Origin of the sequence: Alcanivorax borkumensis SK2, from assembly GCF_000009365.1 — a bacterium.
Taxonomy (GTDB): Bacteria; Pseudomonadota; Gammaproteobacteria; order Pseudomonadales; family Alcanivoracaceae; genus Alcanivorax; species Alcanivorax borkumensis.
The window spans coordinates 2377787-2608472 of the sequence record NC_008260.1 but is presented as its reverse complement, the minus strand read 5'-3'; the positions used below and the strand labels follow the sequence as shown (position 1 = coordinate 2608472).

At 55.4% G+C, this 230686-nt stretch carries 203 protein-coding genes, 2 tRNA genes and 2 pseudogenes (2 of these 207 cut by a window edge); 115 read left to right on the top strand and 92 right to left on the bottom strand.

Features of this window, described 5'->3' with window-relative positions; all coding sequences use genetic code 11:
- A protein-coding gene (locus ABO_RS11740; protein WP_011587498.1) for a cytochrome P450 crosses the window boundary here: on the bottom strand, positions 1-178 show its beginning. 1235 nt of this gene lie to the left of the window's left edge; only the first 178 of its 1413 coding nucleotides appear in the window; the start codon lies at positions 176-178; its stop codon lies off the left edge, out of view.
- 729 nt (positions 179-907) lie between these two features.
- On the opposite strand from ABO_RS11740, the pseudogene ABO_RS14585 reads away from it, so the two are divergent.
- Positions 908-1122 (top strand): annotated as a pseudogene (locus tag ABO_RS14585) (hypothetical protein); the annotation flags it as partial.
- A 228-nt stretch (positions 1123-1350) separates the two neighbouring features.
- On the opposite strand, the gene ABO_RS11735 reads toward ABO_RS14585, so the two are convergent.
- The 4 genes from ABO_RS11735 to ABO_RS11720 all read right to left on the bottom strand — a co-directional run bounded on the left by ABO_RS11735 (position 1351) and on the right by ABO_RS11720 (position 5196).
- A tRNA-Phe gene (locus ABO_RS11735) sits at positions 1351-1426 on the bottom strand.
- 53 nt (positions 1427-1479) lie between these two features.
- Positions 1480-1764: an oxidative damage protection protein gene (locus ABO_RS11730; RefSeq protein ID WP_011589561.1), complete on the bottom strand. Its 285-nt coding sequence runs from the start codon at positions 1762-1764 to the stop codon at positions 1480-1482.
- Between the two features lie 45 nt (positions 1765-1809).
- Complete coding sequence (gene mutY / locus ABO_RS11725) at positions 1810-2886, bottom strand: A/G-specific adenine glycosylase (protein ID WP_011589560.1); 1077 nt, start codon at positions 2884-2886, stop codon at positions 1810-1812.
- Between the two features lie 102 nt (positions 2887-2988).
- Positions 2989-5196 (bottom strand): AsmA family protein, encoded by a 2208-nt coding sequence (locus tag ABO_RS11720; RefSeq protein WP_011589559.1) that lies wholly within the window; start codon positions 5194-5196, stop codon positions 2989-2991.
- 77 nt (positions 5197-5273) lie between these two features.
- Here ABO_RS11720 and ABO_RS11715 point away from each other — a divergent pair, with 77 nt between their 5' ends.
- Positions 5274-7229 carry a sensor histidine kinase gene (locus ABO_RS11715; protein WP_011589558.1) on the top strand — a complete coding sequence of 652 codons (1956 nt, stop codon included), beginning with the start codon at positions 5274-5276 and terminating at the stop codon, positions 7227-7229.
- On the opposite strand, the gene ABO_RS11710 is transcribed toward ABO_RS11715, so the two are convergent.
- Positions 7230-7553, bottom strand: a complete 324-nt coding sequence (locus tag ABO_RS11710) for an acetyl-CoA sensor PanZ family protein (RefSeq protein ID WP_011589557.1) — start codon at positions 7551-7553, stop codon at positions 7230-7232.
- A gap of 69 nt (positions 7554-7622) precedes the next feature.
- On the opposite strand from ABO_RS11710, the gene hisB reads away from it, so the two are divergent.
- The 4 genes from hisB (at position 7623) to hisF (ending at position 10552) form a co-directional block, all read left to right on the top strand.
- A complete protein-coding gene (gene hisB / locus ABO_RS11705) occupies positions 7623-8237 on the top strand; it encodes an imidazoleglycerol-phosphate dehydratase HisB (protein WP_011589556.1) in 615 nt (204 codons plus the stop codon).
- 35 nt (positions 8238-8272) lie between these two features.
- Positions 8273-8914, top strand: a complete 642-nt coding sequence (gene hisH / locus ABO_RS11700; protein WP_011589555.1) for an imidazole glycerol phosphate synthase subunit HisH — start codon at positions 8273-8275, stop codon at positions 8912-8914.
- Positions 8915-9018: 104 nt separating this feature from the next.
- Entirely contained in the window at positions 9019-9759 is a 741-nt protein-coding gene (gene hisA / locus ABO_RS11695; protein WP_035459508.1) for a 1-(5-phosphoribosyl)-5-[(5-phosphoribosylamino)methylideneamino]imidazole-4-carboxamide isomerase, read from the top strand.
- Positions 9760-9775: 16 nt separating this feature from the next.
- Positions 9776-10552 (top strand): imidazole glycerol phosphate synthase subunit HisF, encoded by a 777-nt coding sequence (gene hisF, locus ABO_RS11690; RefSeq protein ID WP_011589553.1) that lies wholly within the window; start codon positions 9776-9778, stop codon positions 10550-10552.
- A 257-nt stretch (positions 10553-10809) separates the two neighbouring features.
- On the opposite strand, the gene ABO_RS11685 is transcribed toward hisF, so the two are convergent.
- The 3 genes from ABO_RS11685 to ABO_RS11675 are packed head-to-tail and all read right to left on the bottom strand — an operon-like array spanning position 10810 to position 14117.
- The gene (locus ABO_RS11685; RefSeq protein ID WP_011589552.1) at positions 10810-11589 is read right to left on the bottom strand and encodes a divergent polysaccharide deacetylase family protein; all 780 of its coding nucleotides are present in this window, start codon (positions 11587-11589) and stop codon (positions 10810-10812) included.
- Positions 11589-12890: a S41 family peptidase gene (locus tag ABO_RS11680; protein WP_011589551.1), complete on the bottom strand. Its 1302-nt coding sequence runs from the start codon at positions 12888-12890 to the stop codon at positions 11589-11591. The genes ABO_RS11685 and ABO_RS11680 overlap by 1 nt, the downstream gene beginning before the upstream one ends.
- A gap of 51 nt (positions 12891-12941) precedes the next feature.
- Complete coding sequence (locus ABO_RS11675) at positions 12942-14117, bottom strand: murein hydrolase activator EnvC family protein (protein ID WP_011589550.1); 1176 nt, start codon at positions 14115-14117, stop codon at positions 12942-12944.
- 135 nt (positions 14118-14252) lie between these two features.
- On the opposite strand from ABO_RS11675, the gene ABO_RS11670 reads away from it, so the two are divergent.
- From ABO_RS11670 to secB, 3 genes are read left to right on the top strand one after another with little or no spacing between them, the layout of a single operon-like run.
- Positions 14253-14669 carry a rhodanese-like domain-containing protein gene (locus ABO_RS11670; RefSeq protein WP_011589549.1) on the top strand — a complete coding sequence of 139 codons (417 nt, stop codon included), beginning with the start codon at positions 14253-14255 and terminating at the stop codon, positions 14667-14669.
- Positions 14670-14682: 13 nt separating this feature from the next.
- Positions 14683-14943, top strand: coding sequence for a glutaredoxin 3 (gene grxC, locus ABO_RS11665; RefSeq protein ID WP_011589548.1), 261 nt, complete (start codon positions 14683-14685; stop codon positions 14941-14943).
- Between the two features lie 12 nt (positions 14944-14955).
- The gene (secB, locus tag ABO_RS11660) at positions 14956-15429 is read left to right on the top strand and encodes a protein-export chaperone SecB (protein WP_011589547.1); all 474 of its coding nucleotides are present in this window, start codon (positions 14956-14958) and stop codon (positions 15427-15429) included.
- 139 nt (positions 15430-15568) lie between these two features.
- Here the strand turns inward: secB and trmL are convergent, their stop codons facing one another.
- A complete protein-coding gene (gene trmL / locus ABO_RS11655) occupies positions 15569-16039 on the bottom strand; it encodes a tRNA (uridine(34)/cytosine(34)/5-carboxymethylaminomethyluridine(34)-2'-O)-methyltransferase TrmL (RefSeq protein ID WP_011589546.1) in 471 nt (156 codons plus the stop codon).
- Between the two features lie 261 nt (positions 16040-16300).
- Between trmL and ABO_RS11650 the strand changes: the two genes are divergently transcribed.
- Complete coding sequence (locus ABO_RS11650) at positions 16301-16636, top strand: DUF2007 domain-containing protein (RefSeq protein WP_011589545.1); 336 nt, start codon at positions 16301-16303, stop codon at positions 16634-16636.
- A 76-nt stretch (positions 16637-16712) separates the two neighbouring features.
- Here the strand turns inward: ABO_RS11650 and typA are convergent, their stop codons facing one another.
- Entirely contained in the window at positions 16713-18521 is a 1809-nt protein-coding gene (gene typA / locus ABO_RS11645) for a translational GTPase TypA (protein WP_011589544.1), read from the bottom strand.
- Between the two features lie 265 nt (positions 18522-18786).
- On the opposite strand from typA, the gene ABO_RS11640 reads away from it, so the two are divergent.
- From ABO_RS11640 to glnG, 10 genes are all read left to right on the top strand, one after another.
- Positions 18787-19392: an ATP-dependent zinc protease family protein gene (locus ABO_RS11640; RefSeq protein ID WP_011589543.1), complete on the top strand. Its 606-nt coding sequence runs from the start codon at positions 18787-18789 to the stop codon at positions 19390-19392.
- Positions 19392-20927 carry an inactive transglutaminase family protein gene (locus ABO_RS11635; protein ID WP_011589542.1) on the top strand — a complete coding sequence of 512 codons (1536 nt, stop codon included), beginning with the start codon at positions 19392-19394 and terminating at the stop codon, positions 20925-20927. The genes ABO_RS11640 and ABO_RS11635 overlap by 1 nt, the downstream gene beginning before the upstream one ends.
- Positions 20927-21919: an alpha-L-glutamate ligase-like protein gene (locus ABO_RS11630; RefSeq protein ID WP_011589541.1), complete on the top strand. Its 993-nt coding sequence runs from the start codon at positions 20927-20929 to the stop codon at positions 21917-21919. Before ABO_RS11635 ends, ABO_RS11630 begins: the two co-directional genes overlap by 1 nt.
- A 62-nt stretch (positions 21920-21981) precedes the next feature.
- Positions 21982-23814, top strand: coding sequence for a sulfatase-like hydrolase/transferase (locus ABO_RS11625; protein WP_041705070.1), 1833 nt, complete (start codon positions 21982-21984; stop codon positions 23812-23814).
- Between the two features lie 102 nt (positions 23815-23916).
- A complete protein-coding gene (locus ABO_RS11620) occupies positions 23917-25002 on the top strand; it encodes a tRNA (5-methylaminomethyl-2-thiouridylate)-methyltransferase (protein ID WP_011589539.1) in 1086 nt (361 codons plus the stop codon).
- Between the two features lie 6 nt (positions 25003-25008).
- Positions 25009-25260 (top strand): sulfurtransferase TusA family protein, encoded by a 252-nt coding sequence (locus ABO_RS11615; protein WP_011589538.1) that lies wholly within the window; start codon positions 25009-25011, stop codon positions 25258-25260.
- Positions 25261-25489: 229 nt separating this feature from the next.
- Positions 25490-26896 carry a glutamate--ammonia ligase gene (gene glnA / locus ABO_RS11610; RefSeq protein ID WP_011589537.1) on the top strand — a complete coding sequence of 469 codons (1407 nt, stop codon included), beginning with the start codon at positions 25490-25492 and terminating at the stop codon, positions 26894-26896.
- A 142-nt stretch (positions 26897-27038) separates the two neighbouring features.
- Positions 27039-27803: a DUF4124 domain-containing protein gene (locus ABO_RS11605; protein WP_232501269.1), complete on the top strand. Its 765-nt coding sequence runs from the start codon at positions 27039-27041 to the stop codon at positions 27801-27803.
- A gap of 141 nt (positions 27804-27944) precedes the next feature.
- Positions 27945-29048 carry a nitrogen regulation protein NR(II) gene (glnL, locus tag ABO_RS11600; RefSeq protein WP_011589535.1) on the top strand — a complete coding sequence of 368 codons (1104 nt, stop codon included), beginning with the start codon at positions 27945-27947 and terminating at the stop codon, positions 29046-29048.
- 80 nt (positions 29049-29128) lie between these two features.
- Complete coding sequence (gene glnG, locus ABO_RS11595; RefSeq protein WP_011589534.1) at positions 29129-30562, top strand: nitrogen regulation protein NR(I); 1434 nt, start codon at positions 29129-29131, stop codon at positions 30560-30562.
- Between the two features lie 96 nt (positions 30563-30658).
- Here the strand turns inward: glnG and ABO_RS14140 are convergent, their stop codons facing one another.
- Positions 30659-31033 carry a hypothetical protein gene (locus tag ABO_RS14140; RefSeq protein ID WP_011589533.1) on the bottom strand — a complete coding sequence of 125 codons (375 nt, stop codon included), beginning with the start codon at positions 31031-31033 and terminating at the stop codon, positions 30659-30661.
- Between ABO_RS14140 and pip the strand changes: the two genes are divergently transcribed.
- The 5 genes from pip to ABO_RS11570 all read left to right on the top strand — a co-directional run bounded on the left by pip (position 31032) and on the right by ABO_RS11570 (position 35903).
- Positions 31032-31955 (top strand): prolyl aminopeptidase, encoded by a 924-nt coding sequence (gene pip / locus ABO_RS11590; RefSeq protein WP_011589532.1) that lies wholly within the window; start codon positions 31032-31034, stop codon positions 31953-31955. The two genes, ABO_RS14140 and pip, sit on opposite strands and share 2 nt — an antisense overlap.
- Complete coding sequence (dtd, locus tag ABO_RS11585) at positions 31952-32389, top strand: D-aminoacyl-tRNA deacylase (protein WP_011589531.1); 438 nt, start codon at positions 31952-31954, stop codon at positions 32387-32389. The genes pip and dtd overlap by 4 nt, the downstream gene beginning before the upstream one ends.
- 173 nt (positions 32390-32562) lie before the next feature.
- A complete protein-coding gene (locus ABO_RS11580; protein ID WP_011589530.1) occupies positions 32563-33045 on the top strand; it encodes a DUF3015 domain-containing protein in 483 nt (160 codons plus the stop codon).
- A 108-nt stretch (positions 33046-33153) separates the two neighbouring features.
- Complete coding sequence (locus ABO_RS11575) at positions 33154-34977, top strand: Lnb N-terminal periplasmic domain-containing protein (protein WP_011589529.1); 1824 nt, start codon at positions 33154-33156, stop codon at positions 34975-34977.
- Entirely contained in the window at positions 34956-35903 is a 948-nt protein-coding gene (locus tag ABO_RS11570) for an alpha/beta hydrolase (protein ID WP_011589528.1), read from the top strand. Before ABO_RS11575 ends, ABO_RS11570 begins: the two co-directional genes overlap by 22 nt.
- A gap of 220 nt (positions 35904-36123) precedes the next feature.
- On the opposite strand, the gene tatC is transcribed toward ABO_RS11570, so the two are convergent.
- The 13 genes from tatC to ABO_RS11505 form a co-directional block, all read right to left on the bottom strand.
- The gene (tatC, locus tag ABO_RS11565; protein WP_011589527.1) at positions 36124-36870 is read right to left on the bottom strand and encodes a twin-arginine translocase subunit TatC; all 747 of its coding nucleotides are present in this window, start codon (positions 36868-36870) and stop codon (positions 36124-36126) included.
- The gene (tatB, locus tag ABO_RS11560; RefSeq protein ID WP_011589526.1) at positions 36863-37255 is read right to left on the bottom strand and encodes a Sec-independent protein translocase protein TatB; all 393 of its coding nucleotides are present in this window, start codon (positions 37253-37255) and stop codon (positions 36863-36865) included. Before tatB ends, tatC begins: the two co-directional genes overlap by 8 nt.
- Before the next feature lie 60 nt (positions 37256-37315).
- Positions 37316-37555, bottom strand: coding sequence for a Sec-independent protein translocase subunit TatA (gene tatA, locus ABO_RS11555; protein ID WP_011589525.1), 240 nt, complete (start codon positions 37553-37555; stop codon positions 37316-37318).
- A 41-nt stretch (positions 37556-37596) separates the two neighbouring features.
- The gene (locus ABO_RS11550) at positions 37597-37932 is read right to left on the bottom strand and encodes a phosphoribosyl-ATP diphosphatase (RefSeq protein ID WP_011589524.1); all 336 of its coding nucleotides are present in this window, start codon (positions 37930-37932) and stop codon (positions 37597-37599) included.
- 90 nt (positions 37933-38022) lie between these two features.
- Positions 38023-39627 (bottom strand): AarF/UbiB family protein, encoded by a 1605-nt coding sequence (locus ABO_RS11545; RefSeq protein ID WP_035459479.1) that lies wholly within the window; start codon positions 39625-39627, stop codon positions 38023-38025.
- Positions 39627-40313: a ubiquinone biosynthesis accessory factor UbiJ gene (locus ABO_RS11540; RefSeq protein WP_011589522.1), complete on the bottom strand. Its 687-nt coding sequence runs from the start codon at positions 40311-40313 to the stop codon at positions 39627-39629. Before ABO_RS11540 ends, ABO_RS11545 begins: the two co-directional genes overlap by 1 nt.
- Positions 40310-41062: a bifunctional demethylmenaquinone methyltransferase/2-methoxy-6-polyprenyl-1,4-benzoquinol methylase UbiE gene (gene ubiE / locus ABO_RS11535; protein WP_041705067.1), complete on the bottom strand. Its 753-nt coding sequence runs from the start codon at positions 41060-41062 to the stop codon at positions 40310-40312. The genes ABO_RS11540 and ubiE overlap by 4 nt, the downstream gene beginning before the upstream one ends.
- Position 41063: 1 nt before the next feature.
- Positions 41064-41759: an FFLEELY motif protein gene (locus ABO_RS11530; protein WP_035459486.1), complete on the bottom strand. Its 696-nt coding sequence runs from the start codon at positions 41757-41759 to the stop codon at positions 41064-41066.
- A gap of 107 nt (positions 41760-41866) precedes the next feature.
- Complete coding sequence (gene hslU / locus ABO_RS11525) at positions 41867-43204, bottom strand: ATP-dependent protease ATPase subunit HslU (RefSeq protein ID WP_011589520.1); 1338 nt, start codon at positions 43202-43204, stop codon at positions 41867-41869.
- A 2-nt stretch (positions 43205-43206) separates the two neighbouring features.
- Complete coding sequence (gene hslV, locus ABO_RS11520; protein WP_007150844.1) at positions 43207-43749, bottom strand: ATP-dependent protease subunit HslV; 543 nt, start codon at positions 43747-43749, stop codon at positions 43207-43209.
- A gap of 135 nt (positions 43750-43884) precedes the next feature.
- The gene (locus tag ABO_RS11515) at positions 43885-44523 is read right to left on the bottom strand and encodes an SPOR domain-containing protein (protein WP_011589519.1); all 639 of its coding nucleotides are present in this window, start codon (positions 44521-44523) and stop codon (positions 43885-43887) included.
- A complete protein-coding gene (gene argS, locus ABO_RS11510) occupies positions 44523-46277 on the bottom strand; it encodes an arginine--tRNA ligase (RefSeq protein WP_011589518.1) in 1755 nt (584 codons plus the stop codon). The genes ABO_RS11515 and argS overlap by 1 nt, the downstream gene beginning before the upstream one ends.
- Before the next feature lie 128 nt (positions 46278-46405).
- Entirely contained in the window at positions 46406-48580 is a 2175-nt protein-coding gene (locus ABO_RS11505; RefSeq protein ID WP_011589517.1) for a primosomal protein N', read from the bottom strand.
- A gap of 137 nt (positions 48581-48717) precedes the next feature.
- Between ABO_RS11505 and rpmE the strand changes: the two genes are divergently transcribed.
- Both rpmE and ABO_RS11495 read left to right on the top strand, forming a co-directional pair.
- Entirely contained in the window at positions 48718-48936 is a 219-nt protein-coding gene (gene rpmE, locus ABO_RS11500; protein WP_011589516.1) for a 50S ribosomal protein L31, read from the top strand.
- Between the two features lie 108 nt (positions 48937-49044).
- Entirely contained in the window at positions 49045-50319 is a 1275-nt protein-coding gene (locus ABO_RS11495) for a malic enzyme-like NAD(P)-binding protein (protein ID WP_011589515.1), read from the top strand.
- A gap of 110 nt (positions 50320-50429) precedes the next feature.
- On the opposite strand, the gene ABO_RS11490 is transcribed toward ABO_RS11495, so the two are convergent.
- Positions 50430-52994, bottom strand: a complete 2565-nt coding sequence (locus tag ABO_RS11490) for a penicillin-binding protein 1A (protein ID WP_011589514.1) — start codon at positions 52992-52994, stop codon at positions 50430-50432.
- 199 nt (positions 52995-53193) lie between these two features.
- Between ABO_RS11490 and ABO_RS11485 the strand changes: the two genes are divergently transcribed.
- The 11 genes from ABO_RS11485 to hemE all read left to right on the top strand — a co-directional run bounded on the left by ABO_RS11485 (position 53194) and on the right by hemE (position 68636).
- A complete protein-coding gene (locus tag ABO_RS11485; protein ID WP_011589513.1) occupies positions 53194-54258 on the top strand; it encodes a pilus assembly protein PilM in 1065 nt (354 codons plus the stop codon).
- Positions 54258-54824, top strand: coding sequence for a PilN domain-containing protein (locus ABO_RS11480; protein ID WP_011589512.1), 567 nt, complete (start codon positions 54258-54260; stop codon positions 54822-54824). Before ABO_RS11485 ends, ABO_RS11480 begins: the two co-directional genes overlap by 1 nt.
- Positions 54824-55501, top strand: coding sequence for a type 4a pilus biogenesis protein PilO (locus tag ABO_RS11475; protein WP_011589511.1), 678 nt, complete (start codon positions 54824-54826; stop codon positions 55499-55501). The genes ABO_RS11480 and ABO_RS11475 overlap by 1 nt, the downstream gene beginning before the upstream one ends.
- Positions 55502-55515: 14 nt before the next feature.
- Positions 55516-56043, top strand: a complete 528-nt coding sequence (locus ABO_RS11470) for a pilus assembly protein PilP (RefSeq protein WP_011589510.1) — start codon at positions 55516-55518, stop codon at positions 56041-56043.
- A 20-nt stretch (positions 56044-56063) separates the two neighbouring features.
- Positions 56064-58235, top strand: a complete 2172-nt coding sequence (pilQ, locus tag ABO_RS11465; protein ID WP_011589509.1) for a type IV pilus secretin PilQ — start codon at positions 56064-56066, stop codon at positions 58233-58235.
- Complete coding sequence (gene aroK, locus ABO_RS11460; protein WP_035459500.1) at positions 58232-58768, top strand: shikimate kinase AroK; 537 nt, start codon at positions 58232-58234, stop codon at positions 58766-58768. Before pilQ ends, aroK begins: the two co-directional genes overlap by 4 nt.
- Positions 58769-58828: 60 nt before the next feature.
- Positions 58829-59908 carry a 3-dehydroquinate synthase gene (gene aroB / locus ABO_RS11455; RefSeq protein WP_011589507.1) on the top strand — a complete coding sequence of 360 codons (1080 nt, stop codon included), beginning with the start codon at positions 58829-58831 and terminating at the stop codon, positions 59906-59908.
- Entirely contained in the window at positions 59898-61400 is a 1503-nt protein-coding gene (locus tag ABO_RS11450) for an SPOR domain-containing protein (protein WP_144412646.1), read from the top strand. Before aroB ends, ABO_RS11450 begins: the two co-directional genes overlap by 11 nt.
- 142 nt (positions 61401-61542) lie before the next feature.
- Positions 61543-66006: a glutamate synthase large subunit gene (gltB, locus tag ABO_RS11445; RefSeq protein ID WP_011589505.1), complete on the top strand. Its 4464-nt coding sequence runs from the start codon at positions 61543-61545 to the stop codon at positions 66004-66006.
- Positions 66007-66017: 11 nt separating this feature from the next.
- A complete protein-coding gene (locus ABO_RS11440; RefSeq protein WP_011589504.1) occupies positions 66018-67439 on the top strand; it encodes an FAD-dependent oxidoreductase in 1422 nt (473 codons plus the stop codon).
- Positions 67440-67574: 135 nt separating this feature from the next.
- Positions 67575-68636, top strand: a complete 1062-nt coding sequence (hemE, locus tag ABO_RS11435; protein WP_011589503.1) for a uroporphyrinogen decarboxylase — start codon at positions 67575-67577, stop codon at positions 68634-68636.
- A gap of 147 nt (positions 68637-68783) precedes the next feature.
- Here the strand turns inward: hemE and ABO_RS11430 are convergent, their stop codons facing one another.
- From ABO_RS11430 to ABO_RS11405, 6 genes are all read right to left on the bottom strand, one after another.
- Positions 68784-69242, bottom strand: coding sequence for a PaaI family thioesterase (locus ABO_RS11430; protein ID WP_011589502.1), 459 nt, complete (start codon positions 69240-69242; stop codon positions 68784-68786).
- Positions 69243-69357: 115 nt separating this feature from the next.
- On the bottom strand, positions 69358-69693 hold the full coding sequence (locus ABO_RS11425; RefSeq protein WP_041705059.1) for a 4a-hydroxytetrahydrobiopterin dehydratase: 336 nt from the start codon (positions 69691-69693) through the stop codon (positions 69358-69360).
- 77 nt (positions 69694-69770) lie between these two features.
- Complete coding sequence (locus ABO_RS11420) at positions 69771-70466, bottom strand: hypothetical protein (RefSeq protein WP_011589500.1); 696 nt, start codon at positions 70464-70466, stop codon at positions 69771-69773.
- A gap of 369 nt (positions 70467-70835) precedes the next feature.
- Positions 70836-72080, bottom strand: a complete 1245-nt coding sequence (locus ABO_RS11415) for an acyl-CoA dehydrogenase family protein (protein ID WP_011589499.1) — start codon at positions 72078-72080, stop codon at positions 70836-70838.
- Between the two features lie 94 nt (positions 72081-72174).
- The gene (locus ABO_RS11410) at positions 72175-72858 is read right to left on the bottom strand and encodes a 2-phosphosulfolactate phosphatase (protein ID WP_011589498.1); all 684 of its coding nucleotides are present in this window, start codon (positions 72856-72858) and stop codon (positions 72175-72177) included.
- Positions 72859-73396: 538 nt separating this feature from the next.
- Positions 73397-74140, bottom strand: a complete 744-nt coding sequence (locus ABO_RS11405; protein WP_011589497.1) for a ComF family protein — start codon at positions 74138-74140, stop codon at positions 73397-73399.
- Between the two features lie 45 nt (positions 74141-74185).
- Between ABO_RS11405 and bioB the strand changes: the two genes are divergently transcribed.
- From bioB to bioD, 5 genes are all read left to right on the top strand, one after another.
- Positions 74186-75337: a biotin synthase BioB gene (gene bioB, locus ABO_RS11400; RefSeq protein ID WP_011589496.1), complete on the top strand. Its 1152-nt coding sequence runs from the start codon at positions 74186-74188 to the stop codon at positions 75335-75337.
- Between the two features lie 9 nt (positions 75338-75346).
- Positions 75347-76507, top strand: a complete 1161-nt coding sequence (bioF, locus tag ABO_RS11395) for an 8-amino-7-oxononanoate synthase (protein WP_011589495.1) — start codon at positions 75347-75349, stop codon at positions 76505-76507.
- Positions 76508-76566: 59 nt separating this feature from the next.
- The gene (bioH, locus tag ABO_RS11390; RefSeq protein ID WP_011589494.1) at positions 76567-77379 is read left to right on the top strand and encodes a pimeloyl-ACP methyl ester esterase BioH; all 813 of its coding nucleotides are present in this window, start codon (positions 76567-76569) and stop codon (positions 77377-77379) included.
- 7 nt (positions 77380-77386) lie between these two features.
- Positions 77387-78178 (top strand): malonyl-ACP O-methyltransferase BioC, encoded by a 792-nt coding sequence (gene bioC, locus ABO_RS11385; RefSeq protein ID WP_231868087.1) that lies wholly within the window; start codon positions 77387-77389, stop codon positions 78176-78178.
- A gap of 179 nt (positions 78179-78357) precedes the next feature.
- On the top strand, positions 78358-79002 hold the full coding sequence (gene bioD / locus ABO_RS11380; RefSeq protein WP_011589492.1) for a dethiobiotin synthase: 645 nt from the start codon (positions 78358-78360) through the stop codon (positions 79000-79002).
- 129 nt (positions 79003-79131) lie between these two features.
- Here bioD and ABO_RS11375 read toward each other — a convergent pair whose 3' ends face one another.
- From ABO_RS11375 to rsgA, 5 genes are all read right to left on the bottom strand, one after another.
- The gene (locus ABO_RS11375) at positions 79132-80175 is read right to left on the bottom strand and encodes a glycosyltransferase family 9 protein (RefSeq protein ID WP_011589491.1); all 1044 of its coding nucleotides are present in this window, start codon (positions 80173-80175) and stop codon (positions 79132-79134) included.
- 217 nt (positions 80176-80392) lie between these two features.
- On the bottom strand, positions 80393-81538 hold the full coding sequence (locus ABO_RS11370) for an alpha/beta fold hydrolase (protein WP_035458898.1): 1146 nt from the start codon (positions 81536-81538) through the stop codon (positions 80393-80395).
- 145 nt (positions 81539-81683) lie between these two features.
- Positions 81684-82559, bottom strand: a complete 876-nt coding sequence (gene asd / locus ABO_RS11365) for an archaetidylserine decarboxylase (RefSeq protein WP_011589489.1) — start codon at positions 82557-82559, stop codon at positions 81684-81686.
- Between the two features lie 70 nt (positions 82560-82629).
- Positions 82630-83445 carry a sulfurtransferase gene (locus ABO_RS11360; protein WP_011589488.1) on the bottom strand — a complete coding sequence of 272 codons (816 nt, stop codon included), beginning with the start codon at positions 83443-83445 and terminating at the stop codon, positions 82630-82632.
- 125 nt (positions 83446-83570) lie between these two features.
- Positions 83571-84629: a small ribosomal subunit biogenesis GTPase RsgA gene (gene rsgA / locus ABO_RS11355; RefSeq protein WP_011589487.1), complete on the bottom strand. Its 1059-nt coding sequence runs from the start codon at positions 84627-84629 to the stop codon at positions 83571-83573.
- A 109-nt stretch (positions 84630-84738) separates the two neighbouring features.
- Here rsgA and orn point away from each other — a divergent pair, with 109 nt between their 5' ends.
- The gene (gene orn / locus ABO_RS11350; RefSeq protein WP_011589486.1) at positions 84739-85284 is read left to right on the top strand and encodes an oligoribonuclease; all 546 of its coding nucleotides are present in this window, start codon (positions 84739-84741) and stop codon (positions 85282-85284) included.
- 67 nt (positions 85285-85351) lie between these two features.
- Here orn and queG read toward each other — a convergent pair whose 3' ends face one another.
- Positions 85352-86401 (bottom strand): tRNA epoxyqueuosine(34) reductase QueG, encoded by a 1050-nt coding sequence (queG, locus tag ABO_RS11345; protein WP_011589485.1) that lies wholly within the window; start codon positions 86399-86401, stop codon positions 85352-85354.
- Between the two features lie 100 nt (positions 86402-86501).
- Between queG and ABO_RS11340 the strand changes: the two genes are divergently transcribed.
- From ABO_RS11340 to ABO_RS11275, 14 genes are all read left to right on the top strand, one after another.
- Positions 86502-88022, top strand: coding sequence for a bifunctional ADP-dependent NAD(P)H-hydrate dehydratase/NAD(P)H-hydrate epimerase (locus tag ABO_RS11340; RefSeq protein WP_011589484.1), 1521 nt, complete (start codon positions 86502-86504; stop codon positions 88020-88022).
- Positions 88019-88447: a tRNA (adenosine(37)-N6)-threonylcarbamoyltransferase complex ATPase subunit type 1 TsaE gene (gene tsaE, locus ABO_RS11335; protein ID WP_011589483.1), complete on the top strand. Its 429-nt coding sequence runs from the start codon at positions 88019-88021 to the stop codon at positions 88445-88447. Before ABO_RS11340 ends, tsaE begins: the two co-directional genes overlap by 4 nt.
- A gap of 6 nt (positions 88448-88453) precedes the next feature.
- The gene (locus tag ABO_RS11330) at positions 88454-89809 is read left to right on the top strand and encodes an N-acetylmuramoyl-L-alanine amidase (RefSeq protein ID WP_011589482.1); all 1356 of its coding nucleotides are present in this window, start codon (positions 88454-88456) and stop codon (positions 89807-89809) included.
- Positions 89810-89907: 98 nt separating this feature from the next.
- A complete protein-coding gene (gene mutL, locus ABO_RS11325) occupies positions 89908-91776 on the top strand; it encodes a DNA mismatch repair endonuclease MutL (protein ID WP_011589481.1) in 1869 nt (622 codons plus the stop codon).
- Between the two features lie 73 nt (positions 91777-91849).
- On the top strand, positions 91850-92836 hold the full coding sequence (gene miaA, locus ABO_RS11320; protein ID WP_041705056.1) for a tRNA (adenosine(37)-N6)-dimethylallyltransferase MiaA: 987 nt from the start codon (positions 91850-91852) through the stop codon (positions 92834-92836).
- 244 nt (positions 92837-93080) lie between these two features.
- Positions 93081-93362, top strand: coding sequence for an RNA chaperone Hfq (hfq, locus tag ABO_RS11315; RefSeq protein ID WP_007149110.1), 282 nt, complete (start codon positions 93081-93083; stop codon positions 93360-93362).
- A gap of 291 nt (positions 93363-93653) precedes the next feature.
- Entirely contained in the window at positions 93654-95027 is a 1374-nt protein-coding gene (gene hflX / locus ABO_RS11310; protein ID WP_041705055.1) for a ribosome rescue GTPase HflX, read from the top strand.
- 37 nt (positions 95028-95064) lie between these two features.
- Entirely contained in the window at positions 95065-96237 is a 1173-nt protein-coding gene (gene hflK / locus ABO_RS11305) for an FtsH protease activity modulator HflK (RefSeq protein ID WP_011589478.1), read from the top strand.
- A complete protein-coding gene (gene hflC, locus ABO_RS11300; protein ID WP_011589477.1) occupies positions 96237-97301 on the top strand; it encodes a protease modulator HflC in 1065 nt (354 codons plus the stop codon). Before hflK ends, hflC begins: the two co-directional genes overlap by 1 nt.
- A 225-nt stretch (positions 97302-97526) precedes the next feature.
- A complete protein-coding gene (locus ABO_RS11295; protein WP_046962086.1) occupies positions 97527-97733 on the top strand; it encodes a DUF2065 domain-containing protein in 207 nt (68 codons plus the stop codon).
- Positions 97734-98909 (top strand): ATP phosphoribosyltransferase regulatory subunit, encoded by a 1176-nt coding sequence (locus ABO_RS11290; RefSeq protein ID WP_011589475.1) that lies wholly within the window; start codon positions 97734-97736, stop codon positions 98907-98909.
- Positions 98910-98951: 42 nt separating this feature from the next.
- Positions 98952-100244: an adenylosuccinate synthase gene (locus ABO_RS11285; protein WP_011589474.1), complete on the top strand. Its 1293-nt coding sequence runs from the start codon at positions 98952-98954 to the stop codon at positions 100242-100244.
- 157 nt (positions 100245-100401) lie between these two features.
- The gene (locus tag ABO_RS11280; protein ID WP_011589473.1) at positions 100402-102246 is read left to right on the top strand and encodes a PhoX family protein; all 1845 of its coding nucleotides are present in this window, start codon (positions 100402-100404) and stop codon (positions 102244-102246) included.
- 52 nt (positions 102247-102298) lie between these two features.
- On the top strand, positions 102299-103969 hold the full coding sequence (locus ABO_RS11275) for an LptM family lipoprotein (protein WP_011589472.1): 1671 nt from the start codon (positions 102299-102301) through the stop codon (positions 103967-103969).
- 63 nt (positions 103970-104032) lie between these two features.
- Here the strand turns inward: ABO_RS11275 and ABO_RS11270 are convergent, their stop codons facing one another.
- Positions 104033-104275: a hypothetical protein gene (locus ABO_RS11270; RefSeq protein ID WP_011589471.1), complete on the bottom strand. Its 243-nt coding sequence runs from the start codon at positions 104273-104275 to the stop codon at positions 104033-104035.
- Positions 104276-104361: 86 nt separating this feature from the next.
- Positions 104362-104448: transfer RNA gene (locus tag ABO_RS11265), tRNA-Leu, on the bottom strand.
- 102 nt (positions 104449-104550) lie between these two features.
- Between ABO_RS11265 and rnr the strand changes: the two genes are divergently transcribed.
- The 9 genes from rnr (at position 104551) to radA (ending at position 114105) form a co-directional block, all read left to right on the top strand.
- Entirely contained in the window at positions 104551-107007 is a 2457-nt protein-coding gene (rnr, locus tag ABO_RS11260; RefSeq protein ID WP_041705053.1) for a ribonuclease R, read from the top strand.
- A gap of 148 nt (positions 107008-107155) precedes the next feature.
- Positions 107156-107911, top strand: coding sequence for a 23S rRNA (guanosine(2251)-2'-O)-methyltransferase RlmB (rlmB, locus tag ABO_RS11255; protein WP_011589469.1), 756 nt, complete (start codon positions 107156-107158; stop codon positions 107909-107911).
- Between the two features lie 380 nt (positions 107912-108291).
- The gene (rpsF, locus tag ABO_RS11250; protein WP_011589468.1) at positions 108292-108633 is read left to right on the top strand and encodes a 30S ribosomal protein S6; all 342 of its coding nucleotides are present in this window, start codon (positions 108292-108294) and stop codon (positions 108631-108633) included.
- A 2-nt stretch (positions 108634-108635) separates the two neighbouring features.
- Positions 108636-108944: a primosomal replication protein N gene (gene priB / locus ABO_RS11245; RefSeq protein ID WP_011589467.1), complete on the top strand. Its 309-nt coding sequence runs from the start codon at positions 108636-108638 to the stop codon at positions 108942-108944.
- A gap of 22 nt (positions 108945-108966) precedes the next feature.
- The gene (gene rpsR, locus ABO_RS11240) at positions 108967-109197 is read left to right on the top strand and encodes a 30S ribosomal protein S18 (protein WP_007148676.1); all 231 of its coding nucleotides are present in this window, start codon (positions 108967-108969) and stop codon (positions 109195-109197) included.
- A gap of 15 nt (positions 109198-109212) precedes the next feature.
- Complete coding sequence (rplI, locus tag ABO_RS11235) at positions 109213-109665, top strand: 50S ribosomal protein L9 (protein ID WP_011589466.1); 453 nt, start codon at positions 109213-109215, stop codon at positions 109663-109665.
- Between the two features lie 252 nt (positions 109666-109917).
- On the top strand, positions 109918-111312 hold the full coding sequence (gene dnaB / locus ABO_RS11230; RefSeq protein WP_011589465.1) for a replicative DNA helicase: 1395 nt from the start codon (positions 109918-109920) through the stop codon (positions 111310-111312).
- Between the two features lie 90 nt (positions 111313-111402).
- Complete coding sequence (gene alr, locus ABO_RS11225; RefSeq protein WP_011589464.1) at positions 111403-112464, top strand: alanine racemase; 1062 nt, start codon at positions 111403-111405, stop codon at positions 112462-112464.
- A 273-nt stretch (positions 112465-112737) separates the two neighbouring features.
- Positions 112738-114105: a DNA repair protein RadA gene (gene radA, locus ABO_RS11220; RefSeq protein WP_035458870.1), complete on the top strand. Its 1368-nt coding sequence runs from the start codon at positions 112738-112740 to the stop codon at positions 114103-114105.
- A gap of 208 nt (positions 114106-114313) precedes the next feature.
- Here radA and ABO_RS11215 read toward each other — a convergent pair whose 3' ends face one another.
- The 8 genes from ABO_RS11215 to ettA all read right to left on the bottom strand — a co-directional run bounded on the left by ABO_RS11215 (position 114314) and on the right by ettA (position 122139).
- Entirely contained in the window at positions 114314-115096 is a 783-nt protein-coding gene (locus ABO_RS11215; protein WP_011589462.1) for a DUF547 domain-containing protein, read from the bottom strand.
- A 71-nt stretch (positions 115097-115167) separates the two neighbouring features.
- On the bottom strand, positions 115168-117312 hold the full coding sequence (locus ABO_RS11210; protein WP_011589461.1) for an FAD-dependent oxidoreductase: 2145 nt from the start codon (positions 117310-117312) through the stop codon (positions 115168-115170).
- A 91-nt stretch (positions 117313-117403) separates the two neighbouring features.
- Complete coding sequence (locus ABO_RS11205; RefSeq protein WP_011589460.1) at positions 117404-118444, bottom strand: methyltransferase domain-containing protein; 1041 nt, start codon at positions 118442-118444, stop codon at positions 117404-117406.
- A 274-nt stretch (positions 118445-118718) separates the two neighbouring features.
- Positions 118719-119117, bottom strand: a complete 399-nt coding sequence (locus tag ABO_RS11200) for a hypothetical protein (RefSeq protein ID WP_011589459.1) — start codon at positions 119115-119117, stop codon at positions 118719-118721.
- A gap of 93 nt (positions 119118-119210) precedes the next feature.
- A complete protein-coding gene (locus tag ABO_RS11195) occupies positions 119211-119444 on the bottom strand; it encodes a zf-HC2 domain-containing protein (protein WP_011589458.1) in 234 nt (77 codons plus the stop codon).
- Positions 119438-120046, bottom strand: coding sequence for an RNA polymerase sigma factor (locus ABO_RS11190; protein WP_011589457.1), 609 nt, complete (start codon positions 120044-120046; stop codon positions 119438-119440). The genes ABO_RS11195 and ABO_RS11190 overlap by 7 nt, the downstream gene beginning before the upstream one ends.
- 4 nt (positions 120047-120050) lie before the next feature.
- The gene (locus ABO_RS11185) at positions 120051-120410 is read right to left on the bottom strand and encodes a PilZ domain-containing protein (protein ID WP_035458860.1); all 360 of its coding nucleotides are present in this window, start codon (positions 120408-120410) and stop codon (positions 120051-120053) included.
- Positions 120411-120471: 61 nt separating this feature from the next.
- Positions 120472-122139 (bottom strand): energy-dependent translational throttle protein EttA, encoded by a 1668-nt coding sequence (gene ettA, locus ABO_RS11180; RefSeq protein ID WP_011589455.1) that lies wholly within the window; start codon positions 122137-122139, stop codon positions 120472-120474.
- Between the two features lie 264 nt (positions 122140-122403).
- Between ettA and glyA the strand changes: the two genes are divergently transcribed.
- The 10 genes from glyA (at position 122404) to ABO_RS11130 (ending at position 131446) form a co-directional block, all read left to right on the top strand.
- Positions 122404-123660, top strand: coding sequence for a serine hydroxymethyltransferase (glyA, locus tag ABO_RS11175; protein WP_011589454.1), 1257 nt, complete (start codon positions 122404-122406; stop codon positions 123658-123660).
- Between the two features lie 174 nt (positions 123661-123834).
- Positions 123835-124329: a transcriptional regulator NrdR gene (nrdR, locus tag ABO_RS11170; protein WP_011589453.1), complete on the top strand. Its 495-nt coding sequence runs from the start codon at positions 123835-123837 to the stop codon at positions 124327-124329.
- Positions 124326-125459 (top strand): bifunctional diaminohydroxyphosphoribosylaminopyrimidine deaminase/5-amino-6-(5-phosphoribosylamino)uracil reductase RibD, encoded by a 1134-nt coding sequence (ribD, locus tag ABO_RS11165; RefSeq protein WP_011589452.1) that lies wholly within the window; start codon positions 124326-124328, stop codon positions 125457-125459. The genes nrdR and ribD overlap by 4 nt, the downstream gene beginning before the upstream one ends.
- 41 nt (positions 125460-125500) lie before the next feature.
- Positions 125501-126166 (top strand): riboflavin synthase, encoded by a 666-nt coding sequence (locus ABO_RS11160; protein ID WP_011589451.1) that lies wholly within the window; start codon positions 125501-125503, stop codon positions 126164-126166.
- Between the two features lie 157 nt (positions 126167-126323).
- Positions 126324-127433, top strand: coding sequence for a bifunctional 3,4-dihydroxy-2-butanone-4-phosphate synthase/GTP cyclohydrolase II (ribBA, locus tag ABO_RS11155; RefSeq protein WP_011589450.1), 1110 nt, complete (start codon positions 126324-126326; stop codon positions 127431-127433).
- A 143-nt stretch (positions 127434-127576) separates the two neighbouring features.
- Positions 127577-128047, top strand: a complete 471-nt coding sequence (gene ribE / locus ABO_RS11150; RefSeq protein WP_011589449.1) for a 6,7-dimethyl-8-ribityllumazine synthase — start codon at positions 127577-127579, stop codon at positions 128045-128047.
- Positions 128048-128095: 48 nt separating this feature from the next.
- Positions 128096-128548, top strand: coding sequence for a transcription antitermination factor NusB (nusB, locus tag ABO_RS11145; protein ID WP_011589448.1), 453 nt, complete (start codon positions 128096-128098; stop codon positions 128546-128548).
- Positions 128549-128610: 62 nt separating this feature from the next.
- A complete protein-coding gene (gene thiL, locus ABO_RS11140) occupies positions 128611-129576 on the top strand; it encodes a thiamine-phosphate kinase (protein ID WP_231860806.1) in 966 nt (321 codons plus the stop codon).
- Positions 129577-129658: 82 nt separating this feature from the next.
- Positions 129659-130144, top strand: coding sequence for a phosphatidylglycerophosphatase A family protein (locus ABO_RS11135; protein WP_011589446.1), 486 nt, complete (start codon positions 129659-129661; stop codon positions 130142-130144).
- A gap of 93 nt (positions 130145-130237) precedes the next feature.
- Entirely contained in the window at positions 130238-131446 is a 1209-nt protein-coding gene (locus tag ABO_RS11130) for a GGDEF domain-containing protein (RefSeq protein ID WP_011589445.1), read from the top strand.
- 70 nt (positions 131447-131516) lie between these two features.
- Here ABO_RS11130 and dxs read toward each other — a convergent pair whose 3' ends face one another.
- From dxs to ABO_RS11110, 4 genes are all read right to left on the bottom strand, one after another.
- Positions 131517-133454: a 1-deoxy-D-xylulose-5-phosphate synthase gene (dxs, locus tag ABO_RS11125; RefSeq protein WP_011589444.1), complete on the bottom strand. Its 1938-nt coding sequence runs from the start codon at positions 133452-133454 to the stop codon at positions 131517-131519.
- 126 nt (positions 133455-133580) lie between these two features.
- Positions 133581-134489 (bottom strand): polyprenyl synthetase family protein, encoded by a 909-nt coding sequence (locus tag ABO_RS11120; RefSeq protein WP_011589443.1) that lies wholly within the window; start codon positions 134487-134489, stop codon positions 133581-133583.
- The gene (locus ABO_RS11115) at positions 134479-134721 is read right to left on the bottom strand and encodes an exodeoxyribonuclease VII small subunit (protein ID WP_011589442.1); all 243 of its coding nucleotides are present in this window, start codon (positions 134719-134721) and stop codon (positions 134479-134481) included. Before ABO_RS11115 ends, ABO_RS11120 begins: the two co-directional genes overlap by 11 nt.
- A gap of 501 nt (positions 134722-135222) precedes the next feature.
- Positions 135223-136290 (bottom strand): porin, encoded by a 1068-nt coding sequence (locus ABO_RS11110; RefSeq protein ID WP_011589441.1) that lies wholly within the window; start codon positions 136288-136290, stop codon positions 135223-135225.
- A gap of 546 nt (positions 136291-136836) precedes the next feature.
- On the opposite strand from ABO_RS11110, the gene ABO_RS11105 reads away from it, so the two are divergent.
- Positions 136837-137781, top strand: a complete 945-nt coding sequence (locus ABO_RS11105) for a tRNA dihydrouridine synthase (protein WP_011589440.1) — start codon at positions 136837-136839, stop codon at positions 137779-137781.
- A gap of 110 nt (positions 137782-137891) precedes the next feature.
- On the opposite strand, the gene ABO_RS11100 is transcribed toward ABO_RS11105, so the two are convergent.
- The gene (locus tag ABO_RS11100; RefSeq protein ID WP_041705049.1) at positions 137892-138152 is read right to left on the bottom strand and encodes a hypothetical protein; all 261 of its coding nucleotides are present in this window, start codon (positions 138150-138152) and stop codon (positions 137892-137894) included.
- Between the two features lie 34 nt (positions 138153-138186).
- Positions 138187-138408: a hypothetical protein gene (locus ABO_RS14415; protein ID WP_011589438.1), complete on the bottom strand. Its 222-nt coding sequence runs from the start codon at positions 138406-138408 to the stop codon at positions 138187-138189.
- Between the two features lie 105 nt (positions 138409-138513).
- On the opposite strand from ABO_RS14415, the gene ABO_RS11095 reads away from it, so the two are divergent.
- The 6 genes from ABO_RS11095 (at position 138514) to ABO_RS11070 (ending at position 146980) form a co-directional block, all read left to right on the top strand.
- A complete protein-coding gene (locus ABO_RS11095) occupies positions 138514-138771 on the top strand; it encodes a DUF4212 domain-containing protein (protein WP_011589437.1) in 258 nt (85 codons plus the stop codon).
- Between the two features lie 32 nt (positions 138772-138803).
- Positions 138804-140600 carry a sodium:solute symporter family protein gene (locus ABO_RS11090; protein WP_011589436.1) on the top strand — a complete coding sequence of 599 codons (1797 nt, stop codon included), beginning with the start codon at positions 138804-138806 and terminating at the stop codon, positions 140598-140600.
- A 115-nt stretch (positions 140601-140715) separates the two neighbouring features.
- Entirely contained in the window at positions 140716-142527 is a 1812-nt protein-coding gene (locus ABO_RS11085) for a putative nucleotidyltransferase substrate binding domain-containing protein (RefSeq protein ID WP_011589435.1), read from the top strand.
- A gap of 59 nt (positions 142528-142586) precedes the next feature.
- Complete coding sequence (locus ABO_RS11080) at positions 142587-143177, top strand: 3'-5' exonuclease (RefSeq protein ID WP_041705047.1); 591 nt, start codon at positions 142587-142589, stop codon at positions 143175-143177.
- Positions 143178-143215: 38 nt separating this feature from the next.
- The gene (locus tag ABO_RS11075) at positions 143216-143431 is read left to right on the top strand and encodes a hypothetical protein (protein WP_035458922.1); all 216 of its coding nucleotides are present in this window, start codon (positions 143216-143218) and stop codon (positions 143429-143431) included.
- 81 nt (positions 143432-143512) lie between these two features.
- Positions 143513-146980 carry a hybrid sensor histidine kinase/response regulator gene (locus ABO_RS11070; RefSeq protein ID WP_011589433.1) on the top strand — a complete coding sequence of 1156 codons (3468 nt, stop codon included), beginning with the start codon at positions 143513-143515 and terminating at the stop codon, positions 146978-146980.
- 269 nt (positions 146981-147249) lie between these two features.
- Here the strand turns inward: ABO_RS11070 and ABO_RS11065 are convergent, their stop codons facing one another.
- Positions 147250-147900, bottom strand: coding sequence for a response regulator (locus tag ABO_RS11065; protein WP_011589432.1), 651 nt, complete (start codon positions 147898-147900; stop codon positions 147250-147252).
- A gap of 592 nt (positions 147901-148492) precedes the next feature.
- On the opposite strand from ABO_RS11065, the gene ABO_RS11060 reads away from it, so the two are divergent.
- Entirely contained in the window at positions 148493-149698 is a 1206-nt protein-coding gene (locus ABO_RS11060) for a DcaP family trimeric outer membrane transporter (RefSeq protein ID WP_011589431.1), read from the top strand.
- 93 nt (positions 149699-149791) lie between these two features.
- On the opposite strand, the gene ABO_RS11055 is transcribed toward ABO_RS11060, so the two are convergent.
- From ABO_RS11055 to ABO_RS11040, 4 genes are all read right to left on the bottom strand, one after another.
- Entirely contained in the window at positions 149792-150190 is a 399-nt protein-coding gene (locus ABO_RS11055) for an ectoine synthase (protein ID WP_011589430.1), read from the bottom strand.
- Positions 150191-150257: 67 nt separating this feature from the next.
- Positions 150258-151562: a diaminobutyrate--2-oxoglutarate transaminase gene (gene ectB / locus ABO_RS11050; RefSeq protein ID WP_035458840.1), complete on the bottom strand. Its 1305-nt coding sequence runs from the start codon at positions 151560-151562 to the stop codon at positions 150258-150260.
- A gap of 61 nt (positions 151563-151623) precedes the next feature.
- On the bottom strand, positions 151624-152166 hold the full coding sequence (gene ectA / locus ABO_RS11045) for a diaminobutyrate acetyltransferase (RefSeq protein ID WP_011589428.1): 543 nt from the start codon (positions 152164-152166) through the stop codon (positions 151624-151626).
- A 4-nt stretch (positions 152167-152170) separates the two neighbouring features.
- The gene (locus ABO_RS11040) at positions 152171-152707 is read right to left on the bottom strand and encodes a MarR family winged helix-turn-helix transcriptional regulator (RefSeq protein ID WP_035458838.1); all 537 of its coding nucleotides are present in this window, start codon (positions 152705-152707) and stop codon (positions 152171-152173) included.
- A 355-nt stretch (positions 152708-153062) separates the two neighbouring features.
- Between ABO_RS11040 and ABO_RS11035 the strand changes: the two genes are divergently transcribed.
- Both ABO_RS11035 and ABO_RS11030 read left to right on the top strand, forming a co-directional pair.
- Positions 153063-153647 carry a TRAP transporter small permease gene (locus ABO_RS11035; RefSeq protein WP_035458837.1) on the top strand — a complete coding sequence of 195 codons (585 nt, stop codon included), beginning with the start codon at positions 153063-153065 and terminating at the stop codon, positions 153645-153647.
- A gap of 51 nt (positions 153648-153698) precedes the next feature.
- On the top strand, positions 153699-154979 hold the full coding sequence (locus tag ABO_RS11030; RefSeq protein WP_011589425.1) for a TRAP transporter large permease: 1281 nt from the start codon (positions 153699-153701) through the stop codon (positions 154977-154979).
- Between the two features lie 107 nt (positions 154980-155086).
- Here ABO_RS11030 and dctP read toward each other — a convergent pair whose 3' ends face one another.
- Complete coding sequence (gene dctP / locus ABO_RS11025) at positions 155087-156109, bottom strand: TRAP transporter substrate-binding protein DctP (protein WP_011589424.1); 1023 nt, start codon at positions 156107-156109, stop codon at positions 155087-155089.
- Positions 156110-156303: 194 nt separating this feature from the next.
- Between dctP and ABO_RS11020 the strand changes: the two genes are divergently transcribed.
- The 5 genes from ABO_RS11020 to ABO_RS11000 all read left to right on the top strand — a co-directional run bounded on the left by ABO_RS11020 (position 156304) and on the right by ABO_RS11000 (position 161961).
- Positions 156304-157215 (top strand): tetratricopeptide repeat protein, encoded by a 912-nt coding sequence (locus tag ABO_RS11020; RefSeq protein ID WP_231483362.1) that lies wholly within the window; start codon positions 156304-156306, stop codon positions 157213-157215.
- A 175-nt stretch (positions 157216-157390) separates the two neighbouring features.
- The gene (folE2, locus tag ABO_RS11015) at positions 157391-158350 is read left to right on the top strand and encodes a GTP cyclohydrolase FolE2 (RefSeq protein WP_231483361.1); all 960 of its coding nucleotides are present in this window, start codon (positions 157391-157393) and stop codon (positions 158348-158350) included.
- Positions 158351-159216: 866 nt separating this feature from the next.
- The gene (locus ABO_RS11010) at positions 159217-159645 is read left to right on the top strand and encodes a hypothetical protein (protein WP_011589421.1); all 429 of its coding nucleotides are present in this window, start codon (positions 159217-159219) and stop codon (positions 159643-159645) included.
- Positions 159646-160089: 444 nt separating this feature from the next.
- Positions 160090-161487, top strand: a complete 1398-nt coding sequence (locus ABO_RS11005) for a sodium/proline symporter (protein WP_011589420.1) — start codon at positions 160090-160092, stop codon at positions 161485-161487.
- Positions 161488-161961 carry a universal stress protein gene (locus ABO_RS11000; RefSeq protein ID WP_011589419.1) on the top strand — a complete coding sequence of 158 codons (474 nt, stop codon included), beginning with the start codon at positions 161488-161490 and terminating at the stop codon, positions 161959-161961.
- Between the two features lie 160 nt (positions 161962-162121).
- Here the strand turns inward: ABO_RS11000 and ABO_RS10995 are convergent, their stop codons facing one another.
- From ABO_RS10995 to yidD, 5 genes are all read right to left on the bottom strand, one after another.
- Positions 162122-162640: an outer membrane protein gene (locus tag ABO_RS10995; protein WP_011589418.1), complete on the bottom strand. Its 519-nt coding sequence runs from the start codon at positions 162638-162640 to the stop codon at positions 162122-162124.
- Between the two features lie 162 nt (positions 162641-162802).
- A complete protein-coding gene (locus ABO_RS10990; RefSeq protein WP_011589417.1) occupies positions 162803-164110 on the bottom strand; it encodes a hypothetical protein in 1308 nt (435 codons plus the stop codon).
- Positions 164111-164184: 74 nt separating this feature from the next.
- Positions 164185-166254 (bottom strand): TonB-dependent receptor domain-containing protein, encoded by a 2070-nt coding sequence (locus ABO_RS10985; RefSeq protein WP_011589416.1) that lies wholly within the window; start codon positions 166252-166254, stop codon positions 164185-164187.
- Between the two features lie 181 nt (positions 166255-166435).
- Entirely contained in the window at positions 166436-166756 is a 321-nt protein-coding gene (locus ABO_RS10980) for a hypothetical protein (RefSeq protein WP_148201458.1), read from the bottom strand.
- A gap of 8 nt (positions 166757-166764) precedes the next feature.
- Positions 166765-167079 carry a membrane protein insertion efficiency factor YidD gene (gene yidD / locus ABO_RS14710; RefSeq protein WP_041705552.1) on the bottom strand — a complete coding sequence of 105 codons (315 nt, stop codon included), beginning with the start codon at positions 167077-167079 and terminating at the stop codon, positions 166765-166767.
- Positions 167080-167726: 647 nt separating this feature from the next.
- On the opposite strand from yidD, the gene ABO_RS10970 reads away from it, so the two are divergent.
- A complete protein-coding gene (locus ABO_RS10970; RefSeq protein ID WP_011589414.1) occupies positions 167727-168398 on the top strand; it encodes an START domain-containing protein in 672 nt (223 codons plus the stop codon).
- Positions 168399-168619: 221 nt separating this feature from the next.
- On the opposite strand, the gene cysS is transcribed toward ABO_RS10970, so the two are convergent.
- From cysS to thrS, 3 genes are all read right to left on the bottom strand, one after another.
- The gene (gene cysS / locus ABO_RS10965; RefSeq protein ID WP_011589413.1) at positions 168620-170002 is read right to left on the bottom strand and encodes a cysteine--tRNA ligase; all 1383 of its coding nucleotides are present in this window, start codon (positions 170000-170002) and stop codon (positions 168620-168622) included.
- The gene (gene hisI, locus ABO_RS10960; RefSeq protein ID WP_011589412.1) at positions 169999-170427 is read right to left on the bottom strand and encodes a phosphoribosyl-AMP cyclohydrolase; all 429 of its coding nucleotides are present in this window, start codon (positions 170425-170427) and stop codon (positions 169999-170001) included. Before hisI ends, cysS begins: the two co-directional genes overlap by 4 nt.
- 121 nt (positions 170428-170548) lie before the next feature.
- Positions 170549-172465, bottom strand: a complete 1917-nt coding sequence (gene thrS, locus ABO_RS10955; protein ID WP_011589411.1) for a threonine--tRNA ligase — start codon at positions 172463-172465, stop codon at positions 170549-170551.
- A gap of 279 nt (positions 172466-172744) precedes the next feature.
- Here thrS and ABO_RS10950 point away from each other — a divergent pair, with 279 nt between their 5' ends.
- On the top strand, positions 172745-174307 hold the full coding sequence (locus ABO_RS10950; RefSeq protein WP_011589410.1) for an HD domain-containing phosphohydrolase: 1563 nt from the start codon (positions 172745-172747) through the stop codon (positions 174305-174307).
- Positions 174288-175190, top strand: a complete 903-nt coding sequence (locus tag ABO_RS10945) for a M23 family metallopeptidase (protein ID WP_231483358.1) — start codon at positions 174288-174290, stop codon at positions 175188-175190. The genes ABO_RS10950 and ABO_RS10945 overlap by 20 nt, the downstream gene beginning before the upstream one ends.
- A gap of 162 nt (positions 175191-175352) precedes the next feature.
- Here the strand turns inward: ABO_RS10945 and ABO_RS10940 are convergent, their stop codons facing one another.
- From ABO_RS10940 to ABO_RS10910, 8 genes are all read right to left on the bottom strand, one after another.
- Positions 175353-175652 (bottom strand): DUF488 domain-containing protein, encoded by a 300-nt coding sequence (locus ABO_RS10940; protein WP_144412643.1) that lies wholly within the window; start codon positions 175650-175652, stop codon positions 175353-175355.
- A 50-nt stretch (positions 175653-175702) separates the two neighbouring features.
- Positions 175703-175897 (bottom strand): hypothetical protein, encoded by a 195-nt coding sequence (locus ABO_RS14410; RefSeq protein WP_144412641.1) that lies wholly within the window; start codon positions 175895-175897, stop codon positions 175703-175705.
- Positions 175898-175910: 13 nt separating this feature from the next.
- Positions 175911-176912, bottom strand: coding sequence for an NAD(P)H-dependent flavin oxidoreductase (locus ABO_RS10935; RefSeq protein WP_011589408.1), 1002 nt, complete (start codon positions 176910-176912; stop codon positions 175911-175913).
- Positions 176906-177286, bottom strand: a complete 381-nt coding sequence (locus ABO_RS10930) for a DsrE family protein (RefSeq protein WP_011589407.1) — start codon at positions 177284-177286, stop codon at positions 176906-176908. The genes ABO_RS10935 and ABO_RS10930 overlap by 7 nt, the downstream gene beginning before the upstream one ends.
- Before the next feature lie 3 nt (positions 177287-177289).
- Positions 177290-177703 (bottom strand): DsrE/DsrF/TusD sulfur relay family protein, encoded by a 414-nt coding sequence (locus ABO_RS10925; protein WP_011589406.1) that lies wholly within the window; start codon positions 177701-177703, stop codon positions 177290-177292.
- 15 nt (positions 177704-177718) lie between these two features.
- Positions 177719-178045: a DsrE family protein gene (locus ABO_RS10920; protein ID WP_011589405.1), complete on the bottom strand. Its 327-nt coding sequence runs from the start codon at positions 178043-178045 to the stop codon at positions 177719-177721.
- A gap of 171 nt (positions 178046-178216) precedes the next feature.
- Positions 178217-178678, bottom strand: coding sequence for a hypothetical protein (locus tag ABO_RS14295; protein ID WP_231860991.1), 462 nt, complete (start codon positions 178676-178678; stop codon positions 178217-178219).
- Positions 178636-180075 (bottom strand): diflavin oxidoreductase, encoded by a 1440-nt coding sequence (locus tag ABO_RS10910; RefSeq protein WP_148201456.1) that lies wholly within the window; start codon positions 180073-180075, stop codon positions 178636-178638. Before ABO_RS10910 ends, ABO_RS14295 begins: the two co-directional genes overlap by 43 nt.
- 135 nt (positions 180076-180210) lie before the next feature.
- Between ABO_RS10910 and ABO_RS10905 the strand changes: the two genes are divergently transcribed.
- Both ABO_RS10905 and ABO_RS10900 read left to right on the top strand, forming a co-directional pair.
- Entirely contained in the window at positions 180211-181050 is an 840-nt protein-coding gene (locus tag ABO_RS10905; protein WP_011589401.1) for a LysR family transcriptional regulator, read from the top strand.
- 337 nt (positions 181051-181387) lie between these two features.
- Positions 181388-181822: a GreA/GreB family elongation factor gene (locus ABO_RS10900; protein ID WP_011589399.1), complete on the top strand. Its 435-nt coding sequence runs from the start codon at positions 181388-181390 to the stop codon at positions 181820-181822.
- A 149-nt stretch (positions 181823-181971) separates the two neighbouring features.
- Here the strand turns inward: ABO_RS10900 and ABO_RS10895 are convergent, their stop codons facing one another.
- A complete protein-coding gene (locus tag ABO_RS10895; RefSeq protein WP_011589398.1) occupies positions 181972-182403 on the bottom strand; it encodes an Rrf2 family transcriptional regulator in 432 nt (143 codons plus the stop codon).
- A 90-nt stretch (positions 182404-182493) separates the two neighbouring features.
- Here ABO_RS10895 and hmpA point away from each other — a divergent pair, with 90 nt between their 5' ends.
- The gene (hmpA, locus tag ABO_RS10890) at positions 182494-183717 is read left to right on the top strand and encodes an NO-inducible flavohemoprotein (protein ID WP_011589397.1); all 1224 of its coding nucleotides are present in this window, start codon (positions 182494-182496) and stop codon (positions 183715-183717) included.
- 184 nt (positions 183718-183901) lie between these two features.
- Here the strand turns inward: hmpA and ABO_RS10885 are convergent, their stop codons facing one another.
- Positions 183902-185131 (bottom strand): GGDEF domain-containing protein, encoded by a 1230-nt coding sequence (locus ABO_RS10885; protein ID WP_011589396.1) that lies wholly within the window; start codon positions 185129-185131, stop codon positions 183902-183904.
- Between the two features lie 163 nt (positions 185132-185294).
- Entirely contained in the window at positions 185295-185567 is a 273-nt protein-coding gene (locus ABO_RS10880; RefSeq protein WP_011589395.1) for an Arc family DNA-binding protein, read from the bottom strand.
- 437 nt (positions 185568-186004) lie between these two features.
- On the opposite strand from ABO_RS10880, the gene ABO_RS10875 reads away from it, so the two are divergent.
- Positions 186005-186952 (top strand): LysR family transcriptional regulator, encoded by a 948-nt coding sequence (locus tag ABO_RS10875; protein ID WP_011589394.1) that lies wholly within the window; start codon positions 186005-186007, stop codon positions 186950-186952.
- 150 nt (positions 186953-187102) lie between these two features.
- On the opposite strand, the gene ABO_RS10870 is transcribed toward ABO_RS10875, so the two are convergent.
- The gene (locus ABO_RS10870; protein WP_011589393.1) at positions 187103-188011 is read right to left on the bottom strand and encodes a 6-pyruvoyl trahydropterin synthase family protein; all 909 of its coding nucleotides are present in this window, start codon (positions 188009-188011) and stop codon (positions 187103-187105) included.
- Positions 188012-188222: 211 nt separating this feature from the next.
- On the opposite strand from ABO_RS10870, the gene ABO_RS10865 reads away from it, so the two are divergent.
- From ABO_RS10865 to ABO_RS10855, 3 genes are all read left to right on the top strand, one after another.
- The gene (locus tag ABO_RS10865; protein ID WP_011589392.1) at positions 188223-188561 is read left to right on the top strand and encodes a histidine triad nucleotide-binding protein; all 339 of its coding nucleotides are present in this window, start codon (positions 188223-188225) and stop codon (positions 188559-188561) included.
- A gap of 59 nt (positions 188562-188620) precedes the next feature.
- Positions 188621-188914 carry a GNAT family protein gene (locus tag ABO_RS10860; protein WP_186326991.1) on the top strand — a complete coding sequence of 98 codons (294 nt, stop codon included), beginning with the start codon at positions 188621-188623 and terminating at the stop codon, positions 188912-188914.
- Positions 188915-188985: 71 nt separating this feature from the next.
- Positions 188986-189492: an acyl carrier protein phosphodiesterase gene (locus ABO_RS10855; protein WP_011589391.1), complete on the top strand. Its 507-nt coding sequence runs from the start codon at positions 188986-188988 to the stop codon at positions 189490-189492.
- A 155-nt stretch (positions 189493-189647) separates the two neighbouring features.
- On the opposite strand, the gene ABO_RS10850 is transcribed toward ABO_RS10855, so the two are convergent.
- Together ABO_RS10850 and ABO_RS10845 are read right to left on the bottom strand one after the other, a co-directional pair.
- Complete coding sequence (locus ABO_RS10850; protein ID WP_011589390.1) at positions 189648-190481, bottom strand: SDR family oxidoreductase; 834 nt, start codon at positions 190479-190481, stop codon at positions 189648-189650.
- A 49-nt stretch (positions 190482-190530) separates the two neighbouring features.
- A complete protein-coding gene (locus tag ABO_RS10845; protein WP_231483352.1) occupies positions 190531-191496 on the bottom strand; it encodes an alpha/beta fold hydrolase in 966 nt (321 codons plus the stop codon).
- A 3-nt stretch (positions 191497-191499) separates the two neighbouring features.
- Between ABO_RS10845 and ABO_RS10840 the strand changes: the two genes are divergently transcribed.
- A complete protein-coding gene (locus ABO_RS10840) occupies positions 191500-191940 on the top strand; it encodes a 3D domain-containing protein (RefSeq protein WP_011589388.1) in 441 nt (146 codons plus the stop codon).
- A 142-nt stretch (positions 191941-192082) separates the two neighbouring features.
- Here ABO_RS10840 and ABO_RS10835 read toward each other — a convergent pair whose 3' ends face one another.
- The 3 genes from ABO_RS10835 to ABO_RS10825 are packed head-to-tail and all read right to left on the bottom strand — an operon-like array spanning position 192083 to position 195245.
- Complete coding sequence (locus ABO_RS10835; RefSeq protein ID WP_011589387.1) at positions 192083-192841, bottom strand: SDR family oxidoreductase; 759 nt, start codon at positions 192839-192841, stop codon at positions 192083-192085.
- Entirely contained in the window at positions 192838-193788 is a 951-nt protein-coding gene (locus ABO_RS10830; RefSeq protein ID WP_011589386.1) for an alpha/beta hydrolase, read from the bottom strand. The genes ABO_RS10835 and ABO_RS10830 overlap by 4 nt, the downstream gene beginning before the upstream one ends.
- Positions 193785-195245: a flavin-containing monooxygenase gene (locus ABO_RS10825; protein WP_035458801.1), complete on the bottom strand. Its 1461-nt coding sequence runs from the start codon at positions 195243-195245 to the stop codon at positions 193785-193787. The genes ABO_RS10830 and ABO_RS10825 overlap by 4 nt, the downstream gene beginning before the upstream one ends.
- Before the next feature lie 99 nt (positions 195246-195344).
- Between ABO_RS10825 and ABO_RS10820 the strand changes: the two genes are divergently transcribed.
- A complete protein-coding gene (locus ABO_RS10820) occupies positions 195345-196349 on the top strand; it encodes an AraC family transcriptional regulator (protein ID WP_011589384.1) in 1005 nt (334 codons plus the stop codon).
- Between the two features lie 81 nt (positions 196350-196430).
- Here ABO_RS10820 and ABO_RS10815 read toward each other — a convergent pair whose 3' ends face one another.
- The 3 genes from ABO_RS10815 to ABO_RS10805 all read right to left on the bottom strand — a co-directional run bounded on the left by ABO_RS10815 (position 196431) and on the right by ABO_RS10805 (position 198821).
- Positions 196431-196892 carry an LEA type 2 family protein gene (locus ABO_RS10815; RefSeq protein WP_011589383.1) on the bottom strand — a complete coding sequence of 154 codons (462 nt, stop codon included), beginning with the start codon at positions 196890-196892 and terminating at the stop codon, positions 196431-196433.
- A 664-nt stretch (positions 196893-197556) separates the two neighbouring features.
- Positions 197557-198594 carry a phospholipase A gene (locus ABO_RS10810; RefSeq protein ID WP_011589382.1) on the bottom strand — a complete coding sequence of 346 codons (1038 nt, stop codon included), beginning with the start codon at positions 198592-198594 and terminating at the stop codon, positions 197557-197559.
- A 38-nt stretch (positions 198595-198632) separates the two neighbouring features.
- The gene (locus tag ABO_RS10805) at positions 198633-198821 is read right to left on the bottom strand and encodes a Trm112 family protein (RefSeq protein WP_035458796.1); all 189 of its coding nucleotides are present in this window, start codon (positions 198819-198821) and stop codon (positions 198633-198635) included.
- A 278-nt stretch (positions 198822-199099) separates the two neighbouring features.
- Between ABO_RS10805 and ABO_RS10800 the strand changes: the two genes are divergently transcribed.
- Both ABO_RS10800 and ABO_RS10795 read left to right on the top strand, forming a co-directional pair.
- Positions 199100-200896, top strand: coding sequence for an acyl-CoA dehydrogenase C-terminal domain-containing protein (locus ABO_RS10800; RefSeq protein WP_011589380.1), 1797 nt, complete (start codon positions 199100-199102; stop codon positions 200894-200896).
- Positions 200897-201236: 340 nt separating this feature from the next.
- A complete protein-coding gene (locus ABO_RS10795; RefSeq protein ID WP_035458791.1) occupies positions 201237-201635 on the top strand; it encodes a YbaN family protein in 399 nt (132 codons plus the stop codon).
- A gap of 38 nt (positions 201636-201673) precedes the next feature.
- On the opposite strand, the pseudogene gdhA reads toward ABO_RS10795, so the two are convergent.
- A pseudogene (gene gdhA / locus ABO_RS10790) lies at positions 201674-203010 on the bottom strand (NADP-specific glutamate dehydrogenase).
- A 239-nt stretch (positions 203011-203249) separates the two neighbouring features.
- Between gdhA and ABO_RS10785 the strand changes: the two are divergent.
- A complete protein-coding gene (locus tag ABO_RS10785) occupies positions 203250-205025 on the top strand; it encodes an acyl-CoA dehydrogenase C-terminal domain-containing protein (protein WP_035458790.1) in 1776 nt (591 codons plus the stop codon).
- Positions 205026-205165: 140 nt separating this feature from the next.
- On the opposite strand, the gene ABO_RS10780 is transcribed toward ABO_RS10785, so the two are convergent.
- The gene (locus ABO_RS10780) at positions 205166-205801 is read right to left on the bottom strand and encodes an endonuclease (RefSeq protein ID WP_011589375.1); all 636 of its coding nucleotides are present in this window, start codon (positions 205799-205801) and stop codon (positions 205166-205168) included.
- A gap of 106 nt (positions 205802-205907) precedes the next feature.
- Positions 205908-206519 carry a TetR/AcrR family transcriptional regulator gene (locus tag ABO_RS10775; protein ID WP_011589374.1) on the bottom strand — a complete coding sequence of 204 codons (612 nt, stop codon included), beginning with the start codon at positions 206517-206519 and terminating at the stop codon, positions 205908-205910.
- A gap of 206 nt (positions 206520-206725) precedes the next feature.
- Here ABO_RS10775 and ABO_RS10770 point away from each other — a divergent pair, with 206 nt between their 5' ends.
- The 8 genes from ABO_RS10770 (at position 206726) to fhuF (ending at position 230493) form a co-directional block, all read left to right on the top strand.
- Positions 206726-208387, top strand: a complete 1662-nt coding sequence (locus ABO_RS10770) for a multidrug ABC transporter permease/ATP-binding protein (RefSeq protein ID WP_011589373.1) — start codon at positions 206726-206728, stop codon at positions 208385-208387.
- Positions 208388-208474: 87 nt separating this feature from the next.
- Positions 208475-208678, top strand: a complete 204-nt coding sequence (locus ABO_RS10765) for an MbtH family protein (RefSeq protein WP_011589372.1) — start codon at positions 208475-208477, stop codon at positions 208676-208678.
- Between the two features lie 36 nt (positions 208679-208714).
- Entirely contained in the window at positions 208715-219517 is a 10803-nt protein-coding gene (locus tag ABO_RS10760) for a non-ribosomal peptide synthetase (RefSeq protein ID WP_011589371.1), read from the top strand.
- Between the two features lie 13 nt (positions 219518-219530).
- On the top strand, positions 219531-225005 hold the full coding sequence (locus tag ABO_RS10755) for a non-ribosomal peptide synthetase (RefSeq protein WP_011589370.1): 5475 nt from the start codon (positions 219531-219533) through the stop codon (positions 225003-225005).
- A 100-nt stretch (positions 225006-225105) separates the two neighbouring features.
- Positions 225106-227343: a TonB-dependent siderophore receptor gene (locus tag ABO_RS10750; protein WP_011589369.1), complete on the top strand. Its 2238-nt coding sequence runs from the start codon at positions 225106-225108 to the stop codon at positions 227341-227343.
- Positions 227333-228319: a GNAT family N-acetyltransferase gene (locus tag ABO_RS10745; protein ID WP_011589368.1), complete on the top strand. Its 987-nt coding sequence runs from the start codon at positions 227333-227335 to the stop codon at positions 228317-228319. The genes ABO_RS10750 and ABO_RS10745 overlap by 11 nt, the downstream gene beginning before the upstream one ends.
- A gap of 150 nt (positions 228320-228469) precedes the next feature.
- A complete protein-coding gene (locus ABO_RS10740; protein ID WP_011589367.1) occupies positions 228470-229762 on the top strand; it encodes a lysine N(6)-hydroxylase/L-ornithine N(5)-oxygenase family protein in 1293 nt (430 codons plus the stop codon).
- Positions 229762-230493: a siderophore-iron reductase FhuF gene (gene fhuF, locus ABO_RS10735; RefSeq protein WP_011589366.1), complete on the top strand. Its 732-nt coding sequence runs from the start codon at positions 229762-229764 to the stop codon at positions 230491-230493. The genes ABO_RS10740 and fhuF overlap by 1 nt, the downstream gene beginning before the upstream one ends.
- 122 nt (positions 230494-230615) lie before the next feature.
- Here fhuF and ABO_RS10730 read toward each other — a convergent pair whose 3' ends face one another.
- Positions 230616-230686, bottom strand: partial view of a 4'-phosphopantetheinyl transferase family protein gene (locus ABO_RS10730; protein ID WP_011589365.1) — the 3' portion only. It continues 622 nt past the right edge of the window; 71 of the gene's 693 nt are visible here — the last part of the coding sequence; its start codon lies off the right edge, out of view; it ends in the stop codon at positions 230616-230618.

Sequence of the window (230686 nt, the reverse complement as noted above, 5' to 3'; positions counted from 1 at the left end):
CGTCAGGCAAATCGGTTTCAACAAAGTGCACCTGAGGGCGGGAAGTGCCAATGGTCTTCCGCTTCACCTTCATCAAGTTTTTTAGTGCCTTGATCTGTAGATGCATTGGCACGACTTTGGATGTGGCGTTAATTATTTTTGCCTGGATGTCATTACTTGTACTTGAACTCGTTGACATGTCGCTCTCCGCACTTACATTTGAAATTCTGGCAATTGAACAGTCATTCCGTCCATTGTCTCCGTGGCCTTAACCTGACACCCCAACCGAGAGGTTTTTGCACGCTCAGGTGTCATAACAACATTTGTTCTTTAGCATCATTAGTCGGCCCAGTTTTATCGAGCCATTCTTCTGGAACAATCAGGTGGCAGGTGTTGCTGGAAGACTCCCTAACCAAAAATTTGTATGAAATCTAGCCTGTCGCTGTGCAGCCATGCTGGCGAGGACATTTAGTGACATGAAGAGGGCACTTCAAGACAGTTAGGGCTTTTTTCTGGGGCGGCCATACCAAAAGCGTCATAGCAAGAGGGCCGCAGCAGCCCCCCCTTTGAAGCAGGCATTCCGTCGAATAACTCACGATTGATTGCCTGTGAACGGGGTCTTGCTGCACGGTACCGTGCCCTCGACGTTGGGCCACTTCTAGAAGAAGGCCGCGTATTCCGCCATCCAGACTCACGTACCAAGCCGCATCCCCTGTTTATTTTGCTTGGATGGATTCATTTTGATTCCAATCAACTGAAGCTCACCTTCCCGATGGTGCTATGCCGAACGCTTCAGCGAACAATGAAGGTCGATGAGCAGGGGGGCGACTTCAGGAGGCGCTCAAGCGCGTTAGCGAAGCGCCTGACCTCTTAAAAGCCGTGATACAAAGCAGGCGGAATGCACAGTGCGACGCTGACACGCCTGTAGCGGCAGTTCAGTCTAGATACGCCAAGTGCAGGTTGGGTGACGGACATCGCTTATATCCGTACCCACGAAGGTCGGCTGTATCTGGCTGTGGTTCTGAATCTGTTCTCGCGCCGGGGAGCAGCCACGATCATGCCGTCGCTGAGAGCTTTTTCCGGTTCCTGAAACGCGTGAGGGTACAGCGAAAGATTTACAGCAGTCGGGGTAGTACAAAGAGCGGCTGGCTAGTGTCTAGCGAATGGTGGTGATTCAGTTCGGCCATTTCAGATGGCTGTGTCCGGCAGCTTCATTTGCGGGTATCTCAAAGAGGGAAGGGGTGGAGTACCCACAAAAATACTCTTGTATTTCAATGGACTCGTTAGGATTGTATTAGACACAAAAAAGCCCCTGATCGTTGTGCAATCAGAGGCTTTAAAGGCGAGGCAGGAACCTCTAGGACTGCAATTTGGTGCCCGGAGGCGGAATCGAACCACCGACACGAGGATTTTCAATCCTCTGCTCTACCGACTGAGCTATCCGGGCAATCAGGGCGCGTATTAAAGCGGCTTGGATCGAAGTCGTCAAGCCATGGGCGTTTATTTGTTCGCATCGTGAGCAGGTGGAACGTATCCCTCTGCTTTTTCGTAGTTTTCATTGTTCAGAAAACGATCACGTTGCTCATCAAGGAAGCGTTTGGCTTCCGGGTCCATCACGTTCAGGTGTTTTTCGTTGATGAGCATGGTTTGTTCGTGAAGCCATTCCTTCCAGGCTTGCTGGGATACATGGTCGAAGATGTCCTGCCCCTTGGGGCCTGGGAAGGGTGGACGGGGCAGACCTTCCATGTCGCTTTGGTATTTGCGGCAGAAAACCGTGCGGCTCATAACGTCTCCGTGGGAATGCTTGGTCTGAATGGAGGTTTGGGGCGACTATAACATGCGGGCTTGCCGTGGTGCGGACAAGCTGGCTAGCAGCTTTTTCACAGGGGCTGCCAGCCCCAATTTCCCGGGGTTTTGTGGGTTTACCCAGCGGCCATTATTGTCACAGGGGCCGGCTGTGTCCACGGCCACTTCCAGCGGCTCGATATCCAGGTGGTAGTGGCTGAAAGTGTGCCGAAAGGGGGGCAGCTGTTGGGTGTCGCCACGGGCATCAAAAGCGCGGGTTTGAAGGGCATGGTGTACCTGTTCCATGGCACAGGTTTGCGGGAAGCACCACAGGCCGCCCCAGATGCCTTGCTGGGGGCGCTGTTCCAGCCAGACCTGACCCTCCCTGTCACGCAAGATAAGCATGACGGTGGTGCGCACCGGCAGGGTTTTTTTCGGCTTTTTGCCGGGGTAGTCCTGGGGGTTGCCGTTGGCATGGGCTTGGCACCCGGTTTTCACTGGGCAGGCGGTGCAGTCGGGGGTGCTGCGTCGACACAGGGTCGCTCCCAGGTCCATGATCGCCTGGGTGTAGTCTGCCAGTCGGTGGTCGGGTGTGTAGTGCTCGGCCAGCTCCCATAGCCGGCTTTCCACAGGTTTCTTGCCGGGCCAGCCAGGTACGGCATGCAGTCGGGCCAGCACCCGTTTAACGTTGCCGTCGAGGATGGGAGCGCGAATGCCGCGGCTCTGGGCAAGGATAGCCCCAGCCGTGGAGGGGCCGATGCCGGGGAGTGTGGCCACTTCTTCTACGGTGTTGGGGAAATCACCTGCGTAGTTCTCCAGTAATTGCTGCGCACATTTGTGGAGGTTGCGGGCGCGGGCGTAGTAGCCGAGGCCGGTCCACAGGTGTAGGACTTCATCCTGTTTGGCCAGCGCCAGCGTTTTGACATCCGGAAAGTGCTCCATGAACCGCTGGAAGTAGGGAATCACCGTGTTCACTTGGGTTTGTTGCAGCATGATTTCCGATATCCACACCTGATAAGGCGTGCGAGGGTGCTGCCAAGGAAGGTCTTGGCGGCCATGCTGGTCGTACCAGTCGAGCAGCGCCTGGCTGAAATGCTCGGGACTCAATGAGTATTTAGGCATGGACTTCCGGGTGGGTAGGGCGAAAGCTGACGTTGGTTTGCTTTCGCCCTACGATTGCGGTTCGGTTTAGCGGCCGCGTGCGTGTGAAATACACCGCGGTTTTTAATTAAACAGTTTCTTTAGGCCGTCCTGTAGCTGTTTGTTGATTTCGTCCTTGGCTTTCTTTTGTGCGGCATCCTTGAGGATTTCTTCGGTGGTGTCACCCTCACCTTCAATGCCGAATTTGTCTTTTAGCTTGTCCTTGGTGGCGTTAGCGGCGACCTGTTTACCAATGTCCTTGAAGCCATCCTTGTCAGGGCCGCACCATTTGGCCGGGCTGCCGCCTAGGTTGCCTTCACAACGTAGTGGCCAGGTGGTGCCTTGCAAATACTTGGATGTGCCCAACTCTGGTGACTGCATGCCAATTTTCAGGTCGAAGTCTTGGTTGAGTATGTTCATCCAGCCGCTACCGCTTAATTCACCCTTGCTGAGGGTGGCATTAAGACTGTCGAGATAGGCTACGTTCTTGTCCAGCCGAGCCTTGGTTTTAAGGTCAAGAATTTTGGTGTCTTCGGATAGAGGGGAAGGCAGCTTGCCCGATTCTTGGTTGGGAATTAGGGCGGCTGCTAATCCCTGAAATTGACCCAACATGTCGTTCACGCCACCTACCAGGGTGTCGTACAGGTTCAGGCCGCGCACAGTGGCGTCAGCCAGGCTTAGATCGATGTTGCCTTTAGCGGAGTTCATCAGTGCTTTTTCACTGTTGCCATTAGCGCTGTAGCTGCCGGACATGGAAAAAATACCCTTGGCGAGATCGTCGTCGAGTGCCATCTGGGCGATGGGCTGAATTTGTACGCTGCTGATTTTGTTAGTGGCCGAAATTTTTGGGGTGCTGCCGGCGACATTTAGCGTGCCGTTGGCGCTGAAACTGCCGCCCAGGGTGTTGCCGGTGGCTTGGGTCAATTTGAGGACGCCGTTGTTGGCGGTAACCGCAAATTTCATATCGCTGGCGCTGATGCCGTCATAGTTGAGACTGCCGATGGCCAGTTTGCCGTCTACCCGTAATGGGCGCAGCGTGTCCACGGGGATCAATTCTGCGTCGCTGAGGCTATTGGTGCCGCCGGTTTTGCCGCCGCCAGGTGCCGCGGTTTCAGTTTCGCCGCTGGCGGGAGGCATGTAGCCATCTAGAGTGATTTTATCGAGCGTCAGATCAAAGACGATTTTTCCGCTTTCCAGGCTGGCTAGACCAGCGCTCCCACGGAGGGTGCTGTCATCCAGGGTCACGGTGAGCGGGCTGGCCATGACGCTGCCGGGCTCGCCGCCCAAGGTGGCCTCTAGGGCAATGTTGCTCAGTGCTTGGCTGTCGGTGGTTTCGATGGGGGCCTCGCCAATGGCTTCCAGTACTTTGTTGGCATCGAAAGGCGCGGTGGCCAGCTTGCCGCTGAGCTGCATGTCGCCGGTGAGGGCAGTGATGTCCACGTTGCCTTTGGTTTCGGTGCCGGCGGCTTGCAGTAGCAGGTCCTTGATGGAGACGGTGTCCTCGTTCAGGTTCACGTCCAGATTCTGTTCCAGATGCACATCCACCGGCATGGTGGTGGCGCCGGCGATATTGGCATCCAGGGTCATCGGGTTGAGGACGAAATGGTTATTGTCGATATCGGCGGCCAGTACCGTGTCCAGATTCATGTCCACGCGCATGTCGCTCTGGTCCTGATAGCGCAGGGACATCTGCAGCGGGAAGGGCTCATCCAGGTTCACGTCCTGGGCGTTCAGGTTAAAGTGCTCGACGATGATGTCGGTGCCGTCGGCGGTGTTGCGATAGCGGACCTTGCCGTCGCTGACGACGACTTTGGGAATGGTCAGCGGAATGTCCAGGCTGGTGCTGTCTTCTTCGGCTGCGGGCTCTTCTTCGGTGGCGGTGTCTTCTGCCGGCGTCTGCGGGCCGATCTGTTCCCAGTTAGCGCCGTCCGGGCCGTCCACCAGGTTCACATCCAGACCCGCAAGGGTGATGCCGTCCATTTCCACCTGGCCATACAGCAGCGGTAATACGGCAACGCTGACGCTGGCTTCGTCGAGGGCCGCGAACAACTCTTCGTCATCGGCAATGCGTGCTTCGGTGCGCCCAAGGCTGACACCCAGCGATGGCCAGAACTGCCAGGCCAGGTCGCCCTGAATATCCAGTGTCAGGTTGGCCTGCTCTTGCGCCTGTTTTTCGATTTCCGGCTTGAATTCGTTGGGATCAATCACCTGCGTGATCACAAAAACGGCAATGGCTAATAGCACAATGATGGCAAACAAAGTGATCAGCAAAATTTTTAACAGGCGTCCCATGTAGCACTCCTTGCGCGTTGGTCGTTGGACCGTGATTATAGCAGTGGGGATTCACTGACCATACCGTAGCATTATTCATGATTGTTATTGTGACGTTAGGGGAAGAGCGTTTGCGAAAGTTCCATGTTGTTGTCTTGATGGCGCTGCTTTTGGTGGGGGGCATCGTGCGTGCCGAGCCCATTGCACTGGTTTCGGCGGGAGACGGCGTTCAGTTGGGTGCCCGGGTGGATGTGCTGGAGGACCCGGAAGGCAATTGGACCTTGAGTCAGATTCGTGACCAGTTCGCCAGCCGTTTTCGCCAAAGTGACAGTAATACCCTGAATTTCGGTTTTACCAAAAGTACCATCTGGCTGCGTTTTCAGCTGGATGCCAGCCAGATGGATGGGCGTAGCTGGTTTCTGGTGGAGCGCTACCCCATTCTCGATGAGCTGACCCTGTTTGTGCCGCAACCGGATGGCGAGTTCCGGGAGTATGAGGTGGGGGATACGCGTCCCTTTGGGCGGCGGCCCATGGATCACCGGTCTTTTGTGTTCAATCTGGAATCGCTGCCTGACGGGGTGAGTGAGTACTATATCAAGGTCCGAGGCAAGGGCGCATTGAACATGATGCCCATGCTTTACAGTGCCAAGGGGCTGGTGGAATACACCTATCTGGAGCAGTTGCTGCAGGGGCTGTTCTACGGTTCGTTGACCATCATGCTGATTTACAACCTGCTGTTGTTTCTGTCCCTGCGTGACAATGTGCACCTGCACTTTGTGGTGTTTCTTGCCGGGGTGCTGTTTTTCAATATCTGCGTGAGCGGCTTCGGGCTGCAGTATCTGTGGCCAGACAATCCCAAAGTTAACGAATATTTTTGGCTGACCACGTATATTTGCGGGTTGTCGCTGGCGCTGTATTCACGGCAGTTCTTGCAGCTGGCACAGCGTTTCCCTCGTTATGATCGGTTGCTGAAACATTACCTGATATTGATCGGGCTGGCGTTCCTGTTGCAGTGGGTGATACCGCCACCGTACTCCTACCACTTGTCCACGGTGATGGTGATGATAACGGTGGTGTTATTCAGCTGGTTGGGTTGGGTGGTCTGGCGCCAGGGGTTCCGCGTAGCGCGCTTGTATGTGTTGGCTTGGTCCGTGTTCTTGCTCGCTGTGTTTTTGTATGCCTTGGGCAACCTAGGATTAATTCCCTATAGCGTGATTGTTCCTTATTTGCTGCATTTTGGCGCGTTGTGGGTGGTGGTGATGTTGTCGCTAGCGCTGGGTGACCGGATCCGTTTTCTGGAAAGCGAGAGCAAGCAGTTGTCTGTTGAGGCGCAACAGAATTTGGAGCGGCACCTGGCGGATATTGAGCAGATGAACCAGGATAAATCCATGTTCTTGCAATACATCAGCCACGAACTGAATACGCCGATCAATTGGATTGGCGCGGCGGACTCCTTGGGGCAATCAGGGCAGGGGCAGGGCGACAAAGATGTGGACGTATGGGCCATGGTGCGCAAGGGGCAGCGGCGACTTACCGGTATCGTCAGCACGTCATTGCGCTACTTCGACCTTTCCGACCGTGATCAGCCGCCGCTACAGGGGCGTTGCCAGCCCATGTGGATGTTGGACGCCATTCTCCGTGAGCAGGCGGAGCGGATAACGGAATGTGGCGTGGTGGTGCGTAATCGGGTTAGCCCGAATCTACAGGTGCGTGCTTGCGAGGGTGAATTGAGTGAGGTGCTGTCTATGGCGCTGGATAATGCCCTGCGGTTCAGCGCTGAGGGTGACTGTGTGGACATCACAAGCACAGTAGATGCATCCGCAGAGCATGCAGAACTTTGCATTCGCGATGAGGGCAGAGGCGCCACAGCAGACCAGCTGGAAAAGATTCTAGAGCCGTTTTTCGTGATGGGCTCACGGCACCACGAAGAAGGGTTCGGCTTATCGCTGGCCATGGCGCGGGTAATGATTGAACAAGTGGGCGGCGCGTTGTGGGCTGAGAGCGACGGCCCCGGGCGGGGCTTTGCTCTGCATATTCAGTTGCCGTTGGCTTAACTATAGCGACCGTTGTGTCTGACAGTGGTCTGGCAGCGTCAGATTTTCCCCCAGCTGTTGACCGATTAAGCGTAGGAAATCCTTGCCTACGCCTCGCCCTTGAGTGGCTGGGTGCACTACCATCCAGGCCAGTTGGGGCTGTTTTTCTTCTATGAGTGCAATAGCGACACGCTGGCCATTGAAGTGGGCGGCGAACAACCGCCCTTGTCCGCTGGCGACCGCATCGGCTAGCTTCTGGCGGTATTGCGGCGCATCACGAAGCACCTTGGCAAAGGCCTCACACTGATTTTCGCTAAGGGTGTGGGCTTCTACGCTGATCGGCATCTGTCCTCTCCGCTGGTTAGGTCCTGTTGGGGTGCGTATAATAGCCGGTCCAATGCCTGGGAGGTATAGATGAGCAAGCGAAGCGCTACCGTAGAGCGCAACACCCTGGAAACCCAGATTCAAGCCACTATCAATTTGGATGGTACCGGGCAGTGCACGCTGGATACGGGTCTGCCGTTCCTTGAGCACATGCTGGATCAGGTGGCCCGTCATGGCCTGGTTGATTTGGATATCAAAGCCAAGGGTGATCTGCACATCGATGCCCACCACACGGTGGAAGATATCGGTATCACCCTTGGGCAGGCCTTCGCCAAGGCTGTCGGTGATAAAAAAGGCGTTCGCCGTTACGGCCATGCCTATGTGCCGCTGGATGAAGCGCTGTCACGGGTGGTGCTGGATCTGTCTGGCCGGCCTGGGCTGGAGATGTTTGTGGAATTTACGCGAGGCAGCATTGGCGGCTTTGATGTGGATCTGTTCTATGAATTTTTCCAGGGCTTCGTGAACCACGCCATGATTACCCTGCATATTGATAACCTTCGCGGTAAAAACGCGCATCACCAGGCCGAGACCGTCTTTAAGGCGTTTGGCCGTGCACTGCGTATGGCCGTAGAGCCTGATCCTCGTATGGATGGTATTACGCCCTCCACGAAGGGCACCCTGAGCGAAAGTGGCGATAGCCAGTAAGCAGCCCAGTAGCAATTACAAGGACAGCCCCGAGTATGAGCGAAGTCGTTGCCGTTATTGATTACGGAATGGGTAACCTGCACTCCGCAGGTAAGGCGCTGGAGAAAGTCGCCGATGGCCAGAAAATCATTATTACCGGCGATCCGGCGCAGGTGCGTGCAGCGGACCGGGTGGTTTTTCCTGGTGTGGGTGCTATTCGTGACTGCATCGCGGTTCTGAAAGACACCGGCCTGGATCAGGCCATCCGTGATGTGGCGGCGGCGGGCAAACCGCTGTTGGGCATCTGTGTCGGGATGCAGGCAATGATGGCCCGTAGTGAAGAAAATCACGGGGTGGATTGCCTGGGCATCTTCGACGGCCAGGTGACTTTTTTCGGTGAGCAGTTCAGCGATACCGGTGTTCGCTTGAAAGTGCCGCACATGGGCTGGAACCAGGTACAGCAGTGCATGGCCCATCCTATGTGGGCCGGTATCGACAACCATACCCGGTTTTATTTTGTGCACAGTTACTGCGTTACCGGCCTGCCCGATGACGCTGTGGCAGGGCGCTGTGATTATGGTTTGAGTTTTGCGGCAGCCGCGGTTCAAGGCAACGTGTTTGCGGTGCAGTTCCACCCGGAAAAAAGCGCGGATGCAGGCCTCGCCCTGTTGGAAAACTTCCTGCGCTGGCAGCCATAAAAGACAGCAGGCTTGCACGCTAGGGTTTCTCTCTACGGTGTTCGTATAACGGGCGCGGCGGGGGAGGGATGCCGATTTCCATGAATTTAAATGAAGAGATTCTGATGTTACTGATTCCCGCCATCGATCTGAAAGACGGTAAATGTGTACGCCTTAAGCAAGGGCGGATGGAAGACGATACGGTGTTTTCCGAAGATCCGGTGGCCGTTGCCAGCCATTGGGTGGAGCGGGGTGCCCGCCGCTTGCATTTGGTCGACTTGAATGGGGCCTTTGCCGGTGAGCCGGTGAACGGCGATATCGTCAAAGCGATTGCCAAGGCGCACCCGGATTTACCGATCCAGATTGGGGGTGGCATCCGCAGCCCGGAAATCATTCAGGCTTATCTAGATGCCGGGGTGCAGTGGGTGATCATCGGCACCAAGGCCGTGAATGAGCCGGCTTTCGTGAAAGCCATGTGCGAGCAGTTCCCCGGCCACATTATCGTGGGTCTGGACGCGAAAGACGGCAAGGTGGCCACCGATGGCTGGGCCAATGTCACCGATGTGGATGTGATCGACCTGGCGAAACAATTCGAGAACGATGGCGTTTCGGCCATCGTCTACACCGACATCAGCCGTGATGGCATGTTGCAGGGGGTGAATGTGGACGCCACTGTGCGCTTGGCCCAGTCCATGTCGATCCCGGTGATCGCTTCCGGCGGCATTACCAATCTTGATGACGTGCGCAACCTGTGTGCAGTGGCCGATCAGGGCATCAGTGGTGCTATCACGGGCCGTGCCATCTATGAGAACACCCTGGACTTTGCCGATGGTCAGGCGTTGTCCGATGAGTTGAGCGGCGCCTGAGCGCCGGGGACGTATTATGGGTTTAGCCAAACGCATTATTCCGTGTCTGGATGTGGACGCCGGCCGAGTGGTCAAGGGCGTGCAATTCGTGGATATCCGTGACGCCGGTGACCCGGTGGAAATTGCCAAGCGCTATAACGACGCTGGGGCGGATGAAATTACCTTTTTGGACATCACCGCCAGCCATCAAGAGCGCGATACCACCCTGCACACGGTGGAACAGATCGCCAGCCAGGTGTTTATCCCGCTGACCGTGGGTGGCGGTGTGCGTGCGTTGGAGGATATTCGTAACTTGCTGAATGCCGGTGCCGACAAGGTGGCGATCAACTCTGCCGCGGTGCATAACCCGGAGTTTGTTCGTGAGGCGGCGGAGCGGTTTGGTTCCCAATGTATTGTGGTGGCGATTGATGCGAAAAAAGTCAGCGCGGAAAGCGATACCAACCGCTGGGAAATCTTCACCCACGGCGGTCGTAAACCCACTGGGCTGGATGCGGTGGAATGGGCCCGGAAAATGACCGACTACGGCGCGGGTGAAATTCTGTTGACCAGCATGGACCGCGATGGCACCAAGAATGGTTTTGATATTGCCCTGACTCGAGCCATTGCCGATGCGGTCCCAGTCCCGGTGATTGCCTCTGGCGGGGTTGGCAACCTACAGCACTTGGTTGATGGTGTGCAGCAGGGCGGTGCTGATGCGGTGTTGGCGGCGTCGATTTTCCATTTCGGAGAGTATTCAGTGCAGCAAGCCAAGGAGTTTATGCAGTCTGCCGGCGTGGAAATGCGCCTAGGCTAACCGGTGTTTTCTTCTTGTCGGGCGGATTACACCCTTCCTGTCATCACTTTAGAGCGTTGCGTACTGGTCATAAATTAGCCCCACTTTTCTCTTGGCTTGGGCTCACAGCTCCCGGATAGAAGCATAAAAATCAGGGGCGCGTTGTGGTGGGTCGAGCGCGCTCGATTGAGATTGGGCTGTCGCTACTCGTGCGGATGTTGGCGTTTAGACTTCCTGCTGGTTGGTTATGCCAGCCCCGCATTTGGTAAAAATCGGGCTTAAGGGCGGATGTTAACGCTCGCCTGGCTGGTGGCCGTGGTCACCGCTGGGGTGCTAAGCAAGGAGGATACGGGCACCACATCAATGCCGGCCTCTTCCATCAACGGTAAAACCTGTTGCAGATAATGTACGGTTTCCGGGTACGGGTGGCCGATAGCGATGGCCTGGCCGTGCTGCCGGGCCAGTCGTATCAGTCGGTTAAATTGCTGATTGATGCTCACTGGGTTGCGGTTGTTATCCAGAAAGACATCGCGCCGAGCGTTGGGTAGTCCCACTTGCTGGGCCACCTGCTGCGCCACGGTGTGGCTGCTGGTGCGGCTGTCCACAAAGAAAAGCTGGTGCGCTTTTAGTTCGGCCATTAACCAACCCATGGTTTGTGGCTGTTCGGTGAGCGCGCTGCCCATATGATTATTCAGCCCGCGGGCTTGTGGAATTTGGCCCAGGGCCTGACGAACGGCCTCCAGTAACTGAGGTTCATCCATTCCATTTTGCAGGCCACCGCGGTCGAGTTTTTGGTGGCCTTGCGTGGCCATAGGCATGTGCACCAGCACTTCCTTGCCCGCCAGGCTAGCCCGTTCCGCGAGCCGACGCCCGTGGGGAGAAAAAGGAATGACGGCACAGGCCACCGGTGCGGGCAGGTCGATAATGGCCTGTCCTTGCTGGCGACTGTAGCCTAGGTCGTCGATGATAATGGCAATGCGCGGAGCCGCTAAGCCGCTAACGCTGCTTATCAATAGCCCGGGCAGGAGAAGGGCTAGGGTCAGTATGCGTCTTGCCATCAGGGCATGGCTGGGCGTTGGGTCAAGACGATGCCTTTAAGAATCGAGAGTGCTTGGGCCAGAGCATAATCTTCCTGGGCCAGGGAACCGGCTTTTTGTTGCTTCTCGCTGCCTCCGTTTTCGTTATCTAGATGGCGCGGCAGGTCGGCTTCGCGCAAATACATGTCTTTACGCACTTCAAGCTTGGTAACGACGTCCACCTCAATGTCAGGCTCGATGCCCTCTGCTTGAATAGAGCGGCCTTTTGGCGTGTAGTAGCGGGCGGTGGTGAGCTTAAGGGCACGGTCCTTGCTCAATGGCAGCACGCTTTGTACCGAGCCTTTACCAAACGTGCGATTGCCCACCACAACGGCGCGCTTCTGGTCTTGCAGAGCGCCGGCCACGATTTCTGAAGCGGAGGCACTGCCACCGTTAACTAGTACCACTAGCGGTTTGCCGTTCAGTGCGTCGCCAGGTCGTGATTCCAAATCGTTGCGGCTCGTTTTGTCCCGGCCTTGGGTGTAAACCACCAGGCCGTTATCTAGGAACAGGTCGGTGACTTCAACGGCGCCGTTGAGGACTCCGCCAGGGTTATTGCGCAGGTCGAGAATCAGGCCGGTAAGGGGGGTGTCTTTGTTGAGTTTTGCCAATTCCTTACGCGCATCTTCTCCCGTGTTGTTCTGGAACTGGGAGATGCGAAGATAGCCAAGGCCTGGCTCAAGCATTTTTGATTTCACGCTGTGGGTCTGAATGCGGTCGCGGGTGAGGCTCACCTGGCGTGGCTTTTCTTCGCCTTCGCTGAGTACCATTAGCGTAATTTTGGTGCCGATTTCCCCGCGCATTAGCTCAATAGATTCACTGAGAGTGAGCCCTTTTACGAAGGTGTCGTCAATTTTAAGGATCAGGTCGCCCGCTTGAATGCCCGCCTCGCTGGCAGGGGTGTCGTCTATCGGCGTGATGACTTTAACAAAGCCATCTTCCATGGTGACTTCAATGCCTAAGCCGCCGAACTCACCGGTGGTGGTGACTTGTAGATCTTCGAACTGGTCTGGCGTTAGGTAGCTGGAGTGCGGATCTAGCTCGTTGAGCATGCCGCGAATAGCGGACTCCAGAAGCTCGTTGTCGTCTACCTCTTCAATATAGGTGGCGCGAATACGCTCCATGACTTCGGCAAAAGCGCGGAGTTCATCGACGGGGACGCCCTGCTGTCGAGCCTGCTCGTCTAAGGCCGGATCTTGGGCGTGTAGTGCGGAGAAAGGGGCAAGAGCAAATAGGCCCGAGATTAAAATAGAGCGTAGCGTCGGCAGGATTGTTGTTGGCATTCAGGATCCCCAGTGCGCGCAGGTAAAGTGCGCACATTTCAATAATCATCATCAATTTTGCGCCAATGGCGGCAGTGTAACACGCTGATTGCACCAGCGTGTGGGGTCCACGGCCTTGCCGCGGTGGCGTATCTCGAAGTACAGCCCGCTAGTTCGGTTGCCGCCAGAACTACCCGCCAGAGCAAGGCTATCCCCTGCAGAAACCCATTCTCCCACATCGCGGAGCAGGCTCTGGTTATACCCATAGAGTGTTAGGTAGCCGCTGCCATGATCGACGATCGTGAGCAGGCCGTAGCCGCGCAGCCAATCAGCAAACACGACGCGGCCAGAATGCACTGCCCTGACCGGGGTGCCGGGCGAGGCATTCAGTATCACCCCTTGCCAACGCAGGGACCCTTCCCGCCGGCTGTTATAACCGGTGGAGATACGTGCTTGTAGTGGCCAAGGGAGTTTGCCTGCCAGTTTGTTGAACGGCGTGCCACCTAGGTCTGCAGGAATGCCATTGAGGCTGCGCTGCATGTCTTGCAGTAGCTTTTGCAGCTGCTGCTGGTCGGCCTTCAGCTGGTTGAGGTTGTTTCCGCGATCTTCCAACGAGCGGTTCAAGGCAGCGAGGGTCGTTTGGCGCTCTTTTTGGGCGCCTTGAAGTTTACGGGCATGACGTTGCAGATCGGTGTGTTGATTCAGTAGCGTTTGTCGGGCTTTGTCCACGCGCAGGGCAATAGCCTTGAGTTCGTCCAGTTCGCCGTTTACGGCTTTGAGTCGGTCACTGCGGGCGCGTTGGTAGTATTCTTGATAGCGCAACAGGCGGGCGATCTGGTCTGGTTTTTCCTGATTGAGCAGCAATTTGATGCGCTCCTGGCGGCCGGCCTGGTAACTGGCACGTACGGTTTTGCCCAGCCAGTCTAGTTGGGTGCGTTTTTCTGCGGCCAGGGTTGCCTGCTCAGCTTCCAGAGCGTTAAGGCGTTGCTGTGCCTTGCTGGCCTTTTTCTCTAGCGCTCTCTGCTCTCGGGTTAGTCGGCTGATGCGCAGTTCTGTCTTGCGCAGGTTGGCCTGCACGGAGTCACGTTCGCGCAGCTCGCGGCTCTGAGCGTCACTCAATTCACTGATGCGCGATTTTAGTTCTTTCAGCTCCGCTTTGCTGGGCGCACTGTCTGCCGCTCCGCTAACAGGAAGCAGCAGGGAGGGCAGGGTGGCTAGCAGTAAACGCAGCAGTAATTGTCGGGTCATGGCGGGGGTTTTACCTTAACGGCCCGGGGATGTGTATACTTGGCGCCGATTTTCCTTCGGCTTTCTTACCGGAGGGAAGCAGTGGCGCCGCAGAGTTGGCGTCGATAGAGCCAACGCTAATGAACCGGGGTCTCCATGGGCAACCTGATTGAATTCGCCAGCAACCATTATATTCTGGTGTCCGCCTTTTTCCTGTTGTGGGCACTGTTCTTTGTGCTTGAATCCCGCCGTGGCGGTCAATCCCTCACGCCGCAGCTGGCTACCAATATGGTGAACCAGAAGGATGCGGTGATCGTGGATTTGCGTGACAGCGATGAATTCCGAGCCGGGCATATCGCCGGTAGCATCAATATTCCCGCCGGGCAGGCGATTGATCGTATTGCAGAGCTGGAAAAATACAAGGACAAACCCCTCATCCTGACTTGTGATATGGGAACAAAGGCCTCACATCTTGGTCGTCAGCTGCGAACCAAGGGGTTTTCCGACCTGTATCGCATTCAGGGTGGCTTGAATGCATGGCGTTCAGCGAGCCTGCCGGTAGTCAAAGCGTAAGCAGGAGACAAGGATGGCCAGAGTCGAGCTGTATACCACCTCTTGGTGCCCGTTTTGCGTGCGTGCCAAGCAGTTACTTAACAGCAAGAATGTGGCGTTTGAGGATACCGATGTGGATCGTGAGCCCCAGCAACGTGCAGTCATGATGCAGCGTGGCGGTGGCCGGACGGTGCCGCAGATTTTCATTAATGATCACGCCGTCGGTGGCTGTGATGAACTTTTTGCTCTAGAGCGAGCGGGGGCGCTCGATGCTCTGCTCGGAGCGGATCAGTAACAGGAGAAGAATATGGCTGATGAACAGCAACAGGTTTTCCAACTGCAGCGTATCTACCTCAAAGACACCTCGTTCGAGTGCCCGGGGGCACCGGAAGTGTTCCTGCAGGAATGGAAGCCTAAGGTGAACGTGCAGCTGAACAACAGTGCCCGTCGCGTTGGTGAAGGCGATGAGTTCGAAGTGGAAATTACCGTGACGGTGACCGCCAAGGACGAAGCTGAAGAAAAGACGTTTTATTTGGTAGAAGTAAAGCAGGCTGGGATATTCACTGTGAAAGGCATTGACGGTGAAGAGCGTGCTCAGCTTCTGGGCGCCTATTGCCCTAATCTGTTGTTCCCATATGTCCGTGAAGTGGTATCGGACCTGGTTGCGAAAGGCTCATTCCCGCAAATGGTGCTGCAACCGATCAACTTCGATGCGCTGTATCAACAGCAGCGTGATCAGCAGCAAGGCAACGCAGCTGCCGCTGGTGAGACCGTTCAGTAATGGTTTAATTGTTGAAAATAAAGAATGGATAACGGCGCGCATTGGCGTTTTCGTTGTCTTCTAATGCAAGAGGCCGCGCCCAAGTTTGGGTGCGGCCTCTTGCATTTCAGGGGCGGCCTAGGCCTGGAGCGCGTAGCGATCAATTATCAATTGCTCCAAGGTACCCCAGCTGTCGCCATGCTTCGTAAAGTGTGACGGCAACGGCGTTGCTCAGGTTCAGGCTACGGCTCTCGGCCACCATGGGTAGGCGAAGCCTTTGTGTCGCGGGCAGGCTGTCGAGAATTTGCTCCGGCAAGCCACGGGTTTCCGGGCCGAACAGCAGAACATCCCCGTCCTGAAAACACGCTTGGCTATGAGGGCGGCTGCCTTTGGTGGTCATGGCGAATAGCCGTTGGCCGACGACGCTTTCCTGGAATGCGGAAAAATCCCGGTGCACCTGTAATGCGGCAAACTCGCTGTAGTCGAGGCCGGCGCGGCGCAGTTTTTTTTCTTCTAGGGAAAACCCCAACGGTTCAATCAAGTGCAGCTGAGCGCCGGTGTTGGCGGCTAGACGGATAATGTTGCCAGTGTTGGGGGGGATTTCCGGTTCGAACAGGGCAATGTGTAGCATGTCGGGTTTGGCCTTGGCGGGGGAAATGAGGCTGATCGGCGTTAGGTTAAAACGACGACAAGAATAACAGGACATGGATGATGATGTGGAATACGCGGGCTTGGCGTTGTTGCTTTTATTGGGCGGTTGCGGGGAGCCCGCCCCGCAGGACAAACTGGGGTCGCTTTTTACGCGGCGCCCTATGGTGTGGCCGTAGTTTGCGGTATCCGTTGCTGGATGTGGTGGAGAAAGCCCCAGTGAACCCATGATGGAGATAGCCCGGTGAAGTGTGTGTTTCAGGCGCGCCACATGATTGAAGCCCATATGCTGGCCAATTTGCTGGATCAGGTGGGGGTTATGGCACAGGTGCATGGCGATATGTTGCAAGGTGGCATGGGTGAGTTACCGGCGGCGGGGTTGTCGACGGTGTGGGTGGCCGCGAACGATGAAGACCGCGCCCTGGAGGTGATCGCCGAGTTTGAGGCCAGTCAGCCTGCGGACCGAGAGGTGGTGTCGCCAGCCACCGCTCCCACACCGCTGGCTGGGCAGGGCTTTCTGGCGGGGTTGCTGGTAGGGATGGTAATCGGTGCGGTGTTGATGCTGATGTTATTGCGTTGAGGGTGCTCTGGATGCAAAAAAAAACGCCACGTTTTAGATGTGGCGTTTTTTAGGTCTAGCCTGTTGCGGCTCTTAATTACCGCCCGGCGCGCTTGCGCTCGGTTTCGGTGAGCAGCTTCTTGCGAATACGTAGGGAGTTGGGGGTGACTTCCACCAGCTCGTCGTCTTCGATGAAGTCCAGCGCTTGTTCCAGGCTGAAACGGATCGGCGGGGTGAGAACGATGTTCTCATCTGTGCCGGAGGCGCGCATGTTGGTCAGCTGCTTACCTTTGGTGGGGTTAACCACCAGGTCGTTGCCACGGCTGTGGATACCGATGATCTGGCCTTCGTACACATCCACGTTCGGGTCGATCAGCATGCGGCCACGTTCCTGCAGGTTGAACAGGGCGAAGCCCAGCACCTTACCTTTAACCATGGATACCAGCACACCGTTGATGCGCTTGGCCATGTCGCCGGCTTTGTGCTCGCCGTAGTGGCTGAAGGTGCTGTTAAGGATGCCGGTACCGGAGGTCAGAGTCAGGAACTGGCTACGGAAACCGATCAGGCCACGGCTAGGCACCAGGAATTCCAGGCGAACTCGGCCTTTACCGTCCGGTTCCATGTTGGTCATTTCGGCTTTGCGTAAACCCAGATGCTCCATGATGGAGCCCTGATGCTGTTCTTCCACGTCGGCGACGACGGTTTCGTAGGGTTCCTGCTTTACGCCGTCTTCTTCGCGGATGATCACCTGTGGGCGACCGACGGCAAGTTCGAAGCCTTCACGACGCATGTTCTCGATCAGTACTGACAAGTGCAGTTCGCCACGACCGGAAACGCGGAATTGATCGGCGCTGCCGGTTTCTTCTACGCGCAATGCCACGTTGTGTTTGAGTTCGGCTTCCAGACGCTCACGGATCTGACGGCTAGTAACGAACTTGCCGTCTTGGCCGGCAAAAGGCGAGGTGTTTACGTGGAAAAACATGCTTACGGTGGGTTCATCCACGCTCAGCGGCGTCAGAGCTTCCACGTTTAACGGGTCGCACAGGGTGTCGGAGATGTTCAGCGGATCCAGACCGGTGATGCAGACAATCTCGCCGGCGGAGGCTGTGCTGGCATCGACACGCTCCAGGCCATGGTAGCCCATGATGGTGAGGATCTTGCCGTTACGGACATTGCCGTCGGCGCCGATCACTTTCACCGGGCTGTTGGCCTTGATGTTGCCGCGCTTAACGCGGCCAATGCCGACGATGCCCAGGTAGCTGTTGTAATCCAGAGAGGAAATTTGCATCTGGAAAGGGCCGTCCGCATCGACGTTGGGGTAGTCAACTTTGTCGACGATGGCTTGCAGCAGTGGGGTCATGTCGTCGGCCAAGTCATCCGCCTCCAGGCCGGCAATGCCGTTCAGGGCCGAGGCGTAAATCACCGGGAAGTCCAGCTGCTCGTCGGTGGCGCCCAGGTTATCGAACAGATCGAAGACCTGATCCATTACCCAGTCCGGGCGGGAACCAGGGCGGTCGATTTTGTTGATCACGACAATCGGCTTAAGGCCGGCGGCGAACGCCTTTTGGGTCACGAAGCGGGTTTGTGGCATGGGGCCGTCCACTGCGTCTACCAGCAGTAGTACGGAATCCACCATAGACATAACCCGTTCTACTTCACCGCCGAAGTCGGCGTGGCCTGGGGTGTCTACGATGTTGATGCGATAGTCATTCCACTGGATAGCGGTATTTTTGGACAGGATAGTAATGCCCCGCTCTTTTTCCAGATCGTTGGAGTCCATGACCCGTTCGATGTCGCCGGCGCGATCTCCCAGGGTGCCAGATTGTTGCAACAGCTTATCCACCAAGGTGGTTTTGCCGTGGTCAACGTGGGCGATGATGGCGATATTGCGCAGACGTTCAATCACTAGTGATGCTCCAAATATGGTGGGCGAAACCGGGCCAGCGGTTTCGCAGGGGCGCGCATTATAGCAGCGTGGCGTGTGGGTGATAGCCCGCCGGTCAGCCTTTATCGTAAGATTGGCAATTGTGAACAAGTTCAAAATTTCAACGTTGAGCCTGCGAGAGACCCAATGATCGCCTAGAATGGCGCAACTATTTTCCGGGAGAAGGCTCAGATGTTGGGTCCGTGCTTCCGTGGCTCGGCTGTAATGCTTTTACAATCAGGTTGTTATGATGCGTACACTGCTTGCTTTACTGTTGGTTTTATCGCCCTTAGCGGCGGTGGCCGATGGAGCATCCGGTAAAATGATTTATGGCTTGCATGAAAAGGTGCACATCAAGGAGTTAGGGATTACTGTACCGGCCAAGCTGGATACCGGCGCCGGTTCCGGCTCGTTAAGCGCTCGTTATATCCGTACTTTTGAGCGCGATGGTGTTGAAATGGTTGAGTTCGACTTGGCTATTGACCGTGATGACCGGGAAGAATGGAGTGTTACCAGAGAACAATGGGATGATGTGGAACTGCCGTTATCTGGGCATGTGCGCATTAAACGGCGGGCAGAGAGTGTGGCGCCCGGTGACCGGGATTACAGTCGTCGCCCGGTGGTGACGTTGACTATCTGCATGGGTCGGCGCCAGGAACAGGTTGAAGTTAACCTGACAAATCGTAGTGAGTTTCGCTACCCGTTGCTGATGGGCTCCGAGGCTCTGCAAGGGTTAGGTGCACTGGTGGACCCGTCGTTATCAATGGCGGCTGGAGAGCCTGATTGTCAGGACAGTAAGGATAATGTTGTCGAAAGCGACGACCAAACGATGGAGGCTGCCGAGGCGCTATAATGGGTTCTGTGAAGTTGCAAGCGCGGTTGCTTGCCGTTTTCCTTTTGTTGCTGGGCGGCGGAAGTATTGCTTATCAGCTGTTGGTGCAAAATGTGCCGCTGAGTCAGGATGAGAAAGACCCGGTTTGGGTGGTCGATTCTCAGGTGTCTTTTGTCGCAAAGGCCAATAAGCCTGTCAAAGTACGTATGTTTGTGCCACCGCTGGGGGCTGGCTATACCACTCTTAACGAGAGTTTTATTTCCAATAATTACGGCGTAAATGTGAATGTGGATAAGGGTAACCGCCAGGTTACTTGGTCATCCCGCCGCGCCGAAGGCAATCAGTACCTCTATTACCGCCTTATGTTGACTCCTCGCTATGCGGATGTGCCGGAGAAGGATCCGGGGCCCCAATTCCGGCCTGCGCCTACTCTGGATGGCCCAGAAAAGCTGGCTGCGGACGCGTTGCTTGAGCCTATTCGTCAGCACTCAGCGGATGTGGAAACCTTTATCAGTGAGACCATCAAGCGGGTTAATGAGCTTGAAAACGATAATGTTCAGCTTCTGCTGGGCAGCGATGTAAGTCCGGAGAACCGGGCTAAAGTGATCGATCTGCTGCTGGCGGTGGCGCATATTCCTGCGGAGCCGGTGCATACCTTGCGGCTGGCGGAGAGCCAAGGGCAGCAACCTGAGCTTTGGTTGCGTAGTTTTAACGGCAAGGAATGGCTCTATTTCAACCCGCTCAATGGTCAGCAGGGGCTGCCGGATGATCGTCTGGTTTGGTGGAGCGGGCCTGGGCCGCTGTTGAATATCGAAGGCGGCAAGTCTGCGGATGTGAGCTTCAGCGTGCACGAAAACGAAATGAGCGCGCTGCAGTTGGCTCAGTCTCTACGTCTGAAAGACGTGAGTAGCTTTATTGATTTCTCCTTGTATGAACTACCGCTTCCTGCTCAGCAGCTGTACCGCATTCTGGTGATGATCCCGGTGGGGGTACTGCTGGTGCTGTTTATCCGTTCTCTTATCGGTATGGAAACCCTGGGTACCTTTACACCCGTGTTGATCGCCTTGGCCTTCCGCGAGACGCAAGTGGTCTGGGGGGGGTTGTTGTTTACGTCCATCACCGCCATCGGGCTGTCTGTGCGCTCCTATCTCGAACATCTTAAATTACAGTTATTGCCCCGGCTTTCCGTGGTGCTTACCTTTGTGGTGATCGCTATGGCACTGATTAGCCTGCTGGGCTACAAGCTGGGCATCGGTTCAGGTTTGTCGGTGGCGCTGTTCCCTATGGTGATTCTGACCATGGTGATCGAGCGGACGTCCATCGTTTGGGAAGAGCGTGGCGGGACCCAGTCCTTGAAAGTGGCACTGGGAACGCTGGTGGCGGCGATTTTCTGCCACTTGCTGATGGTGTGGCAGCCGCTGGTGTATTTCGTGTTCACCTTCCCAGGCGTGCTGCTTTGCCTGGCGGCCATTATGGTATTGATGGGCCATTACCGTGGCTATCGCCTCACGGAGCTGTTGCGTTTTCGTGCCATGGTGGACGGGGATAAGCACTAATGTTCTGGTCTAAAACCCGAAAAGCCCTGCGTGCCCGTGGTGTGATGGGCATTAACCAACGGAACGGCGATTACATTCTTCGCTACAATAAGCGCAGCTTGTATCCGCTGGTGGACGACAAGATCCAGACTAAGAAGATGGCGCTGGATGCGGGGATTCGGGTGCCACACATGTATGGCACCATCGCCACAGAGCAGGGCATCAGTACTTTGCACCGGGTAGTGGAACAGCACCGTGATTTCGTGATCAAGCCTGCTCAAGGGGCGGGAGGCGACGGCATTATGGTGATTGCCGACCGCTTTGAAGATTATTTCCGTTCTGCCTCCGGGCGTATCATTACCACGGAAGAGTTGGAACATCATATTTCCGGGATCATTTCCGGCATTTATTCTCTGGGCGGCCATCGCGATCAGGCGTTGATCGAGTATCGGGTTCGTTCTACGGAATTGTTCAACCGGATCAGTTTTGAGGGCGTGCCGGATATCCGAATTATCGTGCTCAAGGGATACCCGGTGGCGGCGATGCTGCGTCTGCCTACTCGACAGTCCCAAGGAAAGGCGAACCTACACCAGGGGGCGATTGGTGTGGGCCTGGATTTGGCGTCCGGGGTTACTCTGGATGGCACCTGGCACAACCTCAAGATCGAGCGTCACCCGGATACGGCTAATCCAGTGGCTGGGCTGACGGTACCGGACTGGCAGGAATGCCTGGAGCTGGCGGCGCGTTGCTATGACCTAACCGGGTTGGGTTACCTTGGTGTGGATCTGGTCATGGACCACGAGCATGGGCCGATGATGCTGGAGCTCAATGCCCGCCCAGGCCTGAATATTCAGATTGCCATGGATGATGGCCTGCTGCGCCGTTGCCAGATCGTTGAAAAACAACTTGAGGCCCTCAAAGGCGAAACCCGTCCGGTGGCCGAGCGAGTGGCCTTCGCAAAACAACAATTTGCAGTGGCTGGGCCGGTGTTAGCCGAACAAAAAGAGGGTTGATTTAAGCTCATTTTAAGCTTGTGGAAATAGGCTTTTATGCCCTGTTTCCATGAGTGGTTGTGATGTGCCAGCAGCGTCTTGGCAGGATATCCCTGCGCGGTTATTACGTCTTTCTTTTCTTGTTGTTTTTTATTCTCAACGCCTGGGTTGGGCGAGGCACGCTGGTTGTCTTGCCGTCTCTGAGTCTGCTCTTCATGCTCGTGGCCCTGAGTGGTTACGCTTTCCTCTATGTGCTGTTGGTGGCTGCGCTGGGTTGGTTGTTGGGTAACCTTCCGGGGCGCAGTGTGCAGGCGGTGGGGGTGGTGGTGCTGGCGGCGTTGATGACGATGCTGTTGTTGGTCGATGGTCAGATCTATGCCATTTACGGCTTTCATATTAATGGCTTTGTCTGGAACCTGATTACCACCCCGGGTGGAATTGAATCCATGGGCGGCAGTGCGGGAACGTCCTGGACCGTGGCCGCTATCTGTGTGGCGGTGCTGCTGATTCACGGCGTTGTGCTGTACGTGCTGCGTTCCCGTTCCGTGCCGCGCTTGGGGCTGCTGGTGTCCTTGTTGGTGTTGTGCATGGTGGGGGAGCGTGCGGCCTACGGTGTCAGCCACCTGAAAGGGTATCGCCCGGTGCTGATGGCGGCCCAGAGTATTCCCTTCTACCAGCCCACCACGTTTCGCCGGGTGGCGGAAAAGTGGGGGATAACTATGGTGCGCAGCACTCGTCTGGAAGCCGATGCCAAAGGGCGTTTGAATTACCCGAAGGAGCCATTGCGAGTTAGTGCCGATGCGCCCCGTCCTAACCTCCTCGTGCTAGTGGCAGAATCGTTGCGTTGGGATATGCTGACACCGGAGATTATGCCGAACCTGTGGCGATTCTCTGCGCAGCACGGGATTCGGTTTACCCAGCATTATAGCGGGGGTAATGGCACCCGAATGGGTCTGTTTAGTCTGTTCTACGGTTTGCCCGGCAATTACTGGTTCAGTGTGCTTGATGAGCGCAAGCCCCCTTTGCTGATGCAGCAGTTGCAGCAGGCGGGGTACCACATGGGGCTGTATACCAGTGCCAATTTCAGTTATCCGGAGTTCGACAAAACCCTTTTTGTGTCGGTGCCTGAGAAGGATATGCTCAGTGATGATGTGGGGCCGGGTTGGCAGCGGGATCGTCGTAATGTAGAGCGGTTACTGGATTTTTTCGGCGAACAAAAAGTCGGCATGCCATTCATGGGGTTCATGTTCTTTGAGTCCGCCCATGCGCGTTATTATTTCCCGGATGAGAGCGTGATCCGTAAGGATTATCTGCCAGAGATGAACTACGCCACCATGGATTTGAAGGCGGATATGCCCGGTATCTTTCGTCGTTATGTCAACGCTTCCCACCACCTGGATCAGCAATTGGGGCGAGTGCTTGGCTTCATGAAGGCGAGCGGGAGGCTGGACAATACCATTGTGGTTGTTACTGGCGATCACGGGGAAGAGTTTATGGAAAACGGCCGTTGGGGGCACAATTCCGAATTCCATAACGAGCAAATTCATGTGCCGCTGGTGCTGGCGTTTCCGGGCAATGTGCCGGGGGTGGTGACGCGGCCCACCAGCCACCTGGATGTGGTGCCTACCTTGTTGCCCATGCTGGGGGTGCAGAACCCCGCCAGCGATTATAGCGTGGGGCACTCTCTGCTGGGGCCGCAAGGTGATGCCTACCGGCTGGTGGCCAGTTGGGATGCGCTGGCGTATGTGGGGCCGGACTACAAAGTAGCCATGCCTTTGGGGGCGGGCGGGTTGTTAGAAATGCGCATAAGCGATGCGCACGATGGTCCGGTGAGCGAGCCCGACACTGTGTTGGCGCAGCTCAGCGAGGCGTTGGCTGATGTGTTGCGGGACCTCTCTGCTTTTTTTCGTAAGTAGCGGGTTGAGGCGGGGCGATTGGGAGGATGCGCCTTAGGCCGACCATTGCTATACTGCGCCGCCCAAATTTTGAGCTGTCCCCACAGCAACGCAGGTTTTTCGATGACAGAGGCAAGCCAACCAATCAAGCGTCGCGCCATTGCACTGGTGTCCGGTGGACTGGACTCCATGCTGGCAGTGAAAGTCATGCAGGACCAGGGCATCGAGGTAGAGGGCGTGAATTTCTACACTGGTTTCTGTGTGGAGGGGCATACCCATGCTATTCGCAAGAAAGACAAGGATAAGGAAAAGCGTAATAACGCCTTGTGGGTTGCGGAGCAGCTGGGCATTAAAATGCATATCATTGATATCTCCGAGGAGTACAAGGATGTGGTGCTCAACCCCAAGCATGGTTACGGCGCAAACCTGAATCCCTGTCTCGACTGTAAGATTTTCATGGTTAATCAGGCCACTCTGATGATTAACAAGGCCCGGGAGTTGGCCGGTGATCGGGGCTTTGATTTTATCGTTACTGGTGAAGTGATTGGTCAGCGCCCGAAGAGTCAGCGCAAGGAAACGATGCCGATCATTAGCCAGGAGTCCGGTGCTGACGACCGTCTTTTACGCCCTCTGTGCGCAAAAAACTTGCCCCCTACGCTGCCTGAGCGCGAAGGTTGGGTAAACCGGGAGCAGTTGCACGATTTTTCCGGCCGTAACCGGAAACCGCAAATGGCGCTGGCCGCCAAGTTTGGGTTGGACGATTTTGCTCAGCCTGCCGGTGGCTGTTGCTTCCTCACCGATGAGTCTTATTCCAACAAGCTGGCGGACCTGTGGAAGGCTCGCAATGAGCGTCGATACGAACTGGATGACATCATGCTGCTGAAGGTTGGGCGTCATCTGCGTCCGCAGCCGCATTACAAACTGATTATCAGCCGTGAAGAAGGTGAAAACCGTTTTCTGGAAGGTTATCGTTACCAGTTCACCAGTATTACCACGGTGAGTTGCCCGGGCCCGCTGGCGCTGGTGGACGGTGAGTTTGGTAGCGAGGCAGAGCTGGAGCAGGCGGCGGCCATTGTGGCACGTTACTCCAAGGGGCGTGTTGAAGACGCGGTGACTCTGGAAGTGCGCAGCCCGGACGGTGTTGCACGCGAGATTACCGTGGCGCCGGCGCAAGCGGAAGCGGTGCTGCCAAGCTGGAATGTGGGCTGAACGACGATGACCGATACCCTTCACGAATTGGATGTGCGCAGGCTGCTGTGCCCCATGCCGGTGATAAAAACTCAAAATAAAGTAAGAACTCTGGCGACAGGTGATACCCTGAAAGTCGTTTGCACCGACCCTGGAGCATTAAGCGATATCCCCGCCTGGTGTCGGATTAATGGCCATGAGGTGCTGGAAATGGCGGAGCAAGGCAACGAAGTTTTTGTGGTGTTGCGCGTCGGGCAAGATAATGGTGCACTATTTTAGTGCCCTATATGCGTTTGGTGCACTGCATCTGTGCACCAAAATGAGTCGCCTGTTCTTGTTTCTTCGAATCAAGTAGAGAATGCGCTAAAAAAGGGCTGGCACGGTATTTGCCTCCCTATTGGCAAAGCTGGCCCAGTGGCCGAGAATACCGGTTCTTTGTGTTGCGCTTCCTCAGAGCGGCACGACGAGTCAGAGACAAACCCGCTGTTCCTTAGGAGGACGCACGATAATGTCTGTTAAGACCCTCAAACTGATCAAAGAAAACGATGTGAAATGGGTGGACCTGCGCTTCACCGATAGCTCTGGTAAGGAGCAGCACGTTACCCTTCCGGTTGGCGAAATCGACGAAGATTTCTTCCAGGACGGCAAAATGTTTGATGGCTCCTCCATCGCTGGTTGGAAGGGCATCAACGAATCGGACATGGTGATGATGCCGGACGACGAGTCCGCCGTGCTGGACCCGTTCACTGACGTTGCTACCCTGAACTTGCGCTGCGACATTCTTGAGCCGACCACCATGCAAGGTTACGAGCGCGACCCGCGTTCCGTTGCCCGTCGTGCTGAGGAATACCTGAAATCTACTGGTATCGCGGATACCGCTCTGTTCGGCCCTGAGCCGGAGTTTTTCGTATTTGACTCCGTGCAGTGGAAGTCCGACATGCAGGGTTCCATGTATAACATCCACTCTGAAGAAGCTGCGTGGGTTTCCCATGAAGACTTTGAGGGCGGCAACATTGGTCACCGTCCTGGTGTGAAAGGCGGTTACTTTCCGGTTCCTCCGGTAGACAGCCTGCACGATCTGCGTGGCGCCATGTGTTCTGCCATGGAGTCCATGGGGCTGAAAATTGAAGTGCATCACCACGAAGTGGGCACGGCTGGTCAGTGTGAGATCGGTGTTGGCGCCAACACCCTGACCGCCAAAGCGGACGAAGTACAGATTCTTAAGTACTGCGTACACAATGTGGCTCACGCTTACGGCAAGACAGCTACTTTCATGCCTAAGCCGCTGATCGGTGATAACGGCTCTGGTATGCACGTGCACGTATCCCTGGGTAAAGACGGCAAAAACCTGTTCGCCGGTGACGGCTATGCTGGTCTGTCTGATGAAGCGTTGTATTTCATTGGCGGTATCATTAAGCATGCCCGTGCGCTGAACGCATTCACCAATGCGTCCACTAACGCTTACAAGCGTCTGGTGCCCGGTTTTGAAGCGCCGGTAATGTTGGCCTACTCTGCCCGTAACCGTTCTGCATCTATCCGCATCCCGTTTGTGAACAGTGCTAAGGCCCGTCGTGTGGAAGCGCGCTTCCCTGACCCGTCTGCCAACCCGTACCTGTGCTTTGCTTCCCTGCTGATGGCTGGCTTGGACGGCATCAAGAACAAGATGCACCCTGGCGATGCCATGGACAAAGATTTGTATGATTTGCCGGCTGAAGAAGCAAAAGACATTCCTACCGTGGCTCACACTTTGACCATGGCCTTGGATTGTCTGGAAGAAGACATGGACTTCCTGACCGAAGGTGACGTGTTCACCAAGGATATGCTGGAAGGCTACATCGAGCTGAAGCGTGCCGAGGTTGAGCGTCTGAACATGACCCCGCACCCGGTTGAGTTTGATATGTACTACTCTTGCTAATGCCTTCGGGTCGCTAGCAGAACAGAGCCTCCGCTTGTCGGGGGCTTTTTTTTGCCTGGAATAAAGGCGGCGGTTTTGTGCACTCCCCCCTTTTCTGAGCGGTCGAGTCAGGCCAGAATCAAGGGCAGATATGGAGATAATAATGAAAAAGTCGTTAATTTCGTTTGTTGTGCTGGCCTTGGTGTCTGGGGTGAGCTTGGCCTCCATGGCGGAAAACGCAGGGAGTGTCAGCGAGGGGAAGGAGCCTGATGCGCCTGCGTCGAAGATTTATCGAACCACCGACGAAAAAGGTAATGTGGTGTTCTCCGACCAGCCGGCGCAGAACCGCCACTCAGAAGAAGTGAAGCTGAAAACCACTAATACGGTGCCGATTAAGACGGTGGAAATGCCGCAAGCCGTTGCTCAGCCTGAAGAGGCTAAAACAGGAGGCCAGGCCGGGGAGGGTTATAGCTCGCTGGCCATTACCGCGCCGGAAAGTGGTTCTACTCTGCGTAACCCTGCAGATGCGGTATATGTGTCTGTGAGTTTACAGCCCGGTCTAAAGACGGGAGATAGATTAGTGCTGATCGACAACGGTATCGAGCAGCCGGCCATGCAGCTCGATGCTCCGGATCGCGGTGAGCACACCCTTATCGTTAAGGTGGTCGGGGAAGATGGAGAGCCCCGGATTACTTCCGAGCCGGTGAAGCTTTACATACACCGCAGCACGGTCGGCGATTTCCGTAACTCTGCAGGTGGCGGCAGTAACGGTGGTGCTGCGCAAGCGGGTGGTGCAGCCGATCGTGGCGGCGCGGCGAATGTGGGGGGTAGTGCCTCAACTGGGGGCGCTGCCAATGTGGGCAGTGGAGCAGATCGGAGCAGTGCTGCTCGGCCCGCTAAACCGAATCGGAGCATTCTCAGTAACTAAATATGCACCCATATGGTGCAATGCGGCCTGTCATCCCTTTAAACTCATCAACGACAAGCGCTTGCGCTTGCGCCATAGGCTGCTGGCTGACGTTTTTTATGGCGACTGAGCAGATGGCCTGATAATTGCTTATGCCCTGTTATGGGCCAATTTTTGATGAGTGACATTACGTTGCACAAACGACTACTGGATCACCTGCGTACTGCGGTGATCATGCTGGACGAAGCCCTGTGTGTGCGCTACCTGAACCCCGCGGCGGAAATGCTGCTGGCCACCAGCGCGAGCCGTGCGCTGGACCAGCCTTTGCCTGATTATTTTTTCGACGATGAAGAAGCGCGCCTGGCTATTCAGCAGTGCATTGATGAAGAGCACCCGTTTACCCAGCGTGAAGCACGGTTGTCGGTGGCACCGGGCCACGAAATTGTGGTGGATTACTCGGTCAGCCCCATCAACGACCCGGGACAACCGCTGTGTTTGTTGATGGAGATGCAGTCGCTGGATCGCCTGTTACGCATTGGTCGTGAAGAAGCGTTGATTCATGCCCACCAAGCCACCCGGGCTCTGGTGCGTGGCGTGGCCCACGAAATCAAAAATCCGCTGGGAGGGATTCGTGGTGCCGCCCAGTTGTTGGAGCGGGCACTGCCGAGTCCGGACCTGACTGAATACACCAGAGTTATTATCGATGAAGCCGATCGGTTGCGTTCGGTAGCGGATCGCATGCTTGGCCCGCGTAAACCCCCCGAGTTCCGGGCAGTGAATGTGCACGAGTGCCTCGAGCATGTGCGTCAGTTGCTGCTGGCGGAATACCCCAAAGGGATAGCTATCTGGCGAGATTACGATATTAGTTTGCCGGATGTGATTGCCGATCGAGATCAGCTAATTCAAGTGTTGCTCAACCTTATTCGCAATGCCTCCCAGGCGTTGCTGGAGTCACAGACTCCTGAGCCTCGTATCACTATGCGTACCCGTGTGTTGCGGCAGTTCACCATCGGTGCACAGCGTCATCGACTGGTGCTACGCATGGATATTATCGATAACGGTCCGGGGATCACCGAAGAGGTACAGGAGACGATGTTCTATCCCATGGTTAGTGGCCGTGCTAATGGCACGGGGCTGGGCTTGTCCATTGCGCAATCCATTATTAGTCAGCACCAAGGGCTGATCGAATGCGAAAGCCAGCCAGGCCAAACTGTATTCAGCATTTTGCTGCCCATGGAGCAGCTGGATGAAACCAACACAGCGTAATTGCGCGGCTGTGATCAGATTGTTGTCATACACGCCGGCCGCTAGTGCGGAGGTGATAGAAATTACAGGAGTAGCAGGTCATGAGTGTCAGTATTTGGGTTGTGGATGATGACCGCTCGATTCGCTGGGTGTTGGAAAAGGCGCTGGGCCAGGAAGGCTATGCGGTGACCTGCTTTGAGGATGCGGATGAGGCGCTCAACACCCTGGAGCAGGGAGGGCAGGAGCCAGAAGTGCTTATCAGTGATGTGCGCATGCCGGGCACTGACGGTTTGCGGATGCTGAAAATCCTGCAGCGTAAAAACCCAGACTTGCCGGTAATCATCATGACCGCTCACTCCGATCTGGATTCCGCTGTGGCTTCCTACCAGGGTGGCGCGTTTGAATACTTGCCCAAGCCGTTTGATGTGGATGAAGCGGTGGCGTTGGTACGTAGAGCGATCAAGCACCGGGAAGAATCCCGTGGCGATTTTCCTGAACCGATAGAAGAAGCGCCCACCGAAATTATTGGTGAAGCGCCGGCCATGCAGGAAGTCTTTCGTGCCATCGGTAGGCTCAGCCATTCCAACGTGACGGTGCTGATTAATGGACAGTCCGGTACCGGTAAAGAGCTGGTTGCCCGCGCCTTGCATCGTCATTCCTTACGACGGGAAAAGAATTTCGTCGCCTTGAATATGGCGGCTATTCCCAAGGACCTGATCGAATCAGAGCTGTTTGGCCATGAAAAAGGCGCTTTTACTGGCGCTAACAATCAGCGGGTGGGCCGTTTTGAACAGGCTAACGGAGGCACCCTGTTTCTCGACGAAATCGGGGATATGCCACTGGAGGCTCAAACACGTTTGTTGCGGGTACTGCAGGAAAGTGAATTCTACCGCGTCGGCGGAACCACGCCGATCCACGTGGATGTACGCATAATCGCCGCCACCCACCAAGATCTGGAAAAACTGGTGAAGGATGGCGACTTCCGTGAGGATCTATTTCATCGCTTAAACGTTATCCGCATTCATATTCCCCGCATGGCCGAGCGCCGCGAGGACATCCCGCGATTAGCCAATTATTTCCTTCAGCGAGCGGGAAGTGAATTGGGGGTAGAGCCGAAAATTCTTCATAAGGACACGGAAAAATATCTTGCTGCTCAGGCTTGGCCGGGCAACGTGCGGCAGCTGGAAAATACCTGCCGTTGGTTAACCGTGATGGCTTCTGGTCGAGAAGTACTCGTGGATGATCTTCCGCCAGAGTTGAAAGAGACTGGCCCAGCGAAAGGCGCCGATATTAGTGGTGACTGGCTCAAGTCTTTGCGCAACTGGGCCGACCGTGCGTTGTCTCAGGGTGAGCGAAATATTCTTGAACAGGCCGTGCCCGGTTTTGAGCGCACCATGATCGAAGTGGCTTTACAGCATACCGGTGGTCGTAAACGCGACGCAGCGGCGCTGTTGGGTTGGGGTCGAAATACGCTGACGCGTAAGATTAAAGAGCTGGACATGGAAAGTCAGCTTCAGGGGAATGATGAGGACTAAAAAACGGACACATATTATGTGCCGGTCTTCAGGTTTTTTATTTTCCAGCCGCCGTTCAGCTGCCAGTGACTGTCCATTTGGTAGCTCTCGGCATCCTCAGGAAACACATTTTTTCCACCCCAGGGCAGCACGGTAAATTGTACGCGTGCTTGCTCCTGTGTCACCAGGTCCAGTGCAATATTGATGCGTGTGAATGAGATGTTGCGGTTTGGGTAGCGGAAAAAAATCGACTAGGGTGCGTTGAATTTCCTTGCGGCTCAGCGTTCGCCCGCGTCGCTCCACGGTAATGTTATCGGCCACTAGGCCCATTATTGTGCTGGTGTCGCCTTCTTCAATGCCCTTTTTTATCTCTGCCAGTGCTTTGCTGATGGCCTGCTCTGGTAGAGCGTTGTCACAGGCGGCCAGCAGACCTTGCAGCAGTACTAGCAACAGGTATGCTAAACCCCTTCTTTTTCTCAGAACTTCCATCATGGCGTTATTCCCTTATTTGGATGCTAACCGGCAGTTTTATCTTCCCGTAGGCGAGGGGCATCAACTGTATGTGGAGGAAAGCGGCAATCCACAGGGCAGCCCGGTTGTCGTGCTGCATGGTGGGCCTGGTGGCGGTTGCTCCCCAGCGTTGCGGCGTTTTTTTGATCCGCAAAAATTTCGCATGATTCTGTTTGATCAGCGTGGTTCCGGTCAAAGCCGGCCGCTGGGTTCTATCGATAATAATACCTTGAGCCATTTGCTATTGGATCTCGAAAAGATTCGCCAAGCGTTACATATTGAGCGTTGGATGGTGTTTGGTGGCTCCTGGGGAGCAACACTGGCACTTGCGTATTTGGCGGCGTTCCCGCAGTACATTACGGCAATGGTGCTGCGGGGTATTTTTCTTTGTCGAGAGCGGGACTTAGACTGGCTCTACACTAGCAAAGGTGCTGCGCGTTTGTTCCCGGAAGCCTGGCAAGCGCTGGAGCAGCAAGCGCCTCCCGGCAGTGGCCATTTGCTTGAACGTTATTATCAGGGACTACAGGGGGATGATGCGCATCGCTATGCGCGGGCATGGTGTAACTGGGAATCGACACTAGCCCTGATGCCCACCCAGCCGCCTGGGGCGGGTAGTGATGGCGAGCTGTGCATGGCGAGGCAAGAAACCCATTATTTTCTTGCCGGCGGTTTTATTGAGCGCCCCTTGTTAGAGGTCTGTGCAGGGAGCCAGGTGCCGGTGGAAATTGTGCATGGGCGCAGGGATTTCGTCTGTCCGCCGGAGCAAGCACTAGCATTGCATCAAGTGTTGCCCAATAGCGAGCTTAATTGGGTTGACAGGGGTGGACACTCTTCCATGGATCCGGGGGTGGCGCAGGCTCTGGTTAACGCGGTAACCCGACTGGATCGGAGGGCGAAGCAGTGAAAGTATTAATGCAGCGAGTTAGTGAAGCCCATGTGGATGTGAGCGGTAGAACCGTGGGGGCGATTGATAATGGTTTGTTATTGTTCATTGGTATAGAAAAGCACGATGACACCGCTTTAGTGGACAGGATGGTTGAACGCATCATTGGCTATAGAGTTTTTGCGGACGAGCGAGGGAAAATGAATTGGGATGTGCGCGATGCGGGTGGGGCGTTACTGGCTATTTCTCAGTTTACTCTCGTTGCGGATACTCGAAAGGGGCGTAGGCCGAGTTTTAGTAGTGCGGCAGATCCCGTTTTGGCAAGGCCATTATACGAGCACTGTGTAGCACAATTGAAGGCTCATGGTCTGCCTGTGGCCACAGGGGTTTTTGCCGCTGAGATGCAGGTTTCTTTGGTTAATGATGGCCCTGTTACCTTTATGCTTGAGATGTGATTTATTATGGATCCGCTTGTTGCAAAGCCGTCTCCCTTGTTTATGATGAATTGAGTTGCCTCAAAATGGTAACGGGGAACGCGTTGTCGGCATAGTGTCGACGGTCGTTGTGGCCGGTCAGCATGATCGCCGCATCCCCAAGGAAGACACATAAAAACTTGGAGGAATTCAGGATGAAAAAAACACTTATCGCTGCTGCGCTGCTGGGCGCTTCAACATCTGCCATGGCTGTTGCACCGGGTGGTCCGGGCTGTGGTTGGGGCAACATGCTGTTTGAAGGCAAATCCGGCATGCCAGTACACTTTCTCGCTACTACTGTGAATGGTACATCGGGTAATGCTACCTTCGGCATGACTTCTGGTACTAACGGTTGTGATACCAATGGCTCTCTGACCTATAGTGGCCAGAGCCTGCTGGGTATGACTGGCGTGATGGAAGAAGTGGCTCAGGACATGGCTACCGGTGAAGGCGAAGCCCTGACCGCGCTGTCTGTTTCTATGGGTATTCAGACTGAAGATCGTGCACGTTTTAATGCGTTGATGCATGACAACTTCGCGGCAATTTTCCCGAACCAGGACGTGACTGCTGCTGAAGTCATGGCCAGCATTACCGAGGTGATGCAGCAAGACCAAGCGCTGTCCAAGTACTTGGCATAATCGGCCAAAAAGACCGAGACAGAACCCCGCTTTTGGCGGGGTTTCGTTTTTCTGATCCTTCTTTTCTGACATTCTTGTCAGCTTGCTAATTTAGACGGATGAATCCGGATGCGCACTGGCCTTTTCTGTGTGCTGCTGTGCTGGTTTGTGCCGGCGTTTGCTGCAACTTCTTCCTTTTCTACGCTGGCAGACATGCCCCGCTGGCAGGCGTTATTGCATATCAATCCTGGTGCTACCCTGCGTGACAAGCACCAGAGTTACGTGGATGACGACCGCTTTTTTTTGGCTGACTCAGGGAAGATAGATCCGCTAGCGGAGCTGGAAGCGACTGAGCAGGCTCTTCGCCCAGCCGGGGCGCCTGCGCGATGCCGTTTCCCTGCGCGTTATCGTTTCTTATCCGAAAAACTGGGTTGGCAGAATGAGTCGCCGTTTTCACACTGCGATGATTACAATGAATGGCGGGATGCGATTCATGCTAACCGTGCGGTGTTGGTTTTTCCTGCCGCTTATTTGAATAGCCCTTCATCCATGTTTGGGCATACCTTGCTGCGACTGGATCAGGGCGAAGACAGTGCCGTCTGGTTGTCATGGGCTGTCAATTTCGGGGCGGTTTCATCCGACTCCGATAACTCTTTTTTCTATATTTATCGCGGTTTGGCGGGCGGTTATCCGGGTCGCTTTGCGCTGGTGCCCTATGTGCAGAAAATTCAGGAATATTCGCACATGGAAAACCGGGATATGTGGGAATACACCCTGGATCTGGATCAGTCTGAAATCGACTGGCTGATCGATCATCTCTGGGAACTCAAAGAGATCAATTTTGATTACTACTTCTTTGATGAGAATTGCTCATTTCGTTTGCTTGAGCTGGTGGAAGTGGCACGCCCGGGCTCCGGGTTGTTAAGTGAGTTGAGGTTTGCCGAAGTGCCTGTCAACACAGTGCGAGCGCTGGATGAGCGGGAGATCATTAGCCGCCGGTATTATCGGCCTTCCAAGTCCGTTGAGCTGGATAATCTGCGTCTGCAGCTCAATGCTTCCCAGCAAAAACTGGCAAGAGCGCTGGCCGATGATCCCGGCCTGGCCAAGTCGTCAGCTTTTTTGGCTGAACCTGCAGAAACACGAGCGATTATGGCGGCGGTGGCTTATCGCTACATCAGGCTTACCCACCGCAAGGAACAGCGAACGCCAGCGGTGGCGAAACGCTCGTTTACGCTGCTGACTCTAATCAATAGTCTGCCGGCAGTGCCGGTACCCGAAACCGAGCACCCCGAGCCACCGGAAAAGGGGCATGGCACCCAGATGTTGGGCGTTAGCGGTGGCCAACGTGAAGGTGAGCTGGATTTTGGTGAGCTGACCTACCGGTTGACCTACCATGATTTGCTCGACAACCAATACGGCTTCCTGCGTGGCGCACAGATCGAAGGGTTGGATATGACTCTGCGCAGCACTGAGTCTGGCCAGGTCAAATTGGAAGAGCTGGATGTGGTCAGTATTCGGTCCCTAGCGCCACGAAATCGCTTCATGAAGCCATTAAGCTGGTATGTAGAGGGAGGTTTGGAGCGGACTTGGGCGGGGCGTCGCCGGTTGGTGCGCTATATGCAAGGAGGTGCTGGCGGAAGCTGGCTGTGGAGGAACTGGCAGCCGTATCTGTTAACCAGCGTGCGAATGGAGAATAATAGCGAGTTCGGCACCTTCCTGACCCCGGGGGCCGGTCTAGACACGGGTATTGTTTATCACCGTGGCGACTGGCAGTGGCAGTTAGGCGGAGTGGGGCACTATTTCACCAACGATGAATATCGATACACCTCCCAGTTTGCGGTGCAGTGGGCAATGACCCGCCAGCATGGCTTGCGCGCTTCTCTTGCGCGTGAGAACCGCAGGGGCGGTTATGATGATGAGTTCAAACTCCAATGGCGATGGTATTACGATTAAGCACAGCGCTTCTGCTGAGCCTGCTGCTGGTAGGGTGTAGCAAGCTGTTTTTCTACCCCATGTCTGCGTGGGTGCAGAACCCAGAAAACCAAGGGCTGGAGTACGAGGATATTGTGCTGATACACCCGCGCGGTATGCGTATTCATGGCTGGTGGTTGCCGGCGGCCAATGATGCCCCAGCCCGTGGCACGGTCTATTTCCTGCACGGTAATGCCCAGAATATCAGCACTCACTTGGCCAACGTGCAGTGGCTGCCGGCGCAGGGCTATAACGTATTTTTGCTGGATTACCGAGGTTATGGGTTGTCGGAAGGCAAGCCGCGTTTGCCGGAAGCGCTCGATGATGTGCAGTTGGGCCTGGATTGGCTACGCCATGCCAAACGCACGGAGGGTGCGCCGTTGGTCGTGTTCGGGCAGAGCCTGGGCGCTTCCATGGTCGCTAGCGTTTTGGGTGAAAAAGGCAACGCTGGTGCGGCGGACTGTGTGATCCTGGAAGCCGCGTTTGCCAGTTACCGAGATATTACCAGCGATGTAATGAAACGTAGTTGGCTGCTGTGGCCATTACGTTGGATGGTGGTCCCTGCAATGCCTGATCGCGAACTGGACCCGGAAGTACGAGTGGCCGGCATTAAGCCAACGCCTTTGTTGGTGATGCATAGCGTGGACGACCCCGTGATTCCCTATGCTCACGGTGAGCGGCTTTATGCGGCCGCACAGCAACCCAAAACCTTCCAAAAACTGCGTGGAGGCCATACCGAAAGCTCTCGTGACCCGGCGGTGCAGCAGCGGTTGGTGGATTTTATGCAGGATAATAATTGTGCCGCTAAGGTGGCGGAAGTCGAACAGCCGGTGGCGCCATCAGACGATGAATCTCCCCCGGAGTTGTTTGTGCCTCTTCCCGCTCCCGACAAAGGGTATCGGTTCTAGTCTTGCGTTTGAAAAAAACGTGTTGCGCGTAGTGAATGGCGAGGGTTTTCGAGATGCTCGCAGGCCAGCCAGCATCATTATCGTCTCACATTCTGAGGACCGATTTACACCCTCGAGTTTTTTGTGACGTTGGCTAGGCGGGGGCTAAATACGGTCTGCACCAGCACCCAGCACCCAGCACCCAGCACCCAGCACCCAGCACGCGCTGTGTTGGATGGCTTTACTCTGGCGGGGCCGATGCTTGTTTTTTTATCATTCGGGCTGCGAGCAGGCCCATCTCGAAAAGAAACCACATGGGGATCGCCAGCAGTGTCTGGCTGATGATATCCGGTGGTGTCAGCAGCATGCCGATAACGAAACAGCCCACCACCACATAGGCGCGAGCCTTGCTTAGCTTTTCCACCGTGGTGGCGCCAGTGCTCACCAGCAGTACGATGGCGATGGGTAGTTCAAAGGCTAGCCCGAACGCCAGAAATAACGCCAGCACAAAATCCAGATAGCTACTGATGTCGGTGGTCACAGCCACGCCTTCCGGAGCAATGGCCGTGAAGAATTGAAACATCAACGGAAATACCACGAAATAGGCGAAGGCCGCGCCACCGTAGAACAGCAGCACGCTGCTGGTTAACAAGGGAATCGCCAATTTCTTTTCATGCTTGTATAGGCCCGGTGCCACGAAAGCCCAAGCCTGATGCAATAAGAACGGCATGGCAGCAAACACGCTTAAATACAGTGTTAGCTTGAATGGGGCCAGAAAAGGCGAAGCCACGCCAGTGGCTATCATGTTGGTGCCGGATGGCATGGCGTCCATTAGTGGTTTTGCCACCAGGGTATAGAGTTCACGGGAAAACGTGAACAGGCAAAGGAAGACGATAAAAATAACCACCATGGCCTTGAGTAGGCGGTTGCGCAGCTCCAACAGATGGGCAATCAGCGGCTGGCCGGCGTCATTGCTGGCATCAGTCATGGCGGCGGGAATCCTGGTCATGGTTATTTTTATCGGCGCTATCTTTGTCGCTGGGACTTTCGTCGTTATTCAGCGCGGCCGATAGGGGCTTGTCGCGAGGGGTTCGTGAGCGAGCGATCTGCTCCGGGCTCAGTAGGCTGTCTTTGGCCTCACGGATGCTGTCTTCATCCAGCCCCATCTGGCGCATCTGTTTTTCCATACGCTCTTGCATATCTTGGGTGATGGTTTCACGTTCCAGCTCGCTTTTTAGATGATTGAGCGTGGAGCGGGCACGGCCGATCCAGTGACCGAGGGTTCGGGCGACGGTAGGGAGCCGCTCCGGCCCCAGTACCACTAGGCCAATAATGAAAATCAGGGTGAGTTCGGTAAAGCCGATATCGAACATCGTATCCTCGGTTTGGCAGGATCTTGCCTAGGCTGTGCCGCCGGTAATGGGCGGCAGCTATCAGGCTTTGTCCTTTTCCTGTTCGGCTTTTTGCTCGGCGTCTTGCTTATTCTGGGGCTGATCGTCGTCAGCCAAGCGTTTATGGTCCTGCTCGTCTTCGCCATCTTTCATGGCGCTTTTGAAGCCTTTCACCGCGCCGCCCAAATCACCGCCGATGTTGCGTAGTTTTTTCGTGCCGAATAACAGGACCACGATGGCCAGGAGAATCAATAGCTGCCAAATGCTGATACCGGAAAACATGGAATTTCTCTCCGAAAAAGTTAAGGGCCGCGTTAGCTACGTTAGTGCTTACCGCTGCGTGCGGCTTTCTCATCATGGCCGGACAGGCCAAAACGTCGTTGTAGTTCTGCCAGGACTTTGTCTGGGTGTTCGCCCAGTTTGGCCAACATTACCAGGGAGTGGAACCATAAATCGGCAGTTTCGCTGATCAGTGCCTGATGCTCGCCGCTGACTTCCGCATCTCGGGCCGCAAGGATGGTTTCTATCGCTTCTTCGCCGACTTTTTCCAGGATTTTGTTGAGGCCCTTGGCATACAGGCTGGCCACATAGGAGCTGTCCGGATTGGCGCCCTTGCGTGACTCCAGAACCTGATGCAGCTCACTGAGTATGTCTGACATAGTGTATTCCTTATTGCCCAACCCGGCAGGGGGATGAGTTTATCAGGGTGCGTAAAAGGGCCATAGGCTCTTTTTTCTGATGTGTTGTTGCTAGCGGCGCCAGCTCCAGCTGCCCAGAATGGCCGCAGCACCGCCCAAGGCCCAGCTGTAGGGGTTGGCCAGCCATAGGGCCGCGCCGGCACAGCCCAGCGCGACGAGGCCGGCAAACAGCTTTTGACGGTGACGCACTAGCTGCTGCTCGAAACGGGCTTCCTGGCGATCTTGCTGGTAGGGCAGGTTTCGCAGGCTTTCCAGCCCGTCGCGCAGCAGGTCGGGCATGTCTGGAAGTTGAGCGGACCATTCCGGTAGGCGGTTTTGTAGTTTCTTCAGGGTGGCGCTGGGGCCGTACTCGGCCAGCATCCACGCTTCCAGCAGTGGGCGCCCGGTGCTCCAGATATCCAGCTGCGGGTAGATGCTGCGCCCCAGCCCTTCGATATGCACCAAGGTTTTCATCAGAAGGATGTACTGCACCGGCATTTCGATATGGTAGGTACGCGCCATATCAAACAGCTTCATTACTAGGGGCGCGAATTCCAGCTGGTCAAGCTGGGCAGAGCGAACCGGCTCGACGATGTCGATTACCGCCCGTTCGAACCGGGAGCGGTCGATGGGGGCGGTATTCCAGCCGGCGCGAATAACCGCATCGACTAGGGCGCTGTAGTCTTCGCGCATTACCGCCAACACCATGCGCCCGAGGATGTTCAAATCGTCTTTGGACAAGCGCCCAGCGATGGCAGCGTCTATTGCCATGTACTGGGGCGATTCAGGATGTTCCGGGTTGACGAAAATATTTCCCGGGTGCATGTCTGCGTGGAAGAAATTGAAGCGGAATACCTGGGCGAAGAAAATCTCCACGCCCCGTTCGGCCAGCACTTTTGGGTCGATACCCGCGGCCTTAATGCGCTCGATATCATTCACCGGAATACCATGGATGCGATCCATGATGATTACGGTCGGGCTGGACAGTTCCAGATGTATGGCCGGGATGTGCAGCAGTGGGCTGAACAGAAAATGCCGGCGCATGGTTTCGCTGTTGCGCGCTTCGGCGGCCAGATCTAGCTCGCCAAGGAGGATCTCTCGGTAGTCCTGCACCACTCGGACCGGGCGGAAATAGCGAGCATCACGCCATAGGCGTTCCAGCCAGCGTGCACCGAATGCCATGACTTTCAGATCCCTTTCCACCACCGGGCGGATTGTAGGGCGCAGCACTTTGGCAACCACTTGCTGGCCGTTGTGCAGGGTGGCGGCGTGTACCTGCGCGACCGAGGCTGCGGCTATAGGCGTACTATCAAAGTCACGGAATACTTCATCCAGCGGTTGGTGCAGGCTGGCTTCCACCAGGGCCCTGGCCTGCTCGCCGTCGAATGGGGCAACCTGATCTTGCAGACGGGCAAGGGCGGCGACCCACTCCGGCGGCAGCATGTCTTGCCGGGTGGCCAGCAGTTGGCCGAATTTGATGAAAATCGGGCCTAGTTGCTCCAGGGCTTTCTGTAGACGCTCCCCTTCGCTTAGGTGGCCGGTGCCGAGCCAGCTAGCAGGCACCAGATATTGGAGAATAAGCAATAACCCCTTGGTGGGGTGTGGGGGAAGCAAGGATATTAGCCGGTAGCGGCAGATCACATGGATCACCACCAGCATACGGGTAATCGGCGGCATTAGTGTGGTGAGCTCCCGGAATCCTGTGGCGAGGAGGGTGATGAGGAAGTCGAGCGGCTTCTTAACCGTTGAATGCGAGCGTCCAGGCGGTCCACATCCATACGCAGTTCATCCACGTCTTGGCCGAATTCGTAAACGTCACGGCGACGGGGGGTAAGCCCGGATTCGTTGCCGACATAATCGCCTAGCTGCTCGGTCAGACGGGAGGCCGCTTGTTTGGCCCAGCCGAACAGGCGCCGAGCACTGTAATCCAATTGCTGTGCCAATTCTGATCCGGTAATCGGCTCCAGGATGGCGCCCCAATCGATCTGCAGATCGTTGGCAATCTGCTGCAGCTCCTGTAGGAAATCACGGTTGCCATTGATATTCACGGGGCCGCCAATAACGCCGGGGCGGGTTTTCCAGTTGAGCAGTAGCGAGGCCAGATCCATGGGGCTGCCTTTCACCGCCACATCCGGGGTGGCATCACTGCGGTGGTAGAGCTCCACGCCGTCTTCCACGATTAACCCGTAGATGGCCACGGGGGGCAGTGTGGCCTCAATGGCAATAAGCCGGCCGGCGTGTACGGCCAGGCGCTCTGCGCTGGCGGGGTCAGATCGCAGGGCCGTGTTGATGGCTCGCTCCACGGTGGCCAGGGCGGTGGTAGAGAGCAGCCCGGGAGAGCGTGACTGGTCTTTCAGGCTCAAAATTTGAATCCTCTGTGCAGGGCCACGATGCCGCCAATCATGTTGAAGTATTCGGTGCGGGCAAAGCCAGCGTTGTCCATCATGCCCTGTAGGGTATCTTGGTCTGGGTGCATGCGAATGGATTCGGCTAGGTACTGGTAGCTGTCGGGGTCGTTGACGATGAGCTTGCCCAGTTTGGGCCAGACAGCAAAGGAATAGGCCTCGTAGGCTTTGGCTAGGTGCTTATTGGTGGGGGTGGAAAACTCCAGCACCAGCAGGCGCCCGCCGGGTTTCAGGACCCGCAACATGGAACGCAGGGCGGCGTCTTTATCGGTGATGTTGCGCAGGCCGAAGGCAATGGTGATGCAGTGGAAACTGTTGTCTTCGAACGGCAGGCACTCGCCGTTAACCTGAGTGACTTGAGTGTTGTGGCTGCAGCCAGCATCGAACAGGCGGTCGCGGCCCACGTCTAGCATCGCGTCGTTGATATCAGCCAGCACCACTTGGCCGGTTTCGCCAACCAGCCGGGAAAATTTGATCGCTAGATCGCCGGTGCCGCCAGCAAGGTCGAGCACTTTGTGGCCCGGACGAATGCCCGCGAGCTCAATGGTCATGCGCTTGAGAATGCGGTGGCTACCCATGGAGATCAGGTCATTCATGACATCGTATTTGCCCGCCACCGAGCGAAATACGCCTGCCACTTTCTGTTGCTTTTCCTGCCATGGCACTTGTTGGTAGCCGAAGTGTGTGACCTTGTTATCGTCGGACATATCAATTCTCGAAAGGCGATGGGTGACAGGCGAAAACCTTTCCCATAATGGCTTCTTCCCGGGCGGCCAGCTGTTCAAGCAGCAGCCCCACGCTGGGGACGGGTTTCATCACTCGGAAACTGCGATCCATGAAATCATACAGGTTCGCAAAGCCTGCCGCATGGGCCGGTTTGCGGACCATTCTGAAGGTGGCGTGGAGCATCCGCGAGCGGATATAGCGATCCAGCCGATGACCCAGTTCGGCTACCAGTTGTAGCTGCCGCTGACGGTCGTCATGGTGGGTCGGCTGGCGGAATCCAGCCAAGTAGATGGTTTCATCAATGGGCTGGTCGAGTTGGTCGCCGAGGATGTCGGTGACCGCCTCGTCAAGTTCCTGGGTGAGAATGGCGGCTTCCAATGCCGCGGCGGAGGTGGCCATGACCTTGTCGGGCAGTAGTTTCATCGCCTTGGGCAAGGCCCTGTGGACTTCCCGCGCCACCGGCAGTAGTTCGCGGCCACCGTAGACGTCTTCTAAAAGGAAACGGACTCCCTCGGCGGTTACCGGGTCATCGAGAAGGTGGGCATGGGTGCGCGTGAGGCGCTCTGCCTGCCAATTCTGCAGGCGCCGCAGTCGGGTTAGAAACAGGGCATCGTCGCCATGCTGGCGCAGGGCAAAAAAACGGTCGAGATAGTGTTGTAGTTGTTGGCCGGCGGTCATGGTTTTCCCTCCGGCACGGATAATAGCAAAGTGAGACGCCGGCAGGCACCACGCATCACACTGGCACGCTAAAAAGGGTGCGACATGATTCGTGGTGCCTGCTGCGGTTACAGAATATACCGGCTCAGATCTTCGTCATCGGCCAGCTCTCCCAGGTAACGGTCGACAGCCTCTGCGTCCAGTACCAGCGGCTTGTCGTGATACTGGGTGGCGAGAGAGTCGGCGTCAAAGCTGATTTCTTCCAGCAGCTTTTCCAGCACCGTGTGCAGGCGGCGCGCGCCGATGTTCTCGGTGCGTTCGTTGACCTGCCAAGCCACTTCCGCAATGCGGCGGATGCAATCGTCGGTGATCTCCAGATTCAGCCCCTCGGTTTCCAGTAGCGCCTTGTACTGTTCGGTGAGTGAGCATTTTGGCTCGGTGAGGATGCGCTGGAAATCGTCCGGGCTCAGCGGGCTTAGCTCTACGCGGATGGGCAAGCGGCCTTGCAGCTCGGGGATCAGGTCGCTGGGGCGAGACAGATGGAAGGCGCCGGAGGCGATAAACAGAATGTGATCTGTTTTCACCATGCCGTATTTTGTGGATACAGTGGAGCCTTCGATCAAGGGTAGCAGGTCGCGCTGTACCCCTTCGCGAGAGACGTCGGTACCGCCGCCTTCGCCGCGTTTGGCCACCTTGTCGATTTCATCGATGAAGACGATGCCGCTGTTTTCCACCGCGTCGATGGCCTGCACTTTTAGTTCGTCTTCGTTGACGAAGCGGGCGGCCTCTTCGTCGCGAATCAGGCGATAGGCTTCGCGAACTTTGAGTTTCTGGCTCTTGCGCTGCTGGTTGTTGCCCATTTTGGAAAACATCTGCTGCAGCTGGCTGGTCATTTCTTCCATGCCTGGGGGCGCCATGATATCGATGCCGGCCGGGTTGCTGGCCACGTCCACGTCGATTTCCTTGTCGTCCAGCTCGCCTTCGCGCAGCTTCTTGCGGAAGATCTGGCGTGTGCTGTTGTCGGTGTTGGCGCTGCTGTCATCGGTGCGAGCCGGAGGCAGCAGAGCGTCGAGGATGCGCTCTTCCGCAGCGTCATCGGCCTGGCTGCCGACACGGGCAATTTCCTTGTCGCGCAACAGCTTGATGGCTACTTCCATCAGGTCACGGATAATGGACTCCACATCCCGGCCCACGTAGCCCACCTCAGTAAATTTGGTGGCTTCTACCTTGATGAAGGGGGCATCCGCCAGTTTGGCCAAGCGGCGGGCGATTTCAGTTTTACCTACCCCGGTGGGGCCGATCATTAGAATGTTTTTGGGCGCCACTTCGGCACGCATTTCTTCGGGCAGTTGCATGCGACGCCAACGGGTGCGTAGCGCCAGAGCCACGGCTCTCTTGGCCGCGTCCTGACCGACGATGTGGCGATTGAGTTCGGAAACAATGTCTTTGGGTGTCAGGGAAGCCATGATTAACCGTCCAGCTCTTCGAAGGTGTGGTTGTGATTGGTGTAAATACAGATATCGCCGGCAATAGTGAGCGCCTTGGCGACGATGTCTCGGGCTGGCAGATCGGTATTATCCAGCAGGGCAGTCGCGGCGGACTGGGCGAAGGGGCCACCCGAGCCGATGGCGATCAAGCCATCTTTTTCCGGCTCAATCACGTCGCCGTTGCCGGTAATAATTAGTGAACTTTCCTTGTCGGCGACTGCCAGCAGGGCTTCCAGCCGGCGTAGGGCTCGGTCGGTACGCCAGTCTTTGGCCAGCTCCACGGCGGCGCGGACTAAGTGGCCCTGGTGCTTTTCCAGCTGGGCTTCGAAACGTTCGAACAGGGTAAAGGCGTCGGCGGTGCCACCGGCGAATCCGGCAATGACTTTGCCATGAAAAAGCCGACGAACCTTGCGGGCGTTGCCCTTCATGACAGTGTTGCCCAGGCTAACCTGGCCATCGCCACCGATGACGACGTTGTTGCCTCGACGAACAGAAACAATGGTTGTACCGCGATACTGCTCCACGGGAATTCTCCTTTTTACGCGTAGCAAAGGAAGTATGGGCGCAACAGGGGGATTTCAAGGAGAGAAAGCGAGATGGCAGATGCCCAATGCCGACGCGGGGCGGCATCACGCGTTGGGCATCAAGCACCCGATGCTTTATTTTTTCATTTTGATTGGCAGAGTCTCAATGCCGTTGCTGGCCAGTTGGTCCTGGGCGCGGTGCATGGCGTTAAGGTTGTTGTAGGGGCCAATCATGACCCGGTGCCAGCTGTCGCCGCTGTCCAGATTGACTGACTGAATGTTGGCCTCGAAGCCTTTCAGAATTAGCTCGGCTCGACGGCGATCGGCATCTTCGTTGCGGCGAAAGCTGCCCGCCTGTAGCAAATACTTCTCGTTGCTATTGCGAGTGCCGGCTTCTGGCTTGCGGGTTGTTGTCGGCTTCTTGGTGGCATCCGGTTTGCTGGTGGTATGTGAGCCACTGTCGGTTTCGTTCTGTGGCACGATCACTTCCATCTTGGGTAATACCGCATAGAAGTCGAATTTGGGTGAGTCGTCACCGGATTCATTCTTAGGCCCTGGTTTTGGCTCGGCCTTGGTTTTGGCGGGTTTGTCGTTGTTGGTTACCCCTGTGCTGCTGCCCTGTTCAATCTGGGTTTTTCCCAGGTGAAACAGGAAGGCCACAAACAGCCCGACCATGAGACCTGTAAACAACCACACCCAGCCGGGTACCTGGCGCTGGGGTGTCTTTTTGCGGGCAGGGCCGCGGCTGGCGCCGCGCCGGGTGTTCTTCGCCATTACATGCGCTCCAGTGGGCTCAGGCCCAGCAATTCCATGCCGTGTTTGAGAGTGCGGGCGGTGAGGGCGGCCAACTTAAGGCGGCTTTGCCGAATGCGCTCATCTTCGCTGCTGAGGATGGGGCAATGCTCATAGAAACTGGAAAACAGGCCGGCCACATCGTACAGGTAGGCGCTGAGCAGGTGCGGTTGGCCCTTGTCGGCTACGTTCTGCAGTACTTCACCAAATTGCACTAGGCGCGCGGCGAGAGTGTGTTCTGCGTCTTCGTTTAACAGGAAGTCGCCGCTTACGTTAGCCATGTCCAGCTCGGCCTTGCGGAATACGCTGGCTACACGAGTGTAGGCGTAAAGCAGGTAGGGGGCGGTGTTACCTTCAAAGCTGAGCATTTGTTCGAAGTTGAAGATGTAGTCGCTGCTGCGGTTTTTCGACAAGTCGGCGTATTTTACCGCGCCGATGCCCACAGAGCGGGCAATGTTGCGTAATTCTTCGTCGTCCAGCTGCGGGTTCTTTTCTTGCACTAGGGCAAAGGCCCGTTGCTCTGCTTCGTCGAGTAGGTCTACCAGTTTAACCGTGCCACCGTCGCGGGTCTTGAATGGGCGGCCATCTGGACCGTTCATGGTGCCAAAGCCCATGTGGGCCAGCTCGGTCTGTTCGGGCACAAAGCCGGCCAGTTTTGCCAAGGTGAACATTTGTTGGAAATGAAGTGCCTGGCGCTGATCGACAAAGTACAGCATGCGGTCAGCCCGCAGGGTGCTGGCGCGGTAACGCAGGGCTGCCAAGTCGCTGGTGGCATACAGGTAGCCGCCGTCGGCTTTACGCACAATCACCGGCAGCGGTTCGCCTTCCTTGTTTTTGAAGGCGTCCATAAACACACATTGAGCGCCCTGGCTTTCACTGAGCAGCCCTTTGCTGTCCAGATCTGCCACCACTTGCGCCAGGTCGTCGTTGTAGGCGCTTTCGCCGTGCACGTCTGCCGGTGTCAGGCTGACGCCTAAGCGGTCGTAGATCGCTTGGCAGTGGCTTAGCGATACCTGATTAAACTCTGCCCAAAGGGTCAGGCAGTAGTCGTCGCCGGATTGCAGTTTTACCACCAGGGCGCGGGCCCGGTCGGCGAAGCTGTCGGATTCATCGAAGCGTTGTTTGGCGGCCCGGTAGAACGTTTCCAGGTTGGCCAGTTCACGGCTCAGCTCGCGCTCACCTTCTTCGGTTTTTTGCTCCTCCAGATAAGCGAGAAGCATGCCGAACTGGGTGCCCCAATCGCCCACATGATTCTGGCGAATCACGGTGTGACCGAGAAATTCCAGGGTACGCACCACGGCGTCGCCGATGATGGTGGAGCGCAGGTGGCCCACGTGCATTTCTTTGGCCAGATTGGGTGAGGAGTAGTCCACCACCACGGTTTGGGGCTGCTCTGGCCGGCTAATGCCGAGAAAGTCGTCGGCCAGGGCGGAATCCAATAGGCCGGTGAGCCAGTCATCGGCCTGGAAGAAATTGATAAATCCGGGCCCGGCGATGTCGACTTTGGCCACGGCGCTGTCGTTGGGCAGAGCGGCGATCAGCTTTTCTGCTAGATCACGAGGCTTCATGCCGGCGGGTTTGGCCAGCATCAGCGCGATATTGGTGGCAAAGTCACCGTGGCTCTTGTCCCGGGTGCGGTCAATTTGCACTGGGCGCTTGGCGTCAGCGGGCAGAGTACCGTCGGTGATCAGGGTGTCCAAGGCGCTTTCAATAAGGGATATCAGGCGTTCTTTCATGACATTCTTTTGTGGAGGGCTCTGGGCCGTTTAACTGGCCGGCGATTGTACGGGAAAAGCCATGCTTACGCATGCGCAGGATGTCTGATGGCCGACACTGCTCTGTCTGGCGTCCGTCTCCGGCGTCGCTATAACATATCAATCGGATCCACATCCACGTGCCAGCGGCATTGACGCCCCTCAGGGAGTTTGCGGGCCTGTTCCAATAGCACGTTAAGGGCTTGATGTAACGGCGCCCGTTGGCTGCATTGCAGCAGTAGCTGGGTGCGGAAACGGCCCGCACGTTTTTCCATGGGGGCGGGAATCGGGCCAAGGACGTGAACATCCTGCGGAACCGCAGTAGTGCTTAGCTGTTGCAGAAAGTTCATGGCGGTGCCCATGGTCATGGCTTCGCAGCGGAACAGAGCCAAGTGCCCGTGGGGGGGCAGTCCGGCCATCTGTCGCTCTTCTAGCAGGGTGGTGGCCAGTTGTGGGTAGTCGCCGCTGGCCGCTAGTTGCAGTAAGTGATGATCCGGGTGGCGGCTCTGCAGAATCACCCGGCCTTTGCCTTCGCGGCCGCTGCGGCCGGCCACCTGTAGTAGCAACTGTGCGGCCTGTTCAGGGCCGCGGAAGTCGGCGCTGAGAAAGCCAGAATCCATATCGAGGATCACCACCAAGGTCAGTTTGGGGAAATGGTGGCCCTTGGCCAGCATCTGAGTGCCGACCATGACGGCGGGCTCGCCTTTTTGGATTTGTGCCAGATGCGCATCTAAGGCGCCCTTGCGGCGAGTGGCATCCCGGTCGATGCGAATCACCGGTACCGGTAGGGACTGTTCAAGCAGCTCGGTGAGCTTTTCGGTGCCACTACCGGCTTCCTGAATGGCGCTGGAGCCGCAATCCGGGCAGCGGCTAGGCACCGGCTGTTGATAGCCGCAATGATGGCAGCGCAGGGCCTGGTCATTGCGATGCCAGGTGAGGAAGCTATCGCAACGCTTGCACTCTGCTTGCCAGCCACAGTCGTGGCAGAGAATCATGGGGGCATAGCCGCGGCGGTTGATAAACACCAGCCCCTGATTACCTGCCTCTACGCATTGTTTAAGCGCTTGCAAAGAGAGGGGCAGTAGTGGGTTGCCGGGGGGGGCTAGGCGGGCATCAACAATTTCGATGGGGGGGCGGCTCTGGGCGGTGGCGCGTTGGGACAGTTTCAGCCACTGGAAACGGCCTTGCCTAGTTAGATGCAGGGTTTCCAGTGCCGGTGTGGCGCTGCCCAGAATGACCGGGATTTCCAACTGCTGGGCGCGCCAGGTGGCCAGATCCCGCGCGTGGTAGCGGAAGCCATCTTGCTGTTTGAGGGAGCTGTCGTGGGCTTCGTCCACAATGATCAAAGCGGGGTTCAGCATGGGCGTGAAGATGGCTGAGCGAGTGCCGATGATAATGCGCGCGTGACCCTCACGGGCGGCGAGCCAGTTGTCCAGCCGTTCTCGGTCGCTGAGCCCAGAATGCAGCGTGACAACAGGCACGGCAAAGCGCTGCTTGAAGCGCTGTACCGTTTGTGGGGTCAGGCCGATTTCCGGAACCAGCACCATTACCTGTTTGCCGGCGGCCAGCAGCGGCGCCATGGCTTGCAGGTAGACTTCGGTTTTGCCGCTGCCGGTGATGCCGTCCAGCAGGAAGGGGGCGAACCCCTTGGCTTTCTGGATTGCCTGGATTGCCCCACGCTGCTCGGCGTTGGCGGCCAGCGGGGCCTGGGCCAGGGTTTCTCGTGGGACCTCAGGGCGGGTATCCACGTGAATTTGGTTTGCCCAGCTCTTTTCGCGCAGGCTGTTCAGGGCGGATGCGCTTACGTCCAGTGCCGCTAGCATGGCGCTGCTCAGGCCTTGGGGATGCTCACGCAAAATGCGCAAAGCGTCTCGCTGGCGCGGGGCGCGGCTAACTTGGTCATCGCTAACATGCTGGCCCCGTTCGCTAATCTGCCAGCGTTTCTCCAGGCTGGCTTGGGCGTCGCCGCCTTGGCGTAACAAGGTGGGGAGTGCGTAATTCAGCACCTCCCCAAGAGGGTGGTGGTAGTAGCGGGCCGCCCGCTCACAGAGCTGGTAAAGCTCATCGGGCAGAACGGGCTCTTCGTCGATCACCGCCTCTACAGCTTTCAGCTTTGGATAATCGCTGGGAGCATGGCCGTGGACAAGGCCGATGAGGGTGCGGCGCCCAAAGGGAACTTTGACTCGGCTCCCTCGGGGCGGTATCACTGTGCCGTGCAGCGCATAGTCAAAACACCCGGGTAGGGGAACGGGCAGGGCAATTTGCAGGGTATTCTTGGATGACACGGAATTTCCTGGAGCTCGCGGCGGCTTTGCGCTTGCGCAATGGGGACAAGCTGTTATGATTCGCCTTCTTTTTCCCAGGCGCAAGCCGTGTGGTGCCTGTCGCAGAGGCCGGTAGCGACACAAAATGGAGCTTAGCAATGAAAGCAGAGATTCATCCCGATTACCAGACAGCCACGTATACGTGTAGCTGTGGCAATGTCATTGAAACCCGTTCTACTAAAGGCGGTGATATGGCATTGGACGTTTGTTCTGCCTGCCATCCTTTCTATACTGGCAAGCAGAAGCAGGCTGATAGCGGTGGCCAGATCGACAAGTTCAAGCAACGTTTTGGCATGATGCGCAGCAAGAAGGACTAATAGCGCGTCGTTACAGCGCCTATTGTAAAAAGCACCCAACTGGGTGCTTTTTACGTTAAGTACTTGCGTACACAGTGTATATCCCAAAAAAGGGAAGCGGAGACCAGCATGTCCGAGGATTTAAAAACGGCGGCCCTGGAATACCACGCCAAACCGCGGCCGGGGAAAATTAGCGTCGAGGTAACCAAGCCGGCGGCGACCAGTCGAGATCTGAGCCTGGCCTATAGCCCAGGTGTAGCTGAACCGGTGCGAGAAATCGCGCGGGAGCCGGAGCTGGCCTACCGTTTTACTTCCAAGGGCAACCTGGTAGCCGTAATTAGTGATGGCACGGCGATTCTTGGTCTTGGCAATCTGGGCGCGCTAGCCTCCAAGCCGGTGATGGAAGGTAAGGGCATTCTGTTCAAGTTGTTTGCGGGTATCGATGTGTTCGATATCGAAGTGGACTCTGAGGATTCCCAGGCTTTTATTGATACGGTAATGCGTATTCATCGCACCTTCGGTGGCATCAATCTGGAAGATATCCGTGCGCCGGAGTGTTTCGAGATTGAGCGTATTCTCAAAGAACAGTGCGAAGTTCCCGTATTCCATGATGACCAGCACGGCACCGCTATTGTGGTGGGGGCAGGTTTGATTAATGCGCTGGAAATTCAAAACAAGCGTATCGAAGACATCAAGGTAGTGTGTGTCGGGGCTGGTGCGGCGGGTATCGCATCTGTGCGGTTGTTGATCGAGATGGGCGCGCGCAAGGAAAATATTCTGGTGTTGGATCGTAAGGGGGTGATTCATAGCCGCCGTGATGATCTGAACCAGTACAAGGCTGCGCTGGCCAACGATACGGATAAGCGCACATTGAACGATGCTGTGGAAGACGCGGATGTGTTCATCGGCGTTTCCGGGCCGGATATGTTGACCCCAGAAATGGTCAAGAAGATGGCTCCCAAGCCGATCATCTTCGCGTTGGCTAACCCGGATCCGGAAATTCGTCCGGAAGTGGCCAAGGCGGCACGTCCGGATGCGATTGTGGCGACGGGTCGTTCGGATTTCCCGAACCAAGTAAACAATGTGCTGTGTTTCCCGTACATGTTTCGTGGGGCTTTGGATGTGCGCTCCACGTCCATCACTGAAGAAATGAAGATCGCCGCAGTGCATGCTATTGCCGGGCTGGTGCGAACGGCGCCCCCGCAGGAAGTGCTGGATGCCTACGGTGGTGAGCCGTTGACCTTCGGGCCGGAATATATCATTCCCAAGCCGAATGATCCGCGTTTGTTGGGCAAGGTTTCTGCTGCTGTGGCCCAGGCAGCGGTGGATTGTGGTGTGGCCCGTAAGGGATACCCATCACACTACCCGCTAAACTCGCTGGACGAGATTTTCCCAGAACTTTAAGGGAGCAGTGCCAGCCATAAAAAAACCGCCTTTCGGCGGTTTTTTTATGGCTGCTCATTTCTGTTTCAGCACAGCACAGCACAGCAGAGCAGAGTTGTACGCTGCGTGCATCAAAAGATCTGTTCCGGCGCACTGTGTCCATTCGGGCCGCGAGCGGGTTCCAGTTTGGGAACCTGACTGTCAATGAAGTACTCGCGAATGGAGTCCGGATTCTCCGGCCGAGCTAGCAGGCCACTATCTGGATCGATGCGTACGGTAGCGATGCCGGAGGGTTGTTTCAGTTGGTGCTCGGGCACTCCTTTCAGGGCTGGGCCCATGTAGTCCATCCAGATGGGTAGCGCTGCCTTGCCGCCATATTCGCCCCAGCCTAGTGTGGCAGGGTTATCAAATCCAACCCAGACGGTGGCAACCAGATCCGGCGAGTAGCCGGAAAACCAGGCGTCGAACTGATCATTGGTCGTGCCGGTTTTGCCTGCCAGATCCCGGCGACCCAGACGGTTAGCCTGGTGACCAGTGCCGCGACGCACAACATCTTGGAGTATGGAGTTCATTAGCCAGGCAATACGAGCATCAACAACCCGGGGAGCCATGACCGGGGGGGGTTGCAGTGGCTCTAGAGCGTTTTCAAAGCTGTTGCTGTCATCGGTGTGACGGGTTGAGTTGTTCTCAGCTGGCGGGTTGCCGGTTGTCGGTGCCTGACAGTGGTGCTCGCAGAAGGTGATTTCCGGCGCTTTCCAAAGCACCTCTCCGTTGTCCTTTTCTATTTGCAGGATGCTCCATGGGGTAACGCGGTAGCCGCCATTGGCAAAGATGCTGTAGGCAGCGGCAATATCCATGGGGGTGACGCTGGCGCTGCCCAGTGCCAGCGAAAGATCTCGCTGGAAGGTGTCTGTCGGTAGGCCAAAACGTTTCAGTGTGCCCATGGCCTGGCTAATCCCGATTTGCCGAAGGATGCGGATAGAAACTAGGTTTAGGGAGCGATAAAGGGCTTCGCGCATGCGGATGGGGCCAAAGAATTTACCGCTGGCGCCGGTGGGTCGCCAAGCAGTTTCCAGCTTGTTGTCGTCAAAGACCACGGGGGCGTCGTTGATGATGGTGGCTGGGGTGAAGCCGCTTTCCATGGCTGAGGTATAGATGAAGGGCTTAAATACGGAGCCGGCTTGGCGCTCGCCTTGTACGGCACGGTTGAAATTGGAGGTGGAGAAGCTGTAGCCACCTTGCAGAGCAACAATGGCGCCGCTGGTCGGATCAAGGGAGACCAGTGCGGATTGAGCTCTTGGTAGCTGCGCGAGCCGCCAATGCCGATCCTCGTCATTGCCGGCTGGACGAACGTAGATGACGTCTCCCTTGCTGAGGACGTCGCTGGCCTGGGTTGGCTCCTTGCCTACATATTTATTGTTTAATTGTGGGCGAGCCCAACGGATGTCATCCCAGGCAAGTGGGCTGCGTTTGCCGTCACGGAACAGAATCTCTGCGTCTTTTTTGCCTACGGCGGTAACGATGGCCGGTTGCAGGGGGCCTATGCGTCGTTGGTCCTTGATGCGTTCAGCCCAGTTGGCCACATCAGGATTGAGGCCGGTGATGGTTTTTTCTAGTTCAGCTTCCTCGATCACCTCCGTTGTGTCGGTGCTGTCCTGCGGAGGGGCTTCGTTATCTGCATTGGATGGGGAGGGGAGGGTGGGTGCGTCACTCACATCCAGTTGTGCTAGCGGACCACGGTAGCCATGTCGTTCGTCATAGCTGTGTAAACCTTTGCGCAGGGCGTTAACGGCAGCTTGCTGGCGCTTGCTGTCCACGGTGGTGATGATGCGAATGCCGTCGGTGTAAATGTTGGCATCTACCAGCTTCATGGCCTGCAAGCGAGCCATTTCCCCTAGGTAGCTGGCGTCTACTTCCGGTGACGCTGCGTGGAAGCGGGCGCTGACTGGCGCAGCCTGCGCTTGCTCTTTCTGCTCAGCGGTAATGACGCCGGTTTCCTGCATGCGATGAAGAATCCAGTTGCGTCGTACCCGGGCGCGCTGAGGGTTCGTAATGGGGTTGTAGGCGGAAGGGGCTTTCGGCAAGCCGGCAATCATGGCCCACTGGGGCAGGCTGAGTTCGCCCACGGACTTGCCGTAGTACACCTGTGAGGCCGCTTGGGCACCATAGGCGCGGTGGCCTAGATAGATCTTGTTTAGGTAAAGCTCAAGAATCTCTTCTTTGCTGAGAACCCTTTCGATCTGAATGGCCAGTACGATTTCGTTGAACTTGCGCAAAAAACGCTGTTCACGGTCTAGAAAGAAGTTCCGGGCGACCTGCATGGTGATGGTGGAGCCGCCAGAACGAATCTCTCGGTAACGAGCAAGCTCAACGAAGGCCCGTAACAGACCTTTCAAATCGACCCCATTGTGCTGGAAAAAGCGTTCGTCTTCCGCAGCGAGTACCGCTTGGATTAGTGGTTGCGGCAGTTCGTCGAAAGTCACTGGCTGGCGACGCTTTTCGCCGTATTCTGCAATCAGCTTCATGTCGCGGCTGTAGATGCGCAGAGGGATCTGGTACTCCACCTCGCGAATCTGGTTTGCCGGGGGCAATTGTGGGGCCAAATAAAGGTAGCAGGCGGCAAGTGCCGCGAGGCCGCCACCGGCGCCGGCAATAAGGAGTAACAGCAGGTATCGGATCCAGGAGGGTAAACGCATGTTTTCGGCAACTACTGGCTGGGATCGGTAGAAAGGCCTAGCCGGCCCGTGAAGTGGGTCATTATATGGTGGAATGCTTGTTGTGATCTAATATCTGTTCTGCTATTACTAACTCCTAATGTAGTTCGACATAAAAAACGTGTAAGTATATATCTAGCAAGAAAAAATACTTCAATGATAACCAGACGGGACGACGACAGTGCTGCCTTTCCTCAGAAAAAAGGCCCAGACACTACTGGGGATCGACATCAGCTCCACGGCGGTCAAGCTGTTGGAACTGTCCAAATCAGGGAGTCGCTACAAGGTCGAGAGCTATGGGGTTGAGCCCCTGCCGGCCAATGCGGTTGTCGAGAAAAATATCAGCGACGTGGAAGGAGTGGGTGATGCTATTGCCCGCTTGGTAAGCCGTACGCGTCCCGGGGTAAAAGCGGCGGCGGTGGCAGTGTCCGGTTCCGCTGTGATTACTAAGCTCATCGAAATGGATGCCGAGCTGGACGAGGATGCATTGGAAATGCAGCTCAAGTCTGAGGCAGATCAGTACATCCCGTATCCCATGGATGAGGTCCGTATGGACTTTCAGGTTGTGGGGCCGGTTGAGAATAACGATGAGCGCGTGGAGGTGTTGGTTGCCGCCTCACGCACAGAGAACGTGGAGATGCGCACCGATGCGTTGGAAATCGGTGGCCTACAACCGCGAGCGGTGGATGTGGAAGCGTACGCTATTGAGCGGGCTTTTCAGTTGCTTCTGCCCGGTTTGCCGAATGCGGAGGAGCTAGAAACCGTGGCGGTATTCGATATCGGCGCCACCATGACCACGCTAAACGTATTTCATCAAGGGCGTAGCGTTTATACCCGCGAGCAGCTTTTCGGGGGCAAGCAGCTCACTGAAGAAATTCAGCGTCGTTACGGTATTTCTATGGAAGAGGCGGGGTTGGCCAAGAAAACCGGCGAGCTGCCCGATGATTACGAAGGCGAAGTGCTGCAGCCGTTCAAAGATGCCATTGTCCAGCAGGTGAATAGTTCATTGCAGTTTTTCTATGGCTCCACGCAATTCAATGAAGTGGATTACATCTTGCTGGCAGGGGGCTCTTCCTCTATCGCAGACTTGGGCGATCTGATTCAGGAAAAGGTGGGCGCGGGTTGTTCAGTGGCTAACCCTTTCAGTGACATGGCGCTGGCGAACAAGGTGAATGCCTCTGCCATTGCCAATGATGCCCCGGCATTGATGATTGCCTGTGGCCTGGCATTGAGGAGCTTTGACTAATGACAACAACAATTAACCTGTTGCCATGGCGCGAAGAGCGCCGCAAACAGCGCCAGCAGGAATTCGTCATGATGTTGGTGCTCGCGGCGATTGTGGGAGGGGCTATTTTTTGGGTTTGGCGGGGGTATGTGGATCAGCAGATTGCTGATCAGCGGGCCCGCAATAGTCATATCCAGACGCGTTCAGCAGAGCTAGATGAAAAAATCATAGAGATTAAGGAGCTAAAGTCTCGTCGCGATGAGCTGGTGGCGAGGATGGAGGTTATTCAGAGCCTGCAGGGTAATCGTCCAACTATCGTGTATGTGTTTGATGAGTTGGTGAAGACCCTCCCCGATGGTGTTTTCTATAACGAAATTAAACGGGTGGGCGACTTGTACACCATTAATGGGGTGGCTGAAAGTAATAATCGAATTTCTCGCCTGATGCGTAATCTTGATGAGTCATCCTGGTTCCAGAGTGCCAATTTACAAAATGTGACGGCGCTTGAAGATGGCTCACAGGCCAACAGTTTCTTGTTGACAGTCAAGCAGGCATCTCTGAACAGCGATAAAGAGGGAGAAAAATAATGAAAGCCTCTGAGCTGAAGAATATGGACTTGCGTGAGCTGATGGATGAGCTCAATAGTCTGGATTTCGAGAATGTGGGGGGGTGGCCCACGCCAATTAAGGTTGGCGCTGCGGTTCTGGTGCTGATTCTTGTTGTGGCCCTAGGCTATTTCCTGTCGATTAGTGAGGCCAATCAGGTGCTTGATCAGCAGAAAAAAGAAGAGGCTACGCTTTTACAGGCATATGAGAAGAAAGCGTTTCAAGCCCACAATCTCGATCAGTTTCGTAAGCAGCTGGTAGAAATGGAGCAAACTTTTGGTGCCCTCCTTAAACAATTGCCCAAAGATACGGAGGTTCCTGGTCTGCTTGAGGATATTACGCATACTGGGCTGGGCAGTGGCTTGGAGTTCGAAAATATCGAACTGAGAGATGAAATGGAGAAGGAGTTTTATGCTGAGCTCCCTATCAATATTCAAGTCATTGGTGATTACCATGGTTTTGGTTCTTTTGTTTCCGGGGTGGCGTCATTACCACGTATTGTGACGTTGCATGATTTTACGGTTGCGCGGCCTGCGAAAGGTAATCAAAAACAGGCTCCCCTGGGGCTGTTGAGAATGGACATTACGGCGAAGACCTATCGTTACTCTAGTAAGGATGATGCGACGGGCAACGCTAATTCTTCTAGCAAGAAGAAATAAGGGGGCGTGAGATAATGAAAAAAATAATCTTTCTTTCTGTTGCTTGCGTTGCCTTGTTCGGGCTTGCCGGTTGTGGTTCCAGCGCTAATCTTTCAGAGCTAGATGCTCGTCTTCAGGAAATAAAGGCAAGGCCGCGAGGGCGGGTTGAGCCTCCGCCTGAGTTCAAGCCTATTGCTTCCTATGCTTATGCTGCTCACAAACTGCGATCTCCATTCAGTCCGCCACAGGACCAGGAATTGCTGGTGGTGCCTGATGGCCGCAAGGTGGAGCCGGATATGGGCCGCCCGAAAGAATATCTGGAGCGTTTCTCGCTGGATGCGCTGAAAATGGTGGGCACCATTACCAAGCCAGGTCAGCCGCTTCAGGCTTTGGTTGCCGATCCTTCAGGGGCGGTGACACGTGTTAAACCAGGCAGTTATATGGGGAAAAACTTTGGTTTGGTCAAGCAGGTTAACGAAACCAAAGTGAGTCTGATTGAAATCGTACCGGATGGTCGGGATGGCTGGGTGGAACGCGCCAGTAACGTCTCGATTTCCGAATAACAGCCGCTGGGGATCCAGTTATGAAATGTGCAAGATCGACAATAAAAAATAGCGCTTCCCGGCGTCTGGCGGGGCTGGTTTCTGTAGGAGTGTTGTCTGCCCTCTCTATGGTTGCGGGCGCAGATACACTGAAATACATCGAAGCTAATGCTTTATCCGGTGATGGCATGGAAGTTCGCCTGAAGTTTGAAGGTGGTGTGCCGGAAGTGAAGGGATACAGTATCGAACAGCCTGCTCGTATTGCATTGGACCTTGTCGGTGCGGATTCGGATATTGCGGGAAAGCGGCAAAACCTTGGTTCTGGTAACGCTCGTAGTGTCACCATTGTTGAAGCAAAAGACAGGACGCGGCTGATTTTTAATTTGGAATCGCTGACTGGCTATTCAACCCGTACCGAGGGTGATGATCTGATTGTTCTGTTGGGTAATGATCAAGTTGATAAGCAGAAACAGGCTTCACAGGGAAATGATTACAATGGCGAGGCCGCTGTAACGGGGGTCGATTTTCGGCGTGGAGAAAGTGGCGAAGGACGCGTCATTATCAAATTGTCTGAACCATCCATTCCTGTAGATGTGAAAGAAGAGAGCGGCAAAATCGTGGCTCGATTTGTGGGTGCAGGAGTGCCTAACGAGCTGGTGCGTAAACTGGATGTGACCGATTTTGCAACGCCAGTCAAAATGGTGGAAACGCAGTCTGCAGATGGCAGCACCATGGTTGTTATTGAGCCGACCGGGGTATGGGAATATATGGCATACCAGGCGGACACCGAGTTCAGTATTAACATTAAGCCGGTTAGTAAAGCAGAAGTGGCAAGAAAGAAGAAAAATGCGTTCCAGTATACGGGGGAAAAACTTTCCTTGAATTTCCAGGATATTGAGGTGCGCTCCGTTCTTCAATTAATTGCGGATTTCACGGGGCTTAACCTGGTTGCCTCTGACACAGTAGACGGTCGAATTACGCTGCGTTTGCAGAATGTGCCATGGGATCAGGCGCTGGAATTGATTCTGAAAACCAAGGGGTTGGATAAACGTCAGGTGGGCAATGTTCTGCTGGTTGCGCCAGCGGATGAAATTGCAGCCCGTGAGCAGTTAGAGCTGGAAAGCCAGAAAAAAATTGAGGCACTGGCTCCTCTGCGAACCGAATATATCAATATCAATTATGCTAATGCGTCGGAGTTGAAAGAGCTGATCTCCAACGCTGGCGGTAAGGGCGAAGCGCTAGTCTCCGGGCGTGGCTCTGTGGTTGTAGATCAGCGTACGAATACACTCATTGTTCAGGATACCCAGGCCAAATTGCAGGAAATACGTGAGCTAATCGATCAGCTTGATATTCCTGTTCAGCAAGTGCTCATCGAGGCTCGGGTCGTGGTGGCGACCAATGATGTGACCGACGAGTTTGGTGTGCGTTGGGGGGGGCTGGGTTTTGATACGGAGAGTATGCTTGAGGATGGTCGTACCTTCGGTGTTTCGGGTCGTTTGCAATCTCTAAGGAACCTCCATCAGACTAATATTGATGCAACTATCGCTTATCCCGACACTGTTGGCGGGCACCCTGGCGATGTGGAATTTGGGCCGGATGATTTTCAGTTTCAAGAGGCTGAAAACGATGATGATCTCATTGTTGATCTAGGCGTGGATTCTGCCAGTGCATCCCGGTTTGCAGTAGGCTTTACCTCTCTTGCCTCTGGTTTGATTGAGCTCGAGTTGTCCGCATTGGAAGCGGAAGGGCACGGTGAATTGGTGGCAACACCGAAGGTTTTGACCGCGGATCAGCAGCCCGCAGTGATCGCTTCCGGTCAGCAAGTGCCTTTCGAAATAGCGACCTCCTCTGGTGCGACCTCCATCGATTTTGTGGAAGCAGAGCTGCGACTGGAAGTGACTCCGCATATCACCCCAGATGGCAATATCATCATGATGCTGAAAGTGAACAATGACTCCTTTAGTTCAGACGGTTCTGCAGCGATTAATACCAATCGGGTGGAAACGTCTGTGCTGGTTAACGATGGCGAGACAGTGGTGCTTGGTGGTATCTTCCAGCAAGAGAAGATCAATTCTGTGACTAAGACACCTTTTCTGGGTGACTTGCCATGGATTGGTGCCCTGTTTAGGAAGACTGTCAATCGTGATAACAAGCAAGAATTGCTGATCTTTATTACGCCACGGTTGATGAAGGATGCTTTGGCTAATCGGTGATCAAAACTAATTCTATTGTTCCTTTAATTCTTGTCGGGCCTATGGGTGCGGGGAAAAGCACCTTGGGCAGGCATCTTGCTCAGGTGTTGGACCGCCCGTTTTTCGACTCTGATCGTGTAATCGAGGAGAAAACTGGCGCGGATATTCCCTGGATCTTCGATATGGAAGGTGAGGAGGGGTTTCGGCGGCGGGAACAAGATGTGATTGACGAGCTAACCCGGGAGCCTGGCATCGTGCTGGCTACCGGCGGCGGGGTGGTGGTTACCCCGGAGAATCGAGCCTTTCTTCATGAGCGCGGCTGTGTCGTCTACCTGTGGACACCGGTAGAGGTTCAGCTGGCCCGGACTCGCAATGACAAAGGGCGCCCACTGCTGCAAACGGCAGATCCCAAGGCGCGGCTGGATGCCTTGTTCGCCGAGCGTGATCCGCTCTATCGGCAGGTGGCTCATCATGTGGTCTCGACGGCATCAGGAAACCTGAAAAAAGTCGCGGATGACGTGCTCGCTTGTTTGGACTCTCAGCCACAAGGATAATGCAGGCAACTGTCGGGCTGGTGCTTGGCCTATTTTGCTGAATTATCATTGGGAGCTGTAATGCGCACACTTCAGGTGGCCTTGGCCGAGCGGAGTTACCCTATCCATATTGGGGCCGGCTTGCTGTCGTCTTTTCCCTTAGCTGAGCAGGTTCGTGGCAACCAGGTGATGATCATCACCAACGAAACTATTGCGCCGCTGTATCTAGCCTCACTGGAGGCGCACTTTTCTGCTATTCAGTGCGATACGCTCATTCTCCCCGATGGCGAAAAATTCAAAACCCTTGAAACTCTTGAAACCCTTTTTGATGCTTTGATGGCCAAGCGCCATTCGCGCACCACAACACTGGTGGCGTTGGGCGGCGGCGTTGTTGGCGATATGGTGGGTTTTGCGGCGGCCTGCTATCAGCGGGGGGTGGATTTCATCCAGGTGCCAACGACTCTGCTGGCCCAGGTGGATTCGTCCGTTGGCGGTAAGACCGCGGTCAACCATCCCCGTGGCAAGAACATGATTGGTGCCTTTCATCAGCCGCGCTTGGTTCTGATTGATACCGACGTGTTGAACTCGCTGCCAGAGCGGGAATTGGCTGCAGGTTATGCGGAAGTGGTTAAGTATGGTCTGATTCGTGACCCTAGTTTCTATCAGTGGCTGGAAACCAATAACGACAAGCTGTTGTCCAGAGATGAGGCGATCATTTCTGAGGCGATCTTCCGTAGCTGCGAGAACAAGGCTCAGGTCGTTGCGGATGATGAAACCGAACAGGGTAACCGTGCGTTGCTGAACCTGGGGCATACTTTTGGTCATGCCATTGAGACCGCCACCGGTTATAGCCAGTGGTTGCACGGTGAGGCGGTAGCGGTGGGCATGTTGATGGCCATTCGCATGTCCGCTGAGTTGGGCTGGGTGCCGGCAGAGCTGGAGTCAAAAGTGGCCACTTTGTTGTCTGCCTGGGGCTTGCCGGTGGCGGTTCCCGAAGGGATGACGCCGGAACAATTTATGGACCTAATGGCCTTGGATAAGAAGGTTCATAATGGCCAGTTGCGCCTTGTGTTGCTGCGTGAGCTGGGTAAGGCTGTGGTAACGGCGGATTATGACGGCGCGGCATTGCAAAAAACATTGGAGGCTTTTTGTGGAGCATGATGACGAGCGTTTCTATAGCGGTGCCTCGCGTGGGGACTTTCTGGATGCCATGACGGCCCACGCCGAGCAGGGCTCGGTGGTCGCTATAGAGGGCGACACCGGCAGTGGTGTTTCTATACTGCTCGGGCAGGCAGTGATGGCCTTAATTACTGACATGGAAGTGGTTCGCATTGATGGCAGTAAGCCCCATGATGCCTCTGTGGTGGTTGAGGCTTTGCTGCGACATTTCGATATTGACCGTGCTGACTTGCCCCAAGTGTTGCGCGAAACGCTGGCGACTGGCCGTTTGGTTGTGGTGGTAGATAATAGTGAGGACCTGAGAGCTGATGCGCTGACGACCATGGAGGCCCTAAAGCAAAAGCTGGGGGCACGATTGTGCTATTTGTTTGGCGGTCTGCCGGGTACGGTTGAGGCGCTCAAATCCGTGGGTTTTACCGTGGATGATATGTTGGATCTGCCTAAGCTGAATGCCGATGATGTGCAGGATTTTGCTTGGCTTGTAGCCGGTGTTGAACTGGATGACGAGGAGTCTGAGCAGTTAGCGCACCGTAGTGAAGGGTTGCCGGGGGCTTTGCTGGGATTGCTGCAGGGTACCAGAGGGAGTGTAGCAGCAGTGCCGGTGGGGGCGATGACGGCAGGGCGCAATAACGTAGATGAAACCGATGAGGCGGAAGGCGACATGAGTGATATGTCGGGTTTCTCCGCGCGCTCCAGCGACGATGAAGATGATGAAGAGCGGCTGTCGGCGGTGCCGACTCATGCGGCCGTCGTTTCGCATACCACGGCGCCTTGGCGCCATGGGGCGGCAGTGGTCGGTCTGTTGCTGGTGGTTATCATTCTGTGGTCAGTATTTGCCGGTGGTGAGGATGAGGTTGTAGCACCTGATTCTCGGAAATTAGCTTTGCCTGTACCGCAATCCGTGCCCGCTGAGCAGGTGGCTGAATCACAGGAGCGGAAGGTGACACCGCTGAAGCCGACCATGGAGCCGGTGGCTCGTCTTGAGGATCTAGGGGCCAAGAAGGAAGAGGGTGCGGATGGGACCAAAGAGGCACAAACCGACAATGTGCAGTTGGCTCCAGTGACCGATCCGGTGATGCAATCTTCGCCGGCCCAAGCTCAACGGCAGGTTGAAGTGGCGCCTACGCCAGCAAGGCCTGAAAAAACGGAGGTGGAAACGGTTTCATCAGCGCAGAGGGAAAAAACCTCAGGTTATAACCAGGCGTCTTGGTTGGCTGCGGTGGATGACGACAGCTGGTTCCTGCAGATTACAGCCACCAGCCAGGAGGCCAATGCTCGTGGGGTGTTGGACCAATTGGGCCGTAAGGGGGCCTATTATCCGGCCAAGCGGAATGATAAAACCGTGTTTGTGGTGCTCGCTGGCGACTATTCCAGTCGTCAGGCCGCTGTGGATGCAAAGTCGACGTTACCGGCGAAGTTACGCGCAGCGGGTCCCTTTCCTCGCAAGATGGCCGATATTCGCGGAGAACTTTGAGCAGAAAAAGCGCCTTGGGTGGCGGTTCAGTTTGTCGCCCAAGCGCGCAATGTGTAGAATGTGTATCCCTTTTTTGCCGTCACCATTTTCTTGACGCCATTTTCCTTCTGTAAGTCTCTGAATTTCAAGAGGATAGGTTTTCATGCAGCAGAACTCAACGCTGGTGCGGGGGCTCACTGAGCCCGGAGAATTCCGGGACAACTGTGGTTTTGGTCTGATTTCCCATATGGAAGGTCAGCCTAGCCACGAGCTTCTGCAAACTGCTATTGAAGCACTTACGTGCATGACACACCGGGGCGGCATCAATGCCGACGGAAAAACCGGTGATGGCTGCGGTCTGTTGCTTAAGAAACCCGATTCTTTCTTCCGCAAGGTCGCGGAAGAGCAATCCATTACGTTGCCAGACAACTACGGCGTGGGGATGGTTTTCACCCACCCGCAAGCGGATAAGTCTGAGCAGCAGAAGAGCGCTATTAATTCGGCGCTTGAAGCTCAGGGTGTTGCCGTGCTCGGCTGGCGTGAAGTGCCTACCGATCCGAGCTGTCTGGGTGACCTTGCGCGGGCGTCACTGCCCGGATTCTGGCAGGTCATGGTGGCTGCGGAGGGTAACTCTGAACAAGAGTTGAATCGTCGGCTGTTCTTTGCCCGTCGGCATGCAGAAAAAGCCATCGAAAGTGACGGTTATTTCTATATCTGCTCCCTGTCCGCATCGGTGATGTCTTACAAAGGTCTGATGATGCCGGTGGACCTGCCGGTGTTCTTTCCGGACCTAGGTGACAGTGCTATGGAAACGGCCATTGTCGTTTTCCATCAGCGTTTTTCTACCAATACGCTACCCCAGTGGCCCCTGGCCCAGCCATTTCGTTATTTGGCCCATAACGGTGAAATCAACACCGTACAGGGTAACCGTAACTGGGCACTGGCACGGGAAAGCAAGTTTCAAAATGAACTGCTGCCGGGCCTGGAAGAGCTAAGCCCGCTGGTCAACCGTACGGGTTCGGATTCCTCCAGCATGGATAATATGCTGGAGATTTTGCTGGCCGGCGGCATGGACTTGTTCCGCGCCGTACGCATGATGATCCCGCCTGCCTGGCAGAACGTGGACACCATGGATGCGGATCTGCGCGCTTTCTACGAATATAACTCCATGCACATGGAGCCGTGGGATGGCCCGGCAGGTTTGGTTATGACAGATGGCCGCTATGCCGTTTGTATGCTTGACCGTAACGGTTTGCGCCCGGCTCGCTGGGTAGTGACCAAAAACGGCTTTATCACCTTGGCTTCGGAAATCGGCGTGTACAGTTATAAGCCGGAAGACGTGGTGGCCAAGGGCCGTGTTGGGCCTGGTCAGATTCTCGCTATCGATACCGAAACCGGTGAAGTTCTGCACACTAAGGACATCGATAATCGCTTGAAAGTCCGCCACCCCTACCGTGACTGGCTGAAAAGTAATGCTCTGCGCATTGAAGCGGATTACGACCACGAAGTGGGTCGTACCGATGAGGTAGACCCGCAGGACCTGCTGAGCTACCAAAAGTTTTTCCAGATCAGCTTTGAAGAGCGTGATCAGGTGCTGCGTCCGCTGGCCGAGTCTGGCCAAGAAGCCACCGGTTCCATGGGTGACGATACGCCCATGGCGGTGTTGTCCCGCCGCGAGCGTTCTCTGTTCGACTACTTTCGCCAGCAATTTGCCCAGGTAACTAACCCGCCCATCGATCCGCTGCGTGAAGCGATTGTGATGAGTTTGGAAACCTGTGTCGGTGCCGAGCGCAATGTGTTCGAAGAAACCGCAGACCATGCCGACCGGGCGATTCTGTCTACCCCGGTGCTGTCGCATTCCAAGTTTACCAATCTGATTAACATTGAGCGTCCGGGTTACCAGACGGCCAAGTTGAGCCTGCATTATGATGCCGAAATTGGCCTCAAGCAGGCGGTGCTGAATCTGTGTGAGCAGGCGGCAAGCGCGGTCCGTGATGGCAACGCGATTTTGGTGCTGACTGACCATGGTATTTCCCAGGACAAGCTCACCATCCATGCCTCTATGGCCACTGGTGCGGTACACCACTCCCTGACCGAAAAAGGGCTGCGTTCCGACGCCAACATCATCGTTGAAACAGCGACAGTTCGTGATTCCCATCACTTTGCCGTGCTGTTTGGTTTCGGCGCCACCGCGGTGTATCCGTATTTGGCCTATGATGTGATCGCCGACATGGTGCGTTCCGGCGAACTGTTGGGCGACGCGGTAGAGCTGCAGAAGAATTTCCGCAAAGGCATCAACAAGGGCTTGATGAAGATCCTCTCCAAAATGGGGATTTCCACCATTACCTCTTACCGGGGCGCCCAGCTGTTCGAAGCCATCGGTATCGACAGTGAAGTGGTTGAGCTGTGTTTCCGTGGTGTCCCCAGCCGAATTCAAGGCGCGGGCTTCGAAGATTTCCAAGCCGATCAACAGAGCTTGGCCAAAGATGCCTGGAAGCAGCGTAAGCCCATTGATGCCGGTGGTATCCTCAAGTATATCCACGGTAAGGAATATCACGCCTTTAACCCGGACGTGATTTACGCTCTGCACCGTGCCACCCAAGATAGTGACTACAACGCCTACAAAGAGTATGCCGAGCTGGTCAATAAGCGCCCGGTGGCGACGCTGCGTGATTTGTTTGCGTTGCGTGATGATGTTGAGGCCATCGATGTGGATCAGGTGGAGCCGCTGGAAAATATCTTGCTGCGCTTTGATTCTGCGGGCATGTCTTTGGGCGCGTTGAGCCCAGAAGCCCACGAAGCCATTGCTACGGCAATGAACCGTCTGGGAGGCCGTTCTAACTCCGGTGAAGGTGGGGAAGATCCTGCTCGCTTTGGCACTGAGCGTGTGTCCAAGATCAAGCAAATTGCTTCCGGTCGCTTTGGTGTGACCCCACATTACTTGGTTAACGCTGAAGTGTTGCAGATCAAGGTGGCTCAGGGAGCCAAGCCCGGTGAAGGCGGCCAGCTGCCTGGCGGTAAGGTGAATGCCCTGATCGCGCGTCTGCGTCACTCTGTGCCCGGTGTGACCCTGATTTCACCGCCGCCGCACCATGACATCTACTCCATTGAGGATTTGTCCCAGCTGATTTTCGATCTCAAGCAGGTCAACCCGGATGCTCAGGTATCTGTGAAGCTGGTATCTGAGCCCGGTGTAGGTACCGTGGCGTCCGGGGTGGCGAAAGCCTACGCGGACCTGATCACCATCTCTGGTTACGACGGCGGTACGGCGGCTAGCCCGTTGACCTCCATCCGTTACGCGGGCTCTCCTTGGGAGCTGGGCTTGGCGGAAGCGCACCAGGCGCTGCGTGGTAACGATTTGCGTGACAAGATTCGCCTGCAAACAGATGGTGGCCTGAAGACGGGTTTGGACGTGATTAAAGCCGCCATTTTGGGTGCTGAGTCGTTCGGTTTTGGTACCGTGCCGATGATCGTGCTGGGTTGTAAGTACCTGCGTATTTGTCACCTGAACAACTGCGCTACCGGTGTTGCTACCCAGCGTGAAGATCTGCGTAAGGAGCATTTCATTGGTGCTCCAGAACTGCTGATTAACTACTTCAACTTTGTGGCCCAGGAAGTGCGTGAGCTGCTGGCCCTGCTGGGAGTGAAGAGCATTCCTGAGCTGATCGGCCGCACCGACCTGTTGAAAGTTCTGGAAGGTGAAACCGCGCGTCAGGGCAAGCTGGACTTAACCCCGATTCTGCGCAACGACTTGGTGCCGGCGGACAAGCCGACCCATTGCCAGGTGAGCCGAAACGAGCCGTTTGACAAGGCCGTGCTGAGCCAGAAGATGGTGGATGACATGGGCTCCGCCATCGAAAGTAAATCCGGCGGCTCGTTCCATTACGACATCACCAACTGTGATCGCTCCGTAGGGGCTCGGGTGTCCGGTGAGATTGCCAAAAAACATGGCAACCTGGGCATGGAAGATGCGCCGATCAAGGTGCGCTTTAGCGGTACTGCCGGGCAGAGCTTTGGTGTGTTTAATGCCGGTGGCCTGCACATGTACATTGAAGGTGATGCCAATGACTATGTGGGCAAAGGCATGGCCGGTGGTAAGTTGGTGATTCGCCCGCCCAATGGCAGCCCGTTCAAAAGTCAGGAAACCGCCATCATTGGTAATACCTGTCTCTATGGTGCTACCGGCGGTAAGCTTTACGCCGCAGGCACCGCAGGCGAGCGTTTCGGGGTGCGTAACTCCGGAGCCCATGCCGTTGTGGAAGGTGCTGGCGACCACTGCTGTGAATACATGACCGGTGGTTCCATCACCGTGTTGGGCCGCACTGGCCACAACTTTGGCGCGGGCATGACCGGCGGTTTTGCGTTCGTCCTGGACGAAGACAATGATTTCTTCGACCGCATCAACCCGGAGCTGATCGAATTGCATCGCATCAGTTCCGAAGCCACCGAGTCCCATCGCAGTCACCTGCGTGGCGTAATCGCAGATTACGTGGACGAGACCGGCAGTGAATGGGGCCAGTACATTCTGGACAACTTTGATGCCATGAGCCGCAAGTTCTGGTTGGTTAAGCCCAAGGCCGCAAGCCTGGAAAACCTGCTGCAGAGCACGCGCGCCAATCCGGCATAACGGGGGATACCATGGCTGAACGTTTAAGCAATAATTTCCAGTTTCTTGACGTGCCCCGGCACGATCCGAAGAAAAAGGATATTGACGACCGTAAGCACAAGTACGAGGAAATCTACTACCCATTTGAAACCCGGGAAGTAGAAAATCAGGCGCATCGCTGCCTGCATTGCGGTAACCCGTACTGTGAATGGAAGTGCCCGGTCCATAACTACATTCCTAACTGGTTGAAGCTGATCAGTGAAGGCAACCTGCTGGAAGCGGTGGAGTTGAGTCACCAGACCAACTCCCTGCCAGAAGTGTGTGGCCGGGTGTGTCCGCAGGACCGTCTGTGTGAAGGGGCCTGTACTCTAAATGATGGCTTTGGCGCGGTAACGATTGGTGCCACTGAGAAGTACATTACCGATACTGCGCTGGCTATGGGCTGGCGCCCGGATATGTCCAAGGTAGTGTGGACCGACAAGAAGGTCGCAGTGATTGGTGCTGGCCCTGCCGGTATCGGCTGTGCCGATGTGTTGGTGCGCAGTGGCGTGAAGCCGGTGGTATTCGATCGCTATGAGGAAATTGGCGGCCTGCTGACTTTTGGTATTCCCGAGTTCAAGTTAGAAAAGCCGGTCATGGCCAAACGCCGTGAAGTCTTTGAGGGCATGGGGGTGGAATTCCGTCTGGGCGTAGAGGTCGGTAAGGACATCACCATTGATGAACTGCTTGCCGACTACGATGCCGTCTTCATGGGCATGGGCACTTACACCTATATGAAAGGTGGTTTCCCGGGTGAAGAGTTGGACGGTGTGTATGAAGCTCTGCCGTTCCTGATCTCTAACGCTAACCGTAATTTGGGCTTTGAAAAAGACGAAGCGGACTTCATCAATATGCAGGGCAAGCGTGTGGTAGTGCTGGGTGGTGGTGATACCGCTATGGACTGTAATCGCACCTCAATCCGTCAGCAGGCGCAAAGCGTTAGCTGTGCCTACCGTCGAGATGAAGAAAACATGCCCGGTTCACGCAAGGAAGTGACCAACGCCAAAGAAGAAGGCGTGCAGTTCCTGTTCAACCGCCAACCCATTGAAGTGGTGGGTGAAGACGGCAAGGTGGTCGGCGTTAAGGTAGTGGAAACCAAGCTTGGCGAGCCAGACAACAATGGCCGCCGCCGCCCTGAGCCGATTCCGGGCAGTGAAGAAATTCTGCCGGCGGATGCGGTGATTGTGGCGTTCGGTTTCCGCCCGAGCCCAGCGGATTGGTTTGGTGAGAAAAGCATCAATACCGACGATTCCGGCCGCGTGGTCGCCGTGGAAGAACAGGCATTCCCGTTCCAGACGAGCAATGAGAAGATCTTTGCAGGTGGTGACATGGTGCGTGGCTCGGACTTGGTGGTGACTGCCATTTGGGAAGGCCGTGAAGCTGCCAAAGGGATTCTTGACTACTTGGATGTGTGAGTTGCGCAACAGGCAACATGCTGTACGCAACATAGGGCCTGCTTTTGCAGGCCCTTTTTCTATATGATGTTGAAGATTTTTATTTTCGCGCGTTGCGTGCAGCGTAGTGCGTGAAGTGTTTTCAAAGGAACCCACATGACTTTCGCTCCCCTGCAAAATGATCGCTTTCTTCGTGCACTCAACCGCGAGACGGTGGATCGCACGCCTATCTGGATGATGCGCCAAGCGGGGCGTTACCTACCGGAATACCGGGCTGCTCGCGAGCATGCGGGTTCATTTATGGATCTGTGCAAGAATGCTGATCTGGCCTGTGAGGTGACGTTACAGCCATTGGAGCGTTACCCGTTGGACGCGGCTATTCTGTTCTCCGACATCCTGACTATTCCTGATGCTATGGGGCTGGGGCTGTATTTTGAGACGGGAGAGGGGCCCAAATTCAGAAAAGTGGTGCGAACCGAAGCGGATGTGGCCGCACTGCCGATACCGGATGCAGAATCCGATCTGGGCTACGTGATGAATGCGGTGAGTACTATTCGTGGTGCTCTTAATGGACGTGTGCCGCTGATCGGTTTTTCCGGGAGCCCCTGGACGCTGGCGACCTACATGGTAGAGGGCGGCTCCAGCAAAGATTTCCGTCACCTTAAAGCGATGGTGTACAGCCAGCCCGAGCTGGCTCATGCCATGCTCGACAAACTGGCTCAGTCCGTGACAGGTTACCTGAATGCACAGATCCGTCATGGAGCCCAGGCTGTGCAAATTTTTGATACTTGGGGCGGGGCGCTGTCGGCGGAAGCCTATAAAGAATTTTCCCTGCGTTATATGCAGCAAATCGTGGATGGCCTGATTCGTGATAATGAGGGTCGCAAGGTACCGGTGATCCTGTTCACTAAAAACGGTGGCCTGTGGCTGGAATCCATGGCTGCCACGGGCTGTGATGCTTTAGGGCTGGACTGGACGATTAATATCGGTGACGCGCGCCGTCGTGTGGGTGACAAGGTCGCCCTACAGGGAAATATGGATCCGGCAGTGCTGTATGCCTCGCCGCAGGCGATTCGGGCTGAAGTGAAACGTATCCTCGATGATTTTGGTGATCATCCTGGGCATATTTTTAATCTAGGGCACGGCATCACCCCGCAAGTGGATCCGGAGCACGCTAAGGTCTTTATTGAAGCTGTAGTGGAATTGAGTCAGAAATAACCGAGCTGCAAGCTACAACATTGGATAGGGAAAGCAGGGACGCTCCCTCCGATTTTTCTTTTTCATTGTGAACCTGTAACGGTATGCCTTGTGCTGGGTGGGCACCATGTGGTCGCCCACTCTTTCCCTCATTGTTGCGTGCCGCTTTTAGCGGCGGATCTTTCTTAGCTGATAGACGTTGTGGCTGATAGCAACCACTTCGCCATTGGCATCCTTCATTTCCACATCCCATTCAAAGTCGCATTGGCCCATTTCTTCGGTGGTGCTTTCGATGCGGCTGATTTCCTCTTCGCTGAGGGTTACTTCCACGGTGACATCAGTGGTGGCCGGGCGCCGGAAGCGAATCCACACGTCTTTGACAATGGGATAAAAGCGCTTGGTGTCGAATGAAGACAGATACAGGGTGCCGGCGGGCAATTCGGCAATGGTGTACAGTGCCCCAGCGTACATGATGCCAACGTGATTAAGGTTGGGTTTGAGAGGCATCAGCATCCTGCAGTAGCCGCGCTCCACTTCTAGCGTTTGTACTCCACAGCGCTCAACGAACGGAAAGCTTTTGTCGCTGGCGAGCTTGATGGCGTTTTGTTGTTTTTCGCTCAGGGCCATGCTGCTACCTCCTCCGTTACAGGTGATGCTAGCGAAGGCTTAGGGGCACCCCCAACGCGTTTGCTCACAAGGTTGATGCAAACGGTTAGGGCAAACGGTCAGGCGGAGCCTGGTTTTACACGAGAGCGTCGGTTTTGGCGGCGCAGATAAAATCGTTGCGGTGCAGTCCGTGGATTTTATGGGTCCACCAAGTGACCGTGACCTTGCCATATTCGGTGAGAATGGCGGGGTGGTGGCCTTCCTGCTCCGCCAGATCGCCGACCCGGTGGGTGAAATCCAGGGCCTGAACAAAGTTCTTGAAGGTAAAGTGCCGCTGCAGTTTCTCGATGCCGTCTTCTTCCACGAGCATCCAGCCTGGAACTTGCCGGTGTAGTTCTTGACGGTCTTGGTCGCTGATCAAAGGGGAATCGGCGTTGCAGGCTTCGCATTGTTGTGTTTTTAAGGTGGTCATGGCGATCAATCCAATTTGGCTAATGGATGACAGACTCCGTCATCAGAATTGTCAGTGATCCATTCGTTATTATCAATTTAGCTCTGCGCAGGTTCGCACAAACGCACCGGGTTACCATTAGTGCCATTGGGACTCATTTTTCTCAGCGAGCGATGAAGCTTTTCCATGTCTGTGTCATCACGCACTTCACCGGGAATTTCCATCCCGGCAGCAAGGTTCAGTAGTATCGCTTTCATCTTTTCGGGCATCAGCACGGGTTGACGATGCTGCAGTACATAGATTAACTCGCCCTGCTTGAATAGCAGGAAACCGTTGTAGTAGGCACCACTTTCTTCCTCGTCATCTTTTACTTTAGCGGCATCCGCATTGATGTCGATGATGGCAAACAGTGTTTTGCGATCCGCATCGTCGAGAAATTCCTGGTAGGAGGCTTCTGCGCCGGAAATCATCGGTGCTTTGGCGATAGCGTCACTCAGGTAACGGTTGAGACTCAAATTGAGCAGCGCCAGGTCCGAGTCCACGCGTGAAGGGTGATTGTTTACTTTCAGGTAATCCACGCGGAACAGACGGCCGCTGCCGTCCCAGAAGGTGGTGGCGCCGCCGTTACGATCACAGCGTTCATCTAGCACTACTTCGCCACGGAACGTGCTGACGCCAAGGTCAAGAATATAAGCGCCGGCCGGTGAAAAGTAGTAATCACCTTGGCGTTCATCATGTTGGCTCTGGCAGGCAACAAGCAACAAGGCTAGCGCGGCAGTTTTAATTATTTTCATTGTCTACTCCCGAGCATAAAAAACATATGGATCATAGCACACCGGCTGCATAGTGCGGCGATTAGCTTCTTGCCAAAGGAAGAGGTTGTTTCATGGTTATTACTGTATTCCTCAGCCCATGTTGCGGCGGTTGAAAACAGGATCAGCAAAGAATCTGGGCACCAATCATCATCACAGCAGACGTTCATTTTTGCGCTGTTGGCGGCTGATTTAAGTGCACGCGGGTTTCTGCATAGAGGCTGATGTTGTGGCGCAGGTTGTGACGAAGGAGGGAGGCGTGTGGTTCGGGGCGGAGGTATGGGATGTGGGCGATTCCCCCTCGCACCTAGCGCGATGGGGAATCGTTCACATGGATGGAGCGAGCGCGGTTTATACGCGGCCGAGCAAGTCCCGAGCGATGGCGATAATTTGCATCTCATCGGTGCCGGCATAGATCTGTAGAATTTTGGCATCACGCATTAATTGTTCTACTCGAGATTCGCGCATGTAGCCGTAGCCGCCATGGATCTGTACCGCTTCGGTGGCCACTTCCATGGCGGCCTGGGCAGCGTAGAGTTTCATGGCAGAGGCTTCGGCCAATGTCATCTGCGCACCTTCGGCGGTCATTTCAATATAGCGGAAAATCATGTTTTGCAGGTTGGTGCGTGCCACTTCCATCTTGGCCAATTTCAACTGAATAAGTTGGTTCTGCCCGATGGCTCGGCCGAATTGAACTCGGTCGCTGGCATATTGGGTGCTTAGCTCAAGGGCACGTTCCACCATGCCTAAGGCCATGGCCGCGACGCCAGCCCTCTCTTGCATGAAGGTGCCTTTGGCGCCGCTGCGGCCATAACTGTCTTCATTGCCGCCCAGCAGGCGTTCCGGTCCAGCTTTTACATCGGTAAGGAATAGTTCGCCTGTGGGGGAGGAGCCGATGCCCATTTTCTTGAAGGGCTTGGATTGGGTCAGACCTTCCATGCCGCTATCGAGAATAAAAGATACGATCTTACGTTGGTCAGCAGGGACCCCTTCTTCATCCAGTTTGCAGATCAGGATGATGGTGTCCGCATAGGGGCCGTTGGTAATCCACGTTTTGCTACCGTTAATGATGTAGCCGCCGTTACCGTCGCGTTTAGCCAAGGTTTTCATTTGCCCAAAGGCATCGGAGCCGGCATTGGGCTCTGAAATGGCCCAGGCACCGACCTTTTCCAATGTGAGCAGAGGCAGAGCCCAGCGCTCTTTTTGCTCAGTGGTGCCCTTGCTCATGATGGCGCCACCACCTAACCCCATGGAAACCCCCATGGCGGTGACCAAGCCTTGGGCATGCTTGCACAGTTCAATAATGGGGATCATGCGCATGGCGGCTTCTTCGCCGGCCATGGCGGAAGGGCCTTCTTTTTTCTTTTTTTCTTCCCCGGCGTTACCGGCGGCGATGGCTTTCTCGCGGGCAATCTGTTTGTCGAACGATTGCTTGGCCATCACATCCATGCCGAAGGTTTTGATCATTTTGCGCAGGATGTCGTAAGGGGGAACGCCGTTGTATTCGATATCGTCCAGCTGCGGCACAATTTCTTTTTCTACAAAGTCGCGCACCATTTTCTGGATCATTTGCTGTTGTTCGGACCACTGGATCATCGGGCTGTCCTGTTGAGTGGAAATTCAATCAACTGTAACAAGCCCGATGACGGTGATGCATTGATCAAAAGAACGGAATGATTGACGCTGGATGTCAGGGGGCTGGTTGAGCTGTGATGCAGGGTTGCGGGTCGAACCGCACGTGCATGGTCAGGGCGTTCGCCCCCTCGCTGCTGGCGGCGGCTTCAATATCTTGAGGGCGTAGTCGGGGGTGGGTGCCGGCATAAAACTTCTGCGCCGCTTTGGCATTGAGGGTCCGTTCGCGGGCCGCTTGATAGGTAATGCCGTCTCCGCCTAGCAGATGGCGGATGTACTCGGCGCAGGCCACGTCTTCGTCGCCGGTGGGGTGCGAAGCGACCAGCACTACGGTGGGCGGATTCTGTTTACGTAAATAGTTGGCTGTCGCTTCCGCGTTGACTAGCCCGGCTACCAACACTTCTAGGCTATCCCGGGCGCGCAGAGTGGCGGCAACGCCATTGGTGGTGCGCAATATCAGCTCTTTGCCTTGCAGTTCTGCCTGGTCGACTTCCCAAGGAGAGTTGCCGAAATCAAAGCCGGGGATGGGCAAGGCGTCCACCTCGCCGGCCAGCAGGGCTTCAGGTAGATGCTCGTCGCGTAGCGCAAAGGCTTGCTCGGCATTGGCCACTGGCCAAATGCAACGCAAGCCTTTGCGAAAGGCATGGTGGCTGGTGGTGAAAGCGCGAATCACGTCGATCACCACGGTAATGCCATGGATGTTGTGGGGTGGGTTATGCCCTTGGGCAATGTGGATGTCCATGTTCTTCCTTGCCAGGTTGAGGCATTGCGGATTCTGACGCTGTGAATGAATTCAGAACAACAGAGCCAATGCTCTAGGTGACGTTGTCGAAATGTAGCCTTCGGTGTCCAGGTATTGCTCCATGGCAATGGTCAACATGAGCGGCTCACCCACGGTCGAGCGATCCATGGAAACACGCTTGCCTCTGCGAAGATGTCGATCGCCTAGCGATAAGTGAGGGTCTGAACGATCGCGTAGCAGGTCGTCTTAAGTACGATGCCTATGTTGCATTTGGATAATGCAGCTAAATCCCGCGTGTGCATAGACATTGGCGGCCAGCTCACCCTCCGCAGAGCAGAGATTTCTGTCGTCAGAGTCTCGGTGAACGCAGGGAGCGCATCGCTTGGTGCTTAGCTTTGCTTGCTTGAGCTTAGGCGCAACCAACGCGTAGTAAAGCCTGGGCAATTATTATTCTTGCTATTGTGAATCCTGCTGTAAATAGGTCGTTATTATGCATAAGAGTGATTATTGATCTTAGGGGCTGCTCCAGCAGCGGCTGTTAGGCTAATGATGGTGGCAGTGTGCGGGCCAGAGTCCATACCCGTACATCCTTGGCGCCCTGGTCGAGCAGGCATTGTGCTGCTGCCCTAGCGGAACTGCCCGTGGTCATCACATCGTCCACCAGAATCAGACGCAACCCGGTGACTGAGTGCTGACAGCGGAAAGCCTGTCGTAAATTGCGTTGTCGTTGGTGGCGGGTCAGCCCTTGCTGGCTGGGTGTATGGCGTTGGCGCACTAGTGCGGGCAGCACCGGGCGTTGCCAGCAGTCGCCCATCAGATTGGCGAGTCGTGCTCCCTGATCGAAGCCTCGGCGCCAGCGTCGTCGCCAGTGAACAGGGAGCGGACACAGGGCATCGGTATCCGGCCATGGCAGTGGCGTTTCCGCCAGCAGCGGCAGGATGGCCCGTTCCACGGTCAGGTCCCCCTTATGTTTGTAACGGGTGATCAGCGCATCCAGCGGAAAGCCGTATTGCAGTGGAGATTGGCTGGCGGAAAAGGCGGGTGGTTGGCGAATGCAGCGGCCACACAGAGGGGGGAGGGAGTCTGGAGAAGGGAGGGGTGTATCGCCATGAGGGAGCCCGCAACGACAGACCGGCCCGGTGACCCGTGCGAGCAGGCGAAGGCAGTCGGTACACAATGCCCCGCTTTCAGATTTGCCGCATAGCGGGCAGGGCGATGGGTTGATGCGATTAAAAAATGTACTGCAGTAAACTTTTGTTGCGGCTTTCAGGTTGACAGGCATTACAGGGCTCCTTAGCCTGCTGAGGTTAATCGAGGAGAATGAAGCATGCCGGCTATCGCCAGTTCCCCCCAATCGCGATCCACGGATATGGCTGTACGCCATGACTGGAAACGTAGTGAGATCGACGCTCTGTTTGCTCTGCCATTCAACGACTTGTTGTTCCAGGCAGCCGCTTTGCACCGGGCCCATTTCGATCCTAATGCCGTGCAGGTGAGCACCCTGTTGTCGATTAAGACCGGTGCTTGCCCGGAAGACTGCAAATACTGCTCCCAGTCTGGGCACTACAACACCGAGCTGGAAAAAGAAAAATTGTTGGAAGTTTCCAGAGTAGTGGAAGAGGCCCGTGCCGCTCGGCAAAACGGGGCGTCCCGTTTCTGCATGGGCGCCGCTTGGCGTAGCCCCCGTGACAAGGATATGCCCTACGTGCTGGATATGATCCGTCAGGTTAAAGACCTGGGCATGGAAACCTGCATGACCCTGGGTATGCTCAATGAAGGGCAGGCGGGAGCTCTCGCAGAGGCGGGCCTGGATTACTACAACCACAATCTGGATACCTCCCCGGAATACTACGGGCAGGTGATCACCACCCGGACTTATAACGATCGCCTTTCGACCTTAGCCAATGTGCGTGATGCGGGCATGAAAGTGTGCTGCGGTGGCATCGTAGGCATGGGCGAAGAGCGCAATGACCGGGTGGGTTTGTTGCAGCAGCTGGCGAATCTGCCGCACCATCCGGAATCGGTGCCGATCAATATGTTGGTTAAAATTGAAGGTACGCCGCTGGCGGATGTGGACGATCTGGACCCGTTTGAATTCGTGCGCACTGTAGCCGTGGCGCGAATTTTGATGCCGCAATCCTATGTGCGGTTGTCCGCCGGCCGTCAGGAAATGAACGATGAAGCCCAGGCCCTGTGCTTTATGGCCGGTGCCAATTCCATTTTTTATGGCGAACGCTTGCTGACTACCGATAACCCGGAAGCCAACCACGATCAGCGCTTGTTCAAGCGCTTGGGTATCCATCCATTGGACCCCCGTCACGAGGCGTCGGACGAGGCCCATGAAGAAGCCATCCAGGCTCAGGTTTCTGAGCAACAAGCCGAGGAGGCTGGGCTCTTCTACAATGCCATGGACAGCAAACGCACGGCCAAGCACGTGCTCGACAAGGACACCGGGCGCCCCACCGCTACCGAACACTGAGGTCTGCCCGTGGGCTTTGATCTGGCCACCGATCTGGCTGCACGCCGCCGCCAGCACCGTTACCGGCAAGCGCGTATCATGGATGGCCCCAGTGGCCGCCATGCGTTGCTGGGTGGGCGCCAGTATCTGAATTTCTGCAGCAATGATTATCTTGGTTTGGCCAATGACCCGGCTGTGGTGGCGGCCTTTCAACAAGGCGCTGCGGATTGGGGGGTGGGCAGTGGCGCCTCGCATTTAGTGTGTGGTCATCAACGTCCCCACCAACAGCTGGAGGAAGCGCTGGCGGCCCATACCGGTCGTCAGCGTGCCTTGTTGTTCTCCACCGGTTACATGGCCAACCTGGGCGTTATGACCGCCTTGCTGAGCAAGGGGGATGCGGTGTTCCAAGACCGTCTTAATCATGCCTCGCTGCTGGATGGCGGTTTACTCAGTGGTGCCCGTTTTCGACGGTTTCCCCATAATGATGGGCAGGCGCTGGCTAGCCAATTGGCCCGCAGTGAGGCGCGCCGGAAATTGGTGGTGGTCGACGGGGTGTTCAGTATGGATGGCGACGAGGCGCCACTGGTGGACTATGCCGAGGCCTGCGAAGGCCATGATGCCTGGTTGATGGTGGATGATGCCCACGGCATCGGCGTGCTGGACGCTCAGGGCCGTGGCAGTGTCTTCACTCAGGGCGTCAACGAACGGGTGCCGGTGCTGATGGGAACCCTAGGTAAAGGATTGGGTACGGCGGGTGCTTTTGTGGCCGGTAGCGATGAATTAATCGAAACATTGATCCAGTTCGCCCGCACTTTTATCTATACCACGGCCATGCCTGCCGCCGTGGCCAGCGCCACCCTGGTTAGCCTGAGAAAATCCCGAGAGGAGAATTGGCGTCGGGATACGTTGGCAGAGTTGATCGCCCGTTTCCGCCAGGGTGCCCGTGCGTTGGGCTACACCCTGATGCCATCGCAAACGCCTATCCAGCCTTTGCTGATTGGCAGTGATGTGGATGCCACGGCGCTCAGTGAGGCACTTCGCGAAAAAGGGTTTCTCATTACCGCGATCCGCCCGCCCACGGTGCGGGAAGGTGAAGCGCGCTTGCGAGTGACGTTATCTGCCGCCCATGAGGTTGAGGATGTGGATGCGTTGCTGGCGGCGCTGGCGCAATGCCAAACCCAAGACGTTTAAATCACAGACTTTTTACCACCGAGATCGTTGTTTCTTCTGTGGCAAAAAAAGGAAGATGAATGCCCAGGTTGATCCCTTTTCATAACACTTATCGGGCCACCGGTGTTGATGATGCCCAAGCCCAGGACATTGTTCTGATTCATGGCTGGGGCCTACATGCCATTGTCTTTGATGATATTGTGCCGGCCTTGCTAGCGCACTTTCGCGTCACCGTGGTGGATTTACCCGGCATGGGACAGAGCCCCTTGCCTAATGATGATTACAGCCTGGATTTTCTGGCCGAACAGGTGCTGGCGATTATGCCGCAGAAGGCCCATTTGCTGGGCTGGTCGTTGGGTGGGTTGGTGGCATTGGCCATGGCAGAGAAGGCGCCGGAGCGGGTGCAATCGGTGGTGACGGTGGCGACTTCCCCGCGATTTACCGCCGCAGACGATTGGGCTCCCGCCATGAAGCCGGAGATTCTGGCCAAGTTCGCCGAGATGTTTAATGAAGACAATGAAGGCACGCTGGTCCGTTTTCTGGCGCTCAATTGCAAGGGCAGTGCGGCCATGCGTGAGGATACTGCGCGTCTCAAACAGATTTTGTATTTCTGTGGTTTGCCGGCGCCGAGAGCCCTGCGCGGCGGGTTGAACATCCTGCGCGACAGCGACTTGCGTGAGTCATTAACTGCGTTGTCTATGCCGGTGCTGATGGTGTTCGGTGAACATGATCATATCGTGCCGGCGGCAGTCATGGCCGCGGTGGAGCCGTTGATTGGTAATGGCCGCACGGCCTTGATTGAGCAGGTGGCCCATGTACCCTTCCTGTCGACCCCGGACACCTTTACCCAGGCCGTGTATGACTTTTATCGCGACTATCAGTTGGTCCGCTGAGGCGCCCGTGGATACTCCCGTGGAGCGCTCAGGAAAGGCGGTAGTGAGCCAGCACTTTGGCCGAGCTGCGCGTAGTTATGATGAACACGCCGTGCTGCAGTTGGCGGTGGGGCGATCATTGGTGCAGCGCCTGCCAGAAGCGTTACCGATAAATCATGCGCTGGATTTGGGGTGTGCCACGGCGCCTTTTGCTCGCGCTCAGCAACAGGCGTTGCCGGATGTGCAGTGGCAGGCGGTTGATTTGTCTTCGGCCATGCTGGCCGAAGCGGCAGAGCGCGGACGGCTGGATGAGACCTACCAACCCCTGTGTGCTGACGCCGAAAACCTGCCCCTGTCGACAAACTCTCAGGGTCTGGTGTTCAGTTGTTTTGCCCTGCAATGGTGTGATCCGCAAGTGGTTATGGCAGAGATCAACCGGGTGTTGGCTCCGGGCGGACGTTTGCTGCTGGCGGTGCCGTTGGCAGGGTCTCTGGCCGAGTTGCAATCGAGCTGGCAGCGAGTGAATCATCGCCCCCATGTCAATGCGTTGCCGTCGTTGGCGGATTGGCGCAGTGCGGCTTTTCAGGCGGGTTTTGCGGATGCGCAGCTTCAGCAGCAGGTGATGGTGGAATACTATGATTCGGTGAAAGCCATCGCCCGTCGCTTGAAAGCCACCGGCGCGGATCATGTAAGCGGTGCCTCAGGCCTTACCGGTAAAAATGCCTGGCAGGCCATGGTGAAAGAATATGAGGCCCGGCGAACGCAGCAAGGCTTGCCGCTGACCTGGAACGTGCTGTTCCTGGAAGCGGAAAAGAGTTGAGCGAATAAGCCCCAGGTTTCAACGCGCGCCAGCCTCCGTTGTTTTTTCCAATTTTCTCCGCGCCAGAATCGTGACACGCGGGCCGCAAGTATTGGTGCCGTGCGACATCTTTCCCACGTTGCACCTTTACGCTTGTTGCTTGTCAGCAAACAAACCGCTCCGTCTTTCAGAGGTTAACCATGGAAAACCAGAAGCCCCCACTGCCCGCTCTCAAGGGTGTTTTTTTCGTCACCGGCACAGATACCGAAGTCGGTAAGACCTGGGTGAGCTGCCGCTTGCTGGAGCGAGCGCGGGAAGCCGGTTTAAGTTGTTACGGACTCAAGCCGGTGGCGGCCGGGTGTGAGGAAACGTCGGACGGTTGGCGTAATGAAGATGCCTTGCAGCTGATGGCGGCCAGCTCGGTGACGCTGCCTTACGAGATAGTAAATCCTGTGGCCTTTAAGGCGCCGGTCGCACCGCATATCGCAGCCCAGCAAGAGGGCAAAGATATCAGTCTTTCCCGGCTGGTGGGTTATGTGCGGGGCGCCTTGAGCGCCTACCCGGCGGACTTGATTTTGATTGAGGGTGCGGGCGGGTGGCGAGTGCCGCTGAACAGTCGAGAAATGTTGTCCGGGTTGGCCAAAGAGCTGGATGTGCCAGTGATTCAGGTTGTTGGCATGAAGCTGGGTTGTATCAATCATGCCTTGCTGACCGCCGATGCGATCGAAAAGGATGGTTTACGCTACGCCGGCACCATGGCGAACTGCTTTGGAGAAATGGCGGTGCAGGAAGAAAACCTGCTTACTCTACGCCAGCATTTACCCGGTGCCTTCGCGCTGGTTTGATCGGCAAAATCAGCGCATTTCCATTGCTCTTTCGCGCCATTGTCACCTTTAACGGGGGGTACAGGGGGGCACAACAGTGCAACGACCCAAGGCCCATCATTGGCCGATTGTGATGGCAGTCATCGCGCCTTACCTACTTATCCGCTGAGCCTGGGGGCGAGGAATGACACCTAGCTCCGACAGGGTATCCATTACCTGATTCACTGTAATGCGCTGCAGGCAGGGGTAGCTATCTCGAACGCAATTGCTGCGCTGACATTTAGCGGCGCAAGGCTGCCAGCGTAATACTCGAGCCTGGTCAGATAATGGGTGCCAAATGTGTTCATCCGTGGGGCCGAATAGGGCGACTACAGGAATGCCGCAGGCGGCAGCCAGGTGCATTGGACCGCTGTCATTGCCCACATAGCCCTGGCTGTGCTGAAGCAGCGAAATCAACTCCGACAGAGTGAGTTGATCGCACAGATCCAGCACCGGTTCGCAGAGAAAGGATTGTACCCTGGCGATTTGCATGCGGTCTTTGTGCCCTGCACCGATCAGGACCGGTGTAAGACCGGCGCGGCGTGCGCGCTGGCAGAGTGAAGCGAACTGCTCCGGGTGCCACATTTTGTAGGTTTTTGTGGCGCCGACATGGACCACTAAACATGTGTTTTCTGCCTGGCCGGATAGCAGGTTGCGCACAGCCGCGTCACTGCCGGGACAGTCCGCAAGCGGTAGGTAGCGGGCTGACGGCGCAGCAGGTTGGCTCAAGCTGGCGTAGCTGTGCCAACGGTGTCCTTGCCAATCCGGCTCCAGCGACAAGCTATAAAACCAGCGGCCATGACGGCGCGGTGGGCCGATCCGCGTTGCTGCCCCACAGAGACGGCTTAAGGTGGCGGATTTTTGTTCACCTTCGATGTCCACACTGATGTCGGCCTTAAAGCGTCGCATGGCCCGCACAAACGCAAGGTAGCGACGAATCCGTTTCCACAAAGACTGTGAGCGTGAGAGCGCTTGTTCCGGATAAAAAAGCAACCGCTGTTCTCCCGGCAGACTTTGTGCCACCAGCGCCTGATAGCGCTCATCTACCACCAGCAAAGCGTCTGTGTGAGCACAGAGCATGGCACGCAAATGGGGTAACGCAATCAGAAGATTACCTAGATGACTACACGGAAATAAAATCAGCAGGCGAGGCATGAAACAAATACTGTTATCAGCGGAAACGGTGTTTAGGCTAGGCGGCGGGGATGACGGTTAAATGACAGGCGACGAGCTGCGATCGATTGGATAGGGCAAAGTGGAATAGGCCCCGTGTTTACTTTTTCGGCTTGTTGTTTTGCGCTTTCAACAGGATCTCGCGGGCAGGGCGGTCACCGTGTGGTGCCGTTACTAACCCGCGTTGTCCTCGCTGCTGTTAATCTCGCTCGATCAACCAGTCCGCGATTCGACCCCAGCTTTGTTTTTGGGCGGCGGCGCTGCCGAGGATGCCCATGTGCCCGCCATCAATGGTCAAAAAAGTTTTGTCCTTGCTGCGAATCAGGGGCTTCATGGCTTGGCTGCATTCTGGCGTCACGATGGGATCGTTGGCGCCGGTGATGTTCAGCACATTGGCAGTGACCCGGTCCAGGTGGCCGTCGGTTCCTTCCATGGGGAGCTGGCCATGGGCGACTACGTTGTCTGTCCATAGGTAGTGGACGATGTCCTGAATCACACCGCCAGGATAAGCCACCATGTCATCGAGAAAGGCCCCGTTGGTGGCATGGGAGGCGACGAATTCTCGGTCGTGCAGGTTCTTAATCAGGCTCCAGTAACCTTGCAGGCTACCTATTGGATTGGTGAATTTGAACGCGAGGCTGTTCACCCAGCCCGGTGAGCGCAGCAAGTTGGAGGGGACATTATGGATGCGTAGGCCGGTGCGGCTGCGGATCCACTTTGCCCGGCGGCTTAGTGCTCGGTACTGGCTGCCCAGCGAGCCGTTGCGGTGATAATCCGTGGGAGCCCCCACCAGCACTAGGTTGCTGATATCAGGGTCTTTGCCTAGGGCTGCGTAGCATAGGCTGAAGAGTCCGCCGAAGCTCCAGCCGTGTAGGCTCAGCTTTTGTTCGCCACTGTGTTGGCGAACATGCACCAATAGCTTGGGCAGATAATCGGCAAAGTAGCTGCTTAAATGTAGGTGGTTGTGATGCTTGCCTGGGCGGCCCCAGTCGACCATATACAACTCAAAACCTCGAGCACGTAGGTAACGGACCAAGCTGCGCTGGGGAAACAGGTCATAGATCAGCATGTTTACGGCGAGCGGTGCCACCAATACTAGCGGGGTGCGCTGAGGCGCTTGGCTGACGGGAATGACGGTGCCGTCCGCCAGAGGAATGGCGCTTTCTTTCAGTGGCGGGTAGTAACGCAATTTGACCAGACCGTCGTCAAACAGGGTCTGGTAGGGCGTTTGTTCTGCCTGGCTCAGTTGTTGAGCGTCAAACAGCCGAGCCCGGCCATTGTCTAGGCGTTGCCGCCAGGGGCGAGTTCGTTTGTAAACGGCCTGCTGTAGGGTGTTTGTGAGCATGAATTGCACCGGCAAAAGATCAACGGCCGGTTATTGTAGGGTAGATCCACGGGAGGGCAGTTGCCGTGCGGACCGGGGGAAGTGTCAGGGGGGATACTCGCCCGCCGCAATGAACGCTATTGCGGCGGACAAGGGGGTGGGGCGATCAGTGTTTGTTTTCGTTGGTATAAGCGCCAAGTTTGCCGCGCACTCGTACTTGGCTGCCGGGTTTCAGGTTTGGTGCAAATTTGGCTTTGCCTTCCGGGAACAGCATGACCACGGTGGAGCCCAGCAGGAAACGGCCTAGCTCTTCCCCTTTTTCCAGCGCGATGGGTTTGCTACGCAGGTAGTCGGTGGTGACCACTTGTTTGGGTAGCGGTGTGACCTGACCGCTGAAGACCGTCTCGATGCCGGCCACGATCATGGCGCCGACCAGAATCACCGCCATGGGGCCCTGTTCGGTATCGAAGATACATACCAGTCGTTCGTTACGAGCAAACAGGTTGGGTACGCCGTTGGCGGTGGCTTCGTTCACCGAAAACAGGTCGCCGGGTACATAGCGAGTTTCACGTAGGGTGCCAGTAAAAGGCATATGCACCCGGTGGTAGTCACGGGGAGAGAGATAGACGGTGGCGAACTGGCCGTTGGTAAATTCACTGGCTAGCGCACTGTCGCCGCCGAGCAAGTCATACAACGAGTAGTCGTGACCTTTGGCTTGGAAGACTTGATTGGCGCGAATAGCACCCAGTTGGCTCACGGCACCGTCCGCAGGGCTGGCGATATCGTTGCTCTCGCTTGCCTCTAGGGGGCGGGCATCGGCCTTCAGGGCTCGGGTGAAAAAGGCATTGAAGGTGGGGAATTGGTCCGCGTCTTCAATTTGCGCTTCCGATAGATCAATACCGAACCGTTTCATGAACATGTTGATGAAGGTGGTCTTGATCCACGGTACTTCGCTGCGGGCCAATATCCCCACCAGTCGAGACAAAGCATGTTGGGGAATAAGGTATTGAAGGGTAACGAACAGTTTGTCGCGTAAGCTCAAGAGTGACGTCCTTTAGCATTTTTCAGAAGGCGGAAATTGCCGCTAGGGGGCTCCGCCGTCAACGATGGGTTTAGGCACTTTTTTCTGCAGGGGTGTCCGGGTGGTTGCCCCATTCCGCCCAGGAGCCGGCGTAGCCACGCATGCGTTCAAAGCCTAGCAATTTGCCCACCAGCCAAGAAAAGCTGGATCGATGGTGGGTTTGGCAATGGGTGATCACTTCCTTGTCGCCGCTGATGCCCAGAGCCGCCAGTTCAGCACGGATGTCGTCCAGTGGGCGCAAGCGCAGGTTGTTCTGCTTGTCCATGGGCTCGGTCCATTCGTGGTGGCGAGCTCCGGGAATGTGCCCGGCTTTTTTAGCGAAGGCGCGCACGCCGTCGAATTCGTCCAGGGAGCGGGAATCCCAGATCACCACATCCTCATCCTGATAGTGAGCAAGCAGGTAGTTCAGATCCACTTCGGTGAGCGGATCATGGGCGCCCACCTGGTAATCGCTGGGGCTGGGCTCGTGGGCTTCGCTACTGGTGGCGTGGCCGTCCGCTAGCCAGGCGTGGATGCCGCCGTTCAGGTAGCTGTAGTGCTTGTGGCCGATGGCATCCAGGGTCCACAGTAGGCGCCCAGCCCAACCGCCACCTTCATCGTCATAGGCGATCACATGGGTGTCCGAGGTCAGGCCCAGCTCAGAAAAAAGATCGCTCAGCGCATCATCGGAAGGGATCATCCCCGGTGCCGGCTGGGCGCCGCTCTGCAATCGCTTGAAATCCAGATGAATAGCGCCGGGAACATGGGCCTGAACGTAAACGGGTTGTTTGCTCAAATCGAGAATGAGCAGGTTGCCGTCGTCAAGACGGTTGGCGAGTTCGGTGGGTTCGAGCAGCAGTGGCAGCATAGGCGATCAGTTGGCAGTGAGCAGTTGATGATTATTGACGAAGGCGTGCGCCTTCGTATCGGCAATGCCTTCATTATCCATTATCCGGGGTCTTTCTTATACCGTGGGGGCTGAGTGGGCCGCGATCAACTGTCGGTTGAGTACCGCTCGCGGCCATCCTCGTTCAAGGTGTCAGAAATCTGGTAGAAGTTGGCCAGCCGTTCTTCGTCGATATCCCCGTTCTGCGCCGCGAGGATCAGGGCGCAACCCGGTTCGTTGCGATGTGAGCAATTACGGAATTTACAGTAGCCTGCCAGTTCGGACAGTTCCCGGTAGCCGTGTAGCAAGTCGTCTTCACCAATGTGCCAGAGACCAAATTCTCGAATCCCGGGGGAGTCAATCAGCTGGCCACCGGTGGGCAGGTGGACTAGCCGGGCGGTAACCGTTGTGTGCTGGCCAAGGCCGGAGTTGCTGGAGAGTTCACCCACCTGCAAGTCAGCTTCTGGCAGTACGCCATTAATAAGTGAGGACTTGCCAACCCCGGATTGCCCGACAAAGACGCTGGTCTTGCCAGCCAACGCTTCGTGCAGTGGTGTGAGACCTTCACGTTGGTGGGCGCACACTTCCAAAACCGGGTAGCCGAGGTGGCGATACATGTCAGACAGTTCATCAACAAAGGGGCGTAGGGTGTCGTCGATCAGATCGGCTTTATTGAGCACTAGCGTGGCGGCAATGCCGGACAATTCCGCCGCCACCAGATAACGGTCCAGCAGCGAGCTGGAGGGGGTGGGCAGTGGGGCGAATACCACCAGCATTTGTTCCACGTTTGCGGCCACCGGTTTCAGGTTGCCGTACATGTCCGGGCGCTTGAGCACGGTGTCGCGGGGCTCAATGGCCACCACAACACCCAGACCCTCGCTTTTTGGCGGTTGCCAGATCACTTTGTCACCCACCACCAGCTGCTCCAGGGTGGCGCGGAAATGACAGCGGCGTGTTGTTCTATTTTCAGCGCCAGGGCCGTCAGCACTTTCCACTTCCACTTGTTGGCCGAAGTGGGCGGTGATGACCCCGTGTTGCTCATCGCCTAGATCATCCGCTACCAGAATCTCCTGCTGGTCGGTACGGCGGTTGGCGCGGTCGCGTTTTTCCGCCTGGATCTTTTCGATGCGCCAGCGCTGGCGACGATTGAGTTTGCGTTTGGCCACGGGTTTTGCGGTCCTGTGTTCGGGTGTGAGATCTGTTATGTGAATAGCGCCATGCTACCATGAAGCATCAACAGACCTTCACCCTGCGTAGCAAAGAGATGCCGAGCCCATGACCGACAAGCGCAATAATCTGATTTGGATCGATCTGGAAATGACCGGCCTGAGCCCGGAAAATGATCGCATCATCGAAATCGCCACTATTGTTACTGATGCCGAGCTAAACGTGTTGGCAGAAGGGCCGGTGTTGGCGGTTCATCAAAGCGATGCGCTACTGGATGGCATGGACGAGTGGAATACCACCCACCATAACAACTCCGGGCTGGTGGCCAGAGTGAAGGCCAGCACGGTGAATGATGCGGCCGCGGAGTCTCAGACTATTGCGTTTCTGGAGCAGTATGTGGAAGCGGGTATGTCGCCCATGTGCGGCAATAGTATCTGTCAGGATCGCCGTTTTCTGGCCAACTATATGCCGAAACTGGAAGCCTTCTTCCATTATCGCAACTTGGATGTGTCCACCCTGAAAGAATTGGCGCGTCGCTGGAAGCCGGACATCCTGCCGGGCTTCAGTAAAGAGAACAAACACCTGGCGCTGGATGATATTCGCGAGTCCATCGCCGAACTGGTGTATTACCGCGAGCACTTTATTGACGCTTGATCGGCGTCGCTGCATCGCGACCACAGAGTGAACCCATTGCTTTCCTTTGTGATCTCTGTGGTAAATCCTAGCTTGCTTGGTGCTGCTCCAGCGCCCACCGCACATGCTCGCGCACCGTTTCATCCGGGTAATCCAGTTTGTCCTTCAGCGCCTGTACGATTCCCTCTGTCGTGGGCGCATTGCCCAGCGCCACGGCAATATTGCGAAGCCACTTCAGATACCCTGCGCGGCGGATCGCCGAACCTGCCGTGCGCTCCAGAAATGCCTCTTCGCTCCATGAAAACAGTGCGACCAGATCACTGTCTCCCAGCCCGTGGCGGGGTTGGAAGTCACTTTCTTCCGTATGCTGGGCAAAGCGGTTCCAGGGGCACATGAGTTGGCAATCGTCACACCCGAAAATGCGGTTGCCTATGCCTTTGCGCAGGTCCTCAGGGATGCTGCCTTCATGCTCGATGGTCAGGTAGGAAATGCAGCGCCGAGCATCCAGCTCATAGGGGGCCACAATGGCGTCAGTGGGGCACACAGTGATGCAGGCTTTGCATTTGCCGCAATGGTCTTCCCCCGGGCTGTCTACCGGCAAGGCAATGTCGGTGTAGATTTCTCCTAGAAAGAACCAGCTACCCGCTTCCCGATTCAGCACCAGAGTATGCTTGCCCTGCCAGCCCAGCCCTGCTTTCGCCGCCAGCGGTTTTTCCATTACTGGCGCGCTGTCCACAAAGGCTCTGGCCAGTTCGCTGTCCGCAACGGCTTCGCGAATGCGTCCGGCTAGAATCGCCAGTCGCTTGCGAATCAGCTTGTGGTAATCGCGGCCCAGGGCATAGCGGGACACATAGGCCTTGTCTTTCTGCTGTAGCAATTTCACCGGTTGGGTGCCCGGGGGCAGGTAATCCATGCGCGCAGAAATCACCCTCAGTGTGCCCGGCTCCAGCTCCCCTGGCCGAAAGCGTTTATTGCCGTGGGCTGACATCCAGTTCATTTGCCCCTGGTAGCCCTTCGCCAGCCAGGCTTTGAGCTGTACTTCTTCGGCATGCAAATCCGTATCGGCAATACCGATCTGCTGAAAGCCGAGTTCGCGGCCCCATTGCTGGATTTGCTCTTTCAGTTGATTCAGGTCCATGACGTTTCGGGGCAGCCGGCTCTCGTGCGTATAATGGCGGGAACTGTGTTGCAGCGCTCCGGGAATACCGAGGCGCCCTTAATAACGCGAAGGATAACAGGTGACTGAGCTACCTGCTGCTTTATACACCGCGGCGCAAACCCGCGAATTGGATCGCCTAGCCATTGCTGCCGGCACCCCGGGTGCCGACTTGATGGAGCGAGCAGGGCAAGCGGCGTTCGATGCCCTATGCGAACGCTGGCCGCAAGTGAGCACATTGGCGGTATTGTGTGGCGGCGGCAATAACGGTGGTGATGGTTATGTGGTGGCTCGGCTGGCCGCAGAGGCTGGCCTGCAACCGCAGATATGGTTTACCTCTGCGCCGGATCAGCTCAAGGGCGATGCCCTGACCATGGCTCAGCGCTGCCAAGAGGCGGGCGTTCCCATGCAGGCGCTCACCGCCGACGCCTTGCCGCATGGGGCGGATCTGTTGGTAGATGGCCTGCTGGGTACTGGTCTCAAAGGCCCGCTGCGTGATGATGTGGCGATGTTGTTACGTGCCCTGAATGCCTTGTCGATTCCCGTGATGGCGTTGGACGTTCCTTCTGGGTTGAGTGCCGATAGCGGCATGCCCCTGGGCGCGGTGTTGCAGGCTGAAATGACCTGTACCTTTATAGGTCTCAAGCGTGGCCTACTCACCGGCGAAGGCCCTTTGCATTGCGGTGTGCTGCGTTTTTTTGACCTGCAGGTGAGCCGGAATATTTATGCTCAAGTGCAACCGGACAGTGTGAGTCCGTCTGCTGAACTATTGCAGCAGTGCCTGCCGGCCCGCCGAGTGGATGGCCACAAGGGCGATTATGGCCATGTGTTGGTGATGGGTGGCGATCACGGTTTTGCTGGCGCCCCGGTTATGAGTGCCCAGGCTGCGGCGCGCTGCGGCGCGGGCAAGGTGACGCTGATTACCCGCCCGGCCCATGTGGCGGTGGCGCTGATTCGGCAACCGGAAATTATGGTGCGCGGGGTGGATCAGGCACAAGAGGCCATCGAGTTAATGGACGCGGCCACGGTGATCGCCATTGGGCCGGGGCTGGGCCGCGACGCTTGGGGCCGGGAGTTGCTGGCGGCGGCACTGTCGGCAGGCAAGCCGTTGGTGGTAGATGCGGATGCATTGAACCTGATCGCCGGCCAGCCCGATATTGGCACTGCAGACTGGGTGCTTACCCCGCATCCGGGCGAAGCGGGCCGCCTGTTGGGCGTCACCGCCGCAGAGATTCAGCAAGATCGTTTTGCCGCGCTGGAAAGCCTTTGCGCCCGCTATGGTGGCACCGTGCTGCTTAAGGGGTTGGGGACCTTGGTGCAGGGTGACTCGGCCGCGGGGCTGGGCCGGGCACTGATTCGCGATGGTAATCCGGGTATGGCCTCTGGAGGCATGGGGGATGTGTTGACTGGCGTAATCGCAGCCCTGCGTGCCCAGGGGCTGAGTGGGTTTGATGCGGCTCGGCTAGGGGCTATGGTGCACGCCCGGGCAGCCGATGGTTGTGCAGCAGCGCAGGGTCAGAGGGGCTTGCTAGCCACCGATTTGCTCCCGGCCCTGCGCCAACAATTGAATTATGGATTGCCGCAAGGAGTCGGTCGCCAATGAGTGTGGAGTGCTACGCATTAGCGGATGAGGCGGCAACGCTGGCACTGGGGGCTGAATTGGGCCACCGCTTGGCGGCGGGCGGCTGCGTTTATCTTGAAGGCGATCTCGGGGCGGGGAAAACCACCCTGGTTCGCGGTATCCTCCGTGGCCTGGGGCATAACGGAGCGGTAAAGAGTCCGACGTATACTATTGTGGAACCCTATGAGATTCGGGGCGTCCATATCTATCACTTTGACCTGTATCGTCTGTCGGATCCGGAAGAACTGGAGTTGATCGGCGTACGGGAGTATTTCGATGCTGGCTCGCTGTGTCTGTTGGAGTGGCCGGAACGCGGAGCAGGCGTGGTGCCAGCACCGGATTTGACCATTACACTGGCCGTGAATGGCCACGGACGAAAAGCGACCCTGGAATGGGGTAGCGATTAAACGCCTATGACAATGCGGAAAACTGTAGCGGTAGCTTTTCTTTCTCTGTTGGCTTTGTGCTGGAGCTCACTGGTGTTTGCCCAGACCACGATTGATTCCGTACGCCTGCACCGGGCTCCGGATCACACTCGGATCGTATTCGATCTGCCCGGCCCGGTGGACCACAAGCTCGACAAGCTGGCCAACCCGGATCGTATTGTGTTGGATCTGCAGAACGCCGCTCTGGATTTTGATGTGAAAACGCTGGACTACGCCAGCAGCCCGATTGCCAATATCCGGGTCGGCAAACACACTGATAAAACCCGAGTGGTGCTGGACATGAACGAGTCCGTGCGCACCCGTACTAACCTGCTGAAACCCATTGAGCCCCATGGCTGGCGCTTGGTGGTTGACCTGTTCGATAAAGAGCTCACCACTGCGACCGCTAACGATAGTAAGCCAACGCCGGAAAAGTCGAAAAAGTCGGCTGAGCCCAAAGCCCAGCGATTAATGGTTGTGGCCATTGATGCCGGCCATGGTGGGGAAGACCCCGGTGCACGCGGGCCCAGTGGGGCCTATGAAAAAACCATTGTGCTGCAGATTGCCAAAAAGCTAGAGGCGATGGTGAATGAGAAAGCCGGCATGCGGGCGGTGATGGTGCGTGATGGCGATTACTATGTGCCGCTGGTGGAGCGCCGCAAAATTGCCCGGGAAAAGCACGGGGCGGATGTGTTCGTTTCTATTCACGCGGATGCTTTCACCGATGCCCGCGCCAATGGCGCTTCGGTATTTGCCCTGTCCAACCGGGGGGCCACCAGTGCTCGGGCCCGCTATCTGGCCAAAATAGCCAACGAGTCGGACCGCGTGGCCGGGGTGTATGAAGAAGAGAAAGACGACAGCTCGCTCTACAGTGTGCTGGCGGATCTGCAGATGAACGGTTCTATGGCCGGCAGTCTTTATCTTGGCCGGCAGGTGCTGTTGGAAATGGGTAAAGTCACCAAGCTGCATGGTAACCGCGACAAGGTGGAGCAGGCAGGTTTTGCGGTGCTTAAAGAGCCGGAAATGGTGTCGATCCTGGTGGAAACCGGGTTTATTTCCAACCCCACTGAAGAGCGTAATTTGCGCTCTTCAGCTCACCAGACCAAGCTGGCTCGTTCAGTGGTCAAAGGGATTGATGCCTATTTTCGTAGCCATCCAGCACCTAATAGCTGGTATGCCGCTCAACGACGGGAGCAGGGCGATGAGTATCGAATTCAGCCCGGTGATACACTGTCGGAAATTGCTCGGCAGTACAGTGTTTCTGAGCAGTCGATTCGTTCGGCTAACGGCATGGATGGCGATCGCATTATGGTCGGCCAGGTACTGAAAATTCCCCGTTCGTGACATTCCGCTTGCACGCAATACGCGCCATGCTGGCACGCTAATTTCCAAACGTGCTGGGTGCGGTGTGGCGGGTCAGATAATTTCCTAAAGGGTGTGTTTTGTCCAAAATTCAGCTGCTTGATTCCCGCCTTGCTAACCAGATTGCCGCCGGTGAAGTGGTTGAGCGCCCCGCGTCTGTGCTCAAAGAGCTGCTGGAGAATGCGCTGGACGCTGGCTCGGAATCCATCAGTGTGGATGTGGAGCAGGGCGGGGTGAAACTGCTGCGGGTACGCGACAACGGCAGTGGCATCGAGCGCGATGATTTACCGCTGGCTCTGTCGCGCCATGCCACCAGCAAAATCCGGGGGCTTGATGATCTGGAAGCCATTGGCACGTTGGGGTTTCGCGGTGAGGCTCTGGCGGCGATCAGTTCTGTCTCCCGGTTGAGTCTGGCCAGTAATGTGGAGGGGGAGCCGGAAGGTTGGCAGGTGACCGTGGAGGGGCGTGATATGGCGCCGTCAGTATCGCCGGCAGGGCATCCCCGTGGCACCACCGTCACCATGCGCGATTTGTTCTTCAATACTCCGGCGCGGCGTCGTTTCCTGCGCACCGAAAAAACGGAATTCAATCATCTCGAAGAGGTGTTCCGGCGCATTGCCCTGAGCGAATTCAATACCGCTTTTCGTCTTACCCATAACCAGAAAGTGATTCACCAGCTGCCTGCTGGGTTGGATGACACTTTGCGGGCAGCGCGGGTGGCCAAGCTGTGTGGCAAGGGCTTCATTGAGCAGGCGGTACCGGTGGATGTGGAGCGTGATGGTTTGCGGCTGCATGGCTGGATGGGGCTGCCCACTTTTTCCCGGTCCCAGGCGGACCTACAGTATTTCTATGTAAATGGTCGGGTCATCCGGGACAAGGTGGTTAGCCATGCGGTGCGTCAGGCTTACTCGGATGTGCTTTATCATGGCCGCCATCCAGCCTATGTGCTGTTTCTGGAACTGGATCCGGCCATGGTGGATGTGAATGTTCACCCCACCAAGCACGAAGTGCGTTTCCGCGAGCAGCGCATGGTGCATGGTTTCTTGTATAGCTCGCTGCACCGTGTCATTGCCGGGGTGCGGCCCGGCCAGGAACTGGCGGGTTCAGTGGCCGATGAAGGCGGGCCAGCTGCAGGGATGGATGCAGCCATGGCGCCGAGCCAGGGTAATATGTCGCTGACTTCGCCGACGGGCTCGGGGGGCTCCCTGTCTCATCCTCCCGGGCAGGCTTATCCTTCCACGGGGGGAGGCGTGTTCGGCTATGGCCAGGGCGCACGTCAGGCGGATGCTTATGGGGCGTTGGTCCGTGGGCATGTAGGTGAGTCGGCGCCGGCGGTAATGCCGCCGGCCAACGAAAATGAAACGGTACCGCCATTAGGGTATGCGGTGGCGCAATTGCACGGCATTTTTATTTTGGCGGAGAACGAGCAAGGGATGGTGGTGGTGGATATGCACGCCGCCCACGAACGGATTACCTACGAACGGCTCAAGCAGAGCTGGGCGGAAGACAAGGTGCGTAGCCAGCCGTTGCTAGTGCCGGTGTCGCTGGCGGTGTCATCCCGGGAGGCGGACTTTGCTGAGCAGCAGCCGGAGGTCTTTTCCAGGCTGGGGTTTGTGGTTCAGCGTGCTGGGCCGGAGACTCTGGTGGTGCGCGAAGTGCCGGCCCTTCTTCGTAATGGCGACAGCGAATCCATGGTGCGAGATGTGCTATCGGACCTGCTGGCCGAAGGCAGCAGCGAACGCATTGCGCAAAAGCTCGATGAGCTGCTGTCTACTATGGCCTGCCACGGCAGTGTGCGTGCCAATCGCCGCCTCACCATTGCAGAAATGAACGCGCTGTTGCGTGATATGGAAGCCACTGAGCGTTCCGGCCAATGCAACCATGGCCGGCCCACCTGGACCCAGATGAGTATTAAGGATCTGGATCGACTGTTCATGCGGGGGCAATGAACCATGACCGCTTGCACGCGACACCCAAGCAGGCAACACGTGGAGGGCACGCGGTCTTTCGCGTGTCAGCGTGATGCCTGAAGCGTCTCTGCCTATTTTATTGCTCATGGGGCCCACCTGCTCCGGTAAAACCGCGTTGGCGATTGAGGCGGCGCAGACGCTACCCATCGAAATTATCAATGTGGATTCGGCGTTGGTGTATAAGGGCTTGAATATTGGTGCGGCGCGCCCCACTGAAGAAGAGCTGGCATTGGCGCCACACCGGTTGCTGGGTTTTCGTGATCTTACCGAGCCCTATTCCGCTGCGGATTTTCGCGCCGATGCGCTCAAGCACATTGAACAGATCCACAACAACGGCAAATTGCCGTTGTTGGTGGGTGGCACGGTGCTGTATTTCAAAGCCTTAGTGGAGGGGTTGGCTCCGTTGCCGGAAGCGGATCCGGTGGTGCGTGCCGAGATTGCAGCACTGGCCGATGCGCAGGGCTGGCCGGCGGTGCATCAGGCGCTGGCTGAGGTGGACCCGGTCACCGCGGCGCGGCTCAAGCCCACGGATAAGCAGCGGTTACAGAGGGCGCTAGAGGTCTTTCGTCTAACCGGCAGACCGTTGGCTGCGTTTCATGCGGAGCATGATAAAACGCTAACAAAGAGCCGGGATGGATTAAGTCAGTTCAGCGGATTGCCCTATCCTGTGCTCAGCACGGCCCTAGCGCCGCAGGATAGAGCCTGGCTCCATGAACAGATTGCATTAAGGTTTCGCGCAATGCTGAATTCCGGTTTGCAGGAGGAAGTAGAGGCGTTGCGACAGCAGCCCCAATTGAATGCAGATTTACCCGGTATTAGGGCCGTGGGATATCGCCAGATGTGGGAATATCTGGATGGTATGTACGGCTACGATAGCATGGTGGAGCGGGGCATTATTGCCACCCGGCAATTGGCTAAACGGCAGTTTACCTGGTTGAGGAAATGGCCGGAACTACAGTGGTTCGACAGTAATGATCGGTCACAACGAGACGCTCTGTTTGGATTGCTTGCGAAGAACTGTAAATCTGTGTTTAGTTAGCTCTGAAAGCATGCGTTTTAGTTTATAATGCAATGACTGCATAGGTCTGTGGCATTGCTGGGAAGGTGTCGCGGCTATGGATGGGGCGGGATTCGGAACCTTTTATGCTGACTGTTGACAAAATTGGCCCGGTGGCACACTGGGTTGAAGCTGTGCTTGATTAGGCACGGCTTTGCGGCGGCATCGCGCTGATTGCCCGAAGTGTTGGGCGCTACTTTTTACTGTTATTTCAAGGAGATCTACCATGTCAAAGGGGCACTCGCTACAAGACCCTTTCCTGAACGCGCTGCGTAAAGAGCGTATTCCGGTTTCTATTTTCCTGGTAAATGGGATAAAGCTGCAGGGTCAAATTGAATCTTTTGACCAATATGTCGTGCTGTTGAAAAATGCAGTAAGCCAAATGGTATACAAACACGCTATTTCTACCGTGGTTCCGGCCCGCAATCCGCGCGCAACGGGCAACCCGGCTATGGCTGCGGGTGCTACTGCTGCGCCAGCTGCCGATGAAGGGTACGGCAACCAGTAACCTGTTTGTTTTATTCGCTTCATTATACAGGGCTGCCTTCGGGTGGCTCTGTGCGTTGTGCTCTGTCTTCTTTAGCTGACGTATTGAAATGTTACGTCAGCCACTCGTGCTGCGTGGTTTAGTGACCGATTCCAGCCCCTATCCTTTGGGAGGGGCTGGACGCTTGTATAAGCAGTGAGATGGCTAGAATCATGTTGTTCTTTCTCATCCAAGAAGAACACGATGCATTTCCTGCCTTTCCACCACCTTCCTGGTTTAAACTGGGGGTACCTGTCCCCATATCCGCATCCTATGGACTTATTTGATCGTACAGAACAAACACGCACCGAAGCCGGCGAGCGCGCTATTTTGGTTCATCTGGAGCTGCCTGATGCTATGGGGCGTGAAGATCTGGATGAATTCCATCATTTGGTGACCTCCAGCGGTGTCCTGCCTGTTATCCAGCTGACGGGCAAACGAGACCGGCCTGATCCAGCATTATTTATCGGCACTGGAAAAACCGATGAATTGGCGGCCATGGTAAGTGAGCACCAGGCTGATGTGGTGCTGTTTAATCATGCCCTTAGTCCGGGTCAGGAACGTAATCTGGAACGGGTAGTGAAATGCAGGGTGCTGGACCGCACCGGTTTGATTCTGGATATCTTTGCTCAGCGGGCTCGAACCCATGAAGGGCGCTTGCAGGTGGAGTTGGCGCAACTTCGCCACTTGTCATCTCGGTTGGTGAGAGGCTGGACCCACCTGGAGCGTCAAAAAGGCGGTATTGGCCTGCGCGGCCCTGGTGAGACACAACTGGAAACGGATCGCCGTTTATTGCGTGATCGTATTCGCGGAATCGAATCGCGATTGGAAAAAGTGCGTAAGCAGCGCGCTCAAGGGCGTCGCGCCCGGCAACGGTCGGAAACTCCGCTAATTTCTCTGGTAGGTTATACCAATGCGGGCAAGTCGACCCTGTTCAATGCCATTACTACGGGTGATGTGTATGTGGCAGACCAATTGTTTGCTACCTTGGACCCGACGTTGCGCAAAGTAAAAGTGCCGGGTGTAGGGCCGGCCATTTTGGCAGATACCGTGGGTTTTATCCGGCATTTGCCGCACCGGTTGGTGCAGGCATTTCGAGCCACGCTTGAAGAAACCGTGAACGCTAACCTGTTGCTGCACGTGACTGACTGTAGTGCGGAAGAGCGGGACAATAATGTGGTTGCTGTGAATGAGGTGCTGGAAGAAATTGGTGGCGATAAGCTACCGGTGCTGCATGTTTATAACAAGGTCGATAATCTGGACCAGCCTCCCCGACTGGAGCGTGATGAACACGGCCAGCCTTGGCGAGTGTGGGTTTCTGCGCAAACTGGCGATGGGTTCGATCTGCTGTTTGACGCGATCGCAGAGCGGTTGGCTGCTGGTTGGGTGGATTGCTGGGTGCGGCTGCCCGCTTCAGCGGGGCGTCTGCGCGCTCGTTTGCACGAAGCCGGCGAAGTGCTTGAAGAGCAAACCGGCAACAATGGCGATATGTTGCTGCGTGTTAATGTGAATCGGGTGCATTTTGAACGCCTGCTTCGCGAACAAGGTTTAAAAGAGGAAGAGCTGGTAATTCCGGCACCTGCGGTTGCAGCTGAGGACGCCCCTTCCTACAATTCGGAACACTCGACAAACGCGAGTCATCATTAGGCTGGAGCCCTTTGGCTTTGGCGGACTGGAGATCTACATGGCGTGGAATGAACCCGGCGGCAATAAGCCGAAGGACCCTTGGGGTGGTGGTGGCGACCAGGGGCCGCCGGACCTAGACGAAGCCCTGAAAAACCTGAAAGACAAGATTAATAATGTTTTCGGCAAAAAAGGTAACAAAGCCGGCGGCGGTGGTAGCCGCAGTGGCGGAGGGTCGCCTTGGCCGATGCTGGTTATCGCGTTGGTTATTGTCGCCATTGGTTATGGCCTGATGGGCTTTTTTCAAGTGGACCAGCGTGAACGTGCTGTGGTGCTGCAGTTTGGTAAGTTCGATCGTATCGTGGAGCCGGGTTTGAACTGGCGAGCGCCTATCTTTGAGCAGTTCGAGAAGGTGGACGTGGGGCAGAACCGTCGCTACGAAATTACCGAAGAAATGCTCACCAAGGACACCAATATCGTCAGTGTGACCTTGCAGGTTCAGTATCAGGTGCTTGATCCGCGCCCGTTCCTGTTGAAAGTGGCGCAGCCTGAAGAAATTCTGCAGCACGCTACCAGCTCGGCGTTACGCCACGTGGTGGGGTCGTCGTCTATGGATGATGTGCTCAAGGATAATCGTGAGGCGATCCGGGTACAGGTGCGCGAGCGCTTGGATGACTATTTAAACCGTTACGACACTGGCTTGGTGCTACGCCAAGTGGTACTGGATAAAACCGAAGCGCCGGATGCTGTGCGTGACGCCTTTGATGATGTGTCTAAGGCCAAGGAAGATGAAGATCGCTTCAAGAAAGAAGCGGAAGCGTACAGCAATGCAGTGATTCCCCAGGCTCGAGGTGAAGCTCAGCGGATAGAAGAAGAGGCGTTGGCTTATAAACAGCAGGTTATTGATGAAGCCAAAGGTGATGCCAGTCGCTTCACCGATTTGCTTACTGAGTACCGCAAGGCTCCGGAAGTGACTCGCGAACGTTTGTACCTGGAAACCATGACTCAGGTCTTCAGCAATACCAGCAAGGTAATGGTCGATGTGAACAAGGGCGACAGCCTAATTTACTTGCCATTGGACAAGCTGATGAAGAATAGCGACGGCAAGACCAAGGCTCAAAATCCCGGGGCTTCAGCGTCCAGCACCACCTCCAGCGCCGGTGCGGATGACGGCGGCAGCGGACGTAGTAGCGGCCGCAGCTTGTACAACAACCGTAACCAGGAGCTGCGCTAATGAATAATCGTGGATGGATGGCGCTACTGGCCTTGGGCGTGCTGGCTCTTTTGGCGATGGACTCTTTTTTCATCGTAAACCAGAAAGAAAAGGTCGTGCTCAAGCAGTTTAGTCGGATCGAGAAGACCGATATCCAGCCTGGTCTTTACTTCAAGTGGCCTATGGTGGAAGAAGTGGTGAAAGTGGATGGGCGTGCGTTGGTCTATGACGTACCTACCCAGTCTTTCCTTACCGCTGAGAAAAAACTGCTGAATGTTGATGCCTTTGTTATTTGGCGCATCAGTAATGTGCAGCGTTACATCGTTAGTGTGGGGGGCGGTTCTTCCAATCCTCAGGTAATGGAGCGCCGTGCTCGTGAACTGCTGGACCCTCGTGTGAACGAAGGCCTGCGCAACGAGTTCGCTTCACGTACCGTCTTTCAGGTGGTGGCCGGCGAAAGTGACGTGGAAAAGGTGGAGGGCGATACGGCTATCCTCCGTGACCCGACCACTGGCGAAACCGTGGAAGTGCCCACCGACCAACTGGATGAGTCGGTGTTGCGTGGAGCGGGAGCCGGTCAGCAAGAGGGGAGTGAGCCTGCTGTAGATAGTGTGGCCAATGATCAACGTGAGGCGTTGATGGATCAGGTTCGCGCTGAAGTAAACAAGTCGACCTTGGAAGATCTGGGTATTGAAGTGGTGGATATCCGTGTTAAACAGGTGGACTGGCCGGAACAGGTTCGCGGGCGAGTATTCGACCGTATGCGCGCTGAGCGTCAGCGAGATGCTGCGGCTCATCGTTCACAGGGTCGTGAAGAAGCGGAAAAAATCCGTGCCTCTGCAGACCGCCAGCGCACTGAAACATTGGCCCAGTCGTACCGTAAGGCTCAGAGCGCTCGCGGTGAAGGGGATGCGCAGGCAGCGGCAATCTATGCCGAAGCCTACAATCAGGATAAAGAATTTTTCCGTTTCTACCGTAGCTTGAGAGCCTATAAGGAAAGTTTCGATCAGCCGGAAGATGTGCTAATCCTGGAGCCGGATAGCGACTTTTTCCGCTACATGAAAGGGGCGAAGGGCGCGCCTTAATAGGGCCTTTTGTTCAAATAGCGTCTGGTTTGCCCCTGCGGCACCGGGCCTATCACAGAGCCCCGCCTAGTGCGGGGCTTTTGTTGTTTGTTTTATCGATTTGTGTTGGCAAACGTTGCTGGCGAGGCTCGTCTATCCTGAGCCTATCTGGCGCTGGAAGACCATGATAGAATGCGGCAACCGAGCCTGAGGGTTCGGTTTTTTTGTGGCTGTCTGGCGGGAACCATGGACGCGTTGTTAAATGGCGGAAGCGTGTTGATCAAAGCACTGTGTTTGGTGTTGGTCATCGAGGGTATTCCGTTGTTTCTTGCGCCTGGCCGAGCCCGTCGCGCGGCCCTTCAGGTGGCGCGTCTGGATAGTCGCCTGCTGCGAATTATAGGGCTGGCACTCATGGTATTGGGTGCGGGCTTGTTATTACTGATGCGGTCGTAAATGATGAATCAGGAAGAACAGTGGCTACTGCCCGACGGGGTAGAAGAGGTCCTCCCGGGTCGCGCCCGGGCCATCGAGCAGCTGCGTCGGCAGACGCTGGATCTGTATCAGCGTTGGGGTTACGAACTTGTTTTCCCGCCGTTGATTGAGTTTATGGAATCCTTGCTGAACGGCGGTGGCCGTGATCTGGAGAGGGAAACCTTCAAGATTACCGACCAGCTCACCGGGCGCCTGATGGGTGTTCGTGCGGATATTACCCCGCAAGTGGCGCGTATGGATGCCCATAGCTTGCGCCGTAACGCACCTTCTCGTCTTTGTTACTGCTCCAGCGCCCTGCGCACCCGGCCGGTGGTCGCCGGTGGCACGCGCCTGCCCTATCAGTTGGGCGTAGAGCTATTTGGTCACGCCGGTTCAGACAGTGATCTCGAGGTGATTTCCTTGCTGCTGGAAACGCTGGCATTGTCAGGCGTCGAGCAACAGGTGGTACTGGATTTGGGCCACGTGGGTTTGTTCCGTGGTCTGCTCGAGGGCTGTGATTTGAGCGAAACTGAGCAGAACCAATTGGAAGATATCTATGTGCGCAAAGCGCGGGTAGAGCTGGATTCTTTTATTGCCAGCCATGATTTGCCTGCGCCTGCGGCCAAGGCCTTGGCCGCCTTGCCTTGGTTAGCAGGTGGCGTGGAGGTGCTCAATGAGGCCCGTGCGTTATTGTCCCACTTCTCTGGCGCCCTAGCGGCATTGGATGAGCTGGCGGTGCTGGCCGATGTGCTCGGCGCTCGAGGGGTGCGGCTGCACCTGGACTTGGGTGAGCTGCGTGGTTATCACTACCACACCGGTTGCGTGTTTGCGGCGTACTTGCCCGGTGAGAGCGAGCCCGTGGCCAAGGGCGGTCGCTACGATCACATTGGTGAAGTATTTGGTCGGGCCCGCCCGGCCACCGGCTTCAGTGCGGATTTGAAGATGCTGGCTGAGCGTGCGCAATCTGCCGCGCTTACCGGTATTCTGGCTGAAGGGTCGCTGCAGGACGCCGCGTTCGCGACTAGGGTTGCGGCTCTTCGTGAGCAGGGCGAGCGTGTGGTGCTGGCCCTTCCCGGTGCAGATAATGATCCGGCTGAACTAGGGTGCCAGCGTCGTCTGGTTGCTCAGGCCGATGGTTGGGTTGTGACCGACCTCTAAAACCGAATTTCTTTTTTCCTGAATAGATGGCAGCAAGCAATCATGGGTAAGAACGTAGTCATTCTCGGCACCCAGTGGGGTGATGAAGGCAAAGGCAAAATCGTCGATCTGCTTACCGATCAGGCCTCATTGGTCGCCCGCTTTCAGGGTGGCCATAACGCTGGCCATACCCTGGTGATCGATGGCAAGAAAACGGTCCTGCACCTGATTCCGTCAGGCATTCTTCGTGAAGATGTGCAGTGCCTGATCGGTAACGGCGTGGTGCTTTCTCTGGAAGCCTTGCTTAAGGAAATTGGTGGCCTGGAAGATCAGGGTGTGCCGGTTCGCGATCGCCTGCGTTTGTCCGCCTCCTGCCCGCTGATCTTGCCTGTGCACGTGGCTCTGGATCAGGCTCGGGAAGCGGCCCGTGGCAACAAGAAAATAGGCACCACGGGCCGGGGCATCGGCCCGGCCTATGAAGACAAGGTGGCTCGTCGAGGCTTGCGCCTGGGTGATGTGTACCAGCGTGAGCTGTTTGCCGCCAAGCTGGGCGAAGTGATGGATTACCACAACTTTGTTCTGCGCAGCTATTACAATGCGGAGCCGGTGGATTTCCAGAAAACCCTGGATGACACCTTGCAGCTGGGCGAAGACGTTCGCAGCATGGTGACTGACGTGACGGCGGTGCTGCACGGCGCCCGTGAGCGCGGCGAAAATATCATGTTCGAAGGGGCCCAGGGCACCCTGCTGGATATCGACCACGGCACCTACCCTTATGTCACCAGCTCCAATACCACCGCTGGCGGTACCGCTACCGGCACCGGGTTTGGTCCTCTGTACCTAGATTATGTGCTGGGTATTACCAAGGCCTACACCACCCGGGTGGGGAGTGGCCCGTTCCCCACTGAGTTGTTCGACGAGAATGGCCGCTACCTGGCCGAGAAGGGGCACGAATTTGGTTCTACCACGGGCCGTGCTCGCCGTTGCGGGTGGTTCGATGCGGTGGCGCTGAAGCGCTCCATCCAGATTAACTCCATTACAGGCCTGTGCCTAACCAAGCTGGATGTGCTGGATGGCCTGGAAGAGATCAACATCTGTGTGGGCTACCAGGATGCGGCCGGCAACTCGCTGGAGTGTGCCTGGGATGCGGATAGCTACGAAGAAGTGAAGCCAGTGTATGAAAGCCTGCCGGGCTGGAGCGAATCTACCTTGGGGGTGAAGTCAGAAGATGATTTGCCGCCCAACGCCAAGGCTTACCTGAAGCGTATTGAAGCAATTACCGGTGCGCCCATCGATATTATTTCCACAGGCCCGGACCGTGTGGAAACCATTATCAAGCGCCATCCGTTCTCCTGAACCCGGCGCAAATGGAAAAGCGGCCCAAGGGCCGCTTTTTTTATGTCCGACGCTACGGTTTTTGTGTTGAACAAATTCTTCTTATCTCCGTGACAGATTTGTCATAAAAAAGCGCTTCACTGTTCGCCTCTGAAAACAATTCACGGGGAGAACGCTCATGTACCGGATTCCGTTTGCCAAAACAGCACTGGCTACCAAAGTCAGTGCTGTAACTTTAACTGCTATTCTAATGTCTGCCTGTGGTGGTGACAGCGATTCTAACGATCCTGCCGTGCCTGCGGACCCGGTTGGAAAAAGTCTTTCCTTTACCGCGGTGAAAGCCCCGGAAACGGATCTGGAAAAGCGTCAGATCCTGGCGTCTCCCTCCGTTGAAGTAGATGGTGAAACCTACGAGATCGGTTTCCATACCCTGCTGCGTTCCGGCGATGCGGTAAACGGGGATGTGGTCTTCGGTCAATTGGTAGACAAAATGGGGCAGCCGCTCTATGGCAACGACGGTAAGCCGAGTGTTACCGATTCCAATGAGCATACCTCCCTGTTGCCGATCGGTGATCGTTTGTTCTCCGTCTCTCAGATGGAAACTCGTCCTGGTGCCATGTTCCTGATGGAACTGGATCAGAACAAACAGACTGGCCATCTTTCAGTCAAGGATCTCTGGCAAATCGATCAGTCCGGTGTGGATGGTGGTTGGGTGCACTGTGCTGCCAGTGTGACCCCTTGGAATACCCATTTGGCTAGTGAAGAGTACGAACCGGATGCTTCCGAGCGTGACCCGGTAACCGGTGAAATTGATGGCTACTACGAGCCGATGGCAGATTACTTTGGGGGTGATCTGACGGCCATGAATCCTTACTGGTGGGGCTGGAATATTGAGATCGCCGTGGCTGCCGAGGGTGATAGTGCACCCACCAGCGATCTCGTCAAACATTACGCCATGGGCCGTCTGGCCTTCGAGCTGGCTTACGTAATGCCTGACGAAAAAACGGTCTACATGACCGATGATGGCACCAACGTGGGCCTCTACATGTTTGTTGCGGATACGGCCGGTGATCTGAGTGCGGGTAACCTTTATGCCACCAAATGGAACCAGACATCGGCAGCGGGTATCGGTGAAGCGGACCTGGAATGGATAAGCCTGGGCCACGCCAGCAACAGCGATATCGAAGCCCTATTCGCCAGCCCTGACGAGCCGGCATTTACTGATCTTTTCGAAACCGCGACCATGACCGGTGAGGATTGCCCGGATGGTTTCACGGCCACTGCATCCAATGGCAATAAGGAATGCCTGAAAGTAAAACCCGGTATGAAGTTGGCGGCATCCCGTCTTGAGACTCGTCGCTATGCTGCGTTGATGGGGGCGACCACAGAGTTTCGTAAAGAAGAAGGTGTGACTTTCGACCCGGATGGCGGCAAGCTTTATGTGGCCATGAGTGAAGTGGGGCGTGGCATGGAGGATAATTCTTCCAACGATCTGTCCACGATCAACCATGTTCGTATTGCCGAGGCCAATAAGTGTGGTGGGGTCTATGCCCTGGATGTTGCCGCCGATGCGGGCATCGGTTCTGATTATGTGGCGCAGAACATGAAAGGCTTGATTGCCGGTCAGCCTGCCAGCTACCCGGCTGATAGCCCGTTTGCCTCTTACTCCTGTGACGCTGACGGCCTGGCCAATCCGGATAATGTGACCTTTATCACTGGCTATAACACCTTGGTTATTGGTGAGGACACTGGTTCCGGGCACCAGAATGATGTGATCTGGTCACTGAATCTGGACCAGGTAGATGCGACGGATTTCTCTGCCGGTCTGACTCGTATCCAGACCACCCCCTACGGGTCGGAAACCACCTCTCCCTATTGGTACCCCAACGTGAATGGCTTCGCCTATCTGATGAGTGTGGTGCAGCACCCCTACGGCGAATCTGACTCCGGCAAGATCCCGGATGGCTCATTGGATCACCGTGCCTATACCGGGTATATCGGTCCGTTCCCGGCCATGGATTGAATATTAATAACGATAACGAGGAGGGCCGGGGTATCCCCGGCCTTTTGCTGCTATGAAAAAGATTTTTTTTATTCTGGGTATGTCTGCTTTGGTATGGCAGCTGAGCGGTTGCGGCCAATCTGATGCGTCGCAGGCGGAAAATTTGGGGCGCCTGTATTTGTCCAACCCGGCGGCGACGATTCCGCCACAGTGTTATACCAAAACCGAAGATGCCAAGGGGGTTGAGAGTAACCCCTGTTATGTCTGCCATACCGCCAGTAAAGAGCCGAATTTCACTAACGATCTTGATTTGCAGCTGGCCTACGATTTTGCCGGGCCCGCTACCGTCAATCGCTGGGAGAATCTTTTCGTTGATCGCAGTGAAGCGCGTGAAGCGATCAGTGATGAGGCGATTTTGGCTTATGTGCGAACCGATAATTATCAATCCGGGGGCGCGGTGCAGCTGGCCGAAACCCTGACAGGAAAATTGCCTGCGCATTGGGATGGTGATGGTAATGGACACTGGGATGGTTACGTGCCTGACGTGTCCTACCGCTTTGATGAGCATGGCTTTGACCTCGACGCAGAAGGTGAGCCGACGGGTTGGCGTGCATTGGCCTATACGCCGTTCCCGGGGGCATTTTTTCCCACTAATGGTTCTGCGGATGATGTGCTGATTCGCTTGGATTCTCCGTATCAACAGAACGAAAAAGGCGAGCCCGACATGCGGGTTTACCGTCTCAATCTGGCGATTGTGGAGTCGCTGATCAAGCGTGAGAGTGTGGCGATAGAGGCGGTGGCGGAAGCCGAGTACGGGGTCGACTTGAATCGCAACGGTGTACTGGATCGTGCTACTGAAGTGGTATTCGACTGGGCTCCCCTTGAAGGGCGTGAGATGGAGTATGTGGGGCTGGCCAGGGTGGCCCAGCAACAGGGTGCAGCGCCACTGTCAGCAGGGGCTTATCCGCTGGGCACCGAGTTTGTACATAGCGTCCGCTATCTGGATATTGCCGACGATGGCGAAGTGGTTATGGCGCCGCGAATGAAGGAGCTGCGCTACAGTCGTAAAACACGTTGGCTGACATATTTTCAGCACCGGGAGCTGGCGGATGATGAGCTCAAGGATGCCCATGATTTTCCTGATCGCATGGAGCCTGTCATCGGGGATATAGAGCGCGGGGTGGGCAATCGCCGTGGCTGGCGTTTCAGTGGCTTCATCGAGGATGACCAGGGCGAGCTGCGGCCGCAGTCGTATGAGGAGCTGGCCACCTGCGCCGGATGTCATGGGGCTGTGGGTGCGCTGACCGATAGTACCTACACCATGGAAAGAAAGCTGGATGCCAGTCAGGGGTTTCAGCGGGGCTGGTATCACTGGAATCAGAAAAGCCTGGGAGGTATTCCCGAGCCACAACGGGAAGATGGTCGTGGCGAGTATGCGTTTTACTTGGAGCAGGTAGGTGGAGCGGATGAGTACCGGTCCAATCAGGAGGTGCGTGAGCGTTTCTTTGATGAGGAGGGGGGCTTGAGGCCGGCCATGTTGACGCAACTGGAAGGTGATATCAGTGCGCTGGTGGTGCCCTCCGCCCGCCGGGCACTGGAATTGAACAAGGCATACCTGTCTGTCGTTGAGGAGCAGAGTTATATCCGCGGCCGCGATGCGGTGCTCGCCCCAATGGTCAATGTGCACAAAGAGGTGGAGGCCGGGCAGCGTACAGCCATAACCGAACCGGTGACCTATCGCTGAGACCGCGCAGCGTGCCTGCTTCGCAGATCTGTCGAGAGCGAATGGAGATTTCCCGTCGCAGGTTTACTTGCGGCGGGTAATCACAATCAGGGCCACGGTGACGCCAACCGCGGCGATCGGGAAAAACAGCAGGTAGCGTTTACGACGGGCTTCTTTTGCCCGGTGGGTATTGGCCTGCTCAATAGCGGGATGGACAGATTCGGTGGCCTGCACCGTATTGCCCGGTTCGGCGTAGGTAGCCACGGGAGCCAAGGCCAGGCCGCAGGCGAGGAAAAGAGCAGCGATCACGGGGCGAAGGAGAGTCATATTGACTTGCGCTATCAGTGATTGAGAGGGGCTAGGCCGGGGCTGAAACGAAAAAGGGCCCCCGCTTGGGAGCCCTCTTTCTTAATTGGTGCCGAGGAGAGGACTTGAACCTCCACGCCCTTGCGAGCACTAGCACCTGAAGCTAGCGTGTCTACCAATTTCACCACCTCGGCTTTGCTATGCATTGACTAAATTTATTAGCCGTTCATCGCGAAAGCGGGTGCATTCTAGTATATGATGGCCCAATGTCAAATTCCTTTTCAAAAAAACCTTCGATGACCTCAAAGAAACGCTATAGCGATCCCCATGCCGACCGAGAGGCGGAAAAGTACGAGAACCCCGTTCCCAGCCGGGAGTTGATTCTGGATGTGCTCAATGATCAGGGTAAGCCCCTGTCGTTTGAGCTGCTGGCTCAGCTGCTGGAAGTGGATGAAGAGGGGGAAGTCGGACTGGATCGTCGTATCAAGGCCATGCTTCGTGACGCTCAGCTGGTTCAGAACCGCAACGGTAAAGTCGGCGTGGTGTCTCGTATGGACCTTATTGCCGGTCGAGTGCAAGGCCATAAAGATGGCTTTGGCTTTCTGATTCCTGACGACAAAACGCAAGGCGACCTGTTTCTAGCGCCCCGGCAGATGGAAAACGTCATGGACGGTGACCGGGTGCTGGTCAGCAACGCGGGCTATAACCGCTTTGGCAAGAAAGAGGCCCGCATCGTTGAGATCACCGAACGGGTGGCCACCGAAGTGATCGGTCGTTATTCCCGGGAAGCGGGAATCAGCTTTATTGAGCCAGAAAATCGCCGCATTACCAAAGAAGTCCTGATCGAAGACAAAAACGGCATCAAGCCGAATCCGGGCGATCATGTCCGTGCCACCATTACCCAATACCCCAGCCGAGACCACCATGTATTGGTTCGACTGGAAGAAATTATTGCTACCCCGGACGAGGCAGGCATGGAAGTAGAAGTGGCGCTACGCCGTTTTGAAATTCCTCATGTTTGGCCGGAAGGGGTGGAGGCCGCCGCTGAGAAATTCGGTGACAAGGTTCCTCATGAGCCCAAGGCCCACAGGGTGGATCTACGTGATCTTCCGCTGGTAACCATTGATGACGAAACCGCCCGAGATTTCGATGATGCAGTCTATGTAGAGCGTCGTCCCCGCGGTGGTTGGCGCTTGATCGTGGCCATCGCCGATGTGAGTCATTATGTGCAGCCAGGCTCCGAGTTGGATCAGGAGGCGGCCAAGCGCGGCAACTCAGTGTATTTCCCCAATCGGGTGATTCCGATGTTGCCGGAGGCGCTGTCCAACGGGTTGTGTTCCCTGAACCCCCATGTGGACCGTCTGTGCCTGTATTGCGATATGAAGATTTCTGCCAACGGCCGCCTCACCCGGTTTATTTTCCGTGAAGGGGTGATGCGCTCGCGGCACCGTCTGACTTACAACAAGGTCGGCGCGATCATTGAAGAGCCTGAGTCCGAGCTGGCGCAGGACACCGTGGCCAGCCTGGACGATGAGTCCCTGGACATGATCTGGTCGTTCCATGAAATGTTCCTGGCCCTGCGCCGTCGTCGCGCAGAGCGCGGAGCCATCGATTTCGACAGCGATGACACCCGCATCATTTACGACGAGAACAAAAAGATTGAAGCCATTGTGCCGGTGCAGCGCAATGTGGCGCATATCATGATTGAGGAGGCCATGCTGGCCGCCAACATCTGTTCCGCTAAATTGCTGGAAAAAGCCGGTGTGCCGGCGCTTTACCGTAACCATGAGCCGCCCAAGGAAGAGCGCCTGAGCAAGTTGCAGCAATTTCTGGGTGGGTTGGGCTTGAGTATCGCTTGGTCGGAAGGGGCGGCGCCAAAGCCGTATGTCTTCCAGGACCTGCGCGAAGAAATTCTGGAGCGCCCGGATCGCAACGTGATCCAGACCATGATGTTGCGCACCATGAGCCAGGCCAAGTACGAGGCCGAGAACAAGGGGCACTTTGGGTTAGCGTACAAGGCGTATACCCATTTCACTTCGCCGATTCGCCGTTACCCGGATTTATTGGTGCACCGTGCCATCCGCTTCCTGATTCGCAGCAATGGTGAGCCGAACCACGTGGATAACCCTGGCAATTTGCCGGAAATCCCGCGTCAGAAAATCCTGCCTTATAACCAGGCGGATATGGTGGCCATTGGTGAGCAGTGCTCCATGACTGAGCGGCGTGCGGATGAGGCCACCCGTGATGTGGTGTCCTGGCTCAAATGCCAGTTCATGGAGGCACACCTGGGGCAGGTGTTTGAGGGTGCCATCAGTGGTGTGGCCAGTTTTGGGTTGTTCGTGCAGCTTAGTGATCTGCATATTGATGGCTTAGTGCATGTGGCGAACCTGGATAGCGACTACTACCACTTTGACGAAGTGAGCCTTACTCTCACCGGTGAAAGTACTGGTCGCCAGTTCGGATTGGGCGATGCGGTCACAGTCTGTGTGGCGGCGGTGCACACGGAAGACCGTAAGATTGACTTGCAGTTGGAGTCCTTTACCCCCAGCGGCAAAGGCCGGCCCAAAGCTGCCAGCAAGAAAAAGCCGTCCGGTGGCAGAGGCAAAGGTGGGCGCTCTGGGAATGCCGGCAAGGCAGAGTCGGGCCAGTCCGAACGGGAAAAGTTGGCCAAGGGCGATATCCCCAAGGCTAAGGCCAAGCGCAAGGGCCCGCCCCGCGGTAAAAAGGCCGCGCGCCGCACCAAAAAAAGCTAACGGCATTGCCCGTAGGGGCGTCGATTGGGTCGCGAATAGATTGCCTTGATGGCATTAATGCGCGGCTTAAGCGCTGCTCCTGCGTTTTGATTCCATTTTCACTGCGTATCGCGTGCTTGCGTGGTGCGTTTAGCGTGCAGGCGTCGTTATGAATAAACCCCTAATGTATTCCGGCTTCCATGCGGTGGAGGCGCTGTTGCGCCATCGGCCGGAGGCAGTGCTGGAGCTGTTCGTTCAGGATACCCGGGCCGACCGGGATGATCCGCGTCTGGCTGCTCTGATGCAGGCAGCAAAAGATTTCGGTATCGCTATCCAGCGAGCTCGGCGCGAGGTGCTTGAAAAGCACGCAGGGCCCCAGAATCAGGGCATCGTGGCGCGGGCGCGACCCCGTCGCCCTTTAGATGAGAGCGCGTTGTTGCAGTGGCTGGACGGCAAGCCGGCCAAGCCGTTGCTGCTGGTTCTGGAAAACGTTACCGATCCGCATAATCTCGGCGCCTGCCTGCGCAGTGCGGATGCTGCCGGGGTTCAGGCAGTGATTGTGCCGCGCCGTAATGCGGCAGGCCTGACGCCGGTGGCATGTCGCACTGCGGTTGGGGCGGCGGAGAGCCTGGCGTATTACGAGATTGGTAATTTGGCTAGCCTGCTGGACCAGCTGCGCGATCGAGGGGTTTGGGTGGTTGGCACGGCTTTAGAAGAACGAAGTGAGTCCCTGTTTACCTTCCAGGCCCCGGAATCCCTGGCCGTGGTGATGGGGGCTGAAGGGAGTGGGTTAAAGCGCCTGACCCGTGATAAGTGCGACCAGTTGTTGGAGATACCCATGGCTGGGGAAGTGCAGAGCCTCAATGTGTCTGTTGCTACTGGGGTTATGCTGTTTCAGGTGCGGGCTCAACGCAGCGTGGAATGACGCAGTAAGTTGCTGCCGGCCACGCTCCGGCGGCGCGCCCTTGCGACTCTCAACCCTTTTTTATTGCCGCCGCCTCGCTCGAGTGTGCATGGTCGTGTTCCGTTATTGTTTTCCCCTTTATTTCAGGGGGTTGCGAGCGGCATCGTTTTCTTTATACGTGTGTAGAGTTGAATTTTATCCGCGCATGCGTTCGTGATGACTAGATGGCAATGGATATGCCTTGAGGTTGCCCCCTGCAATGGGATAGAATCGCGCGCTTCCTGCGTCTCCCCCGGGTTTCGGGCCGGGATGCAGGTCTCCTTGCTTCACCGTGCGTTGATTGTGATCACGGCGGGAAGCTGAATTGGCGTCGTGAGGCGTCGCAACCGTAAGGAGCTAACATGCGTCATTACGAAGTTGTGTTTCTGGTTCATCCGGACCAGAGCGAGCAGGTGTCTGCTATGGTCGAGCGCTACAGCGCGATCGTGACCGACGGCAAAGGCACTATCCACCGTGTTGAAGATTGGGGCCGTCGTCAGCTGGCTTACCCGATCAACAAGATCCACAAAGCTCACTATGTGATGCTGAACATCGAATGTGACGGCGAGACCCTGGGCGAGCTGGAAAACACTTTCCGCTTTAACGATGCCGTAATCCGTCACCTCGTAATTCGTCGCGACAACGCTATTACTGAGCCGTCGCCGCTGGCGAAGCATGACGAGAAGGAAGGGGCTGCCAGCTAACTTTGGAAAGCAACCACTGCGAACTCACTGGTGTGATCGTCACCTTAGAAAAGGTGGCCCTGACTCCAGCCGGAGTGCCCCGCCAGAGAATCTGGTTGGAGCATCGCTCTCGGCAACTGGAAGACGGACATCCCCGTGAAGTCCAGGCCCGCATTGCCGTTATTCTGGCAGGTGGGATGACCCAGCAGGCCGCAGGCCTGAAAGAGGGTCAGCGAATCAAGGTAATCGGATGCCTCAGCCGTGCCGGTTACAAGGGAGACGCCCGGGACCGTTTGCAATTGCTTGCCCAAACGCTGCAAAGCCTTAACTAAGGATTCGACAGGAGATTATCCAATGGCCCGTTTTTATCGCCGCCGCAAGTTCTGCCGCTTTACTGCGGAAGGTGTTGAGTACATCGATTACAAAGATCTCGACACCCTGAAAGCCTACATCACCGAGACTGGCAAGATCGTGCCCAGCCGTATCACCGGCACCAAGGCACGCTACCAGCGTCAGCTGGCCTCTGCTATTAAGCAGGCTCGCTTCCTGGCGCTGCTGCCGTACTCTGACAGCCACGACAATTAAGCCGAGGGGACCATCATGCAAGTGATCCTGCTGGAAACGATCAAGAACCTGGGCGATTTGGGCGCAGTTGTAGACGTACGTTCTGGTTACGGCCGTAACTTCCTGATCCCGCAAGGCAAAGCGCTGCCTGCCACCAAAGCCAATTTGGCTGAAGTGGAACAGCGTCGTGCTGAGCTAGAAAAGCACGCTGCACAGCAGCTGGGTGCTGCCCAGGAACGCGCCGAGAAGCTGAACGAAACCACCGTTTCCATCGCCGCTAAAGCTGGTGACGAAGGCAAGCTGTTTGGTTCTGTGGGCACCCGCGACATCGCGGAAGCCATTTCTTCTTCCACTGGTGTGGATGTTGAGAAAGCAGAAGTGAAGCTGCCTCATGGTGCGTTGCGCACCACCGGTGAGTTCGAAATTGACCTGGCGTTGCACGCCGAGGTCACTGTGGCCATCAAACTGGCTGTGGTTCCTGCCGAGTAATCGACAGAACTGACAACCGGTTTGCCCCTGCGGGGGTGCGGTGACAGAATCAGGGCATTGTCTGAAAGGACAGTGCCCTTTTTAATGGTAGCTACAAGCAGAAAACTGCAACGCGACCAGAATGCCTCTTAAATTTGGATGCCAGCCGCCGCGCCTAGCGTTTTGGCATGGATAAGGCCTTTCAAATGATTATGCCTTCTTTCTTGTTATGGTTTGTAGCTTGTAGCTCAAAACTTGGCTGTAGTTATTGCTATGAATGAACCCATGTCGCTGGACAAACATCTGCCTGAAAACCTGCGTATTCCCCCCAACTCTGTGGAGGCGGAGCAGGCGGTGCTGGGTGGTTTGCTGCTCAATAACAGCGCCTGGGATGATGTGGCCGAGCGCGTTGGCGCGAGGGACTTTTACCGTAAGGAGCATCGCCAGATTTTCGAGGTGATTGCCCAGCTGGTGGAAGAAGAAAACCCCAGTGACCTGGTTACCGTCTCCCAGGCGCTGAATAACCTGGGCCAGTTGGAATCCATCGGCGGCATGACCTACCTGTCTGAGTTGGCCCGCAACACTCCCAGTGCGGCCAACATTACTGCCTATTCGGATATTGTCCGTGAGCGCAGCATCCTGCGGCAGTTGATCAATGTGTCCCACAAGGTGGCAGACAGCGCGTTTAATACAGAGGGCCGCAAGTCATTGGAAATTCTTGATGAAGCGGAATCCGCCATCTTCAAGATTGCTGAGCAGCAGAAAAAAGGCGATGGCCCGCAGAACATCAAATCAGTGCTTAAAAAAGCAGTGGACCGGATTGATGAGCTGTACAAAACGAAGAGTTCACTTACCGGCCTGACGTCTGGTTTTGAAGAGTTGGATAAAATGACCGGGGGCCTGCAGCCGGCGGACATGATCGTGGTTGCGGGCCGGCCTTCCATGGGTAAGACCACCTTTGCCATGAACCTGTGTGAAAACGTGGCGATCAAGAGTAACAAGCCCGTGCTGGTGTTCTCCATGGAAATGCCGGCGGAGTCCATCGTAATGCGGATGTTGTCCTCGCTGGGCCGCATCAATCAGGGGGCAATTCGTTCCGGTAATCTGGAAAAGGATGATTGGCCGCGCATTACTTCTGCCATTCACATGCTCAGTGAGCAACGCTTTTTTATTGATGATACCCCGGCACTGAGCCCGCTGGAGATGCGTGCCCGTGCTCGTCGGGTAGCGCGCGAATGTGGCGGTGAGCTGGGCCTGATCATGGTCGATTACCTGCAGCTGATGCAGGTGCCTGGGGTGGAAAACCGGGTGAACGAAATCTCGGAAATTTCCCGCTCCCTAAAAGGGATCGCTAAGGAGCTGAATTGTCCGGTGCTGGCGCTCTCCCAGTTGAACCGCTCGCTGGAACAACGCCCCAACAAACGCCCTGTGATGTCGGATCTACGTGAATCCGGGGCGATTGAGCAGGATGCGGATTTGATCGTCTTCCTGTACCGGGACGAGGTGTATAACAAGGACAGCAATGAGCGCGGTGTCGCCGAGATTATTATCGGCAAACAGCGTAATGGTCCTATCGGTACCGTACGCCTAGCCTTCCGCGGTGAGTTCACCCGCTTCGATGATCTGGCCCCGGAATATTATGCGCAGTTGGCCGCAGGGGATGAATAAAACGCAGAATGAAGGCGGTTGGATGCTGAATGCGCAGCCCTCTTTTTTAAAGGTTAACCGTCAGCCACTAGGCGCTGGACTGCAATTTTTATGAGAGGCACGCGCGTAGAAATTCGTCTCGCCGCGCTCAGGAACAACGCACTCCGCGCAGCGGAGTTGGCCGGTGATGCTCAAGTGTTTGCTATGGTTAAGGCTAATGGTTACGGCCATGGGCTGTTGCTGGCGGCAGAGACCATGCTCGATAGCGTGTCGGGTTTGGGCGTGGCAGTGCTGGACGAGGCGCGGACGCTGCGTGAGCATGGTATAGCCTTGCCAATATTGGTTGCCGAAGGGTTCTTCGATGCGGAAGAGCTAGAGGCAGCGGCGCGACTCTCGCTTGAGGTGGTGGTGCATTCCTTATGGCAAGTGGAGTTGCTGCTGGCGAACCCGTGCCCGGTACGTATTTGGTTGAAAGTGAATGCGGGGATGAATCGTCTGGGTTTGCGCCCGAATGAAGCTTTGAGCGCGGCTGCACGGTTAAGCCAAGCAGGTAACGCTCCGGTCGGCGTGATGAGCCATTTTGCCTGTGCGGATATGGATGAGGATATCCATTCCGAAAAACAGCTACTGCTGGCGGGAAGTGTAGCAGAGCAATTGCAGCTGCCGCTGTCTGCTTCAAACTCTGCTGCTTTACTGCGTTACCCTCGTGCCCATGCCCAGCGAGTGCGGCCGGGGATCATGTTGTATGGCTCATCGCCGTTTAACTGGCAGACTGCTGCGGAACTTGGTCTGCAAGTCAGCCATCGCTTCAGTGCACGCTTGATCGCCATTAATGCTGTTGAGGCTGGTGAAAGCGTGGGTTATGGCGCTACCTGGACTGCCTCAGATCCACGACAAATCGGGGTGGTGGCAGTGGGCTATGGCGATGGCTACCCACGCCACGCGCCCAGCGGGACGCCGGTAGCGGTGAACGGGGTCGTTACGACGCTGGTGGGGCGAGTTTCCATGGATATGATCACCATCGATGTGACCGGCTTGAGTGCCAGCGTGGGGGATGAGGTGGAGTTGTGGGGTGACGTGGTCGATGTGGATGACGTGGCCCGTGCCTGTGGGACAATCAGCTATGAGCTGTTCTGCCAGATCACGCAAAGACCGGAACGCACTATCGTCTGATCCGAAGGTCAGTTTAGGCGTCCCGCTTGAGGCGAGAACATCAAGTGCGAATTCATCACAGAGCGTGCTGAACGCTCAGAGTAAACCATTTTATCCTCAGCGTTTTTACGCACTTTGTGTAGAAAAGATTGGCTCCCTTCAGGCCCGAATTCGCACCTCAAGCGGCGTTATTCGCTGCGCTCACCCCTTTGGGGCCGCACTCCGTGCGTTACTCCGCTGCGCTACGTTCCTGCAGCGGCTTTGTAGATAGCAATACACAAGAAGGATTTGTTTGTGGCCAAGAAAAAGATCGCGTTTGTATGCACGGATTGCGGAGCGGATTTTCCCAAATGGCAGGGTCAGTGTCCGGCCTGTAATGCCTGGAATACCTTGCAAGAGTTTGTCCACGATCCTGCTACCCCATCATCAAAAGGGGCGGGCAGCCGGGGCGGCTTTTCCGGCCAGCTGTCAGAAGTGCAAAATCTCAATGATATTGTGCTCGAAGAAACCCCGCGTATCAGTTCCGGCATGGGCGAGCTGGATCGAGTGCTGGGTGGCGGGTTGGTGCCTGGTTCGGCCATTCTGATTGGTGGGCACCCCGGTGCGGGGAAATCTACCTTGCTACTACAAACGCTGTGTAGGCTCTCTGACTCCCAAAGCTGTTTGTATATCACCGGCGAAGAATCCTTGTCGCAAGTGGCTATGCGTGCTGACCGCCTGAAGCTACCCAAGGAAAAACTGCGACTGGCGGCGGAGACTGACGTGGAGCAGATTCTCGAATTGGCCCGCAAGGAGATGCCGAAGGTGTTGGTGGTGGATTCTATCCAGGTCATGTTTCTGGCGGCGTTGCAGTCGGCGCCGGGCAGTGTGGCTCAGGTTCGTGAATGTGCTGCCGCTCTGACTCGCTTTGCCAAGCAGACGGGAACAGTGCTGCTGCTGGTGGGCCATGTAACCAAGGATGGCACCCTGGCGGGGCCGAAGGTATTGGAGCACATGATTGATTGTTCCCTGATGCTGGAAGGATCTACGGATTCGCGCTTTCGTACCCTGCGTGGCCTCAAGAATCGTTTTGGGGCGGTGAACGAGCTGGGCGTATTTGCCATGACCGGCGAGGGGCTGAAGGAAGTAAAAAATCCTTCCGCCATTTTCCTTAACCGGGCCGAGGAGATCGCTTCCGGTTCTCTGGTAACGGTGGTCTGGGAAGGAACCCGTCCGCTGCTGGTGGAGCTGCAGGCACTGGTGGACGCCTCCCACTTCGGTAACCCTCGGCGTATCTGTGTGGGGTTGGAGGGGAATCGGTTGGCCATGTTGCTGGCGGTACTGCATCGCCATGGTGGCATTCAGGTAGGCGATCAGGATGTGTTCATGAATGTGGTGGGTGGTGTGAAGGTTACCGAAACGGCTGCAGACTTGGCCCAATTGCTGGCTATTGTGTCCAGCTTCCGTGACCGGGCGCTGGAGCGCGAGCTGGTGGTGTTTGGTGAGGTGGGCTTGTCCGGGGAAATTCGGCCGGTTCCTCAAGGGCAGGAACGGCTTTATGAAGCAGTAAAACACGGCTTTAAAAAAGCCATTGTGCCGAAAGCCAACTTGCCTAGAAAGCTGCCAGACGGGGTGGACATTATTGGCGTTAGTAACGTGGCTGAGGCGCTGGAATATCTGTAATTAGTTGAGAGTGGAAGAGTTAACCGCTCGCGAATCGATTTTTTATTTTAAAGGGTGGAGCCACGTCGAGAGACAGAGCGCGCTCGCGCTGCCGCTCTATGTTCGAGCCGCTGCGCACCGTTAAAAGATAGGCCCGTGCCTCGCAAGGGACGAGTGAGGGTTTCGTGGTAGGTGTCCTCCATGCCGTTTTCCTCTTGGTAGGGTGTGTTTACCGGTCGTTCAATGACCAGTTGTAGGGTAAAAATCGCACCTTGATACTGCCCTCGCCCAGTGCCGTTTGGCGGTTGTTGGGTATGTCTAAAATATTGGCATACCGCTGGAGGTAGAGGGATAAGCTGCCGGCGCTTTCTGCAAAATCCTCTTGGTACCAGTCAAATATTTTCGAAACTTCCAGGGTGTCTGTTTCGCTGTTGTAGCGGTTGCGTTCACGATCACGGAGAAAACGCTGGGTGCTATCGACCAACTGTTGCTCAAGTTGGTCGCCGACAAAGGCTTCCGGGCGCAACGCAGGGCAACCGATGGAGGCGCAATTGACCGCAAAGTGAATGCGGGGGTCTTTGAGGTTTGGGTTGCCGCGGATAAGTGTGTGCTCTACTTCATCAAGGGTTCTTTTTTGCCCGAGCAGGGTAAAAAAGCGCTGGTCCCAAGGGCCGGAGAAAAAGGTGCCAATATCGCGGATAGAATCAGGGCGCCCGGGTTCTCGCAGAATTAACTCAATGGTGTACGCGTTGTAGGCGTTGATCAGGAAGGCGAGTTGCTGGTCGTTGCTAAACTGAGAGAACGCGTCGGCAGACACTGCGGAGAGGCTGTTGAGATATTTCTTAAGAGCCGCTCGTTCCGCTGCTATACCCTCGTAATTTACTGCGCTGGCCACACCGTTTCGTTGCCAGCTGACGTGCTTTTTCAGCAGGGCGTCCCAGCCACTGTGATCAAACGCCAGTAATGGGCTACTAAGCAATAACAACAAGGATATTAGCAAGCGCATAAACATAGTTACTCCTACTGGTTTTTGCCATGCAAGTGCGGTCTGCCAAAGCATGAAAGGTGTTCTTCAGAGACCGCTTATCGTCGCACGTTATGAATCCGTTCTACCCAACGTAACAGTCCTTCAGGCTTGCGTGCTTTTTTCCATTCTCCGGCGGCAAACTTGTTAGCCTCGGCCATGGTCGGGTAAATGTGGATGGTGCCGAGGATCTTGTTCAGGCCTAGCCCGTGTTTCATGGCCAGCACATATTCGCTGATCAATTCACCCGCATGCTGGCCAACGATGGTGACACCCAAGATTTTGTCGCTGCCTTTGGCAGTGAGGACTTTTACATAGCCAAGGTCCGCACTGTCGGCAATAGCTCGGTCCAGATCATCAATCCCGTAACGAGTGATGTCGTATTCGATGCCTTGTTCGTCAGCTTCTTGCTCGTTGACGCCCACGCGCGCCACTTCCGGGTCGGTAAAGGTGCACCAGGGGATCACCCGGTAATCCACCTTGAAACTTTTCAGGAAACCAAACAGGGCATTGACGCTGGCATACCAGGCTTGGTGGGCGGCGGTATGGGTGAACTGGTACGGGCCGGCCACATCGCCACAGGCATAGATGTTGGGGTAGCGGCTTTGTAGGCGATCATTGGTCTGGATAGTGCCATTGGTCTCGGTGGGCAATTGCAGGGCATCCAGGCCTAGGCCATCAGTGTTGGCCTTGCGACCCACGGCCACTAGCACCTGGTCAAAAGGCAGGGCAGTTTCTTTGCCATCGTGTTCAACCAATAATACTTTCTCGCTGTTCTCTTCGCTGAACCGAACGGCTTTGTGATTAGTAAGTACGTGTACGCCGCTTTCCTTTAGTGAGCGGGTGACAATCTCGCTGGCTTCCGCATCTTCACGAATCATCAGTCGGGGTAGCATTTCGATTTGGGTGACTTCGCTGCCCAGGCGGGCAAAGGTCTGGGCTAGCTCACAACCGATGGGGCCGCCACCCAGTACCAGTAGTCGTTTGGGTTGTTCTTCAATCTGCCAAAGGTTGTCGGAGGTGAGGATATCGATGTCTTCGATGCCCGGAATCGGTGGCACAAAGGGGCGGGCGCCGGAGGCAATAATAATGCTGCGGGCGGTGAGGGTTTCCACGTGATCGCCGTTGCGGATTTCCACTTCCCAGGGCGAGAGGAAGCGCGCTTCGCCTTGACGGCAGTCCACCCCTAGTTCGCTATAACGCTCCACGGAATCATGGGGTTCAATTTTCTCGATCACCTGTTGAACCCGCTCCATCATGCTGGAGAAGCGGAAGCGGCTATTGATAGCCTCGAAGCCGTACTTTTCGGCCTGCTTGTCATTGAACGCAACACGGGCGCTTTTGATTAATGCCTTAGAGGGTACGCATCCAGTGTTCAGGCAGTCGCCCCCCATTTTGTGTTTTTCGATCAGGGTCACTTTCGCTTTCACGGTGGCGGCAATGTAGGCGCTTACTAGGCCTGCGGCCCCTGCCCCGATAACGATCAGGTTGCGGTCGAATTGTTTCGGTTTCTTCCAGCCTTTATAGACTTTGCGTGCTTGCACGCGAGCCATGATGCCCTTGGCGATCCAGGGGAATATGCCGAGCAACACAAAGGCGCCGATGAGTTCTACAGACAGCAGTCCTTTAAGACTGTCAATTTGGCCGAGCTGGGTTCCGGCGTTTACATAGACGGCCGTGCCCGCCAGCATGCCGACTTGGCTGACCCAGTAGAAGGTGCGTGCTTTGATGGGCGTTAACCCCATTACCAAGTTAATGATAAAAAACGGCACCACCGGCACCAAACGCAGAGTGAAAAGATAAAATGCGCCTTCTTTCTTAACCCCTTCGTTGAGTTTTTTCAGCCGTTCGCCGAAGCGGCTCTGAACCGCATCATGGAATAAAAAGCGCGATGCTAAGAACGCCAAGGTCGCGCCGGCAGAGGAGGCAAATGAAACCATCACCAGAGCGATCCAGAAACCGAACAGCGCCCCGGCTGCCAGGGTCATGATGGCAGCGCCGGGTAGGCTCAATGCGGTGACCAGCACATATAGCCCGAAGAAGCCGCCGAGAATGAGCGCGGGATTATCCTGATAGAGAGCATCAAAGGCACTTTGCTGCTGCTTGATATAATCCAGGCTGAAATATTGGCCGAGATCAAAAACAAAGTAGCAGGCAATCAGCGCGGCTAGGGCAGTGAAGAGGAGGCCTTTTTTGATACTCATGTCAGGTCCTGTTAGTGGTGCGTATAAGAGTAAGCATGACGGTTTGATGGTTTTTCTGGCCGGATGTTACAACCATGAAGAGACCTGTGACTTAGCAACAGGCCTCTGCTCCTGCGTTGCTGGTTTGCAAAAAAGGAACATCCAATCCGCAGCCTGCAAAGATGCCGTAATGGGTTTCGAAGTTACCGATAAATTCGAAGTGGTCAGCGAAACGGCTTTTTTCCAGCATGAGCCACGTGTTGCCGCAAACGGGGAAGACTTTTCCCGCTTCAATAGCGTGGTGATCATCCAGGGTGAACGTATCGCGGCTATTTGGGAGTGTGCCTTTATAGATTACCGCCTGGCCATAATCCTCACAGGCTGGCTCCAGAGTGTCGATATTGAACAGCCGATAGGTGGCCGAGTAGAAGCGGATGTTGCCTAGGGCTTTTTCGATTGCGGGGTTTTCAATGGTTAGTGGGCGGGATTCCACCAGCCGAGGATCTGCAAACCCACAGCGCTTGCTCAGGTTGATGAAGTCATTCCAGTACAAGGCTCCCGACAGGCACTCCCCATACAGGATGGGATCTTTGGCCAGGGCAGAAGGAATTCGACGATCGGCATAAACGTCAGAAAAAAAGAACTCGCCACCGGGTTTGAGTAACCGTTTTACGTCGGCGATGACCTTGGCCTTGTTGGTGCTCAGGTTGATCACGCAGTTGGAAATAACAATGTCGAAATAGCCGTCCTGTAAATCCAGTTTGTCGAGCTCTTCGATGTAGCCTTTTAGGAAGCGTACATTACTTTTGCTATGACCAAAGGCCTCGCGGTGATAGTCCAGATGACGGTTGGCGACAGCCAACTGCTCATCGGTCATGTCCACCCCGATCACTTCTCCTTCTTCGCCGACCAGTGCAGAGAGTAGGTAGACATCGCGGCCTGAGCCGGAGCCCAGATCCAAAATTCGCATGCCTTCCAGTTGCTCAGGGGCAACCAGGCCGCAGCCATAGTAGCGGCTAATCACTTCGTCATGGAGTTGCGCCAGCAGGGGTTTCAGGTATTCCGGTGGCGCCTGATCGCAGCAGGCATTGGTTTGCAGGTCGGCACTGGAGTGCAGTTGTTTACCGTAATAATTCTGCACGTCTTCATGCATTGCAGACTCTCCTCAAGATTGTTGTCCGGGTAGGGCTATTAGGATGCAGTAAACGGCCACAGGTTACAGTGCTGGTGAAATGTTTAATGACCCAGTAAGTCAATACCCTTGCGCTTGAAGGGCATCGATGTTCAGTGTCGCATCAAGGTCAGGCGGATAGCGTGAAGGCGACGGCATGACGCAATATACGGTGAGTTGAGACGGTACGTTGAGGTATCAGGCGTGGCCACTTGCGGCTGATGTAGGCTGCCCCTTCCTGAGAAGGGGGCAATCGTTATCGGCGGCTGTCGATGCTGAGCAGCGTGTCCTGATCACGGAGTAAATACAAGGCGATACAGGCGGCCAGCATCGGCCAGGCGGCAAAAAACAACAGGTGGTTGAATGGATCAAGATATTGTTGCCAAGAGGATAGGGTGGAGCCGGCGTGCATCAGCAAGATAGCACCATAGCTGTAACGGCGCAGGGCGCCAGCGACGAAAGCCAGAATGACGATCAATTGCAGGCAGGCCAATACCGTAAGGGTGCTGCCATCGAGCCCTTCTAGGCCATAAAACTTGGCAAACACCTTGCCGGTATGGGCGGGATTGATGAATTTGTCCAGGGTCCACATCAACATGACGATGAAGACGCCGAGCCTTAACAATAACAGTGAGAGCGCAAGTTTTTTTTCCATGATCTGCCTAAAGGGTGGGAAATGAATAACAGGGATGCGGTAACGCAGGCATTGTTACACGCGACGTCTTGCCTTAGGCATTTCAACCGTGAGCTAAGGATCTCTCGAGGTGTCGAGCTTTTCCAAGATGTCCCGGGTCTGGGCATCATCCAACCTATCCGTTTCGCGAGGGAGAGTGTTCACCAGCACGCGTAGCTGGTGCACATAGCGGCGACAGTGGTGGCACATCAGCAGGTGCATACGCAACGCGATGCGCTCACGCATGGTCAGGGAGGTGCCGTCTACGAGGGCATCCGCTTTTGCGACGACGTCTTTGCATTTCAACATTCGCCTGTCTCCTGAAAGTGGTCCACCAATTCAAACAATCGTGCTCGGGCACGGTGTAACAGCACTCGAACGTTCGATGCGCTAACGTCTAGCATGTTACAGATATCGTCGAAATCCATGCCTTGCAGGTCCCGCAGCTCCAATACCAGACGCTGATTGTCTGGCATTTTCCCTAAGGTTTTTTCCATGCAATGGCGCAGCTCGTCTCGGGTTAGCAGGGCATCGGGCCCATTTAGGTCCCAGTGTTGTGGCGGATGGTCCCAGTGTCCGTCGTCGCGAAAACGGTGGTCTAAAGGCGCCCGCTCATCGATGGGGTTAAATTGGATTTCCCGCCCCCCCTTGCGCAGCATCATACGTGCTTGGTTGATCACAATGCGGGTAAGCCAGGTGCGCAGCAGGCTGCGCCCTTCGAATTTGGCGATGGCCCGGTATGCGGCTATCCAAGCATCCTGTACGGCCTCTTCTGCATCCGCAGCCGACAACAGGGTGCGTGCGGTGGCCAGCAACATGTTGTGATGGGTTTTAACCACTTGGCCAAAAGCTACTCGGTCTCCCTGGCGCAGACGTTCAATGAATTCCGGGCTTTCCAGGGTTGGGTCCAAGGTGTTAGGCCTCCGGTGTGAGTAGGGAGGCGGGGTCATCTTCGCCGTCGTCGCCTTGATGGAGCATGACAATGCGGCGCAAGTGCTGCACGTCATCGATTGATGGCCGGTCGAACATGATCCCGATGTCCCGGCCCGCTAAACGTTTCACTTTTGCGGGGAGGGTCAGCGTGACATCGGAATCATCCAGGGTAATGCTCAGGGTGACTGAGGACGAGTCGGGTAGCGCCAGCGATGTGCTGCTGTTGAGGCGCGCGCCTATGATTGAAATGTCGTCCAGTGACACCGGGTGGCTATCCTGCTGGAAAGTCAGGGTGGCTTCTGCGTCGAAGTCCACCCGGTTGGCCCGTCGTCTTTCGTTCATGTTGTCACCCCTGTTGCGCCCCGATACCGGCATGCCTTTCCCCGGTATTGTGGCGTGCGAATCAGACTTCGATTCGCTTGTATTTCATCCGCTTGGGTTGCAGGGCTGCATCACCGAACTGCTTGCGCTTGTATTCTTCATACTCGGTGTAAGAGCCCTCGAACCACTCTACCCGGGCATCGCCCTCGAAGGAGAGGATATGAGTGGCGACCCGATCCAGAAACCAGCGATCGTGGGAAATGACGATGGCGCAGCCAGGGAAGGCCAGCAGAGCTTCTTCCAGTGCCCGCAGGGTTTCCACGTCCAGGTCGTTGGTCGGCTCATCGAGCAGCAATACGTTGGCGCCCTGTTTAAGTAATTTCGCGAGGTGCAGACGGTTACGTTCACCACCGGAGAGGTCGCCGACACGCTTCTGTTGATCGCCACCTTTGAAATTGAACCGGCCCAAGTAGGCGCGGCTGGGCACTTCATAATTACCTATGCGCAGGATGTCATTGCCGTCGGAGACTTCTTCCCAGACGCTCTTGTTGCTATCCAGGTCTTCGCGGCTCTGGTCCACGTAGGCCATCTGTACGGTGTCGCCGGTGATGATTTCACCGCTGTCCGGGGTTTCCTGGCCTGCCAACATGCGGAATAGGGTGGTTTTACCCGCACCGTTGGGGCCGATAATACCAACGATGGCCCCGCGAGGAATTTGGAAGTCCAAGTCTTCGTATAGCAGCTTGTGGTCGAACTGCTTGGCCACGTTTTTGATTTCGAAAACCTGTTCGCCCAAGCGCTCGCCCGGCGGAATATAAAGCTCTTGGGTTTCGTTGCGCTTCTGGAATTCCTGGCTGGCCAGTTCTTCAAAGGCGGAGACACGGGCCTTGTTCTTGGCGCGGCGGCCTTTCGGGTTCTGACGTACCCATTCCAGTTCCTTTTCCACTGTTTTACGGTGGGCCGATTCGCTTTTCGCTTCCTGCTCCAGGCGCTGTTCTTTCTGTTCCAGCCAAGAGGAGTAGTTGCCTTGCCAAGGAATGCCTTCGCCGCGATCCAGTTCAAGAATCCACTCGCAGGAATTATCGAGGAAGTAGCGATCGTGGGTTACCGCCACCACGGTGCCGGGGAATTCGTGCAGGAAACGCTCCAGCCAGGCCACGGATTCCGCATCCAGGTGGTTAGTGGGCTCATCGAGCAACAGCATATCTGGTGCGCTCATCACCAGCCGGCACAACGCCACTCGGCGGCGTTCGCCACCGGACAGGGTTTGCACGCTGGCATCCCAGGGCGGCAGGCGCAGGGCGTCGGCGGCGATCTCCAGCTTGCGCTCCAAGTTATGGGCGTCGCTGGCTTCGATGATGTCTTCCAGCTTGGCCTGCTCGGCGGCCAGTTTGTCGAAATCCGCATCTTCGGCGGCATAGGCTTCGTAGACTTCTTCTAGGCGCTGCTGGGCGTCACGAATATCGGCCACGGCTTCTTCCACGATTTCGCGGACATTTTTTTCCGGGTCCAGCTCCGGCTCCTGGGGCAGGTAGCCGATGTTGGTGCCCGGCTGCGGCCGCGCCTCACCCAGGTAATCCTGGTCAACGCCGGCCATGATGCGCAGCAGCGTGGACTTACCGGAGCCGTTCAGGCCCAGCACGCCGATTTTGGCGCCGGGGAAAAACGACAGGGAGATGTTCTTCAGGATGTGCTTCTTGGGCGGGACAACTTTGCCCACCTTGTCCATGGTGAAGATGTACTGGCTCATAAACTCCGACCGCAGTCTGTATCAATGTGCGAGGCTCGATGCAGGTTGGCTGCAGGCCCCGGCAGGGGTTCTTGGATTGGCGCCTAAGCTAACGGAAAGCGGCCGGGAGTGAAAGTGCATGGTCTGGGTTGATGCCAGAAAAGCAGGTGCGTTGAGCCATGAGATGACCGGCCGGTTTCCATGAGCGGACTTCAAGTGCCAAAGCGGCTAGATTTGGGTAGAATACGCGCCCCTGAATCCACCACTGACTCCGTAGGGTAGCCCATGTTCCCGAAATCCATGTCCATCGCCGAGTTTGACCCGGAAATCAAGGCCGCTATTGAGGCCGAAGAAGTCCGCCAGGAAGAGCATATCGAGCTGATCGCCTCTGAAAACTATGCCTCGCCAAGGGTTATGGAAGCCCAGGGCTCCGTACTGACCAACAAGTACGCCGAGGGCTATCCGGGCAAGCGTTATTACGGCGGTTGCGAGAATGTGGACGTGGTTGAGCAGTTGGCTATCGATCGGGCCTGTGAGCTGTTCGGCGCGGATTGGGCCAATGTGCAGCCGCATTCCGGTTCCCAGGCCAATGGCGCGGTTTACATGGCTATGCTCAAGGCGGGCGATACCGTGTTAGGCATGAGCCTGGATGCCGGTGGCCACCTGACCCACGGTGCTAAGCCGAACTTCTCCGGTAAGACCTATAACGCGGTGCAGTATGGTCTGGACAACGAAACTGGGCTGATTGATTACGATCAGGTGGCGTCTCTGGCCCGCGAGCACAAGCCGAAAATGATCGTGGCCGGCTTCTCTGCCTATTCGCAGATTGTCGACTGGCAGCGTTTCCGTGACATCGCCGACGAAGTGGGTGCGATCCTGCTGGTGGACATGGCCCACGTGGCAGGTCTGGTTGCTGCGGGTGTGTACCCGAGCCCGGTAGGCATTGCGGATATCACCACGACCACTACCCACAAGACCCTAGGCGGCCCCCGTGGCGGTCTGATCATGGGTAAGGCCAGCGAAGAGATTCAGAAGAAGATCAACTCTGCTGTGTTTCCCGGTGGCCAGGGTGGCCCGTTGGAGCACGTGATCGCCGCTAAAGCGATTTGCTTCAAAGAAGCCATGCAGGACGACTTCAAGGGCTACCAGCAGCAGGTAGTGAAGAACGCCCAGGCCATGGCCGGTGTGTTCATCGAGCGTGGCTTTGATGTGGTTTCCAATGGCACCGAGAATCACCTGTTCCTGCTTAGCTTGATCAAGCAGGACATTACCGGTAAAGATGCGGACGCCGCCTTGGGCCGCGCCAACATCACCGTGAACAAAAATGCTGTCCCCAACGATCCGCGCTCCCCGTTCGTTACCTCCGGCCTGCGTATCGGTTCCCCCTCCATCACCCGCCGTGGTTTTGATGAAGCGGATGCCAAGGCGTTGGCTGGCTGGATCTGCGACATCCTCGAGAACATGGGTGATGAAGGCGTGATTGAGCAGGTTAAAGGCAAGGTTAAAGAGATTTGTGCTCGCCTGCCGGTGTACGAGCGCTAAAAAAGCCGCAAGCAGCAATGCGGATAGATGTGCTCGTAGTTTGCCGTTTTGAGGGCCGCGACCGAATTTCGGTGGCGGCTTTCTTGTCTCTGAAATCTCGGTGTTGTGACGCTATCATTGGTAAGGTTTGTGTTTGAAGCTTGTTGCTTTCCGCTAGGCCGTTAGGAGACGTCCATGTACTGCCCGTTTTGCTCTGCTCAGGACACCAAGGTGATCGATTCCCGTCTGGTGGCGGATGGGGTGCAGATTCGTCGGCGTCGCGAGTGCTTAAGTTGTACGGAGCGCTTCACCACCTTTGAGACAGCGGAATTAGTGATGCCGCGGTTGGTGAAAACTGACGGGACCCGTCAGCCGTTCGATGAGGCCAAGCTGCGGGCGGGTATGTTACGGGCGCTGGAAAAGCGGCCGGTGAGTATGGAAGATCTGGAAGCAGCGATCAGTCGTATTTGCCATCGTCTACGGGCCACTGGAGAACGGGAGTTGCCCGCTCGGGAGCTGGGTGAGTTTGTGATGGAAGAGCTGCAGCAGCTGGATGATGTGGCTTATGTGCGCTTCGCCTCGGTGTATCGCAGTTTTCAGGATATTTCCGAGTTTTCCGCTGAAGTGGATCGCCTGAAAAAGGCGGGCGGCAAACCCGGTGACAAGCTGGGTGAGCCAAAAGAATCATGAGTTTTTCGGCTGCCGACCACCAGTACATGGCTCGAGCGTTGCAGTTGGCACGTCGTGGGCTGTATACCACGGACCCTAATCCGCGGGTAGGGTGCGTGTTGGTGCGTGATGGCGCGGTGGTTGGTGAGGGTTTTCATGCCCGCGCCGGGACTCCCCACGCCGAGCGTCATGCACTGGCACAAGCCGGTGAGCGGGCGCGGGGCGCTACTGCCTATGTGACCCTGGAGCCCTGCTCTCACACTGGGCGCACCGGCCCCTGTGCTGATGCGCTAATCGATGCCGGCGTCACGCGGGTGGTGGCTGCCATGGAAGATCCGAATCCGCTGGTGGCGGGGCAGGGTTTGCAGCGCTTGGCGGATGCGGGAATCGCCACTGCAGTCGGTTTGCTGGAAGCGGAGGCCCGAGCCCTGAATCCGGGTTTTGTTTCCCGCATGACCCGTCAGCGTCCCTATATCCGTATCAAGATTGCCGCCAGCGTGGACGGGCGCACCGCCATGGCCAATGGCGAATCCCAGTGGATTACCGGCCCAGCCGCCCGCGAAGACGTGCAGCGTCTACGCGCGCGCAGCTCTGCGGTGATAACCGGTGTGGGTACGGTGCTGGCGGATCGACCCTCTTATACAGTGAGGCCTAGACAGTGGCGCTTGGCCGAATACCGCCAGCATGCGGCTGACGACGATTGGGTGCGACAGCCTCTGCGGGTGATTCTAGATCGCACCCTACGCACGCCGCCGGATGTGCCGGTGGTCAGCGCCTTAGGGCATTGTTTGTTGGTGGCAGGGGAACAACACCCAGGACGCCAGAATGCGCTGGAGTCCGCCGGTGCGGAAGTAATGCTCTTGCCCGCCTCCGGTTCCGGGATCGACTTGCAGCAGTTGTTAATCGAATTGAACCGGCGCGAATGTAACGAAGTGCTGGTAGAATGTGGCGCCACACTGGCCGGTGCCTTTGTTCGCGAGGGTTTGTTCGACGAAATTCTTGTGTATATGGCGCCAACTCTGCTGGGTTCGTCCGCCCGGCCGTTATTGGGGTTGCCGCAACTGGCCAGCATGAGTGAGAAAGTGGCGCTGAAATGGCAGGATGTGCGCCAAGTTGGTGATGATCTGCGTCTGACGCTGGTTTCGGCCTGATCAACGACCCTCCTTTTTCCGCCCGAATTCAAGAGGTTTCCATGTTTACCGGCATTATCGAATCCATGGGCAAGGTGGCCGCGATGACCCCAAAAGGGGGCGATGTGACCTTGTTAATCAAGAGCGAAGGGCTAGATTTCGCCGATGTTAAGCTAGGCGACTCCATTGCGGTGAATGGCGTATGCCTTACTGCAACCGCCCTGCCTGGCGGCGCTTTTGAAGCAGATGTGTCTGGCGAAACCTTATCGTTGACGTCATTGGCGCAGATCAGCGTGGGTAGCACGGTGAACTTGGAAAAAGCGCTGACGCCGTCTTCCCGGCTGGGAGGACACTTGGTCAGTGGTCACGTGGATGGTCTGGGCAAAATTGTCGAGATGAAGCAGGATGCTCGCTCGGTGCGCATCGATATTGAGGCACCTGCGGAGTTGGCCAAATACATTGCCCACAAGGGCTCAATAACCGTTGATGGCATCAGCTTGACGGTGAACAGTGTGGCGGGTGCGGTGTTTTCCCTGAACATCATTCCGCACACCCAGGAGGTGACCACCATCGGCCAATGGAAGGTGGGGACGCCAGTGAACCTGGAAGTTGATATTATAGCGCGCTATCTGGAACGCCTGCTCTTGGGAGAGAAGGCCGCCGAGCCCGCTTCTGAAGGTATTTCCATGGCATTCCTAGCGGAAAATGGGTTTCTGAAAGGCAGTTAAAGGTTGAAAGTTAGAACGCAAATCAGGCGTTGAGGATGGTATTACGCGCCTTGGCCACGATTTGGGCTAAGCGCGGGCACGGCACAGGTGAAGTACTGTGCCAATCCGCGTTCCCACGTTTAATTTTTAACTTTCAACTCCAACAGCGAGTGAAGTTATGCAGCTCAATAGTATTGAAGAACTGATCGAAGATATCCGTCAGGGAAAGATGGTTATTCTGATGGACGATGAGGATCGCGAGAACGAAGGTGACCTGGTGATGGCTGCGGAACATGTGACTGCGGAAGCCATTAACTTTATGGCCAAGTATGGTCGTGGCCTGATCTGTATGCCCATGTCCCGCGAGCGGTGTGAGTTGCTGGATTTGCCCTTGATGGTGCAGAGCAATGGCAGCGGTTTTGGCACTAAATTCACCGTCTCCATCGAGGCCCGCGAAGGTGTCACCACCGGTATTTCTGCGGCCGACCGTGCCCGTACCGTGCAAGCCGCCGTCGCCCGTAATGCCCGCGCCGATGACATTGTGCAGCCGGGCCACATTTTTCCGCTGATGGCGGAGCCGGGTGGCGTACTACGCCGGGCCGGGCATACCGAGGCCTCCTGCGATCTGGCTGCACTGGCTGGCTGCGAGCCGTCCGGGGTGATTTGTGAAGTCATGAATGAAGATGGCTCCATGGCCCGCCGCGAAGACTTGGAAGTGTTTGCCGCGGAGCACGATCTGAAAATCGGGACTATTGCGGACCTGATTCAATATCGTGCCCTGAACGAACAGACCATCGAGCAGGTGTCCGATCACGAGCTAGAGACCTGGTACGGGAATTTCCGTTTGGTGGCGTTCCGCGACACCGTGGATGGGTTGACCCATGTGGCGCTGGTGAAGGGCGATATTCACGAGGATGAAGAAGTGGCAGTGCGGGTGCACCAAGTGGATCCGTTGCGTGATTTAATGAGCGCGAAAATGAATGGCCGTACCGGCTGGAACATGCACCGAGTGCTTGAAACTGTTTCCCAGTCTGATGCCGGTGTGGTGATTATTCTGGGTCAGGATTATGCCTCCAACGATATTGTGGAGCGCCTAGATGTCTTTTTCGGTGGTGCTGCAGGCAAGCCAAAGGGCGAATCCCGTGCTTACCGTAATATTGGCACCGGCTCCCAGATTCTGAAGGCGCTGGGAGTGCGCAAAATGCGCTTGCTCAGTTCTCCTATGAAATTCAATGCGTTGAGCGGTTTCGATTTGGAAATCACTGAGTATGTCGACGCGGATAGTTAAGCGAAACGCTTGATGCTTGACGCCCGACGCCTGACGCTGTCCCATTTAAGCGTTGAGTATTGGGCTTCCTGCGTCAGGCAGCTAATCGAAACCACTGGAAGTACTTGGTTAACCAAGTGCGACTAGCGATCAGGACAAAACAGATGCAAAACATTAAAACCCTTGAAGGTACCCTGAGCAACGTCGGTGGCCGTTATGGCATTGTGGTGGCTCGCTTTAATAGCTTTGTGGTGGAAGCCTTGCTGGATGGCGCTGTTGATGCGTTGGTGCGTCATGGGGTGAGCCGCGATGACATTGAAATTATTCGGGTGCCCGGTGCCTGGGAAATGCCAGTGGCAGTGAAGAAAGTGATTGAGAAGCGCAGCTACGATGCCGTGATCGCGTTGGGCGCGGTGATTCGTGGTGGTACCGCTCACTTTGAGTTCGTGGCCGGTGAAGCCGCAAAGGGTATTGCTTCGGTGCAGAACAGCACGGGCACGCCGGTGGCGTTTGGTGTGCTGACGGTAGACACCATTGAGCAAGCCATTGAGCGTTCCGGCACCAAGGCCGGTAATAAAGGGGCAGAAGCCGCCCTGTGCGCACTAGAAATGGTGTCGCTGTTTAACGCCCTATAATGCCAGGGGCGCAGCGCCCCGGCATCGCTTTTCGTTATCCGAGGTCGCATGAACAATCCATCTACACCCAGTGCCCGTCGCAAGGCACGTCGTTTCACTCTTCAGGCCCTGTACCAGTGGCAGTTGGCCGGTGCCGCGGTGAGCGACATTGAAGCCCAGTTTCTGGCCAATCAGGACTTCGCCAAGGTGGATCGTGAATACTTTCATGATTTGCTGCACGGAGTGCTGGGCCAGGTAAAAACGCTGGACGAGCAGCTCACGCCATATCTGGATCGGCGTGTAGAGGAGCTGTCGCAGGTGGAAAAAGCGATTCTGCGGCTGGGCGCTTTTGAATTAAAAGAGCGTCAAGATGTGCCTTACCGAGTGGTGATTAACGAAGGCATTGAGCTGGCTAAAGTTTTTGGCGCAGAGGATTCCTTCAAATACGTGAATGGCGTGCTCGACAAGCTGGCACGCCAATTGCGCTATGCAGAAGCATCAGAACGCCGCCCCCGTGACTGATCTGCTTTGATAATGTCGGCTTGCCGTGCGTTCTGCCGGTAAGCCGCGTTATGCTTCCCGCCATGACTGATCCCGCCGATTCACCGCAACCCACTTCGCAAGTACCAGCCTTCATGGACGAGTTTTCCCTGATTCGACGTTATTTTCATCATCGTCAGGGGGATTCCGTGGTGTTGGGGCCGGGGGACGATGCGGCCATTCTGGCCCCCCCGGTGGGGCAACAGCTGGTCATGACCCAGGATACCAGCCTGGCGGACCGACACTTTCCGTCAGATATGGCTCCAGAAGATGTGGGCTATCGCTGCCTGGCGGTGAATATTTCAGATCTAGCGGCCATGGGAGCGATGCCGCTGTGGTTTTTGCTTTCCCTGACCTTGCCAAGAGTAGATGAAGATTGGTTGGCCGGTTTTTCCAACGGGTTATTCGAGTTAGCGGATCAGGCGGGAATTAGCTTAGTGGGCGGGGATATCACACGTGGTCCGCTAGCGATTTCCATTCAAGCCACCGGGGCGGTGCCGCCGGGTCAGGCGTTGCGTCGTGAGGGGGCCTGCGCTGGGGATCGGATATGTGTTGGAGGCGTGACGGGGGGCGGGCTGCTGGGGCTGGAGCAGTGGCAGGCGGGGCAGCGTTATGGGCCTGCCATTGAGCACTTTCGTCGTCCTCGGCCGCAGTGGGAGCTGGGCATGGCCCTGCGCGGCCAGGCCAGCGCTTGTATCGATATTTCCGATGGGGTGCTGGCGGACTTGAATCATATTCTGCAAGCATCGGGGGCGTTGGGCGCCTGTATCGACGAGGCGTCCCTGCCGGAGGATCCTTGCGTGCTGGCCGGATGCAGCGCCGACAAGCAGCGCGCCCTGCAGCTGCAGGGTGGAGATGACTATCTGTTATTGTTTACCTTGCCGCCGCCGCTGCCGATCCCTGAAGGCTGTTATTGCCTGGGTCGAATTGAGGCGCAGCCCGGTATCCGTTTACGGCAGCATGACGGGACCGTACGTGCCTTGAAGGTGTCCGGGTGGCAGCATTTTTAACAGCGCGCAACACGCACATAGCTACACGCTAAAAAGCATATAATCCAAAGAAACTGCCAAGACCGAGCCCGCGAGGAATAAAATGGAATTGAAGCGCCCCAAAATGAGTAATCCGGTGCACTTTTTGGCCTTTGGCTTTGGCTCCGGGCTGGCGCCGATTGCGCCTGGCACTTTTGGCACGGTGGCGGCGATGCCCATTTGGTGGCTGTGTGCCCAGCTACCACTGTGGGGGTATTTGGCGGTAACCGCCGCAGTGATTGCAGTGGGGCCTTACCTGTGCGGTAAGACCTCGGATGATATGCATGTGCATGATCACCCAGGCATTGTATGGGATGAGATTGCCGGCCTGTTAATTACCATGATAGCGGTGCCGATCACGCTTTGGGGAGCGCTGGCCGGGTTTGTCGCGTTCCGAGTCTTCGACATTATCAAGCCTTGGCCTATTGGCTGGTTGGATCGACGGGTGGCGGGAGGTCTGGGCATCATGGTGGATGACCTGCTGGCCGGGGTGTATGCCGCCGTGGTAGTACAGCTGTTGATTTGGCAATTGCCCACCCTGTTTACCTGATATCGTTTTGTCACTACCGTTGGCACTAAAAGGATAGCGCTGCTGATGGTTAGCTTTTAGCCTGAAGGAAGCTTTAATAGTAAAGGATTGACGATGTTAGACACGGATCCGCGATCGCGACGGGTGGTGGTTCCCGGGGTGCGCTGGTTGCGTTTCCCTCGACGCTTGGAAGGCGAATACCGCAACTACCAGAGCCAGCAGGCGGTAGAGGCCTTCCGGGTGAACGCCTTTTATATCCTACTGCTCTATATGTTGCTGATTACCGGCATTTACGCGCTGGCGCCGGAGCAGATTCGTGGTTGGTGGTTGTCCGCCTATATCTGGGAGGGGCCCATTGTGTTGGTGGCGGGCCTCCTTGCGCAGATTCGCGTATTGGATCGTTACTTCCCTTATTATGCCGGTGTCGGCTGTTTTCTTGCTGTGGCGCTGGCTGTGGCAATTCCTGGTTTTATGAGCGACCCTCGTGCGATTCTGTTGGCTCATGTGTCGATCATTTATGCCCTCGTTATTATTTATGCCATGGTTGGGTTGCGTTTTACCGTGGCGATGATCGCGGGTTGGACCGGTGGCCTAGTGGGCGTGTTGATCGCTGAAGGGTTAGGGCAGGGGTTGGACTGGCAGGTTCTACACGGCACTTATACTGGGATCAGCTTGGTGGGCATGTTCTTGTGCTATTCTGCGGAAGTCCGCGATAGGTTGCTCTTTTTTAACCAACGCCAGCTTCGTCGTCAGCAACGGCACAGCCAGGCGCTGGCAGAACGCCTGCATCGCTTGAGCAGGGAAGACAGCCTTACCGGGCTGGCTAACCGACGGTTTTTTGATGAGGCGTTTGATCGCGAATGGCGGCGTTGCAAGCGCAGCCAGCAACCGCTAACGGTAATGCTGGTGGATGTAGACCGCTTTAAGGCCTACAACGATGGCTACGGACACCTGCAAGGGGATTCGTGTCTGCAAAAACTGGCGGCGGAATTGCATCGCTACAGTCGGCGAGCCGGTGATTTGGTGGCCCGTTTCGGAGGCGAAGAGTTCGCATTATTGTACCCGGAGACGGATGAGTTGGAGGCGCAGCAGCTGGCCTCCCGGTTATGTCGGTCAGTACGCTCGCTGGCGATCCCTCACGCTGATAGCCCGGAGATGAACGAGGTAACGGTCAGCGTAGGGGTTGCAACGATGATTCCGAATCAGCGTCATAGTGCTGGCGATCTGTTGGAAGCTGCGGATCAAGCCTTGTATCTAGTTAAACAGGGTGGCCGTGATAATTGGCGCCTCTATGAAGCACCGCCGGCCGCGGGGCAGCTCTAGCTACGGAGCGCCAAAGCGGCGAAGGGAGCGATAATCTCCCCCCGTTCGAGCTTTTCTTTGCTGTTGATTATTAACGCTGGTGGGCTTCTCGTAGCCTTTGCTGCCGGTTTAGCCTTTCACGGATTTGGCGTTCAATACCGGCGGCATCCAGTCCTGCTTGGGCGAGTAATACATCCCGTTTACCGTGATGGATGAAATGATCGGGCAGGGCAAGGTTTAGCACATCCAGTACGACCGCTTCTTCATGCAGCAGCTCATTTACGGCAGAACCGGCGCCTCCCATTTGTTGGTGATCTTCTACGGTGACTAACAGTGTGTGCTGTGCGGCGGCGCGGAGGATGGCGTCACGGTCAAGAGGTTTCACCCAGCGCATGTCTATCACGGTGGCGTTGAGGGGGATAGCCGCTTCTAGTGCTGCAGGAACCATGGCGCCAAAAGCCAGGATGGCCACCTGCAGACCCTCGCGTAGAGTGCGAGATTGGCCGATAGGTAGGGCCGTCATGGTCTGTTCTATGGTGGCGCCGGGGCCAGTGCCGCGGGGGTAGCGCACTGCTGCTGGCCCTTCGTGCTGGTAGGCGGAGTATAACAGTTGGCGGCACTCATTCTCATCGGAAGGGGCTGCAATGATCATGTTCGGTACAGTGCGCAAATAAGCCAGATCAAATACGCCGCCATGGGTGGCACCGTCTTCGCCCACCAGCCCGGCCCGGTCTAGGCCAAAGGTCACATCTAGCTCCTGCAAAGCCACATCGTGAATCAGTTGGTCATAACCGCGCTGCAGGAAAGTGGAGTAGATTGCCACCACTGGTTTTTGATTCTCGCAGGCCAGGCCTCCCGCCAAGGTTACAGCGTGTTGTTCACAGATGGCTACATCATGATAGCGGCCCGGGAAACGGCGGCTGAATTCCACCATGCCAGAGCCTTCGCACATGGCCGGGGTGATGCCCACTAGTCTTGGGTCTTGCTCCGCCATGTCACAAAGCCATTGCCCAAAGATATCCTGATACTTGGGTAGCTTTTGTTTTGCCGCAGAAGGTTTGCTTGGGACCGCGACCTGAACCTTTGGCTTGGGCTCGATCTTGTTGATGGCATGGTAGCCTACCGGGTCGGCTTCCGCTGGTGCAAAACCTTTGCCTTTTGTGGTGTACACGTGCAGCAGCTGTGGGCCTTCTAGGTCGCGCAAATTCCTCAGGGTACTGACCAGTTCGTTCACATTGTGGCCATCAATAGGGCCAATGTAATTGAAGCCGATCGCCTCGAACAGCATGTCGGGGCTGACCATGTTCTTCATGCTTTCTTCTGTACGACGAATAAAGTCCCAAGCTGCCGGCATAGTTGACAGTACCTTTTTGCCGCCTTCACGTAGGGCGATGTAGCTCTTGCTGGCCCAGATGCGGGCAAAATAATTGGATAGCCCGCCTACGTTGTGGGAAATCGACATGTTGTTGTCGTTGAGGATGACCAGCAAATTGGAGCGAGTGTGCGCCGCGTGGCTCATGGCTTCAAAGGCTTGCCCTGCTGTCATGGCGCCGTCACCGATAATGGCGACTGCCCGGCGGTCGCTGCCGGCCATTTCTGCTCCCAGCGCCATACCCAGTGCGGCACTGATAGAGGTTGATGAGTGGCCGACCCCGAAGGTGTCGTATTCGGATTCGCTTCGTTTGGGAAAACCGGACAGGCCGCCGGCTTGACGAATGCTGGTCAGTGATTCGCGGCGCCCAGTAAGGATCTTGTGCGGGTAGCACTGGTGGCCCACATCCCAGACCAACTTGTCGTCGGGGGTGTGATACAGGTAATGCAGGGCGACGGTGAGCTCCACCACCCCAAGCCCTGCGCCGAAATGCCCGCCACACTGGCCCACTGCGTAGAGCAGATATTCACGTAACTCATCGACCACGCGTTCTAGTTGTGGCGTTGGTAGCTTCCGCAGATCCGCAGGGCTGGCCAGTGTGTCCAGCAGAGGGGTGTTAGGTCGCGTCAGCGGAATTTGAGTAAACGTCTTGGGCATAGGGTCATGCAGCCTGATGAGTGCAAGGCAGAGTAATGAGTCAGCGAAACGCTGTATAACAAAAGCGTCCAGGGTCTCGCTCGAACCGCTAGTATAACTGTCTGGAGGGGTAGGCGTCAGTGTTGATCAATGATTCCGGGTAATGATGTACTGGGCGAGTTGCTGTAAAGGAAGTGCCCGCGGCCCATAGCCGGCCAAGGTTTGTTGTGCTTGATCGCAGAGTTGGCGAGCACGTTGCTGACTTTGCTCCAGACCGAGAAGGGATGGGAAGGTGCTTTTTTGCAGCTTTTCATCAGAACCTGAGGGCTTGCCAAGTTGCTCGGTAGCGGCGGTGACGTCGAGGATATCGTCCTGTATCTGAAAGGCCAGGCCAATGGCGTCGCCAAATTCGGTTAGATTGGCTAGTAGCGAAGGGTCGTCTTTTTCTGCGACAAAATAACCTAGTTGTAAGCTGGCGGTGATTAGCCGGCCAGTTTTCAGGTAATGCATTTCTTCCAACGCGGCCACGGTTTGCTGTTGCCCTTGGGCGAGCATATCTTGCATTTGCCCAGCGGCCATTCCATCTACCCCGGCAGCTTGGCAAAGGTGTTGAATCAAGCTGATGCGGCTGCCATCGCGGTAGTCGCCATGACAGGCGAGCAGTTCAAACGCGCGGGTATGCAGGGTGTCACCGGCAAGAATGGCGGTCGCTTCGTCAAAGGCTTTGTGGCAGGTAGGTTGGCCCCGGCGAAGGTCATCGTCGTCCATGGCGGGAAGGTCGTCGTGAACCAGGGAGTAGGCGTGAATGAGTTCTACTGCCACCGCGGGGACATCTGCTTTGGCTAGGGGAGCCCCGGCAAGCTGGGCGGCGCCGTATACTAGTAACGGGCGGATACGTTTGCCGCCGCTGAGTGCTGCATAGCGCATGGCATGGCTGAGCCGTGAGGCGGCACTATGGGCCGGCAAGTAATGGTCCAGCGCCTGCTCCAGACGAGCCTTGGCGGTATCCGTGAGTTGGTTCAGGGCGGCGAATTCGCGTGTTGCCTTACTGCTCATTGTCACCACCGATAAAGGGCTCAGGGTCTGCCTCGGTGTTCTGTTCCAGCAGGATGCGTACTTTTTGTTCCGCTTGTTGCAGGGCTTGTTGGCATTCCCGGGACAGGCGAACACCTTCCTCGAAGGCTTTCAGGGAATCTTCCAGGGTTAGTTCACCAGACTCCATTTTTTCCACCAGAACTTCTAGGTTGTCTAGCGAGGTCTCCAGCGCGGGGGGTGCGTTTTTTGCCATGAGCGTCTCCTCGGATCCGCCACTAGGACCCCGTTTTTGCTGTGTCTGCCCCTGCCGCGGGGTATGTTGGCGGCAACAGTAATGCAGCGGGTGTGGCGAATCAATTACAGGTTGCAGGCTGCTAAAGTGGCCGTGCACAGTCCAGAATAACGGTTCAACGAGATTGCTGTATTCTAAGTGATTGATATCATGAGGGTAAGCCCAGGAAAGGAAAGAGAGGGCGAGTTCATTTAAAGGGTTCTAAACAGTGGGGTAGGCTGAACGTGCCGGCGGCTTATGGCGAAGGGCTATGCTGGCGCTCGCAGGCTGTTTCTTTTTCCTCATTTTCTACTGATGGAACGTGCATTATGCCGCACGTAACAGGTTGCAGCATAAGTGCGGAAACTTTCCAGCTGAAAACCAGCAGTCCACGTCCAAGGGCTGGGTGCGGCCTGCTGGTGTGTTGTTCATTGCCACCTTATATCGTGTTGTTGTATGCAACATGATGCCGACTTGCGGCGCTTAAAAATCAAAGCGCATACCGACGGTGAGGACTTGACCATCGCTTTCTGCATGGTAGCCCGCCAGCGGGTTGAAGCTATCGGAGTTGGGCGTGTAGATGGCGTAGCCGAGCTCTTCATAGAAGTATTCAGCGAAGAACTTCAGGTTTTCTGTATGGCGGTAGTCCAGCCCAATCTGGGCAGAATCGCCTTGGAAAAATGCATCGCCTTCGTCGGTTTCTTCACCATGGGCGACCATAGCGCGTAGGGTGTATTTGGCCCAGCTGTAGGAGCCCATCAGGTTGTAGGTTAGCGGGTCGTCATCTTGGACCGTGTTGTTATTGGTTAGCAGTTGTTCCACTTTGGCGGCGAAACGCCAGTTGCCGGGGGCCCAAGCGGCGGAGATGCCAGCCTGGTCGGCATGCTTGGCGGAATCCTGTTCACTATCCTGATAACCAATACCGAATGCCAAATCATCGTTGACCGCGTAAGAGAGGGCATATTGTATGGTGTCTAGATAGCTGGTGCCTTGCTCGTCGGTTAGGTCGACTCCGGAAATGGTGGCGGTGAGGCCGCCCATGCTGGGGGTGGTGTAGGTTATAGCGTCACGGCGGAAGCTGGCCTGGGTTGCGTAACCGGAGTAGAAGGAACTGAAGAAATCCAGAGGGTAAGCCACGGTGTTGTAATAGGCCAGCCATTGGGTGCCGACGCGTAGACTGCCGTAACGGTCGTTGGAGACAGTAATATCGGCAACTCGCGGCATGCTGTTATTGTCTTCTTTATAAAGTTCATGGAAAAAAGTCGGATCTTCCGCTCGCAGCCGTGCGGAGTTAATGGGGAACTCTACCGTCGCAGAAATATCGAAGTGTTCGAAATCATTGTAGTTGGCGGTGACACCCAATCGAGAATACGCATCCCTTAGCCCGGTATAAGAGTCGTCTTCACCGGGCTGCGCCTGATCCACAAATACGGCCTCTGTTTGAATACGCAGAGAGCCGTACGGGGTGACTTCCAGTTCAGCATGGGCGGGCAGGGCGGTAAGTCCCGCCAGCAATGTTGTTGATAGTGGCAAAATGCGTTGCTGTTTCATCGGTTTCTCCCTCGACGGTTGATCTGAAAAAAGCGCAGCCTAGCGAGTGACGAGGCGCCTAGCCTGTAAATTGCAGGGCCGGCGGATATTGCGCCTCGTTTTTGTGTTGGCGGTTTGCCATGCGCGAGGCGCCATAACGAGGGGGAATACGCAGGCCGAACACAGCGCAAGCGTGGGGTGTGGGGGGTATCAGGTGCCAAGGTTACGCGAAGATGTACCCTCTTGCGTCTTCCCGATAAGGCATTGGCAGCGCTAACCATGCAGAAGGCAACATGGAAATAGTGTGTCGATGGCGCCCGCGAATGATGCTTGGTTCATTGCGTTCCCTCACGTTGCTAAGGGGGGCTGCCGCCAGCTTTGCTGGCTTGTAATTGCCCCCGCGTAGCGTCCATTTTGGTACAAATTGTTATTTACCGTGGCAAAGGAGTCACGGCATTGCAAGGGAAACCGGGGGTTTTGTGTTGTGCCTCATTGTGTAGGGAGCCGTGTGCTGAAGGTTTTCCCGTTCAGATTTATTCGTATTCGGTGGCGCGGCAGTAGCCTAGAATGCGCGCCATGAAATTGATTCTGGCTCCGATGGAAGGCCTGGCGGATTTTTGGGTGCGCCAGGCGCTGACCGATGTGGGCGACTATGACTGGTGTGTTAGTGAGTTTGTTCGCGTTAGCGGGCTACTGCTGCCGCCCAAAGTATTTTACCGCTGGTGCCCGGAGCTAAAACTCGGTGCGCGTACCCGGGCGGGCACCCCTGTGCACCTTCAGTTGCTCGGTTCCGACCCGGCCTGCATGGCGGATAATGCGGAGCGAGCAGTAGAGCTGGGCGCACCCGCCATTGATCTGAACTTCGGCTGTCCGGCAAAAACGGTGAATCGACATCGTGGTGGTGCGGTGCTGCTTGATGAGCCGGACGTGGTGCATGCGGTGACGGCGGCAGTGCGCCAGGCGGTCCCGTCCCAGGTGCCGGTGTCAGTAAAGATGCGTCTGGGTAATGAAGATGACGCTCGTGCCTTGGATAATGCCAGGGCCGTGGTGGACGCTGGGGCGGCTTGGCTGACGGTGCATGGGCGCACCAAACGTCAAGGGTATAAGCCGCCGGCGTTTTGGGACCGTATCGGCCACATTCGTGAGGTAGTGTCGATTCCGGTAATTGCCAATGGCGAAATTTGGACACCGGACGACGCTGGCCGAGCCCAGCGGGAAAGTGGTTGTGAGGATCTTATGTTGGGTCGAGGGGCGGTGGCCAATCCATTGCTAGTTTCGTTGTTGCGGTTCGGCGGCGAAACCAATTGGGATGCGATCTTGCCTATATTGCAACAATTCTGGATGGACGTGGCTGATACCGGCACTGATGCCCAGTTAGCTGGGCGGATCAAGCAGTGGCTAAGCTACCTGCGCCGCCGTTGGCCGCAGGCGGCGCAATTGCTGGAACAGGTGAAACGAGAAACGAGCCCGGGGGTTATTGGTCGATTGTTGGCGGATTTTGAGCCGCAGTAACCGTTAGCGTAAAAAATTGAAAAGGGAGGCACGACGTCGCCCCCCCCCTATGGCGATCCGCCAGCGGGTGAAATGATTGTGCAAATTATCTAACCCCCAGGGTAATGACCTCATATCCAGCGTGAGTTCACCGAATAATTACTCAAGTGTGCCGGTATCACGGTATGCGCCTTGGCCGCATTGGCGGTTTCGTCCATGAAACTCTGTTGATAATGCTCGCTTTGCTTGCCCCGGTTGATACTGGCGGGTATGGCAAAGTCTGCCTGATAGCGCTTCAACGCCCCCGGGGGAGGTGTGTCCGAACGCTCTGAATTAGCCCCGATCCGTTGGGTGTGGTTATCAGCACACCGTAGCTTTTCTGTTCTTCCCATGCGTTTATCCGTGCCGTATAGGAAAAATTTCCGGTTATGAAATGGCTCCATTACCTGTCACCACGGCCACATTCAAGGCGTGGTCGAAAGGCCACTGCAGCACTAGGTGGGCGCCCTGTGATGCCATGCATGCCAGTGCCTGATCTATTCGGGTAAAACCCACTGCTGAGCAGGCCTGTATTTTCAGTGTAAGGCTAGGCATTTGTGGCATTCGCTTGCGTCGGCCAGCAGGGGGTATGGCTTCGACTAAAGTCATACTGTGTCGCTAGCGTCCTTTGGTTAGTCTTGGTGTTGAGCCTATCCCTTGTTTGCCAGCTGAAGGGTGGTGGCCTGATTTCCTGATGACGCAGAGGGACGAGTAATGAAAGAAGAAAACGCCCGCGCCTACTGGGCCGCTAACCTGCGATTGATCTTGATCTACATTGCTATTTGGTTTGCCGTCTCTTATGGCTGCGGCATATTGCTAGTGGATGAACTCAATCAAATTCAATTTTTCGGTTTCAAACTGGGCTTCTGGTTTGCACAGCAGGGGTCTATCTATGTGTTCTTGGTGCTGATCATTAAGTACGCGCACTCCATGAATAAGCTGGACCGCAAGTTTGACGTCCACGAAGACTAACCGCTGAAACAGTAGATAAAGAGAGACATCCTATGGATATTCAGACACTCACTTATCTCTTTGTAGGCGGTTCGTTTGCTCTCTACATCGGGATTGCGATCTGGTCACGTGCCGGTTCGACGAAAGATTTTTATGTGGCCGGTGGTGGGGTTTCCCCTATCGCTAACGGGGCTGCCACTGCGGCTGATTGGATGTCAGCGGCATCGTTTATTTCCATGGCCGGGATTATTGCTTACTCAGGCTACGATGCGTCGGTGTACCTAATGGGGTGGACCGGAGGCTATGTTCTGCTGGCCATGCTGTTGGCGCCTTATCTGCGCAAGTTCGGCAAATTTACCGTGCCTGACTTTATCGGTGATCGTTACTACTCCAGCGTGGCAAGAACGGTGGCGGTGGTTTGTGTAATCTTCGTCTCGTTTACCTATGTGGCCGGACAGATGCGCGGTACCGGTATTGTGTTTGCCCGCTTTCTGGAGGTGAATGTGAATACCGGTGTGGTTATCGGTATGGCGATTGTTTTCTTCTACGCGGTGCTTGGTGGTATGAAGGGGATCACCTACACCCAGGTGGCGCAGTATTGTGTGCTGATTTTTGCGTTCTTGGTGCCGGCGGTTTTTCTTTCCATCATGATGACCGGTCACGTTCTTCCGCAAACCGGGTTTGGAGCCACGGTGCTGGATGCGGCGGGGGGTGACAGTGGTGTTTATCTGTTGCACAAGCTAGATCAGGTAGTAACGGACCTTGGCTTCACCGAATATACAGAAGGCTCCAAGTCTACTATTGATGTGTTCTTTATTACTGCTGCATTGATGTGTGGTACTGCGGGTTTGCCCCATGTGATCGTGCGTTTTTTCACAGTGCCACGGGTAAAAGATGCGCGGATTAGTGCCGGCTGGGCGCTGTTCTTCATTGCCTTGCTGTACACCTCCGCCCCGGCTGTTGGTGCTTTCGCACGGCTCAATCTGATCGATACAGTGAATGAAACCCAATACTCCGAGCTGCCAGAGTGGTTCTATAACTGGGAAAATTCCGGGCTGATTGGCTGGGTGGATAAGAACGACGATGGTGCCGTGCAGATGCGGGCCGGCTCGCCTTTTGAGGGCAAGCCCACCTATGCGGGAAGCCGCGAAGAAACAAAGGGTAGCTACGGCGAGCGGGTACTGACCAATGTGCCTACCAATAATACGTCGGAAGTGTATATCGACCGCGATATTATCGTGCTGGCCAATCCTGAAATTGGTAACTTGCCGGGCTGGGTGATTGCTCTAGTAGCGGCCGGTGGCGTAGCGGCTGCACTGTCCACGGCAGCGGGGTTGTTGTTGGTGATTTCCAGTGCCATCTCCCATGATTTATTGAAGAAAACCCTGATGCCTGACATTAACGAGAAGCAGGAGTTGATGGCAGCCCGTGGGGCGGCAGTGGTGGCCATTGTGATCGCTGGTTACTTCGGGATTAATCCACCAGGTTTTGTGGCGCAAGTGGTGGCGTTTGCTTTCGGTCTTGCCGCGGCTAGTTTCTTCCCGGTAATCCTCATGGGTATTTTCTACAAGCGCATGAATAAGGAGGGCGCCATTGCTGGCATGTTGGTCGGGTTGATCTTCACTTTTAGCTACATTGTGTTCTTCAAGTTCGTCTCGCCGGAGCTGAACACTGCAGAACACTGGTGGTTAGGTGTGTCACCGGAAGGCATCGGGACTTTGGGTATGGTGCTTAACTTTGTAGTGGCTTTCTCGGTCTCCAGAGTAACGGCGCCTCCGCCGGAGCATATCCAGCATATTGTGGAAGATATTCGTATTCCACGAGGTGCCGGTGAAGCGTCTGCACACTGATGAGACGTAAATAAAAAGCCGGTGCGGGTGATAATTCCGTACCGGCTTTTTGCGTTTTGAGGGCGGCCGAGAGCTGGCCAGAAAGGCAATAAAGAAAAACGGCAGGAGTGGCCTGATGATTGAACAGGAACTGAATCAGCATCCGTTCAGCTTGCTGAGTGAAGCAGGACGCCGCCGTTTGCAGGAAGGAACCGATCTGGCCTATTTTCAGCCGGAGGATATTATTCTTGACGCGGCCAGTACTAGTGATTCTGTGTTTGTGGTGCACAAGGGGTGTGTGGCAGAACTAGACGTGAATGCGCCGGACAACCGTCGTCAGGTGAATATTTATGCCGCCGGTGATTTGTTCGGAGCGATCAGCGTATTGAACGGACAAAGCCGTTATCGTTTTTTGGCCGAGCAGCAAACGCTGTGTCATCTGATTCCCGCTAGGCTATTCCGCGAGCTGTGCGAAAGCGAGCCCGATTTTGGTCATTATTTTAGTCAGTGTCTGGCGGAGAAAAATCAGCGCTTGGCAGAGCGCCGTGAAGGAGGCGTTACTCTGGCGGGCTTTATGCTGGCGCGGGTGGACGAATGCATGCGAGCGCCCTTGATTATGCCGGAGCGCGCCACTGTGCGTGATGCGGTAGCCGCTTTGAAGCAGCACGGCGTGGATAGTGTGTTGATTGCTCACCGGCAGCATTACGCGATTGTTACCAAGACGGATTTATTAAGCGCTTTGGTGATGCAGGAACAATCGTCGGATACGCCGTTGGTTCAGGTGGCGGAAACCGAACTGGTTACTGTTGCCCCCGCAGATTACTTGTTCGCGGCCCTGACCCTGATGACCCGCCACAAGGTGGCGCGGGTGGTGGTGATGGAGAGCAATAATGCGGTGGGGGTGGTGGAACTTACCGATGTGCTCAGTTTCTTTTCTAGCCGTTCATATGTGGTGGGGCTGGAAATTGAAAGGGCCGGTACCCTTGAGGCATTGCAGCTAGCCAGTGCCCGCTTGCCGGATCTTGTAAACGCCCTTATGGCTCAGGGTGTAAAAATGCGCTTTGTGATGGATTTGCTGGCCTCACTCAATGGCCGCTTGATGAGTAAGGCTTATGAAATGGTAGTGCCTGCAGAACATCAGCGTGCCAGTCTGATAGTGATGGGGAGCGAAGGGCGCGGTGAACAGATACTGAAAACTGATCAGGATAACGGCCTGATTATTGGCGATCATCAACAGTGGCCAGGCTGTGATCAAGATATGCAGCGCTTTACTCGCACGTTGCTGTCTCTTGGTTATCCCCCTTGCCCAGGTAATGTCATGGTTTCTAACCCGGAGTGGATCGGGACGGTGTCACGCTGGCAGCGGCGTATCCATGATTGGGCGGAGGATCCCGGGGGAAAAGGGCTGTTGAATCTGACCATTCTCACTGATACCCATACCGTGGCTGGAGATTCAGGGCTGATGGAGACAGTACGCAGCACCTTGTTTTCCCGATGCAGTGACGATCAGTTATTGATGGCCCATTTTGCCCGTCCGGCCTTGCAATTTTCTACGCCGTTGAATTTATTCGGCTCGCTCAAGAAACCCCAGCATGGTATCGATATTAAGAAGGGAGCCCTGTTCCCATTGATCCACGGCGTGCGAGCCATGGCCTTGCAGTGCCGTATTCAGGAAACCTCCACGTTGGCACGGCTGAAAAAGCTGGTGGCCGCCGGGGCTATGGAACGGGCCTTTGCGGAGGACTTGGGTGAAGCGATGGAATTCTTTAGCGAGCTGCGGCTGTCTCAACAGCTGGCCAAATTGCGAGGCGAGAATACCCAGGTAGAAGATAATCATATCGTGGTGCAGCATCTGTCTTCTTTGGAGCGTGATGTGCTGCGCGATGCCCTGCATCTGGTCAGCGATTTCAAGCAGCGCCTGTCGCGTCGTTTTCATCTGGAATACTGACGATGCCTGGGGACAGGAGGGGAGCTATGCTGTAGTGGCAGACGTTTAAATGGCGTCGAATTTATGATCGATATTGCCATGGGCGCGGACCTTATGGGCATCTTTTCAGACCCTATAGCGGTGATCAGGTGGTGGCCATCGATTGCGAAACCACCGGGCTGGATAGTCGTACTGCCGAGCTGGTGTCTATTGCTGCGGTGGTGATAAAAGAAGGGCGGGTGCTGAGCAGCCAGAGCCTGAATGTGAAGTTGGCGGCTCCAGATAGCCTTAGAGAAGACAGCATTTGCATTCATCGGCTGAGGCCAGTGGACTTGGAGGGTGGGGCGAGTATCCGTGAAGCGCTAGAGGCGCTGCTGGCGTTGATTGATAACCGGCCTTTGGTGGGCTGGTGTGTGGCGTTTGATGTGGCCATGATCAACCGCTATCTGAGACCGTTAATGGGCTTTGATTTGCCTAATGATACCCTTGAACTGTCTGCGCTATACCAGCGAAAAATGCGTTACTGGCAGCCCGATATAACACCGGATTTGCGCTTTGATGCCATGGCTTCGGCCTTACAAGTGCCGGTAATTGAGCGCCATACTGCCCGCGGAGACGCGGTGACTAGTGCATTGATGTACCTGCAGTTGCAGAAATCCACACTTGGCTGAGCCGGTGTTTGCTTGGTAGGGAGAAAATAAACGTGCTGATGTTTTATGCTGAAAAAACGGCTCTGATTGCGGGCCTTTGTTTTGTTGCGTATGCCTACCTGCGTTACTGGCGGCGCACTGGTGATGGCCAAGGTTTGGTGATGTTCTGGCGCCGGGCGATGGCGTTGAATACGGTGGAATTTAAACTCCAGCGAGGGGGAGTTGCCCTGTTGTTGGCCGCGGTGGCGCTACGTTTTACTCAGGCCCTACTATAAGCTCAAAGGGCAACGTCACAGGTGGCTGCGTATTAAACGTCGCCAAGCGTGGCATGTTACGGCCATGAATGGGGAGAGGCGGTGTTTTCACTGTGGCAATTAGGTGCGCTGGCATTGGCCTATGTATTGGTGTTGTTCGTTATCGCCTGGTGGGGCGATCGAGCCGCCAGGAAGGGACGAAAAACATTTCATAATGCCTGGGTGTACAGTCTTGGACTGGGCGTTTATTGCACCTCGTGGACGTTCTACGGTGCCGTTGGCGAAGCGGCTCAGAGTGGCTGGAACTATTTGCCGATTTATCTAGGGCCTATTATCACCGTGCTGCTGGGTGGCTCATTGATTTACAAAATGGTATCGGTGGCTCAGCAGCAGAACATTACCTCCATTGCCGACTTCCTGGCCGCCCGTTATGGGAAGTCTCGACGCCTTGCTGTATTGGTCACGCTAGTGGCTATTGTCGGAGTGTTGCCCTATATCGCCTTGCAGCTAAAAGCGGTGACCCTGTCATTTGATTATGTGTTGAAAGACTCAGCCCCCGGCCAGCTGGACACGGCATTGGTGGTGGCAGCTTTGATGGCTATTTTCACTCTGCTGTTTGGTACCCGGCATATTGATACCACCGAGCATCAGTCCGGACTGATGCTGGCGGTAAGTTTTGAATCCTTTATCAAGCTGGTGGCGTTTGTTTCTCTTGGGCTGTATTGCGTGTATGCGATTTTTGATGGGCCTGCAGATATGTGGCAGCAACTCAGCGAGCGTACCGATGTGATGCAGGGGTTTGAACCGACGCTGTTCTCACAAAGTTTCGTCACCGCCTTGCTGCTGTCTATGGTGGCGATTTTGTGCCTACCTAGGCAGTTCCATGCCGGCGTGGTGGAAAATAATGATATACGCGATTTGCGTACCACGCGTTGGTTGTTCCCCTTGTATCTGGCGCTGTTTGCCCTCTTTGTATTGCCGATTGTTATTGCCGGGGTGATTACTCAGCCTTACTTGATCGGTCATGCGGATACCTACATGTTATCGCTGCCAATGGCCCAGGGCAGCCATGCCATGTTGGTGTTGTCATTCATTGGCGGTATCGCGGCGGCCACTGGCATGGTGATCGTTTCCACCATGGCACTGGCGATCATGCTAACCAATGAAGTGTTGTTGCCCATGTGGCTGCAATCGCGCCTCAATGAAAAAGACCCGCTCCCTGATCTTGGCACTCAGCTACGTTTTCTGCGCCGGGCCAGCATTCTTGTTTTGCTGGGGTTAGCGTTTGCCTTCCATACACTCATCGATCGCTTCGATGGCCTTGCCAGTATCGGGTTGTTATCGTTTGCTGCGGTGGCGCAATTTGCGCCGGCGTTAATTGGCGCATTGTATTGGCGTAACGGTCATAAAAAGGGTGCCTTCGTCGGCTTGGCGATTGGGTTTGTGGTTTGGTTTTACTGCCTGCTGATGCCGGTCATCTTGCCGCTGGAGTGGATGGCGGTGCTTAGTGAGCAGGGTCTCTTGGGTCTTGGGTTGTTGCGGCCTCACGCTCTGTTCGGTATCGAAGGGTTGGAGCCGTTGACCCATGGCGTCTTTTGGTCGGTATCGATTAATCTGGCCGCGTTTGTCTATTATTCTCGTCGGGCAAACCAGGATGCGTTGGATGAGACCCAGGCGGCTCGGTTTGTGGATATGCCCACAGACTGGTGGCGCGAAGGCATGGGGCATCCTTCTATCACTACCATTGAATTACTAGAAGTATGCAAGCGAGGGTTAGGTCACCCTCGGGCGGAGCCGTTGTTTTTTGATTACATGCGCCGACGGGGCATATCTGAGGAACTGGAATTGCCAGCACCACTGCACTTAGTGCGTTATGTGGAGCGATTGCTGGCAGGCACCATGGGGGCATCCACTGCCCGTATCGTGATGAGCTCGTTGCTGCGCAAGCAGAACGGCCGACACGATGATGTGGTGCGAATGATGGATGAGGCATCAGAGCTGATTCAGTTTAACCATCAGCTATTGCGTACCACCATTGAGACTATCGCCCAAGGTATTTGCGTGGTCGACCGGGAAATGCAGATCGTGGCCTGGAATCAGGCCTACGTGAAGCTGTTCGATTACCCGGATGGGTTGATTGGTTTGGGGCGCCCAATCGCAGATGTGTACCGTTATAACGCAGAGCGAGGCTATTACGATGGAACGAACCTGGAAGAAAATGTCACTCGGCGAGTGCAATTATTGCGCGAAGGTTATGCCCACCAATTTGAGCGGGAACTGCCCAATGGGATCGTAGTGGAGGTGCGCGGAACGCCTATGGTTGGGGGCGGATTTGTCAGTACCTATATGGATATCACTGAACGCAAAAACGATGAAAAAGCATTGCGCCAGATAAATGAGAATCTGGAACAGATGGTGTCCGAGCGCACCCGTAAGCTATCGGAATTGAATGCTAAGCTAGCCCAGGTTAATGAAGGAAAAACCCTGTTTCTGGCAGCAGCGGGCCATGACTTAATGCAGCCATTAAATGCGGCGCAACTGTTTGCTTCCTCACTGCGTCAGCAGTTACGCAGTCAAGCTGATGGCCAATTTGATCACGAAGTGCAGGTGCTCGGGCACATTGATAGTTCATTGCAGGCCGCCGAACAAATTATTTCTGCATTGCTGGAAATCAGTAAGCTGGATACTGGAACCATGACTACGCATATCCACCCTTTGCGGCTGTCTACACTGATGATTCCACTGGGGCAAGAATTTACGGCTTTGGCTCAGGCGCAAGGATTGCAATTGCGGTGTGTGCCCAGCAGCGCCGTGGCGGACAGTGATGAAGTGCTGTTGCGGCGGGTGCTACAGAATCTGTTGTCCAATGCGGTTCGCTATACGGAGTCTGGCCGTATTTTGTTTGGCGCACGTAGGTTTCACAGTGCAGTGCGAATTGATGTGTGGGACACCGGGCCAGGCATTCCTTATGATCAACACGAGCAGATTTTTCGGGAATTCCAGCGCTTGCCCCAGCTCAATAATCGTCAGCCAAAAGGGCTGGGTCTGGGCCTAGCCATTGCCGACCGGGTTTGTCGTCTACTCGGGCATACTTTGACGGTGCGATCCTGGCCCGATCGAGGTACGGTTTTCAGCGTAACGTTGCCGTTATCGAAAGCAGGTGTGCCACCACTGCTACAGGATGAGCCCTTGCATGAACGCCGAAATATCCAGGGCGTGCGTGTGTTCTGCGTAGATAATGATGCGGCGCTGCTAGCCAGTCTGGTGGCGGCACTGCAAAGCCTTGGCTGTGAGGTGGTGGCAGCTCGTGGCTTGCAGGAGGCAGAGCAAAAGGCAGCGAAAAGCTGGGTGCCGGATGTGATACTGGTGGACTTTCAGCTGGACCACGAAGATGGTTTTGAGGTGATCGAGGCTCTCGATCATTGCTGGGAAGATGTTGTCCCGGCGATATTAATGACCGCCGACCGTCGCCAAGATGTGCGTGCCAGAGCAGAAGAGCAAGGGGTGGGGTTTCTACAAAAACCGATTTCAGAAGCGATACTGCGGCGGGCATTGGAAGGGATTCTGTGAGCTACGCGAACTACGCTCGATTCGGTGAAGAAAAGTTTCCAAAGCCTAGGCCAGTCTATGTCGTTGCTGCAGGAGCAGTGTTTTGGGGGCGAATCGGGCGTACGAGCTGACGGTGAGCGACGCAAATAATTTTCTTCTAGAACCCACGTGAGACAACCCCTCCCCCCTTTTTTCTTGTGTCAACGGTGGTGAGCTGTGTTTGATTTTATCTTGCACCTGGTCGTTAGTGACTGCGCCTCTAGCATGCACATCTCTGCAACGTTTACCCGTTAGTTCAGCCCGGGCGGTTCAATGGCTAGATCTTTCAATGCGAGCACTGCCTGGGTGCGATTACGAACGCCCAGCTTGCGAAAAATAGCGGTCATGTGTGCTTTTACCGTGGCTTCTGACACATCCAGTTCGTAAGCGATAACCTTGTTTTGCATTCCTTCCATCAGCATGCCCATGACACGGAATTGTTGCGGTGTCAGGCTGGTAATCCGATCACTCATGGCTGAGTGATCAGGCAAGGTGGGAGGCATGGCCCGGCGCGCTTTTTCCGGTAACCAGCGTTCACCATCCATGATTTTGCGCATGGCCTGGGTCATGGTATCCACGGAGGCGGATTTGGGAATAAAACCGTCGGCACCAAAGTGAATAGCCCGCTGTATCACGTCCACGTCTTCGGTGGCGGAAATGACTACTAGGGGGACTTTTTTGTATTGCTCGCGCAGGTACACCAGGCCGGAAAAGCCATGGGTGCCGGGCATATGCAGATCCAGAAGTATGACGTCAAAAGGAATCCCTTGCTGGCCGAGCTCTTCCAGGGTAGCCAGAGAGTCCGCTTCGTGGATGGCGGCACCGGAAAAACTGGTGTCTACAGCCTGTTTCAAGGCCGCACGGAAGAGAGGGTGGTCATCTGCAATCAGTATGGTTGTCATGATTCTGATTTAAGCATGTTGATGCGCAGAACCCAAAAGAAAATGGCGTGAAAAAAGAAGCTGTTTAGGGCGTTCAGCGTCAGAGAAAGACAAATAGAAAATGGCCATGTTTGATCATCGCTCACCTAGCATGTGATCCAGTAGGCGCGGTCTCCTGTTCGGGAATCCTAAGCATATAAACCCGTATCCGCTTGCCCATTCTTCTGCCTTGACGCTGAACGTGTTCACTGGGCTGCCCCCACTTGTTGATGGCGTTGCTGATAAGTGGTTTTCGGTGCTACTGGTCTGGAGAGTCCGCTTATCACAGCAGTGCAATGTTTTTTACCTGAATGCGAAGTTTCCGCCCACAGGTCTTCCTTACTGAAAAGAGTATTCACAGGAAATAAATAAAGCCCAAGCCTACTCTGAGTCTGCGAAAAGAGGAGGCATGACTGAATTAGACTTTGGTCTTATTTTCGAAAAGGAGAGGAGGGGGCGTTTTCGGCGTGTGCGCACAGGCGTACGACCTATGGCTAATGGTGTGTCAGGAAAGCGCTCAGCAAGCTGTCAGGAAGAGACATTGACGTGCTGAAGACAATAAGAGGACAGGGCCATGATAGCAAGAAAAGCCACGTACCTGTGCGGTGCCTTGGTGTTGGCGCAAGCGGGGGGAGCCGGTGCGGATACCACGCTGGAGGAGCGTATCGTTGTGCTGGAAGAACGCATGGATGGTATCAAGAGTGGAAATACCCAAATCGATTTTGGTGGCTTTATCAAAGCAGATACCATGATGAGTAAATACAGCGATGGCGATCTGGCTAAAGGCTCTACCGGTCGTGATTTTATGGTGCCCTCAACCATTCCCGTTGGTGGCGGTGGCAGTTCGGAAGAGCTGGACTTTATCGCCAAGCAAAGTCGCTTCTGGCTGAAGAGTGAAACGATGACTTCTGCTGGTGCGGTCCAGGGGTATATCGAAATTGATTTTCAGACCACCGGCCAAGGGGATGAGCGCATCAGTAACAGCTATTCGCCCCGTATTCGCCATGCCTATCTGGCTTGGGGGAATTGGCTATTCGGACAAACATGGTCCACCTTTTTCAACGTAAGTGCGCTGCCAGAAACGTTGGATTTTGTCGGTGCTGCGGGCACCGTTTTTGAACGACAACCACAGATACGCTATACCTCGGGGCCGGTGATGCTGGCTTTTGAAAACCCCTCTACGACCTTATACGGAGGTGATAGCAACCCTAGCGAATATGATGACAACAATGTTCCAGATATCGTTGCTCGCTATAACCTGACCGGAGGTTGGGGCAATGTGAGTCTGTCGGCAATGGGAAGGCAGTTGAAATATGAAGATGACGTTGGTGGCACGCCTTATGATGAGGATGAATATGGTTACGGCTTGTCTGTTGCCGGCCGTGTCATGCTGGGTGCTATGGACGATATTCGTTTCCAGGCGCACTACGGTAATGCTCTAGGGCGTTATACCACGCTCAATGCGTTCCGCTCAGGGCAAATCGAAGCGGATGGCAGTATTGAGTTGATTGATCAGTGGAGTGGTGTGTTGGCTTTGCGTCATCATTGGAGTGATCGCTGGCGTTCCAATTTCGCAGTTTCTGTAAGTGAGGCGGATAACCCGGATACGGTGGCAGCAACCACCAGTAAAACCATCCACAGTGCCCATGCCAATCTGATCTGGCAGGTGGCAGAACCTCTGACTCTTGGTGCTGAACTGATCTATGGCAGTCGGGAACTTGAGAATGGTGATGACGGTAACCTTAAACGGGTGCAGTTCACCGCCAAATATGCCTTCTAGAAAGGGTCGTTATACGCGAGCATGCAAAAACGGGACACCGAAGCGTCCCGTTTTGCATGCAAGTACGTTGCGTACAGCGTGTGAGGGGTTTTCTTAATCCACATCCGCCGGGTACACACCGTTTTCATCGTGCACTTCCTTGCCGCTCAGCGGCGGGGTGAAGGCACAGGCGACAACCATATCTTCGTTTTCGCCACCGTAAAGATAATGCTCGTCGTGTTCGTTGAGCAGGTAGATAGTGCCCGGGGTCAGGTCGTAGACTTTGCCGTCGTCCAGGGTTTCGATCTTGCCGCTCCCGGAAATCACGTATACAGATTCCCAGTGGTTGGCGTATTTAATGTGGGTTTTGGTGCCTTTAAAGATGGTGGTGATGTTGAAAGAGTGGCCCATCTTGTCTTCTTTCAGTGACAGGCGAACAGACTGCCAGTTGCCATTTTCGGCTTTAACACAGCGATCAGACTTTTCGGCTTCAGCCAGAGTGCGAACGATCATGGATAACTCCTGAGCTAAAAAATTGAGGAAGGAATAACGCTCCCCTGTTGAGGGGAGCGGGAACCGCTTAGGCCGTGATGCTGGCGACTGAGTGTGCTTCACCGCGTTTGATGCGGTCGGTCATCACTTCGTCCACGCTCTCTTTAACAATCTCAAGTGCGCGAACCAAATCTTCTTCGCTAATCGTCAGTGGGCACAGGGTTTTAATAACCTGGTCATCGGCACCGGATGTCTCAATCACCAACTGGCGTTTGAAGCAGGCTTTGGTGATTTCGCCAGCGACTTCGCCATCGCGAGCCACCAGGCCTTGCATCATGCCGCGGCCATTGAGATAGAACCAATGGCTGTCGTAACTGTTAGCGATTTCGCGGAAATGGTCGGTAATGATGTCCGCTTTCTTCTGCACTTCCTTGGCGAACTTGTCGTCGCGCCAGTAGTGGTTCAGCGCTGCTGCGGCAGTGACGAAGGCCAAGTTGTGGCCACGGAAGGTACCGTTGTGCTCACCTGGTTTCCACAGATCTAGTTCCGGCTTCATCAGTACCATGGCGAAGGGCAGGCCATAGCCGCTCAAGGATTTGGACAGGGTGATGATGTCCGGGCTGATGCCGATATCATCAAAGCTGAAGAAAGAGCCGGTACGACCACAGCCAGCCTGGATATCATCCAGAATCAGCAGCATGTCGTGCTTGCGGCAGACTTTTTCCAGGTTGCGCAACCAGTCGAAGCTGGCCGCGTTGATGCCGCCTTCGCCCTGAACGGTTTCGACGATAACAGCGGCAGGGTGGTCAACACCGCTGGAGGAGTCGCCTAATACTTTGTCCAAGTACTCGGTGGTGTCGAAGGCATCGCCTAGGTAACCGTCATAGGGCATGGGGGTAACGCCGCCCATGGTGACGCCCGCTACGCCGCGGTGGTGGCTGTTACCGGTGGCAGCCAAAGCGCCCAAGCTTACGCCGTGGAAGCCGTTGGTGAAGCTGATGATGTTCTCGCGACCCTTGATGTTACGGGCAATTTTCAATGCCGCTTCCACCGCGTTGGTGCCGGTGGGGCCGGTGAATTGCATCACGTGATCCATGTCACGAGGTTTTAGAATCGTTTCATAGAAGGTATCCATGAATTCCCGCTTGGCGGCAGTGTGCATGTCCAGGCCGTGAACGATGCCGTCGCGCTGAATGTATTCCATCAGCTTTTCTTTCAGAACGGGGTTGTTATGACCGTAGTTCAGGGTGCCTGCGCCGGCCAAGAAGTCGATGTACTCCTTGCCGTTTTCGTCGTACAGATAACTGCCTTTAGCCTGGTCGAATACCACAGGGAAGCTACGGGCATAACTCATTACTTCCGATTCGTGGCTTTCAAAAATGTCTGTATCCATGGTTCCTGTATTCATGATTCCTGGTCCTCGCTTGAATTCGGGTTGCTGGTTCGGGCTGCGTTTACGCGTCGTCGCGATTGAACGGGCCGATACGTAGCAGGTATTCGTCGTTATGCTCGCCGGCAAAGTGGATGCGCGAGTCGAACAGAATGAATTCTTCCGTTGGCATGCTGCGCTGGTAGGCGAAGCTGCGGAACATGCCCCAAGAGGCTTCGTTGTCGGGGGTGATGGTGGTCTCGATAAACTGAACGTCGGCACTTTCTTCACGTGCAATCAGTTCGGCCAGCATACGCTTGGCTAGGCCCTTGCCCCGGGCTTTCTCATGTACCGCCACCTGCCAGACAAATAATACGTTCTGCTGTTTGGGGGGGATGTAGCCGGAAATGAAGCCGACCAAATCGCCATCCATTTCTGCCGCCACTGAGGTATCAGCAAAGTGGGTGCACTGAAGCAAGTTGCAGTAGACGGAGTTTTCGTCCAACGGCTTACACTCGCTAATCAGTTTGTGAACTCGGCTGCCATCCTGGCTTTCGGGCTTGCGAAAGGTTATGTCATCCGATTTCGTGGTTGATGTATCTGTGTTGTTCGCTTCGTTTGCAGGCATGGTTTCACTTTTGGTCCGTTTTGGAGAAAGAGTTTGCGTTCCGGCGGACATTCATATCTACCGCAGGCTGCGCGCGATCAATGGCTCCCAAGTCCAGCACAGGGGAGGCATCAATGTCGCCAGCGTTCATCATTGCGGCTACGCGCTGTAGGGAGCTTAGAATTAAAGATTGCTCCCAATCTTCAAGGCGGTCAAAGCGTTCAATGAATTCGTCCTGAAGCGGTGTGGGGGCCTTTTTGATGATATCTAGGCCGGCGGAAGTTAGGTGGGCATACACGCGACGCTTGTCTTGTTCGCCGCGTTTGCGGCCCAGCAGCTCCCGCTTTTCCAGGCGGTCGAGAATGGTGGTGACGGTGGCTTGACTCAGTGAAACTTCGTTAGCCAAGTCACCCATGGTCATCTCGCCGTGCGCCGAAATTGCTTGCATGATCAGAAGCTGGGGCGACGTGAGCCCGGAAACTTTGCTCAGTTTGCGAGAGTAAAGGTCCGTGGCGCGAATAATTTGTCGTAATGCGATTAGCACGTCTTCGTGTCTGGCCATTGCCGAAAACTCTCTTGATAACAAAGTAATGTGACCGTAATGAGACATGGTTTGTCTGTAATCACCTTTGAGATGTAAAGGTTTACACCTCCATCAAAGCCGGACAATGACGAATAATCCCTTGCGATAAGTGGGAGGCTATCTTAGAGATAAAACATTTAGATGTCAAAATAAATACCGATTGGTGACGGTGCTATGTTCGGTCGTTTTTCTCTTTTACTTGCAGGGAAGGCCTTTACGGGGAGCCTTGCATCAGGGCAGTCTGTCAGCACAGACGCCAGTGTTTTGGTTGCCAAAGCTCTGCCCAAGTTCCCGTATGCGGGAGCTATTCCGTCGTCGTGTTATAGGCTTTGTCATGATGATTGATTCCTTTCTTCTCGCACTTTCCTGGTTGGACCGCACTCTGGGTGTCATCGAGCGTGTCATTATCGCAGGCTGCATTTTGGTCATGGCGCTATTGATGAGCGTCCATGTGGTCGGGCAGGCCTTATTTGATGAAGGCATACCCGGCACCTACGAGGTGGTGAAAATGCTGATTGTGGTGCTGACGTTCGTGGGGTTGGGGTATGCCGCTCGCCACGCCCGCCATATTCGAATGTCCGCCATCTATGAGCAGCTCAATGGTAAGAGCCGCAAAAGTCTGCAGATGATTATCTGTTTGGGCACGGCAGCGCTGATGTTCTATTTCGCGTGGAAGTCGGGCCAATATGTTTTTGATATTCAGGAGCGTGGCCGAGTGAGTGCCTCATTGCAGGTGCCCATGTGGCTAGTCTATCTGTCGTTGCCGGCGGGCTTTGGCATGGCGGGGATCCAGTACATGCTGACGTTCGCCCGTAATGCGGTGTCGCCGGGTATCTGGCGGTCGTTCAACGAAAAAGAAACTTACGAGGCTGTGCCGCTGGCCGCGGGCAGGGTGGATGATCAGGACGGCCAGCGCTAATGCATGGCCAGGCTTTTGCTGTGAGTACTGCTGAATGAGGGGGTTGCCACTGTGTTAATCATTCTGGCTGTGATCATGCTGGTATTGCTGATGATGGGTTATCCCATGATGGTACCGCTGGCGGTGGGGACATTGTTCATGATGTTCACCGGACTGACCTTTTTTGGCCCGGACCAAGCGGTGACCTGGATGGTCAATGGGGTTGGTAGCTGGGTGCTGGCAGCGGTTCCCATGTTTATTTTTGCGGCGGATATTCTCACCAAGGGGCATACCGCCAACCGGTTGCTGGATCTGGTGGATGCCTTCACTCGGCATTTGCGCGGCGGCTTGCCGATTACCACTGCGGCCTCCTGTGCCGTGTTCGGTGCGGTGTCCGGTTCTACCCAGGCCACCGTTGTCGCTATGGGCGGGCCTATGCGCCCGCGGCTGTTGGCCAAGGGTTATTCTGATAGTTTCGCGTTGGCGCTGATTATTAACGCCAGCGATATCGCTCTGCTGATCCCGCCCAGCATCGGCTTTATTGTGTATGGCGTGGTGATGAAAACCTCTATCGGTGACCTGTTCCTGGCCGGTATTCTGCCCGGCTTGTTGGTGCTGTTAATGTTCTCTGTGTATTGCTGGATTGGCGCTAGAGTTAAAGGTATTGAGCCGGAAGAACGGGCTTCCTGGGGGGATCGATTGAAGGCGATGCGCGGGGCTATCCTGCCTCTGGGCTTCCCGATTCTAGTCGTTGGCGGGATTTATGGTGGTTGGTTCAGTGCGGTCGAAGCGTCGGCCATTGCCGTGGCGTATGCCTTGCTGCTGGAAGTGGTGATTTTCCGCAAGGTCAGTGTCAAGGATCTGGGTGGTTTGGCGTTATCATCAGGGATGATTACCGCAGTGGTATTCATTCTGGTGGCCATTGGCGCTGCGTTTTCGCATACCTTGGGCACCGCCGGCATTCCCGAGAAGCTATTGGGGCCGGCCATTGAATCCATTGGCCAGAACCAAGTGGCGGCATTGGCATTGATCGCCGTGGCGTTCTTCATTGGTTGCATGTTCGTGGATCCGATCGTGGTGATCTTGATTCTGGTGCCGATCTTCAAGCCGCTGATCGAGTCCGCCAATCTTGATCCTATTCACGTGGGGGTTATTGTTACCCTGCAGGCGGCCATTGGTTCGGCTACGCCGCCGTTTGGTTGCGATATCTTTACCGCCATCGCGGTATTTCGTCGCCCTTATCTGGAGGTGATTCGGGGCACGCCACCGTTTATCTTCATGCTGCTGATCGCCACCTTTATCCTTATTCTGTTCCCGCAGTTGTCATTGTGGTTGCCGGCCTTGGGAGGCTAATCAATGCGGTCGCTTGGCGTGTTGTGATGCGACTGCGGCCGCAGAGTGGCACCAAAAAGCCCGGCTATTGGGCCGGGCATTTTGGTCAGCAGCTGCGCAAGGAAAAGTTACTCTCCTTTAGCCGCCTTATCAAAGGCGGACAGCAGGGCCCCCAATGATTGCTCACCGCGGGCGCCCACTTCATCAATATATACCTGGCGCACCGGCTTGGCTTTCTCGCGGAAAGCGTTGCGTTGGGCTTCGGTGAGCTCAATGATATTGATGTCGCTTTTGCTCTTGATGGTTTCCAGTCGCTCTTCATTGTACCGGCTCTGGATATCATGACCTTCGCGCACCAAGGTCTTGGTGATGCCGTTGATCATTTTCTGTTGTTCTGCAGACAGGCCATCGTACCAATCGGCATTACCGATCAGGGTGGCCACGAACTGGGACTGCTGCGCGAAGATCATGTAGTCCTGCACTTCGTAGAAGGCCATCTCCTCGTGGGCAAACACTGGTTGAATATTACCTTCTGCCTGCCCTTGTTGCAGAGCGCTATACAGCTCGCCGTAAGCAATGGATGTGGGCGAGGCGCCATAGGCTTTATAGGTGGCACGCAGTAGGCTGTTGTCCATCACTCGGATGCCGAGGTTCTCGATGTCATCCGGTGTTTTCACCGCTTTGTTGCTGGTCCATACCTGATAACCCTCTGGTAGTTCGGCCAGTGGCACCAAGCTGCGTTTGCGGAACGACTCCTGCCACGCCTTGCTCTTCAGAAAGGTGTCGCTGTTCAGGCCTTGAGCGGTTACCCACTGATCGCTGGGCATAATATAGTTCAGGTTGAGCAGTTGGCTTTCCGGTACCGTGCCACCCAGGGCGCCGGAGCCGAAGCCGAGTTGAATGGCTCCACCCTGAATTGCGTCGTACAGAGCGGAATAGCTGGAGCCCCATTTGCCGTAGGGGAGCAGTTGAACGTCAATCTCACCTTCACTTTTTTCTTCCACTAGGGCTTTGAAGCGTTCGGCGTAACTATGCTGAACACTGCCTTCAATTTCTTCTAGGCCAAAACGCCAAGTGTCGGCGTTGACGGTGGTGGTTGTGGCGGCAAGAAAGCCAAAAGTAGCGGCGCATATAAATCGATTAAGTCGCATGCCTTTACCTTGATATTGCTTGTGGGTGCCAGTCACTACATTGCATCGGGGCGGGGCTGTCAAGGGAGCAGCCGGCAAGGCTGGCACCTCAGCAGGCATGATGCGACCATAGGCAATGTTTACAGCGTGTTCAGCCTGAGCGGGTTCCCTTGGCGAATAAGCACAGGCAAAAAGTGATGGAGAGGGGCAAGGCATTGATCAGACAAATTTTGCGTACCGGTGTATTAAGCGTGCTGTTGGCGCTGGCCGCCAGTGTATGGGCGGAGCAAGATGCCAATGTGCCCGTACAAGAACCGAGACCAGAGGCGCAGAGCGAGATCGAGAAGGGCCCCGTGATTTCTCAGTTCCGGGAAAACTGGATTCTCAGTGAATTACGCATCTTGCGCCAGGACATGATGGAATATCGCAACCAGATGAATCTGCTTGTGACTGACCGTGAGTTGGGCGTGGCAGATAAGGCCATGGGCTATGCCACCAATACGGTTACTTATTTCTTTTACCTCATTGCCGGCGCTGCCTCGATCCTTGCTCTGGTGGGTTGGTCCACTATTCGTGATCTGAAAGATAACGTGCGGGTGTACGCGGAAAAAGAAATGGCTCGGCTGACCAGCGAATATGAATCCCGGCTGGCAGATCTGGAGCGCGAGCTGCGCAAAAAATCCCTGTCTATTGCCGAGAACCAGGAAGAAATCGAGCGCACCAATGATATTCATAGCCTGTGGCTCAAGGCCACCAAAGAGCCTAGTGCCCAGGCCAAGATTGAACTCTATGATCGCATCTTGGAGTTGCGCCCGGACGACCCGGAGGCGCTAGCCTGGAAAGCAGATGCTGCCCTAGAGTTGGGTGAGCAGCGCTGGGCGTTGAGTTTGTGTGATCGGGTATTAGAAGTGGATGAAGAGAATCCACATGCTCTCTACCAACGGGCTTGTGCTTGGTCTGGGCTGGGGGAAATAGAGAATGCCTTGACCGACTTGGCTGCGGCCATTCAAACCTCGGAAACCCTGCGCCGGCATGCTCGTAGCGAAGAAATGTTCGAGCCTTTGCGCGAGCTACCGCGCTTCCAAGAACTAGTCAGAAGTGACGAAGATGCGGGCTTATCTGTCTGATAGTCCCTTTCTGTCATGTTGATAGCGAAACCTGCGCCTGGAAATGGTCAATTTGCTGATCAGTTTCTGCTAGACTTGCCCCCCTTGTATGAGCGGGCGATGACGAACAGATTACCGTTTCGTTCACCTGGGCAGCCTTACCTTGGCTGTTTTCAGTGCCCCTATGGAGAATCCCATGACTCGTGACAACGGTGCCGGTAGCACCAAACAGATGCCGGATGTGGCGTCTAACTCCATGGTGGATCATATTCACACCACCCTAGATTGGGTGGGTATGAGTGAGATCCACTTGCCTGCTCGCGTCAGCGATACCTTGGCTGGCGAACGTCCGGTGAGCACTTCTATTCAGGCCTATGTGAATTTGGCCAATGCGGATGCCAAAGGCATTCACATGTCGCGTCTGTTCCTGATGCTGGAAGAGACCTTTGGTGACCATTCGGTCAGTGCGGGCTCCATTGAGCAACTACTGCGTAATTTCTTGCAGACCCATGAGGGCCTCAGCACACGCGGTTTTGTACAGCTCGACTTTGAGTATTCCATGCGCCGCGCAGCCTTGAAGAGCAGCTATTCCGGTTGGAAAAGTTACCCGGTCAGTATTAAAGGCACCCTGTGTGAAGATGGCATGCGCATTGAGTTATCGGTGGAAGTGCCGTATTCCTCTACCTGCCCTTGTTCGGCAGCCCTGTCTCGACAGTTGATTCAGGAGCAATTTCGGAAAGATTTTGAAGAAAGTAAAGTGGACACCGATGCGGTATTAGAATGGCTTGGCACGGAAGAGGGTATTCTTGCTACTCCTCACAGCCAGCGTTCAATTGCGCAAGTGCGTGTTTTGCTTGATCACAATGTTGGTGATGCCTTTCCTATCACCGCATTGATTGATTCTATTGAAGGTGCTCTGAAGACGCCGGTGCAGACTGCGGTGAAGCGGGTGGACGAGCAGGAGTTCGCGCTGTTGAACGGCCAGAACCTGATGTTCTGTGAAGATGCGGCCCGCCGCTTGAAGACCGCGCTGAACCCGCAGTCGTGTTACAAGGATTTCTGGTTGCGTGTGAATCACCTGGAAAGCCTTCACGCCCATAATGCGGTCGCCATTGTGACCAAGGAAGTGGAGGGTGGTTACCTACCCATTCCTTGATTGAGAAAGGCGGTTGGCAATACGCGGTGCATGCAGCACACAAAAAAAGCCCCCCTTCCCCTGTTGGAAGGGGGGCTTTTTTTGTGTTTACCTGACTTATTCTGCGGCCGAGCTTACTCGAAGGGGGGGGCTTCTTGTAGAATAAGGCCTTTCAGAAAATGCGAACCTTTTGAGATATCGCTATTTTCTGGGAAGGTACCCTTCCGGGTAACTCAGAGAATAATTCGCTGATTTAAGTGTTCAGATGAGAGGTGTTCTCCTCCTCTCCCCAGTGCATTGTATTGTCAACCGGATTTCGCTCATCCACTGATACCGTCGTTATCGTTTATTTCGACTCAGACCTTAAGCTCTCATTCGCTTTTAAAAAAGATCAAAAGGTCACGCTATCTTGGGGGCAGCATGGTGATCTTTGCAGGTATATTGGTGATGGGCCAATGCAGGTAGTCACTTCGTATTATGCGGTGGGAACGCCGAGGCTTTATTTTACAAGGTCGAACGCAACGTGCTCTTGATGTGCGGATGTTTGAGCGTGGCGAGTCGTCAAAGCACGGGAACGGGCCAAGATTGGTAACGGAATTCAACAGAGTGCAATCTAAGAAAAAATTCACAACCGTAGATATGGCGACAGCTTTAGCATTTTATTACTGCGCCTCTAATCCAAAGCCGCGCATGCTACGAGTGTTATGAATATGAATGAATGCCTCCCTCCCACTTTTGTATTGACACCCAAAAATAGCCTTCCGTTTTACAGGGCAGGTATTTTGGTAATGCTATAATCTGATCCTGAGGTATTTTGGCAAGGCATTCTCTTAAATGAGATGAGGTTTCGTCATTAAGGCGAGGAATCACGGTGGGGTGAATCAATAATGGGGAAGATCAACTTTGTGGCCGGACAGGTGTTACTGAGTGCTGTTTTTATCTTTTTTTCGGCACATGCTTATGGCAGTAGTTTCTCATGTCCGTATGGAAAAAAAGCTGCTTGCTTAAATTATGGGGATAGTGCATGTCCTTCTGATGCGAAATGTGTAAGCCGTGATGCTGTTTGTTTTGATTCCCGTACCTGTGGTTATGATGGTTTCGTATGTAAATCAGAATACGAAGATCTAGGCGATGAGTATGATGATTTGTTGGATGATTGCAAAGAGCTTGCTCATGAGCATGACGATATTATTGATAAATATAATAAATTGCTTAATAGGTATAAAAATAGGGAGTCTGAATATGAAGAGGTTGAGCTCTGCGTTCGCTATGCGACCACTCTAGAAGAAGTAAAAAGCTGTTTTAATGCAGGTTAACTGGGCGTGTCAGGATGTTTATTATCCTCTGAACATTTTATAAAGAGGACATTCAAATTGTGTGTCACGGTTGACCGCCTTTCCGGCTGATGTGGGCGTGGAGTCTGTTTGGGAAATGGATAGCTCTCTGTCATGGGGTCGATTTTTAGTAACAGCGCTAAAACCTATAAAGTTTTGTCAATGGCTACACCGTGCTCTAGATTACTATGAAAATGCTTCGCAGCAAGACGGTCTGTTACAAAAGGGCTTAGGTAGAAGATTGAAAGATTATTGATGCGAAATGTCTGGGCGCCTTTTCGAGGCGGCCCTCCCGACGTAGATTTGTCGTCAGTGTAATTTTTACAGCCCGACTAGACTGTCGCTAATAAATTGATATGGGGCAGCCCCCGCGGTGTGAGACGGGTGTATGCTGGATCGTAAATTCAACTGAGTTCGGTTTAGCGTATGGGTGTCACCGCGATCAGCTTTCTGTGCGTGCTGGCGTTATTTCTGATTATCGGCATTTCCTCGATCCGGAAAAAACATGAGGACGTTAACGATTATCTGACAGCGGGGTATAACACCCCGGCGTGGATCATCGGGCTGTCTTCCGTGGCCACCAATAACTCCGGGTACATGTTTATCGGCCTGGTTGGCTATACCTGGGTAGCCGGTGTGTCGGCCTTCTGGGTGGCGCTAGGCTGGTTAGTGGGGGACTGGTTTGTTTGGCGAGGGTTCCATCGTCGCCTGCGAGAGTATTCGGAAACCCATCCGGTCAATACCATCCCCGCTCTCACCTCCCAGAACCCTGAGTTGGCTTCCAGCCCCCTGCGTATTTTGTCTGCACTGCTGACCCTAATATTCCTGTCGGTTTATGCGGCTGCGCAGCTCAAGGCGGGAAGCAAGGCGTTGCATGTTATGTTTGACTGGCCAATTTGGCTGGGTGCGGTATTGGGTGCGGTCGTGGTGGTGCTGTATTCCTTTGCCGGTGGTTTACGGGCGTCTATTTGGACTGATGTAGCCCAGTCGTTTGTGATGTTGTTTGGCATGGTACTGTTGTGCATTGTTGCCATGATCAACGTGGGTTTTCCGTGGACGCTGGTCGATGAGCTGCGCAACATTAACCCGGCCCTGCTGGATTGGACCCCGGATAACTTGGCCTTTGGCACCGGTGCTTTTGTACTGGGCTGGGTGGCGGCGGGCATTGGCGCTATTGGTCAGCCGCATATTTTAGTGCGTACCATTGCGTTACGCAGCCCGGACGACGTCCCGGCGGCCCGCAAGGTGTACTTTGCCTGGTACCTGCCCTTTGCGCTTCTGACCGTGACCATCAGTCTCTACGCCCGCGTACTACTCACAGGAGATCTGTCTGATCCGGAGCTGACACTGCCCACCATGGCTCAGGCTTATTTGCCTGATGTGCTGGCCGGCATGGTGCTGGCGGCCATTTTTGCCGCCACCTTGTCCACGGCGGATTCCATGTTACTGTCCTGCTCAGCGGCGATCAGCCAGGATTTGATTCCCCGGTTCGGGCAATCCTATGTCCGAACCAAAATAGCGACCTTGGGCATTACCTTAGTGGTGCTGGTGGTGGCGCTGGCCGCGCCGGCTAATGTGTTTACGCTGGTAGTGTTCGCGTGGTCGTCTCTGGGGGGCACCTTGGGGCCGGTGATTGTGCTGCGGGTGATGAATGCCCGCCTGACTCGGACCACGGCGTTGGTGATGATGCTTGCGGGTTTCACTACACTGATTACCTGGCAGGCGCTTGGTTATTCTGAATCCCTGTATGAATTGTTGCCGGCCCTGGTGGTGTCTTTTGGGGTTTATGCCGTGATGCGGCCTTTCTACCGGAAGGAGGAGTGAATGCCACTGTCCAATCCCGAGCAAGACAAGCGTAAAGCGCTGTATGCGGTAGACCCCTTGGTGCCGCTTGATCAGCTGGATCCCGCCACCGACCTGATCGACCCTGACACCTTGTCCCTGTTGGTGCTGATGGTGTGTGAGGTCCCAGAGGAAAGTCTCGCCCTGTTTCGAAAACGCTTGGTCCCTCCGAGCCAGTTACGCCAGCAGGTGGCTGCGCGAGAAGTGGAGTTGCAGCGTCATATGCTGGATATCACACGAAAGCTGGAATCCATGGGCTATGAAGTGGACTCGCGGGTGGCGCGGGGTAGTAAGACCGGTCAGGTGATTACCGAGGTCGCCGATCGTGAGGCGGTGAATCTGGTCATTCTTCAGCGACGACGACAAAAAAACTGGCAGCGGCTATTGGTTGGTAGTGTTGCAGATTACGTTGCCCGACACATTCGCCAGCCTCTGTTGATCATGCCTTATTCATAATGGGGCAATGATTGTGAGGATGAGCAGATGAGCGAATGGGGCTAAGGCTCCTCTCTCCTAACGTGTAGCGCATGACAAACTGTTTTTTTTTGAGCCTTACAAAAAAACGCCCACTAAATAATGGTGGGCGTTTTTGTGCAGCGTGAGTGCTGTGGTGGAATCAGAATCGGCCGTTCAGGCCCAGCCCCACATGAGTGATTTCGTCACCGCTGCGATCCACGAGCCGCATATACTCTAGGTTGATGAACAGGGTCTTGGTGATGGTGAAATCTACACCGAGGCCCAGTGACAGGTCTTTGTAGTTTTCTCCGTCAGAACCACCCAAATCACTCTTCTCGGTGGTTTCCATGTAGGTGACACCGATCAGTCCGTAGGGGCGCACAGGCATGGTGTTGGGGAATTGGCCACGGAAATAGGCGCCGTAGTAACGGTCGATTTCCACGTCAACATTGTTGCTCAGTTCATCTTCATCAATGCCCAAGCCCAGACGCACTTCACCACCAAGGGTCTCATCCTTGTTGATCCAGCTGCCGAATTTGAATTGCAGCGCTTCGGGCTTGGCGCTAGACGTGGTGTTATCAGGTTCAATTTTGCTGCTAATGATATCAATACCAGCAAAACCGCCGGCGTTGGCGACAAGGGGCATTGTCAAAGCCGCGGCAAACAGTACTTTTTTCATGGGTTCTCCCACAGGGTATTAAGTCTCGACGCAATAATAGACTGATTGTAGTGAAAAGTGAGGTCGACGGCGACCAGCGCTGTCTTGGGAGGAAACGGCGGGCTGCTTGCAAAAGGTGAAGAAAATCCCCTGCAAGTAGCCTGCGGTTAGCCGTTTCGACGATTAATGGTCATGACCATCGTCTTCGTCCTCATGGTCTTCTTCGTCATGGTCGGTATCAAGGCCAGCCCAAGCAAGAGCCGCAGGCGGGAAGGTCAAAGGTAGTGATTCTTCAACGCTGCCTTCCTCCAGGTGCACCACGAGGATAAATTGGTTGCCGCTATCGGAAAGATAAACATGTGCGGGCTCACCGGCCACAACCATATGAGTATTGCCCGGCGCGATGGCATCTTCTACGTGCGCATGTTCACTCCAATCGGTTGTGTCAAAGATGCGCAGGTCACCGGCATCATCCAGCAGCACTAGGTGCTCAGCGTGGGGATCAAGGCTATGGTTTTCTAGCGATACGGTGGCGCCTTCGGTCCAATCCAGTTCTTCAGCATCGCCATCTTCCGGATGTATGACGAAGACTCGATCACCGGCATAGCCTATGAAATGGCTCAGTTCGTGATGGCTGTCGAAGCCGCTAATGCGCTCTCCAGCCGCAAGGCCTAGGGTAGCGTTATCCACATGCTCTGCGGTGAATTCCTCACCGTTCTGGTGGACGATCAGGATGCCGTCGTCGCAGCCAAACACAGAATAATCTTCGTTTGAGCCTGCGCCATGTAGCTCTGGGCAGGTTAGTGAGATGGTGTCTTCCTTGTGATAGTGATCGTTGTGCTGATGGTAGACGTCAACGGTTTCCGGGAGGCCGTCGTCGGCGGTGCGGAAGGTGGTGAGCAACACATCGCCACGGGGTTCTGCAACGCCATGGTGAGCGCTGGTTAGCGTTTGGCTGGCTTCGCTGGAGGCCGTTTCCAAAGATTCATCGGTGAGGAGCTCCATCTGGGCCATGACAGCGTTGTCTGCATCGCCATCATAGAACAGAGCGGCCTGTTCACCATGAACCCGAAAGTGGGTTGGTGCCGGGCCAGTCAGCGTTCCTGCGAAGGAGGGAATCACTTCATCCACGTGGTCGTCATGCAAATAGAGGCCGCCATCGATGACCTGTACCTGGTCGTTATCACGCTGTATCGCCAGAACAAAACGCTTGCCCGGGCTGGTGTAGAGTGCGCTGGCATCATAATCCAGGGTCAAGGTGCCGGGCAGCAAGGCATTGGCCTCAAGGTCATACATGTAGAGCTGAGAGCCGTCATCACCAGCGGCAATCACTAAGCGGCCGGGGTGATCACTCTCTGCATGCTCGTGTTCATCTTCACTGCTACCCAGTGAGCTGGAGCCCGTTTCATTACAGCCGACCATGGTAAGAGCGGCAAGCAGGGACAGCGGCAGTGCAGCGTTCTGTTTCAGGTTTTTCATCATGCGTTGCATGGGGTTCTCCATATTCATATTGTTGCGTCCGGCGGAGTAAAGGCGCCGGTACGGATGCCGTTTAACGTTGCGGCTCAAAATTCAATGCGGGTGCCTACGGTGATATTGCGGCCCGGCTCCGGCACGGTGCTGGCTAGGAAAGACGAGTGGTTGAACACTTCTTCACCCAGCAGGTTGTTACCGCGCACATAGAAGGTATAGCGCTGGTTGCCTCGTAGTCGGTAGCTGAGAGTGGCGTTGACCATGTCGTAGGCGGCGGTGCGCTCTTCGAACCCGGAAAGTTGGTCCTGAACGAAGCTGCGATACACTTCCAGTTCACCGTCGAAGTTACCCAGGTAGCTATTGAGGCGTGTGCCCAGTCGCTTGGCCGGAATGCGAGGCAGGTAGCCGCCGTCATCGAAAGTAGCGCGGACCATATCCCCAAATACGGTGATGCCAACCGGGTCGATACCGTAGTAACTCACGGATGCTTCGGCACCCGTGAAGGTGGCGTCACGTTGGCTGTATTTGATCAGGCGGAAGTCTTCCTGCTGATCCAGAGTGCGGGCATAGATGTAGTTGTTGATACGGTTTTCGAACACGCCCAGATCAAACAACCAATCCCCACGGGTTTTACGTAGGTTCAGGTTGGCGTTGAGGCTGACTTCATCGTCCAAGTCACGTTGTCCTCCACCGCAATCGCTGAGCAGGCCGCATTCATAGGTGTTGGTGGCCAGATGGACCCCCTGTGCATACAACTCTTGGGCGCTGGGTGCTCGGCCAGAGTGGCCTACGGACAGTACTAGCTCGTAACCGGGAACAAAGGCCCAGTTGGCTGCGCCGGAGAAAGACGCATTGTCCGCTGTGACTTTGGCAAGAGCCTGGCCATTGCGTTGGTCCGGTGTTTGCGTCAGGTGCTCCTGGCGCGCCCCCAATTCGAAGGACCATTGTTCATTGAGGACATATTCCTCTACCGCGAATATGGCGATAGATTCAGTTTCGGTTTTCGGCACGAAGGCTTCATGCCCCAGGGAGCTGAAATCGAAGTTGGTGTACTGAAGTCCTACCACGCCGCGCCAGTTACCGAACGGTTTGTGCTCCACTTCCAGCCGGGCGTCTCCACCCTTGTTGGTGAAAGTACTGCCGATGGCCCCTTCTTCGATTTCGTGGTGGCGGTAATCGGTGTGGTTACCTCGAAAACGAATGGCGGCAATGCCAGAGAATGGGTCGCGGTATTCACCTCGAGCATCCACTCGACGGCTGGCCAGATCCACGTAGGGGACAATTTCGCCCTCATGGTCGTGATCATGGCCTCCAGAAGGACAGCTCAAGCTGGTGCCGTTGGCCTCGCACTCTTCAAATTCGTGGCTATGACCGGGCAGCCCGTAGTTATCTCGGCGATAGCTGTAAGCCATGCCGAAGAAACCTTGATCGCCAATCCAGGAGGCTCCAATGCTGGCATTGTCGCTTTCCGCATAGGTGCCTGGGACGGTGAGCTCTTCGAAGCCGTTTACTTCGTAGTCCTCCGCATCGCGACGGCTACCTTCCACCCGAAATACCAAATGGTCGGTAGCGGAAACGGTGATGCCTGCAGCGGTGGCGTTCTCATCGGCCACGCTGTTGGCTCGGATTGCCACGAAACCTTCCACCTCTTCTAGAGGCCGTTGAGTGGGAATGCGGTTGTCTAGCACATTTACAATGCCACCGCTGGCGCCGCTGCCATAAAGCAGGGTAGATGGGCCGCGTAGAACCTCGATCTGACGAGCCAGCATTGGGTCTACAGTGATGGCATGGTCTGGTGAAATGCTGGAAGCATCCAGCACCTGGGAGCCGTCACTGAGAATACCTATGCGTGGGCCCCCTTGGCCACGGATCACCGGTCGACTGGCGCCACCACCGAAGGTGTCGCTGTGGACTCCGGGCTGGTTTTTCAGGGTTTCACCGAGGGTGTCCTTGTTCTTCTGAGTGAGGGTTTGTTGATCCATCACCGAATAGGGTGTGCTGGAGCTGCTGCTTCCGAGCGGCAGGGCGGACACGTCCACTTGTTTTAGCTCGTGAGCTTTTTCTAGGCCTGCACTGTTGTTTTCAGCTTCAGCCAATACTGCCGTGGGTGCCAATAGGGCCACGGCGACGCACCCGGAGAGGGTCTGGCGTCGAAAAGTCATAACTACCTCTGTCTCTAGCATTCATGCAGGGCATGAGTAAAAGGGCGCAGCTGGATTAAAGGGGCTGGCCGGACTCATGCCGGAAACACGTTCTTTCCTGAAGGCAGCCAAGCACAGCAAATGCCACTCGAGTAGAGAAGCAAGGTGGTGTGCCATCGTGATCAGGTGTTAATAACGGGAATCAGACAGAGAAAGGAGGGCCGCGAGGCGGGTAGGGGTTGCGCTCGTAGCGGTTTGCCACGGTGGTGGCGGGGGCAAGCGGAACGGCCGCTGTGTGTGTGGAATCTAGCACGTTGTAGGCGCTGGGCAGAGCCAGCATGCCGTGGCCATGGGTACAGACCTGGCAATCGGCGGAGGCTAACAGGTCTGTGGTGGGGCTGTGCTGTCCTGCGTCAATGTGGGCGGGGGCGTGCCATGCCAGTATTAATTGGACAAGAAACAGCCCGACAACCAGCGGTAAAACCAGCGGCAAAGAGTGCCCGCGACGGTATGGGCTCAGCATGGCCGCGATCACTGTGAGTGATCCTCGCTGTGGTGGTTGCATAGCGGGGTGCACTGATGCTGTTCCTGGTCAGGCTCGGCGCCAGGCACGGCGCCAGGCACATAGTCAAAACCGCCTGGGTGCCAAGGGTGGCACTTGCACAGCCGTTTCGCTGCCAGTGCGCTGCCGCGCAGGCTGCCATGGGTCTCTACCGCCTGCCGTGCGTATTCCGAGCAGGTGGGGTAGAAGCGGCATTGGTTGCCTATCCAAGGGCTCAACACCTTCTGGTACAGCCAGATGGCGCCAAGCAGAAGCGATTTCACGGGAACAGCGCTGCCTGTCATTAGTTGTAAAAGAGCATGATAAAGGCATCGGGTACGCATATACCAGCGCTGTTCCATGGCGCTAACAGGCAGGGTGATAAGAAAGTGCTGCGCTATAATGATGATATAGGCAAAGCACGTAACCTCAGTACCAAGGTAGGGAAGCCCATGAGAAAAGTGATCGGCCGGGCTATCGAGGTTTTCTTGGCTGACTCGAACACATTGTTGCGCTTTTTCGATAGGTGGGCACACTTTTAACATGGCGTCTAGATTCCGAGCGCGTCTGGGGGCTGAGTACGCAAGGAGCGTTCAGTAGTAGATTAAAGGTAAAAGGAAGCCTGTGCTTATTTTCCTAGCCTTTCATGTGCGGGAATGGTTGGTGCGGGCTATTAAACAATGGCGGGATCCCCGCAGAAACATGTCTGACATGGGCAGTAGTGAGTGCTGCTGCAATGCCAAGCTGGAGGCAGTGAAGCGTTACCCGTAGTTGAAAGGGGACATCTTGGCGCAGAGTCACCGGCCTTGGGTCGCCATCGGCTGTACTGGTAATTGGGGCCAATCTCTTGCCGGCGCTTGTTTGCCTGCGCGCTTGCAGGATACTGAAGTCAGTGTGGATGGATAATCTATTTGTGTTGAAGAGAAAAGTAAGGAGAAGGCCTTTGCAAGCGATGTTTGTGACGCTGTTGTTAACCTTCCTAATGCTGCTGAATCCAGCTTGGGCGGCAAGCTGGAAAATAAGCCAGGAAGGCGAGGTTCGAGGTGATGTTACGACTTATGTGCGGGATGTTTCCAACAGTCCGGTCAAAGCCTTCAAAGGTATTGTTGAGGTTGAGGCATCCGTTACCTCGGTGCTGGCAGTCATTACCGCAGTGGATACTTTACCTGAGTGGATTTTCCAGAGTCAGAGCGCCAAGCGGCTATCAATGGAAGGGCGCGAAGAAATTTACATGCGCTTTAACGGCATCTGGCCGGTATCGGACCGTGATGTGGTGCTGGCCAACACGCTTATCCAGCACGAAGAAACTGGCTCAATTACCTTGCACAGTGTCAATGCCGAAGGTGTGCTAGGTAAACAGAAAGGTTATGTGCGTATCCCTGCATTAGATAACAAGTTCATTATTACGCCCATGGATAATGGTTGGGTGCGGGTCCAGTTCGAAACCTTCATGGATTTGGGCGGCAGCGTACCGGTATGGTTGACTAATTTGGTGTCCACCAAGGCGCCATTGGAAACTCTGGAAGGTTTGAAGGCGCAGTTGGAAAAGCCACGCTTTGCCAATGCCACCCGAAAAGATTTGCCAGCCCTGCCGGGTATGGACGAGCTGATGCTGGAAGACTGATCTTCGCCAAGAATGGCCGTCTCGGGGGCGGCCTTTGGCCTATGCCAGCTATATAGCTTTATTGCCTGTGAGTTTCTGGTTGATAGATGCGATAGCCCGTTATTGAGTTTTGACCGAAAGAGGCTGCGCCCAAGCTATGCTCTAGGCGCGGCCTCTTTCGTTTCAGATAATAAAAATCTGTTTTTCTCGTTGGCTAAGAGCAAGCCGCTTGGCGCTATCTTTCATCGACTCCAGCGGGTGCCTTCGCGGGTATCTTCCAGTTGAATACCTGCTTTGGTGAGTTGCTGGCGGATTTCATCGGCGCGAGCGAAGTTTTTGTCTTTCTTGGCTTGGGTGCGTTCTTCCACCAGGGCGTCGATGGCATCGTTGCTGAGGCCATCTTCGCTCACGTTCTTGTTCTGGAACCAGGCGGTGGGCTCTACGGTGAGCAGGCCGAGCAGGTCGGCGGCGGCCAGTAGTTCGGCTTTCAGCTTGGGCTTGTCGTCAAGCTCGGCCTTGTTCAGTTCACCGGCAATAGCGTGCAAGGCGCTGACCGCTTCGGAGGTGTTCAGATCGTCCTTAAGAGCGTCGAGTACCGGATGGTTGTCCGGCAGTTGATAGCCCGCTTCTGGTGCAACGGTTTCACCGCGACCGAGCAAGGCGTAATAGAGCGTATCCAAGCCTTTTTCTGCATTATCCAGTACATCGGCAGAGAAATTCAGCGGCGAGCGGTAGTGGCTCGATAGTAACGCGAAGCGCAGCGTTTCGCCGTGGTACTGGGTGAGCAAGTCGCGGACCAAACGGAAGTTGCCCAAGGACTTGGACATCTTTTCGCCGTCGATGTTGATGTAGCCGTTGTGCAGCCAGTAACGCACGTAGTCGGTTCCGTGGGCGCAGCAGCCTTGGGCAATTTCGTTTTCGTGGTGCGGGAAGATTAGATCCTGGCCACCACCGTGGATATCAATTACATCACCCAGGTGCTTGTGGATCATGGCGGAACACTCGATGTGCCAGCCAGGGCGGCCACGTCCCCAAGGGGAGTCCCAGCCGGGCTGTTCATCGGTGGACGGTTTCCAAAGAATGAAATCGCCGGGGTGGCGTTTGTAGTCCGCCACTTCCACCCGAGCGCCAGCAAGCATGTCTTCCAGTTTGCGACCGGAGAGCTTGCCGTAGTCGGGCATGGATTCCACCGCGAACAGCACTTGGCCATCGGCTTCGTAGGCGTGCCCTTTTTCTACCAAGATAGCGATCATCTGGATCATCTCGGGGATGTGATCGGTAGCCTTGGGAATGATGCTTGGGGTTTTGGCATTCAATGATGCCATGTCGTCGGCAAAAGCTTGGGTAAAGCGTTCGGTGAGGGTGCTGATCGCTTCGCCGTTATCCGCTGCCGCCTTGATGATCTTGTCATCAATGTCGGTGATGTTACGGGCGTAGACCACGTTCGGGTAGAGCCGTTGCAGTAACCGGTACAGAACATCAAAGACCACCACCGGGCGAGCGTTGCCAATGTGGACGAAGTTGTAAACCGTGGGGCCGCACACGTAAAGGGTGATGCGGTTAGGGTCCAGCGGAATGAAGTCGTCCTTTTTGCCGGTGAGGGTGTTCTGCAATCGTAAGGTCATTTGCCGTACAGCTCTTTGGGGTCTTTGATGGGGGCTTTGTCGATGGTCACGTTGTTGGCGTCGGCTTTCCAGTAGAAGCAGTCGCGGCGGCCGGTGTGGCAAGCGGAGCCGGTCTGGTCCACTTTCACTAGCAAGGCGTCGCCGTCGCAATCAATGCGCAGTTCTTTCAGCGTTTGTACTTGGCCGGAGGATTCGCCTTTACGCCATAACTTCCCTCGCGAGCGGGAAAAATAGCAAACGCGTCCCGTGGCCAGAGTCTCTTCAATGGCCTCGCGATTCATCCATGCCATCATCAATACTTCGCCACTATCGTGCTGCTGAGCAATGGCTGCCACTAGCCCGGCGTCGTTGAACGCCAAGTTGTCGAGGGCTTCTTTGAGGGAAATCTGAAAGCCTTCGGGCTGTTGTTCGTTGTGTTTGAACATGACGCCTCCAGGGCGTTTCTATTCAGGATGTAGGCGCCCCTCTTGAGGGGCGAACCTGCTTGCGAAAGCTTTCCCGAGCACAGTTCGCACCTTGAGGGGTACTCTTACCAGTGGCGCCGGGTCAGATCGGTAAGCGTGTTGCTTCGGCCAAGGCCGCCACGGCTTCGTCCAGATCTACGGTTTCGGTGGCTTGGGAGCCAAGGGTACGAATAGCGACTTGGTTGTGTTGTGCTTCCTGCTCGCCAATTACCCAGATACGCGGGGTTTTGGCGCGGGAGTGCTCACGGACCTTGAAGCCAATCTTCTCGTTACGAATATCCAGCTCTGCCGGTATCCCGGCGGCAACCAGTTTCTGCTGCACGGTGGTGGCATACTCGTCGGCGGAGTTGGTAATGGTGCAAACCGCCACCGGCCGCGGCGCTAGCCACAGGGGTAGGTGACCGGCGGTGGACTCGATCAGGATGCCGAGGAAGCGTTCCAAAGAGCCCAGAACAGCACGGTGCAACATGACTGGGCGCTGGCGGGAGCCGTCCTCGGCCACGTATTCGGCATCCAGGCGATCGGGCAGCACAAAGTCCACCTGCAGGGTGCCGCACTGCCAGTCACGGCCAATGGCGTCACGGAGCACGAACTCCAGTTTTGGGCCGTAGAAGGCCCCTTCACCCGGGTTAAGCTCGCATTCCAGGCCCAGGGATTCCACCGCCGAGCGCAGTGCGCCTTCGGCTTTGTCCCAGGTTTCGTCGGAGCCGGCGCGGTTATCCGGGCGGTCCGAGAATTTGATACGGAACGAGTCGAATCCAAAATCTGCGTAGACTTCGCGCAGCATCTTGATGAAGCCGGCGGTTTCTTCGTTAACCTGCTCTTCGGTACAGAAGATGTGAGCATCGTCCTGGCTGAACGAGCGGGCTCGCATCAGGCCATGTAGGGCGCCGTGGGCTTCGTTACGGAACAGGGTGGTGAACTCTCCCAAGCGAATGGGCAAGTCTCGGTAGCTGGTGATCCCCTGTTTGAAGATCTGTACGTGGCCGGGGCAGTTCATCGGCTTCACGGCCATTTCTTTGTGGTCGTGGGTGCAGACGGTGAACATGTCTTCGCCGTATTTGTCCCAATGGCCGGATTGTTCCCAGAGAATACGATCCATCATTTGCGGAGTGGAGACTTCTTCATAGCCTCCTTTTTCCATTTTTCCGCGGATGTAATTTTCCAGGTTTTTGCGCATGCGCCAGCCCTTAGGGTGCCAGAACATGCTGCCTACCGCTTCTTGTTGGATATGGAATAGACCCATTTCCTTGGCCAGTTTACGGTGATCGCGTTTTTCCGCTTCTTCAAGCTGTTTGAGGTAAGCGTTCAACTCTTTCTTGTCGCGCCAGGCGGTGCCGTAGATGCGCTGTAGTTGCGCCTTGTCAGCATCGCCACGCCAGTAAGCGCCAGCGACCTTAGTCAGTTTGAAGCCATCGCCCAGTTTGCTGGTGCTGGGCAGGTGCGGGCCACGACACAGGTCGATGAAATCGCCCTGGCGATAGAGGCTCACTTCTTGATCGGCGGGCAGGTCACGGATGATTTCGGCCTTAAATTCTTCACCTTTTTCCAGGAAAAAAGCGACAGCCTCATCTCGATCCCATATTTCACGCCTTATTTCCTCATTGCGGCGCACAATCTCTAGCATGCGCTTTTCAATGGTTTTCAGGTCATCCGGTGTGAACGGTATGTCCCGATGGAAGTCATAATAGAAGCCGTTGGCAATGGTTGGGCCAATAGTCACCTGGGTGTCTGGAAACAGCTCCTGCACGGCTTGGGCCATAACATGGGCGGCATCGTGACGAATAAGCTCTAGGGCTTCGTCGGTATCTCGGGTGATGATTTCCACCGTGGCGCCGTCGTCGATGGGCAGATAGACATCAATCAGGTTGCCGTTGGCTTTAGCGGCCAAAGCTTGCTTGGCGAGTTTTTTACTGATGCGACCGGCAATTTCCAAGGCGGAGACCGGCTGCTCAAACTCCATATTTGCCCCATCGGGCAGTTGATAGCTCACACTCATGAGTGACAAGGGATCCAGGTGGTTGGCTCAGAACCGGAAGATGGTAGGCAATCAGGCCCTCCGCATCAAGGTGCGGCGACTATTAAACAGGGCTCGATTTAGCCGGCGTGATTGCGATTGACGGGAATTAAATGGCCTGTCGCATAGAGTTTTGCCTGTTCGCGGGCTCCCGCCTATGCTTGGCGGGCAGGCATAGGCGGAATAGATGATAGAGAGACCGATGAGAGTCCAAGGATCAACCCGATGGAGCGGGATAACTCATGACATCACCCTCTACAGATGCGACGAATGACGGATAGTGAATCGTTGCCACGTTTGTTGCGGGTCGCGCAACATCTCAGTGAGCAAAAGGATGTGCCGCGCTTGCTAAGTGCGCTGCTCAAGGAAGTACGCCACCTGTGCCACGCGGACACCGGCTGGGTATGGTTGTATACCGATGGCCGGCCGCAGGCCGGCTTGAATTGTCTGTGCCATGATGCCACCGGTGAAAGTGATGAAATAAAAGAGAAACCTCACTGGTTCCGCCCATTAGGCAATGACGCTGATGGCGGTATTGTCGAGCAGTGTTTTACCGCCGGAGAACCTCTCACCGTCGCGTTGACGCAAACTCGCCTTGGCGAGGTTGATCAGAAGTTGCTTGCCGAACTGGCTCCGCAGGCCAAAGGACTGCAGCTTTGGCCATTATATAACCATGAAGGCCTTGTTACTGGTGTGCTGCAATTGGCCTATGACAAGCCCGTGCCGCGCAACTTGCAGCGTTTGGGCGGAAATGGTCATCTGATGTTTCAGTCGCTGCTGACCTATGGCGGCATAGCCTTGAGTAACCTTAGCCAGGTACAGGAGCTAAAGGATTTGCTGGATGCCTTTATCAAGGTGCTGGCCCAGGCCATTGATGCGAAGAGCTCCCATACCAGTGCCCACTGTCAGCGAGTGCCGGTCATTACAGAAATGCTGGCCCAGGCGGCCTGTGATGATCAGATACTGTTTCCTGATTTTTCACTGGATGAGGATGGTTGGTACGAGCTGCATGTGGCCGCTTGGTTACACGATTGTGGCAAGTTGGCGACACCGGATTCGGTGCTCGACAAGTCCACTAAGCTGCACACACTGCATGATCGGATTAATGAGGTGGCCAGTCGCTTTGCAACTTTACGTGCGCAGATTCAGTTTCGTTATGAAAAGGCCAGCCTACTTAATCCAGCCGATGAGCCTGCCAGTCGCCTGCGCATGGAAGAGGATATCGGCGTACTGAAAGAGGAATTGGCTTTTCTTGAGCGAATTAACCGAGGTGGTGAGGCCATGGCGGCGGTGGACCAGCAGCGGGTGAAGGAGATCGCGGCGCGTACTTGGACTGATGTCTGGGGGCAGGAAAAGCCGTTGCTCAGCGACGAGGAAGTGTACAACCTGTGTATTGCGCGCGGCACGCTGACACCAGAGGAGCGACAGATTATAAATGGTCATATGGATGTGACCCTAGACATGTTGGGCTCGCTCCCTTTTCCCCGCAAGCTTAAGCAGGTGCCGGAATATGCCGGTGGCCACCATGAGAAAATGGATGGCACCGGCTTTCCGCTTGGACTCACCCGAGAGCAGATGTCGGTCCCCGCTCGCATCATGGCCATCGCTGATGTGTTCGAGGCACTGACGGCTAAGGAACGCCCTTATAAAACACCACTCAAACTCAGTGAAGCGCTAGGTATCATGCAGCGAATGCGCAATAACAATCATTTGGACCCGGATCTTTACCAGCTTTTCATTCGCTCACGGGTGTGGCGCCAGTACAGCGAGAAGCATCTAGACCCAGTGCAGTTGGATGTGGACGATGGCAGTCAATTTTTATGAAGGGCTTTTTGTAGATGCGCCGTTGGTGGCGCTCACAAAACTGCCATCCCATTCGTCTTTGAGGTTTTCTGTGCGTACTCTTTTTTTTGTATTGCTTTGCTTGTTGTCTTCTTTGTCCATAGCGAATGACTGGTTGTTGTCATTGGAAGGTCAACGGACTCAAGGGGCGTTGTTGCGTGGGCAGGTGGAGCGAGGTGTGACGGTGCGGTTTGACGATCGCACGGTGCGGACCACTGATGAGGGTTTTTTCGTTATTGGTGTAGGCCGTGATGCTGATTTACAACAGACGTTGGTGCTGGAAAAAAACGGTGAACAACAACAAGTTCTCGTGACGCTGGATAAGCGTGAGTATGCGATACAGCGTATCGAAGGGGTGCCTAAGCGCACAGTAGAGCCTCCACCGGAGGTGGTGCTAAAACGCATTCGTAAAGAAGTCGCCGAGATCAAAAAAGCACGGAATACAAACTCAGACTTGCTCGCGTTTCTGAGTGATTTTCAATGGCCTCTTACCGGGCGTATCAGTGGGGTGTACGGCAGTCAGCGAGTTTATAACGGCAAGCCTGGTCGGCCGCATTATGGTGTGGATGTGGCTCGGCCCTCGGGCACCGTGGTGGTGGCGCCAGCGGATGCGGTGGTGACGTTGGTGCAGAAAGATAATTATTACTCTGGCGGCACCCTGATTATGGACCACGGTTATGGGGTGTCGTCCACCATGATTCACCTTAGCGAAGTTTTGGTGAAAGAGGGGCAGACGGTCAAACAGGGCGAGCAGGTGGCGAAGGTGGGCGCATCTGGTCGTGCCACCGGGCCACACCTGGACTGGCGCCTGAACTGGTTCGAGGTCAAGTTGGACCCGGTTACTATTGTGCCGCCGATGAAGTAACAACCCTATTATTAGAGCGAAAAAAAATCGAGTTTGTGGTGTTTGCTTTGAGAAAACATAACGGAAGTTATATCGCGTTAATGTGCCCTCACGTATCCGACTGTTGTAGATACATTTTCAGCGCTACGGCATTGTTGTGAGCTTCGTCTTTAGCACCATAAACTAGCGTAAGGCCGCTGGTTTTGGCTTTTTTCGTAATGCATGTTGTGTTTCTTTATGCATGTTTTTTTGTAATTCATGGTGATATTTCTGGTAAAACGCGGCCCACTTTTTAGGGTCGTGATCGAACCATTTTCGCAACTCATCAGAAGGGGCTAATTCCTTGTTCCATTCGTCTATTTTCAGGTCCTCTTTACTGACGCCTCGTGGCCATATTCGGTCGATGAGAAGCCGATAGCCATCATTTGGTGCAGGCTTTTCGTAGGCGCGTTTGCAGTGAATGTTAATTTGCGTTGAAGACATGTCTGACCTCCCTAGACGGATAGCGGTTGTCTTTTTTTGAAGTAACGGTATCAGGTTTTGTTGCGGTGTTGTTCGCTGGTCTGGCAGTGCTGGGGGCAGGCACTGGAGCCGTGAGGGTGAACATATTGGGCGAGGATATAGACGGCGCCCCACAGGGATGCGGTAACCAAGAGAAGGAGAACAAGGCTGGGTAGCGGACGAATACGTTCGCGTTGTGGTGTTTCTTGCCTAGTCGGTGGTGACATGGAAGACCTCCGGTCAGCGTGAATCCCTGTATAACGCGGCAATGCGAATATGTACCTCGTCGAGCAGTGTATCGATGCGCTGCTGCACACTGGTGATCGCGTTGATCTGACTGCACGATTGGCCGCAGAACAGTGCCATGTCGTCGAGTTTCCCCTGGGCGCCCGTTAACGGTGAATCGGTGGAAAATAGATAAATCGGTTGCCCGTCCTGTTCGCCGATACAGGTATCCGGGTCGGCTTCATCGTAATCGCCTCGAGTGACGGCGTTGCTGAGCACGCGGACCGGCGCGGGTTCATGCCAGTTACGAGAAAAGCGCGTGGTGTAAACGGTATCGTCGGCGCGGGCATCAACGATGCGTTGTTTGTGGTGCGAGTGCGCATTGGCTTCATGGGTGGCAAGGAAAGCGCTGCCCAGGCTGACGCCCTGCGCGCCCATGGAGAACGCCGCCAGCATGGCGCCGCCGCTGGCAATGCCGCCGGAAGCCACCACCGGTACGTCGCTATTGGCGACGACCTGGGGGAGCAGTGACAAGGTGGCCGTGGTGCCACGAACATGGCCGCCGGCTTCGTGCCCTTGCACGATCAAGACATCGGCGCCTGCGGATTGTGCCAGGTCTGCATCGCGCTGGTTGCCCACCTGATAGATCACCTGCTTGCCTTCTTGTTTCAGGTATTGCACCAGGCCGGTATCCACATCCCAAAAGAACACAAAAGCGTCTACCTGTAGCGCCAGGCAAGTGGCAACTTGGTCCATCAGCAGACGCCGTTCTGTGGCGGCGGGAATCAGGTTAACCGCAAACGGGCCATCGTTGATGGCACGTAGTGCTTCCACTTCCTGGCGAATGCGTTCCACGGGTTCACGGACCATGCCCAGTACGCCGAAGCCACCCGCCTGGTTTACCGCCGCCGCCAATTGATGGCGAGACACGCCGCCCATGCCTGCCAGCATGATAGGCAGTTCGCAGCCCAGGGTATGCAGCAGAGGGGTACGTAGTGGCTTAGGAAGCATCACCATTGCCAGATCTGATCCACGCTTTCATATAGGTTGACCAAGCCTTGGCGACTGACTGCCTGTACACCGTCGAGCAGGGTTTGGCGATCCAGGCCTCGCTCTTCCAGGTCTTCGGTAACCGCGAAAACGGGCACGCCACTGTGCAGTAGGTTACCTATATCTCGCGGTAGGTTGGCGGGTTGGGTTTGTGCCCACCCGGCAATCGTTAAGGCCGGTTGTGTTTGGTGCTGAGTGGCGTAATACACGGCATGACCGCTGAGTAGAACGGTTAAATGACCACCGGCACCGCGCATGGATTGGGTAAGCCAGAGAATGGTGTCGTCCTGCTCTTCGGTAGTGGTACGAAATGCCTGATCAATAACTTGTAGGGCTTTCATGGCTTACCTCGTGCCAATGGTGAGAGTGTTGAAGGCCTTGCTGGCGTAGCGCCATAAATCCGGTGGGCCGCCTCGCCCGCAGCCGTCGATCACGTCGTTAACGCCGCGTTCGTCTACACACAGCCCACAGTTGATCCACTCGAAGGTCAGCCCTTTGTCAGTGGCTTTTTGTTGCAAGGCGGCAACCCAATCTTTACTCAGCGGGAGGGATTCTTCTTCACGGTTGAGGCCGTGTACGGCGTTGCCATGGGGGGCTTGTTTGGAAAAAGACAGAGCGACAGCACCTTCGTAGGCAAACACGCGAACGTTAGCGTTTTTTTCCAGCGCGGCGTCCAGCAGTCGAAAAAATGTTACCGTGCGTTCACTCTCGAACGGTGGATCCATGAATGCAAAGGTCAGTGTTTTGCTATTACTCATGATGACTCCAATGACTCAATTCCAGATGACTTTTTCGCCGTCGAGCAGGGCGTCGATAACGGTGTCGAGACTGCTGCTGGCAATGTTTTCTTTCAGGTCCTTCTCCAATATTTGCCGTTGTTTCAGAGAAAAATTATCGGCCAGCACCGGTACGCCCCATTTCAATAGCTTGTCGAAATGCACACTGCGCGCGCCTTTGTGGGCCGGGGTTACCCCGTTTTGTACCAGTAGCAGGCGCACGTTATGCCCGGCATCGTAGAGTTGGCCGGCAAGGGCGAACTGGTGCTCGGTGCGGACCTCGGTGAACGGGTCCTGGCTTTGGATAAACAAGTAATCGGACATGGTCACTCCTGATTCAATGGGGCTGGAGGGCAATGGGGTGCGCATCTGCCGGGTTGTTATTGAGTGGGGTGTTATCACGTTCGCAATCGAGTTGCTGACTGCGAATGAGGAAGTCACCAAACGATTCGCCACACTCTCTTTGCTGGGCAAAGGCTTCGAACAACGGAGCAATCAGGTCAATGAAAAGGCTTTCATTGACGTTGCTGGCGTACAGACGGTTGAGTCTGTCGCCGTTAAAACTGCTGCCCAGGTATAAGTTGTAGAGTCCCGGAGCGCGGCAGTTAGGGCAATTTCTGCGAGATAAGGGCGAGCACACCCGTTTGGGTAACCGGTTACGCGCAAGGTGATCGGTACTTGTCTGAGGCCGTACTGCTGTTTGAGGCGATTAAACAGATCAAGCGGGTCTGACATGTAGCGTTCCGCTTCGGCCATGGCCAAACCGCAGGTGGGGAAGGCTACGCAACTGAGCATATGGGCGGCTTGCAGGTCGGGCTTGAGCCGCTGGCTCAGACCTAAATCGTCCAGTCGCCAGCTGATCTGTTCCCGTTCGTGTTCTTCCACGTGGGTCAGCTGCAGGTTCTGGTTGGTGGTCATGCGGATACGTCCGCCGAACTGCTGGAAAAACCCTCCCAGTTGATCTCGCAGGGCGCCATCGACACGGCCATTTTCAAGATGCCGCTGCCCTCGGCAATCAGGATGACCGGAATGTGCGGGTCATCGGGCAAATGGAAGCGGGCGTTGCGGTGCGGATAAATGCGCACGGTGTCACCGGGTTCCAGAGTGAGCAGGTATTGGGAGGCAATGCCGCTTTCCTGCCGACCGGCAATGTCGTAGCGATACGCTTTCACGTTCAAGTGCAGCTCATCGTCGATGTGCTCCAGGCTGTTGGCCACATCGTACAAGCGCGGTTGCAGCGGGCGCAGGGCATCGACCAGGGCTTGCGGGTCCGGTGTGGCGGGCGCCTGACGTAGCAGATCCAGTACCTGGACGGTTTTCAAGTATTGCCGCTGTGCCTTGCTGGGGGCTTTCAATTGCTGTTTCAGAATCGGGCTATCACTCGGCTGCGCCCACTGTTCCAAAAAACGGGTGCTGGGGATGGTCAGGTCTTGATGCTGGCGGAGTGCTTGCACCAATGGCATGGATTCGTCCTGAACAATGACCGGCGCCTCTCCAGATAGATGGCAGGCATCCAGCACGGCGGCGACCAATGCCGGTGGGTTGTCGGCGAGTACCCCGACCGCATCCCCAGGGGCGAGGGAGAAGTCCGGGGATTTCAACGCCAGCTCCAGATGATGGATCGGCGTGGTCCGCTGCGGGTGGCTCAAGTTTAGGTTTTCCAGTACCTCGACACTGAGCGGATGCCTTTTGCTGTAGGTCAGTGCGGAGTGGGCGGGCGCACTCGTTATCGTGGATGTGGCTCCACGCTGATCGCTACGGGGCAGCTGCTCGCGTACGGCTTTACCCCAGCGGGCAGCGGGTTCGTCAAAGTCTACGTCGCACTCCTGACGCGGGTGCAAGCGCGTGCCGCCCAGCGCTTCCAGTCGCTCATCCAGCTGCTGGCCGGTGACACAAAAGTGCTCGTAGCTGCTGTCGCCCAGTGCCAGTACCGAGAACTGCAGGCCTTCCAGGCGCGGTGCATTATCGGCCATCAAGGCGTCGTAAAAAGGCACCACGGGTTCGGGAGGGTCTCCATCGCCGTGGGTGCTGCAAATAAGCAATAGGTGTTTGCGTTTGCTGAGTTGTCGTGTCCGCAATTTGGCCAAGTCTTGCACGTCCACGCGAATGCCTTGCTGGAGTGCCTGTTCGGCCAGCGCTTGGGCGATGCTCTCACTGTTGCCGGTTTCGCCCCCGTAGGCGATAAGCGCGGCATTACTTGGGGTGGGGGCAACCTGTGGAGCGGCCGCCGGCGCGCCGGCGGCCAAGTAGCCACTGAGCCAGAGGGCTTGGCGTTGATCCAATAGGCCTAGCAGTTGTTGAACCTGTTGCCACTGAGGGGCGGAAAAGGGGGTTGTCGTTTGCGGGGGCGTCATGGAATGGGGCGCTCTGGTTATTACCATGACAATGAGTATGAAGGCTCTTTTTTATAGGAAATAATGAAATATAAGGGGATTTAATATCGAAGATGTTGATATAAGTTTGGTTTGAGCTTGTGTGAGGAGCCCCCATTGGATATTGATCTGGCCCGTACCTTTTTGGAAATCGTTCGCACCGGCAGCTTTATGGCAGCGGCGGATCGGTTGCACATAACCCAGACTACAGTTACAGCGCGGGTGCAGAACCTGGAAGGGCAGCTGGGGTGCCGGCTGTTTGTGCGTAACCGCAGCGGGGCGACGCTGACGGATCACGGAGAGCGGTTTGCCAGCCATGCCAGCCAGCTGGTTCAGACCTGGGAAGCTGCCCGCAGGGAGCTGCCGTTACCGCAGGGCGCTGAATCAGTGCTGACATTGGGGGCGGAGATCAGCCTGTGGAATCCACTGCTGCTCAACTGGCTATCGGCGCTGCGGGAGGTGTTGCCGGATGTGGCTTTGCGTATTGAGGTGGGCGAGCCCCGTTCATTGCATGAGCGGCTGGAGCAGAGCGTGCTGGATGCGGTGCTGGTTCATCAGCCGGATTACTGGCCCGGTATGCAGGTGGAGCAGTTGCTTGAAGAGAAACTGATTCTGGTCCGCACCTCCCACACGGCGGAGCCCTATGTATATGTGGATTGGGGGGCGCATTTTCGCCAGCAACACGATGTGGCGCAGCCGGAAAAGGCCCGTGCCGGCCTAACTATGGATTTGGGGCCGCTGGCGATTCAGTACCTAGTGGCTAATGGGGGTAGTGGCTATTTCCGAACCCGTGTTGCTCAGCCATATTTGGAAAACGGGGCGCTGATTCGCGAAACCGACGCCCCCGAGTTCAGTTACCCGGTGTTTCTGGTGTATTCCCGTGCCAGAAAAAGCGTGCAGCTGGAAAGTGCCTTCTCTGTGTTGCAGACCACACTGGATGATCAGCCGCAGTGGTAACAGTGAGATGGCGCTGGGGTGTGAGGATTATAGTGTTTCTGCGCGCCGTTCTATGAGAAACCGCTCTTAAGTGAAAATTCGCGAAAATAATTTTCTCAATAATGAAAACGCCGCTTTCTTTTTTGAGGCTTGCTATATTTATTATTCCGGCTATGGTTGCTTCTATATTCGGTTCAAGCTCAATGTAGGAACGCCGTTGTGTTTTATCTTTTCTCTCTTTGGATGGATTTTCTCCCCACCTTTCCGGTTTAAGCCGGGCGGAACCCGTCCGGCTTATTTTCCGTTTTCGACATCGTTCGATACCCCCCTCTTTTCTTATTAATTTGGTGAACGGTTTATGGCTGCGCTTATGAAGCGTTTGTCGTTGTTTCGCTATGGCTATGGAAAACGCTATTTAGCAAAAACACCCCTGTTCTTTCTTTCGCCGGTTCGGCTCATGGAAGTGATGGAGAAAATTGAGATGTTGCGTGGCGTCGAGAGCGATCTTGCTGCGGCAGCGGTAGGCGATCGCGTTTTTTTATTCAGCCTTGAAGATGAAGAGCAGATGTCTTTCATTTTGGCAGAAGCTGGAAAAAGACCCCTGGATAACAAAGATCTTTCTGTGCTTTCCCCGCTGGGCGCGGCTTTGCTTGGGTCCTTGCCTGGCGCGGTGGTCAATGTGGATTTTCTCGGTCATCGACACCGATATCTTTTGTTGAAAGTAAAAAAACCAGCAGGAAGTAGAATTTTTAACGAGAAGAAGGAGGGTTCTGTTTTGCACGATTTGCCGTAAAGAATACGAAAAAGTATGCAGTCAAATTGAAGGAAAAACGTTATGAGTAAAGAAAAAACGAAGAAAAAACCGCAAAAAACTCTAAAAGAGAAACGACGAGAAAAAAGAGCCAATAAATAATGGCGACAGGGCGCCTTGAGTGCCCTGCTTTAAACTTGTTTGAGCAGGATGCGAAGCTCATCGCTATTATCGGTGAAGTCTGCCAAGTTGTATTGATCTAGAGTCTGAAGAAAGGCGGCTTGGGCTTTGCCTAGTGCGTTTTTCAGCTTGCAGGCAGGGTCTATTGGGCAAGACGATTCTGTGCCAAAACAGTCCAGTAGTTTGAGGTTTTCTGTCTGCCGTATCAGCTCCCCCACGTTTATCTCGTTTGCAGGTTTGGCCATTACCAAGCCGCCGCTCCTGCCTCTTAAACTCTGCACATAACCCAGTTGTACCAGTGTCTGTGCAACCTTGGCTACGTGGTTGTTGGAGATGTGGTACGCATCGGCGATTTCCTGGATGGTGGTTGGGAGCTTGTCATGCCGTAGGGAGAGGTAAATGAGAGTCCGCAGGGCGTAGTCCGTATGTGTTGTGAGTTGCATGGCTTGACCTCCAAAAAATGAGTATCTAATATGCCCATTTAAAAGAGGCATGTAAAATGCCTATTATTGGTCGCCAACAGGAGTCACGCCATGCTTACCCAGAGCCAACTGGCTGTTATTAAACAAACCGTTCCTGTGCTGCAGGAAAATGGAGAGACGCTCACTCGGCATTTCTATGCGCGTATGTTTCGGGAAAACCCGGAGGTGCAAGCGTTTTTTAATCCGGCCCATCAGCAGGCCGGAACCCAGCAGCGCGCTCTGGCTGGTGCTATTTGTGCCTATGCCCAGCACGTCGATAACCCGGCTGCACTGGCGGATGCCGTGGAATTGATTGCCCAGAAACACGTTTCTTTGGGGATTCAGCCACAGCACTATCCCATTGTTGGTGCAAACCTGCTGGCCTCCATTCAAGAAGTGCTGGGGATCGATGAATCGTCGGAAATTATTGATGCCTGGGCGGCGGCTTACGGTGCACTGGCGGATATTTTTATTGGGCGTGAAGGAGCGCTGTATCAGCACCAGCAAGATACTTTCGGATGGCAGGGTTTCAAGCCCTTTGTTGTCGCTCGCCGTGAGCAGGAAAGTGAGAATATTGTTTCTCTTTATCTTGCTCGCCAAGATGGGGAGGCACTGCAGCCACATCAGCCTGGCCAGTACATTACTGTGCGGGTGACGCCGCCGGGTGGGCTACCGGTAATGCGTAACTACAGCTTGTCCTGTGCGCCGGGGGAAAGCCATTACCGAATTAGTGTGAAACGGGAGCGAGCCCTCGCTGACGAAGCGCCCGATGGGGTGTGCTCCGGTTATATCCATGAGCATCTTCAGGAAGGTGATGTTGTCGAGGTGGCGCCACCCTGTGGTGAATTTACCCTGGCCGATGCGAATGCTGAGGGAGTGCCATTAGTGTTAGTTGCCGGTGGGGTGGGCGTCACGCCGCTGCTCTCGATGCTACATGGGGCGCTGGCTCACCAACAGGGTCGTGAAGTGATCTTTATCCAGTGTGCCCTGAATGGCGCTGTTCGGCCTTTTGCTGCAGAGTTGCAGCAGTTGGCGGACAACCACGATAACTTGCATTGTCATGTTCGTTATAGTGAGCCGTCTGCCCAGGACCAGGAGAAGGTTGACTTTGACAGCACAGGGTTTCTGGATTGCGCATTGCTGGATCAGCTGGTGGGCGATCGCCGCGCAGAGTATTATTTTTGTGGTCCGGTACCGATGCTCAAAGCGGTGTATGGGCTGTTGCAGGATAAAGGTGTGGACGATGCCGATATCCATTATGAGTTCTTTGGACCGGCAGAAGGACTTGCGGCGTAAATAGCAAGCTGTTGCGGATTAGCGTGCAAACCCACTGTGCCAACTTAATCGGTAGGAGGGCACACTCAACCACGTGTTAGCCGTTTTTGATATGACGCTAAAGCTAAAGGCTTGGCCGCGCTTAACATTCAGGGCGCGGCCTTTGTAAGTAAGAATCAATGAATCAGTTTTGCGTAGCCGCCGTTTAATTCAATACCTCAACCACGCCTTGATTGCTCATCAGTGCTACGCGGTTTCTACCGGAGCCTTTTGCCTGATAAAGTGCTTCGTCCGCCATCTTTAACAGCTGTCCGCCATTTTCTGCATTGCTGTCCGAGCAGGCGACCCCGACACTGATGGTAACTACTTGGCTGATCCGGGAGCCGCTGTGGGGGATTCCGAGCTGTTCTACCCGGTTACGCATGCGCTCGGCAAACACCAGTGCATCGTTGAAGCTGGAGTCCGCCAGGGTAATGACAAATTCCTCGCCACCATAGCGAGCGACGAAATCGGTATCGCTTTGCACCATCCCCAGCGGCACACTCGCTACTTTTTTCAGGCACTCGTCCCCGGCTGGGTGGCCATAGGTGTCATTGTATTGTTTGAAGAAATCGATATCGAACAATATCAGGGTAATGCGCTCGGGGGCATCCGGGGTTTTTTGTTTTAGCTGGTGATAAAGGTGGTTCAGGCGGCTTTCCATTCCCCGGCGATTAATACAGCCGGTCATGCCGTCGACAGTGGCCTGATTTTCCAGCACCAGATTGGCGGAGTGTAATTCATTTCTGTGCTGGAATAGCACGTGTTCGGAGAGAAAGTACTGGCGCAGAAGCCGTTCGTAAACATATTGGCCGAACAGCCCAGTGCAGGTAAAGGCCAGCGAGACCAGCACCAAGGTGGTTGGTTCAAAGGGGTACCGGCCGGGGTTGAGCTGCAGGCTAAAGATCATGCAAGCAATCATGATCGCCGAGCTGCCCAGTGCTACATAGAAGGGCACTCTGATCAAGATGCAGATCATCAGGATAGCCAGTGGTGTATGCAAGAAAAAGGGATAGGACAATGAGGGCTCAATGGTGACGCCTAGATAATTGCCGGTGAGCGAGATGGCAAAAGCGAGCACTAGAGTGGCTTCGTGAAGCCAGTTGCGCCACTGAGGTTTGCGCAGCAGCACAAGGCAGCCACCGGTGAGCATCAAGGTGAACAGCCTTGACCGCCAGGAAAAGCTTAAGACATCGACAGAAATGCGTGACTCAATAAACATGGCGGAGACAATAAGGAATGCCACTAGAGCCAGGGCCCAAGGCGTAGACTTAGCCGCGCTGGCCCGGAAGTAGAGGCGGAAGTCCTTTTCCAGCGGTTTGGGCAAGCGCAGATGCCACGGTAACGTAATATCGTTGCCGGTTGGCAATGGCGTGTGGTTCTGGTTTGCAGTCACAGCGGTAAAGACTCCTGTCGGTCCATGAATCGGTGACGGCGTTTTTTGAGCATCATGTAGTCATCATAGTGCAAAGTGTTGCCGAACAGATAATCGCCGCGTGGTTAGTAGCGGCGTATTGTAGGGACAGAAGGCCGGTTGTCGTTAGTCTTGGCGCGTCAACTTAATCCAAAAGAGCTAATAGTGCTTGTTGCTTGCTCCGGGAGAGTTGGCGAAAGCGTTCCAGTAATGCGGTTTCTTCATTGCCCTGTGGAACGGGGGTTTCTGTGTGGGGCAGGGTTTGGGGCCAATTGTCCAAACTGTGCTCCAGACGGGCAATAATTTCTGCATTCATGCTGCGATGGCTATCATTGGCTGCCTCGGCGACCTGGTTTCGCATGCCATAGGGAAAACGAACCACGAACTTTTCAGTCCGCGTGGTTGCGTTGTTTGTCATATTAACCTCTGAATCACGCCTACTTACATATGGCTGGCGCACGAGGCTTGCCGGCCTATGACAACAGAGCAGGCTGTGCTGTTATCGGGATACAAGCTGCAGGCTGTTGCAATACCTTGAGGGGTGGACACATCGCAATTTTCTTACGGGAACACCTTTGGTACTCAGTTTTTGTGTTTCGTATGGAGCATGGATTGCTAGGCTGATAAAAAATGAGCACATAAAGCATTTGCATCAGACAGCCGAACCTTACGCATTTTTTTGCTTTAAAGCGATACTAGCAGCGTGCCAGTATTGCAATTTGTTAATGCTCGCTACCGTAAAGGCTATTACGGGGGAAAAGGTGTGTTCATGTGAACCGGGGACACGATGTCAGCGCGGATCATACAGTGTTACAATTTCTTTTACTGATGTAAGAATGGGCGGCTATTCACTTAATGAATATTGGGGCGGCAGATTTGAATCTGCTCAAGTATCTGGATGTGCTCTTACGCGAGCAGAATGTGACTCGTGCAGCGGAGCAGTTAGGCATTACTCAACCGGCAATGAGTAACTCCCTGAAGCGGCTGCGGGAATTGTTTGGCGACCCGCTGTTGATCCGTACTAGTGATGGTATGACTGCGACGGAACGAGCCCATGAGTTGCGGCCGCTAGTGCGTCAAATTCTTTCTCAGGCAGAGCAGCTGTTCACCCCCGAAGATGTTTTTCAGCCTGCGGATAGCCGTCGTGTTTTCCGGATCATGACCAGCGATTATGCGGAAGCGACCCTGGTGCCGCATATTGTGCGCCGCCTGCGTGCCGAAGCGCCCAATGTGGTGCTCGATTTTTTGACGCCGTCGGATGTGAGCTACCACGACATGGAGCAGGGCCGGGTCGATATGGCGGTGAACCGCTTTAACGAAATCCCAGGATCGTTCCATCAGGTGAGCCTGTGGAAAGACTCGTTCTCTTGCCTGCTCAATCGGGATAACCCCATCGCGAAAGGGTTCGACTTAGATAGTTATCTGTCTGCTCAGCATATTTGGGTGTCGAAAACTGGTTTCGGGGTAGGGTTTGGTATGAACCCGGAAAAGCTCGGCGGGTTGGGGTGGATTGATCATGCGCTGGAGCAATTGGGCACGAGCCGTAAGATCAGTATCTTTACGCGTCACTATCAAATGCCGGCCTTGTTGGCCATGAACAATGACCTGGTAGCCACGCTCCCTAGCCGTGTGGCAAGAATGCAGGCTCAAAATGAGCGTTTGCTGATCAAGCAACCGCCGTTCGATATTCCCGAATTCGAATTGAAGATGGCCTGGTCGTCGCTGCTGCATCACAACGTAGCCCATCGCTGGCTGCGCCGGCTAATTCAGGAGGAAGCGGAGCGTATTCTGGCAGAGGAATAAGAGACGTTACGCGTGCCGAGCTGAACGTTGAAAACACGAATTGGTGTGTTGTCGGCCTTGTAGCGTTTTGTTCGTGCGCCATGGCCGAGGTGCGAGCTGTGCACTTCGGCTTGGCGCTCCATCGGTAGGGATAGGGTCGTTCCCTTGCTATTAGATTACCGGCGTGCTGCTGAGCCAGCTATTGTGGGTCTTGCCCGGCATGTTTTCGCCGGCGTCGGCAATGGCTCCTTTACCTACGCCTTCGAAGGCCCGGACACGAAAGTGTTTGCCCGGGGCTTCGGTGGCCAGTTGATTGGCAATGTGGGTCGCCAGCTGCTCTACGGTGGTGTCTGTATCGATCATGTAGCAGTGATCTTCCGGGATCACCAGTTCAAAATACCCCTGCTGTGCATCGTAGCGGAATCGGTGATGGGGGATTTCGTCGATATAGTAAGTGCCTTCCAGGTCCTCTTCGGTGCCTAGATAAATATCTTCCCAGCGATCCGCCCACAGCTTTTCCCAGTAACGGCTGCGGCGGCCATTCTCGAAAATGTGGATATTGGAACGGTGGCCGTGAGCAATGCGCTGGCAGTTGCCATCATGTTTTTTTAGACCGTGTGAATAGTGGTAAAACGGCGCGGTTCCAGTATCTTCTTCGCGCAGAACTACGCGCACTTCCTCCACATTTTTGGGCACTACGGTTTGGATCAGGTCCATCAGATACAGGGTCAGGCTGGCCTTGGTGACTTCCGGGCCGGCCATTAAAAGTAGGCTTTGGTTGGGGGCGATCATACGGATGGTGCCGCCACGATATATCCACTCAAGGCTGATGTCTTTATCGCGCTCAGTAATAGTGACCTGGTCACTGTCGACCGGAACCAGTAGGCGGTGATCGACATTGTCATCAATGAGCTGTTTGATTTGCTTCTTGATGTGGCCAAAATCGAAGACCATGCCCTGATCATCTAGCTCGCCGCTGAGTTCTAGGTCAACAAGCCATGATTCACCCACCATACCGCGCTTGGAATGGAGGTAAGAGAAATCGGCGACAGTTAAATTTTCGACAAAAAGAGTGGCCATGCTATTCCGGTGATGATGGTGGGTTTAGACAGGCCACTATAATGCCATTATTCTGGGCTGCCGCTAAGGTGCACTGTGGTCCACAGCGAACATTTTACGAGCAGTTATCGCCGTAGCTGTGAACCGGGGCACACCCGATACACAGTGAAATGCACATCATGAGTACCAATGCCCTGCTTTGGTCTAGCGTTACCCAAGGAGTGAAAAGACAATGGCTGAAACCCTGTTCTCCAAGATCATCGACCGTGAAATTCCTGCTGATATCATCTTTGAAGACGACCAGTGCCTGGCTTTCCGGGATATCAACCCGCAGGCGCCTACGCATTTTCTGGTGATTCCCAAGAAGCCGATTGCTAAGTTGTCTGATGCTGAAGAAGCCGATCAGGCGCTGCTTGGGCATTTACTACTGGTGGCCAGCCAGGTGGCCAAACAAGAAGGGCTGGAGGATTTTCGCTTGAACGTGAATAACGGCGCCGGCGCCAGCCAAACTGTATTTCACCTGCATGTGCATGTGCTGGGTGGGCGTTCGTTTAGTTGGCCGCCAGGCTGATCTCCTGGTCGCGTGTAGGTCGACCAAGACCGTTTAATTCCCTTACCGGAGTACCTAAAATGGCGCGCCGTTTGCAGCGCAGTGCGGTGAACAAGGTGTGTGAGTTGCTGTTGCTGGGCCATGCCTTGGATACGCTGAATGCTATTGTTGTGGAACTGAGAGCGCACGGGTACAACCACGCATCCCGCACGGCCATTGTCCGCCTGGATGCCAAGCAGGATGGGGTGCTCCGGCAGTGTGCCCACTCAGCCGATGGGGTATATCGCGATACGGTAGTGTTCCCCTCTCTTGAACAGGAGTGGTCTGCGATGCGAAAGAACCTGGGGTATCGATGGGCGGGTAGTGCGCGGTGAATTACCTCGCCCACCTATCCTTGGCGCAACCTACGGTATCATCGAAGGTTGGCAATGTGCTTGGGGATTTTATGCGTGGAGTGGACGTTAGTGAGCTGACGGGGCCACTGCGCCGAGGCCTGGATAACCACCGTCTGGTGGACCACTTTACCGACCACCATCCTTGGGTTACCTCGCAGCGTCGAACCTTTTCGTCTGGCCGCCGCCGTTTTGCTGGGGTGGCACTGGATGTGCTGTTCGACCATTTCCTTTGGCAGCATTGGGTGCGGTTTTATGACGTCCCCAGAGAACAGGCTATTGCGCACCATTACCGCCAGCTTGAACAGGGATTGCCCTTAATGCACGGGCCCATGCAGCAGCGGGTAGAGCGATTGATCGCGTTTGATTTGCTCAATCAGTACGGTGATTTGACCAAGGTTGGCGAGGCGCTGGATGTGATCGCTGCGCGGATTCGGTTTGCCAATTCCTTCGGTGGCATCATTGAGGAAATCGGGTCACGTTATCGGGAGTTGGAAGAAGGGTTTCTGACGTTTTACCCCCAGTTACAGGCGAAGGTTAGGGAGAGCGGGCTGGAGTGAGGGCGCTTTATTGACAAGCCTCACGTTTCACGCTCCAGAGAGCGCGACATTTTTTCAACAAAAGGGCTGCGCCAAGACTTCGGACGCTGCCCTTCTGTTTCAGAGCTTTTTGCTCTCTTGCGTGTTGCAGCTTGTCGTTGGCAACTCCCCTTGGCTTATAACGCAGGTATACCCAACTCGGCCATGGTGTCGTAATACAACTCATCAGCCAAGCTGCTATTGCGCGCCCGGGGCGAGCGAAGAGCCGTTTTATGGTTAGCGAAATATTCCCCGGTGATGCCTACGTATTGTTTGTCTAAGGCCAGGCTTACCGGAAGCGAAGCGGCTTTTTCCGGGGTGGTGAGCGTAGGGCGAATGAGCGCCATAATGGCGTTGGGGACGTGGCGAAAAATCGGGGTGTCCACGCCGCCGGGGTGCAGAGCGTTGCTGGTAATGCCAATTTCTTTCAGACGGTCTGCAAGCACATTGCTGAACAGGATGTTGGCCAGTTTGGACTGCCCGTAAGCATCCATAATCAGATAGGGTTTGCGGCCCTTCCACGTTTTCTTATTGATGCGGCCTAGCCAATGAGCCACAGAAGCCACATGGAGGATGCGCGGTGCGGTGCCTTTTTTTAACAGCGGCAGCATTAGGTGGGTGAACAGTACTGGAGCGAGATAATTCACTCCGAACTGCATTTCATATCCGTCTTTGGTGAATTCCTGCCGGGTCGGGACCACGCCGGCATTGTTGATCAAAACATCAATGTGTCCCAGTTCTTGATAGAGCTGAGCCGCGCAATCACGGACTTGTTCAAGATCTGCCAGATCCAACGGAAATAAGCGTATTTTTGCCTGCGGATGAGCATTCTTGATTTTGGCAATGGCGGCTTGGCCTTTCGTTTGGTCGCGGCAGGCGAGGATGACCTCTGCGCCGCGCGCGACGAGTTGTTCTGCCGTGCAGAAACCAATGCCGGAATTACCGCCGGTGATGAGTACGCGTTTGCTCATGGCTATGGATGCCCTTTTTCCTGTTGGTGTGTTGCCAGCTTAACAGGCCTCACAGGGCGGGGGTGGAGCCGGTCAGGCCATTTTTTGTGTTTTTCTGTGGTGTTTGGCTTCGGGTAAGCCATTGTGCAATGTCCCTGCAAATTCGCTGCCATTCCTGGCTCTGAAGTAACAGGTGTGGCGCTTGCGGGTAGAAACGGTATTTCCCTTGGTTGTTAGCAGATAAATGCTGGCGCAGATTCGTAATGCCGGCCTCGGGGACGGAATGGTCATTGCCTCCGTACAGCAATAGGGTGGGGATGTTGAGGTGGTTAGCGGAATCGCTGGCGCTGTCGGCTAGCTTGATCAGGCCCCAGTAGGCGTCCATGCGTACCTCACGCATAACGCGGGGGTTCTTGGCCAGCCGTTGCGCACTGAGGGGCGACAGGCTAGGGTCGTCAGCTCGGCGCTCCACGGTCAGTAGGTAGCCAGGGGCTAGAGTGGCAGCGGTTGCGATAGCTGCATTCCAGCCGTAGCGGAAGGGAATGCCTTCGCGCACTGCAGGCGCGGCCAGCACCAGCCCAGCGAGTTTGTCCCGTTGTTGTTGGGCGGCCAATATAGCTACAGCACCGCCTAAGCTTTCACCGAACACAAACAGGGGCTGCGGGTATGCCTGGTGCAGTCGACGAATTTGTGTTGCTGCGTCGTCAACCAGTTGGTGCTCACCTGCCCAGCGGCTTTGTTTTTGTCGGTCGCCGAACCCTGCCTGGTCATAGGCCACAAACAGATAGCCGGCGTCCGCGAACCAGGGGCCAACCTGTTCAAAGGCCGCGCCGAAATCACCAAAACTATGTAAGCCTAAGATGACACCCCGAGGCGGGCCAGTAGGCGCCCACTCGCGCAGCGTATTGGTGAGGAGCTTAGGTATACTGCTGCCCTTGGGTGGTTTTTCAGAGTAAAAGCCACACGCAGCCATCAGTGCCCCAATAAAAAGAATAAGAGAAAAGCGAATAACAGGATGAGCAGAGCGGAGAGTCATGCCATGACCATAGCAGTGTCGTTGCAACGGCGAGTGAATGTAGCCCTTTTTTCTTTGGTGTTAGTCGCTAGCTCTTCACTGGCTTCACGTTGTGAAGCGCAAGACGTGCCATCGGTCCCGATGATGGAATTGACAGTGACGGCCTCGGCCTATAATTCACTGTATGGGCAGGGGGCGGGAAGCGACCATGCGTTGGCCGCCTGGGGCGATCGGTTAAAACCGTGTATGCAAGTCATTGCTGTGTCCCGTGATTTGATTTCAATGGGGCTTACGCACAATGTGGAAGTTACCATCGAGGGCTTGCCTGGTGTTTGGCAAGTGAAGGATAAGATGCATCGCCGCTGGAAACGCAAAATTGATATTTATATGGGGGAGGACTTGCAGGCTGCACGTGAATGGGGGCGCCGTAAAGTCAAAATCCGTTTCCCTCGGCCGAAGGAGTAGTTGCAAGCTGAAAATTACAGTAGGTATAACTGGTTTCAGCTTTCAATGCACAGGAGCCGAGGCCAGACCTTGGCCATGGCTCCTTTATTTTTAATCCTTATTATCTTTTCCGTCGTGCGGCAGCTTAACGCTTACGACGTTTTTATTCGCGGCTAAGAAATGTCATGGTCAGCTTGGTGGAAACACTGGGCAATACCTTGTCCATCAACTTAATTAACTTAAATGTGCGGCCTACAGGATTGTGAACCGGCACGTTTTCATTTGCGGCTTGCCAGGCTTTAGCGGCGATGTCTTCGGCGGTGAGATTGACGCCCAAGCGGTCCACTACCGGGGCGCGGAAAATGGCCCCGTCGATCATCGGGGTCTTCACAAAGGGGGGCATGATATCCACCACGCGAATACCCTGGCGTGCCCATTCGATATTGAGGGCTTCGGTGAGTGCTCGCACGGCAAATTTGCTGGCGGAGTAGGACGCTAGATGCGGCACCCCGTAGAGCGCAGAGGCGGAACTCATGTTTATCACTACGGGCTCAGTGCTCAGTTGTAGATGGGGTTGAGCCGCCAAGGTCATGTTGATCAACCCCATCACATTGATATCAATGATTTGTTTATGCTGCTCGGCACTGATGTCTTCGAAATGCCCCATGCGCAAAACCCCTGCGCAGTTGAAGAGCACATCAAAGCCCTTGCCTTGAGAAAAGCTCTCGCAGGCTTTCTGGCAGGCGGTTGCTTCGGTTACATCCAGACGCTGATACCAGCTGCCATTCAGTTCTCTGGCGAGCTTGGCTAGGGCGGTTTCATTGATGTCGGTAAGGCCCACCTGCCAGCCCTTGTTATGGAAGAAGGTGGCGGTGGCCAACCCAATGCCGCTAGCTGCGCCAGTAATCATGATGCGTTTCATGCGTGAGCGTCCTCTTCATGGTCATGGATGGCATGTTGGTGAATAAAGCGTGCGCAGGTCATCAGAGCGTGATCCGAGTCTGCAAGTACACCCGCGTGTAATTGAAAATCGTGCCAGCGTTGCGGGTGAATCTGTAGCCGTGTTGGGGTGCCCGCTTCGTTTAAAGCAGCGCACAGACGGTGGCTATCATTAAGCAGAATTTCATCGCCGCCGGCTTGGATTAGCGTGGGGGGCAAGTCACTTAGTTCGCCGAACAGCGGGGAGCACTGGACATTGCGGGTATCATTACCCGCATAGGCGTCAGCCGCGCTGGCTAGCCAGCTATGGCTTAGCATGATATCTCGGTCGGTGTCGTAAAGCTGTCCCAAGGTTAGGTCAACCCAGGGGGAAAAAAGAATAACGCTGCTGGGTAGCGGCTTACCGCTGGCTTTTAACGCTTGCAGCGTGGCCAGTGCTAATCCGCCTCCAGCGGAGTCGCCCATCAACGTTAGAGAGCCGGGGCTTACGCCGCTCTCTAGCAGAGCTAGGTAGACCGCGACGGCGTCTTCGATGGCGGCAGGGCAGGGGTGTTCCGGAGCGAGCCGGTAATCCGGCACCACCACATGGGCATTGGCGAATTTGGCTAGGTGCGAGGTAATGGACTTGTGGCTGTCCGGACTCCCAGCCACGTAACCACCGCCATGTAAATAGAGCACGGTAGTTTGTGCATGCAACGGCTGGTAGTGGCGGCAAGGTACATTGGCTAACGCGTTATCGTGGCTGCCGATGCCTCGGGCTTTGAGGGTACTGTGGGCCATAATGTCTAGCCAGCGCCGCTGTGCAGTAAAGCTGAAGCGTGGATTGGCAACGGGTTTGAATAGTAGTGCCAGGGATTGGCGTAGCGTGCCTGCCAGTACTTGTTGCAGTGTCGACTGGCTACGGCTGATGCGATCAACAAACAGGCTCATAGGGATTTGTACTCGTAGTCGTTGAGTTGCAAGTGTTGGGTTTGGCGGCGGTAGTCAAAAGTGAAACCGGGCCAGTTGTTGGTGTTCTTACCACTATCGGTTTTGTACCAGCTGTGGCAGCCCTTGTCCCAAACGGTGTCGCTGATTTTGCGCTGCACGTTATCGTTGAAACGCGCTTGTACGCTCTCGCGTACTTCCATGGAATGAAGCTGTTGGTCGTCCATTTCTGCCAAGCATTGTTGAACGTAATGGATTTGGCTTTCCAGCATGTAAATAATCGAGTTATGGCCCAGGTTGGTGTTGGGGCCATAGAGCATGAACAGGTTTGGAAAGCCTCGTACAGTAATGCCGAGGTACGCTTCTGCACCGTCCCGCCAGGTGCTATTCAGGTCTTTTCCGTTGCGGCCAGTAATGGTCATTGGAGTAAGAAATTCGGTGGCCTTGAAGCCGGTACCGTAAATGATTACATCCACTTTGTGGTGGGTGCCGCTACTATCGGTGAGGCCTTTCTTATCTACCGCATCAATACCGTAGTTGATCACTTCCGTATTCGCTTGGGCTAGCGCAGGGTAATAATCGTTGGACATCAGGATGCGCTTACAGCCCATGGGGTAATCTGGGGTTAGTTTTTCGCGCAGTACTGGGTCTTTAATCTGTTTTTTCAGTTGTCGGGCAAAGAGCCATTCGTAGACGAGCATGGCTTTTTGGAAGGAGGTAAACCCCAGCACCCGTGCTTCATTGGCGGCATAGATACGCATGCGATCCAGGGTTTGTGTCACGGGCAACTTTTTCAGCATCCAGTGTTCGGCCTTGCGGTAGGCGCGATCCGGTTTGGGAATCACATGTGCTGCAGAGCGCTGGAACAGTTTGACCTTGCCGGCCACCTTGGCAATTTCGGGAACAAACTGAATGGCGCTGGCGCCGGTGCCGACCACGGCTACGGTTTTACCGGTGAGGTCCTCATCGTGGTTCCAGCGAGCACTGTGAAAGTGCGGGCCCTGAAAGTCTTCAATTCCTGAAAGTGGTGGGTAGGCGGGTTGGTTGAGCTGACCGGTGGCAGTGATCAACGCTCGGCAGGTGATGACCTCGCCGTTGGTCATGGTGATTTCCCATAAGCCGGGTTCATCCAGAAAACGCGCCTCTGCCACTTCTGTGTTGAAGCGTATATGGCGGTATAGATCGTATTTGCGAGCGCAGTATTGCTGGTAGGCAAAAATCTCTTTTTGCTGGGCGAAGCGACGGCTCCAAGGGTAGTGGCGCTCAAAAGAGAAGGAGTACAGATGGGAAGGCACATCACAGGCGGCACCGGGGTAGGTGTTATCGCGCCAGCAGCCCCCCACGTCGTGGCCCTTCTCAATAAGCAGCAGATTATCTTGGCCTTGAGCTTTTAGGCGAATAGCCATGCCCAGCCCGCCGAAGCCGGCACCAATAATGACCACGTTGTGCGTTACTTGCATGGGAAACAATCCGGTTAATAACGTTGCCATCCACTCTAGCGATACATAAACGCTTTGTTTATGGCATTCTGGGACATAAATTTGTGAAATACGGACATTATGGCGGTACAGAGAGCGATAACCAGCGTGCGGATGCAGGTGGCCTTTGCCGAAGAGCAAGGCGTGCCGGCCTCTGTGTGTCTGCACAATTCGGGGATTGATTTGGCGATGCTGGGCCAAGCAGATTGCACTATTGGTGCGGAACAGGAGCTCACGGTGGTACGCAACTTGTGCCGGGCTCTGGGCAACCATGCAGAGCTAGGCTTAGCCATGGGGCAGCGTTACCACCTGAGTAGCTATGGAGTATGGGGGTTTGCGTTGTTGAGTAGCCCCACCTTTCGTCAGGCTGTTGAGCTGGGGCTGCGCTACCTAGACTTAACATTTGCTTTTCTGGATGTCTCTCTCCAGCAGGAGGGGAATGATGCCTTGCTGATTTTGGATGACAGTGGCGTGCCGGAAGAGGTTCGCGAGTATCTGTTGGCCCGGGATGCCAGTGCGGTGATGATGATTCAGGAAGAGTTGTTTGCCGGGCGGGTTCCCTTGTCTTCACTGGAAATACGGTTGCCGCCGCGAACGGCGGCCACCTTCGAATCTATTTTTGGACTGGTGCCGGAATTTGGTCGTCCTCGTAGTCAGGCGCGTTTTGCTCTGGGCCTGCTTGATATGCCACTGCCCCAAGCCAACCCGGTCACGGCGCGTTTATGTGAAGAGCAGTGTCACCAGTTATTGGTGCAGCGTTATCGCAAGGGCAGCGTGGCGGCGCAGGTGCGTCGGCGGTTATTACAACAGCCGGGTCGCTTTCCGGATATGGAGGCGATGGCACAGGAGCTGGCGATCACCAGTCGTACCTTACGCCGTCATCTGCAAGCGGAGGGTACAGGTTATCGGATGTTGTTGGATGAAGTTCGGCAGATGCTGGCGGAGCAATGGCTCACTCTTGGCATCCTCAGCCTGACTGAAATCAGCGAACGTCTGGGCTTTTCGGAGATAGCCAACTTCAACCATGCCTTCCGCCGCTGGACCGGGCAGAGCCCGGGCAGGTTCCGCCGTGAGCGGCAGGGATGATGGGTTCTACCATGACAGCCATTCTTAACAGCGCTGTTGTGCTTGTTGAGCTTTGTGACGGCGGAGATAAGCCCGTTTTTTTTATGGCATTGCGGGTAGCTTCATTTCTCCTTCCTTGTCGAAGGATAAAGGGATCGGTACCCCGGCCACCCGTGATTTGCCCACTAGCCAGTATTGCAGTGGCTGGTCTTGGTTCTGCTGAATTTTCTGTAATTGCTGCAGGCTGCCCAGCAGACTTGTGGTGATGGCGGTCGTTACTTTGGTATCACCCATGGCCGGCAAGGTAATGCTTTCGTTGGTGAGCCCGCGGGCAAACTTCTCCCCGTTCACGTAGATCTCATAGTCCAAGCTGTTGAGCGTTAGCTCCCGATCGTTGGGGTTTTGGACCCGAAGCGTCAGCCCCCACTCCTGCTCAAACAGGCTGAAGCTGTTCAGATTAATACCGGAGACGCTAACCTCTGGAGACTCTAGGCCAGCGAGGCTCTGGCAGCCGCTCAGGATCAACAGGCCCATGGCGACCCACAAGGAAAGCACTTTCTTCATTCTTCACTCCATTGATATACGTTGTTAGCAGGCAGTTAGAGACCAGCATAACCGGAAAGTTGCGAGAGTGGGGGTGAAAGGCGTGCGCAGATGAACGCGGTATGTGCGATAGCAAGAGGAGGATAATGCGTGCCGGACGGCCCGATCGCCAACCGCACCACCGCGCCCCTTGCGGGGCGCCTGTGGTGCGGCATCCTAACCGGGCCGCCGGCACGAGGACCGAATGACTTAATCATCCGGCTACATGGATGATCGCGTGATCGTTAGGGAGAAGGCAAGTACCCGATGTTGCAGATTTGTATCTGGTAGGCCATGGCCACCACAATAGTCAACGCCGCCTACCTATAGTGAGTACTCTGAAAAGCGCCCCTAGAACGATGTGGATAAATGCTAAAACGGGGGGGCACAGACGCCGCGCTTTCAGGTGCAGCAAGCCAAGCAGGGGCGCGATTGACAAGATTGGCTCGCTCCTGTGGGGAGTGAGCTTATTCCGGCGGCTTTTGGGGCTGTGGTATTAGAATGACAAGCGTGAAGCGCCCGCTGAAATACGGGCCTTTATAGGTACCGTTGACTCCGAAACGCTCTCTTGGCTGCGCTGCAATCTGTGTGCACTTTCAAGAGAGCCTTTGGTGTCTTATTTAAAACGTGTGGCTCGCGGCTGCCTCTATAGAGAATCCGTCAACAGGATCCCGAAGCTGTAGCGGTTCTCATAATTGTCGTAATTAATCAGTGAATCCCCGTACCCGGAGAAAACCTGCACCAAGCCTTTGAAGCGTTTGCTTAGCGGGAATGAGTAATTGAGGCGGCCTGCGCCCTTATTCTCCGAACGTAGATTGTTGCGTAGCATCAGTTCGACCACGTGGTTGCCGAATGGGTGTGCGACTTCCAGTTCGAAATTGCCCATGTACTTTTCGATATCCGGGTTGTCGTCACCGCCGGCATCTGTGGGGGAGTCTTTTTTATCTTCAGGAATGCGATACCAAGGTTTGAAGGACCAGTAGTAATCCCCTGTCTTGAACACATAGTTCATGAAGATACGGTTCCAGCTACGTGAAACGGGCACATCCTGGCCGTTGGACTGATGGTTGAACCCTAGCGCCAATAGCTCCGAATCTAGAGGTCCGATTTGCCAATCAATCGGTTTGGTAATGAATAATTCCGGCTCGTAATTGGCTTCACGGAATGGGGCCGAGAGGTCACTGTTGTAAGCCTGCCAATAGAACGTGCCGGTAAAGGCCATCCAAAGGGTAATGTCATCGAAAATCTTTTCTTTGATAGGGGCTTTCAGCGATAACTGAAATTTGACCTCAGAGGGTTGTAGATCACTGTCCTTCTTGGTGGGGTCGTTCCACTGCCGATTGGACCAGTAACTATACGGCATCAGGTAGTTTCGGCGATGAGGGGTGATGACAAAGGGATTGCCGCGGGTGGTATTTTCCAGTGCCAGCCTGGCTCGCAGGGCGTTCTCATGGCTACTGATTCTCTCTTGTTCTTCGCCGTTCGTACACCAACCGCGCATTTCGTGCAGTGTTACATTGCCATTAGCGGTCTGGGCACTGCGTAACAGACAGTTATTGAGCTTTTGCTCTTCTGTCATGTTGATGGCTGGGCTGTCGGGTACAGGAGGATCGTTATTGGCCGGCTCCTCGGCGCAAAGAAGGGAGCTGGCCAGCGCTAGGGCGAACATAAGGCGGATATGCATGAGGGCCTTCCTGTGGCGAGGAGTAGTGGAGCTAAATGTTATAGTGACAGGGCTTCTTCATCACTCATGGCGCGTGCCTGCTCTTCCAGCATGACCGGTATGCCATCGCGCACCGGATAGGCTAAGCCGCTGGCTTTGCACTTTAACTCTGCGGTTTTTTCATCGTAGATCAACGGTGCTTTGCTGACCGGGCAGACCAAAATATCCAGTAGATTGGGATCAAGCATTTTCACCACTCCTAAACGGTAATGTCGCGAGTATACCGAAACCTCGGCGGGTTGAATGCCTATCGCAAGCAGACCGATGCTTTTTTACGATTTCCTGGTAATTGTCTTTGAAAACAGGGCGGTTAGCGGGCAAACATTAGTTTCAAACGCTTGTTTGACTTGCGGGTCACAAATAGGGGTGGAGACGTGCCGGAAGCCTGACCTAAGATTAGCCCACTTAAAAGAGTGGCGAGCCACGGCCCGCCTCATTGTTACCGGTAATTTAAGGGAGATTTGAGATGCCGGATTACAAGGCTCCCCTGCGCGACATGCGCTTTGTACTGAATGAAGTGCTCGACCTGGATGGCCACTACGCCAGCCTGGGTTTGGACGATATCAATAGCGAACTGCTGAATGCTTTCCTGGAAGAAGGCGCCAAGTTTTCTGAAAACGAACTGGCTCCTCTAAACCGTTCCGGTGATGAGGAAGGCTGTGGTTTCGAAAATGGTGTGGTGACCACGCCGAAAGGCTTTAAAGAAGCCTACGTCAAATACGTAGAGGGTGGCTGGCCGGCCATGGGTGGCGATCCTGAGTTCGGGGGCCAAGGCCTGCCGGGTTCTGCCGGTATCGCGATATCAGAAATGACCGGTTCTGCCAACTGGTCCTGGAGCATGTACCCGGGCCTGTCCCATGGTGCGGTTGCCACCATTGAAGAACACGGCACTGAAGAGCAGAAACAAGGGTACTTGCCCAAGCTAACCAGTGGTGAGTGGACCGGCACTATGTGTCTGACTGAGCCTAGCTGTGGTTCTGACCTAGGCATTCTCAAAACCAAGGCCGAGCCTAACGACGACGGATCCTACAGCATCACCGGCACCAAGATCTTCATCTCCGCCGGTGAGCATGACATGGCTGAGAACATCATCCATATCGTCCTGGCTCGCCTGCCGGGTGCTCCGAAAGGCACCAAGGGCATTTCCCTGTTCATCGTGCCCAAGTTCATGACTGACGGTAACGGCAGCGTGGGTGAGCGCAATGCGGTGACCTGTGGTTCCATCGAACACAAGATGGGTATTAAGGCTTCTGCTACCTGTGTAATGAACTTCGACGGTGCGACTGGTTACCTGATCGGTCCGGAGAACAAAGGTTTGAACTGCATGTTCACCTTCATGAACTTCGCTCGCCTGGGTACTGCTATTCAAGGTGTTGCGCACGCTGAAATTGGTTTCCAGGGCGGGCTGACCTACGCCAAGGAACGTTTGGCCATGCGTAGTCTGTCTGGACCTAAGAACCCGGAAGGCCCGGCTGACCCGATCATCGTTCACCCAGATGTGCGTCGCATGCTGCTGACCTCCAAGGCATTCGCCGAAGGTGGCCGTGCACTGGTTTACCTGTGTGCCCAGCTGGGCGACAAGGTGAAGCTGGAGAAGGACGAAGCGGCCCGTAAAGAAGCCGACGAACTGATGGCGCTGCTGACACCGATCGCCAAAGCGTTTGTGACCGAAACAGGCCTGGAAGCTGCTAACCACGGTGTGCAGATCTACGGTGGTCACGGCTTTATTCGTGAGTGGGGCATGGAGCAGAACGTTCGTGATGCCCGTATCTCTACTCTGTACGAAGGCACCACCGGTATTCAGGCGCTGGATTTGTTGGGCCGTAAGGTGTTGATGACCCAGGGCCAGGCCCTGCGTAACTTCACCAAGATTGTGCACCAGTTCTGTGAAGCCAATGGTGAGAATGGCGACCTTAAAGAATTTGTTGAGCCGCTGGCCGGCTACAACAAGGAATGGGGCGAGCTGACTCAAGCCATCGGCATGCAGGCCATGCAGAATCCGGAATACGTGGGCGCCGCCTCGGTGGATTACCTGATGTACTCTGGTTACGTGACGCTGGCCTATCTGTGGGCGCGCATGGCATCTGTCGCGCAAGCCCAGCTAGATGCTGGTGCTGGTGATGAGGACTTCTACAAAGCCAAGATCAGTACTGCGCGTTTCTACTTCAAGCGCATCCTGCCGCGCGTGGCTGGCCATAAAGGCGCTATCGAAGGTGGTTTGGACTGCATGATGGACCTGGATGCCGAGCACTTCGCATTCTAAGTCTCTCCTGCTGATAAAAAACCCGCCTTTATGGCGGGTTTTTTTTGGCTGCTTGACCGCTGGTTGAGGCAGAGAGCATGCCGTAGGGTGCGTTGGGTTTAGTTTCAATCTCACTGCGGCCCTTCTTCGGCGCTGATGGGATTGATGCGAAGGAAGACGGACGTTTTCCTGTAAATCGTGTGCTTACTATTATCCTGGGTATAGTCATGCTCAAGGGAGTGTTCAACGTGGCCGTGTCGAAACAGTGTCATAAGGTGGCTGCAGGTCATATCTGGCCTGGGTCTTTTGCAGCGAGCGTTTGCTGAATGCATGCTGTTGTGACATTTCAGGAGTGTGCGCAATGCTTAAAATCACCGCCTGGCGGTTGCTGGCAATATTGTCCGTGGTGCTTGGGGGGATTGGTGTAGTCATCCCTGGTTTGCCCACGGTGCCCTTTTTGTTGCTGGCCGCCTGGGCAGGGACTCATGGTTGGCCTCGGCTGGAAGCTTGGTTGCTGGGGCACCCTAAATATGGCCCCAGTATCCGTGACTGGCGAGAGCATGGCGCGGTGTCGCGTCGGGCCAAAATCGCGGCGTCTGCAATGATGTTGCTCAGCGTAATGATGATTGCGGTTTCTGAGGCCCATGTTGCGTTAAAGCTGGGCGTTCCGGCGACATTGATGGTGACTGCCGCGTGGCTTTGGGCTCGCCCGGAGCCTGCAGCTAAGCAGGGAGATAAGAGCGGGCGCGCCGATCGATAGTGCCGACCCGCCTGCTTTATTGTGCTGAGTAAAAACGGTTACACCACCCCTTGGGCGAGCATGGCATCTGCCACTTTGACAAACCCAGCGATATTTGCACCCCGGACATAACCGGTGGTGCCGTCCACGGTTCCGTACTCAATGCAGGAATGGTGAATGCGCTGCATTATAGAATGCAGTCGCTCGTCCACCTCTCCAGAGGTCCAGTTTAGTCGTAAACTATTCTGGCTCATTTCCAGTCCCGACACCGATACCCCGCCTGCATTGGCGGCTTTGCCGGGCGCAAACAATATATGGGCATCCCGGAAGATGTCTATGGCAGCGAGGGTGCATGGCATGTTCGCCCCTTCGGCAACAACCTGACAATTATTTTTGATCAGGGTGCGGGCGTTGTCCTCGTCAAGCTCATTTTGGGTGGCGCATGGTAAAGCAATATCACAGGGGATGTGCCAGGGGCGCTGGCTTTCCAAGTATTCAGCATTCAAATATTGAGTCGCTTCGCTGAGACGCGCTCCGGGCTTATTTTTCAACTCGGTAATATGAAGAAGATCTTCTTCGGTCATTCCTTGTGGGAAAAACAGGGTGCCGCTGGAGTCAGAAAGAGTCAGCACCTTGCCGCCTAGATCGAGTACTTTCCTGGCAGCAAATTGGGCGACATTGCCAGAACCGGAGATCAGGGTTTTTTTCCCTTCTAGCCCGCTATGGCGTGTTTTCATCATTTCTTCAACGAAATACACGCAGCCATATCCGGTGGCTTCCGGGCGTATTCGTGAGCCGCCGAAGGCGAAGCCTTTTCCAGTAAAGGTGCCGGTGAATTCGTTGGTGAGCTTTTTATACATGCCAAACATATAGCCTACTTCCCGAGCACCGACCCCGATATCGCCGGCAGGAATATCCAGGTTGGGACCAATATGGCGATAGAGTTCGGTAATAAACGCCTGGCAAAAACGCATAATTTCAGCGTCAGATTTGTCTTTGGGGTCAAAGTCCGCGCCCCCTTTACCTGAACCCATAGGTAGGGAGGTCAGCGAGTTTTTAAAGGTTTGCTCGAAGGCGAGAAACTTCAGGATGTCCAGATTAACCGATGGATGAAAGCGTCGCCCGCCTTTGTAGGGGCCGATGGCGCTGTTCATCTGTACCCGATATCCACGATTGACTGGACCTGACCGTTATCATCTTGCTAGGCGATTCTAAATTGAATCACCCGCTCGGGTTCAACAAGCCTTTCCAGTAGGCCCATGGATTGATACTTTGGCTGCAGTTTGAGGAATGGCCATAGTGAGCGCAGAACCTCTTCGCTGGCTTGGTGGAAGGCGGCTTGTTCCGGGTCGCGCCGTTTTATCTGCTGAAGAAAACTCTCTAACCCTGATGTCATATTGGAATCCTGAGCGTCTGAGTGGTGAGTGGTTTTAATTGGTGCGCTATGGCGCACCAATTTGATGCGCTTAGGGGGTACTGTTTGTCTCGGGCTAGGCAGTCAGTGGTGTGCTGAGAGCTGGTTGCAATGCCATAAAGCAAAATACGTAATGTGAACGCTGGGTCACAAATAAGCCTGTCACCCAGCTGCAGGGCTGCCTAAAATTCGCATCCTGCCAACTTTCGGGAGACGTGCAAATGGCGACTTATAAAGCCCCCCTCGAGGACATGCGTTTTGTTCTCAACGATGTGTTCAAAGCGGATCAACTCTGGGCCTCCATGCCGGCCACCGCAGAGGTGACTCAGGATTTGTCCGATGCGATTCTGGAAGAAGCGGGCAAAATGACCGAAGGCTTGCTGTTCCCGCTGAATCGTAACAGCGATGAGCAGGGCTGCACTTGGACCGATGGGGCGGTGACTACCCCGGATGGTTTCAAGGAAGCATTCAAGACCTTTGCCGAAAATGGTTGGAGCGCATTTTCCGGTAACCCGGAGTTTGGTGGCCAGGGTATGCCCAAGTCATTGGCGGTGCTTTTTGAAGAAATGATGCACAGCGCTTGTTCTTCGTTTGCCTTGTATCCGGCACTAACCAGTGGTGCGTGCCTAGCGGTGGATGCCCACGCTTGCGAAGAACTCAAGTCGCAGTACTTACCCAAGCTTTATAGCGGTGAGTGGAGTGGCACCATGTGCCTGACTGAGCCGCATTCCGGGACAGACCTGGGTATTCTACGGACCAAGGCTGTGCCTAACGATGATGGCTCGTTCAACATTACCGGCACCAAGATTTTTATCACCGGTGGTGAACATGACCTGACCGGCAACCATGTCCATCTGGTGCTGGCTAAGTTGCCGGATGCGCCAGCAGGCTCCAAAGGGATCTCCCTGTTCCTGGTGCCCAAGTTTTTGCCTGACGCGGACAACAATCCGGGTGAGGCCAACGGTGTCACCTGTGGTTCCATCGAACATAAGATGGGGATCAAGGGCTCTGCCACCTGTGTTATGAACTTCGACGATGCCAAAGGCTGGATTATCGGTGAGCCGAACCAGGGGCTGGCGTGCATGTTCACTATGATGAACTACGAGCGACTGTCCATCGGGCTACAGGGCTTGGGGTTGGGTGAAGTTAGCTACCAGAGTGCTGTGGAATATGCGCGAGAGCGCCTACAAGGTCGCAGCGCCACCGGTGCGAAAAACCCGCAAGGACCGGCGGATCCGATCATTGTGCACGGTGATGTGCGTCGCATGCTGATGAACATGCGCGCCATCAATGAAGGAGGCCGTGCGCTGGCAGCCTATGTGGGCATGCAGCTGGATACGTCTAAGTTCAGCGAAGACGCGGAGGCCAAGAAGAAAGCGGAGGATCGGGTGGCGCTGTTGACGCCGGTCGCTAAAGCTTTCTTTACCGATCGAGGCCTGGACACCACCATTACCGGGCAGCAGGTATTTGGGGGCCACGGTTATATTCGTGAATGGGGTATGGAGCAGTTTGTTCGCGATTGCCGTATTTCCCAGATCTACGAAGGCACTAACGGTATTCAAGCGTTGGACTTAGCTGGCCGTAAAGTGGTCCGCAACGGTGGTAAATCCGTGGATGCTTTCCTGGCCGATGCCCAGGCCTGGGTGGATGCTAATGCCGATAATGCGCAGCTAGCCGCAGTAAAAGACGACCTGCAAGCGGCTTTGCTATTGCTGAAATCTTCCACCGATACACTGCTGGCCCAGGCCGGCAACAACCCGGATGCGATCAGCGCTGCTGCGGTGGAGTACCTGGATATCTTTGGTTATGTGCTCTACGCATGGCTGTGGGCGCAGATGCTAGCGGCCACCGATGACCGTGATGATGACTTCGCTAAAGCCAAACGTATCACCGGGCAATACTACTTTCAGCGTGTACTGCCAAAGGCCCAATCACTGGCTGCCCAGCTGAATAGCGGTGCGGATGCCATGATGAGCCTGGACGCGGAACAGTTCTGAGTGACAAGTTGAAGGTTCAACGTTAGAACGCGGGAGCAATTTCCCCGTACTGAAATCAAGAGGCCGCGCCCTGTGTTTGGGTGCGGCCTCTTGCGTTAAAAGCGTTGAGTAAAGTGTTCACGTTTCAACTTTGAACCCCTCTATGGAAACTGCATGTTCAGCGGTGAGCTGCCCTGTAGGCGTTGTGCTTGGGCTGGATTATCAATGAAGGGGTTGCGGTTACCCTGCAGTTTTTCAATCACATTATTGCGTTGGCGCTCTTCGTCAGTAACGGGGTCCTCCCTGCTCCAGCGTTGGTACATTTCCAGCGTGCCTAGCAGGGGCAATTCGTAACGCTCGTGGAGATAGAGCATGGCCCGTGCCACGTCACCTTTGGCGTTTACCGGGGGCTCGAACACTTGGAAAGATTGTTTGTAACCGCAATGAGCATTTTTATTCGTTGTATCGGGTAAATCGCCAAACAGGGTCCGCCGACGATCTAGTTCGGCGAGGCGGGTAACGGGGAAAAGGGCATGGCGGTCCTGGTAAATATCAGTGAACTGCGGATTGTTTCTGCAAAGACGGCTACTTCTGCAACCAAAGTGTTGTGCTAGACGGCGCTCATCGTAAATCTGCGTTACTAAAATGCGATCACCGAGTTGGAAAGGTTCCTGACAATAAAGAGTAGAGCCGCCATTAGGGTAGACTTGTTCGAGGAACAATGTATCCATGCCACCGGCGTAGCTGGCGGTAACCGGCAAACACGTTGCCAGCAGCGTCAGTATAATTTTCCGCATGTTGTGAATCCTGTCACATTCTTCTTATTACCATATTAGCCCTCAAGGCCATGATGACGGCTATCTGCAATGTATGCTTGGCAGATAGCTGGTGCCTATGGTGGGACTAGCGGTTGTTCAACAAAAGCGTCACACAGCTACGGATATGTGCAGTGATCGCTGTTTCATCGGGAAGCTGGCTGGGGACCAATAGAGCACAGAGTTGAAAGTCCGCCTTGACCATCCCGAAAAACTGCCGGGCAGCATGATCGCTAGGGCTGGGGCCGGGGAGTTGTCCGCGGTCGTGAAGGCACTGGAGGTAAAGCTGTAATTGTTCCTGTAAAAATTGAGGCCCGGCCGCATATACCGTTTCTCCGAGTTCCGCAAAAGCGGCCCCTTCTGCAATCAGCAAGCGGTACAGTTCCAAGTTAATCGGATCCGTCAATGCTTTGACGAAAGCATGCCCCAGCAGCTCAAGGCCTTCCTGGGCGGGTAGGTCGTCCACCTCTAGGTTGCGAATATCGTGAACCATCTTGTGAGCGTGATGAGTGATGATCGCGCTGAACAGTCCCCGTTTGTCACCAAAATATTCATACAGGCTGCGGCGTGAGCCGCCTGCTTCAGCAATGATCATATCTAGCGTGGTGCGTGCGTAACCGTGCTGTAGGAAGGTATGTGTGGCGGCATCAAGTAAGGCCTGGCGCCGTCGTTGGCCGCGTGCGGTGATCTGCTGAGTCATGAATAAGTCCTGTGCTGTTACCTAATGGTATTGAGCAGGACACTTTTCGGCAATGACGAGACGTGCCAGTACACAGGGCGTAGCGGCAAGAAGAATGGCCCAAATGGGATTAGCGGGCTGAAAATAAAGTTGATTTATAAATAAGAATCAATATCATTGCGATTCTCTTCTGTAGCTGTTCCCTGTCCAAGGAGGCGGACATCCTCATGACGCTTATGGGCCTATTGTTTTCCAGTCGAAAAAAAGCCTTTGCAGCAGTGGCGGTGCTGAGTGTGTTGAGCGCTGTGCTTAGCGTCGCGGTGTTAGCCTTCATCAGTCAGCGCTTACTGGCCGGAGGCGCTGATCTGCCCGTTGTATTGCTGCAGTTCGTTTTGCTGTTAGTGGCGTTATTTGTCACCGCTACCTTGGCACAGGTGACCTTGCATGTGCTTGGCCACAGGATGGTCTATGGCTTACGCAGGGATCTGGTGCGTCGAGTGCTGGCAACAGACATCGAGCAGTTGGAAAAAGTGGGAGGGCCGCATCTGCTGGCAGCGTTGAGCACCGACCTGCGTAACCTGACCATTGCCTTTGTCCATCTGCCAGAACTGGTTTACGGCGCGGCGCTTAGTGTGGCGGCTCTGGGATGGCTTGCCTGGCTGGCGCCGGGATTGTTTGTGGTTACCGTGGTCTGGTTGCTGGCAACCGCTGTGATGGGGGTCTGGTTGGTTGGCCGTATCAATTTCCATATTGGCAAGGTGCGCGAAGGGGACGACCACCTGTATCAGGATTATCAGGCCATGATTGATGGCCGCAAGGAGCTGGCATTGAACCGGCCTCGAGCCGCCCGTTTTTTTGATGAAGAGTTTGATGGCCATGCCCGCGCCTACCGGGATCATGTTACTCGGGCGGATATCTATAACGGTCTGGCGGGCAATATGGCCAATGTGCTGGTGCTGGCGTTGATTGGTGTGCTGTTTTATCTGGCGGTTGGTCAAGGGTGGGCTGATGCTAATACTGCGTCGATTTTTGCGCTGACGATTCTGTTACTGCGTACACCGTTGATTGGTGCGGTGGCGGCCTTGCCAACACTGCTGTCGGCACGGGTGTCTTTGCGCAAGCTAGCCGGGCTGCAACTGGCTGCTGATTCTGCTGACCTTCTGCAAAGCACCAGCAATACGCTGTCCGGCTTCAGTACTCTTAGCTTGCAGGGCGTGTGTTACCACTACCCAGAGCAGGACGGAGCACCAGGTTTTGCGGTGGGGCCGCTGGATATCACTATCCGTCGTGGGGAACTGATTTTTGTGCAAGGGGGCAATGGTAGTGGTAAGAGCACTTTTGCGCGTTTGCTGACGGGATTGTATCGGCCTCAGCAGGGTGAGCTGATAGTCGATGGCGAGCCCGTTACGGAATCAACCCGGGTGGCTTTTCGACAGCTTTTCTCTTCTGTTTTTACCGACTTCCATTTGTTCAGTCGCTTGCTCAAAGGCGATGGGACAGACGTGGCTAGCGCAGACGTGGATGCTTGGTTGGCCACCTTGGGGATGCAGCACAAGGTACGCGAGCAAGACGGGCGACTTAGCGATATCCGTTTCTCCCAAGGTCAGCGCAAACGTCTGGCACTGTTAATGGCGGTGGTGGAAAGCCGAGACTGTTTATTGCTGGATGAATGGGCAGCGGACCAGGATCCGCAGTTCCGGCAGTTTTTTTATCTCGATCTGCTGCCCCGGCTGCAGGCTACCGGTAAAACCATTATTGCCATTACTCACGATGATCATTACTTCGATCGTGCAGATCGCTTGTTGAAAATGGACGCTGGCCGTTTGCAGGAAATAGACGATTTGAGTGCTCGTGAGAGTGTTCAGGTATTGCGTGAAGCTAGCCTTTAGATCACCCCCTCGAAAATAGAGTGTTGCGTGTTTGAGCTTTCAGCGCTTGCACGCGTTGTTATTCATCCTGTCACCGGCGAGGAAGCCATGAGTATTGATAATCCTGAAACGGAATTCACCGTCGTCATCAATGACCAAGAACAGTACAGCATCTGGCCTACCTATCGTCCGGTTCCGGCAGGTTGGAAAACCGTTGGTGTCACTGGCAACAAGACTGAATGTCTTGAGCATATTAATCAGAGTTGGACGGATCAGCGCCCACGTCGCCTGCGTGATGCGCGAGCGTCCTGATTTCTCTTGCGCCTGCCCTAACGCCAAGGAGCTGATATGACCTGGTCTGCCAACGAAAATCTAAACCCGGGGCCGGACTGGGCCCCGCTTTCCTGTTCACAACAACGCTTGTGGCTTTTCACGCGGCTCTCTGCGCAGAGTACGGCGTATAACCTTGGCGCCATGCTGTGGCTGGAGGGAGAATTAAACCCAGAAGCACTCGAGCAGACCATTAATTATGTGATTGCACGGCAAGATATTGTGCGGGTGCAATTTGCCGAACGCGATGGGCAGGGGTGGCAAAGAATTGCGCCACATGAAGACCGGGTCTTGCAGTGCGAGGACGTTAGTAATAGGGCGGATCCGGTGGCGGCCGCTTATGCGTTGGGCCATGAGTTTAATGCGACGCCGTTTGATCTGGAGACGGATTCGTTGATGCGGTATCGGTTGGTAAAATTGAATGAGCAGCGACACGTGCTGCTGATTTCCCTACACCATATTGTGGGCGACGCCTGGTCTCTGGGCGTATTCATGCAGGAATTTCTGTATGCCTATAGCGCCTTGCGGGAGGGTTTAGAGCCTAAGCTACCGTCACTGGAAACCCGCTATCTGGATTGGGTGAAAACCGAAGTGCAGTGGCTTGCCAGTGAGAACGCGAAATCACAGCTAGAGTACTGGGTTGAAACGCTGGAGCACGAAGGTGAGCCGCTGGCGTTGCCGCGTCTGTCACCACAAAGTGGGGTATCCAACGCGGCGCGCTATCGCGATTTCTCCCTTAGCATTGAGCAAACGCAGCGACTGAAAAAGTTTTCCAGAACGCAGGGGGTTAGTCGCTTCACGGTATTGCTTTCGGTGCTGCAGTATCTGCTCTTTCGCATATCAGGGCAGTCATTAGTTCGCGTTGGCGTGCCCAGCGCGAACCGTAATAGCAGTAACCAGCTTTTGATGGGATTTTTTGTCAATAATCTGGTGGTGCAGGGCGAAGTGTTGCCAGCCCAATCAGTCAGTGATTGGATTGCCCATATTCACCATGCATTGAGTAACGCAAAAAAACATCGAGATATTCCCTTCGAGAAAATTGTCGATGAGCTCAGTGATTCCCGTCGTGCTGGAAGTCACCCTTTGTTCCAAGTGGCGTTTAACTATCGTCAGCAGGGCAAGGGGTTGAGCTTAAACTTGGGAAACCTGCTGGTGCGGGTGGAAGATCTACCGGTAACGGAGACGCCATTTGATCTAGTGCTGGATGCCTGGCCAGATGAACACGGCGGCCTGACGCTACGTTTGGTTTATGGTGAGGGTATTTTCGATGATGCTTTCGCTGAGCGAATGGTCGCTGGTTTTGAGCAGGTGCTGGATCAGTGGCTGCAAGCCCCCGCGTTACCGTTGACAGAAAGCGCCGCACTGGTCCCGGGTGACGTAGCTTTACTGCAAGAGTGGGGTCAGGGTGAAGGCGAGTGGCAAGCGACGAATTTTGTGTCCTTATTCTCGCAGCAGGCGGCAAAGCGGGGCGATGCCATTGCGCTAGTGCACGGTGGCACTCGCGTGTCGTTTGCCGAACTGGAAGCGCGATCTAATCAGCTGGCCCGTTACTTGATGGGCCAAGGCGTGAAAGCGGATCAAGTGGTGGGGGTGTCGTTCGAACGTGGCGTCACCATGGTGGAAGCCTTTATTGCGGTGATGAAAGCCGGTGGTGCTTTTCTACCGCTGGACCCGGGGTATCCCGCCGATCGTTTGCGCTACATGCTGGAAGACAGTGGCGCGAGCCTGCTGCTCACCTCCTCTGACCTGGTCGACACCCTGCCGAGCGTTGAAGCCGTTAACCCCATTGCGGTCGATGAGCTTTCGCTGGACGATTTTGCCTACGGCATCCTTAACGAAGAACCGCACCCAGACCAGCTCGCCTATGTAATTTACACCTCCGGCTCCACCGGTAAGCCTAAAGGCGTGTCGTTGACCCATGCCGGGCTGAGCATGCATGTACAAACGATCGGTGAGCGCTACGGCATGACGCCGGATGATGTGGAGCTGCAGTTTGCGTCCATTAGTTTTGATGGCGCGGTGGAGCGCTGGACAGTGCCGCTGGCCTTTGGCTCGCGGGTAGTGATTCGCGATCAAGCATTGTGGAGCGCTGAAAAATGCTGTGAGGTGCTGCAGGAAGAAGGAGTCACCATCGCCTGCTTTCCGCCCAGTTATGTGGGGCCGCTGCTGGACTGGATTGAGCAAGAAAAGCCACCGTTGAAAGTGCGTTCCTGGACATTGGGCGGTGAAGCGTTTACTCGGGAAACCTTCGAGCGGATGCAGCAGGTATTAAAGCCGCAACGCATTCTCAACGGTTACGGCCCGACAGAAACCGTGGTAACGCCGATGCTGTGGGCGGCCTATGAAGGCGATACGCTGAGCAGCGCCTACGCGCCCATTGGTCATGCGGTGGGGCCGCGAAAACTTTACGTGCTGGATCAGGATTTAAACCGTGTTCCTGTGGGCGTGGCGGGCGAGCTGTATATCGGTAACGAAGTGGGGCTGGCCCGTGGCTATCATCAGCGCCCAGACCTGACCGCCGAACGGTTTTTGCCTGACCCGTTTGGCGAACCCGGTGAGCGCATGTACCGCACCGGAGATTTAGTGAAGTACCGCGACGACGGGGTAATGGAATACCTGGGGCGGGTGGATCAGCAGGTAAAAATTCGCGGTTTCCGCATTGAGCTGGGAGAAATTGAAAGCCAGCTACTGGGCCATGAACAGATTCGTGAAGCCGCCGTGGTGGCACAGCCTTCCCCCACCGGTGATAGATTGGTTGGCTACATTGTGATGCGCAATGCAGCGCACTCTGTCCCCCGTGAGCATGATCCACAAACGATTCTGGCTGCCCTGTCTGAGTCGCTGCCGGACTACATGGTGCCTAGCCAGTTAATCACGCTGGAAGCCATGCCGCTGACGCCGGCGGGTAAAGTGGATCGCAAAGCCCTGCCGGTAGCGCAGTGGCACACGGCCAGTGAAGGGGCGCCGCCGCAAACCGATAACGAAAAGATGCTTGCGGACATTTGGCAGTCTCTGCTGGGCCGAGAAGGCGTGAGTCGTGATGACAACTTCTTTGCCCTGGGCGGCGATTCCATTTTGGCTTTGCAGGTGGTCAGCCGTGCTCGGCAACAGGGCTTGGCATTAACGCCTAAAGACCTTTTTGAACACCCGGTGCTGAGTCAGCAGGCCGCAGTGGCGGACCCGGTGAATGTCACCATGGCCAGCCAAGAGCCCTTGTCTGGCCCGGTGTCTTTATTGCCGATTCAACAGCGTTTTATTCAGCAGCGAGGGTTGTCCGCTTGCAATCAATATTTGCGCTTTTCGGTGCAAAAACATTTTGATGCGCAGGTGCTGGAACAGGCGTTGCAGAGGTTGGTGGCGCAACACGATGCGCTGCGTGTTCAGTTCGATAATCAACAGGTGGGAACAGCGTATTGCCTGCCGGTGAATGACGCGCCGTTGTTGCAACAGATAGACAGTGACGATAGTGCCGCCATCGAAGCTCAGATGATCGCTGTGCAGCGCAGCCTGAATCCGGCGAAGGGCACCTTATTGGGTGCGCTGTATGTTACTGGGGCTTCCCCGCAGTTGTTGCTTAGCATTCACCATTTGGCGGTGGATGGGGTGTCTTGGCGTATTTTGTTGGAAGATTTTTTTACGGCTTACCAGCAAATTGAAGTAAGCGGAAAGGCCTCCTTGCCGCGTAAGACACACACTTTGCGCGATTGGCAGGAGATACTGGACCAGCACTTTCTGCCGCAGGCAGAACAAGCGTTGCCTTACTGGCAAGCGGTGTGTGAGCCCATGCCACCATTATTTTCCACGGTGCAAGGTGGCGTCGCTTCACGTATTGATCGGCAAACCGATGCCCAGACATTGAGCCGCTGGCAGCATAGCGCTGACCGTTATGCCTCGTTAAATCTGGAAGAATTTTTGCTTATCGCGCTGGCCCAGACTCTGGCCGATTTCAGTGGTCGCAATGCGGTACGCATTCACCGGGAAAGCCATGGTCGGGCAGCCGGTGATGCCGCGGTGGACTTAAGTCGTACGGTGGGCTGGTTGACCAGTTTGTATCCCCAACGGCTAGATCGTGCCGAGGATCTGACGGCCACCATCAAGCAGCAAAAAGAACAATTGCGCCAGCCCGCCAATGGTGGGTTGGCGTATGGCTTGCTGGTCCAGCACGGCAAACTGGAGGATGGGGACCACCGCCTGGATGTGCTGTTCAATTATCTTGGTCAGTTCCGGCACGATGATATGCCCGGCGTGTCGTTAATGGACGCAGGCCTGTGGCAGGAAACGGATGCTCTGGCCGATGCGCCATTGGTGATCAACGCAGATCAACAAAACGGCGCCTTGCGCATTCAGGTGAATGTAGATGGTGAATCTCTCTCCCAGGGGCAGGGTGATAGGCTGGTAAGCCAGTGGCTGGAGCAGTGCGAACGTTTGGCACGGCACTGTGCCACGCAGGCCCCGGTGCTAACCCCGGCGGATATGCCTCTGGCATCGCTAACCCAAATGCAACTGGACGCCCTACATGACCGTCCGCAGCAAATTTTGCCCCTGTCGCCGTTGCAATCAGGGCTGCTATTTCATTCCCAGTTAAGTGGTAACAACAGCACCTATGTAAACCAACTGGTGTTGCCGCTCACCGGAGTACAGCCAGCCCGGATGTGCCAGGCCTGGCAGACACTACTGGAACGCCATGGTGTGTTGCGCACAAGTTTGCTGCCTGCAGCGCAGGCAGACGATCGCCATCAAGCGGTTTGGTCTACGCAGCAGGTGAAGCTGCCCTGGTGTGAGCTGGATCTGCGCGGTGAAGGTGATAGTGCATCGGCGCTGGATAAGTGGTGCAAGCAGCGGCGGGAAAATGGGTTCGACTTGCAAGCGGCGCCGCTGTGGAAAGTCGACTTGTTGCGTACCAGCGAAGACCGGTTTGAGTGCGTGCTGACACTGCACCATATCCTCATGGATGGCTGGAGCACCGGGCTGCTGCTCACAGAATTGATGGCTCTGTATCACGGCAAGACACTGGCGGCGATGACGAAAAGCTATGCGGATTATCTGGCTTGGTTGCAGCAGCAGGACCGGGCCGTCACTCGAGCATTTTGGCAACAGTACCTGTCGCCGGTGCAGCTGCCCACCCGGCTGGTGGACGCCGTGGGGACGGGGGAGAAAGGCGCGTTTCGCCGGCACCCCATCGAATTTGATGCGGCCACCAGCGATGGCCTGCGCCAAGCCGCCCGTGACAAAGGGTTGACCATCAATACCCTGGTGCAAGCCGCCTGGGCACGGGTGCTGGGCCGTTTTACCGGCCAGCAGCGAGTGGTCTTCGGTAATACGGTAGCGGGTCGACCGGCGGAATTGGCAGGCAGCGACAGTATGCTGGGGCTGTTTATTAATACCCTACCCATGACTGTGCCTCTGCATGGCGAACAACCGGTGGCGGACTGGTTGATGCAATTGCAGGCGGACAATGCGGCGCTACGGGAACAGGGCCACGCGCCATTGTTCGAAGTGCAACAGGATGCCGGCTGGGGCGGGGAGGGGTTGTTCGACACCTTGTTGGTGTTTGAAAACTACCCGCTAGATGAATCTCTTTTGGGGGGTGGGCAGAGTGAATTGCAATTGGGGACTCCCACCAGCCACGAGTTCACTCATTACCCGTTGACTGTGGCAGTGTTGCCCGGCGATCACCTGCAAATGTTGTTCGCCCACGATAGCCAAGCGTTGCCGGTGCCGTTGGTGGAGCGCATGGCCAGCGCCTTTAAGCGAACGTTGCTGGCGTTGTCTCAATCCGAGGGCATGACCTTGGCCGAACTGAATGCGCTGGGTGACGATGCCGCCCCATTGCAACAGTGGAGTCAGGGTGGGGGTGAGTGGGTTGCGGATAGCTTCGTTTCCCTGTTCTCGCAACAGGCCGCCAAACGCGGTGATGCCATTGCGCTGGTGCACGGTGGCACTCGCGTGTCGTTTGCCGAACTGGACGCGCGCTCTAATCAGCTGGCCCGTTACTTGATGGGCCAAGGCGTGAAAGCGGATCAAGTGGTGGGGGTGTCGTTCGAACGCGGCGTTACCATGGTGGAAGCCTTTATTGCGGTGATGAAAGCCGGTGGCGCCTTCCTGCCGTTGGACCCGGGCTATCCGAAAGATCGTCTGCATTACATGCTCAAAGACAGCGGTGCCCGCTTGTTGCTTACCTCTTCAGCGTTGATTGGGGTTCTGCCTGAGGTTGCAACGGTTGCTCCAGTGGCGGTCGATCGTTTGTCGCTGAACGATTTCCCTGCGAATGCGTTGAATAACGAGCCGCACCCAGACCAGCTCGCCTATGTAATTTACACCTCCGGTTCCACCGGTAAGCCTAAAGGCGTGTCGTTGACCCATGCCGGGCTGAGCATGCATGTGCAAACGATCGGTAAGCGCTACGGCATGACGCCGGATGATGTGGAGCTGCAGTTTGCGTCCATTAGTTTTGATGGCGCGGTGGAGCGCTGGACAGTGCCGCTGGCCTTTGGCTCGCGGGTGGTAATTCGGGATCAGCAATTATGGAGTGCGCAACAAACTTGCGATGCGTTGCAAAAAGAAGGCGTCACCATCGCTTGCATTCCACCCAGTTACATGGGGCCGCTGCTGGACTGGATTGAGCAAGAAAAGCCGCCGTTGAACGTGCGTTCCTGGACATTGGGCGGTGAAGCGTTTACTCGGGAAACCTTCGAGCGGATGCAGCAGGTATTAAAGCCACAACGCATTCTCAACGGTTACGGCCCGACAGAAACCGTGGTAACGCCGATGCTGTGGGCGGCCTATGAAGGCGATACGCTGAGCAGCGCCTACGCGCCCATTGGTCATGCGGTGGGGCCGCGAAAACTTTACGTGCTGGATCAGGATTTAAACCGTGTTCCTGTGGGCGTGGCGGGCGAGCTGTATATCGGTAACGAAGTGGGGCTGGCCCGTGGCTATCATCAGCGCCCAGACCTGACCGCCGAACGGTTTTTGCCTGACCCGTTTGGCGAACCCGGTGAGCGCATGTACCGCACCGGAGATTTAGTGAAGTACCGCGACGACGGGGTAATGGAATACCTGGGGCGGGTGGATCAGCAGGTAAAAATTCGCGGTTTCCGCATTGAGCTGGGAGAAATTGAAAGCCGGTTGCTGGCCCATCCACAGGTGCGCGAAGCGGTGGTGCTGGCTCAGCCGTCACCGGGGGGCGACCGGCTGGTAGGCTATTTGGTGCCGCGCGGTCCGCTCAGTACCGATGCACTGATTGCCACGCTGGCAGAGAGCCTGCCGGACTATATGGTGCCCAGCCATTTATTAACCCTGGAAGCCATGCCGCTGACACCGGCGGGCAAGGTGAACCGCAAGGCATTACCCCTGCCTCAATGGCAGGCGAGCCGTGCTGGTGACGCGCCACAAGCCGGCACGGAAACGTTGCTTGCTGAGATTTGGCAATCCCTGTTGGGGCAGGAAAAAATCAGCCGCGATGATCACTTCTTTAATCTGGGTGGGCATTCATTATTAGCGGTGCAGATGGTTAACCGGCTGCGCCATCAGCACCAGCTGGACCTGCCCCTAAACCGTATTTTCGAGCAACCTTTGCTGAGGCAATGTGCATTGTTGTGTCAGCCGGCGAATGCCATGCCGGACATTCAGCCGGTGCCTCGCCATGGCGATTTGCCTTGTTCTGCGGCCCAGCGGCGGCTCTGGTTCGTGCAGCAGCTGGAGCCGAAAAACGGTGCGTACCATATGCCGCTGGGTCTGGAGGTGCGCGGTGAACTGCATCAAGCAGCGCTGCAGCAGGCGGTGGATACCTTGGTGGCCAACCATGAAAGCTTGCGGACCCGTTTTGTGGATGTGGGCGGGGAGCCTCGTCAGCGTATTCTTGATGACGCAGCGGTGATTGTTCAGTGGCAAGATTTGAGCGATGAAGCCAGCTCAGAGGATGTGCATCGTTGTCAGCATGAGGTGCTGACCAAACCATTCGATCTGGCGGCGGATGCGTTATTGCGCGTGCAGGTTGTGAAGCTCTCGGCGCAACGTTATCAGCTGATGTTGGTGCAGCATCACATCATCGGTGATGGAATTTCCATGCAATTGCTGTTGGCGGAGTTGAGCAAACTGTACCGGCTTGCTCATCAGGGGGCACGCCTAGTGCCTTCCCCAGCGGCCATCCAGTACGCAGATTACGCGGCCTGGCAGCAGCAATGGCTGAATAGCGACGAGGCCCGAGCCCAGACCCGGTGGTGGGTTAAGCAGTTGGGTGATGGCGGCGAGCCGCTGGCCTTGCCCACGGATTTCCCCCGTGGTGCTCTGCCTGAGAATGAAAACGGGGGCGCTCGCTTGCCAGTGTCGATCAGTGATCGACAGCTGACGCAGCTCAAGCAACGGGCCAGCGAGTTGGGTTCTACCGTCTCGACCTTGTTACTCACTGTCTGGCAGACCTTATTGCATCGTTACAGTGGCCAAGCACAGGTGCGGGTTGGTGTGCCGGTGGCCGGTCGCTTGCAGTCGCAAACTGAAAACTTGCAGGGCTGCTTTATTAACACCCTGGTAGTCCCAGCGACTTACCAACAACCGCAATCGTTTGCCCAGCATGTGGCGGCGACTCAGCGGTTTATGGGTAAAGCCCAGGGGCGTCAATCGTTGCCTTTTGAGGTGTTGGTGGATGCGCTCGGGGTTGATCGGAATCTGGATCGTCACCCTCTGTTTCAGGTGGTCTTCAATCATCAACGCCTCAGTCAGACGTTTGCTCCCCAATGGCCGGAAGCGGTGATCACGCCGTTCGACCCTGGCGCGGCCGGTGCCCAGTTCGAATTGGCGCTGGATATTTTGGAAGACGATGAACAGCTGCAGGGTTTTATTGGTTATGCCACTGCGCTGTTTAAACCGCAAACCATTGCGCGCCTGCGAGACCATTTCTTTATTTTGCTTGAGGCGTTGCTCAATGACCCGCAGCAGCTGCTGGCCGACACGGCTTTACTGACGGCTGAAGAAATCAGTGACCAACAGCACTTCAATCACACCGAAAAAGACTGGGGCGATTTTACTGCACTGCCCAAGCGTCTGAGTCAGCAGGCGGGCCGCACTCCCGATGCCGTCGCCTTGAGCATGGGTGAGCAACAACTCAGTTACGCGCAACTGGACCGCAAGGTGAATCAACTGGCTAACCGACTGCGCCGTGCGGGGGTGAAAGAGGAGGTGCGAGTGGCCATCGGCTTGCCCCGTTCGCTGGAGCTGGTCATCGGCATTCTTGCCATCACCCGTGCGGGTGGCGCCTATGTCCCGTTGGATCCGAGTTACCCGCAGGATCGCCTGAGCTACATTTTAGAGGCGTCTTCGCCGGCCTTGCTGCTGACCCACAGCAGCCTGCTGGGCGGTTGGCCCAAAGCGGTGCCCATGTGGTGCCTGGATGAACTGGATGTGAGCGATCAGCCGACAACGCCGCCCCCGGTGCAGTGGCATCCAGATCAGGCGGTTTATGTGATCTATACCTCCGGCTCCACAGGTAAGCCCAAGGGTGTGCTCAATACTCAGGCAGCGCTGGAAAACCGGTTGCTGTGGATGCAGAACGAATATCCGTTGCAGGCTGCGGACTGTGTATTGCAAAAAACGCCCTTCAGCTTTGATGTGTCCGTGTGGGAGTTTTTCTGGCCGTTGATGGTTGGCGCACGGTTGGCGGTGGCGCCGCCGCAGGCCCATGGTGACCCGCAGTGGTTGCAGCAGGTAATGGCCGATGAAGGTGTTACCACACTGCACTTTGTGCCATCCATGCTGAAAGCGTTTGTGGATGCCTCCGGGTTGCAAAATGTGCCGCGGCTCAAGCGCTTGATCTGTAGCGGCGAAGCGCTGGATATGGAACTGCAGAAAGCCGTGTTCACCAGCCGTGATGATGTTGAACTGCATAACCTATACGGCCCAACCGAGGCTGCCATTGATGTGAGTTTCTGGCAATGCCAGCCGGAAGGCGGGCATACCGTGCCCATTGGTGCACCGATTAGCAATATCCAATTGTATGTGTTGGATACGGATCTTAATCCGGTGCCCCGTGGGGTTCCCGGTGAGTTGTATCTAGCGGGTATAGGGTTGGCGCGTGGGTATTTTGGTCGTTCGGATCTGACTGCGGAACGTTTTGTGCCTAACCCCTACGGTGACGCAGGCAGCCGCATGTATCGCACGGGTGATCAGGTGCGCCAACGGGGCGATGGCATCATTGAATATCTGGGCCGCCTTGACCATCAGGTGAAGATTCGTGGCCTACGCATCGAGCTGGGTGAAATCGAACAACAACTGAAGCAATTGCCGGATGTAAATGATGCGGTTGTTGTTGCTGATCACAGTGATACCGGTGATCAGTTGGTGGCGTATGTGAGCGCCGATAGCGATAACCGTGAAGTCTGGCAACAGGCCCTTGCGGATGCATTGCCCGAGTACATGGTTCCCGCACTGTTTATGGTTCTGGAGGCTCTGCCGTTATCCCCCAACGGCAAGCTGGATCGCAAGGCGTTACCTGCACCGCAATGGCAAGCCCGTGAATACCGTGCTCCACAAACCGAAACCGAACAGCAATTGGCTTCGCTGTGGGAAGAGCTGTTGGGGCAACCCCGTGTGGGGCTGGATGACAATTTCTTTGTCCTCGGCGGGCACTCGCTGTTAGCCACACGCGTCGTTGCTGCGCTGCGTGATTGCTGGGGGGTGGATGTTCCCCTGCGTGCGTTATTTGAGGCGGACACGCTGCAGGCGTTGGCTGCACGGGTAGACGAGAACAACGGCGAAGCCAAACAGCAAGAGCAAGAGGATCTGTCGGCCATGGCCGATCTTCTCGATGACCTGGAAGATTTATGATCTGGAGTGAAGTATGAGCCTGGATAAGGCGGCACTGGCCCGGCGTTTTATGGCGCTGGATGAAACAAAGCAGGCGGTTTTTCTACAAAAACTGGGCGAGAAAGGTATTCCCTTCGAGCGCCTGCCTATTGTCGCCGGTAACCGCCCAGGTCGTATCCCACTGGCGCCAGCCCAGCAGCGGCTGTGGACGATTCATCAGTTGGAGCCAGCAAACACCGCCTACCACTTGAGTGCTGCTTTTGAGCTTAACGGGCCATTGGATGTGCCGCGCTTGTTACGCGCCATGGATGCGGTGGTTCGCCGACATGAGAGCCTGCGCACCCGTTTTGTAGAAGAGGATGGTGAAGGTTACCAGCGTATTGTCGCCGACACCCTGACGGTTGAGCAGCGGGATGCACGCGCGCTGGATGATGGTGACCGGCAGACCCTTGCGGATGAACACGCTAGCCGTCTCTTTGTGCTGGGCAGTGATTCTCCCTTGCGGGTGCAATTGCTGCAGCTGTCTGAGCAATGCTGGCGGTTGCAGCTGGTGATGCATCACCTGGTGTCCGATGGCTGGTCCATGGATGTGTTCTTTGCGGACTTGGCGCGGGCGTATCTCAGTGACTCCCCGTTGCCAGCCCTGGCTATTCAGTATGCGGATTACGCGCTTTGGCAGAAGGCCTGGTTGGATGCCGGTGAACGGGATCGGCAACTCAGCTATTGGCGTGAACAACTGGGCCATGATCAACAGGAGAGGGCCCAGCCACCCTTGCTGATTGCCCATGATAGGGCGCCGGCACAGACCGCCTTGCGTTCCGCCGCCAGTGTGCAGTGGTCTGTGCCGGCCCATTTACAGGGGCCGTTACAAGCGCTGGCGCGGGATAACGACACAACATTGTTCACGGTGGTGCTGGCGGCATGGCAATGGGCTCTGGCGTCTGTGAGTGGCCGTCGTGATATTCCGGTGGGTGTTCCGGTGGCCAACCGGGAGCGCGCCGAGGTAGACGCGCTGGTGGGTTTTTTTGTGAATACCTTGGTGCTACGGGGTAAGCCTCGGGCGGCGTTTACGGTGAATCAATGGGTAACCCAACTGCACCAGACTATGCTGGATGCCCAGGCTCATCAGGCGCTGCCGTTCGATCAACTGGTGGCTTTCTTGGCGCCACAGCGGGAGCCGGGCGAGACGCCGCTTTTTCAGGTTCTGTTCAATTATCAACGGCGTGATACAAAGGCGAGAAATCTCAGCGACAACGTCACCATTGTGCCGCTGGCTCAGGGGGTGCCGCATGCGTTGTTTGATCTGGCGCTTGATGCCCATGAGGGTGAAGGCGGCGCCTTATTGTTGACGCTGACCTATGCTGCCGATCGCTTTCATTCAGAAACGGTAGAGCGCCTGAAACAGGCTATGAATCAGGTGTTGACCGCATTCAGTCAGGGCCAGCACACGTTAGGCTCGATCAGTGTGGCAGAAAGCGATGTGTCCAGACTGCAAGAGTGGGGTCAGGGTGAAGGCGAGTGGCAAGCGACGAGTTTTGTGTCCTTATTCTCGCAGCAGGCGGCAGAGCGGGGCGATGCCATTGCGCTAGTGCACGGTGGCACTCGCGTGTCGTTTGCCGAACTGGACGCGCGCTCTAATCAGCTGGCCCGTTACTTGATGGGCCAAGGCGTGAAAGCGGATCAAGTGGTGGGGGTGTCGTTCGAACGCGGCGTCACCATGGTGGAAGCCTTTATTGCGGTGATGAAAGCCGGTGGCGCCTTCCTGCCGTTGGACCCGGGCTATCCGAAAGATCGTCTGCATTACATGCTCAAAGACAGCGGTGCCCGCTTGTTGCTTACCTCTTCAGCGTTGATTGGGGTTCTGCCTGAGGTTGCAACGGTTGCTCCAGTGGCGGTCGATCGTTTGTCGCTGAACGATTTCCCTGCGAATGCGTTGAATAACGAGCCGCACCCAGACCAGCTCGCCTATGTAATTTACACCTCCGGCTCCACCGGTAAGCCTAAAGGCGTGTCGTTGACCCATGCCGGGCTGAGCATGCATGTGCAAACGATCGGTAAGCGCTACGGCATGACGCCGGATGATGTGGAGCTGCAGTTTGCGTCCATTAGTTTTGATGGCGCGGTGGAGCGCTGGACAGTGCCGCTGGCCTTTGGCTCGCGGGTGGTAATTCGGGATCAGCAATTATGGAGTGCGCAACAAACTTGCGATGCGTTGCAAAAAGAAGGCGTCACCATCGCTTGCATTCCACCCAGTTACATGGGGCCGCTGCTGGACTGGATTGAGCAAGAAAAGCCGCCGTTGAACGTGCGTTCCTGGACATTGGGCGGTGAAGCGTTTACTCGGGAAACCTTCGAGCGGATGCAGCAGGTATTAAAGCCGCAACGCATTCTCAACGGTTACGGCCCGACAGAAACCGTGGTAACGCCGATGCTGTGGGCGGCCTATGAAGGCGATACGCTGAGCAGCGCCTACGCGCCCATTGGTCATGCGGTGGGGCCGCGAAAACTTTACGTGCTGGATCAGGATTTAAACCGTGTTCCTGTGGGCGTGGCGGGCGAGCTGTATATCGGTAACGAAGTGGGGCTGGCCCGTGGCTATCATCAGCGCCCAGACCTGACCGCCGAACGGTTTTTGCCTGACCCGTTTGGCGAACCCGGTGAGCGCATGTACCGCACCGGAGATTTAGTGAAGTACCGCGACGACGGGGTAATGGAATACCTGGGGCGGGTGGATCAGCAGGTAAAAATTCGCGGTTTCCGCATTGAGCTGGGAGAAATTGAAAGCCAGCTACTGGGCCATGAACAGATTCGTGAAGCCGTCGTGGTGGCACAGCCTTCCCCCACCGGTGATAGATTGGTTGGCTACATTGTGATGCGCAATGCAGCGCACTCTGTCCCCGGTGAGCATGAGCCACAAACGATTCTGGCTGCCCTGTCTGAGTCGCTGCCGGACTACATGGTGCCTAGCCAGTTAATCACGCTGGAAGCCATGCCGCTGACACCGGCGGGTAAAGTGGATCGCAAAGCCCTGCCGGTAGCGCAGTGGCACACGGCCAGTGAAGGGGCGCCGCCGCAAACCGATAACGAAAAGGTACTTGCGGACATTTGGCAGTCTCTGCTGGGCCGAAAAGGGGTGAGTCGTGATGATAATTTCTTTGCCCTGGGCGGCGATTCCATTTTGGCTTTGCAGGTGGTCAGCCGTGCTCGGCAACAGGGCTTGGCATTAACGCCTAAGGACCTTTTTGAACACCCGCGATTACACGATCTGGCGGCGTGCGCAGTGAACGCAGAGGCCTCGATTATTTCCCAGCAGCCCTTGCAGGGTGAGCTTGGTCTTCTGCCCATTCAACAGCATTTCTTTTCCCTGAGACCGCCTAGCCCTAGTCACTGGAACCAACATTTGTGGTTGGCGTTGGATGCGCCCATGGATCGCCAAGCACTGAATGTTACCTTGCAGGCGCTCTACCGGCAGCACGACGCGTTACGTCTGCAGTTTACTTATGAGGCGAATGGCTGGAGGCAAACCTGTTTGTCGGCGGACAGGCCCTGCGATGAATTATTGTGGTGGTGCCAGGCTGCTGACGAAGCGGCGGTCGAGACCCTGTGCGAGCAGACTCAGCAAAGCCTGAATATTGAAACCGGTGAACTGTTTCGTGTCCTTTACGTGCAAACGCCGCAGCAACCGGATCGAATGTTATTGGTGATTCATCACCTTGCAGTGGATGGCGTATCTTGGCGTATTTTGTTGGATGACCTGCTCAATGCCTATGGGCAAGCCTTAACGGGCGCGGCGATAACCCTGCCGGAGCGTAGCCATAATTTGAGCGATTGGCACCAGGCGCTGGAGCAATGGCTGCAGAGTAAAGGGGAAGCACGTTTGCCGTTCTGGCAGGGACAACAGCCGGAAAAAATAGACAGTGCCCTGCCCACCTTTGCGGAAAAGGAAAGCGTGGCCTTGTCGTTGGGCAAGGATGATACCCGCAGGTTGCTGCAGGACGCGCCTGTTAAGTTGGGCGTGTCCGTTCCCGCTCTATTGCTGACGGCGCTCACCCGGACGTTGAAACCTTCCGCTATGGGCGCCTCGCTGGCGGTGCGTTCCGCCCCTGAGGTTGGCAGCGAGTCGCCCTCACAAGACAATCAGCTCGTTATTAATCTGGAAGGCCATGGCCGTGAAACGCGCCTGGCTCCCGGTTTGGATTTGAGCCGTACCCTGGGTTGGTTCACCAGCCTCTTCCCGCTGAGGTTGCCGTTCGACGGCGACCCGCGCCGGAATCTTTTTGCGGTCTCGCAACAGCTGGCAAATACCGAGGCTGACGGCGGCGTGGGCTATGGCGCACTGCGCTATCTTGCCGACAGTCCGCTTAACGACAGCACCGATGCGCCAGTGACGTTCAACTATCTTGGCCAGTATCACAATGATGCGTTGATTCAGGGTTTCACTCCTTTGTCGGGCGGCGGTAAGGCTCAGGCAGAGGACAACCCCATGGCTGCGCCGCTGGCCATTAATGGTCAGGTGGTGGCGGGCAAGCTGGGGTTGGTTTGGGATTTTGCTCGCAGCCATTACCCGCGCCAGCAAGTACAGCACTTGTGCAGTCGTTATCGGCAGGAGCTGCTTGTCTTGTTGGACCTGGCCGACTCACCACAGGAAGCGCGGGCCGACCCGGCGTTGGTAACCGTGCTGAATAGCAGTGCAGATACGCCGGTGTTGTGGTGCCCCCATCCCGTGACGGGGCGCACAACCGGTTATCAAGCGCTGGCCGCCAGCCTGGAAGGGCAGTGGCAGGTGCGTGGCTTGCAATCACGCAGCTTCCTCGAGTCCGGCTGGTTCGATCCGTCGTTGAGTGAAATGGTAGAGCGGTATTACCGCACGGTGCGCCAGGCGCAACCTGAAGGCCCGTACTATTTATTGGGCTGGTCCATGGGAGGCGCCATGTCCATGGAGCTTGCCCACCGATTGGAGCAAGCCGGTGAAGAGGTAGCCTTTGTGGGGCTGCTGGATACCTATGTGCCGGGTCACGAAGTGCCGGAAGATCAGTGGTCGTCGCCACAGGCACAACAAACCTTGCGTGCACATTTGGGCATGCTACTGACTTGCGCGCCCGCTACCGCGTTAGACGATTGCATGGCGCGTTTGCGTGACAGCAAGCCCGCGCAATGGCCGCAGAACTTTACACAGTGGCTGGCTACGCAATCGATTGAGGCGGCGGTGGCAGACAGTGCTGCGCAGTTATTGCATGCCTGGGCTGTGGAGCAACATTTGCGGGATTTGTGTTGGGGTTATCAGCTGCCGGCATTGCATACCCCGGTGCACAGTTGGTGGGCCAGTGAGCCAGCGGGGCGCGCTCAGGCACTTCAACGCGGGTTAGCGTTATGTGCTGAACTTGCCCATACCGAGACAGTATCGGCGGACCACCTGACGATCGTGCGGGAGCCGTCCCTGTTACAGGGCCTGTCCGTTTTGCTGAAGTGTTGCAAGGGTGGCAACGCATTGATGGACATACCGGACTAATCATTGTTGCTGTGCACTAGTCGTGAGCTTCTCAATATGTATAATGCGGTTGCGAATCATTACTATTACTATGTGTCTTACGATTGCTAGGAGAACGACCATGGGGAATCGGACCGAGAGCGGGCTGATCCGGGGGCTGAAGTGGGGCCGCAATCCACTGGCGCTGGCAATAGCGGTGGCAATGGCGGCATCACCTGTCTGGGCAGAAGAACAGCAGGACGCTGATGAATTGCAGACCATCAAGGTGAATGCCGAGCAGTCGGACGATGTATACGGTGGTGATGATTTTGGTTATGTAGGGCAGCGCAGCCTGACGGCCACTAAAACGGATACACCGGTAAAAGAAGCACCTCGTGCGGTTTCTATTGTTACCCGTGAACAGATGGATGATCGTGCTTCCGTCAGCATCGCAGATGCGCTGCAGTACACGCCGAGTATCCAGGCCAACTTCTATGGCGAAGATAACAAACAAGACTGGTTTGTTATTCGTGGTTTCAAACAGGCGAACAATGGTTTGTACCGTGATGGCACACGAGTTTATTCCTATGGCTTTTACAGCTGGCAGCTTGATCCTTTTGCCCAGGAGCGTGTAGAAATTATGCGTGGTCCGGCGTCTGTGTTGTACGGGCAGACCCCTCCCGGCGGTGTGATCAATGTAATCAGTAAGCGTCCTCAGGATTATTCTTTTGGTTCCGTAACCGCGGAATACGGCAGTTATGACCGCAAGCAAATATCTGTTGATGTAGGTGGGGCGCCCTCTGAAGATGTGTCTTGGCGTGTTATTGCTTTGGGCCGGGAAAACGGCACCCAAGTGGACGACCTGGAAGCTGAGCGCACCATGCTGGCACCGTCTCTAAAACTGGGGCTAGGTGATCGAACTGAGCTGACGCTGTTGGCCTCCTATCAGAAAGATGACTCTGATCCGTACCTGCAGTTTCTGCCATCCAGCGGTACGATTTCTCCAAACCCCAATGGCAAGATTGACGATGATGTTGCCATTGGCAACCTGGATTACGAGAAGTTTGAGCGTACCCAGGTCTCGTTCGGTTATCAGCTGGATCATGCGTTTAATGATTCGACTAGTTTCCAGCAGAGTGCCCGCTACCAGCATATTGATGTAGATCTGAAGCAAATGTACACACTGGGGTATATGCCGGGCAGTGGCGACTCGCAAGCAATTCGTGGCCTTACTGATGAAGACGGTGACGCCTACGGCGTTAACCTGGATAACCGTTTGATTCATACGTGGTCGATTAATAACGTCGAGCATACCTTGCTGGCAGGGCTTGATTATCAAAGCCTGCACATTGATGGCAAAAGCTTTGGTGATCCGTTGATGGGGTACGAGGCTGCGCCGGGGGTGTTTGCGCCTGCGACGTTGAACCCCTTTGACCCACAGTATCGCGATGCCAGTGAGCTGACCCCGGTTTCCTGTAATTTCAGCACTCTTGTGTGTACCGAAGTAACGGAGCGGCAGCGCACCACTATCGATGCGTATCAGGTGGGTGGTTACCTACAGGATCAGATGAAATTTGATAACCAACTGGTGCTGACCGTTGGGGCTCGTTTTGACCGCGCCAGTAGTGAGATCGAGAATAAATCCACGGGTGTTGAGCAGAAAATCGACAACGATAAATGGACCGCCAACACGGGCCTCGCTTGGTTGATAAATGATAACGTGACCGCGTACACCAGCTATTCGCAGTTTTTCCAGCCAATTCTACAGCTGGATCAGAATGGCGAAGCAGCTAAGCCTCAGGAAGGCGATCAGATCGAAGTGGGAATCAAGTTCCAGCCGGAAGGCATGGACGGCTACTTCAACGCGGCGGCGTTTAAGATTACCCAAGAAAACTTGGCTTCCGGTGCAGCGGGTACACCTGCCTTTAAGCAGATTGGTGAAGTGGAAAGTGAAGGGATTGAATTGGAAGCCGTTACCAATATCACCCCGAGCTTGAGCTTGTTAGCGAATGCGACCTGGATGAACCCGGAAATTGTTTCCGACAGCACCCCTGCTGAAGAAGGCAATCGCCCGGTGAATATTGCGGATACTCTGTACTCTGCCTGGGCTAAGTACACCTTCTTGGATGGTCCGCTGAATGGCTTCGCCATTGGTTCCGGCGTGCGTTACGTCAGCGACACCTATGGCGATAATCTTGAAACGTTGAAAGTGCCGTCCTATACCCTTTGGGATGCCACGGTGAGCTATCGCTACAAAGACTTCAAGTTCCAAGTGGCGGCGAAAAATCTGGAAGACAAAGAGTATGTCGCTACCTGTGATTATTACTGCTGGTATGGCGACCGTCGCAGTGTGATCGGTAGCGTGACTTATGCGTGGTAATGCCCGCCACACCATTATGCTGCTGCCCAACGGGCAGCAGTTGGATGTGTTCGATCAGGAGCTGGCGCCGCAATGGCGGTGCCAGTGTAATGATCAAGATTGGCTGACCGTGGTGGTGGAAGACACCGCTGCCAGGGTCCAGCAGTCCACCGACGATCCGGCCCAATTATGTCGGGCCGCTTGGGCATTTTTTGTCTCGCATGCCGAGGTAAATGCCCTGCAATTCGAGAGCGGCTTTCATGCGGCCTTTATGGTTCACAGAGAGAACCAGACAGCATGGCTTGAGCGTGACATGCTCTGGCAGCTGCCCGGTGACTGGCTACGGCAAGGCAATCCCTTGCCATATCCGGTCACTATGATCATGGATGAATCTGGCCGGCGTCACCCGCGACGCCGTTGTAAACCGGTGGGGGAAGTTTACCGCCGTTTTGATACCGGTATTCAGGCATGGGTGTCCCTGCGCACGCTGGATATCGAACAAGATCTGCACCGGTTCATGCGCTGGCAGAACAGTGAGCGCGTGGCCGCCTTCTGGGAACAGAGTGGGACGCTGGACGAGCATCGCGCCTACTTGGAACGTCAGGCGAAAGAACCTCGGGTGCTTAACCTGATCGGGTGTATTGATGATGAACCCTTTGCTTATTTTGAAGCGTATTGGGCAAAGGAAGATCGCATCGGGCCTTACTACGATGCGCAAGATTTTGACCGCGGGATTCACATGTTGGTAGGTGAAGATCACCACCGTGGTCCGCATAAGGTTAAGGCATGGCTGAACGCGCTTTGCCATTACCTTTTTCTCGATGATTGTCGTACCACAAGGATTGTTTCTGAGCCCCGTTCGGATAACGACAAGATGATTCAACACCTTCAAGCCAGGCGATTTGCCAAGCCAAAGGAGTTTGATTTTCCGCACAAGCGCGCAGCCCTGATGGTGCTGCACCGTGACGCATTTTTTGAGCGTTGTGAGCTGAGCTGAAAATCTCGGTTCGGTTTTTTACCGAACCGCCATGGCGCGCTGCCCACCACTATCCGGCAGCAGGTGGCTGGCATATCGGTAATGCCCGATGTGTCGGTGTATGGATAACCCGGAAACCGTTCGGTTTCCGACACATTGAGGACATACCCCATGAGCGTTCATTCTCAAGAATATGACGTCGTTGGTATTGGATTCGGTCCGGCCAACTTGGCCATTGCTATTGCGCTAGACGAACACAAAGACCTGGATGGCTTGCGTTACTGTTTCCTGGAAAAGCAGCCCCGCTTTGAATGGCATGGGGGCATGCTGCTGGAAGGTACGCGCATGCAAGTGTCATTTCTGAAAGATTTGGCCACTTTGCGCAACCCGGCCAGCCGCTTCACCTTCGTCAATTATCTGCACGACAATAATCGTCTCGACTCTTTTATCAATATGGGCACCTTTTTCCCCACTCGTGTTGAGTACAACGATTACATGCGTTGGTCCGCCGATCAGTTTAAAGAGCATGTGCACTATGGCCAGGAAGTGATCGCTATTGAGCCGGTGGAACAGGGTGGCGAAGTGGAATGGGTGCGTGTTCGTTCACGGAATCCCGATGGCAGTGAGAACGAAATTTTTACCCGCAACTTGGTGATTGGTATCGGTGGGTACCCAAAAATTCCGGCTGTGTTCGCCGGCAAGATGGGTAACAACATGGTTCACTCTTCCCGCTACAAACATGAATACGAGCGTTTTGGTCGCCACGAGACACCGCGTATTGCAGTAATAGGGGCAGGCCAAAGTGCCGCAGAAATCTATCTGGACCTGATGGATCAGTACCCGGATGGCAAGATGGACCTGATCAGCCGTAGTCGTGCCCTGCACCCGGCGGATGACAGCGCTTTTGTGAACGAAATATTTGATCCTGGCTTCACGGATACTATTTACGCTCGCCCAGAAACGGAGCGGCAGGATTTTCTCAAACGCTTTAGTCAAACCAACTACGCGGTAGTGGACTTAGCGGAAATTGAACAAATATACGAACGCCTTTATTTGCAGAAAGTGACAGGCAAGGTTCAGCATCGGTTTTTATCCAACCGAGATATCGTTGGTGTGCAGAACGATGGCACCCGTGTGCTGTTGACCCTACGTAACAAGGACACCGGCGTGGAACAGACCGAAGTCTACGATGGGGTGGTGCTGGCTACAGGCTATAACCGCAATGGGCATGAACAATTGCTGTCGCCCATGGCGCACTGGATGTCTGAGCAAGGGGTGGAGCGTTGTTATCGTTTGCCGATGGCGAAAGGCTGCCATGCCAATGTGTTCCTGCAGGGTTGTTGTGAGCAAACCCACGGTCTTAGCGATACCCTGTTGTCGATCCTGGCGGTGCGTTCCCAGGAGGTGGTGGACGCGCTGATAGAACGGCAGAGCCGGCCGATAGCCACGGCCTGCGCGAGCTGATGATTCCTGCTCTGGCCCCCTTGTTTCAAGGGGGCTTCTCTTCCTATGGTTCGTTGTTGCGGTTGGCCGAGCCGAATGATTCGGCCATCCCGTTAACGGACCTGTTTGATGCCCGGCGGTTACGACAGTCGCTATATCAATTTCGCCCTGATCTGAAGGGGGAAGATGAGCGGGCGCTGCTATCCATTTGGAGTAAGTATTATTTCTTGCGCCTGCTGCCCCCGGTGCTGGCCGCTAACCTGATTCTGCAACGTGCACTGCCGCTCGCAGTGGATGCTCTGGCGATAGAGCTGGATGAGCAAGGGCTGCCCGGCGCCTTTGTGCTGCCCAATGAGGGGCAGCTGCTGGTGCCCTCGGAGCACCCGCTTTCTCGGTTTGAGGGAATAATGCGAGACAATCTGCAGCCGGTGATTACGGCTTGGCAGCAGGCGCTGGGGTTGTCCCCTAGGGTGCTGTGGAGTAATGCTAGCCGTTATATTCACTGGTTTACGGGTGAACTGAAAGGCGCCGGCCTGCCAGAGATGCTGTGGTCGCCGGGGCTAGCATTGTTTGCTCAGCCTGCTTTTGAAAACGGTGAAAGGAACCCCTTTTTCGGAGCCTACCAGGACAGGATGAACGCCAATACTGGCACTCTGCTGACGGTGCGTCGCACCTGTTGTATCCGTTTTCGACTACCGGATACCGCGTTGTGTGAAGACTGCCCACGGCTGTGCCGAAAAGGCATGACCTGAAGCGCACATCTGTTGTGCTTTGTCCCTAAGAAAAGTAAACCTCCTGCCCGTCGCCATATGACACATGATTTGCATGCCTTAGGCCACGCTCAGAGTTGAGCGGTTTTTTCAACACCGGCGTCTTAGCGGGGCAGGGCGATCCAGCTCAAAACACCTTGTTGGCGTTCGCGCCAACGAAACGGAATGGTGGTGC

Bases quoted from the DNA above. Each gene is read 5' to 3' on its own strand.
- ABO_RS11730 (WP_011589561.1), bottom strand. From the start codon at position 1,764: ATGAGCCGCACGGTTTTCTGCCGCAAATACCAAAGCGACATGGAAGGT.
- mutY (WP_011589560.1), bottom strand. From the start codon at position 2,886: ATGCCTAAATACTCATTGAGTCCCGAGCATTTCAGCCAGGCGCTGCTC.
- ABO_RS11720 (WP_011589559.1), bottom strand. From the start codon at position 5,196: ATGGGACGCCTGTTAAAAATTTTGCTGATCACTTTGTTTGCCATCATT.
- ABO_RS11715 (WP_011589558.1), top strand. From the start codon at position 5,274: ATGATTGTTATTGTGACGTTAGGGGAAGAGCGTTTGCGAAAGTTCCAT.
- ABO_RS11710 (WP_011589557.1), bottom strand. From the start codon at position 7,553: ATGCCGATCAGCGTAGAAGCCCACACCCTTAGCGAAAATCAGTGTGAG.
- hisB (WP_011589556.1), top strand. From the start codon at position 7,623: ATGAGCAAGCGAAGCGCTACCGTAGAGCGCAACACCCTGGAAACCCAG.
- hisH (WP_011589555.1), top strand. From the start codon at position 8,273: ATGAGCGAAGTCGTTGCCGTTATTGATTACGGAATGGGTAACCTGCAC.
- hisA (WP_035459508.1), top strand. From the start codon at position 9,019: ATGTTACTGATTCCCGCCATCGATCTGAAAGACGGTAAATGTGTACGC.
- hisF (WP_011589553.1), top strand. From the start codon at position 9,776: ATGGGTTTAGCCAAACGCATTATTCCGTGTCTGGATGTGGACGCCGGC.
- ABO_RS11685 (WP_011589552.1), bottom strand. From the start codon at position 11,589: ATGGCAAGACGCATACTGACCCTAGCCCTTCTCCTGCCCGGGCTATTG.
- ABO_RS11680 (WP_011589551.1), bottom strand. From the start codon at position 12,890: ATGCCAACAACAATCCTGCCGACGCTACGCTCTATTTTAATCTCGGGC.
- ABO_RS11675 (WP_011589550.1), bottom strand. From the start codon at position 14,117: ATGACCCGACAATTACTGCTGCGTTTACTGCTAGCCACCCTGCCCTCC.
- ABO_RS11670 (WP_011589549.1), top strand. From the start codon at position 14,253: ATGGGCAACCTGATTGAATTCGCCAGCAACCATTATATTCTGGTGTCC.
- grxC (WP_011589548.1), top strand. From the start codon at position 14,683: ATGGCCAGAGTCGAGCTGTATACCACCTCTTGGTGCCCGTTTTGCGTG.
- secB (WP_011589547.1), top strand. From the start codon at position 14,956: ATGGCTGATGAACAGCAACAGGTTTTCCAACTGCAGCGTATCTACCTC.
- trmL (WP_011589546.1), bottom strand. From the start codon at position 16,039: ATGCTACACATTGCCCTGTTCGAACCGGAAATCCCCCCCAACACTGGC.
- ABO_RS11640 (WP_011589543.1), top strand. From the start codon at position 18,787: ATGATGCGTACACTGCTTGCTTTACTGTTGGTTTTATCGCCCTTAGCG.
- ABO_RS11635 (WP_011589542.1), top strand. From the start codon at position 19,392: ATGGGTTCTGTGAAGTTGCAAGCGCGGTTGCTTGCCGTTTTCCTTTTG.
- ABO_RS11630 (WP_011589541.1), top strand. From the start codon at position 20,927: ATGTTCTGGTCTAAAACCCGAAAAGCCCTGCGTGCCCGTGGTGTGATG.
- ABO_RS11625 (WP_041705070.1), top strand. From the start codon at position 21,982: ATGTGCCAGCAGCGTCTTGGCAGGATATCCCTGCGCGGTTATTACGTC.
- ABO_RS11620 (WP_011589539.1), top strand. From the start codon at position 23,917: ATGACAGAGGCAAGCCAACCAATCAAGCGTCGCGCCATTGCACTGGTG.
- ABO_RS11615 (WP_011589538.1), top strand. From the start codon at position 25,009: ATGACCGATACCCTTCACGAATTGGATGTGCGCAGGCTGCTGTGCCCC.
- glnA (WP_011589537.1), top strand. From the start codon at position 25,490: ATGTCTGTTAAGACCCTCAAACTGATCAAAGAAAACGATGTGAAATGG.
- ABO_RS11605 (WP_232501269.1), top strand. From the start codon at position 27,039: ATGAAAAAGTCGTTAATTTCGTTTGTTGTGCTGGCCTTGGTGTCTGGG.
- glnL (WP_011589535.1), top strand. From the start codon at position 27,945: ATGGGCCAATTTTTGATGAGTGACATTACGTTGCACAAACGACTACTG.
- glnG (WP_011589534.1), top strand. From the start codon at position 29,129: ATGAGTGTCAGTATTTGGGTTGTGGATGATGACCGCTCGATTCGCTGG.
- pip (WP_011589532.1), top strand. From the start codon at position 31,032: ATGGCGTTATTCCCTTATTTGGATGCTAACCGGCAGTTTTATCTTCCC.
- ABO_RS14140 (WP_011589533.1), bottom strand. From the start codon at position 31,033: ATGATGGAAGTTCTGAGAAAAAGAAGGGGTTTAGCATACCTGTTGCTA.
- ABO_RS11580 (WP_011589530.1), top strand. From the start codon at position 32,563: ATGAAAAAAACACTTATCGCTGCTGCGCTGCTGGGCGCTTCAACATCT.
- ABO_RS11575 (WP_011589529.1), top strand. From the start codon at position 33,154: ATGCGCACTGGCCTTTTCTGTGTGCTGCTGTGCTGGTTTGTGCCGGCG.
- ABO_RS11570 (WP_011589528.1), top strand. From the start codon at position 34,956: ATGGCGATGGTATTACGATTAAGCACAGCGCTTCTGCTGAGCCTGCTG.
- tatC (WP_011589527.1), bottom strand. From the start codon at position 36,870: ATGACTGATGCCAGCAATGACGCCGGCCAGCCGCTGATTGCCCATCTG.
- tatB (WP_011589526.1), bottom strand. From the start codon at position 37,255: ATGTTCGATATCGGCTTTACCGAACTCACCCTGATTTTCATTATTGGC.
- tatA (WP_011589525.1), bottom strand. From the start codon at position 37,555: ATGTTTTCCGGTATCAGCATTTGGCAGCTATTGATTCTCCTGGCCATC.
- ABO_RS11550 (WP_011589524.1), bottom strand. From the start codon at position 37,932: ATGTCAGACATACTCAGTGAGCTGCATCAGGTTCTGGAGTCACGCAAG.
- ABO_RS11545 (WP_035459479.1), bottom strand. From the start codon at position 39,627: ATGCCGCCGATTACCCGTATGCTGGTGGTGATCCATGTGATCTGCCGC.
- ubiE (WP_041705067.1), bottom strand. From the start codon at position 41,062: ATGTCCGACGATAACAAGGTCACACACTTCGGCTACCAACAAGTGCCA.
- ABO_RS11530 (WP_035459486.1), bottom strand. From the start codon at position 41,759: ATGACCGCCGGCCAACAACTACAACACTATCTCGACCGTTTTTTTGCC.
- hslU (WP_011589520.1), bottom strand. From the start codon at position 43,204: ATGGCTTCCCTGACACCCAAAGACATTGTTTCCGAACTCAATCGCCAC.
- ABO_RS11515 (WP_011589519.1), bottom strand. From the start codon at position 44,523: ATGGCGAAGAACACCCGGCGCGGCGCCAGCCGCGGCCCTGCCCGCAAA.
- argS (WP_011589518.1), bottom strand. From the start codon at position 46,277: ATGAAAGAACGCCTGATATCCCTTATTGAAAGCGCCTTGGACACCCTG.
- rpmE (WP_011589516.1), top strand. From the start codon at position 48,718: ATGAAAGCAGAGATTCATCCCGATTACCAGACAGCCACGTATACGTGT.
- ABO_RS11495 (WP_011589515.1), top strand. From the start codon at position 49,045: ATGTCCGAGGATTTAAAAACGGCGGCCCTGGAATACCACGCCAAACCG.
- ABO_RS11490 (WP_011589514.1), bottom strand. From the start codon at position 52,994: ATGCGTTTACCCTCCTGGATCCGATACCTGCTGTTACTCCTTATTGCC.
- ABO_RS11480 (WP_011589512.1), top strand. From the start codon at position 54,258: ATGACAACAACAATTAACCTGTTGCCATGGCGCGAAGAGCGCCGCAAA.
- ABO_RS11475 (WP_011589511.1), top strand. From the start codon at position 54,824: ATGAAAGCCTCTGAGCTGAAGAATATGGACTTGCGTGAGCTGATGGAT.
- ABO_RS11470 (WP_011589510.1), top strand. From the start codon at position 55,516: ATGAAAAAAATAATCTTTCTTTCTGTTGCTTGCGTTGCCTTGTTCGGG.
- pilQ (WP_011589509.1), top strand. From the start codon at position 56,064: ATGAAATGTGCAAGATCGACAATAAAAAATAGCGCTTCCCGGCGTCTG.
- aroB (WP_011589507.1), top strand. From the start codon at position 58,829: ATGCGCACACTTCAGGTGGCCTTGGCCGAGCGGAGTTACCCTATCCAT.
- gltB (WP_011589505.1), top strand. From the start codon at position 61,543: ATGCAGCAGAACTCAACGCTGGTGCGGGGGCTCACTGAGCCCGGAGAA.
- ABO_RS11440 (WP_011589504.1), top strand. From the start codon at position 66,018: ATGGCTGAACGTTTAAGCAATAATTTCCAGTTTCTTGACGTGCCCCGG.
- hemE (WP_011589503.1), top strand. From the start codon at position 67,575: ATGACTTTCGCTCCCCTGCAAAATGATCGCTTTCTTCGTGCACTCAAC.
- ABO_RS11430 (WP_011589502.1), bottom strand. From the start codon at position 69,242: ATGGCCCTGAGCGAAAAACAACAAAACGCCATCAAGCTCGCCAGCGAC.
- ABO_RS11425 (WP_041705059.1), bottom strand. From the start codon at position 69,693: ATGACCACCTTAAAAACACAACAATGCGAAGCCTGCAACGCCGATTCC.
- ABO_RS11420 (WP_011589500.1), bottom strand. From the start codon at position 70,466: ATGAAAATAATTAAAACTGCCGCGCTAGCCTTGTTGCTTGTTGCCTGC.
- ABO_RS11415 (WP_011589499.1), bottom strand. From the start codon at position 72,080: ATGATCCAGTGGTCCGAACAACAGCAAATGATCCAGAAAATGGTGCGC.
- ABO_RS11410 (WP_011589498.1), bottom strand. From the start codon at position 72,858: ATGGACATCCACATTGCCCAAGGGCATAACCCACCCCACAACATCCAT.
- ABO_RS11405 (WP_011589497.1), bottom strand. From the start codon at position 74,140: ATGCCTGTCAACCTGAAAGCCGCAACAAAAGTTTACTGCAGTACATTT.
- bioB (WP_011589496.1), top strand. From the start codon at position 74,186: ATGCCGGCTATCGCCAGTTCCCCCCAATCGCGATCCACGGATATGGCT.
- bioH (WP_011589494.1), top strand. From the start codon at position 76,567: ATGCCCAGGTTGATCCCTTTTCATAACACTTATCGGGCCACCGGTGTT.
- bioD (WP_011589492.1), top strand. From the start codon at position 78,358: ATGGAAAACCAGAAGCCCCCACTGCCCGCTCTCAAGGGTGTTTTTTTC.
- ABO_RS11375 (WP_011589491.1), bottom strand. From the start codon at position 80,175: ATGCCTCGCCTGCTGATTTTATTTCCGTGTAGTCATCTAGGTAATCTT.
- ABO_RS11370 (WP_035458898.1), bottom strand. From the start codon at position 81,538: ATGCTCACAAACACCCTACAGCAGGCCGTTTACAAACGAACTCGCCCC.
- ABO_RS11360 (WP_011589488.1), bottom strand. From the start codon at position 83,445: ATGCTGCCACTGCTGCTCGAACCCACCGAACTCGCCAACCGTCTTGAC.
- orn (WP_011589486.1), top strand. From the start codon at position 84,739: ATGACCGACAAGCGCAATAATCTGATTTGGATCGATCTGGAAATGACC.
- queG (WP_011589485.1), bottom strand. From the start codon at position 86,401: ATGGACCTGAATCAACTGAAAGAGCAAATCCAGCAATGGGGCCGCGAA.
- tsaE (WP_011589483.1), top strand. From the start codon at position 88,019: ATGAGTGTGGAGTGCTACGCATTAGCGGATGAGGCGGCAACGCTGGCA.
- ABO_RS11330 (WP_011589482.1), top strand. From the start codon at position 88,454: ATGACAATGCGGAAAACTGTAGCGGTAGCTTTTCTTTCTCTGTTGGCT.
- miaA (WP_041705056.1), top strand. From the start codon at position 91,850: ATGCCTGAAGCGTCTCTGCCTATTTTATTGCTCATGGGGCCCACCTGC.
- hfq (WP_007149110.1), top strand. From the start codon at position 93,081: ATGTCAAAGGGGCACTCGCTACAAGACCCTTTCCTGAACGCGCTGCGT.
- hflX (WP_041705055.1), top strand. From the start codon at position 93,654: ATGGACTTATTTGATCGTACAGAACAAACACGCACCGAAGCCGGCGAG.
- hflK (WP_011589478.1), top strand. From the start codon at position 95,065: ATGGCGTGGAATGAACCCGGCGGCAATAAGCCGAAGGACCCTTGGGGT.
- hflC (WP_011589477.1), top strand. From the start codon at position 96,237: ATGAATAATCGTGGATGGATGGCGCTACTGGCCTTGGGCGTGCTGGCT.
- ABO_RS11295 (WP_046962086.1), top strand. From the start codon at position 97,527: ATGGACGCGTTGTTAAATGGCGGAAGCGTGTTGATCAAAGCACTGTGT.
- ABO_RS11290 (WP_011589475.1), top strand. From the start codon at position 97,734: ATGATGAATCAGGAAGAACAGTGGCTACTGCCCGACGGGGTAGAAGAG.
- ABO_RS11285 (WP_011589474.1), top strand. From the start codon at position 98,952: ATGGGTAAGAACGTAGTCATTCTCGGCACCCAGTGGGGTGATGAAGGC.
- ABO_RS11280 (WP_011589473.1), top strand. From the start codon at position 100,402: ATGTACCGGATTCCGTTTGCCAAAACAGCACTGGCTACCAAAGTCAGT.
- ABO_RS11275 (WP_011589472.1), top strand. From the start codon at position 102,299: ATGAAAAAGATTTTTTTTATTCTGGGTATGTCTGCTTTGGTATGGCAG.
- ABO_RS11270 (WP_011589471.1), bottom strand. From the start codon at position 104,275: ATGACTCTCCTTCGCCCCGTGATCGCTGCTCTTTTCCTCGCCTGCGGC.
- rnr (WP_041705053.1), top strand. From the start codon at position 104,551: ATGACCTCAAAGAAACGCTATAGCGATCCCCATGCCGACCGAGAGGCG.
- rlmB (WP_011589469.1), top strand. From the start codon at position 107,156: ATGAATAAACCCCTAATGTATTCCGGCTTCCATGCGGTGGAGGCGCTG.
- rpsF (WP_011589468.1), top strand. From the start codon at position 108,292: ATGCGTCATTACGAAGTTGTGTTTCTGGTTCATCCGGACCAGAGCGAG.
- rpsR (WP_007148676.1), top strand. From the start codon at position 108,967: ATGGCCCGTTTTTATCGCCGCCGCAAGTTCTGCCGCTTTACTGCGGAA.
- rplI (WP_011589466.1), top strand. From the start codon at position 109,213: ATGCAAGTGATCCTGCTGGAAACGATCAAGAACCTGGGCGATTTGGGC.
- dnaB (WP_011589465.1), top strand. From the start codon at position 109,918: ATGAATGAACCCATGTCGCTGGACAAACATCTGCCTGAAAACCTGCGT.
- alr (WP_011589464.1), top strand. From the start codon at position 111,403: ATGAGAGGCACGCGCGTAGAAATTCGTCTCGCCGCGCTCAGGAACAAC.
- ABO_RS11215 (WP_011589462.1), bottom strand. From the start codon at position 115,096: ATGTTTATGCGCTTGCTAATATCCTTGTTGTTATTGCTTAGTAGCCCA.
- ABO_RS11210 (WP_011589461.1), bottom strand. From the start codon at position 117,312: ATGAGTATCAAAAAAGGCCTCCTCTTCACTGCCCTAGCCGCGCTGATT.
- ABO_RS11205 (WP_011589460.1), bottom strand. From the start codon at position 118,444: ATGCATGAAGACGTGCAGAATTATTACGGTAAACAACTGCACTCCAGT.
- ABO_RS11200 (WP_011589459.1), bottom strand. From the start codon at position 119,117: ATGGAAAAAAAACTTGCGCTCTCACTGTTATTGTTAAGGCTCGGCGTC.
- ABO_RS11195 (WP_011589458.1), bottom strand. From the start codon at position 119,444: ATGTTGAAATGCAAAGACGTCGTCGCAAAAGCGGATGCCCTCGTAGAC.
- ABO_RS11185 (WP_035458860.1), bottom strand. From the start codon at position 120,410: ATGAACGAAAGACGACGGGCCAACCGGGTGGACTTCGACGCAGAAGCC.
- ettA (WP_011589455.1), bottom strand. From the start codon at position 122,139: ATGAGCCAGTACATCTTCACCATGGACAAGGTGGGCAAAGTTGTCCCG.
- glyA (WP_011589454.1), top strand. From the start codon at position 122,404: ATGTTCCCGAAATCCATGTCCATCGCCGAGTTTGACCCGGAAATCAAG.
- nrdR (WP_011589453.1), top strand. From the start codon at position 123,835: ATGTACTGCCCGTTTTGCTCTGCTCAGGACACCAAGGTGATCGATTCC.
- ribD (WP_011589452.1), top strand. From the start codon at position 124,326: ATGAGTTTTTCGGCTGCCGACCACCAGTACATGGCTCGAGCGTTGCAG.
- ABO_RS11160 (WP_011589451.1), top strand. From the start codon at position 125,501: ATGTTTACCGGCATTATCGAATCCATGGGCAAGGTGGCCGCGATGACC.
- ribBA (WP_011589450.1), top strand. From the start codon at position 126,324: ATGCAGCTCAATAGTATTGAAGAACTGATCGAAGATATCCGTCAGGGA.
- ribE (WP_011589449.1), top strand. From the start codon at position 127,577: ATGCAAAACATTAAAACCCTTGAAGGTACCCTGAGCAACGTCGGTGGC.
- nusB (WP_011589448.1), top strand. From the start codon at position 128,096: ATGAACAATCCATCTACACCCAGTGCCCGTCGCAAGGCACGTCGTTTC.
- thiL (WP_231860806.1), top strand. From the start codon at position 128,611: ATGACTGATCCCGCCGATTCACCGCAACCCACTTCGCAAGTACCAGCC.
- ABO_RS11135 (WP_011589446.1), top strand. From the start codon at position 129,659: ATGGAATTGAAGCGCCCCAAAATGAGTAATCCGGTGCACTTTTTGGCC.
- ABO_RS11130 (WP_011589445.1), top strand. From the start codon at position 130,238: ATGTTAGACACGGATCCGCGATCGCGACGGGTGGTGGTTCCCGGGGTG.
- dxs (WP_011589444.1), bottom strand. From the start codon at position 133,454: ATGCCCAAGACGTTTACTCAAATTCCGCTGACGCGACCTAACACCCCT.
- ABO_RS11120 (WP_011589443.1), bottom strand. From the start codon at position 134,489: ATGAGCAGTAAGGCAACACGCGAATTCGCCGCCCTGAACCAACTCACG.
- ABO_RS11115 (WP_011589442.1), bottom strand. From the start codon at position 134,721: ATGGCAAAAAACGCACCCCCCGCGCTGGAGACCTCGCTAGACAACCTA.
- ABO_RS11110 (WP_011589441.1), bottom strand. From the start codon at position 136,290: ATGAAACAGCAACGCATTTTGCCACTATCAACAACATTGCTGGCGGGA.
- ABO_RS11105 (WP_011589440.1), top strand. From the start codon at position 136,837: ATGCGCGCCATGAAATTGATTCTGGCTCCGATGGAAGGCCTGGCGGAT.
- ABO_RS11100 (WP_041705049.1), bottom strand. From the start codon at position 138,152: ATGGGAAGAACAGAAAAGCTACGGTGTGCTGATAACCACACCCAACGG.
- ABO_RS14415 (WP_011589438.1), bottom strand. From the start codon at position 138,408: ATGACTTTAGTCGAAGCCATACCCCCTGCTGGCCGACGCAAGCGAATG.
- ABO_RS11095 (WP_011589437.1), top strand. From the start codon at position 138,514: ATGAAAGAAGAAAACGCCCGCGCCTACTGGGCCGCTAACCTGCGATTG.
- ABO_RS11090 (WP_011589436.1), top strand. From the start codon at position 138,804: ATGGATATTCAGACACTCACTTATCTCTTTGTAGGCGGTTCGTTTGCT.
- ABO_RS11085 (WP_011589435.1), top strand. From the start codon at position 140,716: ATGATTGAACAGGAACTGAATCAGCATCCGTTCAGCTTGCTGAGTGAA.
- ABO_RS11075 (WP_035458922.1), top strand. From the start codon at position 143,216: ATGTTTTATGCTGAAAAAACGGCTCTGATTGCGGGCCTTTGTTTTGTT.
- ABO_RS11065 (WP_011589432.1), bottom strand. From the start codon at position 147,900: ATGACAACCATACTGATTGCAGATGACCACCCTCTCTTCCGTGCGGCC.
- ABO_RS11060 (WP_011589431.1), top strand. From the start codon at position 148,493: ATGATAGCAAGAAAAGCCACGTACCTGTGCGGTGCCTTGGTGTTGGCG.
- ABO_RS11055 (WP_011589430.1), bottom strand. From the start codon at position 150,190: ATGATCGTTCGCACTCTGGCTGAAGCCGAAAAGTCTGATCGCTGTGTT.
- ectB (WP_035458840.1), bottom strand. From the start codon at position 151,562: ATGGATACAGACATTTTTGAAAGCCACGAATCGGAAGTAATGAGTTAT.
- ectA (WP_011589428.1), bottom strand. From the start codon at position 152,166: ATGCCTGCAAACGAAGCGAACAACACAGATACATCAACCACGAAATCG.
- ABO_RS11040 (WP_035458838.1), bottom strand. From the start codon at position 152,707: ATGGCCAGACACGAAGACGTGCTAATCGCATTACGACAAATTATTCGC.
- ABO_RS11035 (WP_035458837.1), top strand. From the start codon at position 153,063: ATGATGATTGATTCCTTTCTTCTCGCACTTTCCTGGTTGGACCGCACT.
- dctP (WP_011589424.1), bottom strand. From the start codon at position 156,109: ATGCGACTTAATCGATTTATATGCGCCGCTACTTTTGGCTTTCTTGCC.
- folE2 (WP_231483361.1), top strand. From the start codon at position 157,391: ATGACTCGTGACAACGGTGCCGGTAGCACCAAACAGATGCCGGATGTG.
- ABO_RS11010 (WP_011589421.1), top strand. From the start codon at position 159,217: ATGGGGAAGATCAACTTTGTGGCCGGACAGGTGTTACTGAGTGCTGTT.
- ABO_RS11005 (WP_011589420.1), top strand. From the start codon at position 160,090: ATGGGTGTCACCGCGATCAGCTTTCTGTGCGTGCTGGCGTTATTTCTG.
- ABO_RS11000 (WP_011589419.1), top strand. From the start codon at position 161,488: ATGCCACTGTCCAATCCCGAGCAAGACAAGCGTAAAGCGCTGTATGCG.
- ABO_RS10995 (WP_011589418.1), bottom strand. From the start codon at position 162,640: ATGAAAAAAGTACTGTTTGCCGCGGCTTTGACAATGCCCCTTGTCGCC.
- ABO_RS10990 (WP_011589417.1), bottom strand. From the start codon at position 164,110: ATGCAACGCATGATGAAAAACCTGAAACAGAACGCTGCACTGCCGCTG.
- ABO_RS10985 (WP_011589416.1), bottom strand. From the start codon at position 166,254: ATGACTTTTCGACGCCAGACCCTCTCCGGGTGCGTCGCCGTGGCCCTA.
- ABO_RS10980 (WP_148201458.1), bottom strand. From the start codon at position 166,756: ATGCTGAGCCCATACCGTCGCGGGCACTCTTTGCCGCTGGTTTTACCG.
- yidD (WP_041705552.1), bottom strand. From the start codon at position 167,079: ATGACAGGCAGCGCTGTTCCCGTGAAATCGCTTCTGCTTGGCGCCATC.
- ABO_RS10970 (WP_011589414.1), top strand. From the start codon at position 167,727: ATGTTTGTGACGCTGTTGTTAACCTTCCTAATGCTGCTGAATCCAGCT.
- cysS (WP_011589413.1), bottom strand. From the start codon at position 170,002: ATGACCTTACGATTGCAGAACACCCTCACCGGCAAAAAGGACGACTTC.
- hisI (WP_011589412.1), bottom strand. From the start codon at position 170,427: ATGTTCAAACACAACGAACAACAGCCCGAAGGCTTTCAGATTTCCCTC.
- thrS (WP_011589411.1), bottom strand. From the start codon at position 172,465: ATGAGTGTGAGCTATCAACTGCCCGATGGGGCAAATATGGAGTTTGAG.
- ABO_RS10950 (WP_011589410.1), top strand. From the start codon at position 172,745: ATGCGACGAATGACGGATAGTGAATCGTTGCCACGTTTGTTGCGGGTC.
- ABO_RS10945 (WP_231483358.1), top strand. From the start codon at position 174,288: ATGGCAGTCAATTTTTATGAAGGGCTTTTTGTAGATGCGCCGTTGGTG.
- ABO_RS10940 (WP_144412643.1), bottom strand. From the start codon at position 175,652: ATGTCTTCAACGCAAATTAACATTCACTGCAAACGCGCCTACGAAAAG.
- ABO_RS14410 (WP_144412641.1), bottom strand. From the start codon at position 175,897: ATGTCACCACCGACTAGGCAAGAAACACCACAACGCGAACGTATTCGT.
- ABO_RS10935 (WP_011589408.1), bottom strand. From the start codon at position 176,912: ATGGTGATGCTTCCTAAGCCACTACGTACCCCTCTGCTGCATACCCTG.
- ABO_RS10930 (WP_011589407.1), bottom strand. From the start codon at position 177,286: ATGAAAGCCCTACAAGTTATTGATCAGGCATTTCGTACCACTACCGAA.
- ABO_RS10925 (WP_011589406.1), bottom strand. From the start codon at position 177,703: ATGAGTAATAGCAAAACACTGACCTTTGCATTCATGGATCCACCGTTC.
- ABO_RS10920 (WP_011589405.1), bottom strand. From the start codon at position 178,045: ATGTCCGATTACTTGTTTATCCAAAGCCAGGACCCGTTCACCGAGGTC.
- ABO_RS10910 (WP_148201456.1), bottom strand. From the start codon at position 180,075: ATGACGCCCCCGCAAACGACAACCCCCTTTTCCGCCCCTCAGTGGCAA.
- ABO_RS10900 (WP_011589399.1), top strand. From the start codon at position 181,388: ATGGCTGCGCTTATGAAGCGTTTGTCGTTGTTTCGCTATGGCTATGGA.
- ABO_RS10895 (WP_011589398.1), bottom strand. From the start codon at position 182,403: ATGCAACTCACAACACATACGGACTACGCCCTGCGGACTCTCATTTAC.
- hmpA (WP_011589397.1), top strand. From the start codon at position 182,494: ATGCTTACCCAGAGCCAACTGGCTGTTATTAAACAAACCGTTCCTGTG.
- ABO_RS10880 (WP_011589395.1), bottom strand. From the start codon at position 185,567: ATGACAAACAACGCAACCACGCGGACTGAAAAGTTCGTGGTTCGTTTT.
- ABO_RS10875 (WP_011589394.1), top strand. From the start codon at position 186,005: ATGAATATTGGGGCGGCAGATTTGAATCTGCTCAAGTATCTGGATGTG.
- ABO_RS10870 (WP_011589393.1), bottom strand. From the start codon at position 188,011: ATGGCCACTCTTTTTGTCGAAAATTTAACTGTCGCCGATTTCTCTTAC.
- ABO_RS10865 (WP_011589392.1), top strand. From the start codon at position 188,223: ATGGCTGAAACCCTGTTCTCCAAGATCATCGACCGTGAAATTCCTGCT.
- ABO_RS10860 (WP_186326991.1), top strand. From the start codon at position 188,621: ATGGCGCGCCGTTTGCAGCGCAGTGCGGTGAACAAGGTGTGTGAGTTG.
- ABO_RS10855 (WP_011589391.1), top strand. From the start codon at position 188,986: ATGCGTGGAGTGGACGTTAGTGAGCTGACGGGGCCACTGCGCCGAGGC.
- ABO_RS10850 (WP_011589390.1), bottom strand. From the start codon at position 190,481: ATGAGCAAACGCGTACTCATCACCGGCGGTAATTCCGGCATTGGTTTC.
- ABO_RS10845 (WP_231483352.1), bottom strand. From the start codon at position 191,496: ATGACTCTCCGCTCTGCTCATCCTGTTATTCGCTTTTCTCTTATTCTT.
- ABO_RS10840 (WP_011589388.1), top strand. From the start codon at position 191,500: ATGACCATAGCAGTGTCGTTGCAACGGCGAGTGAATGTAGCCCTTTTT.
- ABO_RS10835 (WP_011589387.1), bottom strand. From the start codon at position 192,841: ATGAAACGCATCATGATTACTGGCGCAGCTAGCGGCATTGGGTTGGCC.
- ABO_RS10830 (WP_011589386.1), bottom strand. From the start codon at position 193,788: ATGAGCCTGTTTGTTGATCGCATCAGCCGTAGCCAGTCGACACTGCAA.
- ABO_RS10825 (WP_035458801.1), bottom strand. From the start codon at position 195,245: ATGCAAGTAACGCACAACGTGGTCATTATTGGTGCCGGCTTCGGCGGG.
- ABO_RS10820 (WP_011589384.1), top strand. From the start codon at position 195,345: ATGGCGGTACAGAGAGCGATAACCAGCGTGCGGATGCAGGTGGCCTTT.
- ABO_RS10815 (WP_011589383.1), bottom strand. From the start codon at position 196,892: ATGAAGAAAGTGCTTTCCTTGTGGGTCGCCATGGGCCTGTTGATCCTG.
- ABO_RS10810 (WP_011589382.1), bottom strand. From the start codon at position 198,594: ATGCATATCCGCCTTATGTTCGCCCTAGCGCTGGCCAGCTCCCTTCTT.
- ABO_RS10805 (WP_035458796.1), bottom strand. From the start codon at position 198,821: ATGCTTGATCCCAATCTACTGGATATTTTGGTCTGCCCGGTCAGCAAA.
- ABO_RS10800 (WP_011589380.1), top strand. From the start codon at position 199,100: ATGCCGGATTACAAGGCTCCCCTGCGCGACATGCGCTTTGTACTGAAT.
- ABO_RS10795 (WP_035458791.1), top strand. From the start codon at position 201,237: ATGCTTAAAATCACCGCCTGGCGGTTGCTGGCAATATTGTCCGTGGTG.
- ABO_RS10785 (WP_035458790.1), top strand. From the start codon at position 203,250: ATGGCGACTTATAAAGCCCCCCTCGAGGACATGCGTTTTGTTCTCAAC.
- ABO_RS10780 (WP_011589375.1), bottom strand. From the start codon at position 205,801: ATGCGGAAAATTATACTGACGCTGCTGGCAACGTGTTTGCCGGTTACC.
- ABO_RS10775 (WP_011589374.1), bottom strand. From the start codon at position 206,519: ATGACTCAGCAGATCACCGCACGCGGCCAACGACGGCGCCAGGCCTTA.
- ABO_RS10770 (WP_011589373.1), top strand. From the start codon at position 206,726: ATGACGCTTATGGGCCTATTGTTTTCCAGTCGAAAAAAAGCCTTTGCA.
- ABO_RS10765 (WP_011589372.1), top strand. From the start codon at position 208,475: ATGAGTATTGATAATCCTGAAACGGAATTCACCGTCGTCATCAATGAC.
- ABO_RS10760 (WP_011589371.1), top strand. From the start codon at position 208,715: ATGACCTGGTCTGCCAACGAAAATCTAAACCCGGGGCCGGACTGGGCC.
- ABO_RS10755 (WP_011589370.1), top strand. From the start codon at position 219,531: ATGAGCCTGGATAAGGCGGCACTGGCCCGGCGTTTTATGGCGCTGGAT.
- ABO_RS10750 (WP_011589369.1), top strand. From the start codon at position 225,106: ATGGGGAATCGGACCGAGAGCGGGCTGATCCGGGGGCTGAAGTGGGGC.
- ABO_RS10745 (WP_011589368.1), top strand. From the start codon at position 227,333: ATGCGTGGTAATGCCCGCCACACCATTATGCTGCTGCCCAACGGGCAG.
- ABO_RS10740 (WP_011589367.1), top strand. From the start codon at position 228,470: ATGAGCGTTCATTCTCAAGAATATGACGTCGTTGGTATTGGATTCGGT.
- fhuF (WP_011589366.1), top strand. From the start codon at position 229,762: ATGATTCCTGCTCTGGCCCCCTTGTTTCAAGGGGGCTTCTCTTCCTAT.